This window comes from Bdellovibrio sp. NC01 (assembly GCF_006874625.1).
In the GTDB taxonomy this organism is placed as follows: Bacteria; Bdellovibrionota; Bdellovibrionia; order Bdellovibrionales; family Bdellovibrionaceae; genus Bdellovibrio.
This window is the reverse complement of record NZ_CP030034.1, coordinates 1,787,460-2,018,145: the sequence shown is the minus strand read 5'-3', so window position 1 is coordinate 2,018,145 and position 230,686 is coordinate 1,787,460. Positions and strand designations below refer to the sequence as shown.

Below are 230,686 nucleotides of genomic sequence, written 5' to 3'. Positions count from 1 at the left end.
AACTTGGATCGCAACACTGATTACTGCCTGCACATTAATGACCCCAGCATTCGCACAACAAGCGGAACTCTTGGAAAGAACTTTTTCAGGAGTTTCAAAAGAAACGACTCCGCAAGCTGCGAAAGCTGATATTCAAAATCAAGCTTCTCAAAAAATCTCTGAAGAAGTGATTCGTGAATTGATCGGTGAAGATCGTTTTACGAAAAATAAAACTTTGCTGCAAAATAAAGTTATCAAAAACTCAGCACGCTACATTCCGTTTTCTAAACCTTCGAATCTGACTCAAGAAGGTGAAGAATACAAAATGTCAGTCGCGATGAAAGTGTCTTTGCGCGACTTGAAACAAATGCTGCAGGAAAATTCGTTGCTCAATGAAAACGACACGATTCCGGTTGTGATCCCTGCAATTAGCTTTGTGGATCGCGTGCAGGGCCGTAGCTATCGTTGGTGGCAGCCGGTAGATAAAAACCCAGCAGGTTTCTTATTTAAAGAAGGCCGTGCGGTTGAAGAAGCGCTTCGCAATTCATTCCAGGTTAAAAACTTCTATGTGATCAAACCATTGGAATCAGGTCTTGGCGCAAGTGTACCGCCGCAATTCCAAAATGAAAAAATCGCGGGCGAAGATGCGCAATTCTTCGCTCAGTATTTTAATGCGCCGGTTTTAATTGATGGTCAGGTCTTGTTCAGCAAAGAAGAAAAAGGCAGCAACTATACAATTGAAATTCGTATGACGGCGACACAGGTAAGTAATGCGCGTCCTATTGCAGATGTGTCTCGTAAATTTACGACGGATTCTGGTGCATTTGAAACTTCTGTGGATAAAAAGATGCGCGAAGTTTTGGAAGGCACGGCGAATGATTTGGCTTCGCAAGTCTTTGAAGCTTGGCAGCGTGGTTCTTTGGGAACATCGATCATTCGTGTGACGATCAAAGGTGCCCAAGGTCTTCCGATGATGGAAGCTATGAAAGAAAAAATCCGTTCACAAATCACGCAAGTGAAAAACATCCGTGAACGTGTGGTGAGCTCTGAAGGACTTAGTTATGAAGTTGATACGTCGGCTTCAGCGTCTGAATTAGCGCAAAAAATTGAAGCTCTGGATTTCGATGGCAAGAAGCTTTCGAAAGTTTCAGATGCGCAGGATGAAATCGTTCTTAAATTTGCCCAATAGGAGGTTGCGGTGAAGGCAGTTTTAAGTCTGTTGCTGGTTTTAGCATTTGCGGGATGTGTAACAACAGATCGCACAAACCCAACGATGAAACGTGATATTCGCGACGACAACCAAATGTCGCGCAAAGAAGACTCTTCGCCAAGAAAACGCCTTATGGTGTTGCCGTTCTTGGATACGTCGACTCAACGTCCACAAGAATTCCGTGATCGCGCGCGAAGTGCGTTCATTCAGGATTTGAATCGTTCAGGCGACGTGATTGCTCTTGATAGCAAAGAGCTCAATCTTGATCTTTCTAAAATGATGGAAAATGGCCAATACAAACTGGCCGATGTTGCGAAAGCCGCAAAAGCATTGGGCGTTAATGCCGTGCTTGAAGGTAAGATCAATGATATTCGCATCAAACGTAAATCTGATAACGTCGGTATCGTTCGTCATTTAACTTCTGTGTTCGAAGTTGTGGCTCAAGTTCGCGTGGTGACAACTCGTACAGGAAATGAAGTTTTCAACACGGTTAAAACTGTCACTTTGGAAGAACAAGGTGTGCGTGTCGCTGAACGTGTTGAAACAGACAAGTATTTGCAGAACAACCCAGAGATGATCGAAGTTCTTGTGAAAGATGCTTTCTTGGATTTCACACCGCAAGTGCTGGGCTCGATTGAAAAAGTCGCTTGGGAAGGTCGCATCGCCGCGATCAATGGTGATCGCATTTATTTAAACGTCGGGAAAATTTCAGGTTTGCAAATGGGCGATCTTTTAAAAGTGATGGAAGACGGTGACGACGTGTATGATCCAGAAAGTGGAACTCATATTGGTCGTGTTCCAGGAAGACTCAAGGGAACCCTTGAAGTCATCAGTTATTTTGGCAATGACGGCGCCATTGCTGTCATCCACTCGGGCTCCGGATTTAAAGAAAACGATCGCGTAGAATTGTACTAAATATCTGTAACAGGGTGGAACACTGTCGTTTTACAAACCATCCTGTGTTTAAAAACATTACTCTTTCAAGAGACTGTAAAAGTCGAATTGCTTACTTAATTAGCTCCGTTATTATTGGTACGTGATTCGAATTTTTTTGTTTATTCTTTTATTTTGCCATTTGGCTGAAGCGAAAACGTGGAAGGTTTCCGTGCTCTACTGGAGCATGAAAATCGAAGGCCAAGTTTTAATGCGCAAGGGGCTTGAAGAAGAGACCGCCAAATTCAACGCAAAAAATCTTGATAAGATTGAGCTGACTGCTTACGTCGCTGGTGAAGGCCGCGATGGAATCATCAAGCAGGTTGAGCAACTTAAACAAGCCGTAAAAAAATCTTCTGATGCTATTATCATTCAGCCGACAGACAACGCCGCTCTTGCAGAAGGTTTGCAGTTAGCAAATCAACATAACATTCCAGTGATCGCCTATGATCAATACATCGTGGGCGGAAAACTTTCTGGTTTTGTTACAAGTGACAACTATCAAGGTGGTTTCGATAACGGCAATCACATTGATTCGCTTTTTCCTGCCAAGAAAGAAATTAAAATCGTGGTGTTCGAGTACCCACAAGTCTCTTCAACAACAGAGCGTGTGGATGGTTTCTTTGATGCCTTAAGAGAAAAACATCGCCGCTTTCAAGTTGTGCAGCGATACGAAGCTGTTGATCCCGAGTCTGGAAAAAATGCCGTCGCAAAATTCCTTCGCGATTACCCAGAAAAAAACAGTGTCGACGTTGTGCTGACCGTAAATGATGGTGGTGGTCTTTCTGTCGTTAAAGAATTACTTGCGAAAAAACGCACCGAAATCAAACATGCGACTTTCGATGGTGATCCTCTTTCAATTGAAAATATCAAAGCGGGTCGTTTAACTGTAATCGATTCCGCGCAATTTTGTGCAGAGCTTGGCCGCCGTAGCATTCGCACTTTGATCAGAGTCATGAAAGGGGAGACAGAGATTGGAAAAGTTCGTGTTCCAACGTTCCCAGTGACTCTGCAAAACGTCAATTCCTATCCAGGATGGATGGGTGTGCCTGCCGAAACAAAACCCGTTGTTAAGCCCACAACAACCCCTCTTAAAAAATATCCGGGCGGAAATGTTGTTTTCAAAGTGGGAACAACTCCTCTATGTCCGTACATCTGCGAAAAAAGACCGGGAGTATGGACTGGGTACCTATTTGAAATTTTAGGTGAAATCGCTCGTCAGCAAGGTATTGAACTGCGTTTGGAAAGTGTGCCGTATTCTCGCTTGGTGCAATCACTTCAGCAGCATAAGGTCGACTATATCATCACACCTCAATATTTGGTTCGTTATACGCCTGATGTGCAGGTTGTGGGTTCATCGTTAGGCGTCAGCTTCACAGGTGCTTTGTTGCCAAAAAATGAAGACATCAGTTTAGTAGATAACAATGCGCTAAAAAAGATGAAGGTTGTTTATTCTGATTTTGGTTATGAAGGTCGCATGGAGATTGTTGAGCGTGGAAATCGCTTAACAGGCGTCGATGTGGCGGACCGTATGATTAAGATGATGAAGGAACAACGTGCCGATGTGGCTCTTGGCGATTACAACGTTCTTCGTTATGAGCTGACAGAAAAAGATGCGACCTTGAAATTGCAGCCAACCGCAATGACTGGATTCAGCTTCTTTGTGCTTGCGGGTTTGCAAAAAAATCCCCAGGTTGAATATCTTGGGGATCGTATTAATGAATGGTTTATGAATTCGCGCGATAACGGCCGCCTTGAGGGTATTTTGAAAAAATACAATCTTTCTGACTGGCGTGCCTTGGATCGTTATTAATTATTCGGCCCGCGTTTTTGGAACGCGAATGGGCTTATCTTGCGCTGACTGAATGAAGTCCTGATCTGACGGGAAGTACCACGTAAAGCCTTCATCATCTGATCTTAAAAGAGCATTGTTCAACATTGGCGAAACGTTGATCGCTTTGCCATCTGCGGTTTTAAAGAAATAAGGAACGGCAGGGCGCGAGTTGCTGTATTCGATATACAAGTGATCTTGCTTGTCTAGGTTCAACAATTGATACCAGTGTGTGTATTCCGAAGCATTTGGGTAAACCAAGATGCGCGCCACATCCCAAACGAATTTCTTCGTTTTCTTATCGTAACTGCCTTTTTGATAAACCAAAGCACCAAAATAATCGAAATCAAAAACAGACTTATCGTGAGCCCATTGGCGATAAACCGTATGAATCTGATCTTTAGAATCAATCATCATCGAAATATAAGTCTGACTGCCACCAGTCCAATTTGGCGAGCTGTAACGCGCTTTATATCCTGAGTCCTGTGTATTCATCGGCACAGCTTGAGACCACGAAGCAATCGAATCCGGTTTTAAAGAATAGGTATATGTAAAGTGTGAACCATGACCACCACCAATCACATGTAAAGTGCCATCACTTGCGCGCACAATGCCTGGTTGGTTGTGGGTGTCGTTGACGGGCCAAGTTTTCAGCAACTCTTGTTTCGCCAAAATTTTAGTGCGCGTGTTGTATTCCGCAATCCAAATCGCAGAAAATGGATTTTCAGATGAATCGGGTGCTAAAACAATCGGCTGCCCGTTTTGATCCATCTTTGGAACGTAAGAGGGTGTGGCTTCAAGCCAGACAACAAAATATTTCTCACCACTATGAATGATCTTTGGAGCGCCACCACTGCGATAACCAATTTCTTGCGCCATCTCGCTGATTAAGATTGGAGCTTCGGGCTTTAAACCTTCGGGCGTGTCTTTAACGGGCTGCAAATACAGTCGACCATAGGTTCCCAACCATGAAGGAGCTTTTTCGTAACCAGGCAGCTTCCCAGAGCCTACATAATGCAAGAATGCTGGAGCCGTAGGTAAAGCTTCTTTGGAATAAGGTCTTTCGATGTCGTAAAGCTCTGGAGTTTGGCATGCGCCCGTTTTGATATTTTTAAATACGCATGCTGTAGTCGGAGTTCCCACAATAGGTGTTGCAGTCCATGTCACGCCATAATCTTTTGATTGCAACATAAGATAGCTTGGCGCATCTGCAAGATTTTTATTCATACGCGTGACCGTGTACATTTGATCGTTTTGATCAAACACAGCCATCTTTGGGTCCCACAAAATATCTTGCGAAGATCCAGAAACTTTCTGAGTTAGTTCCGCACTGTAAATATCATTGAAAGTTGAAAGCGAAATCGAGTTCGTCACAAGCTTGCCTGCTTGGAACGTTTGAAAGCCATTCGTGATTGGAACTGTTTGCGCACGATCGTGTTCGCGGAAATAAGGACGGTTCAAGCTATCAAAGTACGGAATGAATACTGAATAACTTGGTTTCCAATTTTGTGTTACGCGTTCATGAACAGTTGCAAGATACGAGTGCGCCTCTTCAGTTGAAGTCAACTTCGGAAAGTCTTGGGCTTTCAATGGCAAGGGTTGTAATTTGAAACTTGCGAACGAGCGCGAAGCACTTGGTGCCTCACTCAGGCTCGATAAATCTGTCGAACCTTTTTCAGTAAAGACGCCAGTAAAATACACGCTAAATGCGACAAGTAAAATGACGGAAGCCAAGTATCTTTTCATTCTATTTTTATCGGTCTGAAACACTCAAAAATAAATCCAAATGTGCGATTTCAGAGTAAAAATGGAACAAATAAAGCAGCGACCTCGCGGAAGGTCGTGCTCTTGTTGTCGCAAATTATCTTTTGCGAGATTTCCATTCTTCTTTGCGAAGTTCCCAGACTTCATGTTCGGTGAAATTAGGATCCACGAATTTCGCAGGCTTCACACCTAAAAGTCTAGCGCCCGTTTTTTCTTTCACACGGCGAGATCCAACGTTACCAAGTGCATTTGCGAACACCAAAACCTCAAAACCTAATTCATCAAACGCATAATCCATCACTGGCGCAACTGCTTCGGTCATAAGACCCTTACCCCAGTGTTTGCGCGCAAGCCAGAAACCGCGATGTTCAGGGCGACCTTGGCGCCACAGATCCACAGTGCCGATAATTTCATCGGGTGCGTCTTTCAGAAAAATTCCCCACGTCCAACGATCTTTTCCAAGTTGAGGCGCAAGTGATTTAAGAAATGTCTTAACGCCATCATCTGGATAAGGCCACGGCACGACAGCAGAAAGATTGCGGATCACTTCATAGTCGACAAAGTTTTTGTGATAAGCAGGGATATCGCTTTCTTGAATTTCACGAAGAATAAGTCTTTCGGTTTCAAATGTTGGAATTGTATTCGTCATAAAAACCTCTGCAGATGTGTCTTTGCTCAAGTTATCACAAACAAATTTACCGCGTGAACAACTCTTTCGACAAAATCACTGATTCCAATTTGGAACTAGAGTGTTGCTAATGGGTTCGATAAATTCATTCGATTCGCCTTCTGTCTGCGTAAAAGTTATCATGAATTCAGAAGGGAGTTATTCATGATTCAATCATCTATCCAATTCACAGCTAAGAACGGTCAACACTTCGAGATTCGCACGCCTCTGGAATCCGAAGCACAAGTCTCGTTGGATATGATGGTCGAGGTCGCTGCAACAAGTCCGTACATTCTTTCGACTCCTGAAAGTTTCAAAGGGCGATCAGTAGAAAACCAAATTAAATGGTTTAAAGAAAGTGCGGAAAGTGATTCTGAAATCATTCTTGCAGTTTATAGCGAAGGTCGCATGATTGGCTTTTGTAATGGCAGAGCTTACAAAGATATCAAGCGCAAACATCGCGCGGGTTTAGGAGTCAGTCTTCGTCATGAATATCGTGGTTTAGGCATCGGGCAAGAGTTGATGAGAGTCCTAATCGAAAGCATGAAGAAATTTACTGGCATTCAAATTATTGAGCTCGAAGTGATGATGAATAATAAGGCAGCTTTGCAGCTTTATGAAAATTTAGGCTTCAAAAAAGCAGGAATTTTTCCAAAGGCATTTATTCTTCCGTCAGGAGAAGTTTCTGACAGTTTGGCGATGTATTTGGAAGTCAGCACTTAGTGCGGATTCATTCAGCAAAATGTGATTTTCGGTTCCCGTCCAGGCTCGTGCATGGTATGGGAACCGTCCCTATGCAACTTGATTATGACAACATGAAAAGCGATTCCCAAGAATCGTTGGCGCCACGCGATCTTTCAGTGGTGAATGATTATAAAATTCGCAAAGAAATGTTTTCGGCATCTGAAAATTTGCTGAAGAAAATTCGTAAGCTTGAAAAAGAGCATGCTGACTTTTTAAGCTGGGATCAATTGCTCTATCAAGATTGGTACAACGTGACCTTTCGCAAAGAGCTGCAAGAAGGCGAACTGCTTAACAAACGCCTTCGCACGCTTTCTACTTTTCAAATACATTTAAATCAGATTATTCAGGCCTCAAAAGTGACTCCTCAACGTGCTTACTTTATGCTCAAAGATGAGGAAGTCCAGTATCAGAGTGGTGATGAGGAATGGAAATTCGTCATCGATAGTCTTCGCCAGCAACGCTTTGAAAACGCCACCAAGAACAAAATGCCTCAAGAACAGGCGGTCTCGGCTGACGCAAACCCTGACATCCAAACAGTGAATCTTAATTCAGAACAGGTCGTATCAGAGTTGAATCTTGCAGATATTTTGCACGAAGATGATTCAACTTTAAGCGGCTTGCGTCGTTGTGCTCGGGCCATTTATCACTACTTAAATGATATTGATGACAGCATGATGGGGCGACATCTTGCAGATGCGACGGGTGGTTATCAGTTATTTAAAGAATCGTTCCAAATTGCTATGAAGTGCGGCAACTGGAAACTTTTGGCGCGTATCTGGAAGACGGGCGAGGTTTATCAGCAAAGATTTTTGAAGCCGATGCCAGCGCATTTAAAAGATTTTTTACAGCAGATATTTTCCGAATATAATTGTGAAGAAGAGTCTGAAAATGGTTCGACAGAAAATCTGACAGAGACAGAAATATCCTTGCGCTCTTCGTATAGAAAACTTGCGCGTATGTTGCATCCAGATGTTCAAGAAGCAGATGTCACTTTGCAATTTCAAGAGTGGTCAGCAAAGAAGTGGCTGAAAGTGCAAGCGGCCTATAAGGAACGTGATCACGAAGCTTTGAAACGCCTTGAAATTATTTGTATGGCCGAGCAAGGTCAGTTGAACCACATGACTATGGATGAAATATATCAAAGTTCTTTGGTTTTGGCTGACGAGTTGGCCTCCCTCAAAAAGAGTCTTTCTTCGTGTCGCAAACATCCGGCCTGGAAGTTTTCATCGCGACGTCGCTACGATGCGCTGACAAAAAAACTTCGTAAAGAGCTGCAAACGCGCTTCGCACCCGTGGAAGAACAAGTGCACACATTAGAAGCGTTTTTACAAAGCTTGCAAGGAACGTCGCAGGCCAACTTACACTAAAAAACAGTCGCAGTTGATTTCTGACAGAGCGACGTAAAACCCAAATGCAAGAGTGTTTGGAAAGAAATAGATTTGAATCATCCAGCGAGGAGCTTCAGATGAGTTTTAGTCTTTTCAAATCAACGTGCGCCTTTTTGATTGCCTTTGCTGGCTCCTCTACGCTGGCGTCAACTGTTTGTTATAAGGCTTTGAATCCTCAAAATATTTCAATCAAACCAGAGAATCGCAAAGTCGAACGCGCCTCTGCTGCGCGAATTGTTTATCAGAATGTAAAATCTGTGGATCCGTCGGGCGTGACGATTTTTCCAAGTCTGGCAATCAGAGCTCAATCGAAATCATATAAATTTAAAACGACGGCCTATCAATTCGATGAAACTCACCCTGATGATTTTTCCGTCGAATGTGATGGCGGTAAAACTACAATGAAAAAAGTGGGCGGAATATTAGTGCTTAACTCGGAATATCTTGCGGGAGAAATTAAAACTCCAGACGAAGGCTGCGCAACGGGATCTGTTTCATTCAAAAATCTTGCGGTTGAAGAAACATCTTGCCGGTAAATTTGTAGTAAAAAAAAGAAGGTAGAATTGGTGCGAATAACTGGACTTGAACCAGTGACCTCTTCCATGTCAAGGAAGCGCGCTACCAACTACGCTATATCCGCACGTCTGTTGGGAACGTTAAATTTAGCTTTTCCCATCAAGGTGGGCAAGGAATTTTGGTTAGACGCTCTTTGCCACAGCGGGTTGAGTCTGGACGTCGCCATGGGAATTGCTAGCATTCCATTATCTAGTATCCCGGGAGGGTTTGATGATCGATCTTTTCACAGCTGCGACTCCAAATGGTAAGAAAATCGTTATTATGCTTGAGGAGCTTGGTATTCCGTATACGAAGCACATGGTGGATTTGAAAGCTTTGGAGCAAAAGTCGCCTGAATTTCTTGCGATGAATCCCAACGGTCGCATTCCCGTCATCGTTGATCATGAAGGTCCCAACGGACAAAAAACAACCGTGTTTGAAAGCGGTGCGATTCTTTTTTATTTGGCAGAAAAAAATGGTGGCAAATTTTTCGGCGCAAATTTGACCGAAAAAGCGCATTGTCTGCAATGGGTGATGTTCCAAATGTCGGCGATTGGTCCTAACTTTGGTAACTATCACTACGGCAAACACTACATGGAAAAACAAGTGCCCGAGTTTATTGAGCGTTTCGAGAAAGAATCAAAACGTTTGATCACGGTTTTGAATTCTCAGCTTACGAAACATAAGTACGTTGCGGGCGATAACTACACAATCGCCGATATCACAACGTACACATGGGTTTCAGGATTCGCGCAAAACAACGCTGAATGGTTCGCGGAAGCTCCGTCTATACTTCGCTGGTTGTCTCTGGTTGGCGAGCGCCCTGCGGTTCAGAAGGGGATGGCTTAAGGCCTTTAAAATCATACAGCTCTTGATCCATCAAGTGACTTGGCTTCACGTTGGACAGAGCCGTTTGGATTGTCGAGTAAATGTTTGGGATCTCTTTTTCGAGATCTCGAACAAGTTTTTTCACACGCACTCGTTTCAAACCGTCTTGTGAGCCGCACAAATTGCACGGAATAATTGGGAAGGCCCAGTCCGCTGCTAAATCTTCGATGTCACGCTCTGAAACATAAGTCAGAGGTCTAAGGACGATATTTCTACCATCGTCCGAAATCAATTTCGGTGGCATTGCAGATGTCATACCGGAATAGAACATATTCAACAAAGTCGTATGAACGACATCGTCACGATGATGCCCTAAAACCATTTTAGTGAATCCTTCGTTGTAGGCAAAATCATAAAGAATCGCGCGACGAAGGCGAGAACATAAAGAGCAATACGTTGCTCCTTCAGGAACTTTCTCTTTCACAATTGAATAGGTGTCTTTTTCGATGACGTGAAGTTTAACACCTAACGAGGCAATCCAATTTTGAAAAGCTTTCGGATCAAAGCCTGGTTGTTTTTGATCCAAGATGGCAGCTTCTAAAGTAAACTTTCTTGCAGAACGTTTTTGGATTTCAGTCAGCAAAGCCAAAAGCACACTTGAGTCTTTGCCACCAGAAACGCAAATCATCAACTTGTCACCGTCTTCAATCATATTGAAGTCGTTCAACGCTTGGACGATTTGCTTACGAATTTTAATCGCTAATGGATGTTCAAAGTTAAGTGCTGCCATGGCTAACGGTTGTATCTGAAAGCTGAATGACTTGTCGAGCTAATTCAATGCCACTAGCACGTAAAGCCGCGATCCCGCGCACATAAACTTTATCGCCAATTGAAAATTGCGAACCGTAATTGTCGATAAAGTAAAGAATCTTCACTTCAACCCAGTTTTCGTTGGAATCAGAAACATAGGCCCACGGCGTTGGAATGCCGCGAATTTCGCCAATTCCTGCAACCGTTTGCTCCAAAAGCTGTTTTGCCAATTCGATATTTGCACCATAGGCCAAACGGAAAATCTGACGGCGCAAAATAGGGTGGTCGCCAGGGGAGAAGTTTGAAATTTGCGCGTTCGCCATAAAGCGATTCGGAAACGTAATGATCTCGTCAGAAAAACCAACCAGCGTCACCGATCTCCACGTCATCTCTTTTACTTGGCCCGTTGCTTTTTGAATGCCGCTTGTGATTTCTAACCAGTCGCCGATTTCAAAATTGCGATCGACCTGCAAAGAAATTCCCGCAAACAAATTACCCAGCGTATCTTGTAGCGCCAAACCCAGAATGACGGATGCCGCTGCTGATGTTGCTAAAAGCGGTCCTAGTTCCAAAGTAAAGATGTGCGACAGACCCCAGAACAACAACACAATTGAAAGCATCAACGAAAAGATGTTCACCAATAATAATGGAACACCGTGCTTCATCGAACCTAGGAAAAGGTATTGAAGTACTATCAGGCGCGAAGTTTTAACGAAGACAACGTTGCCCCAAATAAAGGCCAGGATTGCGATGTACGGCGTGAAGCGCACGAAGCGACCGAGTTGAGCTTCGGAAGTTTGCATGAAGATAAAAATAACAAAAAGAAAACTAAGAATAACGAAATGGCGAAGTAAAACGCGGAAGTGATTGCGGATGCTTTTGTGTCTTTCCTCTGAAACTTCTTTTAAAAAGAACTTATAGAAGATCCACGCAATAACTATCAGACAGCCTAAAAGTATGTAGGGCTCGAGTTCTAAGAGTCCGTAGAGTGCTTGAATTTTGATAAACTTATCTGCCATCGTCTGATTTCCCTCTGGAGTTCTTAGTATAATGACTAATTTTTAGTCTAGTCGAGTATAAAAATTTGCGAGCACTATAATTTGCTGTGAAGGGTCTGCCGATAGATTCTTCATGAAAAAGCAATACATCTATTTGAGTCTCTTCGGAACGATGACAGCCTGCGCACCGCAATTTCAGCCAGCGATGGAATCTATCGCCTCAAACACAGTGCAAGATATTGCCTGCAAAGACAACCAACTCGAAACCAAGCTTTATGACGGCTTGAAATCTTATCTGATTGAACAAAAATCAATTCCGGCTGCTGAAGAAATGAAGTCCGCAATGCATGCCCAAGTTTCTAAGCTGCAAGCGGACAACACCCGTATGACCGATGCTCAAGTGCAAAAGTTGAACGGCGATCTTGATGCGTTGATTGACTCTTTGCTTTCTGAAGCTCCCCAAGGCGAGCGTGTTGAAACGCCAGAACAACTTCTAGTGTTGTTGTCAGCGATTGACGTTGGTGATCGCACAACAACTTTTAGAGCTTATATGCAAGACCGCGTTCGCGCGAACTTTACGACTTTGTCTAAAACAGTAAGTTCTTATGATTTAAATTGTACAAATACGTCAACGGCGGGTTCGGCGACGAGTGGTACGACTGATTCAAATGTGGCGCAAGGAAGCGAGTCTTCAACGACTCCGACGCCAACACCAGAACCTAATTATGATTACGAATACCAAAAAGCCCAAGCTTTAGCTGCGGGCGTACCGCTGGCGGTCTTTGGTGAGCGTTGGGCTTTTGCGACAGCTTATCAATCATGCAACAGCTTGGAAATGAATCCTCTGGATGCTTCAACTCCTTCGATTCAAGGTATTGAAGTTGTGGGTAAACATTCGGATGGTGTTGGTAACAAGCGTGCGATTGCAAGTTTAAGCAAAGTTCAAGCAACTCATCCGTATATTAAAAATGTAGCTTCTTATGGTTCGTCGTGCTTTGCGGTGAAAAATAATCCGTTGATTTATGACTACGGTGGTAAGCCTTATGCGACAACGGCCGCGACTTCACCAATTGATTTATTTAAAAACAATGGTGATGGGACAAGCGTTCTTGGTATCGACTGTTCTGGTTTCGTATTTACTTCAATGGCAGCGGCAGGTTTGAAGTTGAAATCAGGCCGTGCCTTAAAAGCTTCGGACTCATGGGCATGGGGTTCAACTTCTTACGTCGAACCACAAAATAACGGTCTGACTTGTTTATCGAAAATTTCTGTAACACCAACGACTTCAATGAAGGCGGGTGATATCGTAGCGGTTCAAGGTCACGTGATCTTGATTGATAAAGTGGGCGCAGATCCATTTGGTATCGCGGGTGCAAAAACCGAAAAAGACTGTGCAGCGTTGACGTCAAAAGGTTTTGATTTCGTCGTTGCGCAAAGCTCACCAAGTGTGGGTGCTGTTGGTATCAATCGTTTTGTCGCAAAAGATTACCTGCCGACATCAGCTAAGATGAACACAGGCCTACAAAAGTACGCGTACTACGCATGCCTTGCCAAAGTGAACAACAAAACGTACACACCAAACTTGGGTACTCTATCAGTGGTTCGCCATAAAGGAACTTCTGACTGCATGGCTCCCCGTGTGACTCTTGCAAAAGAAAGCTGCATCCAAAGCTGTTCTTCAGCAAACTTCACGAACTAATTCCGAAAAATAGAGTGAGTTTCAAAAGGCTGTCCTTCTTAAGACAGCCTTTTTTATTTTCACTTAGCCGATTTTTCACTGACGAAGTTTAAGACAGAGTGACGAAGAGGGGCTCTTTTCATCGATCCAATTCTTATTGGTTGCTTTAGAGGTTTGAAAATTTCTTTTGTGAAGGAATGTTTTGAAGCGCTCGCGAAATAGCGTTGAACATGTTATAAATCTCCTCCATGAAAACACTATTGAGCTTTTTAATTATTCTAGTTGGAGCTTCTTCAATCGCAAACGCACAACAACAGCAAAAGCGTTATTGTGACGATATGGCGCGAGTCGCAAATCTTCCGCACTTAGATAAAGGCCAGTTCGATCGTTATCTAGCGGACAAGGGTGCCGTGACACGCATTTTGGTTTCAAAGTATAAGCACGAACTTTATCTTTTGAATGATAAAGAAGAAGTTCTTAAGACTTATAAAGTGGCTTTCGGTATGGACCCATGGGGCGGACCAAAACGCTTCCAAGGTGACCAGAAAACTCCAGAAGGTATCTACGAGATTGATTATAAAAATCCACAAAGTGCTTACTTGTTAAGTCTGCACGTATCTTATCCAAATGAGGCTGATGTTGCTTATGCAAAATCACGCGGCAAGGACCCAGGTGGCGACATCATGGTTCACGGTTTCCCTGTGAATCCTTTGAAGCACGCGGGTGTTTCTGAGGTTCATCCTTCTGATTGGACTCAAGGATGTATTGCAGTGACTGATAGCGAAATCAAAGAGATCTTCTCTCTGGTAAAAGAAAAAACAAAAATCGAAATCTGCTCTTACCAACAAAGATAAAAACCATCCGCTCCCTCGGTCTACCACCGGGGGAGTTTTGTTTTGGCCGTACGCGTTCTGAAATTTCCCTAAAAATCTCTTCGAACTAAAGTCTAGACCACAGTATTTTGTTTCGTAACAACCCCTCTGTTCTATTAACATTTAAGCGGGGGTTAAATGGAGCAAACAGAACTTAAAAGACCGATTGGTGTTTATGTTTTGGCTGTTCTATTTTTACTGGCTCCAATAGGAAATCTCCTTTTGAGTTTCGCAGGCAGTGGCGTCAAAAACTGGAGCGAACCTTCTGTCATGTGGACTTTTCTTCAAGGTGTCTCGCCACTGGATTGGTTGTGGTTGAGTCTTCTGATTGTCACCGGGATTCTTTTGCTTCGTCCTCATAAGGCTTCATGGACGATGGCTATCATCACTCTTCTTTTAGTCTTAGCGATTAACATGTATCGCGCAGCAGTTGGGGATTTGGGGCTTGGTAACATGGCTCGTTGGCAAGTGATCGGTTCAAGTTTTGCGACGTGTGCTGTGTTAATTATGGCCTTCTATTTCCGATTTCCTTACTTGGATCGCAGAACGCGCTGGTTTATTCCCGCAGCGCAACGTTATGAAGTCAGAACACCGGTTGAAGTGGTCGCTCAGGATATCTTCACGGGTGTAACGGAATCAGTTTCAGTCTCTGGTGTGCGCGTGCGTTTGCAGCGTGATATGGGCGAGATGGCCACAGAGATGCGTTTCGTTGATGTGATTTTCCCAGAAGTTAAGAACGTTAAGATCAAGACTCAAGTCGTGGAGTACTCGGATAATATTCTTCGTTTGAAGTTTAAAGAGCTTCGTAGTCAGGATTTAGGGCATTTAAAGGACTGGCTGAAATCTCAAGATGAGACTCAGATGGAAACTCAAGGATAAGTCCAGGGATATCTTAAGTAATTTTAAACGTGTACCGAAAAGACTCAAAAGCATGAGGTCGATATGAGATGGAAGTTTAAGCCGGTTCCTGTCATGAAAACTGTCGCAGCCACATTATCTATGTGGACGATGTGTATTGCGCCTGTCGCGCAAGGGGCAGAAGCTGCACGCAACAAGCAACTCATCAGTCAATATCTCAAAGACACGGGATTGACGACGAAGAAACAAACTATCGGTGAATTTTGGGCGAAGGTTCGTCACGTTTATCCGACTGTTTTGCAAAAACAATTAGATCCGTGGATGGCCATTCATAAAAATGAAATGATGCCAACGATTGAAGCTTCAAGCTACAAAGACTCTGATAATAAAGAGCAAGTGCGCTTGCTTTTGACTTCAGGTTCTGAATCGAACACGTTGACATTCACTGGCGACGACGACAAACCGTTGAAAGTAAATGGCGTGACGTTAACGTACAACGACCTTGCTGATTACAATCATTTCGACAAGCTTGCTGAAAAAGTAGCGAATCAAGATCCAAAGCTTAAAGGCTCTTTGAAACCTGGTTCGGCAAAAAATACAGCGACTCCTGTTGGTAAAACAGTTACTGAAAAACGTTTCCTAAAAGGTAACGATCTTGCAAAAATGAACGTACGTCAGCAAATGGACTACTTCTTGAAAATGAGAGAAGCCGTTCAAGCTGCTGATAAAGTTCTAGCGACTCAAGGTAAAGCAACTAAAGGTGCTTCATTTAATTTCTTCGATTTGGAAGAACAAGATTCATCTGCAGTAGCAAATATCTGGCAAGTTCTATTAGGTACAAACGCGGTTGCGAAAGTTGAGCAAGCGTGTGTGGCTTCTGGTTGGATTGCAAGTTATTACAAAGGTTCATGTGCTCGTCCTGAACAAGGTCAAGCAAGTCTTTTGAAACAAGTTCAAGAACTTCCATTTAGCGATGCTGTGAAATCAAAAGTTTCTAGCTGTGCTAAAGGTGGCGGTCTTCCTTGTAATCCATTGTTGTTTGGTTTCAGTGACAACTCTGGTAGCCCGATTTGTATTACTTCAAATCTTCCTTCAGCGACAAAACAATGTAATGAAGCGACTCCGCTTCCTGGCAGCAAAGAAAAGATCATTCAATCTATCGTTGCAGCTCGTGGCACTGACGGTAGCATCTGTAAATTGAAAGACGACACTGTTTCTCAAGCTTGTGCAGACAAACTTGAAAAATACACTCAGAACTTGCAACAGCACTATTTGAATGCTGCGGGCTTCTGTACAAAAGGTGGCGTAACTAGCATCGAAAATGCGAAAGAATGGGAAAGCAAAGCACGTAAGGATATCGCTAAGGACCAAAAAGAGGCCTGCGAAAACTTGAAAGACCGTTTCTTTGATTTGAAAATCGAAGTTGCAGGTCCAGTGGTTGCTCCTGTCTGTGAAGTTGCTGGTGCAAACCGCAATGAAAAAGGCGAGTGCGTGTGCTCGGATGGTAAGCCTCCACGCCCACCAACTCCACAACCGAAATCATCTCGTGGTGGTAAGTCTTCTGGTAAATCATTACCTCCTCCATCAGACGTAGCTGATTCTGGTTCAGGTCAAGGTCAACTGACTTGTGACGGCGGTACTGGTACAGTGATTCCTGATGACGGCCCAGGCAGAAATCTTCCAGATGGTAAAGACGTTGCTAAGGGTGGTAATGAGTGCGGTTTCCTTTGTAAGTACAAAGGTGTATTGATCGCAGTCGGTATCGGTCTTGTTGGTTTGGGCTTGTTCTGGTGGTTGACGAAGAAGAAAACAAAAAAATCTTCTCCTGAATATGTTGCTCCAGCTCCACCGCCATTGACGGATCCGTCACCAACGGCGACGGCAACAGCAACGACAACAATTAGTCCGGTGCCATCGAACCCATGTCCTGCAGGTAACACTGTTGTGAACGGAGTTTGTACGCCAGATGTGATTGTAACTCCGCCATCTCCGCCGGTAGTGACAACTCCGACGACTGAAGGTGGTACAGGTACAGGAAATGTGACAGGCGGGGCGACTCGCTAATCCGAAAAGGAATCAAACACGATGTTTGATATCAATAAAGAAAAAGGTAAAGCAAATCCACAGCGGGCTCCTCTGAAAAGAGAAGCCCCTGTTCCTTTAAGAACCCCTGTGGTTCGTCGCAGAAAGCCTGTTCAGCCGGGAAAGACTCCGCTGAATGATCTGTTTAAAGATCGCAAAGGCATGAGCTTTGATCAAAATACAGGTTTCCATGGTGGCCCCAGTGCACGTCGCAAAGGTTATCGTCTGGCTTTGTGGTCATGGCTTGCTTCGTTCATCGACGCTTTGATTTTAGTCGCGACAAGCTGTGTATTCTTGGTGATGTTTTCTTATTTAATGAAGACATCAGTGGGCGGCATTGTGGCGTCGTTGACTCATGGTCAACATCGTGTGCTTCTGTTTGCAGAAGTTTATGCGTTGTCATCGTGGATCTATATGATCGCTATTCGTAGCTTTATGGGTTCATCTATTGGTGAATGGGCTTGTGATTTGCGTTTAGGTCAACCGCACGAACGATTTGAAAGCACTTACGTTTTAAAAGTCATTTTAAGAAGCACGTTGGTGCTTACAACGGGCATTGTGACATTGCCGCTACTGTCTTTGCTCATCGGTAAAGATGTGCCGGGGATTTGTTCAGGTCTTCGTCTATTTTCTTTGAAGTAAACTTAGAACTTCGAAATGCGTGCTTTGTGGGAATTGATCCACAATCACGCATTCTTTCATTTCATAGCCAAAGTTTTTTAACTTCACTAAATCGGCTGCCATTGATTCTGGGAAGCATGACATATAAATGAAAAACTTCGGACGATCCTGTAGATTTAATTTCTCCAATGGATCCAAGAAACCCATTAATCCTGAGCGCGGTGGGTTCGCTAAGATGCCGTCGAATTCCGTAAAGTCATTTAAGATCTTTTTTTGGAAATCCCCACGATGAATTTGCAGCTTTCCGACTTGATCTTTTAAAGAGGCCGGCAAACGCTCTAATGTCTTCTCTAAGCCTTCCAAAGACAATGCATCGATCTCACACGCCAGGACTGAAGACGCCGAAGCCAGGGCTGGCAGCGTAAGATTACCGATGCCTGAGCCAAATTCGATCACACGCGACTGCGTGAATTGCGAAATCCATTTTGTGATTTGCGAGGCGATGATTTTATTTGCTTCAAGACTTGGTTGTGTGAAGCTCGCAACGTGACAATAAAGATCTACTGGAGTTTCACCCATCCAAGTTTCAAACCACACGTTGAGTTCTGGATCTTTCAATTTGAATTCAGAGCCTGTCCAGACTGGAACTTTGCGACGCTGACCGATTTCAACAAACGCCACTTCAAGCAGTCCACGCAAGATCGTTTGTTCATCGAGAATTTTTTTAATGTCGACGTTAGCAAAATCAAGCCACACACCTTTTTGCCCATCAGGTCCCACACGTAAACGGATTGAGCCTTTTTCAACAGGCCACTCGAAACGGCGGAACTCTGTCAGCCATTCTTGAAGGGCGGGTGAAAGCTGGGCGCAGGTTTCAAGGTCCACAATGTCGTGGGTCCCTTTTCCGTAAAGCCCTAAACGGCCGCCCTGAAGGCTAAAATCCAAGCGATCGCGCAAGTGCCCTGCGCCCGCTGATAAAATTTCAATAGGCGGGTGTTGAAGGTCTTTGCGGGCAAAGATTTGGGCAAGCTCACCTTGTTTTTGATTTAATTGCTCCCCATAAGGCATATGCAAGTACTGGCAGCCTGAGCAGGTCTGCTGATAAGGACATTCTAGAAGCTGATTCAGCGGATTCGGGGTACTTTGCATAAAAATAAAACTAAGTCTCTTGTTCTCTTTAGGGCCTGCTGCTATATCGATTTGCACAGGTATCTTACCAGGAGTTTGAAACAATGATGAGAGTTTTATTGCTTTCTTTGGTTCTAGGTCTTTCTTTCACAGCCAACTTCGCAAAAGCCAATCCAAACTCAAATCCTTGGATGCGCACATGCCGTATCGACCAAGGTATTTTCTATGGTTTGACGACACAGGCTTCTCAGGATGGTTACTTGTGGATGTGCTTCTTTAATGACTCTCCGATCGGTGCTGAAGAATTCTTCCTTTTCAAAACAAACCAAGGTGAATCAATGGCGATTGAGGCTTACCGCAATCATTCTTTGCCAGCGGGTTATAACTGCGAATCTATCGGTGCTGAAACAGTTCCAGCACGTAACGATAGCGGCAAGATCTACAATATCTGCAGATTTGCGGATGCTTCGTTGATGGATGTGAAGGTTTTGCAAGCGGGCCCGGGCGCTCCTCAAAACAAGAAGTTGGACCTTGCTCTTTCAGCTACGTACTAATTATTTTTTCGCAGTGTCAGTCTCTTGCAGGGTATACATGCAAGAGCTGGCATCTTTGACAACGCCATCTTCAAAGTGCAGATCGCGTTTTGTATAGCCTAAAGTCACATGCGGATAAAATGACTCAGCATTGAAGTCCGAAGCATTGCCACCGCGTTTGACGTAAAGATCTTGAATCGCTTTTCTAATCTCAAACAATTGATCCGAGTGAACAACAACGAAGTAAGTTTCTTCGTCCTTGTGATTCACCTTGGCTGTCCCTTTACCGACACAAACCTTTTGGTAGTGGGCATCCTGAATATTCATCTTTTCAGCTAGATCGTGAATTTCTTTAATTGAAATTTTCTTTTTAAGTTTTGTGTATTCAATTGGATTCACAACAGTGATGTGCGCTTCACCGCGATTGATCAAATGAAGACCGTTTTTCTTTTCCAAGCTTGTGCGAATTTGTTCGTAGTGGGAATACGGAAGATTCATTGCTAAGTAGGACTTAAATTCTGCTTTGTCTTCATGGCGAATGAAAGGAGCTGTTTCAGCGGAAGCGACACCACGTTTTTGTGCTTTGGGAATTTCTAAAGAACTTAAGCCCGTTGACTTTTGAGTAGCGCACGAAGTCAGTAAAGCACAGATGAAAACGCAATGAATGGCACGCACAGCAAACCCCCGATTTATTGACTTAAACAGGTCCAGCTTTTAGCCTACACACACTATGAAAAAAGTGAAAGTCCTTCTTACGTTTTTGTTTAGCTTTTCGGTCGTTTTCGCGACCACATCTTGTAAGTCAAAAGACGCTAAATTAGGCGCTCCGGCTCCGGCAGCAGCTCCAACGACGTCTCAATTTGGGAATGAACCAAACAACCTCATTGGTGAAATGCATCAACTGACGTTCGTGGGTTCTAAATCAGGTGAAGGCTACTTCAGTCCAGACGGCAAGCACATGATCTTCCAATCAGAGCGCGAACCCGGCAATCCGTTCTATCAAATGTTTGTGATGAACCTTGAAAATGGTCAAACGACGCGCGTATCTCCTGGTCAGGGGAAGACAACATGTGGTTGGATTCATCCGTCGATGAAAAAAGTGATGTTCTCGTCAACTCACTTAGATCCACTCACTAAAAAGAAAACGACTGAGGAAATCGATAATCGTAAAAAAGCTGTGAAAGCTCGTTACTCATGGAGCTTTGACGAAAATTACGACATCTTTGAAAGTGATTTGAATGGCGGTCATTTGAAACGCCTGACAAAAGAAAAAGGCTATGATGCTGAGGGTTCTTACTCTCCAGATGGTCAGTGGATTGCCTTTGCATCAAATCGTGCAGGTTATACTGAAAAACTAGAAGGCGAAGATAAGAAGTTCTTTGAGCAAGACCCTTCCTACATGATGGACATTTATATCATGAAGGCTGATGGGACTCAGGTAAAACGTCTGACGACTTCAAAAGGTTATGACGGCGGACCATTCTTTAGTGCGGATGGTAAAAAGATCACGTGGCGTCGTTTCGCTCCAAATGGTGCGACGGCAGAAATCTACACAATGAATGTCGATGGCTCTGAGCAAAAAGAGATCACACATTTAAAAGCCATGTCATGGGCGCCGTTCTTTCATCCGTCAGGCGATTACATTATCTTTGGCTCAAGCGTTTTGGGATACTCGAACTTTGAATTGTTCATTGTCGACAGCGCTGGCAAACACGATCCAGTTCGTGTGACGTTCATGGATGATTTTGATGGTCTTCCAGTATTTACTCCAGATGGCAATCACTTGTCGTGGACTCATCGCAATCAAAAAGGCGATTCACAGATCATGATGGCAAAATGGGATGATGTTCAAGCGCGTAAGCTTTTGAACTTACCGCCAGCCGATCCTGCAGCTAAGGGTGTGTTGTCGCCATCCGTGAATGTTGATGACGTAAAAAAATGGATTCATTATCTAGCGTCTGAACAATTTGGGGGCCGCGCGACTGGCAGCGAGCAAGAAAAGATCTATGCCGATAAATTCGTGCAACTCTTTAAGTCCTGGGGATTGGTCGGGGGAGCCAAAGATGGAAGCTTCTTTGATACTTTCGAATTTACTTCAGGTGTAAGTCTTGGTTCTAACACTTCACTTGAGGTTGTTGGTTCATTTAAAAAGAAATACGTTCTTTCTAAAGATTTCGAACCGCTTTCATTCTCAAAAGTGGGTGTTGTTCGTGAAGCGCCGATTGTTTTTGCTGGTTACGGCATTAAAGCGCCGGCATCAGATAAAGAAGCGGCTTACGATTCTTATCACGGTCTAGACGTTAAAGGTAAATGGGTTATGGTCCTAACGGATCTACCAACGGATGTGGCACCTGCTCGTCGTCAGTATTTGAATTTGTATTCACGACTGCAACATAAGTTAACGGTGGCTAAAAACGAAGGCGCTGTGGGTGTGGTCGTTGTTAATGGTCCTTTAAGTGGTCTGAGTGATAAATTCGGTAAAGTTAAATTTGAAGGTTCGCTATCGGATAGCAGCTTAGCAGTTCTTCGTCTTTCGACAAATTCTGCGATGGAGCTAGTAAAATACGCATGGAAAGACCTTTCTGTTATCCAAAGAGATTTAGACAAAGGCGAACAAGTGGAAGGCTTCACAATTCCTTCTACTTACATGAAGGCCGATGTGGATCTTCAATTCCAAAAAGCCAAAGGTGTGAATGTCGTTGCAAAACTTGCGGTACATAATTCTAAGTCTGCAATTTTAATCGGTGCTCATGGCGATCACTTAGGTCATGGCGAATTCGGAAGTACGCTTGCGAAAGGTGCGGAACAAGGCAAGGCCCATTTAGGTGCTGATGATAATGCGTCAGGTGTCTCTGGCGTGATGGAACTTGCTCATTATTATTCAGATCTTAAGAAGAACTCTCCAAGCAAATTGAAAAAGGATATTTACTTTGCGATCTGGTCTGGGGAAGAGCTTGGCGATTTAGGTTCAACTCACTTTGCTAAGAACTTGGATAAAAAGAATAATATCGAAGCTTACTTCAACATGGACATGATCGGTCGCTTGAAAGATCGTCTGTTTGTACAAGGTCTAGGTTCGGGTGATAAATGGACCGCGATGGTTGAGAAAATCAATGCAACCCATGACGTGGCTTTAGTTGTTCAAGAAGATCCCTACTTGCCAACGGATTCAATGGCTTTGTATTTGGCAAATGTTCCTACAGTGAATTTGTTCACGGGTTCACATGTGGATTATCATACACCTCGTGATGTGCCGGAATTGATTAACTATGAAGGCATCGTGAAAACTTTGTCTGTACTTCAAGGCTTTGTTGATACTTTGCAGGCAGCCCCTGTTGGTTACGTAAAATATCAAAAAGTCGGCAGTGGTCAGAATAAGTTAGAAGGTCGAACATTCCGCGTTTATTTGGGAACGATCCCAGACTATTCGCAAGAAGGCGTTAAGGGTGTTAAGATTTCGGGTGTTTCAAAAGACAGTCCGTCCGAACAAGCCGGCCTTAAAGAAAACGATGTTATCACCGAGTTTGATGGCACGAAGATCGAAAATCTTTATGATTACGTCTATACGCTGCAAAGTGTGAAACCAAATAAAGAGACTTTGATTAAAGTTCTAAGAAACGGACAAGTGGTCGAGTTAAAGATCACTCCAAAACTTAAAGAGTAGTCTTAAAAATAAAAAAGCCGGTCTTATCAACCGGCTTTTTCTTTTTCTCAGTTTAAACTTTAAAGATTAAAGAGTTAGTTTTGGACAGTTCGCTTTAAGGAACGTCACCAAAGCTTTGTCATCAAACTTGAAGTTGTTATCGCCATCAGACGTATAGTTGAACACGCTGCTGTTTTTAACTTTACAAGTTTTACCAGTTTTATCTGTGAATACAGAAATTCCGTTTTTAGAAGATGTTGGTGCGTGACCTTTTGTGAAGCCACTATCCATCAACAAACCTTGAAACTTAGAAATCTCGACTCCACCTTTGTTTGAATCAGCAACTTCAGAAGCTACTTTAACAGTTGCTTTGTCAGATGATTTCAATTCGGCGTCTTCGTAGTCAAAAGAATAAGTCGTGCCCGTAACGTCAGTGACTTCCAAGCGACGAGCATCATCGTTCCATTTGTAGGATTGAGCTACTGGACGTGGGAACATCATGAACTCACGAGCTCCTGTAAATTCGTCTTCTGGACCGTTACCAAATGAATTGAAGACCATGAATCCACCATCGTTAGTGAACATATAGTCGCGATAAACCAATTCATTTTGTTTAAAGTTATGGATAGAGATATAGCATTTTTTGTTGTCACCAGATGCCATCTGCTGAAGTTGAATGCTACCACGTCTATCGACAACGTCAGGACAGTTCTGCGATGGGGCTTGCTGAGCAAATGAAGTCATTGGAAGAGCAAGTAATAAAATGGAACAAATTCTTTTCATAAGTACCTCGTGATCATTAGCAGAAAACAAACAAAGCCAGATGTCAGCAGGGGAGCGCAGCGGCACAAAAAAATATCCAAATCTGGACTCGATAGTCCCTAACCTTTCATGATTGTATAAGAGTCTCCTTATTGAGTGAGGGACTCTAAGCATGTCCTCTTTTGCTGAAGAATTCAAAAAATACCAACAACGTGAACGATTCCTTACCGGTGGTTTGGTTTTGTTTTCCGTGTTAGCGCCCCTTTCGTTCACATGGCTTTTAGAGCATAAAGTCAGCTGGGCGATTTCTGGTTTAGTGGCGATGGGCTGTTTAGCAACGGCTTCATGGTTGCATTTCGTGCGCACGAAAGTTTCACAAAAGCTTTTGGGAAAATACGAAAAACTTGATGTGGGTTCTGTCCTCGCAAAGAAAATTGCGCCGGTTCGTCCACATCGTTTTGTGATCACTAACAGAGGTTATAATCACTACTATTTGAAGTGCTTGAAAACCGGTGAACAAGTTCTCGTGTCTAAAGACAGAGTTCGCGAAGATTTCGATATTGCAAATTGATTTTCTGTTTTGCCCAAGGGAGCCTGACTTAACGGTGGAGGTTCCCGATGAGACGATTCACGCTGGTGATCGCCCTTATAATTTCGGTTCTTTCTTTCCAGGCACATGCTCAATCAATCGACGCTGGTTATGATGATACCAGCGCTGAGCCTAATTATAAATCCGACTACTCATGCGGTTCTGAATCGCAAATGGGTTTAACTTTCAAATACTGTATTCGCAATGTCGATCGTAGCAAAAATCAGGACATCATCTATTTCTTTCACGGATTAATGGGTAACGAAGAAACATGGTTCACGCAACGCTTTGGCACTGGCATGCTAGAGCGTAAATGGCACTGGCGCGGATATGACCCGACGATTGTGACAGTCTCTTTTGGTGAAGTCTGGTTGTTGGTAAACAATCACCGCTTCCCACTCATTCCGTTTTTCAAAAACAATATTATGCCGTTCCTTGAAAAGAAGGTCGGGGGGCTTGGTAAAGGTAAACGCATGTTGATCGGTCAATCAATGGGGGGATTCAATGCGATCCAAGCTTCGTTGCAATTGCCGAACACATTTTCGAAGGTTGCCTTATTATGCCCGGCCATCACAACGGTCGGACCATTCTCAACACCTGAAGAAATTGCTGCCTACACGGAACGCACTCACGCTGTCCCAAGCAGAGTTAAATTATTGTTGAGCATCTCGCGACAAGTTTTTTTAAATCAAAATGACTGGGACAAACACGATCCGTTGAAGCTTATTGCGCGTTATCGTGCGAAGAAAATGCCGTTCTATGTTTCTACGGGTACGGCTGATGACTTCGGCTTTCAAGAGGGTTCGGAAGTCTATTCTGATTTAGCTAAAAAACTGGGATTTAAATCGACATGGGTGCCTGTTCCTGGTGGGCACTGTAATTTTGATCGTAGGACAACCGCTAATTTCATCATGGGGGAGGCGTTTTAATATGAATGATATGGAACCTCTAAAATCTTATAATCCTGATTTCAAAATCAAAGGCGCCGATATCGATCAAGAAGCATATCGCGAAGAGATTCGTTCCTTAATTGAAAAATTGGTGCGTTATCTTGTCGATGATCCAAGCAGTGTGACGGTTACGACCTATGTCGGCCCGAAAACGACGGTCTATCGTGTGAACTGTGCGAAAGATAATTTGGGTCAGGTTATTGGAGCCCAAGGTAAAACGATTATGGGTCTACGCGCCGTTGTCCACGCAATGACGGCTCGTAATGGGATACGCTCGATCGTAGAAATCCCCGTATAGATTTCCAAGGCATATTCTTATGCAGAACCCGATTTTCAAATCGGGTTTTTGGTGTCATACTACGCAGATGAAATATGATCTGTTCTTATTTGATCTTGATGACACGCTTTTAGATTTTAAAGAGTCTGAACGTCTTTCGTTTTTCTCAAGCATGGAAAAGATGGGATTGAAATCGCTCAATCTTAATTCTATTTACGAGCAATACAAAATCGAAAACTCCGCATTGTGGAAAGCCTTTGAAAAAGGTCAAACCACGAAAGATGCCTTAAAAGTCGAACGCTTTCGTCGCGTTTTTAACGCCAATAATATTGATCTTAATCCAGAAGTAGCCAGTGAAACCTATCTGAATACTCTTCCGCAAACGGTGGTCTTGATTGATTACGCTGTTGAGCTATGCAAATACCTTAGCGATCGCGGAGAGCTTGGGATTATCACGAACGGAATTTCGCACGTACAAACAGAGCGAATTAAAAACTCCGCACTTGCACCTTTTATTAGTTTTGTCAGCGTTTCGGAAGCTTGTGGATACGCGAAGCCAGACGTGCGCTTCTTTGAATACAGCGCCAAGATGGCGAAGAAGTTTTCCAAGGCCTCAAGCCTGGTTGTTGGCGATCGCACTGAAGCCGACATTATGGGGGCGCATGCCTTCGGTGTCGATTCCTGCTGGTTTAATCCCGCGGGGATTCATCATGGCTTAGAGGTTGGTCCTAAGTATCAAATCAAACACCTCAAAGAATTAGAGACAATTTTAAAGTAGTAACTGCGGGCCTAAAATGATTTTGGGCCCTTTTTTTGAGTGTTCACTAGCTGTGAACTTCCGTTTGGCTTTATATCAATCAGCTCTTTTTAATAGAGCTCCAGCATTCAAACTGTCTTAAAATCTTCAATACCTATCAAAAAATTGGAATGCCATTTGCTTTAAAGCTTCACGCAAACGATTTATCGTCAGGCTTAAGGCAGAATCTTTTTTTTATTTATAAGAAGAAGAATGGAGATTTTTATGAAAATATTTTTTATGGGTTTACTAGTTTCTTTATTGGCAGTTCAAGCCCATGCGGCTAAAGAATATATGTGTGTTGATCTTAAAACAGGCGAAGATGCTGGTAAATTTAGTGGTGCAAATGGCGAGATTACCTATTCAAATTTAAGGACATCAACAGATGGTTGGATTTTGACCATCAATGAACGTGGTGAACTTTATAATGCAGATTCGATGGTCCAACACGGAAACCCATATTACGTCGGGTCGATCACTTACGAAAATTTCAAATTACTGGTCAATATCAACGGTCGCAAAATGATTTGCGAATAAAGACAGTTGTCTGCAAATAACTTTGAAGGTCCAGGAATTAAAAATGAAAAGGGGAGTGCACGCTCCCTCTTTTTTTTAGTTGGGCTTTTTGACCCGTTTTGCAATCGTACTGAGTAGATCATTTTTGCTGATTTCAAATACGATATGATGCTGAGTATTTTCCACTTCTTTAAATCCCATGCGACGATGAAAATTTAAAGATTTAGTATTGGTGTGATGGGCGTGACTTTTAATTGTCTCAATCGGGGTATCTTTAAGATGTTGAAAGATCGCATCTAAAAGAGTTGATAGAATTCGCAGATCGTTAAACTTCTTAAGATTGAAACTAATAACAGTGACTTCGGAATTATTAATTTCATACATCGCAAAACCATCAACATGATTCGAGCTTTGGCTGATAACGACATTAGATTCTTTGAAGAACTCCAATTGATCACGCATATGCTGTGGAGTTAAATTCAAACCAACGCTAGCCAAGATAGGAAGAATATTATTACATTCCAATTCAACCAGCTGTTCGAGAATGTCGGGATTCAAATCTTTGATCTTCATAAACCTAAAATTAAAGCAGCAAAGAGGTTGAAATCAAAGGCCGTTTTAAACCCGGGAACTGGGATGTAAATACTTCTGATAAGTTATATTATGTAACAATGAGTATGGATGTGGTTTCAAATATAGGCCGATAACACGTTAATATTGCTGGGTTTTTGTATCAAATTGAAGCTGTTTATGAGTTCCTAGACTTCACACACGCATTCGAGCTGATCTGATTTCGCGCCCGACTATCTTAGTTCAAATTAACGATGAAAAACCCTGTCTTAAACCATGGGTGAACCTTGTTTTTGGCAAGCCTTGAGTTGAACTCTTTAAATAGACCATCTTAAAGCCTACCTTTTTGATGCTTCTTTTGAGGTTCTAAAATTCGAGATTTCGGGACCATCAAATAACCTAGGTTTTCGATGCTTAAAGCGAAGTTTAAATTTGGTCTTTTAAAATCGATATCATTTAAGTATCAAAAAGGTAGCTTTTTAGGTGGTTCTTTTGATGTATTTTTTGGGCTAATTTTAGATCGTTTAAATTGAGATATTTTCTGGCCGAATTTAAGAAACTCAATTTGATTCAGTATTTGAAATTGATCTGAATACGTCATCGAGTTTGAAACAAAATTTAGATTCAACAAATTAGAAATTAAAATCGCGCAGATTAATAATTTTGAAAAATCATTTTCAAAATATATAACTAAAAACTTTCAGATAATAATTCGTGCACAATTTTAAGCTTTAAAATTGATTCCTAAATATCGATTTAAGCGATCATTTAAAATCATATTTTCAACCACGCCAGACACTAGTCCTTCGCCTATATGTCGCATTAAGAGGCAGATCGCAAAAGGCAAGGGGAAGCGGGTGAGTGCAACTCCCCTTGTCTCCCCGTTTATTTTCCATAGCCATAAAGCTTCAGAATTAGATTTCCTTCGCTCGTTTTAATGCCTAATTCACCATAGAATTCATCAACAGATGTCGGCGTGAAATAGACGTCAATCACACAGAATTTCCCAGCAGAAACAGTATCACCGCAATTTGTTTCAGCCTGATAAGTCTCACCTGCGATTGTTATAGAGTTGATATTAAGATCTTTATTCGCCGGCGCATTGATACCCACTTCAAGCATCACAGTTTGACCTACTGGAACTTCACCAAATTCAAGGCTTAGATAGCCGATTTCATGATTTGGATAGACGTTAACTCGCTCTAAAGCAAAGCCTGGCAAAGCCAAAAGATTCACAAATAAAAAAGCTGCGAGCATTTTCATAAAATTCTCCTTTAAAAAAGGGATTTAAATCCCTTAGGGATATTTTAAGAAAGATCGCAACCAGTCTCGATATGTTATTTGAGAGATGATTCCAACATTGCAATCACACCTTTGCAGGTGAAATGCACACCGTCGTTCCAGTATGAAGGTGAACCATCGTCCTGAGAAATTCCAGAGAAGTAATTTTTCACGATTACGCCAGGACCTTGAAGTTTTTCAATATTAGAAATCCACTTCAAATGCCCTTCATAAATCTCAGGATGCTCTGACTTAAGACGACTCATGAATGTCGGATGATATGGTGGAACTACAATCAGAACTTCAACATGACGTTCTTGTAGCCGCTGAATCAAAGTCTGAAAGTTAGCCAGAGCCTCGGGATTCTGTGGCGGCTTAATTGATCCATTCACATAAGATTCATAAAGAAGATCAACTTGGCTGCGAAGACTGGATTCTGTTTCTTTACCCTTGAATTCGGAACTCGCGCAAACAGAGTAGTCGATATCTGCACCCACACCCTGCCCGAGACCCGATGCTGGACCTTGCTTAAGGGCAGCAAATGATGCTTCTGTTGTATTATGATCGATAAGTTGTTGGGCCTCAGTAAGTTTGGCTTTTAAACCCTGATCTTGAAGAAGATTGCCAACGTATTTTTTAAAGACTTGGGTATTCTTAATTTTTGTATCTGCATTCGATGTAATTAATTCGAAATAATCCGCGAACCAAATAACTCGCGTATTTTAGTTTTTTCTAAAGCAAGATCAATGAACGCTTTTTTAGTAATGAATTCCGAACCCGCCGCAGATAAATTTAACGTCTTTAAATTCGATTGTTTCTGCACCCATAGTGGCGATGTTGTTTCGCCACGAGACGATCCTAAGATAACTTGCTCAGTATCCGGATTCATCTCGATCATCTGTGCCACTTGATAATAGCGATTTAAGGTAGAGCGATTCGTACTGATCTCTTTGCAGTAATAACATAAAGGATCGACTGAATAATTAAAGACAGCGATACCACAAAGAAAAACAATCGCAAGGGCGGCTCCTAAAAGAATATTTCTTTTGTAAGGCATGCTCACTCCTAGAATTGGAAATATAAGAATGGCGACTCTTCACCCATGTAAGTGAGACAAATCACGAATAATAGAGCTAAGATAAAGGCATTCTTAAATGAAGGTTTGAATTTGATTTCCCAAGTATTTCTACAGAAAAAGGCCATGATAATACCAAGACCTAAAGCTATTAAGAAACGATCCTTATGTTTCAAAGCGATGTGATAGATCGTCCAAGAATGCTCTGATGTAAATAAGAAGGTTTTCTTAAGCCACAAAGTCGCCACTTTAAAATCTGGCGATCTGAAGAATACCCAGCCTATATTTACCAGCATAAACGTTAAGAATCCGCTGATATACTTGCTACGAATGATATTCCAATTGCGATCTTTAAAAAATCTTTCAATAGCTAGGAAAAAACCATGGAATACGCCCCAAAAAACGTATGTCCAATTAGCGCCATGCCATAGACCGCCGATTGCCATCGTTAATAAGAGGTTTCTGTAAGTTCTAATTTTGCCTTCGCGATTTCCACCAAGAGAAATGTAAAGATAATCCCTTAACCATGAAGAAAGACTGATGTGCCAACGTTGCCAGAATTCAGTGATCGATAATGACTTGTACGGAGAGTTAAAGTTCTGTGGGAATTGAATGTTCATCATTAAACCCAAACCCACAGCCATATCTGAGTAACCACTAAAGTCGAAATAAAGTTGGAACGTATATCCAAACATCGCAAGAATAGCTTCTAGATTTGAAGCACTCTGCATATTGTGAACTAAAGGGTCAACTGCCGCAGCGATAAGATCTGCGATCAACATTTTTTTAGAAAGACCAAAAATAAAGAAATAACATCCGCGCCAGAAGTTATCCGCGTGAAATTTGTACGTCGATTCGCTTTCAAGTTGTGGGATGATTTTATTGTGACGAACTAACGGACCAGAAATTTGGTGCGGAAACAATGTTACGTAGCCAGCGAATGACAAAAGATTCGCGTGAGCATCCGAAGTTCTACGATACACGTCGATCACATAACACATCGACTGGAACGTATAAAAAGAAATACCGATTGGCAGAATTAGATTCAAAGCTGGAAGAGGTCTCTGCCCTGCCCCGATCAATATAGCTAGACCATCCAGAGAATCAGCAAAGAAATTGTAGTACTTGAAAAACCCTAAAATCGTTAAGTTCGCAACGACTGAGATAAGAAGATAAGTTTTGCGCAGTTGTTGTGTCTTAGCGTGGGCAATCGCCCGTGCTATATAGAAATCCAAAATAACCGTGAAGAACAACAGGAATACGTATGTCGTGCTCCAATAGCAATAAAAGACCACGCTAGACAGCAAAAGAAAACACTGCTGATAAAACTTATGGCGGATGAGATAATAGCCTAATAGAGTGATAGGCAAAAAACCGAAGATGAAAATATAAGAATTAAAAAGCATGGTTAAATCACTATCTTAGGTGCCCGTAGGAGTCTACAAATTACGACTTAGTTGCACTGACTTTGACACATATTAGCGATACAAATCCATCGCACCTTTGCAGGTTAAATGAACCCCATCCTTCCAATACTTCAAACTCTGATCGTCCCCTTTAGGACCATCAAATCGGTTCAGAACCTCTATCCCAACTTCCTCTTGAAGCTTGTTTATTCGCTCAATCCACATCATATGATTTTTATAGATCGTCGGATACTCAGATTCTAGGCGGCTTCGAAAGATCGAATGATATGGCAGGATAACAACTTCAACATCAATGCCCTTCGAACGCAATTCCTTCATAAAAGCCTCAAAAGAGCGATAGGCACTTTGCGTTTGTGGTCGATCAATGATTCCATGAACATAGTTATCGAAGAAAACTTCAATATCCGTTTTTAAACCAGCACGACTTTCTGGAAATTTAAAATTCTCTGAAGAGCATTTGGCAATATCGAGATCTGATCCTGCCCCAAGATCATCACTTTTGATATTTGAAGATTTAAACTTTCTAAAAGAAGCTTCAAAAGTGTTGCGATCTAGAAGCTTGGTTGCGCGACTAAAGAAGTCGACCGTTGCTGAGCTATTCTTCCCAAAAACATCTTCGCTAAAAGGAACAAGTGCCTTGGTTTGAAATGTTTCATTGTCGGCCACAATGTCGATAAGCTCAAAGTAGTCTGCATACCAGATCACTTTCTTAATTTGCGCATGGGCTAATGCGAAGCGGATCATTGTTTCTTTAGTTACGACACCTGCAGCAGGAAATGAAAGATTCAGAGTCTTTAAACCGGTTCTCTCGGTCATCCACTGCGGAGAGGTCGTCTCACCTCTTGATGATCCCACAATAATCTGTTGAGCATCTGGGTGATTCAATACAATTTGTGCAAGTTGATAACGACGATTCAAAGTTTTATGACTTAAAGAGATGTTTTCACAATAGCTGCAAAGTGGATCAACGGAAAAATTGAAGCCGACAATAGCTCCTAAAAAGAGAACCACCATACTAAAGAAAATGACAAGAGATCTACCAGAACTCACAGACGGAAATTTCCCAACATTTAGGCAAAATAACCCCTGAGCAGGCTGTTGTCGAGTAGAAGCGCCGGCGTGTCACACCGGCGCCATAGATAAATTAGAAGATTTTCGAACAGAACGGAGCATTCACCGCTTGTTCAGAGAGGTCCTTCATGAACAGAAGGCCGTCCTTTTTAAAGGCTTCTTTTTGTTGGCCAATGATGATCTGGCTGCTGCCATCTGGATTCCAAGAATTCCACTTCGTGAAATCAACACCCGTTTTTGTGCTGATATCTGCGATGAACTCTTTAAAGCGAGTTGAACCGTCTTTGCCGTCAACCATTTCTCTGAATGAACCTTCATGGTAAGCGACGACTTCATCCGGGAATACAACAAGCGGAGCTAACAATTCGATCTCGTTCGCATACATTGAGCTAACATTTGGAATCAAACGACGTGAATCCATTTTTACCACCAGCATGCCGCCACCTGGAACTTTCGTGTCAACGCCTTTCACTTTCTTCATGACCTCGCCACCCAAGAAGCGATTTGCAACGCTTGGGTCGAAAGTGAATGACAAGAATGAAGAGGCTTTCGGATCACGCGCATGAGCTGTAAATTGGTCCGTGATTTTTACGTTCACAACCTTTTCACCAAAGCCCGCTTGACCATCGTCACCGTTTTTCAAACGATTCGTTGAAAGAGAGCGCAAACGACGTGTGTAACTACCTTGGTTTTTCGTCAAGACCGTCGACATGAATGCGAATTTCTCGCCTTTTGCAGTCATTTCACGTTGGATTTTATCCGTTTTATAATCAAGACCACGGAACGCCACTGTTTGTTTTGTTAAATCAGGATGCTCGATCGCTTCTAACCAGTTTTTCCAAGCTTTGTATTCCATCGGCTCCATGATTTGCCAAGGAAGATAAGCTTCAAGCATATCGCGAACGCCTTTACGGTCATTGCGCAAAAGAAGATCATCTAATTTTAAAGCAGCGGCTTCGTATTTTTCCAAAGCGCCTGTCTCAGAACGCCATTTATCTAAAGCTTTCTCTTGTTGGCGCTCGTACTTCGCAGCTTTTTCATTCAACTCAGCAGTTTCTTGAGTCAGCTTTGCGATCTCTTCTTGAACTTGTGCCGCCGCATTGTCGATCGTTGAACCGCCAGACAGCATTTGTGCAACAGCGCCCGCAACGCCATTTGAACTTAAGATTTTTAATTCAATATTTTTTAAACGCGCTTTAGAAACAATACTGCCTTCAGCCGCATTCATATAAGTCTCAACCCAAGAGTGTGGTGATTCAAGAGTACGAATAAATGCACTGTGAGCTGCCATTTCAGCTTGGCTTGATGGATAGCCTACGCCAACCATATGAGTGAGCATCGCCAAAGTCGAAACATTTCTGATCAAAAGCTCAGGATGAGCCAAGCCTTTTTCAGTCACACGCAAAGTGAAGATCACGTTGTTTTCTGTATATGAAGGAACAATCATAGAATCCTGGCCGCCCGGCAAAGAACTTACGATTTCCAAATTCATTTGCGCAGCACCACGAAGACGCGAAAGGTCGGACGCACCAGACGATACGTTTTTATAAGAGTTATTGATTTGATTTTTTAAATTCTCAAGAGCCTTCTTTGTTAATTCACTACGAGAAGGTGCCTGAACAGTTTCAACCGCAGCAGCATCCGCTGAAACCTCAACGGCCGCTGTTGATTTCATTTCTACAGTAGTCGAAGCTTCTTGCGTTTGTTGCGCAGTCGCTGGCTTTTTAAACATCGCCGAAGCAACGGCTTTCGCTGTATCAAGGATTCCAGCGTGCGCCACTGGCGCCGTCATGCTAACCGCAAGGATCACTGCCAAACATGGCATCGTTCTTTTTACAAAAGTACGGCTTCGCATCTCATACCTCCAGAAGTTTCAGTGATTTCGCGGAAACGAACGCCACCGTTTTTATCGATTTCTTTAGTTAAACCTAGTTTTTTCAAAATCTTATTTTCGTACAAAGCGGCCAAGACACGTTTGCTTTCCGAGTTGAACTGAATCGCAGAGCGAGTCTTTTCAACATCATAGTCCTGGATCTCAAGTTTCAAATCTTTACCCATGGCTGCTGCAATTTGTGCGAGTTCTTTTGCGTAAACTTGTTTCGCATCAGCCGCTGTCATTGTTCCGATCATCAATTTTAATTCTAATGTCTTCTTAGGATTCCAAGTTCCATTTAATAACTCATCAGAACCTGTGATCGCGAAGTTCACTTTCACGAATTTCTTAGAAAGCAAATCTGTCGCACCCGAGAACTTTTCAAGTTTATCCATCAATAATTGGCGATCAAATGCCGGTTCCGCTTTAATTAACGCTTCTAACTCTGCATCTGTTTTCAAACCCTTACGAAGAGCCAACTGAGTCAATTGCGCTTTAGAAGTCACGTCGCGAGAAGGTCTTAGAGTATCAATTTTATGATACATTTCTTGAACCGCACGCTCTGCAGAGATCATATCAACATTGCCCACAGGAGCTTTGATTCCATTTTGAATGAACAAGCTTTCAAGAAGTTTCAATTGGCCATTTTTACGTTTACCTGAATCAGCCGCAGCAACCGCCAACGACTCGTGCTCAGAACCTACAACGTCAGACACCAACAAGTAAGGTTGGAAACTTACGCGAGGACCCAAGTTTTCTTTCAAATAACCAGTCTCAAGCTCAACAAGATCGATCTTTGGTTGCCATTTATTGAACCAAGTTTTTGTTTCATCGAACGGCGAAGTCACTTGTCCCAAAGTCATACCCGTTTTTACGAAATCCTTACCGTAAGTCGGAGCTTCAAGGTCTAGCAATTTACCCGCTTGAGTATAAGTTTTAGATGGAGCCACAACGTCGCCCACTTTCAAACCTTTACCGATCAAGCCACCTGCTGTACCGATATAAACCACTTTTTCATGGCCTGAATTGCGAAGTGCACGAGCCACTGGAACAACTTCATCTCCCCACATGTTAGAGATAAATCTCCAGCGCACGATGCGGCCGTCTTTGGTTTCAAGAAGAACGTCTGAAACGTCATGGCTTGGTTGTTCAGAAGTATAAACTTCATAATTGCCAGCCAATGGGTTCGTCATTTTTTCGAATTCAGTTTTAACAACAGAAGCCTTTGTCGTGACAGAGAAATAGCTGCCGGACTCTTTAACGGCTTGGCTTAATTTCGTGATTGGAGCTTTTTCGTTACCAACATCTACTGATGCCGCAGTGTTTGGTTGAAGTTGCGCCATCATACCAGCCATTGTGATCACGTTAGCGATCGCAGATTTCTGACCAATAACCACGACGTCAGCTTTTGGAAGCGTTTTAAACATCTCTAAAAGACGCGCCTCTTGATCACGGTGAACTTGGTTGGCGTTACCATACACACGAACGAAATCATCTTTTAAAGGCACTTTAGATTCGTATTTCAAGATACGCAGTTGCGCGATCAAATGTTTCACGCGGTCATCACCAGAAATACGTGTCATTGCGTAAGAATATTCTTTCGTGCGCGGATCAAAGACTAGGTACATTTTATTATAATTAGCGGCGCGAGTTTTAACTTCAGCAACCACTTCGCGGTCTTCTTGTGAAATGCGTTGGCGGAAGTCACGCTCTGTACCCAAGTGGAATTCAATTGCTTTGCCAGTTAAAGCTGCATCCCAGAACAAGGCGCGAGTCGTTTTTTCAGAAATATAGCGCTCAGAATCCAAAAGGATCGCTTTGCCATCTACATTTGGAATAGAACGTTTTGCATATTTAATTTCATGAGCATTCACGTCTGAAACAGACGCTTCTTTTTTCAAAGTGATTTCGTCAGCTTTGAAACCTTCCATCAATTTCTTGCGGAAGAAGTTATAGTTCCACTCAATATCTTTTAAAGTCAGGTTTTTGAATTCAGGAAACTTTTCTTGAAGAGTGATCAAGATCAACTCATTCCATTTCTCTGTATTATTCAAATCTTGAGTAGAGAAATTTTTAGCTGTGTATTCTTCAGGGCGAATCTGACGAATAGCCTCAGCTGCTTTGGCTTGATTATGTTCCATCAAATAGTCAGCAAGACCATCAGAATAGAAATCCAAACGATCGACAGCCAAAAGGTAATTTAGCTTATTTAGTTGTTGCTGGTGCTCGGCAGTTAGACCTGCATGAGCGTAAGGGACGGCTCCCCCACCAGTAGCAATTAGAAAAGCAATTAACAGAGTATAGATCTTTCGCATAGTAAATCACCTCAGATACTTAACTATGCAAAACGTGGGAACAGCGATAAGTGATTGAAAAAAGGCCTTTTCTCAGAGTGAGAAAGGCCCTATTGCGTGATTTGTTACTCTGGTGGCAACAGATCAGACGTCTCAGAGTGAGACTATTCAGCAGTCCATTCTTTAAAACCAAGTTTCAAAGCGGCATCTAGATCTTTACGATCAATTTCATAGACGTTTGAAAATCCAGTCGGAGTTCCGCAAAGCTGAATTCTCATCATGCCGTCATTTTTATTTTCGCTCGAATAAACCTTAATACCTTTCAGGTCTTTCTCCATATCTGAGACAGAGATTTTTTTACCCTGACCACATTGAAGAGAACCATCTGGTTTGTGAACTTTCACACGGTCTGCAGAAGATGTTTTTTCCACGATCGCCGCTCCTGATTTATTTTCACGTTTGTTTTCGCCACAATTTGCATGCGAACAAGCTGTTAAAGCAAAACCCATCGCAAGCATTAAAGAAAGAAGTTTCATGTTGTCCTGCTCCTGCTACTCGATGAAATAGTCTTTTTTAACCCAGCCAGCGTTGATCGAATAAAGATTCGCTTCGCCGGAAATAAAGTACACACGATTGTTTTTCTCATCCACTTGGGGAGAAGAAAGAATACCGCGACCAGGTTCCATTTCGCCAAGTGCTTTACCTGTATTCATATCAAGGAACACCAAGCGACCTTGCGATTCACCGAAAGTCACAATGCCTTTAAAGACTTTAATTTGAGTCGGAATGCCTTCTTTTAACTTGTACGACCAAAGCTTTTCGCCATTCGCTTTCGCTAAGGCCTGAACTTCGCCAGTACTTGTAGGGTAGAAAAGTTTATCCCCAAATAAAGTGACGCCACTGTAACCACCGCCATCAATACGCCATACAACTTCACCTTTAGCCGCGGAAACGCAGTAAAGCTTGTCGTCATAACCAGAGATATAAATCAAATCACCATCAACCACCGGAGTCGCATCGATATCACGGAAGCGTTTGTTGCGATTCAGTTGTAATTCCCAGACCACATTCCCCGTCTTCGCATTCAGCGCGACCAAAGAACCGTCCGAGAAACCTACGTAAAGGTTGCCATCTTTAAGCGCCGCTTTGCTGCCGCCACGAATAGAGAACTGCGAAGTGTCCTGACGTGAATACAACCACAACTGTTTGCCAGTTGCTGCATCCAAAGCGTAAAACACGTTACTGCCAGACAAGAAGTAAACGACACCTTCATCAAGAAGGGGCTCTGACAAGTTTTCTGTTTTCGTAGGGAAAGTCCACTGCACGCGACCTGTGCTGGCTTCAACGGAATAGAAGTTGCCATCGCTTGCACCAAAGAACAAACGATCACGAATGATCGTTGCGCTTGGTTCAACACCATTAACAACTGGCAAACGCCATTTCAAATCACCGTTATCACGACTGTAAGCAGAGATACCATCAAGACCGTTACCTTGAATCACAAGGTCGCCCACCAAAAGTGGTGTCATACGGTTGATCTTACGGAAACCAAGATTTTCTTTTTCAGTTGTAGAACGAACCCATGCCGTTTTCACTTCAAAGGTTCTTTTATTATTGCGAGAGCTCCAGTTCTCCATTGTGGAGTTAAATGAAGAGCACCCGACTAAAGTTAACAACAAAGGCCAAAGAGTTTGAATTTTCATTCATACCTTCTTCTGCCCCAGCTCTAAGTGCCAGGGCTTTAAGACAAACTAAAGGCTCTTTTTAGCCTTCAACAAACGAAGATATTTGCTAGCTTCACGAACAGCCGCAACATCCGTAGGCGCTTCTGAATTTTCTTTCTTCGCTACTTCTGTGTAAAGTTGTTCTGCTTTTGCAGAGTCATTCATTGCTTCATAGCATAGACCCATACGAAGTTTCGCTTCATCGTGAGCAAATTGGAAAGCTTTTGAATCAGCGATCTTTTGGTAAGAATCAACTGCGGCTTTGCAATCACCTTTATCAGCTTGAACGTTACCTGTTTGCAGAAGGATCAAAGCACTTGTTGCATCTGACTTATTCAAACCTTTTTCAACTTTTTGCAAAGTCGCCAAAGCTTCTTCAGGTTTTTTGTATTCGATGTAGATCGCGCTTAGATTCAAAGCGGCCATTTGAGCAGCTTTTGTCTTAGGACCATCGTTGATCAAAGCTTCAAAGCCAGGAACTACAGTGCCGTAGTCTTTTTGTAGATCGCCAGTTGCTTTTTTAGAAGGATCAACAGCTGGAACTTTTTTATCTTTAGATTGAGCCGCCATCATCTCTGCACGAGAAGCTTCTTCAAAACCACGTTTTTTATCGTTGTAGGCTTTTTCAACAAGGAAGTATTTCTCTTGAACTTCAGTTTCTTTTTTCTCTGAAAGATAACCGCTGATAGAGATGCCACCACCGATAACAACGAAGATAGCAATTGCGCCAACAACTAGTTTTGAATGCGTTGTTGTCCAAACAAAGCCTTCGCGCAAAGTTTTTGTGACCTGATCTGGTGATTTCAAATCTTCTTTAGAAAGTTTCGTGCTCAAGATAATTCCTCGCTGTTAATAAATACTTACAAGCGACAATTGTTCTTTACTGCGCCGACCTTAGTCAAGAAAGCGCCTCACGAAACCAGAGATATTACGCACTGAGTTTATAAATAAAAAAGGCCAGCACGAAGCCAGCCTTTTTTATTACTTTTTCGCTATGAAAACGACTAGCGGTTGTGAACTTCACGCAATGTTGTAAATGCACGTGAAGACTTACCTGGATGGCGTTGTTTCAAGCGACCAATTGTGTTGATACGCTCTTCAGCCAAGCGGTCTGCCGCTGTGTGCGTACCGATATTGTCGCGTTTTGCGATTTCGTAAACTTTAAGGATATTGTCATAAACGCGTTTTGTTTTTTCAAACGCACGGTCTGGAGAGTAACCTTCAAGTTCAACGAATACGTTCATCAAACCACCGGCATTGATCACGTAATCTGGAGCGTACAAAATGCCCAATTCTTTCAATTGATCCCCGTGACGAGCTTCAGCCAATACGTTATTCGCGCCACCAGCGATCACTTTAGTTTTGAACTTCGTGATAGTTTGATCATTAACGATCGCACCCAAAGCACATGGAGCCAAGATGTCGCATTCTTGGAAAAGAATTTCGTCAGAAGAAACAGCTTTAGCACCCATTGTTTCAGAGATCTTTTTAGTGCGAGCCATGTCGATGTCCGCAACGATCACTTCAGCGCCTTCTTCTTTCAAGTATTTCACAAGGTTTGAACCTACGTTACCAAGACCTTGAACCGCGATGCGCAGACCTTTCAAAGAGTCTGTACCGAATTTCTCTTTAGCAGACGCTTTAATACCCATCAAAACACCGTGTGCAGTGTACGGAGATGGATCACCAGAACCACCGAAGTCCTTAGGGATACCAGTCACCCAAGGAGTTTCCATGTAGATGTGTTCCATATCTTGAACCGAAGTACCAACGTCTTCAGCCGTGATGTATTTACCATTCAAAGAGTTTACGAATTGACCAAAAGCACGGAACAAACCTTCAGATTTTTGTGTCTTAGGATCGCCGATGATAACAGCTTTACCGCCACCCAAGTTCAAACCTGAAGCCGCCGCTTTATAAGTCATACCTTTAGAAAGACGAAGAACGTCTACCAAAGCTTCATCTTCATTTTTATAGTTCCACATACGAGTGCCACCAAGTGCCGGACCTAGTGCCGTGTTGTGGATAGCGATGATGGCTTTCAAACCAACATGTGGATCGTTACAGAAAACGACTTGTTCATGATCACCATGCTTAGAGATGACTTCAAAAGTTCCCAAAGTAGACTCCTTCATCCTTGAATCAATTTTGATTCATTCAAGGCATTTTTGATTTATTGCGAGGAGATCATGGTTTGATTTGAGTAAAAAGACTAGCACTTACGCCCAGCACTAGGAGCACAGCAGTATTGCCTTAAAAAGATGCGATAAAAGACAGCGTAGGAAACCAAAATAAAACAGAGTCTTCACCAAAGAGGAACTCCTCGATGAAGACTTCGAAAAGCTAATTACATTTTTTCCGGAGCTGGCATACCCAGAACGGCCATACCATTTTTCAGAGTCAAACCCACAGCTTCAGCCAATGCCAAACGTGCTTCACGCACAGCAAGGTCTTTTTCCATACCGATTGGGCACTCATGATAGAAGACATTAAATTTCTTCGCCAACTCATACAAATACGTGCAGATAGCGGCAGGTTTAAAGTTTTCTGAAGCTTGCGCTACAGCCGTATTAAAGCCCGACAAAGATTGCATCAAATGCTTTTCACTTGCGTGAGTTAGCAACGACCAATCGATTTTCTGTGCAGCATTGCGCGCAAATTTTCTACCCAATGAAGAAATACGAGCGTGTGAGTATTGGATGAATGGGCCGGACTCGCCGTCTAGTTTTAACCATTCATTCATATCAAATACGATCTTCTTATTTGTATCTATGCGAAGCATACCGTAAAAGATTGCACCTTTTGCAACTTGGCTTGCCACAAGATTAATATCGTCTTGTGACCATTCGTTTTCATAACGAGCTAAGTAAGCTGTCTTAACGTGCGCTTCCATGTTGCGAACAAGATCATTCAAAGGAACGATGTTGCCTTTGCGCGAGCTCATCGCGCCATCTGGAAGTTCCACATAGTTGTATTGCAAGTGATAGCAGTTCTTCGCTTGCTCAAAGCCCAAGATTTCAAGCACGCGGAAAACTTGTTTAAAGTGCAATGCCTGACGCATATCCACGACATAAACTGATTTCTCAATTTGGCGGTCTTCAAATTTGTGTTTTGCCAACAACAAATCTTTTGTCGCATACAAACCCGTGCCGTCGGATTTTAAAAGCATACAGAAACCAAGATTTTCAGATTCTAAGTTGTAGCCGATAGCGCCATTTGATTTCTCTAGTTTTCCTTCAGCATAAAGTTGTTTCACCCATGCCGCAGACGGAGCATCCATCTCTGATTCGAAATACCATTCGTCAAATTCAACATCAGCCCACTTATAGACCGACTTCATCAGCTCAATCGACCACTCGCGAGTTTCTTTCCAAAGGTCATAGTACGGACCTTTTTCAGCTTCTAATTGTTTCAGAATCTCGGTCAATTCCGCGCGATTCAAATCTTCTTGAGGTGTGCCGTTTTGATCTTCCAAAAGAAGATTGGCTTTCGAATACATACTCCCCAACCATTCACCTTTTCCAGTCAACGGAGGTGGCTCTTGATTGTGCTTTTTCATGTACCACAAACACTTCGCAACGTGAGTTCCCATATCGCCAGGGAACGTAGAAGAAATAATCTCACGACCTGAATAACGAAGCATTCTAACCAAAGCGTCACCAAGGCACAGATTTCTCATGTGGCCGACGTGAAGTTCTTTGTGAGTATTTGGTTGCGAATACTCGATCATTGTTTTCGGTGATTTCTCTAAGATTTGTTTCTTAAAGTATGAACCATCTAAAACAGTTGAAATGACTTTTTCACCAAATGCTAAAGGCGAGAAAGTCAGATTCAAATACGGACCCGCAGCTTGCGCTTTAATTAAATGCGTATCTGTTTCGATATTTTGAGCGATTTCGCCAGAAATTTGCGGCGGACCTTTTTTAAGCGCTTTTGCGAGTGTAAAACAACCGAAAGCAAGATCACCCATCTCTGGATTTGGTGGTTCCACCAATGCTTTATAAATTTCTTCTTCAGAAAGTGACTGACCCATCTTTGTGATGGCAGCAGAGATTTTTTGAGTCGCTAAAAGGCGAATGACGTCGTGTTTTATCATGCAAATTTCCAAACTAAGAGCACAGCGGCCCACGCAATACTTAAAGAAAGAATGACTATACTCATCTTCTTATGAAAATTCAGGTCTTTTTTGAGCTTTGCAACTTCGCCGTGCAGTTCATTTTGCAAATCAAGCTGCAAAGCCTTTTGAAGCGCGTCGCGCTCATTTGAAACGTGCTCAATTTTTTGATGCAAGGAAGCCATTTCTTCCCGTCTTTTTTGGCGTTCCTGATCCAACTCCTGCAGAGCCTTTTGATGCAAAACTTGCGGGCTTTGATTGATAAAATATTGGGGAGTTAAACCCGGAATTTTCTCCTGCAAAACCGAAAACCATTGAAGCGCGCGCCAAATATGCGGGGGAGCTTCATCGCCCTGTCTTGTCCAACGAGTCCAAGCGCTTGGATCGACCATTAAAAGTTGCGCCATTTTTCTTTGTGAAAGACCAAGGTTCAAACGAACCGATTCCAAATCCCCCATTTGACGACGAATGACCGCAACTTGGGCTTCGTAATGCATTCGCATGGAGGTTTTTGAACGGGCATTTTCAGAAAAGAGGGGGTCGGTAGTCCCCTCAGGGGCCCCCGCTTGATCGTCGATTTCAAAAGAAGAGTCTTGAGGACTGATATCCCCTTTAAAGCCCTCGTTTGAAAGCGTCTTTGCATCCAATCCCAGACCAGACCTTAAATCCATGGTTCCCATAAAACCCCCTCTAGACCGTTGTATTTCACAATATTAGTATTGTGTTTTACATTGAAAGACGTTGCGAAATACAGATATACTTTAAAAGACCCCGAGTGAGAGTCAAGCTAAGTCATTGAAACCACGGAAGAATCCTTCCAGGGGTACCCAGATAAGGCCTTTTTCAAATCAGACTAAAGCTTATAGCCATAAGCTTTAGTGCTAAATATATGATATTATTGATGTTTATATGTGGTGACTTTGCAGTGTTGCCGCGTGATGCAGCGCAATATATATCAACGCATCGCAACTAAACAGAATTAATTTACCTATCAACACTTTGGATGCAATGCGTTACGCAAATCCACCTTGCCAGAGCACCCTAGACTTTTGAATGATATGTAAATGGCTACGGCATCTCGGTATTCTCTTAACAAGAACAAATATCTCCTCGCTCCGGAACAAGAACGTTTGCGAAAAATTCTCACGGATTTCCAAGACAAGGATCCACGCAATTGTTTGATTATGTGGGTGGCTTTGCGAACAGGCGCCCGCGCTCAAGAGGTTTTAAACCTTCAAAAAGCTGATCTGAATTCATATGACGAAAGCATTTTTATCCGGGGTTTGAAGAACTCGAACGACCGCGAGATCCCGATCCATTCCGACATTTTCGCGCGCCTTCATCGTTTTGCAGAGCAGCAATCAGGAACCAAGCTTTTCGATATTTCCTACAACCGTCTTTACCAGGTCTGGGAGATGTATCGTCCGGTCCCTAAAAAATTCCATTCTTTAAGACATACTTTTGCGATTGAGCTGTATCAGAAGACGAAAGATTTGCGCCTGGTTCAGGTGGCTCTGGGGCATCGAAACATCGCCAATACCATGGTTTATGCGGATTACGTGTATTCGCAGCAGGAATTGCGCAAACTGATTCTTTAAACGAAAAAAGGGCCCTCAATCAGGCCCTTTTAATAAGTCTATATATAATGATGAAAACTATTCGTCTGAAAGATGGATTTCGTTCGCCAAGCGCTCAAACTCTTGTTTTTGCGATGGAGCGTAATTCTTCTTTTCTTTCTTAAATGCCAAAAGATCTTTTCTTGTTGGAGCATTGTAAGAAGCCGATTCATTTTCAACGATTACGATGCGTTCGCGAGCTGTATCGCGGGCTTCGATGACGTTGTTTTTAACTTCAGAGTGAAGTTGATTCTGTTCCTTCATATTGTCTGCGATCATCGCATTGAAGTCAGAAACCTTCGCAAACCCCATAGCAGGAACCAGTGCGATAACTGTTACAAGTAATTGCTTTTTCATAATTCACTCCTCGTTAATGCCTTTTACTAAAGCAAGGGGAGTGCCACCCGCTCCCCGTTTAGATTGCTTCCCACGGAGCCCTGTTGATGATGCTGACGACAGCTGTCTAACAAGTATCTATCATTTCTTGTCTTGAGACGTTTTTACCCCTACTGTAATTGCGAAAGACGCCATTATTTCCGCAGACTTCGGCCACTTAAAGTCGTTCAAAAACGATGCAGAGAACAGAGTCGGCGCTTTTAAATATGGGCTAAATTGTCTCAGAATAGGACACTTTAAATGATTAAGACGTTGTTCCCGACATTCGTTTATTATGCTCCATTGAAGTCAAATGGACTCGTGCAGTTGAATAAAGAGATCAAAGTCGAAGCGAAGAAATTTTCTGAGATCGATGAAGAAGGTCAAGTTTGGTCGGCGAAAAACTATAAAGGTGGTTACACGTCTTATGGTTCGATCGCACAACTTCACCAAGTTTCAACGACATTCGAACTTTTAGAAAAAGACATCAACAAGCATGTTCGCAAATTCGTAAAACATCTGGAAATGGATATCGATCCGCGCGAATTAAAAATGTCTTCATGCTGGATCAACATCATGCCCAGCGACGTTCATCACAGCATGCACATACATCCGCTTTCTGTGATTAGCGGGACTTATTATGTACAAACACCGAAAAACTCTTCGGCAATTAAGTTTGAAGATCCGCGCTTGGATGCTTTCATGGCTTCACCTCCACGAAAACACGATGCCAAAGATCACAATCAAAGATTCTATTCTTTGCAGCCACAAGCTGGAAATGTAGTTTTGTTTGAAAGCTGGTTGCGCCACGAAGTTCCGCGCAACGATTCCAACGATGAACGCATTAGCATCAGTTTTAATTACGACTGGGTTTAAATGATGTCTTCTGCGGTTGCGATTCAAATCAAAAATCTTGCGAAAGACTTTAAAGGAGCTGGTTCAAAAAAATCAGTTTTTGTAGATTTGAATCTTGAGGTCGCAGAAGGATCTTTCACAACTATCCTTGGACCTTCGGGCTGTGGCAAATCGACTCTTTTAAGATTGATTGCGGGACTAGAAACTCCTTCAAGTGGCACAATTCAAACGGAATCCAAGAACTTATCGGTGGTCTTTCAAGAAGCAAATCTACTTCCTTGGAAAACTGTCTTAGAAAATATTCTGTTACCTTTTGAATTATTAAAATCTCAAGAAGACACTTCGAGCTTAAAACAAAAAGCCTTGGAAGCATTGAAGAAAGTAAAACTTGAAGCAGCTTCTGAACTATTTCCGCACCAACTTTCCGGGGGCATGAAAATGCGTGTCGCCTTAGCGCGCGCCTTAGTTACAAAACCAAAGTTGTTGTTACTAGACGAACCTTTTTCTTCGCTTGATGAAATCACACGCTTTGATTTGCAACAACAACTACGCGAATTGTGGGAATCAGAAAACCTGACAATCGTATTTGTGACTCACTCACTTCAAGAGGCCACGTTTCTTTCAGAACGAGTTATTATGTTAAACTCGCCAAGCGGAATAGTATTCGATCAAACCTTATCTCTTCCCAAAAAAAGAACGCTTGAACTAAGAACTTCTGAACCATTCAATCTAGTTTTAAAAACGTTAACGGCGGAGTTTCACCAATGAAACGTTTTATCCCGCCCGTAATTTTCTTTATTGTTATTTGCATCGCTCTGGAAATTTTAGTGCGTCAAGGTTGGATCGCACAGACGTTAATCCCAGCGCCATCTCAGATCATCGCAAGCTTTAAAGAATTGCATTCTGATTTCATCACGGCATTAAAAGAAACCACATTAAATACCATTGCGGGACTTATTTTAAGCATCGTCTTAGGTTCTTTGATCTCGTTTGCATTCTCTTTAAATGATCTTTTAAAGAAATCCATTCTGCCATTCGCGATCTTCTTTCAGACAGTGCCAATCATTGCGATTGCACCGTTATTGGTGATTTATTTCGGCTTTGGTTCACCCACTGTGATTGCTTCAAGCTTCATGGTTTCGGTTTTTCCGATCATTGCAAATACGCTGACGGGCCTTGAAAATATCAGTCCTTTACAAAAGGATCTCTTCAAAGTTTATCATGCAAACAAGTGGCAAATTCTGTTCAAATTACGTCTGCCAAATGCCTACGCTTCGATTTATTCAGGTATTAAGATCGCAATTGGATTGTCATTAATTGGCGCTGTAGCTGGTGAATTTGTCGCAGGTGGTGGCCTAGGCGCCATGATTGATTCAGCACGAACTCAACAACGCGTCGACATTGTCTTTGCAAGTTTACTGTTACTTTCATTGCTGGGCTTAGTACTTATCGGAATTTTAAATCTGATAAATCGTTTTTTGCTCACAAAAAGACCTTACGTCACAGGTGATTTATGAAATCTTTCATTCTTATTTTAGCGTCCTTGTTAAGCATTCAAACTTTCGCAACAACGATTGAAAATTCACCTAAAAAAGTACAGTTAGCACTGAATTGGAAAGCAGAACCTGAATTCGGGGGCTTTTATGCAGCACAATTGGAAGGTTACTTTAAGGCCCAGGGCTTAGACGTTGAAATCATTCAAGGTGGCTCAGGAACACCGACGGTGCAAATGCTCGCGAACAAGAAAGTCGACTTTGCTATCGTCAGTGCTGATGAAATTATTTTGTCGCAGGATCGCCAATCACCAAACGGATCGCAAAACAAAGTAAAAGCCTTGTTCGCGGTTTATCAAACTTCGCCATATATCATTATGTCACACAAAGAACGTGGTTTTAAAAACATCAAAGACGTGATGATGAACGACGGAACTTTATCCATTCAAGCGGGTCTTCCGTATTATCAATTCTTGGTGCAGAAATTCGGTAAACCTAAAGCGAAAGTCGTTCCTTATCTTGGCGGTGTCGCAAACTTTCTACAGGACAAAAACTTTTCGCAACAAGGTTTCCTGACGACGGAACCTCTATCAGCAGAAAAAGCCGGTGCGAAGGTGCAAAGTTTTTTGATCGCTGATGAAGGCTTTAATCCTTATCTTGTTGTTGTCGCAACTCGTGAAGACGTTTTAAAAACTCAGACTCCCCTTGTGCAAAAACTTTTGAAGGCAATCGCTCAGGGGTGGGAAAGTTATTTAAAAAATCCTGATAGTACGAATGCCTACATGGCGACTCTGAATAAAAGCCTGAGTCTTGAAACCTTCAAAGCGGCGGCAGAAATTCAAAAACCGCTGATTTTGGATAAAAATACCAAACTCGGGGCGATGTCAGAAGCTCGCTGGGCGCAGCTTTCAGAGCAATTGAAGTCCCTAGGACTGATTAAAGCGACACCCAAGGCCTCAGAGCTGTTTGAAGCTTTGTCCTATTAGATGCGAGGGGCCTTTCGGGCATTTCACTCTTGACCTGCCGCCCCATATCGAATAGAACTGACCTTCCGTTCGGAGATACCTATGAAAATCAATCTTGCTGATATTCCAGAAGAAGGCCGTTCGTTTGCTTGGAACACCCAAACAGGCGAAGTAAATGCTGTTTTAGCCGATCTTATTGGAAAGACGACATATTCTACTGAGTTCTTTATTAAACCGATCACGTCGCGTGATTTCGAGCTGACTGGCACTATTAAAACCACTCTTCCTGAACAGTGCTCACGTTGCGGTATCGATTTCGCGTTCCCTGTGAATGAGAAATTCCACGAAATCTTGATTCCAAAACAGAGCCAACCTCGTGGTGGTAAGTATTCAAAAGTGAATCATGTTAGTGACTTACCTGACAACGGTCCGGAATCAGTGGAATACGAGGGACAACACTTCGATATGGGTGAATACTTGCATGAAGTGGTCGCTCTTGCCGCGCCTTTTAATCCAGCAGGCCCAGAGAATGAAGATGGCGACTGCTCGATTTGCGAAATTCCTGTGAAAGGACGCAGTTTTAGCTACGACGAGGAAATGCCGGTTGAAAAACCCCAAAACCCGTTTGCGGCTTTAAAGAACATAAAGATCAATTAAAAATCTTGATTTTTGTTGTAGTTTAGATAGATTACCGATCTTCCATTTGAAATTATTAGCTTCGATTCGTCGAAGTGTACGTTAAAAGAGGTTAGAAATGCCAACTCCTAAGAAGAAAACATCTCGTTCAAAACGTGATATGCGCCGTTCACACGACGGTTTGTCTGCTCCAGCAGTAGCTGTTGAGAAAAAAACTGGTGAACTAGTTCGCCCACACCGCGCTTCTAAAGGTGCTGATGGTGCCTTGTACTACAAAGGCAAACAAATCAGCGCAGCGAAATAATTAAAGACAGGTATATTTCCATGGCAGGACAATATCGATCTCGAGTTGCAGGGATAGGCTCGTATCTTCCAGAGAAGGTTTTGACTAATCAAGACCTTGAGAAAATGGTTGAGACGAGCGATCAGTGGATTGTTGAACGCACAGGGATCGAACGTCGCCATATGGCTGCTGAAGGCGAAGCGACATCAGACCTTTGCCTTCACGCTTCTCAAAGAGCTCTTAAAGACGCCAATCTTACTGCAGAAGACATCGATATGATTATTGTCGGCACTGTGACAGGTGACCGCCAAATGCCTTCGACTGCTTGTTATTTACAAAGCAAGCTCGGCACTCGCAATATCATGGCTTTTGACTTGAATGCGGCTTGCTCTGGATTCCTTTACGGTGTTTCAATCGCCGACCAATTCATCCGCACAGGTGTTTACAAAAACATTCTTGTTGTCGGCGCTGAAGTCCTACATCGTTTCGTAAATTATAAAGATCGTGAAACTTGCATCTTGTTTGGTGACGGTTCGGGTGCGTGGGTGATTTCTCGCGCGAACGAAGGTGACTCAAACGTTATCGCAAGCACTCACATGCATGCTGATGGCGATCTTGCAGAACTTCTGACTGTGCCAGGTGGTGGCTCTATCATGCCGCAATCTGCACATGTGATCGAAAACAACCTTCAGTACGTGCAAATGAAAGGTCGCGAGATCTTTAAAAATGCTGTGCGCACGATGGCTCTTTGCTGCAAAGAAGCTCTTGAGCACAACAATACAACTCCAGAACAAATCGACTGGATTGTTCCGCATCAAGCCAACAAGCGCATTATTGAAGCTGTGGCTGATCAATTTAAATTCCCAATGGAGCGCGTGATTGTTTACCTTCATGAAACAGGTAATACATCTGCGGCCTCTATTCCCCTAGCCTTTGACTGGGCTGTTAAGAATGGAAAAATCAAACGAGGTCAAAACATCTTGTTAACTGCATTCGGTGCAGGTTTGACTTCTGGTTCAATTCTATTGAGGTACTAAAACATGTTTACACTTGTATTTCCAGGACAAGGAAGCCAGCAACCTGGCATGGGCCGTTTTTTGTTTGAAAACTTCAAAATCGCGCAAGAAACTTTCGAAGAAGGTTCTGAAGCTTTGAAACAAGACATGAAGAAACTGTGCTTTGAAGGTTCTGAAGCAGATCTTGCTTTGACTGAAAACACACAGCCGGCGCTGTTGTTGGTTTCAACAGCAACTCAACGTGTTTTGCGCAACGACTTCAACATCAAGGTTCAATCAGCAGCGGGTCACTCTATTGGTGAATACGCAGCTCTTGTTGCTGCTGATGTGATTCGTTTTGATCAAGCGATGCAAGCGGTTCGCACTCGTGGACAAGCTATGCAATCAGCAGTTCCTGTGGGTCAAGGTGGCATGGTCGCTGTTCTTGGTTTGGAGCCAGAACAAGTTGAAACTCTGTGCGCTTGGACAGTTAAAAATTCTGGCTTCGGTCCGTTGTCTGCGGCGAACTTCAATTCACCAGGACAAATTGTTATTTCGGGTTCAATGAAAGCGATCAACTGGTTAAAAGATAATTTCAAACCGGAAGCGATCTGGACGGAAGCTCCGAAACGCGCAAAGCTTATTCCATTGCAAGTGTCTGCCCCATTCCACTGCGAAATGATGAAGCCTGCTGAAGACACAATGAGAGTTGTGTTGACTGGTATGGAATTCAAGATGGCCGCGTTCCCGATCGTTCAAAACTTCCACGCGAAGTTCGAAACGGACGGCGCAAACCTTCGCGAAAATTTGATTCGCCAAGTTTCTGCACCGGTTCGTTGGACTCAAAGCATGGAGACATTAAAAGCTGCTGGTCACTCGCAAATCATCGAGTGCGGCGCGGGTAAAGTCCTTCAAGGCCTTCTGAAAAAGATCGACAGCGAATTCTTCAAAGTTATGACAACTTCGAGCATCGAAGATATTAAAACTATTGAGGAATTTTTGAAAGCTTCGAGTCATTAATTTTTCTTGAGCTTTATTCAGAGTTCGGTCAGAGTCTGGTCAGCACTTCATTTGGAAAATAGGTGCTGAAAACACACAGTTATTGTTTACTTAAAGGATTGCAAGGAATGAGCGGAAACTCTCTTCAAGGAAAGAAAATCGTTGTCACTGGCGGCAGCCGCGGAATCGGCGCAGCTATTGTGAAACTTCTTGCTGATGAAGGTGCACAGATCGCTTTCACTTACTCTTCTCGTGAAGAGGCAGCTCAACAAGTTGCGCACACTTTAAAGGGCGAAGGCCACTTCTATATCAAGATGGACGTTGCTAACGAACAGTCTGTAAATGAAGCGGTTGAACACATTCTTGAAAAATGGTCCGACGTTGACGGCGTTGTTAATAATGCTGGTATCACAAAAGACCAACTTCTTTTGCGCATGAAAGCGGAAGACTTCGACAGCGTTGTTGCTACAAATCTTCGTGGCACATTCCTGGTTACGAAAGCTTTCACGAAATCGATGATGAAAGCGCGCAAAGGCTCTATCGTAAATATCACATCGGTGATTGGCCAGACAGGTAATGCGGGTCAAGCAAACTATGCAGCTTCTAAGGCTGGCACAGTGGCTTTCGCAAAATCTGTGGCTTTGGAATTGGCTTCTAGAAATGTGCGCGTGAATAACGTAGCACCTGGTTATATCGCGACTGAAATGACAGACGTGTTGCCAGAAGAAGTAAAAGCAAAAATCCTTGAAAAAGTACCTTTGAATAAAATTGGCGAAGGTACTGATGTTGCTCAAGCAGTTCGCTTCTTACTCAGTGATGAATCTAAATATATCACTGGTCAGACACTTTCTGTGAATGGCGGCATGTTTATGGATTAGTCCCACCTCTGGTGGGACGTGATTACCGCGCGTTGGGCGCAATGGAATAAATTAGAATTAAGTTTTAAAAAGTCTCACACTCGGATTTGAGTGGCAGGACTTCCGGAATTTGAAAAATAGGATTAATGTTACCCAGGAGGATTTAAATGGCATTGCATCCAAAAGTGAAAGACATCATCGTAGAACAACTTGGCGTAGATCCAGAGAAAGTTAAGCCTGAAGCTTCTTTCATCGACGATCTAGGTGCAGACAGCCTTGATATCGTTGAACTAGTAATGGCTATGGAAGAAGAATTCGATCTTGAAATTCCAGACGAAGACGCTGAAAAGCTTAAAACTGTTCAAGACGTTGCTTCTTACCTAGAGAAAAAAGGTAAAGCGTAGTTTTTTATGAACTCCCGATTCGAACGTCCCTCTAAAATTCAAAGAAGAGTCGTTGTAACTGGCGTTGGCGCAGTCACTCCCCTTGGTAATAACCTTGAGGACAGCTGGGCTGCCGCTCTTCGTGGTCAATCTGGCATCGCCAAGATCACTAAGTTTGATACAACTGGCTTCGATGTGACTTTTGCCGGTGAAGTGAAAGGTTTTAATCCTGATCTTTACATCGAAAAAAAGGAACAGAAGAAGATGGACGAGTTCATTCACTTCTCAATCGCTGCTTCTAAAATGGCGGTTGAGATGGCGAAACTAGAACTTACTGAAGAAGTAAAAGAGACAACGGGAGTTATTATTGGTGTTGGTATCGGTGGTCTTGCGACAATCGAAGAAACATCAATCAAAATGAAAGAGAGAGGACCGGGTCGTATCAGTCCTTTCTTTATTCCAAGCGTGATCACAAACTTGGCCGCGGGTCAGGTTTCGATTGCTTTGGGATTAAAAGGGCCTAACTACTCTGTGACTTCGGCTTGTGCGTCTGGTGTTCACTCTATTGGTGATGCTGTTCGCTACATTCGTGAAGGTGTTGCAGACGTTATGCTTGCAGGTGGTGCTGAATCTACGGTGTGTGGACTTGCAGTGGGCGGTTTCGCTTCTATGCGTGCTCTATCAACTCGTAATGACGCCCCTGAAAAAGCCAGCCGTCCTTGGGATAAAGACCGTGATGGTTTTGTTCTTGGTGAAGGTGCGGCAGTTCTTGTTATCGAATCTTTGGAAAATGCTGTTAAACGTGGTGCAAACATTTTGTGTGAAATCACGGGCTATGGTGTTTCTTCTGATGCTTACCACATGACGTCTCCAGCTCCAGAAGGTGCTGGTGGTTATGCAGCTATGAAAATGGCTGTGAAAGATGCTGGTATCAAAGCTTCTGAAATCAATTACGTGAACGCGCACGGCACAAGCACGCCAGTTGGTGATGGTCTTGAATCTTTCGCGATTAAAAAATTGATGGGCGATCACGCGAAAGACGTTTGGGTTTCTTCAACGAAATCTATGACAGGTCATGCGTTGGGTGCTGCAGGCGCTATTGAATCTGCTTTCTGTGTGATGGCAATTCGCGATCAAATCGTACCTCCGACAATCAACTTGGAAAATCCAAGTGAAGATTGCGACCTTGATTATGTTCCAAACGAGGCTCGTAAAGGTAAGATCAATCACGTCTTGAATAACAGCTTTGGTTTCGGTGGAACCAACGCTTGTATGATCTTCTCTAAATACACGGAATAATTCTATGCAAGTTCAAGTCGGATGTGATCACGCAGGCTTAGATCTTAAACTGAAAGTGATGGCTGCATTGCCAGAGCTAAATTGGAAAGATCAGGGCACTTTTACTGCGGATTCTGTCGACTATCCGGACTATGCTGACAAAGTCTGCAAAGAAATCACAGCCGTTGAATTGCAAAATCAAAAAAATAACATCGTGGATCCTTTGCAGGGTCCAGTGATGGGTGTTTTGATTTGTGGCTCTGGCCAAGGCATGGCGATTCGTGCGAATCGTTATCCGCAAGTGCGTGCGGCTCTTTGTTGGAATGAAGACATCGCAAAGCTTTCGCGTGAACACAACAACGCAAATATTTTAGTTTTGTCAGCGCGATTCACATCTCCTGATCTTGCCGTAAAAATGATTAAAGAGTTCTTTAAGACGCCATTCGAAGGCGGCCGTCACCAAAGACGTGTAGAAAAACTCTCTGCCAACACGGGTTGTTGAGACTTTTAAATTCCGTCCATTCCGGTGATACTTGTCATAAGAGGTAAATCTTATGCATTCGACATCATCAACTTTAGCACAAATCGATCCCGAAGTTTCCGCAGCCATTGCCAAAGAATCTGAACGTCAACAGTTCGGTTTGGAAATGATCGCTTCTGAAAACTACACTTCTAAAGCTGTGATGGAAGCACAAGGTTCTATCCTGACAAACAAATACGCTGAAGGTTATCCCGGCAAACGCTATTACGGCGGTTGCGTGAATGTCGACACTGTCGAAAGTCTTGCGATTGAACGTGCGAAGAAACTATTCGCCATGCAATACGCAAACGTGCAACCGCACTCTGGTTCACAAGCGAACATGGGTGTTTACTTAGCGGCTTGCAAAGCGGGCGACACGATCTTAGGTATGGATTTGTCTCACGGTGGGCACTTGACTCACGGTTCACCAGTGAATTTCAGCGGTATGCTTTTCAAAGCGGCTTCTTACAAACTAGATCCTGAAACGGGTCGTATTAACTACGATACAATTCGTGCTGTTGCGAAAGAAGTTCAGCCGAAACTTTTGATCGCGGGTTATTCGGCGTACCCTCGTACTTTGGATTTTGCGAAGTTTAAAGAAATCGCAGATGAAGTTGGTGCGCAATTACTTGTCGACATGGCTCACTTTGCAGGATTGGTCGCAACAGGTCACCACCCGTCTCCGGCTGAATACGCTGATTATGTCACAACGACGACTCACAAAACTTTACGTGGTCCGCGTGGTGGTATGATTCTGACGAACTCAGAAGAAAAAGCGAAGATCATGAATTCAAGAATCTTCCCTGGCATTCAAGGTGGGCCTCTTGAACATGTGATTGCTGGTAAAGCAGTTGCCTTTAAAGAAGCTCTACAACCTGAATTCAAAAAATACAGCGAAATGGTCATTCAAAATGCGAAAGCGTTGGCTGACGAAATGCTGTCGCAAGGTTTCAAACTTGTGACAGGTGGCACAGACAACCACTTGATCCTTGTTGATTTAAGTGATCGCGAGATCACAGGTAAGCTCGCTGAAAACTCTTTGGATGAAGCCGGCATCACTGTGAATAAAAACACGGTACCAAATGAAAAACGTTCGCCGTTTGTGACAAGTGGCGTGCGTATTGGAACTCCTGCTTTAACAACTCGTGGAATGGGTCCGGCAGAGATGAAGCAAATCGCGAAATGGATCTCGCAAGTATTGAACAATGCTGAAGATGCTTCGGTGAAAAATCGCGTGCATGAAGAAGTAAAACAACTCTGCAAGCAGTTCCCTATCTACTAAACATCGCCTGGACCTGAATGTCGCATCCCAAGCGGCATTGCGGGCGGATTAAGACTCACTCATTTGACAGAATTTGAGACGACTCGCTCTATATCAGAGCGAGTTTTTTTATTTAAAGCGCTACCTTTAATCTAAAAACTCATTGGCATTGGACTCTTGTACCGAAACATTAATGCTGTTTTTTTGCTCAATTCTCATTCGAGAGTGACCGATAAGAATCTTTTAGGCACTTTCACTAAATGATTCAACGGCTTAAGAGGATTTTATGCTTTGGATTCGAGGCCTTCTGCGCTATAGTTACCGAATGACACCAGGATGGAAGCAGCTAGTTAAAACAGCAGGATGCATGTGTATTACAGGAACGTTAATTTCCTGTTCAACTTTTACTTCACCAGTTTCTTCATCAAATTTCCAAACTGCAGGTTCTGATGCGGGCGAAAAGAAGGTCGTACAAGTTCGTACGGCAGCTTCTGATCAACCTTTGACGATCCTTCAAGACGTGACATTTGATTGGCCAGTAGATAGCGCGCGTATGACTCGTGGCTTTTTACCCAAGAAGAAAAGACCTCATTTGGGAATCGATCTTGCGGCTCCTAAAGGCACACCGATCTTAGCCTCTCAGGCAGGCGTTGTGATCTATGCAGGTCGTGAGTTCCGTGGTTACGGAAAAATGGTACTGATCGAGTCTGGCGAAGGCTGGGCGACTTTGTACGCTCACTTCGATAAGATTCTGGTTTCAGAAGGCCAGAAAGTTCGCAAAGGCGAAGTTATCGGCGCCATGGGACGAACTGGAAGAGCAACGGGCGTTCATCTCCACTTCGAGATCCGACACAACCGCGGCCCGATCGATCCACTTCCCCTACTACCTCATACAGCAACAGCACAAAACTAACGCGACAGAGTCGTAAAAAAGAAGCAGGCACCCATAAGGTGCCTTTTCTTTTACGGGTGTCTGTCGTTATTTTAGTAACGCAGTGTAGACCCAAATAAACGACTGACACCATCAGTTTTGGGCATAAAAAAAGGCGACTTTTTGAGTCGCCTTTTTCGTTTTAGTTCGCCTTGTAAGACTAACTGATTAGAACAAGTTGATGTTCGTAGAAAGAGCTACGTTTGTTCTGTCAGCACGGATGTCTTTTGGAGTGAACTGGATGTTTGGATACAAGTAGATATCACGAGTTACAGAGATACCAACACCAACTGATTGGTATGGTTCACGTTGTTTCCAGTCTTGAGTGTTGTTGAATTCATTTTTGTAGTGAATGAATTGGAAGTAACCGAATACTGTACGCAAAGACAATGTGTCGTTGATAGTGTACTCAGCGAATGGGAACAAACCGAAGCCCATATCATCACGCATGATAGCGCCTGATTGAAGGTACGGAAGATATTCGTCTTTAGCATCCCCGTTGTAGAACGTGTAATCGAACGCTACGTTCACACCGCCAGAGAAGTTAGAAGCGCCGAAATCAGCAAGGAAAGTTTGGCTCAGTGCCAAGTTACCGAATGATTTCAAGTCAGCTGAATCTGAATCTGTGAAGTGAGAGTAAGTGATGTCAGAAACTTGTTGCATGCCCCAAGCTTTGTAACCACGGCTCCAGTCCAAGAACGGAGTAGAAACTTGGTAACGAGATACAGTTTCACCTTGTGATTTTGCACGAGGATCTTGAACTGGCTTAGTGATATCGCCATGGAATGGATCCATAATAGTGATACCAGTACCTGCAGACAAATTGTCTTTTTCAGTCAAACGGTAGTTAACACCTACGTTACCAGAGATAACTGCAAGAGTTTCTACGCTTGCACCAGCGCGGTAGTTAGGACGGATAGCATCGAATGGTTTTTCAACTGAACCACCGTTGAAACCGAAGTCAGATTTGAATGACCAACGAGATTTAGAACCCAATTGTGCACGAAGACGCGCATTTGTGATTTCATCGTCGATGTCTTTTACTTGTTCGTCTTTTTTCTGAACGTCAGTAACTTTCACAGTTGATGAGTTTGCAGTTTGAGAAGCCTCTTTTTTTTCTTCTGCGTGTGCAAAAGAAGATACCAAGGACCCCGCCAAAATCAGTGATACTAGAACTTGTTTTTTCACTGTTTTCCCTTTCGTTTGTTGTACCTTAAATGGTTATTATGTTTCTTACTTAAAACTTTAATTAAACTTCTAACTCTGCCGAAGCTTCGTGAAGTTAAGTACTTCCTTCAACCTACCGACAAAAATGCTCCCAAAATGGAGCCACTATCCGATAAAGCAAGTAAGGTGCCAGAACTTTGGTCCCGTTTCAACACCAATTCTTAACGATTTCCTAAATTAATCCCGCATTTAACGAAAGTCGTTGCTTAATTTTAAGGCAGCAACCCAACTTCAATTTACCGCGTTGAGGTCGCCTCAAGTTCACGGAACACCCTGAAGTTATTACTCAGTAGATGACCTGCAACCCTACATATTGTGGGCACTTCCGGCGATTTGCATAATGGAACGAAGGAGGATCTATGGCACATCAGAATGGAGCACTCTATCAAGAACGCGAGTTCTTACATGAGGTAGGAAGCTCATTGAATGCCGCGCTGTTTATTGTGGATCGTTTGACCGAAGAAATTAAAGAAGAGGAAGGTCGTTTAGAAATAGATGTGGAGACAGAAAAGCTCTTTCATCATCTTGCGACTTACTTAAATAAAATAGATCTCATGGTGAAATCGCGCCGCACACATCTTTCTGAATTGCTGGATGAAGAACTCCGAATTGAAAGAGCGCGCCGAAAAAGTTCTAACACAACTGCGACACCCTAAAAAAGAAGGGAGCCGTCAGCTCCCTTGTGCAGAGTCATTATTTCCTTCAGTGGAATCAATGATCTCGTTCGAGATATTGGACCCTGCGCACAAGTAAAGTATCGCTCTGCGCACACAAGAAGACAAGAGGAGTGGGAAAATGCGAAACCTTGGTCTTGTGCTCTCCGGTGGAGGAGCCCGTGCTTCTTACCAGGCTGGTGTGTTATCTGCCATTGGAGAAGTCTGTTCGAAATTAAAAATTGAACATCCTTTTCAAATTTACTCAGGTGTGAGTGCGGGGGCGATCAACGCTTGTGTTCTGACATCTCATTCAGGAAATTTTACCGAAGCGTGCACCCATCTTATTGATCTCTGGAAAGACATCAAATCCGAAGAGGTTTTCGTGAGCAATCCGATTTCACTCACGCACGAAGGGATTCGTTGGTTGATGGAACTTTCGATGGGTGGGATGAAAAAATCAACTCCTGGAAAAGCACTTCTGGACACGTCTCCCCTGCGCAAACTTATTCAAGAGCATTGTATCTTTCCAAATATTGAAAAGAATTTGCAGAGCGGTCACATGGATGCGCTTGCGGTGACAGCGCTTGATTATTTCAACACCAGCTCTGTGACGTTCGTTCAAGGCATTAAAGACATCACTCCATGGCAGCGTGTGCGCCGTCGCAGTGTTCACGAAAAAATCACGGTCGATCATTTAATGGCATCATCATCGATTCCAATTTTATTTCCACCGATAGAACTTGAGCATGGCTATTTCGGCGATGGCAGTATTCGCAATTTAAGTCCGTGCGCGCCTGCTATCTATTTGGGTGCGGAGAAAATTTTAGCAATCGGTGTGCGCACCAAAAGAGATCTTTGTTATTCGCAAAACGCAAACGCCAATCTGGAAGCTCCCACGGCGGCGCGGATTCTGAGCGTACTACTTAACGCCGTCATGGCCGATAGTATCGAGCTTGATATGGAGCGCATCGAACGCATCAATGCCGATATGGATAAAATTTTAGAAGAAGAACGCAAGAAACTGACGGTCAGGAAAGTCGAAGCTTTGTGGATTTCTCCGTCGCAGGATCTTTCCACATTAGCGGCGAATCGTTCTAATGATTTGCCGAAAATGATTCGCTACTTTATGCGCGGCTTAGGATCTCTTGATGAAGCCGCAGAAATCACAAGCTTTCTTCTTTTCGAAAAATCGTACTGTGAAAAGTTGATCGAACTTGGTTACAACGATGGTCTTGCTCAAAAAGACCACATCGAAAAATTTCTAACGGACTAAAAAGTCCGCTAGATTTCGACTTGAATACCCACTTCGATCACTTGGTTTGGCGGAATGCGGAAGAAGGCTGTCGGGCGTTGCGCGTTTTTCGACATCACCGCAAACAAACGTTCACGCCAGTGTGACATTCCCGGCTCGCCCGCTTTAGATGGGCCTGGAACCGCGATGATTGTTTCACGACCCAACACAAATGTTGTTTCATTCACATTGAAGTTGATATCGCGCTGGCGACACGCCTCTAAGATATGTTTCATCTTCGGAGTTTCCATGAAGCCGTAGTACGCAAGGATACGATAGAAGTTTGGAATCACTTCTTGAATCGAAATGCGTTCCTTCTTGCTTACGAATGGAACTTCACGCGTTTGAATTGTTAACACCGCGATACGCTGATGCAGAACGCGATTGTGTTTTAAGTTATGCAATAACGGAGGCGGCACACCCCAAGGATCCCCTGACATGAAGATCGCGGTTCCCGGAACACGCAACGGTGGTTCGCGCAGAATCTTTTGACAGAATTCTTCAACCGGCATTGAGCGTTCTTTCAAACGACGGAACAAAACCTGACGACCTTTTTGCCATGTTGTCATCAGCAAATAAATCACAGCACCAATTAACAAAGCAACCCAACCACCGTGAGGAACTTTGTGAATATTGGCAGCAAAGAACGCTGTATCCATGATCAAGAACGCACCGAAAATTCCGGCAGCCTTCATGAAACTCCAATTCCATTTTTGACGAGCGACTTCGTAAGCTAAGATCGTGGTGATGATCATCGTACCCGTCACCGCAATACCGTAAGCTGCCGCCAAATTGCTTGAAGTTTTAAATGTCAGAACCAACCAAATGACACCGATGAACAACGACCAGTTCACGGCTGGAATATAGATCTGACCAATTTCCTGGCTGGATGTATGGATGATTGAAATACGTGGGCAGAAACCCAATTGAATCGCCTGACGTGTGATCGAGAACACACCCGTGATCAATGCTTGAGAGGCAATAACAGTCGCCAACGTCGATAAAATGACCATCGGAAACACAGCCCATTTCGGAGCCAGCATATAAAAGGGATTTGAGATCGCTTCAGGATTACTCAAAAGCATCGCACCTTGACCGAAGTAATTCAGTACCAACGCTGGAAGAGCGATAAAGAACCACGCCAAACGAATCGGACGTTTACCAAAGTGACCCATGTCTGCGTAAAGAGCCTCACCCCCAGTAACAACTAGGAACACAGAACCCAAAACTAAGAAACCATGAAGTCCGTTATTATAGAAGAACTCAAGAGCATGATGTGGCATCAACGCTTCAAAGATATGCGGATTCAAAGTGATACCGTGAATACCAAGTGCTGCAAGAGTGAAGAACCAAATCAAAAGAATCGGACCAAAGATAACACCGATGCGACCCGTTCCGTATTTCTGCATCAAGAACAACGCATTCATGATGAAGATCGTAAGTGGAATGATAAACGGATCAAATTGCGGAGCAACGATCGTCAAACCTTCCATCGCAGACAAGACCGAGATCGCAGGGGTAATAACACCATCACCATATAAAAGTGCCGCACCGAAAAGTCCCAGGATCGTCATGATCCACCGACGATTGGTCACGTCTTTGGTGTGTTGACTGCGCACCGCCAGTGCCATCAGCGACAGGATACCACCCTCGCCTTTATTATCTGCGCGCATGACGAAAACCATGTACTTGATAGTAATGACGATGAAAAGCGTCCAAAAGATCAGGGATAGAATGCCGATGACGTTTTCAGGAGTCGCAGCGATGCCGTACTCTCCGAAACATTCGCGCAACGAGTACAGAGGACTCGTACCGATATCACCGAACACAACGCCTAAAGCCCCCAAAGAGAGCATCAATAAATTCTTATTCTTACTGTGACCAGCGGCCTGTTCGATAACCTAGACTCCGTTAAAATTTTGCGCGTAAGACTTAAGTTTAGGTAAGTTGCAGATAAATGTCAGCTTTAGACCAGAGAGCATGACGCAGACCTCCACATTACAGTCTGTTCAGTTGCAATCTTCTTCAGCACTTTGAGACAATGAATGAAGTGACTTGGGGTGTAAACTTATGTTTCGTTCCGCTTTTTTTCATTCTAAATGGCTTTTAGCAGCCCTCTTGATCATTGGTTTGATCTATTTTGAGGGCCGCTTGAATTCACAGACTGTGACAGACAACCGCAATCCTGCGGCAGCTAGCTCTTCTTCGACGCCATAAACGAATTGGCATCAAGTTGAGCAACAGAAAGAGCCTCTGTAAAACGACGGAAGTTCTTCGCTTGCTGAACCAGCAACGTCTTAATGTTCTCGTCAGTGATCTGACCATCGGCACCGATGGCCTTGTGACTTGTCATAATAAAGACGCGCTCTGGGAAGATGAAAGCATTTCTGTATCCAAAAATCTGCTGCAGGTGTTCGACTGGACGTAGACCGCCAAACATGCCAGCACTTAAACCAACAAAACAAACAGGGCGATACTCGAAAGACTCTGGGAACTTCAAGTGATCGATGAAGTACTTCAGAACGCCTGGCATAGAGCCATTGTATTCTGGGCAAATCACGATCAAACCTTCGCTGCTCATGATTTTTTCCACGTAAGGGCGAAGTCCATCTCTTTCATGAGCCTGACCGTAGTGAGGACCCGTATGAAGATGACTCTTCACTTCGACAAGATCGATGATCTCAATCTTTTCACCCAAGTTTTTATAAATATCTTGAATGTATTTTGCGACTTTCATGGTGTTTGAACCTGGGCGGTCCGTTCCTGCGATGATGTACTTCATTTCTAAATCTCCTAGACAAAGACCCTTCAATTTCGGTCTAATGAATAGATAACATCTCAGGAGCACATTTGTGAACTTAAAGATATGGTTCATCCTCAATGAGGGCCAGGTTGCCGGACCTTACTCGCCGGAAGAAGTCGATTCTAAAATCGGCAGCATGCCAGATGCGCAAATTTGGGGACGTGGTCACAGCGAATGGATGTCTCCGGGAAAATGGCGACAAACACTGAAAGACTTCGCACCAGCCAAAGCTGATGTCGATTCACAGCCTTTATGGCGTATTCGTATCGACAACTCTGAAAAAGAACCGATGAAGTATTCTGATTTGGTGGCTTACCTTAAAAACATCAAGGACTTCTCGAGCGTTGATTTGAATTTCCAAAATTCAGGCTGGAAAGAAATCTTTAGCTTTCAAAAAGTTGTCGATGATCTTGAAATCAGCCGCAGATCTCACCCCCGCGTTCCAATTGTGGGCACTTTAGTCTGTGAGACGACGAAGGGTGATTTATCGTGCCGTGTGATTTCTATCAGTGAAGGCGGTTTGGGAATTAACGACGCGCAGACATTGCAAATTGGCGAGCGCTTCCCCGCAGTCCTTACAAGTCCCAATCTTTATGTCACGGTGAATGCGACGTGCGAGGTGGTTTACGTCGGCGCTGATGGTTATGCAGGCTTGCGTTTTGTCGGCCTTCCTGAAGAATTCAAAAGTTCAATCATTGAATACGTTAATAAGTTCGCAACAGTTTAACTGTTAAGAGTCAGACAGACCTCGACCTGCTTTCATGATTTTATATGTCATGCATTTCAGCTCGAGGTTTTGTTTTATTCAGCACGTTCTGTGGGTAGGAATTTTACTCTCTACCATAAACGCGTCCGCCGCTGATTCCGAATGGAGTTTCGGAGCTGATCTACAACTGAGCGATATGTACTTCCCCCAAGAGTACGGCACAGATACCAATTCCAATTTATTCAAACTTGAATTTGATCCGATCATTAAATGGAAGCATGGTGATCATTGGCGTTTTTATTTTCGGCCTACATTCATTGCAAATCCCGATAATAAATCCGAAGTCGAACGCTATTATTTCGATCCCACAGAAGCTTATCTAAAATTTCAAAAGAATACGGCCGCTGTTCAAGTGGGCTTTAATTTAGTCACCTGGGGAGTCACTGACGGCTATAATCCCGTGGATCTTGTAAATACCAAACAAGTCTTCGATCCATTGAAGACCAAAAAAATGGGGGCGCTGTCGATCCTTGTTTCTGAATCCATGCCGTGGTTCGATTACGATTTCATTTACATTCCCCGAGCCCGCAAACCAATTTTACCTGGAGAAAACAGTCGCTGGTTGCCACGTGAAGTTTTCGTGCCGCAAGTGCCGGACAATAACATCGTCCTATTATTGCCCAACGACCTTCGTTATCACTATGGCGACCGCGACACTTTGAATTCTGCATTTGATAATAACTTTGGCCTGCGGGTTCAAAAAACGATTTCTATTTTTGACTTTAGTTTAAGTGGCTACGATGGAACAGCACAGTTTCCAGTGATCGAACCCGTTGTGACTGGAACGATTGTGCAGGTTTCCCCTAAAACCGTGATTCAGGTGAATCCCGATGTGACCTTGAACGCCAAGGACTATCGCATTCGCCAAGGTGGCTTCAGCATGGTCAGTCATCAATGGGACTTTTTATTTAAATTGGAATCAAGCTACAGCCAAAGCCAAGGGGATTATATCAATCTGCCAGGGTGGATTAATGAAAACGTTGTGGGCTTAGAAAAAACCTTCAATATCCCCGATGGAAATTTTATCGGTATCCTTCAGTATTCGTTCTTACATACAGAAAAAAACAATGATTCAAACATCTCGATCACGGAAATCTTTCGTCGTGCATGGATGTTAGGTGGAAGAATTTCTTGGCGTGAAGTCTGGAGCGGATCTTTGCTGGGATTGTACGATTCAGTTCATGGAAGCCATTTTGAGCAAATCAATATCTCTCGGCGACTGTTTGATGTTTGGACTTTAAATTTTGAAGCAGATTTTATTTCGGGTACAAGTGAAAATCCGCTGGGTCTTTATAATAAGAACGACTCAGTGACATTATCACTCAGTCGTTCCTTTTAGATTTCTATTTATGAATTACGGAGCTAACTGCAACAACAAATCTGAATTAGAAAGTGTGGCTGCTTTATTTACTTTTAAAGATAAGCCCGTTGTTAATGGGATTGCTGGCAAGGTCACTGTTGTACTTTGACCGTCGATCGCATCAAGAATACGTCCTTGAATTGTCGAAGCCCCGAAACGTTGCGACGGACCAAATTTATTCACATACGACGAATCCCATTGGTACTTCAAAGTCATATCCGTATTAGCGAACGTTGCTTTCAAGGCACTGTTCGCTACCGACATCGTCACTTTACTTGCAAACGGAATTGTAAAATTCATGAATGGCACATAATTACCGTTATTCGGAGCTTGCATCTTTGTCAGCAGATTCAGATTCACCTGATATTGCAAACCGCTGCCCGTGATTTTGGGATCTTTATTTGAATAGACGTCAAACAAGAATTTCGCGGACTTTGAATAGTTCATAAGCTCTGGCCATACGAAGAATTGCGAAAAACGTGAATTCATCAAACTTGAAAAACCCGGCAACTGTGCTGATGTCAGGCGGTGAACCCAGGTGTTGGCAGCATATGCTTTAGCCATGACTTCTTTTGCAAAAGTCCCCGGCAAACGAATCAACGCCGAACTGCCCAAAGTATAATTGGCATCTTTCGTACTTAAAGCTAACGACGTCACATCCGTGGAGTCAATGCGCGTGAACTCCACCGTCACGTGCCCTTTGGCGATCATTTTGTCAGCCTGGGAATCATCGAAGCTATCAATTGTCATTGAAGTTTTAACGTCACTGCGTGAACTGACTAATTCGCGCGCTGTCGCAAGATCAATGCTAAATTTTCCAAGATAGTCCTTCACGTAAGAAACAATCAATTCTTTACGGGGATCTACAAAGCTTGCTGAATCCGCAGAGATTTTTTGAAGTTGCTGATTGACGAGATCTGCAAAGCCTTCAGCACCTGTGCATGAAAAGCTCTGCGCTACCCACGCATCTGGTTGCCATGATAAAGCCACGTCATTCACCTGAGCCGCAACTTGGGAACTTGCAACCGCTGGCTTCAGCGAAATAGCAAAGGTCCCTGCCCCCGCCTTCATATTAAGGACGACGTTATTACATTCCGCTTTTAAATCGAAGCGACCTGTAATACCACCCACAGTTTGTTCAACTGTTTGGTTGACGGAAATCTTTCCAATCGTCATTTGCGCTTGTAAATCAGAAGATGTTAGCTCGAGCAAAGTCTGGCTTTGGCCATTTTGCAAAGCGGGTTTCTTTAACTGCGTGGCTAATGCGAGTTTAATACCATCTAAGTGAACTTGAATGGTGTTGCCACTTTGCGAAGTTTCAACAATTTGATCAGGAAATTGCCAATTTGCCGAGAATTTCTGAGATGCGAGACTTTTCCATTTCTGCTCAATCAGATTTTGCTGAAATGTTTTAGGCAAAACAAGTTCGAATTCTGAATCAATCTTTGCGCCCGCAAATGCTTTCCCCGAGCAGAAAGCAGCTAAGCACATCATAAATATTTTAGTCGTGGTTTTATTAATCATGGGATTAAGTTACGGTGTCTTGCTAGAAATCTAAAGATACTTTTTGCAAAAGGTCTAAAAGAGAACACAATTTTTCTTGAGAACTTTTAGTTCGGATGCATTCTCATTTTCCGCTCTAGAAAAAGGTCTACCAGTGAAAACTTTTTTTACTTTTTCCATCAGAATTCAAACTTGCATGCTTTAAGATAAACACTCTTGCAGAATTTCGTATTCAGATTTTTTTGTTCAGTAAGTATTCAGTTTTCAGCACATTATAGTCGTAAAAAAATCCGACCGATATCGGACTGCTATAACTTTTCGCGAAGAGGACTGACTGATGAGAGGAATGCTTAGACGTATATCGACAAGGACATTAGCTATATCGTCGCTTGCCGCGGTGATACTGTTAACTCTTTTAAGTCTATTTGCGCTACCGCGTTTGCAAACTCAATACAGTCTGAAACAGTTTCTTCCTAAAGATAATCCCCTTTTAAAAGAAGACGAAAAATCTCGCCAAGCATTTCAACTTTCTGAAGTTCAACCCTTCGTTATCACCGCTCAGGTTGCAGAAACAAATGACTGGTTTGATAAGTCACGTATTGACGCTTTAGCACGCTTGACGGATCTGCTGGCTCACTTTCCTGGAGTTAAAAACACATTAAGTCTGGCAACGGTTCAAGGCGCAATCAATAGCGACCAGGGCTTAAGCGTCGGACCCTTATTAAAAAGCCTGCCGACGGATAAATGGAAATCTGAGAGTTTAAGCAATCCCCTGATCTCCCCGACTTTGATCTCTAAAGATGGGAAGACTGCTTCGATCATCGTTAATATTCAGCTGCTTAATAATCATGACCTTAAAGACTTACGCCAAAACCTTGAAGTGACGGCGCAAGCCTCTATGCCTTTTGCAAAAATTCAAATTGGCGGCACACCAGCTGTTCAGACTGACGTTGGAGCTTTATTGCAATCTGAAATTCGCAACTTCGTCGTTCTGGGCGTTATTGCTTGCTTCATCGTTTTAGGTTTGATCTTTGCGAATTGGTCTCCGCTGATTATTTCCTTTATTGTTATTGTGTGCGCGAACATTTTGGTTTTGGCTATTATGGCCTTAGCAGGATTTCCGTTTTCAATTCTTTCTAGCACCATTCCGATTTTAACGACGGTCGATGTCGTGTCACTCTGTATTCACACGCTGTTAAGGTATGCGGAAGAAAAAAAGGCTGCCCCCCTTAAATCTCATGAAGAGATCGTGCGCATCACAATACGCGCGATCATCAAGCCCAACTTGATTGCTTCCACGACGACGATGATTGGCTTCCTTAGTTTACTGACAACCAATGTTCCATTGATTCGTGATTATGGTGTGACGGCAGCTTTATCGATTACTGTCGGTTGGGTTGTCACAACGGCATTGCTGTTGCCTTTAATGTTATTCTTGCGTGGTGCGAAGGCACGCGAATGGGCCTGGAGCAAAGCGCGTTGGGGTCTTTACCTATTCCGTCGTAGCGGCGTTTGGACTTTGGCCATTTTATTTGTGTCATTGGGTTTAGCTTTAAAAGGTCAAAGCCTGTCATGGTCTGCGCGTCTGTTTGATGACCTGCCTGGAAATCATCAAGTGCGTCTTTCAACAGAAACGATCGATAAAAAATTGGGCGGCATGATTCCTGTCGATATTGAAATTGAAGGCCAACAAGATGCGTGGAATGAACCGCGCCTTATTGAAAATCTGGATACTTTACTGACGGACATTCGCCAAACACCGGGTGTTGGCAGTGTCGTGGGTCTACCGGATTTAGTCGCGGCCGCAAATATCAATCACTTACGTTTGCCGGCAAGTCGCGGTTCGACGGCTGAAATTTTCTTTTTATATTCATTATCCAGTGAAAGCCCTTTAAAGAATTTCTTAAATGCCAACAGTTCGCGCACGCGTATTTCTGTTCGCACCCAAGACTTACCGGGCAATGAATTGCATTCGTTAGTTGAAAATCTTCGCAGCAAAACTGAAAAAATGTTTCCAACGATGTCCGTGAAAGTTACGGGCATGGGATCAACGATTCATCATTTGAATAACGACCTTTCGCATGAACTGATTTTCGGCTTTTGGCAATCGATGCTTGCGATCGTTGTGGTATTGATGTTCGTGTTTAAATCCTTGCGTTGGGCCCTGGTGGCTTGCATTCCAAATCTGGTTCCACCCGCGGCACTCTTGGGATTCTTGGCCGTTTCTGAAACGCCGATCAAACCCAGTGTGGCGATTATTTTTTCTATCGCATTGGGATTGGCATTTAACAATACGGTGTACTTGTTAGAGCGCCTGCGTGCGATTCAGAAAAATACCAAAAGCCGTGTTCTTGATATTGAAAAAACGCTGTGGCTTGAAGGTAATCCGTGTTTGATTTCAAGCTTAACGTTGCTTGCAGGGTTTTCTGTGTTCATGGCTTCGTATTTTGCAATGAACAGGATCTTTGGCTTTTACATGTTATTGTCAATGCTCGCAGGTCTGGTCGGTGATTTGATTCTTCTTCCAACGATGTTGAAAAGTTGTCCGTGGTTGTTGTCACCCGTAAAATGGAAGAAGGAGAAAATTATGGCAACAACTGGCGCTTTGATTTTGGCCTTCTCTATCTTTGCTTATCATCATTCGGCGAAAGCTCAACCGACAGCGGGTCCGTCATCGGCACGCAAGCCTGCACAAACAACGACGGCCATTCCTTCAGCCTTTACGGTCGAGCAAATCGGTAAAGAGATGAATTCCCGCATCACCACGAAAGATGAAGAATTCACAGTGCACATGAAAATCATCGAAGCCGATGGCAGTTCTAAAGATCGTGAAATGCGCATCTGGCGTATTAGCCCTGGAAAAAAAGATCACTCTTTGATGGTGCGTATGCAAAAACCTGCAGATCTTAAAGGAACCGCCCTGCTTGCTACCTTAAAAGGCGATAAAGAGGACAAATGGGTTTATCTGCCATCGACGAAACAAACTCGTCGCTTAACTGGGGAAAACAGTAAGGGTGGCATTCTTGGTTCAGAACTTAGTGCGGAAGATTTTGATTTCAATCGAGATCAATCTGCGGCAACAACCATCAAAAAAGAATTTGAAACAAACGGGCGCAAATACATCATCTTAGAAAGTGATGTCACTTCAACATCCGCGAATTATTCGAAAGTGCAAAGTTATGTGGCGGCTTCAGAATTCTTACCAGTGAAAGCCGAATGCTATGACAAACAAGGTAAACTTCTTAAGGTTATCGAATTTTCGAATTATAAAAAACTTGCTGGCAACAAATGGCGTGCTGAAAACATCAAGATCCGCAATGTGCAAAACAAACGCGGCACAGATATCACCCTGTCAGACATTAAACTGAATCAGGGATTGAAAGCTTCTAAATTTACTCCAAAATCTTTGGCTGATGACTAGACATGATTGAATCAAAAGCTCCATCGCTCTTCATTTTAGTGATGGTCTTTGAAAAGGTCTGCGCTAAGGCACGCCCTTCTTCATTGTCTTGAAAGGCGTAAAAGATTTCCTGACGTGAAAGTGGTTTGTTGACGTCGTATTCGATATTTTTAACACCACTTAATTCTAAAGCCTTAAGACCCGATCTTTCTTCCACAACAAACGCATCAATCTGCCCACTACTCAGTTTTTTCATGTTGCTGATATCGTCAGAGGAATAATCGAAGCTGATTTTTTTATTCGCCGTCAATTCCACCATGTAGGGATAACGGAATGTCAGTCCAACCTTTTTTCCTTCAAGTTCAGCGATCGATTTATAAGGCTTGCCCTTGCGGTAAAAGATAAAGTCAGTTTTAGCGTAAAAGGCAATCGAGCGCGCCGATTTTTTCGGAAGACTCACAGCCGCTGCTGGGAACCATGCATCCGCTTTGCCGTTGGCAAATATAAGAATCGACTTGCTTGGCGGAGTCACGCTGACTTCGACATTTAAATTATTTCTTTTGGCGATTTCTTTCGTCAACTCTATGAAGATGCCTGAATTCTTACTTTCAACCATCAAAGGAATTGGGAACGTCGAAAATTTAAGTGTTTTAGCAAAGGCAGAAGACGCACTTCCAAGAAGTACAAGAACGCCGATAAAAAGAAAGTTCAGAAAAAATGGCATAACTAAGTAACTATTTATTTAGTCACTTTGGCAAGGAATATTCAGAGTCCAGGAGTTACATTTTGACCAGAGATTTAAACAGAAAAGTTTTTACCACCAAGAGTAGAATTGCGTTTGCAATTAAAACCATCACGGCGAATGTATGCAAACCCTTGATCTTTTAAGGCGCGTTTTAAACTTCCGCGACACGCATAAGTCGTGAACATACTCTGTTCTGCGCTGCCATCTCGAAGCAATTGCTTTAAAAACTCTTCCTCCCACAAATAAGGCGTCGTCTTGGAGCTAAAAGCATCATACATGATGCCGTGATATCGCGAAGGCAAAGTGACGTCGGGAGCAAGAGCCGCATGAATATCTGTCACAGTCTTAAAGTGATCGCGTAAAAAACCTTTTAAAATATCTGGGGAAAAGTCCTGCTCTTTGAGTACGTGCTCTAACGCCAAATCATAGGTTGAACGAATCTCTGGCGAGATCTCGGGGCGATCGTACAACCATGCAAAGAAAAATTCGCGCAGCTCAGGAACGGATTCATAACTTGTGATAAGCCCTACATCCGACGATTTTTTACCTAATAACAAAGCTTCGCGTGCAATGACCATTTCGATATAGCCCATGCCTAAACCGACGATCAAAAAATGAGGATTGATAATCTTCTTTAAAACTTCGCGCGCGGGATTTCCGTAAAGCAAATTAGTTTCAGTACACGCACCACCAGAGTGATGCATCCATTCACCATGCGGGACCGTCGCATCCGTGGGCTCTAACAGACGAAGCGTTGGGCTGCCGTCGTTAGTGATAATGATCTCAAAGCCAATGTCCTTCCATGACTTCATTCGTTGACTTCCCGCAAAATAAATCTATATATGCCTTATGGAAAAAGGCTGGTTGGGACTTCCCTATCACACTATTAGCGAGCACTACAATCAACTCTTTGGTGAGAAGGTTTATAAAATCCCTGTCACCGTGGTTGATAATTGCCCGAACCGTATGGGTTTAAAGGGCATGCAGACGTGCGTATTCTGTGATGTATGGGGCTCCGCCGCGAACAAAGAGTCCTTAACGATGGAGCTGCGTTCGCAGATTGAAACGTATCACGAACGAATTTCTCGTCGTTATAATGCCAAAGCCTTTTTGATCTACTTCCAAGCTTATACAAACACGTTCACGAAAGTCTCTGCCCTTCGTAACAACTTCGATATTGCGTTGTCGTATCCATGGGTCAAAGGCTTTACTTTGGGCACTCGTCCCGACTGTTTGTCGAAGTCTGTTTTAGATTTGTGGAATGAGTATCACGAAAGATCGTTTGTCGCCGTTGAAATGGGCGTACAAAGTTTCTTCAATGATCAGTTGGAATTCATGCGCCGAGGCCACACGGCTGAAGCATCCATCGAAGCGATTCACAAAATCGCTGACAACACGAAAGTGGATCTGGGCATTCACTTGATCTTCGGAAATCCCGGCGAAACCGATGAGCAGATCGTGAAAACGGCAGAGATCGTAAACTCTCTACCGATTACAAACGTGAAACTCCACAATATGCACGTTCTTAAAAACACACCTCTAGAAGATATGTATCACCGTGGAGAATTCACTCCGATTGATCGCGAGACCTATACCCAACGTGTGGAGCTGTTCCTGCAACATCTTTCTCCGCGCTTTGCTATGCACAGACTGGCCGCTTATTCTTCACGCTGGGATGAACTTGTAGCACCCGAGTGGACGAAAGATAAAATGGGCACGCATCAGTATATTATTGATCAACTACGAGCAAAATCGGCTTATCAATCGCAGTTTTTCAGCGCGCAAACAGATGCGGACGTTGAAGCACAGAAATTTTTGGCAAAAAAGGCGCAAAGACTTTTTTAAAATTTGCTGAAAATCTCATCAATTTAAGATCGTGTAAGACCAGTACAGGGAAATTCGATTTAGAAAACCAGAAAACAAGGGTTTAACGCTCCACCAAAGTCCTGCCGACGGAGAAATGCTCCGTTTTGCTCTCTTTTTTTGCACGACAGACGAGTCAAGAATATCAATATGACTGCTTAATTGATGAGCAACGTCACAAAAAAGTTAGCGTTAAGTGAAAAAATATCCTTGCAACTTATCCGAAAGAATTACACAGTTGGAATTGAGATCGATACCCGCCTTATGGACAAGGCACCTATGAATAACCCCTAGATATAGGGGTCAACGAGGGAGGTTCGAAAGCTCTTTAACTGTCTTACACTTCGGCTCCGCCGAAGTAGGATTGGCCAAAAAGCTAAATCCAGGCACGCGAGAGAACTAGACTAACAGCTAAGGATTAGCAACTCAGTCTCAACCAATCACTACATTTATATATTGAACCAGTGTCTGAATTTCTACGAGGGGTAAAAATTCGGAGACGGGATTTTTTTGCCCAAATGGAACGGGGCAGAGGGGATACATCATGTTGGAAACAACAGCTCACATCATGAGAGTTAAAAAAAGAGATGGCACGCTTGAGCCGGTCGACGTCACGAAGATCGTTGAGCGCGTTACAAGAAACACACAAGGCCTTACTCAGGTCGATCCACTTCGCGTTGCGACTAAAGCAATCAGCGGTCTATATGATGGTGCGACGACAAATGAGTTGGATAACCTTTGTATCCAAACAGCTTCTTTATTGATCGGTGAAGAGCCAGAATATTCTCGTTTGGCTGCCCGTCTTCTATCTGTCTATGTAGATGAAGAAGTTCGTTCACAAAAAATCCAATCTTTCGCTGATTCAGTAGCGTTTGGTTTCTCTGCGGGTCTTCTTTCTGAAGAGACTTATAAATTTGTTGAAGCTCATAAAGCAGCTTTGTGCGCAGCGATCGAACCTTACAGAACAGACCGTTTTGAATACTTCGGTTTGAGAACTGTTTACGATCGTTACTTGTTGAAAAACCCACTTACACGTCAGGTGTTTGAAACTCCTCAATACTTCTTCATGCGTGTGGCTTGTGGTCTTGCTCAATCAGTTGATGAAGCTGTCGAATTCTATCGTTTGATCTCTTCTCATGATTACATGGCTTCTACGCCAACATTGTTCAACTCTGGTACTCAACGCCCTCAGATGTCTTCTTGTTATCTATTGGATTCTCCAGCAGATGATCTTGAAGCTATCTATAAGAAGTACACAGACATCGCTTTGCTTTCTAAATTCGCAGGCGGCATTGGTGTTGCTTACTCTCGCGTTCGTTCCCGCGGTTCATTGATCAAAGGCACTAACGGTCACTCAAACGGTATCATTCCTTGGTTGAAAACTATGGATTCGTCTGTAGCAGCAGTAAATCAAGGTGGTAAACGTAAAGGTGCAGCGTGCGTGTATCTTGAAACTTGGCACGCAGATATCGAAGAGTTCCTAGAACTTCGCGATAACGCTGGTGACGAAGCAAAACGTACTCACAACTTGAACTTGGCAAACTGGGTTCCAGATTTGTTCATGAAACGTGTTGAAGCTGATGCGATGTGGTCACTATTCGATCCACGCGTGGTTCCTCACTTCGTAGACACTTATGGTCCAGAATTCGAAGCGGCTTTTGAAGAAGCTGAAGCGAAAAAACTTTACATCAAACAAATCAAAGCTCGCGACCTTTACTCTCGCATGATGAAAACTCTTGCGCAGACAGGTAACGGTTGGATGACATTTAAAGATGCATCTAACATGAAAGCGAACCAAACTGGCGAAAAAGGCAATGTGATTCACTTGTCTAACCTTTGCACAGAGATTCTTGAAGTGACTTCAAGCTCTGAAACTGCGGTTTGTAACTTGGGTTCAGTCAACTTGGGTCGTCACGTTGAAAACGGTCAGTTCAATTTCGAAAAATTGGCTAAAACTGTTCGTACAGCAGTGAAATACTTGGACCGCGTAGTTGATATCAACTTCTACCCTATCCAAACTGCTCAAGATTCAAATCACAAATGGCGTCCAGTTGGTTTGGGCGTTATGGGTCTTCAAGATGCGTTCTTCCAATTGAAGTTGCCATTTGACTCTGCTGCGGCTCGTGATTTGTCAGCGAAAATCCAAGAAGAGATCTACTTCAACGCGATCACTACTTCTTGCGAATTGGCTGAAAAACATGGTCCTCACGGTGCTTACGAACAAACAAAAGCTGCTAAAGGTTTGTTGCAATACGACCTTTGGGGTGTGACTCCTTCTCAACCAGAGCGTTTCAATGCTTTGAAAGAGAAGATCAAAAAGCACGGTTTGCGTAACTCATTGGTAATCGCGATTGCTCCAACTGCAACTATCGCTTCTATCGTTGGTTGCTACGAAGCTATCGAGCCACAAGTATCTAACTTGTTCAAACGTGAAACACTTTCTGGTGAATTCATGCAGATCAATAAGTACTTGGTGTCTGACTTGAAAGCAGCTGGTTTGTGGAATGAAGATCTTCGTAACGAAATCAAATTGAACGATGGTTCAATTGATGAAGTTGCTGCGATCCCACCACAATTGAAAGAGTTGTATCGCACGGTTTGGGAAATCCCAATGAAGTCATTGATCGACATGGCTGCTGATCGCGGCGCTTACATCGACCAAGCTCAATCTTTGAACTTGTTCATGGAAAGCCCAACAATCGGTAAAGTTTCTTCAATGTACATGTACGCGTGGAAAAAAGGCGTGAAAACGACTTATTACCTTCGCTCTCGTCCAGCGACTAAGATCGCAAAAACGACAGTGAAATCTTCTGGCATGGGCGCGCTTGATTCACAAACTGCAGCAAACTCTATGGATGCATCGGCTGGTGCCGGCAGTGCCGGAGCGACGGCAGTCGCGCAGGCTGAAGCAACTCCTAAGAAGACGTACACAGACGCTGAAGTGATCGCTTGCTCTCTGGAAAATCCAGAAGCTTGTGAAGCTTGCCAGTAATTTTTGATATTTAATTTTTATTTCACGGGCCCTCATGACGAGGGCTGGAGAACGTTATGATTCTAGATCCGGGCTTTAACCTTACACTTCGTCCAATGAAGTATCCTGTTTTCTTCGAAATGTACAAAAACGGGATCAAAAACACTTGGACAGTTGATGAAATCGATTTCTCAACAGACCTAGTAGACCTTCACTCTAAAATGACTCCGGCAGAGAAACATTTGATCTCTCGCCTGGTAGCATTCTTTGCGACTGGTGACTCTATCGTTGGTAACAACTTGGTGTTGAACTTGTACAAACACGTGAACTCACCAGAAGGTCGCATGTACCTTTCTCGCCAACTTTATGAAGAAGCATTGCACGTGCAATTCTACCTAACTTTGTTGGATAACTATATTCCAAATCCAGACGAGCGCGCTGAAGCGTTTGCTGCGGTTGAGAATATTCCATCAATCAAAAAGAAAGCAGACTTTGCTTTCAAATGGATTGATTCAATCAACGAATTGCACACTCTTGAAACTAAAGAAGACCGTCGTCGCTTCTTGATGAACTTGATCTGCTTCGCAACTTGCGTTGAAGGCTTGTTCTTCTATGCAGCGTTCGCGTACGTTTACTTCTTGCGTTCAAAAGGTCTTTTGCAAGGTCTTTCATCTGGTACAAACTGGGTGTTCCGTGACGAATCTATGCACATGGCATTCGCACTGGAAGTGATCAAAACAGCACGTAAAGAAGAACCAGATCTTTTCAATTCGCAAATGGAAGACATGGTTACACAAATGCTTGAAGACGCTATCGAGTGTGAGATGGAATTCGCTAACGACGTTCTACAATTGGGCGTTGCGGGTCTTTCTCCAAAAGATATGCGCCAATACCTTGAGTATTGCGCGGATCAACGTCTAGAAAGTTTGAACATCGCTCCTCGTTACAACGTGAAAAATCCATTCGCGTTCATGGAGCTTCAAGACATGCAAGAGCTTGCTAACTTCTTCGAAAGACGCGTTTCTGCTTACCAAATGGGTGTAAGCGGTGCGGTTGCATTCGATGAGGCGTTCTAGTCTCTGGATTTTATTATTTATTCTATGCACAGGGGTGGGCTTCCTTCACGGATTCCTGCCCCAAGGCATTTCTAGGGACTACATCATCCGTCCCACTAAAGTTCGCATTCTGACAACAGACGAACTTTTATTTCCTAAAGAGTTACGCACACTGATCGAAGACGAACTTCATGTGAAACTTGAAGTGATTCTGACACGCGATTGGAACACGCTTTTAGCAAATACAGTTTCAACGCCATCTGAAGACATCGTTTTTCTTCCATCGTATTGGGCAACGACTTTAAGACAGCAAAACTTGCTCAGCAACTTGAGCATTCACGATGTTGAACTTCAACAACGAGTTGCCCCGGACTTCTTAGATAAATCATCGAACTCTGCGCGAACTTTTGATTTTTTACCGTTTTATTGGATTAAGACGGGCTTTAAAACGACAAACGATCAGAGCTTTGAAGCCTTTTTGCGCAACAAAAAAGATTCGACTTTATTCCTATTAGCCGATGAAGATTTGATCTTGAAACACTTCCAAGCCTGGGATGAGCAAGGCCTTACTCCCATGGTGCAACAAAAGAAAATTCTGACATTGCAGCTTGAAGAGCTTTTAAAAACAGACCGTGTTGGAACTATTGAGCTTCCGGTAAACGAAGCACATACAGATCTTCAAGCCGAAGATCAATTAAGTGCGTTGCTAGTTTGGGGAGCTGTCGTTCCTTCGAATTCAGACAAAAAAGATTTAGCGGTAGAGATTTTAAATCTGCTCACAACGCCATTGCTGCAAGAGAAAGTTCTTGTGCAAACGCCGTTCAACAGTACGTTTACACAAGTTTCAGACAAAGCTCTTCCTGTGCAAAGAAGAGCTTCCTATATCCGCGATCTACAACTGAAAGATACTTTGCTGATCGATCAAAAAGACGTTGATGCAAAGTTGAAGCTTAAAACTAAGTACGGCGTTACTCTGTAAAAGAAAACGCCGCCTTTGATTAGTCTTTCAAACCGTAAACTGTTCCATCGATAATCACATAACCCGAATCGTGATGGCTGCTTGTTGAACCATGCACCCAGTGCAGAATCGCTCCGTCTGGCGATGCCGGATAGTTTCCAGCGCGTTTGTTTGAAGTGATGTAATCACCACAAGCTTCAATTTCAGCACCTTGATGTAAAGCTTGTTCAGTCATTTTACCGAATTTTTGATTGTAGATAATTTCAATCGTCGCGCGCGGATCATCGCCGATTCTTACCTGAAAATGACGGTGACCCGTTTTGTCTTTATAAAGACGAGTCAATACGCCGGCCAAGTGGCCACGGTTTTTGTATTGATTTTTAGAATGAATTTTCCAGTCGATGATTTGCTCGTTATTCACATCCAACGGCTGACCTTGTGCCATGCACAGTGGGCTTTCCGAAGCAAAGGCTGAGCTTGAAAGAAGAACGAAGAAAGAAACGATACCTAAAAGATGCTTGAACAAAGATGACATGTAACCCCTCCTGACAGAAAGGGTTAAACAGGATGGACGCAAAGTCACAGTAAAAACTCTATGACTTTACGAATCGAAACAATATCAAAATAATGAAAATTTTAAACCGCTTTTACTCGGTAAAATTTATTTTTCTGCTTCGACTTTTACTAATTTATTTTTTTGAATTTTCAAATGCGCTTCGTGAGATTCGCACACTGTTTTTTGATCATCACAAACATAGAAGCTGACTGTGAATGATTTATCTTGGACTTTTGAAACGTCAAAGATCATTTTTTCAGTATCTTTTTTTACAGGTTCCGCAGAACCCATTTCGCCATCCATGTACAAACCTGCTGGTGATTCCATCACGAAGTGGAAACCTTTTTCCAAAGTCACAACAAGCTTCTTACCAGAAAGCTTAATATGATCTTTACCATCAGTGATACGAGCTTGTGAAATTGCAGGGATAACCAAGAATAATGAAAGCAAAAGAACTTTGAAGTATTTCATGCTTTCATTAGAAGTTTTGCGAGAAAGGCTGTCAACGACTTCGCGCAGCCTTCAGAGAATTTGGACTATCTGATTACGCTGATTGTTTTAACGGAATTGGCGTCGTTTTGAATAGGATTCATCGAACTGTCATATACTGTCATGACCATTTTTATAGTATTCATGCCCGCGTCCAAACTTGTCGCGCTTCCCACGTAATTAAAGCGACCATTTCGACAAACAGCTACATTCGTCGCGCCCTTAATATCTGTGCCTGAAGCAGGTCCTCGATAAGTACCATCAACGGTGTTGATGCGAGTGAATGCAATCTGATTTGTTGGATAAGTTGACGTATAACAAGAGCCCGAAATCTCATACGTCGTCGCACCAGACACCATTGAAAGACTCGTCGAATCCGTCTGCAAATAAATCTCTGTGGAATTAGGAGTGTTATCAACAGTGTGAGTTGAAGACTCTGTGGCTTCATCTGTTAATAGGGAGTTGTCACTTAAATTAGAGCACGCCACTAAGCTTGAAAAAGCCATAGCTGTCGCTGCAATAGTTAAAACGGACTTCATAATTCCCCCACTCACTCTAGGATAATGAGGGAATCGGCACTTTTGAATTACTTCTTAATGATATCTCTAACTGAGACAGTAAATCGTTCCAAAATGAGAGGATCAAGGAACAAGAAATACGTCGACATCATCGTCATAGCAAAAGCCCCTAGACCCATGAAGATCGCAATCCCTGAGTGAAAGAACACGCCCAATGCCAACCAGAAGTAACGAGTCTTATTCCACGAAACCATCGCTGGGAAATAGATTTCATAAATCATCGTCGAGTAAGCAATCATCGGAATCACCCACGGAACGTTTCTTAGGAAATCAAAATTGGCTGTCGTCATTTGCGGATTAGCAAGAACACTCCACAACGCCGTTCCATCCCACCAGCTCATGCCTTTCAGTTTTTCCCAACCTGTATAGGCATAAAGAACTGAGATCTGAACTTGCATCATACGAATCATCATGGAACTGACCATATCACTTTGCTTAAATACGGTCTTTTTGCGGAACAAATTCAAAACACTCAGGCGTTCACAAGATTGAGTGAACGACATATAGAACAAGAACAAGGCAGCGATAATATCCGCACCAAAATTTGCGGCATAGTTACGTTGAATAAATGCGGCATCTAAAATCCACGCAAGCCACATGATCCAGCGACCACCAATACCCAAAGTCAGTAAACCCAAAAGCACAACCAACAAAACGTGCGCGATAGGATTCATCGAATCAGGCCACATCATCCACATGAATAAGGGCTTATACAACTCTCCCATCACATCCAAAGCGTGAATGCGCGGAATCCAGCTGGCATCAGTGTAGTATTCCAGATTCGCCAAACGAACCGCATACAGATAGAACATCGTTCCGCACAAAGCGATACGCATGAATGCTAGGCCCAACAAATTTCTAGGACCAAACCAGAAATGATCCCAAACCTTCGCAGCGTGAGTCAGATATTTTTTAATCATAGAGCCTCCTCATCCGGAGTTGCCGTACAAGAGACTGACTCATGGACATACTGAAGTTCTTGGGAAAGATCTTTGATGATCTCATCTTTATGAGTCACCACTTGATCTAACATTGGCACTGTTTCAATAACGTGCTCCATGTCGACCGATGAAGCCCCCGGATACTGACGACACAGCCACGGGCCCATAAAGACTTTTAAACGCTTGGGATCGATGACCATAAAACGCATCACATACAGTTCACGTTTGCGGAATGTCGAAGTGACGGGACGATTTTTTTCCGGAGGGAAATACCCTTCAATAGGATCTTTGGTTGGATTGCCTTCGCTGTCTGCGAAGTTGATCATGTAGTGAATGTACATTGTGTGCGCTGGATCTGGAGAAAAGAAATTCCAGCTAGCGTTCAGCCCCACAGTGTTGGCGTAGGGCGTGATAAATCTGGAACTGACGCGCCCAAAATAGGCTCCTATATTGGGCATCACCAGCATCGTAAAAATATTGTATACAATCCAAAGGCTTAATAGAGCCTTAGATAGAAGATTCGCTTTCTTCATCAATATCGTCCGCTTCTCCTAAGAAAGGAAGTTCGTCGTCTTCCGACTCTTCCTCGCCATCAGCGAACAATTGATCATCGGAAGCCACATGAATATCTTCATCATTGTCGAAAGCTTCGACCGCATCCGTCAATTCATTTTCTTCTCCACCCATGATCTCATTTTCGATTTCATCGGCAGAAGCTTCCATAGTCTCTGAAGATTCTGAACCTTCAACAGATTCAGTTCCTTCTGAAACAGCAGAATTTTTATTTTTCAATGCAGCCATTTTTTCTGCATTTTGAGCTTCTTTGATTGCTACCAATGTTGTGCCAGCAGCCAAAGCTTCATCAAATTTCGTCAACCAGTTTGCATCACGAGTCGACACCGGTTCACCCATCGCCAACGCTTCACGGATGTTTTGAGCACGCTCTTGATCGCGTTTTTCAGCTTGGCGACGTTTTTCTTCTTCAAAGAATGTTGAAGATGTAGAGATTTCTTCCAATTGCGATTGGATTTTCATCAATTCTTCTTCACCAGAAGAGTAACTGACTTCGCCTGTATTTTGCGACATTGAATCAGTCACAGAAGCCAATGTCGGTTTTTCTTCCGCTTGAACTTCATCAATACCTTCAGGCAACAATTCGTCGATTTGTGACAATGTTGGAAGCTCTTTCAATGAACGAAGACCAAAGATCTCTAAGAATTTTTTCGTCGTACCGTATTGCATAGGACGACCAGGCAACTCTGATTTACCTTCGAAAGTAACCAAGTTCTTTTCCATCAATGCGCGCAACAAGTGACCAGACTCTACGCCACGGATTTCGTCGATTTCCGCTTTAACCGCAGGTTGTTTGTAAGCCACGATCGAAAGGACTTCCAAAGCTGGACCAGACAATTTGAATTGGCGAGTTTTCAAAGTACGCTTCAAGAACTCCATATTGTCGATCTTAGTGCGAAGTTGGTAACCACCTGGAACTTCTTCCAAAGTAACACCACGACGACCACCGGCGTATTCAACAGCCAATTGATCCAAAGCTCTGCGGATTTTATCAGTACGGATGTTCGTACCTTTAAACAACAATTTCAAAGACGCTAGGCTTACTGGGCGATCGCTCGCGAAAAGAACCGCTTCAACGATAGATTCAAGGCGTTCTTCTTCTACGAATTCAACTTCTTCAATTTCAGCGGAATCAAAGCCATCAAGCTCTGTACCTTCAACAGAAACGTCGTCGTTACCTTCAGCGGCTTCCATTTCTTCTGTTTCTTCATCAGAAGCTTCTGGCAAGAAACCTTCAGACTCTTCTTCTTCACTTAGAAAAACAGAAGCATCTGCTTCGATACCGTCGAAATCAGCTGACATTTCTTCATTTTCAGCATCAACGTCCGCAGCTTCCATTGCTACTTCTTCAGTAGCCACTTCAGCTTCAAGAACTGCCGTATCGGCTTCGTGAGTTTCAACTTCTACAACTTCAAGATTTTTCTTTTTTCTTGCCATCTTATACTTCCGTCACGTCGTCTTTAAACAATTCATTAGATGCTTGAACTTCAGTCACTTCAGATTGAAGTTCTTCGCTTGCAGCGATTTCTTCAGAAATTACTTCAACAGTTTCATTTCTGATTTCTTCAGCAGCCGCATCCGCTTCAATCACTGCTGCAATTTGCGCTTCTTCAACTTCAGCAGTTGAAGCTTCGAAATCCAAATCAGCCAATTCAGCTGTTGGAATTTCTGCCACTATTTCAGTTTGAACTTCTTCAACTACTGTTTGAGCTTCTTCCGCAATCACTTCAGATTCAGCCATCATCATTTCTGAATCAGCGATGATTTCTTCAGTTGCAATTGCAGCTTCTTCAGAAACAAAAACGGCTTCTTCTGACTCCATTGCAGCTTCAACGACAGCTTCTTCAGCGATCATTTCTGATTCTGCTGCTACTTCAGTCGCGTTTTCTTCAACAGTCGCTGGTTCTAGAGCAAAAGTGCCTTCCACATCAAGGATAGGTTCTGCAGCCAGACCGTCTTCAGCTTCAGCAGCTAGGATTTCGTCATCAGATGCGATGTCTGAAAGATCCAAAGCAGCCATTTCCATATCGAAGCCCAATTGATCTGAAACTGGTTGCGCTTCAGCCGAAGCCTGTTCGGCCGCTTCTTCAGCTGCCAATTCCGCTTCCAAATCAATTTTTGCAGAGTCCGCCATCATTTTTGCAGCGACTTCATCCGCACGCATAGAATCGTATTCTTCAACACGAGCTAGAACGTCTGTTTCGATTGGTTTTTTTGTATCAACCCAGATGTCGCCATAGTTTTCTGATTGGTAAAGGCTAACAAAGCCCATTTTACCAAGCTCAAGCAATGACAAGAATGTGATCAAGGCCTGACGAGCACGCTCTTCAGTTGCTGTCACAAGTTCCATCATTGTGATGCGTTTACCTGGGATCAAACGATCTTTAATATCCAAAACGCGGCTTGCGATAGATTGCGCTTTCGCTGCGACTTGGTGGAATTTCTTTTTCATTGAGCGCAAAGCTTTACGGTAGGAACCGATCAAAGAGAACAATGCGTTCTCTTCAAGAACGATTTCCTCTTCCATTTGCGCAAGCGATTCACGTGTACCACGCAACCAAACGTCACGACCGACAAGCGGGCGATCATAAAGAAGCTTCGCAGCCTCTTGGTACTTTTGGTACTCAAGAAGTTTTTGAACAAGTTCTTTACGTGGATCTTCTGTTTCGATCACTTCACCATTTTCGTCATACTGAGGAAGAAGCATGCGCGATTTGATTTGAATCAATGTCGAAGCCATAGCGACGAATTCGCCGGCCACTTCAAGATCCAGCTCTTTCATCAATTTGATGTAATCGAAATATTGCTTAGTGATCTCATGGATTTTGATATCCATGATGTCCATCTCTTCCTTGCGGATAAGATAAAGCAGAAGTCCCAGTGGGCCTTCAAATTTAGGCAGCTGTACCGTAATACTCATGAACTAGTCCCCTCTACCACTTCATACTAGAACGCACTATATCCAAAGTCTTTTGAGCTTCCTTGCGTGCCTTGGCGCTTCCAGCGGCGATGATTGAATCAAGCTGAGTTGGATTATTCAACAACTCTTTTTTCTTTTCTCTTGGCTCTGCCGAGATTTTCTCAAGGTTCTGAGCCAAGCGCCCCTTACAGTCACCGCAACCGATTCCTGCGGAGCGGCATCCCGCTTCCACCCACTGCAAATCCTCTGCAGTAGAGTATAGTTTATGATAACCATAGACGGAGCACTTCGTCGGTTCGCCAACGTCTTCTCGACGCACGCGCGAAGGATCTGTGACCATCATGTTGACCTTTTTCTTTAGGTCTTTTTCTGAATCTTCCGTCAAATACAAAGTATTGCCGTAAGATTTCGACATCTTTCTTCCATCTAAACCCGTGACTAACGGAATTTCCGTCAACATCGGAGTCATCTCTGGAAGTTTCGCTTTATATAAATGATTAAAACGGCGCACGATTTCGCGCGAAATTTCCAAGTGCGAAACCTGATCTTGGCCCACTGGAACTTTTTGTGCGCGGTAAATGGCGATGTCAGCTGCTTGCAACACTGGATACGCAAAGCGACCCAGGTTGTGCGTGTCATTCGCTTTCATCTCTTCCACGGCGTCTTTCCACGTGTTCACACGCTCAAGCCAACCCATTGGAGTGAGATTCATAAAGATCATGAAAAGTTCGATATGCTCTGGAACCTGACTTTGTACGAAGAGTGTACATTTCTCAGGATCGACTCCCCACGCGATAAACTCCGCGATCATTTCGCGAGTCCATGGCGCAATTTCTTTTGGCGATTTATAGGCAGTAGTCATTCCATGCCAATCCATCGCACCAAAGAAACATTCGTAGTCATTTTGTAAAGAGACCCAGTTTTGAAGCGCGCCGAAATAGTGACCAATGTGCAAACGGCCCGTCACGCGCATCCCTGACATCACTCTTTGTTTTCGTGCAGGTACTACCGGTGTAACAACGTCTGAAGCGGAAGTAACTACATCACTCATACGCCGAAACCGCCCAGAGCAAGAGTCACAAGATGTTGATAACCCCAGAATACGGGAATCGCCAAGACACGCAAAGTTCCTGTCAGAACCAATGCCATCAAGATCATGCTTGTGATGTGTTCGTTTTGTTCCAATTTATAATTCAATTGCGCAGGCAAGAAGCGCGCAAGAACTTTACCACCATCCAGTGGATGAAGCGGAATCATATTGAAAACAGCCAAGAACAAATTAGTCACGATGAAGGCTTTTAAAATTTCAATCAGACCACTTGCATAAGTCGCTGTGAAAAAATATTTCGCAACAACTGCAATCAAGAAGGATCCGATAACAGCCAATAACAGATTTGATAACGGACCTGCGAGTGCAATCCAGAACATATCTGTGCGGGGATTTTTAAGATTGCGTGCATTCACTGGAACTGGTTTTGCCCAACCGAAGAAAATCGGTGTCGCTAAAACAATTGATACCAATGGCAAAATCAAAGTGCCGATCAAATCCATATGTGCGATAGGATTCATCGTTAAGCGACCCATCATCTGCGCAGTGTTATCACCGCGGAGACGCGCCACCCAACCATGTGCAAACTCATGGAAGCACAGAGCAAAAAGGAACGGGATAAAATAAATGCCAATCTTGGCGCCGATTTCGACAAAATCCATATTCATACTCCAGAAGCTTAAAATCATACCTAGACTCTTGTCTAGCGTGACGAATCACTTGCACATTTAAAGTGCAGTCAGTGTAACACAGCTTGTTAAGAGAAAAGCTCCCGTCTTTCCAAGCTCTTGAATAAAAGTTGCGAACTGGATATGGTCTTTCGACTAAATAAGACCACTTAAGGGAGATACCATGTCTGACGTAACTAATGCACGTCCTGCACTTACAACTCTATCTGAAGATGAGTTGGCATTCCGTGACGCTGTAAGATCTTTTGCTGAATCTGAAATCAAACCTCATGTGACACACATGGACGAAGAAGCAAAGATGAAACCAGAAATCCTAACGAAACTTTTCGAAATGGGATTGATGGGTATTGAAACTCCAGAAAAATACGGCGGCGCTGGTTCAACTTTCACAATGGCATGCTTGGCTGTTGAAGAGATCGGTCGCGTAGACGGTTCAGTCTCTGTACTTGTTGACGTTCAAAACACTTTGACGACAAACGCATTCCTTAAATGGGGTACTGAAGCGCAAAAAGAAAAATACTTGGGCGCAATGGCGACTAAATGGGTTGGTGCTTACGCTTTGTCTGAATCATCTTCTGGTTCTGACGCTTTCGCATTGAAATTGAAAGCTGAAGACAAAGGTGACAAATGGGTTTTGAATGGTTCAAAACTTTGGATCACAAACGGTAACGAAGCTGAAGTTTTCATCTGCTTCGCGAACATGGCTCCAGAAAAAGGCTACAAAGGCATCACAGCTTTCATCGTAGAAAAATCATTCAAAGGTTTCAAAGTTGGTAAAAAAGAAGACAAATTGGGTATCCGCGCGTCTTCAACTTGCGAATTGTTGTTTGAAAACTGCGAAGTACCAAAAGAAAACGTTCTTGGTGAAGTTGGCAAAGGCTACAAAATCGCTATCGAAACATTGAATGAAGGTCGTATCGGTATCGGTGCGCAAATGATCGGTATCGCTCAAGGTGCTTACGAAGCAGCTTTGAACTACGTTAAAGGTCGCGAGCAATTCGGCAAACCAATCGCTCACTTCCAAGGTGTGCAATTCCAATTGGCTGAAATGCGTACTGAACTAGAAGCAGCACGTTTGATGGTTTACAATGCCGCTCGCTTGAAAGACGCAGGTCTTGATTTCATCGAATCAGCAGCGATGGCAAAACTTTACGCTTCTCGCGCAGCAGAGAAAATCACTTCTAAAGCTATCGATCTTTTTGGCGGTAACGGTTTCACAAAAGAATACCCAGTTGAAAAGTTCTGGAGAGATGCAAAAATTGGTCAAATCTATGAAGGTACGACTAACATGCAACTTCAGACGATCGCTAAAATGGAGTTGGATAAATAGTCAGAATACCTGGCAGCTACTTCAGCCTGCGGTCTTCCCAGACCTCCGGCACTGTCGGCTGCCGCCGTACTGGACTTCATCGCAAGTCGGGATCATGATGAGAGTCATGAGACCACTTGCGATTTTTTTTGCTTCCATCTTGTTCGTACTTAATTGCGAAGCTGCGGAGAAATCTCCAGCGGTGTTTCGTCTTCACCTAGCAAACGAACCAACAAACGTTGATCCCAACAAACAAAAGACTTCTGCTTCCAGTTATTTTTTAGGGAATCTATATCGCAATTTATTTACTTTCGATGATGACAAGGGTTTACTTCCCGATCTTGGCGAATCTTGCACACGTCAGAAAGATTCTTCTCTCGTTTGCAAAATCAAAAAAGATTTAAAATGGAGTGACGGCTCCCCGCTCACATCGGCGGACTTTCTTCGCACTTATAAAAAAATCCTTGATCCCAAAACCGCAGCTCCCCGTGCCGATTTACTTTTTAAAATTAAAAACGCCGTCGAGATTTATAAAAAACAAAAAGACATGGCAACTTTGGGAATTACGGCTCCCGATGCGCTGACTTTGAAATTTGAATTCGCAACACCTGACCCGGATTTCCAATACAACCTTACAAACTTTGTATTAGCCCCTACCAAAGAAGATCTTGGCGTGGTGTCAGGCCCCTATAAAATCAAACAATGGTTAAAAGGCGAACGAATTATCTTAGAAGCCAATTCATTTTACAAAGGTGGTCACTCAGCAAGACCCCCTGTGGAATTTCTATTCATCGAAGAAGACACAGTTGCTTTACAACTTTATGAAAAGAACGAATTGCAGTTCTTAAGACGTCTTCCCACTTTATTTATTCCAAAGTATAAAGCACGCAAAGACTTCTTCTGGGTTCCCGTCACGCGTTTTGATTATTTTGGTTTCGGGCCTGAGCTTGCTGACAAAGAAGATATTCGCAAAGCATTTACATACTCTTTAAATTATGAAGAGCTGCAAAAGATTTTCTCGTCAGATAGTAAACCTGGCTGTGCCGGACTGCCTGATTCGTGGTTCCCTCATAAAGCGCCTTGTTTTGATTTTGATCTTAAGAAAATTCCTAAGATTCAAACCGATAAAACTTATGCTGTGATGTTTTCAGCCTTAGGTGGCGAAGATCACAAACGCGCGACCGAATGGATGCAGGAACAATGGCTTAAGAATGCGCATTTGAAAACGACCCTGCAAGTTCGTGAAAACAAAGTTTACTTAAACGAACTTCAAACAAAACCACCCGCTATTTTCCGTAAAGGTGTCGCTCCGGATCGCCCGACGTGTTTGGCGGCGCTTGAAACGTTCTCAGAAACGAATCCCGAAAACTACATTCGCTTAAAAAGCCCCGAGTACCAGAAGATTTTGGAAGCACTTGGCAGGTCTAGTAAAGTCACGGAACAAAAGAAATACTGCCTAGAAGGCGTGCAATTTTTGATGAACCGTCACTTGCTGATCCCGATGGGGGCGATCCACTTTTCAATTTTGGCCAAACCAGAATTTACCGGCTGGCACCTGAATCAAATGAATCAGCTGGACTTGTCTATGTTGCATTCCAGCCCTTAAACTAGATTTCATATGACATCATCAGCTCAGTCCGTCGATATTCACAAAGATCAGATCATTTTCAACGAAGGCGATGCCGGAGACTGCGCTTACATCATCGAAAAAGGCCGAGTCCTTGTTTTCATCACCAAAGATCGTGAAGAAATTCCGCTTTCTATTTTAGGCGAAGGCGAAATCTTCGGAGAGATGTCATTAATCGACAACCAAAATCGTTCTGCTTCTGTGCGTGCCCTTGATGACGTCACTTTAGGAATCGTCACAAAACAACAACTTCTAGAGCGTATTTCAACTGCCGATACCGTTGTGCAATTATTGATGCGCGTATTATTAAAACGCCTTCGTCGCAACAACACTCACAGCCGCGGTATCACGCGCGTTGGTGAAATTCAGATTGAAAACACGGGTGTTGGCGACGACAGAACCCAATCCGCGCTTGATCAGATCAAATTGGAAAACCAAATCTTCCTGGCTTTCCAAAACAAAGAATTTGAATTGTTCTATCAACCGATCGTTGAATTGAAATCTCGTAAAATCATTGGCTGTGAAGCTTTGATTCGTTGGAACAGTCCAACGCAAGGGATGATTTCTCCGAACGTGTTTATTGATGTGATCGAAAACTCTTCAATGGTTATTCCGATTGGTCACTGGATTATTAATCAAGCTCTTAAAGATTTAAAATCGATCCGTGATCATTTACACGCAACTCATAAAAACAAAGTTGCTGATGAATTCATGATGAGCATCAATATCTCAGGCCGTCAGTTCACGCATACGGATTTCGTGAACAACTTGGAAGATCTTCGTGAAAAGCACGATATTCCAACAAAAAATATCAAACTTGAGATGACTGAAAGAATTATGATGGATGGGGCGATTGCCCTGGACGCTCTTCAACAGTGCCGCGCTCAAGGTTATGCGATTTCTATCGACGATTTCGGGACGGGATTTTCAAGTTTGCAGTATTTAACGCAAATGCCGATCAGCTTCTTGAAAGTAGATCGTTCGTTTGTCATGAAAGTTTTAAGCGATCCGAAATCACGCGCGGTTGTCAGTTCCATCATCCACTTAGCGCACGCTATGGATATCGAAATTATCGCCGAAGGTATCGAGACAAACGAAGAATGTATCGTGCTTGAAACTTTAGGTTCACGCTATGGCCAAGGTTATCTATTCTCGAAACCTGTGCCATTCAAACAATTCATGACTTTGATCTAAAAGATACTATGACAGCTTGGTGCGTTTACGCGCATCAAGTTTTGATTTACGGTTTTATCCACGTCGACTTTAATTTTTAAGCTCTGTAATTTCTGTTTAATCAAATCAATCGATGACCCTAGCAGGTAAGTTCTAAATGCCTTTTCAACAACCGGCGACCACGCTTTAGGACGCGCCAATGGCACGATTACAGAGTGTTGCATCTTCTGCATCGTCTCAAGATCAAAGATCCACGCCGCGTCTTTCATTTGCAAAAGCTTATCATCATTAAATCCTAATTTTTTGCGCAGTTCAAAATCGATCCGTGCGCCATCAAGATCTCGGTAATAAACTTTCCCTGTGAATCGGCCCTCTTTATCCATTTCTAATAAAGTATTTTGCTGATGCAGCTCTAATACAATTCCACTTGCGGCGGCTTGTTTGAAAGTTTCCACTAATGATGGGATGAGTTTTTCTTGCACGATGGATTCAATACTCTCGCCGCTGGATTTGGCTTCCTTTTCTAATAGCGAGCCTTCAGGATGCTTTGCTAAATACGATAACAACGGCACAAGAGTTTTTTCGCCGTTAATAATTTCTTTGGGGATTTCACGAACGATAAAACCAAAGGGGCTTTCTGGCGTTCCATCGTAGACACCCAATGATTCTTTCAAATAATGAAATCCCGAAATTTTCGCAAGCTCATCGCTAATGGCGAGCGCTCTGGACATTTGCAACGGATACACGGTGCGAATCGCGCCATTGATTTTTTGCGGCAGCGACACCTTGACCATCAAATCGCCAACGAAGAAAGTTCGCGGGGACGTTGTCGCGCGCGCTTGAACTTGGGTGAGCTTTCCTTGGGGAATCAGTTCTTTAAATAACTCCAAGGCTTTGGGGTGAATGTAGAATTTAAAGCGACCTTCGGGGGTTTGCATCTTTGCTAACAATTGCGGATCAATCGTCTGCGACGAAAGAATTCCAATTTTTTCGGGCGCAATTTCCAAAACAAAAAGCGTCTCAGTTTGATACGACTGCAATTCTGCAGCAGATGGAAGTTGATGGTAAACCACCGGGTTCAACTGTAAATCATTGCGCTCAAGTTCCCATTTTTGCCAGCGACTAAGCTCTGCAAATGCTTGAGAAAGAAAGAAAAAAGGAATGAGTAACAAGATCCACTTCATACCTCGAGAGATTGCAAATCTATGACCGTGTCTCAGAGTGAGAAAAACGTTAAACCGAAATAATTTAGTGTCTACTAAAGTCCTAAAATGCGTCGCCGATAAGCTCTATGTCTTAAGACGATTAACCAGCTTAAGATTAGTCAACTGGGGGTCCTGTGGCTGACAAAAAGTTTGAAAAGCAAATTCCAAATAACGTCATTTCTCTTGAGTCGTCAAAATGCTGCGGTGAAGGCTGCAAAAAGAAATCTGAAAGAGCCGGCTTCTGCGCTGAGCACTTCGATTGGTTCAAAGCCGGTCTTATCACTAAAGAAGGCATGAAGGCGCCAGATTTCGATAAAAAGTATTACTACTACGTGGCAGCGAAAAAAGCCGCTTAGTTTTCGTTCCTATTTAGATTTCTACCGTTTAAAGCCAGGTTTTCCCACCTGGCTTTTTTATTTTTAAAGATGGCCGTAGAAAGCTACGAAGATAGCCAGGCCAAAGATGAAATATTTTATTCCTACAGAGAAAGCTTCGCGCAATGCCATAGCTTCCTATCGGCCCCCGCCTCTGCTAACATGAGTCCGGTCCAGGTCAAATGTGGGAGTCACGATGAAAAAAGCAGCATTAATCACAGGAGCTAGCAGCGGTATCGGTGCCGCAACAGCCATTGAGTTCGCAAAAAACGGTTACTTCGTTTACCTGATGGGACGTGATAAAGAACGTCTTGCTGAAGTTGCGATCCAATGCCGTAGTGGTGCCTCAATCATGTCTTGCGATATCACAGATACGAAAGCTGTCGACAAACGCTTGAACGAAATGCTGACAACTAAAATTCATAAAATCGAAGTGATCGTGAACAACGCTGGCATCTTTGATCGCCACACGACTGAAGAAGGCACTGACGATATTTGGTTGAAAGAATTCAACGTCAACTTATTGGGCCCCGTACGTATCACACGCGCCTTTTTCCCTTATTTTAAAGAAAACGGTGGCGGCTCTATCGTCAATGTTTCTTCAACATTAGGGCTAAGACCTCAAGGACCGACATCGGCTTACTCGGCCGTGAAAGCGGCGATGGTGAATTGGACTTCAAGTCTTGCCATCGAAGGTGGCGCACATAAAATTCGCGCGAACTGCGTATGCCCTGGTATCGTCGAAACACCTATTCACGGCGGTGGTTCGATGGAGCATATGAACTCATTCCAGCCATTGGGTCGTGTGGGCCAACCGCATGACATCGCAAAGGCAATTTACTTCTTGGGTTCTGAACAATCCAGTTGGACCACAGGGGCGATTCTTGCCGTCGATGGCGGAATCAATCTGCTATGATTCTGACTCTTAAACAAAACTTCAGCAGTGCTCACCTTTACTATCAGCCGCAATGGAGTGATGAGGAAAACCTTAAGCACTTTGGCAGATGTTTTACCGAGCATGGACATGGTCATAATTACACTCTAGAGGTCGGCTTCCACATAGCGGATGAGGACCTTCAAGTGAAGGGCGAGCAATATAAAGCACTCCTGCAAAACTTATGTAACAAACTTGATCATGAGCACTTGAACTTTGTGATTCCAGAGTTTAAAACGACGATCCCAACGACTGAGAATATCGCTCTTTATTTCCTTAAAAAGCTTAAAGAGACTCTTTCGGAAAAAGACCTTCATCATATTCGACTTTATGAAATGAAGGACCTGTGGACGGAGATCCGCTTATGAGCGAAGAAAAAGTAAGACTTTCGAAATTGATGGCGGAGCGAGGCATTTGCTCACGTCGTGAAGCTGACGACTATATCGCTCGCGGCTTGGTTCTAGTGAACGGTGAAAAAATCGATCAATTGGGTACGAAAGTGGATCCGAACGTTAAGATCACTTTGGAAGCCCAAGCTTTAAAGCAACAAAAACGCCTGGCGACGATTATTTTAAATAAGCCTGTGGGTTATGTGTCTGCACAACCGGAGCCTCAATACACGCCGGCTATTCGCCTTTTAACGCCAGATAATCAGTTTGGCGAATCGAAGCAACGCCTGACGCCTGATCACCTTAAAGGAATCGCGGTCGCCGGTCGTTTAGATATCGACTCGCAAGGTTTGTTGTTGTTCACACAAGATGGTCGCATCGCTAAAAAAATCATCGGTGAAGATTCTAAAATCGAAAAAGAATATATCGTACGCGTGCAAGGCCAACTTGCACCCAACGGCTTAAAGCTTCTCAATCACGGTTTGTCTTTGGATGGCAAGGCATTGAAGCCTGCAAAAGTTGAATGGATCAATGAAGACCAACTTCGCTTCATTCTGCAAGAAGGTAAAAAACGTCAAATCCGTCGCATGTGCGAACTTGTGGGTTTGAAAGTAACGGGCCTAAAACGCGTGCGTGTTGGAAAGCTTCGTCTTGGTAAATTACCTGAAGGCAAATGGCGCTTCCTTGAAGACGACGAAACTCTGGATTAGGATTTATTATGAGCGATCAACGTTTGACTGACTTAGAAATCAAAATCACTCATCAAGATTTACTTCTTGAAGAGCTCAACACGGTTATCTATCAACAACAAACTCGCATGGATCTGCTTGAAAAAACGATCAAAGATCTGGTCAAGAAAATGAGTTCCAACGAAGACGGACCACAAATTGGCCCGCACAATGAAAAGCCGCCGCACTACTAGGCGGCTTTTTTTTATTAGTGCACACTTACTTTTAATTGCCCGCTGATATTCACGTTTTCAATCGACAATGACCCCATAGAAGCACCACTACCAACACGGACGGCACCAATCACGATGCGATCGAAGTGTGATGGCAATTGCGATACCCCAATGACCTCTCCGTTTTGAGATACCATCACTGACAAAGAGCCGTTTCTTTCCCCCATGATGGAAATATCTTCGAAACTTACCCCGAAAGATTTGCTTAAAATCTGTAAGCTCGAAAAAAGTTCTTCGCCAGTGATGGCTTGGCCTGTTGCCGCTTTGTTTTGTAATAAACTAATCAATCCTGCTGCAAGATCCGTCTGTGCATAGACTGAAGACATTTCGCTTTCACTCAACGCCTGCATACGCGCCAGAGCCTGCGTGCTTGTTAAAAACATAAAAGCCGAAACTAGAAATGTGATGATCGAACGCATGTTATGTCCTTTCGAAATATGAAACGTTTTTACCAGCAAATTAAAATTTCGCTCTGAAAATCTAAAATCCACCGGGGAGGTTTGTGAAAATACCTGAGATGATTAACACTTCGTCTTTTGTTCTCAGGAAGTGAACTTGCGGATGTTCGTTCTTATTTCGCTTTCAATTAAACATCACAGCTTGATGCTGCCCCAAAAATTGGGCATGACCATCCCATGCGTTGTGCAACTCTTCTTTTCACATTACTCCTTCCCTTCGTAAGTCAGGCTGAATGCACGCCCAGCGCGAACTCGTGCGAATTCTATCAATGCACGCCCAGCGCGAACTCGTGCGAATTCTATCGCTGTCAGGAAGAACGCCAACACTGTGGCCCTAAGGGCTACTGGCAAAATTTCGGTTACCCTTACTGTGTGAAGTTTCTGAAAGACCAAGCCTTATTCACTCCCGATTCACAACGTTGGCTGACCGATGTACGCGAGTGTTTGCAGGTTCGTGTTGGCGAAGTCGTAAACAATCTTGCTTGTGATAAGATCGAAAAAGAAGCTTTAGATAGCCACGTTTCTTGTTACGTCGATACGGGCTTCTGCCAACTCAAGAACGCTGAAAAGTGGAAGATCTATTGGTATCTTAAGGGCTCCCTTCGTCATCCTCGTACGTGGTATGAGGCGGCCCTTTTGACTTCAGCGTGCACTCCACGCGTCCGACCGACTCCCCCTTAGTTTGTTTAAGTTTTGATCGCTGCCTGCGCTTTCCGTCGTTATGTGATCCTAAATATTCTGAAATCAAAATAACTTAACACTGAACCCAGTCTTTTTGGGTCCAAGCTTTGCTTCACCTCCTGCGGATTCAAAATCAGGAGATTTTTTATGAGAAAGTTCATGTACGTTCTAGCGGCGGCAATGGTGTCTTTTAATGTCGCGCAAGCTGCGGAAGTAAGCCTTTGGGGTATCTCCCAAACTAATGCGGCACTTATCACTGAAAGCCTTATTGAAAAAGCCAGCTCAGACTCTTCCATCAAAGTCGATACGTCGGTTTATACAATCACGAAAGTAACTCGTGAAGACAGCAGCAGCCGTATTGAGTGTAAACGCCTATGGTTCGGCGGCACACCACCACAATACGACTGTTCAATCACTAATAAGTAATTCGAATTCTAGCTGCAGGAGTTTTTCATGAGCGTTTTTAAACTTTGGCTTAAAGCTGCTATCGTTCTTTCGGCATTTGCCGGAGGCGTCGCTCATGCAAAAACTTTCTGTAGCATGACTTTGAATTCATCAGATGAAATTGAAACCTTCCGCAAAAATCTTGCCGGTAAAGGCTTCGATTTCGTCGAACTGGTTCCAGATTCGAAAGACCCATTGTGGTTTAAAAAATCTTGCGACAGCGGCATTCAGTGCGATGTTCTTTTGATCTCGGGACACTTTGGAGGATTGTTCTTTGGCGAAGGCACATCGACAACCATCGGAATTGCCGAAATGGAGCAAGCAAGTTGCAACAATTCGTGCCCGGGAATTTTGAAAAATCCTAAAGAAGTTTTTTTGATGGGTTGTAACACCCTTGCCACACAAACCAAGGATCACCGCACCGTTGAACAATATCTAAACGTTCTTATCGAAGACGGTATTCCTTTAGATTTTGCTGAACAAGTTGCGGCCTCTCGCTATAGCCAACAAGGCTTCAGCTTAGAAAAACGTTTTGCAGCGATCTTTAATAACTCAAGCAAACTTTACGGTTTTGCCAGCACGGGTCCTCTTGGCGCTTCGGCGGCTCCCCGTTTGCGCAGTTACTTAAACAAGGTTTCTTCTTACAGCGCACACTTGGATCAATTAACGACGGCTCCAAATACTATGTTACAAAGCGCGTTCGCTGATACGAACTTCCGTGAAACAGTTCCCTCTAAAGTTTTAGACGCGGATTCGCGTGGTCTATTCTGCGCTCTTCGCAGTGACAGTATCGATACGAAGTCAGCGGCTTTACAACGAGTGGTTCAAGAAAACAAAGTCGTTACGTTCTTTGATTCTATCGCCAATAACGTACAAGGCTTGAAGGACGGATTACTACAATCCATGAACAATAGCGCGACGACTCTTCGTCAAAGTCTGACGCAAACTCTGGCGAAGATTTCTGCAAACAACAAAAACCTGATCACGATTCAACACGAAGTTTTGCAGGTATCACGCGCTGTTGGTTTAATGGATTCAGAAACGAAATTGTTCAAGGTCGCACAGCTTTTAAAACAAGCTTATGCACAAGATTTGAATTACTCTAAAGTCAGCCAGATCTGCGGCATCTTAAAACAAGAACCGGAACTTCAAAATCTGGATGCAAAAAGCATTGAGTCGCTTTCGAAAATTTCGCCGTACTTCATGTTGACGTTGGGTTGTTATCCAACTTTAGCCAAAGAGACGAAGTGGTTCTTGTTTGAGAAAATCTATTACCCAAATGCTCCGTTTGAGCGCACGTTGGCGTTGCAGATTTTAAAACCGCACTGGACTCAAGACGATCTTTCGTGGGTTTCAGCAGCACTCGGCTCTAATGATCCTGATTTAAAAATGCGCATTTATTTAAGCGCACGTAAATTATTGTATCCGTCACGCAATGCCATCTTGGGCGGCACGGCCTTATCGCGTTGTATTTTGCAAAGTGAAAATGAAGGCGGACAGTCGTTGGGCACAAACTGGGGTTGCTTAACTGATAACAATGCCGAATTGACGGTGGATGTGTGCGATCATTTCGCATCACTGAATCCCGATCCAGAAAATTCAGACGACATGCGCTGGTATTGTTGGAGTAAAACCAAACAGCGTATGCTAGAGCAACGCCCTGAATGTTATGCGCTTGCGAACTCGATGGGTATTCGTGGCAATCAAATGAAACAAGTTTGGAACTGCGGCCACAGATAATAATTGCGAATTAAGTTTTAACCGAGTTTCCCATACGACCTGCGGGTGCTAAGAAATCCAATCGCAGGTTTTCGTAATATTGAATCTCTTCATCGGTAAAGCCCGCTTTACCGCGCAGAACGCGATTGATGGGCTCAACTCTTTTTGGCAGGCGGGTGCGCAATGAATCCATGCGCTCTGGGAAATCAACTGCCGGATCAATCTTTGAAGTTTTGCAGATCTCGCGATACCAGCGTGAACCGAAATCAACATGACCGATCTCTTCAAAGTTAATTTGTTTTACAATTTTTTGGATGGTTTCTTTACCCGACGTGCCTTCAAGGCGACGAATCAATGTATCACCCGCATCTAGACCACTGCCTTCTAAATAGCGATGTACGATCAAGATACGATCTAACAAAGTGTCTTCAGGAGCGACGGCTCGCCACAAAGCCGCATGCACGGGCCACTGTCCCCATTTAAATCCTAAAGCATCAATCCCCTCAAGGCACATGCGCAGATGTTCAGCTTCAGAAATCGTAACCGCAGCCAATTCCTCTTTAAAGCCTTGAGGTGCATCGGGAAACTCCACCAGAGTACGAATGCCTAATTCCATAGCTTGCAGTTCAATACTGGCAAGATCATGAAGCATGCGCGCCTGACCTTCAGGCGTAACGAAACCCTTCTTGGGTGGATGGAATTTTGGATGCAGCAAGTCAATATCGCGAGTCGGGTCTTCAGGGCATGTATACGGAGACTTTAATTTAAAGGCCTCCTCACAAGATTCCTGAATACGTTCAATTTTTTCCCAAACATCGGCGATTTCGAAAGCAAACATGCCAGCTTTTTACATGGAGCTCTTGCACTTGCCAAATATTAACTGATTTGATTTCATAGAGAGCATGGGAAAATCATGGAAAAACGCAGGTAAAGTAGAGAAAGCCCAACAGAAGGGTCAAATTTTCACAAAGCTAGCGCGCGAGATTCAAGTCGCAGCTAAAGCTGGTGGACCTGACCCCGCGGCGAATGCTCGTCTTCGCATGGCGATTGATGCAGCAAAAAAAGAATCTTGCCCGAACGATACGATTGATCGCGCTATCAAAAAAGGTGCAGGTCTTCTTGATGACGGTAAGGTTATTGAAGAGTTGATGTACGAAGGCTACGGCCCTCACGGTGTTGGTGTGATCGTTGAATGTCAAACAGACAACAAACACAGAACAGCTCCAGACATGCGTCACGCTTTCAAATCGCACGAAGGCAACATGGGTGAAACGGGTTCCGTGGCATGGATGTTTGATCACGTGGGTTTGATCGAGGCGACAAAAGCTGGTTCATTCGATCCAGATGAGGAAGCTATCGAAGCCGGTGCAAACGAAGTTTCTAAAAACGATGATGGCTCTTACGAGTTCTTCACAAATTCTAGTGACCTTGATGCCGTTCGTGATGCTCTAACTAAACGTGGTTGGAAAGTAGAGAAAGCAGAACTTTCTTATAAAGCGAAAAACATCACTGAGCTGAATGATGATCAACGTAAAGACGTCGAAGAGTTTTTGAACTACCTAGACGACATGGACGACACTCACAGAGTGCATGCGACAATTTAACTTAACCAAAGGGCTTCTTACGAAGCCCTTTTTACTTTCTAAAATCTATTTTTTCTTCTCAGCTTTTTTAGCGTTGCAAGCAGCAACAACATCAGAACCGACAGTCACACCGGCCACTGATTGACCGGCAAGCACGGGTTGCACGCAGTCTTTATAAAGACCTTTTTTCTCTTTGTGCTCACCCTTTACAAAACCCGCTGACTCGCACGCCTTTTTGATTTCCTGGCATGGATGATTTTTCTCTCCACCTTGTGCGAACGCTGATACCGAACCCAACACGATCATTGTAGCGATAAGACTTTTCATAAAGTCCCCCTTTGTTGAATTCAGGCTATCGCAGGGGCATTAAAGTCCGATGAGATTGGAATTAATCTTTGTTAATTTCGGATTGCAGCCAGTATGAATTCTTGAATCAGATCGAGATTGTTAGTCGAGCTAACATCGTCAATTAGAATATAAAAAAGTAGAGGACATGAATCCTCTACTTTTCCTTACTTGCATCGCACCTGAATTCTTTCGCTAGATCTCAAAACTATTTGCGAAAACTAGATGAATCGGAACTACGATTGGCATCTCTGCCAGTCATACTGTCTCGAGATGTTTTGTCATCTAGAGGTTTTGTCGCGCCCGTTTTATTGAGATCTTTTTCTGGAGCGTTGGATGATACTTTGTCTTTATTAAACTGTCCGGATTGGTTTTGCATATTTTTGTCTGCCATAACTGCCTCCTAAGCAATGCACCTATTCGAGGTACATCTTTATTTTACTCTTTGGCAGACACATATCACAGCCCTTGCAGGATGTTCGCACCTAGACGAGATGGGGCCTTGGTCACTTTTGTTGCCGAAATTTATTTTGTTTTAAAGTGTGCTTGATAATCGCCCATCGCTTGTCTGATTATCTTGATCGCTTCCGGTTTATCTTTAAAACCTTCAACCGAAACCTTTTTGTTCTCAAGACCTTTATAGATTTCAAAAAAATTCTGAATCTCTTTAAGCGTATGCGGAGCCAAATCACTGATCGAATGAACTTCCGCCATTTCAGGATCATCCGCATGAACCGAGATAATTTTGTCATCGATTTCGTCTTGATCGAACATGCGCATATAACCAATGGGGCGCGCTTGCATAATAGACAACGGATACACATCGGCTTGGCCAAAAACTAAAATATCGAGTGGGTCTTTGTCATCGGAATAGGTGCGCGGAATAAATCCATAGTTTGCCGGATAATGAACAGAGCTATAAAGAACACGGTCGACCTTCAACAAGCCCGACTCTTTATCCAGTTCAAATTTAGTTTTGGAAAATCGCGGGATCTCGATGATGGCGTTCACAACTTCAGGTGCATTCTTTCCAAGCTCAATATCGTGCCAAGCATTCATGGGATCTCCTTGTGAAATATTATGAATAAAGATGCCGAGAAGTGTTTTCTGCTATGGCACTTAAATTCCACGAATAACTACAGAAAATGGCATCACCCTTATTATCGGTTAAGAGGCGAACGTCCGACAACCAAGTGCTTCGCAATTTGTCGCGACCTTCAATCGTTACAATCGTTTGGGAGCGGTTCATATTTTGTGTGGTCTTTATTAATTTCGCCATCACTGTCGGACCATCAACTGCCAGGTTTTCAGCTTTCGATCCAACAAACTCATTCATTTTCAAATTAATAGAATCAGGTAAGCGCGAGGCTGCAACGAGGATCTTTTGATTTAAATCCATAATGGCCGAGCCGCCACGGTCCGTGTTTTTATATTGTGCGCTCATTAACTCGCTTTTTTCAAAAGCCGTCAGATGCTCTGAAAGATTTTCGACAATTTTTAGAAATCGATAACGAGGACTTGGCGAATCAGTCACTTCGATAACTGTTTCTTTAGCAAAGAAGGCCGATCCATCCTTACGCATACGCCAGCGGAAGCGATAACCACCGCAACTGACCTTTTCGTCGAACGCATGAAAAATAATTTTTTCATTTAAGGCCACAATTTCTTGAGCAAGAAAACCGAACAGTTTTTCCGCAAGGCTGTTCCACAGCCCCACTTGACCGTTTTTATCGGCGAGATAAATGGCGTAATTTTTATTCGTCAGAATGTCTTTAAATAGAGTGGATACATTAACTTTCATCACGAAAATGTATCTATGGACATCTACACGTAGTCAAATTAGCCCGCACTCATTTCACGAATTTAAGAAATATCAACAGCAGATGCGGCGTAAGACTTTGGCAATTTTCTTCATCTCTTTAGATTCTTCAGCAGACTGGCGCTTAACTAAATATAACTTCCGTTTCGTTTCTGCTGACTTAAATTCCTTTATTTTTACAAGATGAAGATCTTCACGAACGAATTTATTTTCCTGATCCGCGACAAAATCCGCCATATACAAAGCAGCTTGGCCACTTCTTAATAAATTCAAACCAATCGCGAAGCTTGCAACAAAGTGTTCCGCACGACGAGGAATTTCCAGTGGAAAACCATCGCGATTGCGATAACCCAATGGATTATCGGGATATTCCGATAACGGCACTGCGAACGGCAATTCTTGCGCGGGTGTTGCGCGATACAGATCCTTACGTGCATAAGTCGCAAACGTCACTTCACCCAACTCAAGATATTCTAACTCCGGTCGTGGAGCTGGCACGAAAGCGACTCCGAAGTGGATATCGCCAGAAAGAATTTTTCCTTCGATTTCGCCTAAGTCTAATTCGTAAATACGCAAAGACTCTTTCAACTCTTTGGCGATTTCCCCCGAACACGTCGAACCCACGACGGAAGACATTCCCAAACTAATGGCACCTAGTTCAGTAACTTTGCCCATTTTAATTTCATTGGCGATTTTCAAAATCTCTTGGGCTTTTTGATAGAACCACTTGCCTTCAGGTGTGATTTCTAAGCCACGTCCTTGAGGTCGGAATAATTTTAAGCTGGTTTCAGCTTCAAGTGATGAAATGGCTTTCGACAAGCCACTGTGCGAGATACCTAAAAGTTGAGAGGCCTTTGTCAGGCTTCCCGTTTCTGCAATCACCGTAAAATAGCGTAAGCGTTCCGTTTCCATACTGGAACAGGTTATTGCGTATATTTCTCTTTTATTCAACTAAAGATTTGCGTAAAAAATGGTTCAAAGGCGCGATTCGAAACAGCCTTCTACAAAGGAATAATCATGAAAATATTAAAACTTTTAGCGCTTGGATTGCTTGTCTTCGCTTCAGGGCAAGCTTTTGCGACACCGGTTATTTGTGGCATCGACACTGAAAGCTGTCCAGAACAAGCCCCCTATGCTTGTTACGAAATTACGTGGAATAACTCAGACATCTTCTGTTCTGAAAAAAACATTTCTAAACCCGCAACCACGACACCAAAGGTAACTGATCCACGCATCGAAGCTCGATTTGTCTGTCAAATTAATCGCGACAAATGCCCGAATGAAGCAGAGCCTTACTTCTGCACGGGTTACGGCTGGGTTGGACCCGGCATGGATCATTGCTCCGCCACAGGTAGCGACGGCCACTTCAATCGCTAAAATGAGTTCTCTAAAGGGCTGATGCCTTCATCTTTATCAAGATCGTCGGTTTCAACCCTTTGCCCTTTCATGACGTCTTTTAGGGACGTATCCTTTAAAGTCTCTAGGATTTCAGGGGACGTCTCGATTCCGGTGCCATTTACACCAATATGCTGAGGGGAACTGGCGGAGTTGCCAATACCCATAGGTCCGCCCTCCTCGATTTTATTTTTGTCCATACGACCTCCTGCTCTTATTTTATCCCGACATTAAAGAATGAGCCCAAATATGCAGACCTACACGGGACTTGGCGCGGGTTTCTTACTAAAACACCTTACAATCCTTTCAGAATTAATTTTGAATTGATTCATTTTACCGTGGATATGCTACAAGCTTCCGATATTCAGGAGAATTCATGAAAAAACTTATCGCCGCATTGATTGTATTAGGTTCAACAACTCCAGCCTTCGCAAAAGACAGCACGTGGAAGTTATGCACGGGCGACGCTACCGTCTTCGATGATCCCGCAAAATTAGCGGTGAACGTTTATGAGCACCGAAATGCAACAGGCGATGGCCGTGACACTGAATTCACATTGATCTTTGGGGGTTGGGTTTTACGCGGCACTTTGGATACTTCTGACAGCGATACTGGCACAGTTCACTTGCAAGACTCTAAATACACTGAGGGTGTTTATGACGGCACAATCGGTGTGAACTACGACAAAGACACTGTGACTTTAAAAGGTGTTCTTGATCTTGGCGAAAAAACAAATATCAACGCCACTTTGAAATGTAAGACTTTGGGTAATTAGTTCTTAACTGACTCTGACAAAGCTTTGGGTTCACTTGAGCCCGAAGCTGAAGCAGTCAGCGAAGCACGAACCTTCTCTAGCAATTGCCCCAGTTTGTTTTTACCAGAGCGATCTCCGCAATCTCCCCAATAACAATCGTTCTTCGTGTGCTCGTAAAGTTTTGCAGATCCCGTTGATAACAACAAGGCTTTCAATTCCGGATAGCGTGTGAATTTGTCTATCACGGCTTTTTCCATGAACATATCTTTTGTCGCATCCCAATCCGCACGTTTGGGAACAAATTGATCGCGACCGCGATTCGCGGCTTCCATCGGTGATGGTGCCGATTGAACCCAAAAGATCAAATCAGGTTTATCATACTTATGTGCCTGATAGTAATGCTCACTCGTCGCCCACCACTGCCCGTCGACAAATACTGGAAACAGGGCAAAATTCGAAAACTCACCGTAAGCATCTTTTGTAGAATAGAAATCAAGAATCGGATTTTTGTAAGGAATTGGCTCAGTCTTGGGAAAATGTTCGTAGTGAGTTGCTGTCGGCGCCTTGTGCACACAAGAAGCCAATAACAGAAACAAAAATCCCCAAAGCAGTTTCATACTAGCGTTTAGTTTTTAAAAGGTAATCAAAAGCCATCGCGTAGTTTTTGATTTGTTTAAGCATGGAGTGCAAACCGTTCGCACGACTTGGCGAAAGATTACCTTCGAAGCCCAAAGCTTTCAAAAACTCTGGCGGTGTCGCTAAAACTTCAGCGGGTGCACCACCCGAATAGACTGACAACAACAACGCCACAAGACCTTTAACGATCAGCGCATCGCTATCGCCTTGGATAATCATCTGACCTTGATCGTTCAAAGAAGCATGCAACCATACTTGCGACTGGCAACCTTTAACCGCGTTCGCTTCGGTTTTTAAAGACTCTGGCATTTCTGGCAAAGCTTTACCCATCTCGATGATTTTTTTGTAGCGATCTTCCCAATCTGTATAGGCAGAAAAGTCAGCGATGATTTTGTTTTGGCGTTCTTGAATACTCATTTATTTGCGTTCGCTTTCAATGCTGCAGGCATTTGCGGAAGAATTTCAAACAGTTCTTCCTCTAACGACTGCCCGGTTTCACCAATTAGCTCGTGGAAGGCTTTTTTATCCAAATTCGACACAATCTCAAAGGACTTTTTATAAAATCCTTCCTGGTCGTCGTAATAGCCATTCCAAAGCTCTTTAGCTTTAGCTTCAGTCATAAACATCGACTTCTTTTCAGCCGCAGTGCCGTCATAACGATTATGATAATCAAGAAGCGTCATCACCTGACGTGGAGAAAAATCAAGCATCGCCAAAGCTTCTTCAAGCAAAGCAAGTTCGACATACCAAAGATAACTACTAAGTTTTTCCCAAAACTCTTCGCCTTTTTTGCCGTAAGAACTTTTACAGAAGAAAGTCGTGCACACAACACCGCGATTGCGCCACACATTGCAGTTTTGATTTTGCTTATTGTAGTACGGACACAACCAATCTTCGCGCTGACCAAATTCATGCTCTTCACGATTATTGAAGCCTACCTGATATTTTACCGGCGCCACCATTCCGATCGGCAAGGCGTATTCACGACGAGCGATTTTGCCGCGGAAAACTTCATGAGCTTGTGTTGATGAGCTTTCGTTAAATAAAGCCCCGACCATGTAATTAGGAAGAAAGGGATGGAAAGTACAGCACTTCAAATCTTCGCGATAATGGATCTTTTCTTGATTGCGAGGACGCGCCATCGCACAGGTATCGCAAGTCGCTTTCGTTTCCTGCGGAGAGAACTCAAGGATCTCTCGCGGCAGAAGATTTTGATAAATAAGCGGAAGTTGGTACTTTAAATTCATCGTTCCCGGTTAACGCTTTTGGCAGCGCTGTAAGACTCGTTCTTTGTATTCGGAAAGGTAAGGATATACACCGACATCATCCCATTTCCAAACAAAGTCATTACATCGCATAAACTTTGGAAAAGCTACTACACCAACCTCGTAGTCCTTCTTCTGCTTTAAGATGGCACTGGCAATGTTCTCCATAGTCCAAAGCACAGAGTCTTCGCTTAAGAGTCCCTGTTTGCGCAATTCAAAGGAAACCTCAACTGGACTCACAAACCCTGTCTGATCCGCATAGATCGGAGTTCCCACCTGTTCGCGACCTTGAGTGGAATAGACCCAGCGAATGTATTGGAAGAATTGAATTCCAGCAGGCGCATATTTGTTTTTAATTGCTTCGTAAACAGAGGCATCCGCTTCGGTATTGTCACCAAAGAAGATCACTTTATCTGGAGCTTGTTCATTCATGATCGCAGTGATCGTGCGCAGTTTGTGTTCGTCAGAGCTATAATTTGTACGAGGAATATAAACACCCGCTGGGAAACTTCCATTACGCAAGAAGTTCAAATGCGTTTTCTGCATCCACCACGCCGGCGCGCGAGTGACATAGTAAAAAGAAGCATCGGCATTGTCTTTTTGAATCAACGCAAACAGTTCACTCATTCCAAGATAACGACTGTTTTCATCAAATGAATAAACCGCGGCATCATCAAGATCCTGAACGTCGGCAAGTTTAATCGTGTCGTCGACATCAGCAATAACCAGTGTCTTTGCTTGTGCTGCCGAAATCCATAACAGAGCTACAAATACGAGTGAGAAAAGTTTCATGCATCCTCCGTGAAGTCTTCACTTCAGCAGAAAATACTAGTCACTAGAGTCCTTGCTCGTCAAAGCGAATACTGAAGTCTGTAGGTGTCACTTGAATTTCTAAAGTGTGCTCTGCATTAGAAAGAACGATTTTTTGTTCATTACCCAGAAAAAACTGTTGCCCTAAGGCTTGTGCAAGCTCGCCATTTGCTTTGAAGCTGGCTGTTTTCAGTCCCAATTGCGCATTGGCCGTGCGATGAATCAACAACATGCAGGTATAACCGCCTGAGGTGCGATTGGCGCAAATAAAATTCAGAGTTCTTTCTGGCGCCTTCAGCGATTTCCCAGGGCCCAGCATCGAATCTTGGATCGGCACATTCATCACTTCGAAAAGTTTTTGTGGAAAATCATCACTGCTGCCATCCGGATTCTGAGCCGCAATATTGATCATAAATTGCTGACCTAAAAACCTTCCGTTCGTCACAGCGTGAGACACAGAAGCACTACTAAGCAGAAGAAGCATCACAAGTGTTTTCATAATTTAAAGCCTAACAAGGGTGTTCAAGAGATCAACAGGGGCGTTACAATTCCTGTCTTCTGTCAGCCTCATAACGGGACATCAAAAGTGGATCACATTGAGATGCTATTCCCATGTATTTACAGATACTTACGACCGCACTCACTCTAAGAATCATTGGCACATTGGCCTCAGGCTTGCTCTCTAGGTAAGTATCGAAACTTTATTTTTACAAAGGGGACTTATATGAAAACATTCTTAGCTATCACAATCTTCGCATTTTCTTGCAGTTCATTTGCTTGGACAGCGCACGATCAAGCAGGAAAAGAATATTCATTTAAGTTCCGCATGGCCGGTCAAACGTTAGAGCTTAAACAATCAGCAGGTTCTTATGAAGAAGCCTACGAAAGAGCTGCCCAGCAGTGCTTTAAATTCTTCAAAGGCCCAGGCAAAGTTTCTGAAGACCGTGGTCTAGATATCATCGACGTGTGCGCAAATCCGCGCTCATAACGGCAGAGCGCCAGCTGAAGCAACCCGCTCGTCGCATAGCATAACTCCCCAAGAAAGCCCCTTCCCCCGAGGGGCTTTTTGTTTTAGAATTCAGAGGAATTTAAGGAGCAGTTTTAATGGGTATCCTAAAAGCCATTGGTGAATTTTTAGTTGGTAAAGATCCAGATATCTTCGACGAGAAAGGCAACGTTTCTCACAAACTTCCAAAGAAGAAATGGGAAGCTTGGCACAACCGTACTAAAACTGATCCTCAATACAACTGGAGAAACCACACTGGTATCTCTGGCGCAAACAAGAAAAAGCCTACGAACTAATTCGAGAGACTTTCTCTTTCAGTTTTGATTTAGCAAACCCACTGGTCACGGTGGGTTTTTTATTTTAGGGTCACATCATGAGCACGACAACAGTCGACACTTCTTCTAATACTCCCCTTCTTAAAGACAGCACCGTGTGGATCATGGCAACAGCCACAGGTCTTTCTGTGGCGAATCTTTACTACAACCAACCTCTGCTTGCTGAAATGCAAACAAGCTTCGGTGCCAGCGTAAAAGACATCGGCATCATTCCAACACTGACACAAGTCGGATACGCGCTAGGAATGCTTTTCTTAGTTCCACTCGGCGACATGTTTGAACGTAAAAAATTGATCTTCTTAACGTCACTTTTAGTGACAGGCTCTTTGTTAATCGCGGCGACTGCACAAAGTGTATTGATGATGGCGATCGCAAGTTTGTTGATTGGACTTTTTACGATGGTTCCGCAGTTAATCATTCCACTGGCAGCACAACTTGCATCACCAACAAATCGTGGACGCGTGCTTGGTATCATCATGAGTGGTTTGTTGATTGGTATTTTATTATCACGAACACTCAGCGGTTTCTTAGGATCTATGTTCGGATGGAGAGCCGTATTTTATTTCGCAAGCGCCATGATGATGGTCATCGCAGGCGTTTTGTGGCTCACAATTCCATCGCTCGCTGCAACCTTTAAAGGAACTTATCTTGGGTTGTTCAAATCCATTTGGGAACTGGTTAAAGAACTTCCCACTTTGCGTGAATCAGCCGCCATTGGAGCGTTGATCTTTGGTATTTTCAGCAGCATCTGGGCAACATTGATTTTCTTATTATCAACACCGCACTTCGGTTATGGCGCTAAGGAAGTTGGACTGTTTGGACTTCTTGGAGCTGCAGGCGCCGCTGCCGCGCCACTTATGGGGCGCGTATCTGATAAAAAAGGACCTCGTTATGGTTTGGGTGTCGGCCTTATTCTGACAGCTTTATCCGTCTTGATGCTTGGTTTTTCAGGTCAAAGTCTTATCGGTTTGATTGTTGCGATCTTCATTATGGACTTCGGTATTCAAGGGGCGCATATCTCGAATCAAACACGTATCTTTGCACTTCGCGAAGATGCACGCAGCCGTATCAACACGGTTTACATGTTTAGCTATTTTATGGGCGGCGCTGCTGGATCTTATCTTGGCTCCATCGCTTGGAATATGGCCCAATGGACGGGCGTCATCACAGTCTGCGGAGTTCTTGCGGCATTAAGTTTATTAATTTATGCAAAAGGGCGCGGTCGCTAACTAGTTCGCACCCAACTCCATCCAGGATTCAACGTGTGAGTTATAAAATCCGGATTCACGATAAGCCTTGTCGATCACACCGCGTTTTTTCAAAATACGAAAACCCTTCTGCAAAGCTACAATCGCATTCTGAGCACCAGGGTTTTTCTTAGAAATCGCCCACACTCTTTTACCTTTTAATAAAATTTTGTATCCAGGCACGGGACGCAAACGAATCCCGTCGACATCGAAACCAAAATCCTTATCTTCGTGAAAAGCTGACAACATCAAGGGTACGCGGTCATGCTTTACCATTCGCACCATTCGCTCCCAATTGCCGCCATCTTCTAGATTTTTAAACCCAGCACGTAACAAGGCTTCACGGTCACTCGTCCAACTAAATGATGTCGTAACTTTTTGCTTACGAAGCTCTGCAAGTGAGAGCTTTTTCAATTCAGGAATCTTATCCACCCGCCCATACAAGCCAGCGACGAATTTTCCTTCTTCGATTGCCGATTCTGACAACCACAAGTTTTCATCCGAATCGACATCGTATCCCCACACAGGATTTGCAGACATATCGGCAGAACCATTTTTCAATTCCAGTAGAGCGCGCGAATATGTCGGTGTCGTTGCAAACTGAACCTCGCCAACAAAACCACCAGCCTGAAGAACCTGTTGCAGCAATACAAGTTCAACAACATCACGACGCGACCATGGACCGCCGAAATCTTTAATTTGTAAAGGATTCCGATCTCCAAGAAAACGATAGTAATCCCGAACCACATCTTCAGCCGCAACAGCCTTCAGAGTGCTTTTTGCTGCATTCACGCGTGCATAGGATAGCGAATAAAATAGAATAAGAAACAGGAACAGCAGGTTTTTCATGTACCATCACAATACTAAACAAAACCTAGAGCCATGATTACAGTTTCTGCATTTTGAAAAAATCGGAGCGACACTCTTGTCTCGAGCCATCCACGAGCACGACCTCAGTGACGTAATTTATGAATTAGTATCTATATTAAACTTCAAATGCAGCGAACGAATCACTGAATCCACATCACCTTGCGCTTTTACAAAAAAGATATCATCAACTTGTCGCCCCCAAGTGTGGACTTGAGCAGACTTAATACTAACCCCTGATTCACTCAACGCTTTAGCAGCAGATGCTAAAAGTCCTGATTGGTCCGGGCCTTTAAAGCTGATGATCCATTCTTTTTCATTCGCACTGACGAGCTGAATAGAATCAAATTTTACTTGCGGCACTTCTTTATTTTTAAATTGTGCAGCTTTTAAGATTTGCGCAAGTTGCTGTTGTGATTTCGACGTCGTCACCTGGAACCAGTCATACACTCCCACTTTAGAAAGAGTATGAATGGAGGCATGACGGATCCCCACACCCAACGAATAAAGTTGAGTCACGTAGTCTGCTAAGATTCCCTTACGATCATGACGATCATGGAAACGAATCCACGTCTCGCCTTTTTTAGTCTTTAAAACTTTTGGTGGCAGACTGTCTTCGCTTTGTTCCGCGGCTTTCAGATCTTCAACCAGATCTTTCATGTCAAGACTTTCAACCAACACCGCGCCCAGCTCTTCATAGATTTCTTCAGAGATATGTAAATGCTTTTTCTTTTTCAAAGCATAGAAATCAAAATAACCTTGGGCCTTTTTTGAATCCAAACTTTCAACAAGATCTTTAAGCAGCTTTGCCTTCCACTCGTTCCAAGCTTCTGGATTGGTCGCACGAATATCAACGGCCGTAAAGATCGCCAGGCGATAAAGCCTTGCGGACTCCACACCTTTATCTTTCAGCTCTTGCCAGACCTTGGGGTCTTTCATGTTTTTACGGAATGCCGCTTGTGAAAGTTCTAAATGGTTTTTTACCATCCACTTCACATCATCTGTAAAGGCTTTAGAAAAACCATAGGCTTTAAAATCGCGATCGACGATCGCAGTTCCCGCATCCGAGTGATCATCACTCTCTAAACCTTTTGCAAGGTCATGATAAAGACACGTCCACGTTAAAACTTTCCAATCGTAAGGCTTAAGCTTCGCAAGCAGGAATTTCAGTGGGCCTAATTCTTTGGGCTTTTTGTAAATACGTTTGATTTCACGACATGCTTGCATGATGTGTGAATCAGCCGTGAAACGATGATACTGATCATGCTGCACGTAACCCACCAGACGACGAATTTCCGGAACAAGCTTATCAATAAGGCGCGATCTAAAAACACTGACCAAAGTTTCATCGGGCGTTTTTACCGCAAGAACATTATCTAAAATTTTGCCACGCAGTTTTGCAACTTTAGGAATTTTATTCGTCGGCAGGATCTCATCAAGATGCTCTCGCACCTTTTTCTGAGTTAGAACTGAAGGATTTTTTTCTAACGCTTTATAAAGATCCGCTGGTTGCTTATAGCGAATATCTTCTTGCAAACGCAGCTCCGTATCGGAACTTTCAGCGACTTTAACAATCCAGTCAGAATAAAAATGCACACGCGACAAACCACGCTGTAGACTGCGCATGAAGTCTTTATTATTTTTAAAGCCCAACCACGTCGCAATATCAAATTGCGCCCCACTTGAAAGAATATCGTTAAAGCCTTCAAGTTGAAGTTTTTGACGTAAGCACAATAAGTAGTTGCGGTAATAGTTTAAAACATTCAGCGCATGACCGGGATTTACAAATTTTTCCGCAAACAATTCATAAATTTGCAGTCCCTGTTCAAGATCGCGCAAACCACCGGGACCAAATTTGATATTCGGCTCCAGATAGTTTGTGATGGAATCAAAACGAGTTTCGCGACCTTTACGCTCTTCACGAACTGCTTTTAGCAAAGTTCTACGAAATTGATTTTTCTTTGCCCAAATCTGTTTTTGTTGCGCGAACAATTTCTGCGCGCCTTCAGGAGTTAACGGACGAGCTTTTAAAAGAGCCAGAATATCGAAGGCTTCAACATTCTCGGTCCAATCTTCGGGATTGTGAGGCATACGATAGCGCAGCTTTAAGCCGGACTCTTGCACGCGATCGACAAAACTCTTAACGATCTTTTCATCGCCACAAAATAAAATATCGATATCGGATTTAGGACTTAATTCACCACGTGCCCAAGAACCCAACATGATCGGATGGGTGTCACGCCAGCCTTCAAAAGATTGCAGGCGATCTTCAAGTTGAACACCCAACCAATGGGAAAAGCTTTCGCTTGAAAAACAGAAGGCCTGACGAACATCGCCGTCAGGGACCATCAAAGGAGGAGTCAGGATTTTTCGTGCTTCCTCAGTCAAATTTGAGGGCAAAAAGCTTCGTGTCGACATCCCTATTAGGATGAGCTAGTCGCCCCTAAGTTTCAAGTGCCAAACTCAAGTCGCAGAAACGATCTCTTTCCATTTTGCGATTTGATTCATGGCCTCAAGAGGACTCATTTGCATCAATGGATATTTCTCGACTTCTTCCATTAAGCTCTTAATAGTTTCCTGACGTTTTAAAATAAGAGGGTCCATCTCAACAGCCGGAGCTGCTGGAGCCGGCACAACAGCCGTCGCTTCAGCGCTGCTCACGTCTGTCGAATCCATATCCAAAAGCGACAACTGACTTGTTGCTTGAACACGTTTTGATTCAATTTCACGCAAGAGGCTTTTCGCACGCTTTGTGACCGTCGCAGGCAAACCTGCAAGTTCCGCGACCTGAACCCCGTAAGATTTCAAAGCTGGACCTTTAACCAAGGTATGCAAGAAACGAATCTCGCCGTTACGTTCTGCCACAGTCATGTGCGCATTCGTGATTTGCGAGAAGCTTTGATCCAACGTCGTCAATTCATGATAGTGAGTGGCAAAGAAAGTCAACGCCTTCACTTCACTTAAAAGATGCTCAAGGATAGATTGCGCCAAGCACATGCCATCGAATGTCGATGTCCCACGACCGACTTCATCCAAGATCACCAAAGAATCTTTAGTCGCGTTTTTCAACATCGCAGACGTTTCGATCATCTCAACCATGAAAGTTGAAAGACCTTCAGACAACTGATCGCTCGCACCAATACGTGTGAAGATCGCATCATGTAAAGGCAAGTGGGCTTCGTCGCAAGGAACGAAGCTACCCATTTGCGCCATGATCGACATCAAAGCCACTTGTCTCATCAAAGTTGATTTACCGGCCATATTCGGACCTGTAAGCAACAAACATGAATGAGCACGAAGTTCGATGTCGTTCGCCACGAATTGCGATTTCACCGTCTGTTCAACCACGGGATGACGGCTGGCTTTTAATTTCAAAGAGCCATCATTCGTGAATTGCGGACGAACGTATTTTTCTTCCAAAGACAACCACGCTAGCCCCGCGATCACGTCCACTTGGCTACATTCGTGCGCCAAAGTGAGCAATGCCGGACTCTGCGATAAGATTTCTTTTCTTAAAGCTTCAAAGAATTCAAATTCAAGATCAGCACGTTTTGTGTTCGCTGACAGAACTTTTCTTTCAAGTTCAATCAACTCATCCGTGCAATAGCGTTCCGCATTCGTCAAAGTTTGCTTACGTTGATAGTTCGCTGGAACTTTGTCTTTGTGCGTGTTCGTGATCTCGATGTAGTAACCGAAGACATTGTTGTAACGGATCTTCAAACTTGTGATACCCGTTTTTTCTTTTTCTTCAGCTTCCATACGCGCAACCATCGCTTGCGCATTCGTAGATAACTCAATCAACTCGTCCAATTCAGACGAAACACCCTGACGGATCAAGTAACCTTGTTTTGTCGCCAAAGGTGGTTCTTCAACCATCGTGCGCTCAATTTTATAAGCAAGCTCGCGAAGCACTTCGAAATTCGCCTGACCACCTGTTGCCTGGACCAAAACTTCCAAAGAACTGATACCAGCATGAACGCTTCCAGCCAAAGCCAAAAGATCACGACCGTTACACTGTGGTTGCGAAATTTTACCCAGACGACGTTCGATGTCGCCCATTTGTCCCAAGATCTGACGAACGCGTTTCAACTCAACAACATGAGAGCGCCAGAAGTCGACAGACGACAAACGCTCTTCGATCGCTTTTTGATCGCGAAGTGGAAAGCTTAACCATTGACGAAGAAGACGCCCACCCGCAGATGTTTGCGTGCGATTGATGGCATGAAACAAACTGCCAAGACCTTCGCCTTTGTAAGTAGAGAAAATTTCCAAGTGACGAAGAGTTGTACTAGAAATTTCAAGACGATGTTCAAGATCTCTTTCTTCAAACGGAGATAGCGTCGCTAGCGCTTCTTCTGAAGAAAGACTTTTTACGTAACTTAATAAACGAGCCGCAGAAGTCGGCGCGCCCTTAGATAAAAGTTCATGTGATGCTTCAAGTGTCTCTTCATGATGTGAAATCAAGAAACCTTGAAGACCTTCAAGTAATGCTTCATGTTCTTTAGCGATGACAATTTCAGCCACTGGTAAGATCTGCAAGAAGCGCAAAAGATCCTGCGTTTTCTTAGACTTAAAGAAGAAAGCTTCACCAGTCGTTGAATCCAAGAAACTGATCGAATCAGGATCAACACTCACAAGGTAATGGGCTTTCGTGCCGTCCAAAGTATCTGAATCGTAAACCATGCCCGGAGTCAGAACACGCGTCACTCCACGCTTTACAATCCCCTTCGCATTTTTTGGATCTTCCAATTGATCACAGATGGCTACTTTAAAACCGTGAGCCAAAAGTTTATTGATCGGACCCGCCACCGAATGATGAGGCATCCCGCACATCGGAGTTTCATCCTGAGATTTTTTATTTCTTTGAGTGAGAGCAATTCCTAAAACCGGAGCTGCTTTGACCGCATCATCAAAGAACATTTCAAAAAAGTCGCCCATGCGGAATAGGAGAACTTTATCTTGATGAACGGACTTGATGTCCCAGTACTGCTTCATGAGTGGCGTAAGATTTGACATAGGCCAAAAAATTATCGAAGCGGCAGGTAAGTTTCAACAGAACTCAGAGGGAACGCAGAGCAGCGTTTGAGTCTTATTTAGAGCTATTTGGAAATAAAAAAACCTGCCGATTTACTCAGCAGGTTTTCATAAAATGACGCACCGCGCTTCTTACTCAAGCGCTTTTAAAAGCTTTCCGTAAATGCCATCAAAGCCACCGTTACTCATGATCAGAACAACGTCGCCTTTTTTCGCGCGAGCCTTAAGGGCCGCAACGATTTGATCGGCATTATCAAAGTCTTCAGCCGTCACTCCTGATTTTTTTAAATCAGCTACCAACTCGTGACTCGAGAAGCGATTCTCTTCATCGATTTTCGATTGGTCGAAAGCTTTTGCCAACATCACTTCATGTGAGCCTTTGAATGCCTGCACGTAGTCTTGTTGGAATACTTTACGACGAGATGTCGCACTTCTTGGTTCAAACACCGAGAATACTTTGCGATTTGGATATTTCTTTTGAATGCCTTTGACTGTTTCACGAACCGCCGTTGGATGATGCGCGAAATCTTCAATCACAAGAACGCCACCGGGCTCTCCCAAGATTTCCTGACGACGTTTCACACCCTCAAAAGATTCCAAAGCAATTTGAATTCTATTTTCAGAGAAGCCCAAAATTTTCGACATCGCAACAACAGCTGTCGCATTCAGAACGTTGTAATCGCCCGTGATCTGCATGTTGTAAGGTCCTAAGATTTCACCCTTATGGTGAACTTCAAAACCTGTACCTGTTGCATCTTGGAAAAGAACTTTTGCACGGTAATCAGAATTCGCATTAAAACCGTAAGTGAATGAATTCTTGCACTTCGCAAGCTTACGAAGCTCCATCACGTTTGCATCTTCAGCGCACGCAAGCAAAGTTCCATTTTCAGGAATCAAGTTCATCAAACGCGCGAACGCATCTTTCACCGCTTGCAGATCTTTATAGATATCCGCGTGATCGAACTCAACTGAAGTCAAAATCACATGGCGTGGTTTGTAGTGAATGAATTTTGGAACTTTATCAAAGTAAGCCGTATCGTATTCGTCACCTTCAATCACGAAGTATTTACCTTCAGGATTTTTAAATGACTGCGAGAAATTCTTTGGAATACCACCGATCAAGAAGCCAGGTTTTGCACCCGCATTTTCCGCAACCCATGACATCATCGACGTTGTTGTCGTCTTACCATGAGTTCCAGAGATCACAATGCTTTCGCGGTCGGCGATAATAAAATCACCCATCGCTTTTGCAAGTGATGTGAATGGAATTCCCAATTTCACAAGTTCTTGCGCTTCCTCATTGCCTGCAGAAATGACGTTACCTACGATAACGAAATCTGGTTTTGGATGAAGATTTTCAGCCTTGTAGCCTTTTTGAATACTGATTCCAAGACTTTCAAGTTGCGTCGACATTGGTGGATACGGATTCATATCACTGCCTGTGATTTTAAATCCGCGATCTTTCAACAAGCCCGCAAGCGAGGCCATCGCAGTTCCGCAGATGCCCATTAAGTGAATATGACTACCCGGTTTTAAATCCATTTCTAAACCCCTGATCTTCTGTAATTTTCGACAATCCAATTATGTATTTCAGGACGTAGTTTTGAAAAGGCTTTATTGTCAGAACCATACAAAACTCGATTCGATAATACGATAATGCTCATATCCATTTTTGGATCATACCAAATCGACGTGCCTGTAAATCCAGTGTGCCCGATGGAATCCAAAGAGAAATAAGAACCACAGCTCGCAGAGCCTGGAGTTGGCATCATATAACCCATAGCCCAATCGCCTTTACCCTCTGGCAAAGCACGACGTGCGAATAATTGCGCTGTTTTCTGGCGAATTGAATAACGAGCAATACCCATCAATTGCGAACGCAAGTGCAACGAATACCAGCCAGCATCATCGATACTACCAAAAAGTCCAGCATGAGTTGAAACGCCACCCATCGCCCAGCAGTTCAAATCATGAACTTCGCCCTGAACAAGCTTACGGCGCACCGGACATTCTTCCGTCGGAGCAAACAACGATTGTTTTGTTGAAGTTAAATTATCTGGATGGAACTCTAACGTCGTACCCAAATAGAATTTATTTTTGATTTCATTCCAGACTTCAAGAATCTCTTTATCGAAAAGTTTTTCTAACACATAGCTAAGAACGATAAAGCCCACGTCGGAATATACAGCCGTGTCTTGCTTTTCAATTTTCAAATTTTGCAGAATACCACGCAGCTGTTCGCGACGTTGATCGCGCGGCAAACTTTGATTCAATTCTTGATAAAAGGGCGCCCACCACACAAGGCCCGAAGAGTGCGTTAGCAACTCTGTCAGTTTTGTTTCTTTGTGAGGGAACCAGCTTAGCAATTCAGAAACTTTTGTATCAAAATTCCATTTGCCAAGTTCAAATGCCCACATCATCGCTTGTTGCGTGAAGATGATCTTCGTTAGTGATGCAAGATCGTAATAAGCGTATGTGTTGCCGACGGCGATATCACAGATGATCTTACCACCTTGATAAGCACGCACCATCACACCAGGAGTTGTGTCGCGAATACGATCTTCGAGCTGAGTAATTAGATTTTTTTCTAATACTGAATATTTCATTATGCTTTACCCCCAGTCTGAATATTCAAATGAACTTTTGTGCCATTAACTTTCAACACACACTCTGTATTAAAAGGGACAGGTCTTTGAATTGGAGCATGGCCCGCTTCCAATCCCTTAAACAGAGGAATATCCAAATCGCCTGCCCAGCGTTTGAAAACCAAATCAAAATTATTTTTACCCGTAGCTGGTTCTTCACCGCCGATGAAGTCACCCAAAATAATGCCATCGCATTTTTTTAGCACTCCACCTTGGCGGAACTGTTCAAGCATGCGATCGATGCGGTAACCACGCTCGCCTAAGTCTTCAAGAAACAACAAAGACTTATCGGCATTGATCTGCCATGGAGTTCCCATCGTCGATTGAAGCACAGTCAAATTGCCGCCCACGATTTTCGACTTCAAAGTTTTTACTTTGCGAGCCGCCTCATTTAAAGGCTTCAGCTTTTTAAACTCAATCACCGGCTCTTGACCGAACAAGATCTTGTGCAATTCTTTTTCGTGTTTTGGCGCGACCAAACCACGACCTAAACGATCAAGTAACGGCGCATGCAAAACCTTCCAACCCCATTCTTGAATAAAGAATGTATGTAAAGAAGTGATGTCGCTGATACCGATGATCAGTTTTGCTTCTTTTGGTTTTTTAAGCTTCGCAACCATCGGCAACAAACGATTGCTGCCGTAACCGCCACGCATACACCAAATCACATTGGAATCTTTCGACTCAATCGCCGCTTTCAAATGTTTAAAGCGCACGTCGTCGTCATTTGAATGCAGGAAATGCGGTTTGATCAAATCCTTAGGAATTCTTGGAACCAAATTCCATTTCAAAAGAAAATTGCGCGAGCCTTCAACCTCTTCAGGTTTTGAAGGATACCCCGGCGAGACAACGTCGATGATGTCATTTTCTTTAATGTATTTCCACGAAGTCACTATTTCACTCTTTTCAAAATATCTTTCACAGACTTTTTATGTTTTTTTCCTGTGAAAATTTCTTCGATCTCTTTTGGTTTTAATAATGAACGAACCGTATCGTCGACCATCAACTTATCTTTCAAATGCTCACCAAAACCCAGTGCGTGACAAAGTCTTTGCACCAATACGTAAGCATCTTCACGGCGCATGCCTTTGGCAACCAACGCCAGCAACACATGCGAGCTGAACAACTGCCCTTGCGAGCTGTCGATATTATCAAGCATGCGTTTTTTATTTACCTCAAGACCATCAAGCAAAATGCTCATGCGGTTCACGGCATAATCAGCTACGATGAATGCATCTGGGAAAATCACGCGCTCTACTGATGAATGCGAAATATCGCGTTCATGCCACAAAGCTACGTCTTCCAATGCTGCCACCGCGTAACCACGAAGCAAGCGTGAAAGACCTGTGATGTTTTCTGCACTGATTGGATTTTTCTTATGCGGCATCGCCGAAGAACCTTTTTGGCCCTTCGTGAAACCTTCAGTCACTTCAGCAACATCGCTGCGTTGAAGATGGCGAAGTTCTACGGCTAAACGCTCTAGCCCCGTTCCAAGAATTGCAAGTGCCGTCATCATTTCTGCATGACGATCACGAGGAATAACTTGCGTCGCAATTGTCTCGGGCTTCAATTTTAATTTCTTAGCAACCATCGCCTCTACTTTGGGCGATTGGCTTGAGTAAGTACCTACCGCACCACTCAATTTACAGATCGACATATTGTCGATGGCATCTTTCACGCGTTTTTTATTACGACGAGTTTCCGCAAGGAAACCAGCCATTTTAAAACCGAAAGTCGTTGGCTCCGCAAACATGCCGTGCGTTCGACCCGCACACAAAGTTTCTGCGTGTTTCACCACCAAGACTTGCAAAGATTTTTCAAGAGCCGTGATTGTATTCAACAGAACCTGACCGGCTTCACGCACTTGCAGACTGAACGCCGTATCAAGAACATCCGAAGAAGTCATACCGAAGTGAACGTATTTACCATGAGGCCCGATGTTTTCAGCCATATTGCTGACAAACGCGATCACATCATGTTTCGTTTCTTTTTCGATTTCAGAAATACGTTTGACGTTGAAACGAGCTTTTTGAGCAATCGTTTTCGCAGCGACTTTAGGAATAAGACCCAATTGAGCCTGCACTTGCGCGACAGTGATCTCAACTTCCATCATCTTACCGAATCTATGATCTAAATCCCAAAGAAGACCCATTTCAGGGCGAGTATATCTCTCGATCACTTCTCCTGTTCCTTTCTTTTTTCTTTTTGCTCTTTCAAAAGTTTTTCTTTCCACCACGCAGTGATGCGCCCTTGGATTCTTTCATTCTGTGCGAACGAAGCTCCCCAAGAATAATGCGGCCACATCTCGGGCCCATCCAGGTGCAGATTGCTGTACGAAGTTTTCCCACGGCGTGCTTGTTGTTTTTCAGAAAACACCGGATGGCGTGGAGCCCCCAGTTGCGCGTAAGTGTAATAATACTCTTGCGGGAAGTTGAGTACTTGCGGTTCAGCCAACGACATACGACGCGACAGATGTTGATTCATGCGCATGCTACGAGTCGTTAGATATTCTTTATTGAAGCGCTGAACCGTTGGAATACGCAACCACACGTCGAACTGATCAGCAAGCGACGTTCGCTGAAGCACCATCAAGTTTTCATGAGTCCACGGCGAATACACATCATCCAAAACAACCGTGTGCAGAGGAAGACTGTCGCGTTCAAAACATTGTTTCAAACCCACACGGTAACGAACCCAACACCATTCCGATTCCAACGGACCTTCTGGGAAGAAATATTTCCCAAGACGTTCGTTTAAGAAATAACTTTCTTCACTTGAAAGCATCCACACGATTTGTTCCAAACGGAACAGACCTTGTTTTTCTCCCGAACCAGAAATCTCTAAGCCTGTGACGGAACGACCCGGACCGAAAGACGCATCCATGATTTGTTGTGGTTCTAAAACTTCAACACCTTTTTCACGCAACCAGTTCAAAGATCTCTCAAGACCTGCGCGAGTCGCCTGACGCACAAAGAACGAAGATAGCAACGGCAAGCTTTCACCCTCTGTCGCAGCTAGCGCATTGGGTTTGTACGTCGTACTTGCGTATTGATGTGCAAAATGTAAAAGCCAGCTTTGCTCAAAGGTAAAAGCATTCAGATTTTTATAAAGCTGTTTTGAATTTTTATCTTGGCCCGAGCTAAAAAGATTTTCTTTGATTGGGTTCGCCAACGGCAATTTATCAAGATTGAATTTCGTCAAAGGACCTTTGAATTCAACCGGTCCTTCTGGAAGCCACAAAGAAAAACCATTCGGCACTTCTTCAAAAGCATCTTCCGAGTAAAGACGATCAACCTGTGATTCTGAAATTCGTTCGTTGCGGAAAAAACCAAACGGTCCTTCGATATCTTCCGTCGGCCACACTCCAAGTTTAGAAGACACGTCGACAAGAGTTGTCTTGATACCCTCTTGTGCAAGAGCCGCTGCTAACCAGTGACCTCTTCCAAACGCTGACACTAAGATGATGGGATTGCCCAACTCCATAGCCGATAGAACTCCTGATAATTTTTTCGAAAAAACACGCGTAAATAGTCCTAATGATTAGAAAATCATAAACCCCCTAAGTCAAGGCGCGCACTGCGGCGAAATGTGGGAAAAGGTCTTTTTCTTGAGCTTCCTAAAACACCCCCCTAAGATGAGTTCGCTCACTCTGAAGGAGGCCGCTATGCGCATTCTTATGTCTTTACTCATCACTCTGGGCGCAAGCTTTTGTTTTGCGGCTCTTCCAAGCAACTTCTTCGAGCTGAGTGCAACGGATATCTCTGGAAAACAGGTGAACTTCTCGACTTACAGAGGCAAAGTCGTCCTGGTTGTAAACACCGCTTCGCAATGCGGCTTCACTCCGCAACTTAAAGAACTTGAAGATTTGTACAAAAAATATGCAGATCGCGGCTTCATCATCTTGGCGTTTCCATCGAACGACTTCAAACAAGAAAAAGGCGACAATGCGTCTTTGAAAGCCTTCGCCCAAAAAGAATACGGCACGACCTTCCCCTTCTTTGAAAAAGCCGCCGTCACAGGCGAACAAAAACAACCGGTTTACCAATTCCTGACTGAGAAAAAGTCGGGCATTTTATTTAAAGAAGTGGCGTGGAATTTTGAAAAGTTCCTCGTGAATCGCAAAGGTGAGGTCGTGGAAAGATGGCCATCGATCGTGAAGCCTTCATCTGAAAAAGTCGTGGATTCTGTCGAAAAAGCACTCAGTGAGCCTCTCTAAGAAATTGCCACCGTCTTAATCTGAGACAGAGGGAATTGTTTGCCTAGCCCTCTTCTACTTTTCTTTGAAGTTTTCCCTCGAATCATTCGATAATACTAAGAGGGGGAAATTGTGAAAACCACAGGCATTATTCTTCATTCCGGCCTTCTTGTTTTGCTGCTGGGACTTAGTCTTTCTTTGCCTTCAATGGCGAAGGCTCAATCTGATCAAAAGCATTATTTGCTTGCACAAACTGACCCCGATGAGGCTTACGATCCATTCTCTGACTACAGTGAATTCGATGAAGATTCTGACGAAGAAGCTGACGTTAACTTCTTCCGTAACGGTCGCTTCCTGACTGTGGGTATCAATGTTGGTTATCGCGGTTTCACAGGTAACTTTGCTGATGAATATTCTGCGGCGCCTGACTTCGGTTTGACGATGACGTATTTCTTCGACTTGCGTTTAGCAATGTCTTTGGGCTTCCAAACTGGTGACCACAACGTAAAATTCACGGCGAATGATAAATCGACAACGTACTCTGGTAACGTGTCGATCACTTCTATCAACGTAGACTTGAAGTACTACCTCAATACACAAAACGTAACTCGTGGTTTGGCGGACTTGAATCCTTATATCCTGGGTGGTCTTGGTCAATTCTATCGCACGTACACATTGGCAGGTCTTGACGGTTACAGCCGTGACTCGACGATGGGTTTCGATTTAGGTGCGGGTCTCGAGATTCCATTGATGCGCAAGAAAGCCTTTTTGGGTCTGCAAGCAACGTATCACTACGTCAACTTCTCGGATGAAAACAAAACGCGCGTCTCTAACGGTGGCGGTACCGACGTCCTTGATAAACCACTATCAGGTGACTTGTACGATGTGCTGTTCATCTTAGGTATGAACTTCTAAAGAAAAAGGCTCCGCACAGGAGCCTTTTTTATTTCTACCAGAACAAGCTTATGACTTGCATGATGAAACCCAACGCAATGACTGCGGGGGCTGCCCATTTCAGCACGAAAATCCAATGAGGATACATCGAGTAGCTGACGAACTTTTCTTTATCAATGAAGCTGGTCTCTTTTTCTTTTTCTGACGTGCCTTTATAGAACGCCACCAGAATCGCCAAAGCAATCAAAGGCAGCAACCAGTTGATCAGCAACGAATCCAAACCTTCAATCAACGAACGACCACCAAAGCGCACAGTTTTAAACACTGAACTTGATAAGGCTGGGAAGATTGTCAGGACCAAAGCAACCAGACCAGAATACCAAGTCGCACGACCACGGCCGATATTCTTTTGCGTGTCCACGAAGTTCGACACAACAACTTCTAATAGCCCGATACTGGCATTTAAAGCCGCAAGGTAAAGACAGACAAAGAACGCAAGACCAAACAACGCCCCACCGTGAATACCCAACAAATAGCGCGGCAAAACTTCAAACATCAACGCGGGATCTGTTAACGGTACGTTTGAAGCTTGGAAGGCCACTGGGAAAATCATCATCACGGCGATCAATGAAATCGCACTATCCACCAAGGCGACACGGAAACCCGCCGTCGGCACATGGTCTTCATCACGCATGTAAGAACCGTAAGTCACCATCGTACCAAAGCCCAATGACAACGTGAAGAATACGTGACCTAAAGCATGATTCAACGAGGACCACGTTAATTTAGAAAAATCAGGATAGAAAAGGAAACGCACTACTTCCGGAGTGGAAGGCAGCGAGAATGATTTAATCAGAAGAACCATCACCAAGGCCGCAAAAAGAGGCATCATATAACTGATCCATCTTTCCAAACCTTCTTGCACACCCTTCACAACCACTACGACTGTGATAAGCAAATGCGCACTCGCAAGCATCAATTGCAACCAACCGTTACTCATCAACGCCGCTAAATTGGTTTTACTAGAAGCACTTTCGTAATCAGAAAATAACGAGACAAAGAATTGGGTCATGAAATGCAGAACCCAACCACTGATCACGGCGTAATACGACAGAACAACGATAGAAAGAATAACTGCGAAGCGACCCGCCCACTTAAATCCCGAATTGGATTTTTGCGCCATTTGCTGAGTCGCCACGATAACCGATTTGCGCGTATTCTTACCAAGCATCAGCTCAGCAATCAGCATCGGAGCGCCAATTGCCAAAGCCATGAACACATACAACAAGATGAAGGCACCGCCCCCATTTTCGCCAACTACGTAAGGAAAACGCCACAGATTTCCCAGACCACAGGCAGAACCAATGGCCAAAAGATAAAATCCAAAGCGAGTTCTCCACGAGCCGCGTTTTGCCATCTATTCGCCGCCCTTACGTGACTTCATACAGAAGATACGAATTGGCAAACCATGAAGGTCCCATTTTTCCTTGATGTTTTTAATCAAGAAGCGACGATACGAATTCGATACGCCATCTGGATGATTGGCGAAGGCGATAAACGCTGGTGGTTTTTGATAAGTTTGAGTCACGTAATAGAACTTCACGTTCGTTGTACCCCAAACCGGAGCTGGAGCTTTACGAATCGTTTCGAAGAAGAAGTCATTCAACTCTGCAGTTGGAACGCGGAAGTTGATTTGATCCGTAACTCTTTCGATCGTCTCAAACAACTCTTCAATACCTGCACCCGTTTTCGCACTTGTGAACACCACGTGTACGTCCTCAAAGAAGTGGAATACGCGTTGAACTTGCTCACGGAAAACTTTGCGGTATTCAGGAATCTCTTTACCACCAAGGTCTGATTTGTTGGCAACAACGATCACACCTTTATGGTCTTCAAGAATAGCTTGCATGATGCGCGCATCTTGATCCGTTGGACCAATTGTACCATCGATCATCAACAAGATGATGTCAGATCTGCGCATCGCCTCTTGAGATTTAAACGCAGAGATGATCTCTAGATCTTCTTCACGTTTCGCAGACTTACGAAGACCTGCAGTATCCACAAGAGTGTACTTACGATCGTTATAAACAAACGGCGAATCCACGGCGTCAATTGTTGTTCCTGCGATATCAGAAACCAACATACGATTCACACCCAAAAGAAGATTACAGATAGAGCTCTTACCAACGTTAGGTTTACCAACGATAGTAATGTTCATACCTTCTTTGACTGTGCCTGGATTTTCAGGAACCAAGTTTACAATCCATTCAAGGATCTGACCGACACCGCGACGTTGCTCGAAGGATGCAGAAATAATATCCACACCGAACTCATAGAAATCTGCTTTCGCAGTTTCTTCTTCCATCACTTTATCGACTTTATTGATAACCAACAAAAACGGTTTACCCGTTTGTTTGGCTACGCGGATGATATCGCGATCTTCAGGCAAAAGACCTGCACGGCCGTCCATCACTGCCACGATCAAATCCACAGAGTGCAAGAACTCCGTCACTTGTTCACGAATCAGTTTCGAGAAGATGTCACCAGCCTCAGTAATACCACCTGTATCGATCAAATCGAATTGTTTGCCCCAGATATCTACGGGCTCGATCATGATATCACGAGTAACACCAGATTGGTTTTTCACAACCGCTTTGCGTGTCTCTGTGATGATGTTAAACAATGTCGACTTACCTACGTTGGGGCGACCGATGATCGCCACTTTAGGTGCGAAATCAGTCTTCAGATTCGATGACATATCCCAACTCCTTCATAATTCTCTTATTGCCAAACCACTCTGGTTTCGCAGTTACATTCAGATCCAAAAATACTTTTTCATCCATGACTTTTTCTAATTCTTTGCGCGCATCCATACCGATCTTTTTGATTACAGTCGCACCTTTACCGATAACGATCGCCTTGTGGCTTTCTTTCGATACGATGATTTCCGCATAGATCTTTGGCAAAGGTCCGCTTTCATCAAATTTTATGATACGCACAGCAAGATTGTACGGAATCTCATGATGAAGATTCTCGAAGCATTTCTCACGGATGATTTCAGAGGCCATGTCACGAATGTTTTCGTTCGTGAATAGTTCAGCATCGTACAAAGGCGCTGGAGATTCTGGCATAAGCTCCAAGAACTCAATCAACATCGCTTCACGCTCTTCGATATCGTCTTTGTATTTAGTTGCAGAAGTCGACAAGGCTTTACCACCGCGATCTTCAATCATCTTTTTCAGAATCATGATACGGTGAGCTTTTTCTTCGATATCTACTTTCGTGATAACACCGATCCATGGTTTGCCACTGCTAGCAACCATGTCGATCACTTTTTCGTTATCTTCAGCTTTCGCTTCATCGATAGAAAGAATCGCCAACAATGCATCTGAGTTCGCGATCACGTCTTTCGCTTCTTGATGAAGGAAGCCATTCAATCCTGAATCAGAATTGATTAAACCCGGAGCATCTACGAACACCACTTGGCCTTTTTCAGTACTCCAGATACCTAGAATACGACGGCGTGTTGTTTGCGGTTTTGCAGAGACGATTGACACCTTCTCGTCCACAAGAAAGTTCATCAATGTGCTCTTTCCTGCGTTCGGTTGCCCGATTAGTCCTAAAAATCCAGCCTTATAACTCATCTTAATTCGTCTCCTTAAACTTGTTCTCGAGGGCGCATTTCGCCGCAAATTGTTCGGCGTTTTTCTTGCTTCGTCCCCGCCCCTGGGCCCAGACCTCATCTTTAATTTTCACACACACCAGAAACTCTCTGTCATGTGGAGGTCCTTCTTCCGCGAGAACTTCGTACTTCGGCGTTTCTTTCATCGCCTTCTGCACTACTTCCTGCAGTCGTGTTTTATAATCTCTTTCAAAATCCTCTTCACCGCAGACTTTGTCACACAAAGGTAAGAACTCTTTGCGGATAAAATCTTTAGCTACTTGAAAACCACCGTCTAAGTACACAGCACCGACGATCGCTTCCAACGAAGACGCTAACAAACGTGGTTTCAATGCACCACCTGTCTGCGCCTCCCCTTTGCCCAATTGCAGAAGCTTATTTAGCTCCATCTCACGCGCAAGTTCGAACAACACTTCTTCGTTCACGATGCTGGCGCGCTTCTTCGACAACCCACCTTCTGTGTCATTCGGAAATTTCTCATACAAGAACTCCCCGACAACCAGATCCAACACCGCATCACCTAAGAATTCTAATTTCTCGTTGTGCTCGATGCTGTTTTTTAATTCGTTCGCGTAGCTCTTGTGGGTCAATGCTCGAGCCAACAGCGCATTATTTTTAAACGTATAATTCAGGCGCTTCTCTAACTCCGTCATGTCAGCACCTCGCCGATCAAGTGACCTTCCATATGAGATTTATTGGAATGATCATAGCCTATGATTTTCACATCGACTTCTTGACCCGCCCAGTGCTCAAGGAAGCTTTCAGCCCCCGCGATATCCACTGGCCAGTAATCGTGACTTAAACCTTGGCCACCTTTAGCTGCATTCTTTAAAACCAGAACGCGCTTCGTTGTGCCCAATTGTAGATTTGCTTGTTCTGTGTAACGGGCAATACTTAATTCACGCAAACGCGCAGCACGTTCAGCACGTACATGCGGATAAACGGAAACATCCATCGCCGCCGCACGAGTGCCTTGACGCTCGCTGTATGGGAAAACGTGCAACTTCGTCCATGGAAGATCTTTTAAACAATCAAACGTATCTTGGAATTGTTCTTCCGTTTCTGTTGGGAAACCCGTGATCACATCCATACCAACAAAAGAGCCGGGAACGCGTTCAGAAATCGCAAGCAAAGATTTGCGCACGTCTTCCTGAGTGTATTTACGCTTCATGTGGTGAAGAACATCGGTGTTAGCACTTTGAATGCTCATATGGAAATGAGGACACAAACGTGAATCTTGATAAAGATCCAGCAAACGCTCCGAAACCTCAACTGGTTCTAACGAAGACAAACGGAAGCGTGGCATTTTTGTGCGCACCAGAAGATTTTCGATCAAATCTTCCATCACCATTTTCTGACCGTTGATTTCATCTTCGTAGTCGCCGATGTGCACGCCAGTTAATACAACCTCGCGTGAACCTTCAGTGTAAAGATCGTTAATTCTTTGCACTAAGTTTGCGATCGAAATGCTGCGGCTTTTACCGCGCGCATAAGGAATAATGCAGTAAGTGCAAAAGCTATTACAGCCATCTTGAATTTTTAAGAACGTACGCGTGTGGTGTTTTTCAATACCACCACCCATTTCCAAATCTTCTTTTTTGAAGATATTGGATTTAAAGACTTTCTCTGTCAGTTCGCCTTTGAAGTGTTTGTTCAAAAGGTCTGGCAAAGATCCTTTATGAGAATTCGCAACAATCAAATCCGCACCCGGCAAAGACGAGAAAGAACCCGTATCCACTTGAGCCGCACAACCCGTTACGACGATTGTACAAAACGGATCTTTAACTTTTAAACGACGAATATAACGAACAGCTTCTTTCGTGGCTTCCGCAGTCACGGCGCACGTATTCAAAACGTGAATACGTGCATTTTTATCACCGCGAACAACGGGAGCAAAACCGTTCGAATTCAGATTTTTCTGAATAAGACCGGCATCGTAAGTATTAACCTTACAACCGAACGTATGAACTTGATAAAGCAGCCCGCCAGGCTGCTTTTGGTCAGTTACAGAGTGATCCATCCGCCTCCCACAAGTTCACGGTCGCGATAGAACACAGCTGCCTGACCCGGAGTCACCGCACGTTGAGGTTCTTGGAATTTCAATTTAAAGCCATTCGCTGTTTTGAAAACTTGCGCCGGCGAACCTTTGTGTTGGTAGCGAATTTTCACATTCATGATTTCGCCATCTTGCAGATCACCCAAAAGTTTAGGATCAACAACATCCACTTCATGAGCGAACAAATGACTTTCGTCACCCACCCATACCGTGTTGTCAGCAGCATCAATTTTGATCACGAACAATTTTTCGTGGTAGTCCATACCTAGCCCCTTACTTTGACCGTAAGTGTAGTTATGAATACCATCGTGCTTCGCCATCACTTCGCCCGTTGGATAACGTTTCAACAAACCTTTTTTTGTATCTAGAACAGCTTTAGGTACTTGGCCTTTGATGAAGTTTTGGTAGCCTTGGTTGCCGACAAAACAAATACCTTGCGAATCTTTTTTCTTCGCCGTCACAAGACCCATTTTTTCAGAGTACTCGCGAACTTGTGGCTTTTTCATATCGCCAATCGGGAATAATAATTTTGGGACTAATTCTGGATCGATCGTGAACAAGAAATACGTTTGATCTTTCCAATCGTCCGTTGACGTGTGAATCGCCGCTTTACCGTTTTCATCAGTCACGATTTTCGCATAGTGACCTGTTGCCAAGTAATCACACTCAAGCTCTTTCATCTTTCTGACAAGATGATCGAATTTTAAATAGGTATTGCAGTTCACACATGGAAGTGGCGTTTGCCCTTCCAAGTACGCTTTCAAAAATGGATCGATAACCGCTTGGCGGAATTTCGCTTCACAATTCAAAACGTAAAATGGAATTCCCAAACGATCCGCAACAGCGCGCGCATCATCAACATCGATGCTTGAGCAGCATGTGCCGTTGCCTTCTTCGATGTCACAAGAGGTGTAATCCCACACTTGCATCGTGGCACCGATAACTTCGTATCCCTGTTCAACTAACAGCGCAGCCGCGGCAGAACTGTCCACGCCTCCGCTCATAGCAACAAGAACTCTTCCTTTAGACATGATAAGAGTCTCCTTCTTTTTCTTCTGCTTCCTTCAATGAACGCAGTCTCTCTACAACAATTTTTAACGTATCTACGAAACCATCGACCTGTTCGAGTGTCGTGTCCCAACCTAGACTCACACGCAATGAGTTTTGTGCCTCATCACGCGACAAACCCATCGCAAGTAAAACCGGGCTTGGCTCAGGATTTCCGCTTGAACATGCAGCGCCTGTACTTACCGCGTAGCCTTTGATATCCAACGACATCAACATCGTTTCACCGTCAGCTCCTGGTAACACCAACGCACTTGTGTTTGGCAAACGTGGGGTTTCACCAGCAGTGACAGAGACATTTTCAATCTCTGCCAAGATACGTGCTTCCATGTGGTTACGTAGAACTTCAACAGACTTCGCTTTTTCAGCAATGAGGTTTGCGCGTTTCGCAACAACACCCAATGCACCGATACCCAATGTGTTTTCAGTGCCACCACGACGGTGACGCTCTTGTGCGCCTCCGTGAATCAGTGGACTGAAGTTTGAACCTTTGCGTGAATACAAGAAGCCGCTGCCTTTAATCGAATAGAACTTATGACCCGAGAAAGAGGCAAAATCGACACCAAGATCGTGCAAATTCACTGGCACTTTACCGAAACCTTGAACGGCATCGGTATGAAACAAAGCTCCTTTTGCATGAGCCATTGCTGCCATTTGTTTAATTGGGAAAAGCGTTCCTGTTTCGTTATTCGCAAACATCACAGAAACCAGAGCTGTCTCTTCAGACAAATGCTCTTCGTAAAATTTCAAATCAATTTCGCCCTTGCGATTCACCGGGATCACGTCCACGCGAACGCCCAAAGACTTCATGTGCATCATCGTTTTGAAAACTGCAGGATGCTCAACCGCCGAACACATGAAATGCATGCGACGACGTTGTTCTGGTGGCAGAGCTTGCGAAGTTTGCAAATACTCAAACACACCTTTGATCACGGTGTTATTGGCCTCACTACCGCCCACTGTGAAGATGATTTCCAAAGGACTCACACCAACAGCATCGGCAATCGCTTTGCGCGCATCGCGGATCACGTTCTTCGGCTGTCGACCTGCCCAGTGAATAGAACTGGCGTTACCCCAAGCTTCTGCAAGTTCAGGCAGAGCTTCGAGCACTTCTTTGCACACGGGAGTCGTGGCATTGTGGTCGAGGTAGATTACGGATTTGGTCTGAGTCATAAGTTGGCGCACCCTAGCATAATTCTTAAATATTTGAAACCTCTAAGAGTTTTTGCCCTTGAAGGGCTGTTCAGCGCGTTAGCAAAGCTGCAAAAAATACAACAATTATGTAACGCAAACAGACCCGGAAATCCCTCTTATTTTGACCTTTTCCTAGACCTAGACTCAGGTTTTTACTGTAAAAGCCGATAATTCCATAGATGAGTCAACACGCATGGTTTGAACATTTTAAAGAGAAACTTCAGGCACTTACGCCCGCTTTTGAAGAAAGCGGTACGATGATGAGCCTGCTGGGTTTCGCTATCAAAGAAAAGCACCTCAGCTCTGAGGACTATCTAAAATGGGCCATGACTCACTATCGTCTTCCGTACTTACAGGATCGCTTTTTTAAAGAAACTCCCCTTTCTCAGGAAATGTTCGCGAAGTGGGCGACGCATTACCCGTGGTCGGCAGAGTGTCTTCCTGTGGCGGAATGGGATGGCGCACTTATCGTAGCTTGTCTTCAACCGCCGCAGGATTTTCCAACATTCCCTTCGGCAGTAATTGTTCTAGCCTCTTTGGAAAACATGGAAGCTGCTTGGAAAGCTTATCATCCTGAAGTTGCTTCAGCCTCCGCGACAGCCGTCGCTGCGGCACTGCCCGCGTCCGCGGAAACAGCGCCGGAAGGCATCGATTTATCTGTTGTTACGACTTCTAAAAAATCAGATTCATTCTCATTCGAAGATCTGGGTGTTGCCCCTGAAGCCAAAGATGATGAAGTCATTCTTGAAGGCGAAGAAGCTGGCGGCGCAAAACTTGATGGCATCTTCGACGGTTTCACAGTCACAAAATTAGAAGCACTCGCTCCTAAAGAGCCAGGCACTGAGTCTGTTGTCGCTGAAGTGAAACAAGATTCTGTCGTTGCTGCAACTGAAGCAAAAACAGTTGTAACTCAAGCACCGAAATCTTCGATCTTAGAAAAAACGAATATTGGTGAAGTGCCTAAAGAAGACACTTCACTTCCGGCTGCAGCTCCAGCTACGTCAGCAGGAAAACCAAATATCCCGCCGCCTCCGGCTAAAGCGACTCCTGCAGCTAGCGCTGCTGCGAATCCGCCTCCGTTTGAGGATAGCTTCGTTAAAGAACCTATCGCCGTTGTGCCACGCCCGGCTGGTGTTGCAAAACCAACATTGAATCCAGTCGCGAATGGTACTTTTGCCTTGGATAAACTTAAAAAGAAAAACACAGCTGCTTTAACAGAGCGTGTGAAAACTGTTTTAAGTGAAATGAAATCACACTTTGAAAAATCGATGATTTTGACTTTGGACGATCAAGAAACGCAAGCGACAGCATTTGCTTGGGATGAAAACTTCAAAGGCATGAAAGACACATCCGTGCGCGTACCATTGAAGACGCCAAGTATTTTCAATATCGTTGCGGCGACTTCAAAACCATTCCACGGTTACGTTTCACTAAACGAAATCAACGAAAAATTCTTTGAAGACTGGAATCAAGGTCGCGTGCCTGATCACGTGACGATCGCCCCTATTTTGATCAACGACAAACTTGTTGGTATGCTTGTGGGCTTCGCTGAAAAAGCCGCTTACAACAGAACTTCTTTGTCTCTAGCAGAAAAGCTTTCTGTCGACTTCGTTAAGGGCCTTCAGGCCGCTTAATTCATTTAAATAGACATTTCCCCTCGAGAACTCATAGAATTTCACTATGAGTTTGCAATTGATTAGTATTGAACAAAAAGCGTTCCCCACGAAACTTGATGGCAACAATATCTATCTTGAACGTCACAGCCAAGCGATCGCAAACGACATGTTCAATACGATTGAAGCCAATCGCGAACGCCTTCGCCAATTCTTACCCTGGGTCGATAACACCAAAGAACTCGATAACAGCCGCGCGTGGATCAACCTCGCTCTTGCGGAATGGGATAGCCTTGCGATGTTCGATTATGGCATTTACTTGAAAGACACCAAGAAATATGTCGGCAACATCGGTGTTCACAATATCAACTGGGAAGTGCAAAAGTGCGAATTAGGTTATTGGCTTTCCAGCGAAGCTGAAGGTCGCGGCATCATGAGTGAAGCCGTGCGAATTATCGAAGCCTATTGTTTCAACGCTAAATTTCATCGCGTCGAAATTCGCTGTTCTTCCAACAATATTCGTTCTGCTGAAGTCGCTAAACGTTGCGGTTATGTTTTCGAAGGAGAACTGAGAGAAGACGCGCGCGAGATGGGAAAATATCGCAACACAAAAATCTTCGGAAAACTGTCCCAGGAATTCTTTAAAAAATAGATTCGGAATCTGCGAGGACTTAAAGAAGTTGAACTGCGATAGAACGCTGACCTTCGACATCGGTCTTTTGCAATTTCACTTCAACGCGTTGCCAGTTTAAAGGCAGATAATCGTAATCCAAGCGCTGTGCCCATTCGATCACAACCAAGCCCTGCTTTTCAGCGAACAAATCCCAGAAACCAGAACTTTCCAAATCGTCGTCGTCTTTCAGACGATAAAGATCCAGATGGTCCATTGATTTTCCTTCTGAGTTTTCATAGCGAAGATGAATTGCAAATGACGGCGACTGCACGTCTTTCATTCCCAACACATCGGCGATCATTTGCGTGGAAGTGGTTTTGCCAGCGCCCACGTCGCCGCTTAAAAGCAAAATACAGCGATTACTTAAATGCGGAAGGAACTCTTGCCAAAAAGCTTTAAGTTCTTCCTGATTCGCAATCGTGCGTTTTGAATTCAAAATCGACGACATAAAGTTTTACTTTAAGATCTTTCTCATTTTTCTAACTGATTCTTCCATGCCGTATTCAAGGGCGTAACATACCAACGAGTGGCCAATGTTCACTTCTTGAAGATGCGGAAGCTTATTGATCATTTTAGAGTGTTCGTAATCAAGACCGTGACCTGCGTGAACGTTCAAACCCAAATAGTTCGCCCATTCCGCTGCCTCAACCAGACGTTTCCATTCGCGCTGTTTTGCGGGACCTTTAAGGTGAACCCATTTGCCCGTGTGAAATTCAACGGCGTCAGCACCCACTTCGTAAGATGCTTCCACTTGCTCAATAGAAGGCTCGATGAACATCGAAATCTCAATGCCAATGCGTTGAAGTTTTTCAACCATTGGAAGCATTTTCTTAAAGCCTTTTTTAACATCAAGGCCACCTTCAGTCGTAAGCTCTGCTCTTTTTTCAGGAACAAAACACACCCAGTCAGGACGATATTTTTTAGCGAAAGAAACCATCTGTGGAGTTGCCGCCATTTCCAGGTTCAACATCACAGGGCAAGATTTAGAAAGAGTTTTTAAGTCGTGCAATTGAATGTGACGACGATCTTCACGCAAATGAATCGTGATTTGCTCAGCGCCACCTTTCACGGATTTTTTCACCATATCCAAAACACTTGGATAGGCCGTTGTCCCGCCACGAACCTGACGAAGAGTTGCTACGTGATCAACATTCACGCCCAAACGAATTTTATGTTTCATGCTTTTGCTCCAGCCGGCGTGTGCCGACTAAGATAATTCTTTTTCTAAGAAAGATGCGATTTCATCTGCGAAATGAGAAATCTGTGTTTTATCCGGTCCCTCTACAAGAACGCGAATCACAGGTTCTGTTCCAGAGAAACGCACGAACACGCGACCATTACCGCTTAATTTCTTTTCGATATCACGGATAAGGTCGGCGTAACCAGCGATCTCTGAAAGCTCATTACGGCGTTTTACGCGAAGATTGATCAAGACTTGTGGCATGTCTTCAAAGACGTGATTTAATTCACTCATACGACGACCTGTTTGTTTCACAACGGCCAAAACACTTAATGCTGCGATGATACCGTCACCTGTCGTTGTGTGATCCAAGAAGATGATGTGACCAGATTGTTCACCACCCAAGTTGTATCCGTTTTTACGCATCTCTTCGACAACGTATTTATCGCCGACACCCGTTTTCACCAACTGAATGCCCGCTTCGTTCATGCGTTTTTCAAGACCGAAGTTCGACATTTGTGTTGCAACCAAAGTGTTCTTTTTCAAAAGACCACGCTCTTTCATGTGAAGAGCACAAATCGCAAGAATACGGTCACCGTTTACGATCTCACCTTTTTCATCAACCATGATCACGCGATCGGCGTCACCATCAAGACTGATACCTACGTCCGCGCGATATTGCACAACCGCTTCAGATAATTTTTGCGGATGCAAAGCACCGACTTTGTCGTTGATGTTTGTACCATTTGGATCGTCACCCAATTGAATAACTTCCGCACCCAACTCTTGGAATACACTTGGCGCAACCTTGTAAGCCGCACCATTTGCTGTATCCAAGACGATACGCATACCATCCAAAGTATATTCCAAGGGGAAAGTACCCTTAACGTAAACGATGTAACGACCTTGAGAGTCGTCGATACGACGAGTGCGCCCGATTTCTTTACTTGGCGGAAGAAGAGCCGTTAAGTCTTCATCCAAGACTAGGCGTTCGATTTCGCTTTCCATCTCTTCAGAAATTTTGAAGCCATCTGGACCGAAAACTTTGATACCGTTGTCATGAAATGGATTGTGAGACGCCGAGATCACGATACCCGCAGCCGCACGCATTGTACGAGTCAGGTAACCGATACCTGGAGTTGGAAGTGGTCCCACAAGTTGCACGTGAATACCCATTGAATTCAAACCACTGGCAAGAGCTTGCTCGATCATGTAACCAGAAAGACGCGTGTCTTTACCGATAACAACTTTGCGAGCTAGGTTTGATTTCGTATTTTGTTTTTGCAAAAGATAACCGATCGCTTGACCGATTTTCACAACCATATCCGGAGTCATTGGATATTGGTTCGCAGTACCACGAATACCGTCTGTACCGAAGAGTTTTGCTTTTTTATCCACTTTTACTGTTACCTTTTTATTTGTCATTTTCAGTACTGCCTTTTTTGCCAACCACTTCGACTTGGATTTGGTTCGGTCGAACTCCAAGGATTTTTACTCCTAGAGGCACATCTATTTTATTCAAAGGGATGTCGACATAAACAACGCCTTCGCCTCTTTGTGAAATATCAAGACTGATCGTTTGTGATAACGAGCTTTCTAGAAACTTCTTAAGAGCTGCACGAGGGCCTGAAACCTTCACTTTTACATGATCTGTGGTTTGCGCCACAACTTGCGTATTGGGGGCTGTAATCAATTCAATATCGACGTTTTTACTCAACACAAAGTCACGGCGACCCAGAATGGTAAGCCACAAAATCAGTGAAATAAACAAAGCGACGACTTTGTAGCTGAAATTTTCGGTGATGGCGTCTGACCAACGGCGCTTCACGACACATCTCCTTGTTGAGAGAAGGCTTTGTACTTAAGGCCGAAGGTTTCATAAAGAGCTTTACGAATATCACCTAGCTCCACATTCGGGCTTAAGTGACCACCTTGCACAATACCAATCGACTTGTTTTCCTCAGAAACAACAAACACCAAAGCGTCTGTTTCTTCTGTTAAACCAATCGCGGCTCTGTGGCGAGTTCCCAAGTTTTTATCTAAAGCTGGATTTTTGCTTAAAGGCAGGAAGCAACCTGCTGAGTGGATTTTACCGTTACGGATTAAAACCGCGCCGTCATGCATAGGACTTTCCGGATGGAAAATCGAAGCCAACAATTCGGCAGAGACCTTTGAATCCATCTCAGTTCCGAACTCGATGTGATAATCGATCACAATTTCACGCTCAACCACCACCAAGGCACCGAAGCCTTTTTGAGCTGTGGCGATAACACCCTTTGCGATCTCTTCAATAACTTGTGTTTCTTGAATCGTCGAAGCATCCGTGAAAAACGGATTGCTACCAATGTGCGCAAGCGCACGGCGAATCTCGGCCTGGAATAAGACCACCACAATCACGAACAAGTTTGAAAAGAATTTTTCTAGAATCCAATTGAACGTGAAAAGTTCAAGCCAGATGGAAAGGATGTAGCCAATCGCAAGTACACCAAGGCCCGACAGCATTTGGATTGTGCCCGTGCGCTTGATAAGAACCAGAATGCGGTACACAACCATCCAGACAAGGATCATGTCGATCGCATCTTGCAGACGCAAGTGCTGAACGATAAAGATCAAATTGTCCAAAAACTGTTGCAACATCTTAGGTGCCTTACTCGCTACGAAGCCCTGATAAGATCATTACCAGGGCTTATGTTAATTTTTATATCAACTCAGTCAGAATTTAGACCGTCACAGGTCCTGTGTTACCAACTGGATCGTTACCGTCTTTTTTCTCTTTAGCGGCAGCGATCGCATTGAAAGTTTCTTTTCTGTTGCTACGGTATTTTTCAATTTCTGAAACCGCAGCACCATTAATCAACATTTCAACTTCATGACCATCGATCGTTTCGTATTCAAGAAGCGCTTGAGCCAAAGCCTCCAACGCTGTTTTATTATCAGTCAGGATTTGCACCGCTTGTGCGTAACCTGTGTTGATAATTTTTGAAACTTCCGCATCGATCTCTTCTGCTTTTGCTTCAGAGTATGACTTGTGACCTTGATGACCGTATTGCATGCCCAAGAACACTTCGCCGCCTGATTTTTCAAACGCCAAAGGTCCAAGCTTACTCATACCCCATTCGCAAACCATGCGACGTGCGATATCAGTGGCACGTTCGATATCGTTACCAGCGCCCGTTGTGATGTCTTTAAAGACCACTTCTTCTGCTGCACGACCACCGAATAAGAATGCGATCATGTGTTCTGCTGTCGATTTCGACAACGACACGCTTTCTTTTTCAGGCAATGTTTGAGTCACACCCAAAGCCATTCCGCGAGGAATGATAGTCACTTTGTGGATCGGATCCAAACCGCTTAATTTTTTATTCACAAGCGTGTGACCCGCCTCATGGTACGCAGTCACTTTTTTATCTTCTTCAGAGATAACCATAGATTTTCTTTCAGAACCCATGATGACTTTGTCTTTAGCGCGTTCAAAGTCTTCCATCTCTAAATATTTTTTATCAGTACGAGCCGCTACTAGAGCCGCTTCGTTCACCAAGTTTTCAAGGTCTGCACCCGAGAAGCCTGGAGTACCGCGAGCGATCTTAGCGATCTCTACGTCAGGTCCAAGTGGCGTCTTGCGAGTGTGAACTCCCAAGATTTGTTCACGACCTTTAAGATCCGGTTTATTCACAACCACGCGACGGTCGAAACGACCTGGACGAAGAAGTGCTGGATCCAAAACGTCAGGACGATTTGTTGCAGCGATCATGATAACGCCTTCAGAAGATTCGAAGCCGTCCATTTCAACAAGCAATTGATTCAGAGTTTGCTCACGTTCATCGTGACCACCACCCATGCCGGCACCACGATGGCGACCTACGGCATCGATCTCGTCGATGAAGATCAAGCATGGAGCATTTTTCTTACCTTGTTCAAACAAGTCACGAACGCGGCTTGCACCGACACCCACGAACATTTCAACGAAGTCAGAACCAGAAATAGTGAAGAACGGCACACCTGCTTCACCCGCAACTGCGCGAGCAAGCAAAGTTTTACCTGTACCTGGCGAACCCACAAGCAACACACCTTTAGGGATACGACCACCTAGTTTCGTGTATTTTTTAGGATCTTTCAGGAACGATACGATTTCTTGCAAATCGTCTTTCGCTTCATCAACACCAGCCACTTCTTTGAAAGTGACACGGTTTTTATGCTCCGTCAGAAGACGGGCACGTGATTTACCGAACGACATTGCTTTACCACCGCCGACTTGGATTTGGCGCATGATAAACAAGAACATCGCCACGATCAGAATCAGTGGCAACCAATTCACAACAAGAGATTGGAAGAAACCACCGTTATCAGCGCGCTCGTAGTTTGGCGTGATACCGTGTTCTTGAAGGAATTTGAAACCTTCGTCTTGCGTGTTACCGATGATAGAGAAATGTGTACCGTTGTATTTCTTTTCGAAATCCGGTTTCATTTCACCGACAACTTCAGAGGTGTCTTGGCGGAACGTGACGCTTGCCACTTCATTGGCTTTCACAGCTTCCGTAAATTTTGAGTAGTTAAAATCACCAATCACTTTTTGGTGCTTGCTCTCATAGGCCTGAAACAAGAAGACAGCCATAATGATGAGGAAGAACCAAAGTGCTAGCGTTTTTTGAGTAGAGCGCATCGCGATTCCTTTCACTTCGAAGGTCTAATTACCCAATAAGGGTAACATACATGACAGAGCGAATGAAATAATTCTTCTGCGAATTTACCTCGAGGAAGACAGAGCTCTCAATTCAGGACTGGACCTTGATTTGCTCTGCGTTAATTTCCCATTCTGCGCCTGCAGTTTTAAATGTGATCACTTTTTGCGACTTGTCCAGGCGCTTTTGAATTTCTTCAAGCTGGGCTTGCGAAAAATCTTTTTTTCCGAGTGAAAAAAGATACTGAGCGAGCAATCTTCGCTGCTCAAAAGGACTCAAAGTTAAGTAAAACGAGCGAGAAAGCCCCTGTGTCTTATAAGACTCATTTTGACTCAGGAGATCACCCCACGGCTGTGACGAGACTTCCTGCGCAATTGTCTCCAGCGAGCGCGCTAAGGATGCCACAGCACCCCTCTGACGCTTCTCGAGAGCCTTTAGCCATTCTTCACGCAGCCAGTTACGAAGCGGGTCCAGGGAGGAGTTAGACGGGTCCTCAAAGGTACGAAGTTTCTCTTCACGCAGATATTTTTTTAACTCTTTCTTGGTTACTTCTAGGAAAGGTCTGAAGATGCCATCTTTATACGCAAGCATCGCCTGAAAACCTTGCGCTCCAGTTCCACGAATAAGACGCAACAACCGTGTCTCTAAAAGATCGTCTCGATGATGACCAGTTGCCAAAACGGTGAAACCTTCATCAGCCATCAACCGCTTCAATGCCTCATAACGAAGCTCGCGATATTGCGCTTCGGATTTCGCCAATTCTGAACTTTTTAGAGCGAAAAATGGAATTTCTAACTTCTTACAAAGCTTTTCGCAGAATGCTTGAGCTTCCTTGCGATACTCGGCATTTGCATCTTCACCGTGATGAAAATAACAAGCACCGAGTAAATCTTTTTTATGAATTTTAGAAAGAACTCGCAGTAAAGCCGTCGAGTCCACCCCACCCGACAAAGCCACCAGGATTTTTTTGTTTTGCAGCGAATGCTGACGAACGAGTTTCCAAGCCTGGTGATCTAAATCTTGCTTTGCGCGGGACAAACTCACGGAAGTTCTCCTGTTATTTTACTCACCTTGCCCAGCGGCTGCAGTGGGATTTTCACCGGCGATGCCCACAGTTTTGATATTCACGAATTCCATGATACCAAAGTGACCGAGTTCACGACCGTAACCAGATTCTTTCACACCCCCAAACGGAATGCGTGGATCTGACTTCACAAAATCATTCACGACAACAAAGCCCGCATCAAGTTCTTTTTCTGCTAGAGCAATTCCTCGAGAAACATCTTTTGTGAACAAACCACCACCTAAGCCATAAGGCGAAGAGTTCGCAACCTCCACCGCTTCTTTTTCATCTTTCACAACGATAATGGAAGCAACCGGACCGAAAACTTCTTCTTTGTGAATCTCAGGATTGTTCTTTTCAAAAACCACAGCCGTCGGTGGATAAAAAGCCCCCGCCCCTTGCGGCGCCGAACCACCCAGCACGACTTTACCACCCCAACCTTTGAGTTTTTCAACTTGGCTAATGATAGTCGCTTGGAATTTTTTAGAAGCCAACGGCGCAATTTCCGTCTTCTTCATTTCCTCGGTCATTTTCTTAATGAAATTTTCAGCCACTTTTTGCACAACGATAAAACGCTTGCCCGCCACACAGCTTTGCCCACAATTTTGCAAACGCGTTTTCGCACAGGCCTTTGCGGCAAGATCAAGATCAGCATCTTCAAGAATAAGATAGGCATCACTACCACCTAATTCCAGAACAATTTTTTTAAGATTTTTTGCGGCCGTCGTCGCAACCGCACGCCCACCTGAACTGCTGCCGGTGAAGGTCACACCACGCACGCGGGGATCGGCAATGATTTTTTCAGCCACTTCGTGATCCACTTGGCAGTTGCGCAAAAGTTTTATTTCAGGAGTCAAATCGTTAAAGATTTTTCCAATCACTTCGGAAGTTCCCGCAGTCAAATCAGCGTGCTTCAACACGATCACATTTCCTGCCATTAATGCCGGAGCCGCAAAACGAATCACCTGCCACAATGGAAAATTCCACGGCATAATACTGAAAATCACACCTTGCGGTTGAAACGTTACTTCTGCACGCGCATAAGGCGAAGAAGCCGCTTGATTTGCCAACATGTTCTTTGCTTCTTTGGCGAAGTAATCACAAGTCGTCGCACACTTTTCAACTTCGGCTTTGCCCTCTTCCAAGAGTTTGCCCATTTCAAGGTGCATTGTTTTTGCTATTTCATCTTTGTGAGCACGAAGGGCCACAGCCAATTGACGAAGAACGTCGCCGCGCTCTTCGAAGGAATATTTGCGCCATTTTAGAAAATCATTGTGCGCATCATCGATAGCTTTTTTAGATTTTTCCCAAGAAAGATGTTCGAAAGTTTTTACGACATCGCCAGTGGCAGGATTCACAGTGGTAAAGGAGCTCATAAATACCTCCTTCACCAGTCAAACACAGAATATTTTTAAAGAGAACTGAAGACTTGGTAAAACGAGATCGATGTGCCGAGTAAAAACACACCCGTCATCGAACCCCACGCGATCACCTTATAGAACTTGCCAAGCTGCATAGCGCCGCGAGCATAAGGTCTTTCGGAGGCCAAAAGAGGAATCGGTGTCACCACAGTTTTGATGAACTGACGACAACATGCGCAGAACAAAATGATAGAGATAACACTTAAAATAGTTGAACTTTCCATACCGAACTTTTCGGCACGCAAACGTCTCAACTTGAGATCACCTTTGGTCTAGTTTAAGTGTTTTCCGACGAGGATTTTTTATTCGCGGGAGTTTCTTTTTTGATGATATCGATTTCGGCCGTGATTTTAAATTTATGAGTCTCTGCGAACTTCGAAAACTCTTTTACGAAATCGATTTTGTCGATGATGCCAACAATTTCTTTACTGACACGGTTGGTGATTTCATCTTTGGATTTATTGGCACTTTGAATCAGCAAATTATACGCTTCCTTAGGAAGCTTCAGCTCTGAAAGGTACGTGCGCAGACTTTCTTCAGTCATAAACGCCGCACTGACGCCAGCGGTGAAAACCTTTTTCACTGTGTCGCCAAGAAGACCCTTGATATCGCCCGAAGGATCTTTTTCATCTTTCTTAGAGCTGGAATCAGACGCCATAAACTTGTTTTACTCGCTTGTGATATGCACTCATCATATTTGGCAAATTCACACTCACCAAGGCATTTGCAATAGGACCTGGTACGAACATGCTAAATGTCGCTTCCACGGCGTAAGTCGCGCGTGTTTTACCAGCTTCATCTTCCAATTTCCAAGATCCCACAGAAGTCTTGAAAACGTCGCCAGAAGCGAATTCCCAGGTAATGCTTGTTGGCGCTGATTCCGTCATCCACAAAGAGTATTTAAACGATTTGATTACGGAAACACTGTATTCAACAAGCTTGCGGTTGCCTTCAGATTTGAGAACTTTGCAGGATTTTACTTCCGACAAAAATTCTGGATACTTTTCGTAATCCGCGATGATTTTATAAAACTGTTCAACACTGCAATTAAAGACTTCGGTAGTAGATGCTTTTGCCATAATTCAACTGTGACTTTGCGGGCTTAGCGAGTCAACCTTGACCTAGACCACGCCTCAATAAACAACAGTTATGTTACATTTTGTTGCCAGAGTGAAATACGCCTGTGTCCACGTAGATTCTTTACTTATTGGGCGCCACGCCTTGGCGGACGTGATATTTTAGAGGTAAGCCCTCAGAGTTTACACCGACGCTAAAAGGAAGATTCGGAGCTCTTATGAAGTACAAAATCCTCATTGTTGATGATGAGAAAGATCTGCGGGATCTGATTTCGTACTTTTTATTGCGCGAACACTTCGAAGTACAAACCGCCGAAAATGGCAAAGATGCCTTTGAAAAAGTTCAAACCTGGAATCCAAACTTAGTTATCAGCGACATCCGCATGCCTATCTGGGACGGCTTTGAATTACTACGCAAACTCAGCGCAAATGCTCTTAAAACGCCTGTGATGTTTATTTCTGGTTACGTCGGTGGCGACGAAGAAGTTCTTAAAAACGACCCAAATTGTGTGGGTTTCATTCCTAAACCCGTCACCAAGACCGAGCTTGTTCGCCTGGTCAAAGAACAACAATCCCGCCAAGCTCACGCTTAGTGAGGCAATTGAATCACAAACGACGTATTCGGATTCGTCGAATCAATAAAGAGCTTCCCGTGATGCGCTTCAATCAAGCCGCGCGAAATACTTAAACCCAATCCAGTGCCTTTACCAATTTCTTTGGTCGTATAAAACGGTCTGAAAATTTCATGATGAATGTCTTCGGGAATACCATGACCACTGTCAGTAATACGAATTTCCACACTCGAGCCTAAATCACGCACTTCGATCGCAATCCACTTTTGCGGCAATTCACGAATGGCTTCAAAAGCATTATTTAATAAATTCAAAAGCACCTGCGAAATTTGCACAGGACGACAATGCACCGTCAAATGAGACGCCTGCGGCCTACGCAATTCAATATCGTTCAGTTTGAATTTCTCCAAACACAACGACAGCGTGGTTTCGATAAGCGTATCCACCGGCACAACTTCGATTGGATCCTTCGCACCGTCGCGCGCAAAGGTGCGAAGCCCACGAACAATCGCTGCGATGCGATTCGTTGTTGATTGAACTTTCTCAATCGCTTCACGCATCAGGGTTTTATTGATCTCTGCATCTTGCAGAAGATCTAACTGTTGCTCGACGGACAACAGAATTACATTTAGCGGCGTATTGATTTCATGGGCGATACCACCCGCCATCTCACCCAGTGAGGCAAGCTTCGCAGAATATTCGGCACGTGCGGTTTGCGCCAACAGCTCTTCTTGCGTGGTTTCGACCTTTTGCAAAGCCATTGTTAGGTTCTGTTTTTCAACTTGCAGAGCCTCTTCAACTTCATAGCGTGTCGCCATGCTTAAGTAAAACTGCTTCGAATTACCGTAAACATAAACCACGAAGGTAAATATAAAAATCGTCCAGACATTATAGGGCAATTCCCCCGTGTGAGTCGAAAACGCCAGAACAGTCCCCGGAATCACGCCAACAACAAAAAGAAAATACGCTTGAACACGTGGATTTAACGCTAATGATGACGTCGACCCCGCCATGATGGCACTGATCAAAAAAGAAGTAATAAAAATTTTTGAGTCAGAATTAAGAGGATCCCAAAATCCTAAAGTACAAACGATACCAAGTCCGGTCGTACTAATCAAAATGACCGCCGCATGAAGTTTACGAAAGCGCAAACCCGGCATGCCTTCTTTCATGACTTTCAAACCAATATACAAACGCACAAAGCTTGCGCACAAAGCGCAGACAGCTGCAATTTGATGAATGGGAATGTAGACTGGGGTCGTTGCTATCGGAATAAATAACAACAAAGAAAAGACCACTATGAAGCCCACAGAGGCAGCGACACTACGTCTGTGGAAATCAAGAGCTAAACTGTTGAGAACGGACTGACTTAATACTCGCATACCAGGGTCACGTCTTTCATTTAAGAAACAGTTTTAGGACTTTTTAAACAAGGCCTCCGCAGCAGCACGCAAGGCTGCGGCTTTATCAACTCCGCCCGTTCCACCTTTGCGTGGTGAAAAATAATCGCAGAAATTCGCACGATCTTTTTCACGCACAACATCGGCGTTCGTTTCGCGGCATTCATTATAAACTTTCGCATCGTAGTGTTCGCAGTTCTTACAAACATGCACGTCGGCTCGGCAGTGCGGGCATTCATCCCGTCTGCCGATCAATCCCGTCACCGGAATTTCTTTGCTACAGTTGAAACAAATTAACTTCGCTGTATCCATTACTACTTTGCTGGCTTGCGAGTCAAATCGTGGAAAGCTTCAATGGTCCGGATTGTTCCAGTTTGCGATCTCATCACCACAGAATGGCTTTTTGCTTTTCCGTCTGGAAGGAAACGAATTCCTTTCAACAACGGTCCATCTGTCACACCCGAAGCGATGAACATCACAGAGCCAGACGCCAATTCATCCATCGTGAATTTTTTGTCCAAGTCTTTTAAGCCCATGCGTTTCGCACGTTCGCGCTCTTCTTCATTACGGAATTTAAGGCGGCCTTGGAAGTCGCCACCCAAACATTGCATTGCCGCAGCCGAGATCACACCTTCTGGTGCGCCACCGATACCCATCAACAAATCAACGCCTGAATCCGGCCATGCCGAAGCCACTGCCGCAGACACGTCACCATCACCGATCAAGTTAATACGTGCTCCCGTTTTACGAGCTTCCGCGATCAAATCTGTGTGACGAGGACGATTCAAAATAACAACCGTCAAATCACTCACCGCTTTACCCAATGCTTTTGCAACCGCATTGATGTTTTCAGTCGGAGTTTTATCAATATCAATTTTACCGCGAGCGCCAGGACCGCAAGCAATTTTATCCATGTAAGTATCAGGTGCATGCAAGAATTTGCCTTTTTCAGCAACCGCGATAACCGAGATCGCACCAACACCACCCGTCGCACAAATCGTTGTGCCCTCTAGTGGATCCAAAGCGATATCTAATTTCGGAGCATCCAAAGATTTATCGCCAACCGGTTCACCGATGTACAACATCGGAGCTTCATCACGCTCCCCTTCACCGATCACAACGGTACCGTCCATACGAACGATATCGAATGCTTTTCTCATCGCATCGACAGCGGCAGCGTCTGCTGCTTTTTCATCGCCACGACCCATCCAACGAGCAGAAGCTAAGGCTGCTGCCTCAGTCACACGTACAAATTCTAAAGCCAGGTTTCTGTCCATTGTTCTTTCTCCGTTGCGGCTTTGATCTCCGCAGATAGTCTAAGTAATTTTAAATCTAATCCTAGTGGCACGTGAACCGTCTGTGCGACAGAACATACTTCGCCATTTCTACCGCGCAGACGATATTGGAAAATCAAACGATTCCCTTCTGTACGCGCCTGCACTTCAATCTCTAAATCATCGCCAAAGAAAGTCGGCTTCAAGTGCTTTACTTGCGTTTCGTAAACCGCAAAATGACTCGCCGAGCCCGGCTTTTGATAATCAATCAAACCTCGGGAATGCGCCCACAATACACGCGCTTCTTCGTAGAAACGCAAATAATTGCTGTGATGAACAATCCCCATGAGATCGGTCTCGTAAAACTGAACCTTGTGACGATGAATAAACATTGATTATTTCTAGACTAAATTGTTAGGGTAAGTCCAGCACGTAAAGACAATTTCGGAGTTATGAATGGCGCTAACAGAATGGCAAAAGAATCTTCCTACTCGAATCACTCTCAGCCGAGTGTTCGTTGTGCCTTTCATTGTGGCAGCCATGTGGCCCAACACGCTAACGTGGAATATCGTTGCTGCTGTGCTTTTCATGCTGGCATCGACGACGGATTACTTCGATGGCTACTACGCGCGCAAATACAAAGCTGTTAGCAATTTCGGCAAATTCATGGACCCCATCGCCGATAAAATTCTGGTGACGAGTGTTCTAGCAATGCTCCTGGCTTTGGGGAAAATCGACGCGTGGATGGTGATTATTATCCTGGCGCGCGACAACTTTATCGGGGGCATCCGCTCCGTTGCTGCGGCAGATCAAATCATTATCGACGCCAAACCGGCCGGAAAATGGAAGACCGCAATGCAGATGGTCGCCATTCCCATTGTAATTATTGGAAATATGGACCCCTACGTGCCGTATTTGGACAAAATTGGTTACGGAGTCTTGTGGGTCAGCGTCATTTTGAGTATAACAAGCGGTATCGAATACTACTTAGGATACTTAAAGAGCCGTAAGAGCGCTTAAGGACGGTATGTTACTGCACCTCTCGCCTAGCAACTGGTTTTTCATCTTCTTAGCATTGCTTTTGAGCAGCTATTTGAAGATCGCTTCTGCAAAAACGCAGAAGCCTACCTTCTTTGCTACAGCTTCAAGCGGCGTCGTTCGCATGTTGTCGTCGCGCTAAGCGACGCCAAAGTCAGTCGCGTTAAGGAACAATCTCCACAAAATAGTCGCCATCGACCCCAGAATTCTGCTTCTGATCCGTCACTTTCAATTTTAAATTTACGCTCTTTTTGCCGTCAGTACACACCGCCGTAAAATTCATATCTGTGACTCTCACAACCGAGCTCAGCCACTGCGTATCATTCACACAGCTGTCTTCGTTAAATAAAAAATTAAAAACTGCCGCCATCGTGCTGTTCTTTTTTGTCACGCAATCTGCATCACCGCAGACTGTTTCCGCAGTGTGCGCCACCGATGTCGCCAATACAAATCCTACCAAAATCAGACTTACTTTTTTCATGGGCATCCTCCTCTGAAGATTGAATCCGGGAACGCTATCGCAAGTCGAAACTTCTGAAATCATTTTTGTGAGTGATGGAGTAGATGTAATTTTGATTCCTAACAACGACGCAAGTTTTCTATCCAAGCGCCTTCCCGCCTTATGTCACTCTATCCACAGATTCGGAAGTGTAAGGAGATAACGCTATGAAAATCACGATGATCGCATTGGCTTTATTAACTTGTTTACCTCTGCCGACGTGGGCTTATCCTGCGGTAGGAGATAAAGTCACTTGGAGTGGCAACTTCAAGCGCGTTGACGGCACAGACTACAACATCAAAATCACCAAAGAAGTGGTCGGCTTTGATGCTAAAGAAATGAGCTGGAAAGTGAAAGTCGATGCCATCATGGGTCAACAAAAGAGCTCAGACATCTTTGAAACCAAGGATTTGTACTCACCCAAGCAGTACAAGGAACTTCTGGCCAACTGCGCCTCAAAGGGCGGGTCGCTGGAAAGCTTAAAGCTTGATATCGGTCAATACCAAACCTGCAAACTCACGACGGTTGCGGAAGATGGCACCCGCATAGAGAAGTGGTGGGGCGACATTCCGTTCGGGGTTATCAGCAAAACGACCCGTGACTCAGGGCAGGTAGCCCAAACCCCTGAACTTAAGGCTATTCTTACAGGGCTGTAAACAAACCTATTTGATTTGGCAGTGAGGGGTTTTCATTTAACTGACTTAATTGAAGACCCTCATTTTTTTTCTTTCCTCTCTCACAATATTTGGCTAAAACTGTTTCCACGAACTAAGTCTGCCTAGAGTTATTTGAGCGTTTTGCTCTGACCTCTTTAGCGGCTCCCTGTGCCTTAGGAGGTTATTATGGGTAAAAAAATCTACGTTGGAAATCTTTCTTACAATGTTGGCGACCAAGAGTTGGGCGAAACTTTCGCACAATTCGGTAACGTTGAATCTGCACGTGTTATCACTGACCGTGAATCAGGTCGCAGCAAAGGTTTCGGCTTTGTTGAAATGTCTTCTGATGCTGAAGCAAAAACAGCTATCGAAAAATTGAACGGTGCTGACCTTGCTGGTCGTAACATGAACGTTTCTGAAGCGAAACCAATGGCTCCACGTGAAGGTGGCGGTCGTTCTTTCGGTGGTGGAAACCGTGGCGGTGGTCGTGGCTTCGGCGGCGGCGATCGTGGTGGTCGTTCTAACTACTAATTCGCTCTTTTAAATAAGATTGAATACCAAGGGATCTGAGCAATCAGATCCCTTTTTTTTTTGCCTTTTTTAAGTTTGAATACCGATATTCAGACTGCCCACATAGCCGTTCGTGTTGTCTCCAGAAATCGTCGCCATCTGATAAGTCGTGCCGTCGCTAAACACATTATCCGTTGAATAACTGATTCTGGATAAATTTGTTTTACTCAAACTGTAGCTCGCAACATTGTTGTAAACGTTATTCAACGTCGCCATTGGAAAAGTTAACTGCGATGTGCGAACCACATAGTTATCGTCCACTGCTTGCGCGAGGCTTGGATAAATCTCGAAATGAATATGTGTCATGCGCCCGTCATAACACCCTGGAAAGATCGTTGTGAAAGTCACTCTCCCCTGGGTATCGGTTTGCTGCACACCACGCAAATACGTTTCACGCGCAATGCCTGAGCTATACATCGAATAGCCGCCATTGATATTACAATGCCAAACATAAATCGCGTAGCCCGCCAGCGGATCGCAGCTATTGGAAACGTCTTGTAGATTTAAGATCAACGTTAACGGCACGCCGGAAGCGGTAGCGCTGCCCGTATAACTTCCCGCGTTCAGGCTCGAACGAATATCGCTACGAACAATCCCATTCAATCTTAGTACGTTGATGGCGCTATCATCATGGGCGGGATAAGGACCAGCAGTTTCAGACGGAATCACTGCACAAGATCCATTTGTGATGGTCGTCGAATCAGAACTGTCGGCGGCTTGATTTGCTGATACAAAATTCGCAGGTGAACAACCTAGCACTTGCCCTAAGGCCGTTCCGAAAAGGGCTGCGCCGCCATATTTGATTAATTCTCGTCGGGAAAACTTTTTTGACTCCATGAGCTCTCCTTATCCAACTACAACGGTAGCCAAAAGATATGGAGGAACTATGGAGGTGCTTCACCTTGAAACAACTCAAGTCGTTTTTAAATATTTTCGATCAAACCAGAACGAACCAAACGGAAGCGAAGCCGCGAACAAAGCTAAGACAAGTCTTCTTAGCGACCATTTGTTTTCTATAGCAGTCGTCAACAGAGTATAAAAAAACATCAAAAACAAAATTCCGTGAATCATACCCATAATTCTGACTGGCGTTGGATCATGCATGATTGCGCGTGCAGGCATTGCGACAAACATCAAGATCAACAAAGAGCAGCCCTCTAAGAAAGTCAGGAAACGAAAATATTTAAGACGATAAGAAGTACTCATGTGAACCACCTCAACAAAGCACGACCATAAGATAACCACGGCCATGGGATCGCTGATACGACCAACAACAAACTTCCTGCAAACGTGAAGGCTAAGATTTTATATTTCTTTTCTTCTGGGGCGCGTTTCGCTTTGCCTTTTCCCATATGAAAAACACCTAAAGCTAAGATCATTGTCAGCCCATGACGAACGGTCCAAAAGAACAAAACCGGATTTTCCCAAAGCAGATTGAAATCTTTGAATACCGTTTTCGTATAGGGCGAAAGCCCCAACCACAGAGTTAATCCAAACAGCACTTGATAACCAAAGACTTGATCAAATGCCCAGATGAAATGCCCGTCGCTGGCCTTCCATGGTGACCTTAAAAGCCACGCGGCCGTCGCTTTGATCAGGAAATAAATCAGACCAATAAAGACCACCCAGCGGGTCCACGAGTGTACAAGCAACAAGGGTTCATACATGAACGAAAACTCCTTCTTTGGCTGCCGTCTAAAAGTTCGACAGCGAACGCCCCGGGGGACGCTTCTTATTCTTTGCCTGAAAGGCACAAGGCCTGCACTCACAAAAGTTATGAACCTGAAAGCCTTTATTTTGAGTGTGCTCTTCTTCAGCTTGCCCACCATAGCGAGCGCGGAATGGCTTTGCTCTGAAATATTTGAAACGCAACCATCTGCTGCGCAGATTCGCACGGCATTGCTTTCAACACAAGGTACGGATCGCTTGCACTTCCTAAGGCCGTCTTATACCCCCCCGATTGAAATGAACGAATATCCACGCTTAGTTAACGAAAGTTACCAGCATATTGTTGCAATCGATGGTGGCAGCGTTTTATTTCACGGAAATATTTTTGCCGAAGGTTATTTTCGCCAAACACGTTTAGGAAAACCCCAAGCGACAGCGCCTTCGACACAGAGTTTGATCGAAACACAAACGTGGTTTCAGTGGGATGGCGGAAAATTTACGGAACAAAAAACTCTTCCGCAAATAGAACTTCTTCGTCCGTTTATTAAAGATGGCTTCGTGACACTTTATCGCGGTTTAAATCGCGAGCAAGTTCAGCAGATGAAGTCAGCTAAGGCCGGAGCTGCGCAAAGCTTAAACGAGCTTTTTCCGGCGAATCGCGATGCTTTATTTTTTACGCCAGATTACGAATCGGCCCGCAAGTGGTCGAAAGGTTATGTTGCAGAAATCAAAGTCGCGGTTGAAGATTTAAAAAACATCTACACCGGCATTGAATACGACTATGTCGAAGTCGCGATTCCTTCAGGTGACGTCATCCTTAAAGCCCTTCAGACTTTGAAAGTGAAAAAGACTCAAGCTCCGTAATTTTTTAATTTTTGCGTTTGCTGTTTTTCGCAGGCACCGCTTTTTGCTTCTTATACTGCTCATAGAAATGCGCGATGATCATCGCAAGGGCCAAGGCGAGGCTTCCATAAAAAGCAAGCCACGGGTTTTTCTCGGCCTTTACGTGCGCTAAAACTACGCCGTCCTGACGAAATGAATATTCCAGGACAAGTTGCTCGCCTACTTTCACATCTTTCTTATGACAAATAGAGCGTGTTGAGTACTTCGTTCCCGCCACTTCATAATCGTAATGCATCCAGCATGGGCCCTTACCGTCATTCGCAACTTTCACGTCATTAACGATGGCATTCGTGACAAAACCTTCATCCGCGTTTTTAAATTGTCTCAGGCTAATAAAATATCCCACCACCATGAAAATCAGAGCGAGATAAAGACGATAAAATTTCAAACTTTTTAAAAACTTCATTTGCTTGGCGCCGAAATAGAAGGTTCAGAAGGTGGCGGTGTTGCGTTTTGTGCTCTCTGTCCACCGATATAGCCTACAAAGTAAGCAAGGCACCCTATCAGAGCAAAAACCACCCATTTTTTAATGCGACTCATCACTATAGTTTTCATTTTTTTATTTTTAGCCGTTGACAAGAATGCCTGGCAACAGTAATTTTGGTTCTCTTCCGATGCGGGAGTAGCTCAGTTGATAGAGCGATGCCTTGCCAAGGCATAGGTCGCGGGTTTGAGCCCCGTCTCCCGCTCCAATTTTTCTAAATTGGAGTTTCCGCTAGGAAGATTAATTTAAAACTAAAAAACCCCGATAGAAATATCGGGGTTTTTCTTTTTCAGCCCTATCACTTCTTAAAACTTCACTTTTCAATTTTGGGAATAAAAAAAGCCCCGCGATGTGCAGGGCTTTTTGCGAATTCAAATTTGAGTGCGACGATTAGAATGCTTTCGGAAGCAATAAGATCAGGATAACAATCGAGCGAACAACAACCGATTGCAAATTCCAGTTCGCATCTTCCACAGAAGGTGCTGCAACTGTCACATGCACTGTTTGGTTTTCGTTGTGTAGAACTGTCGCTACTTGATCACGCGCAACCACTTGGCTGTCTAGACCCGCACCTGCGAAATACAAATCCACAACTTTACCGCTTTGTGCGTTTACAAGATCCACTTCAGACCATTGCACCGTGTGTTCGTTCGCGATGGTTTTCTTTTTCGCCTCATACTTAGAGAAACGAATAGCCACCAACATCCCACCGAAGATCGTGATCGCAATAGCTGGCGACCAAGCAATCAAAGAAAGATGAAACAAAATCTTTTTAGAGATCAAATCATTAAATAGGAAATCAGAAATAGCCAGGCTACTTCCACCAATCCACACAGCCCACAATAAAATTGTACTAACTGTTTCTATTATCTTGCGCATATGTCACACCACCACGATCGGGAGAAATCCAAGAGCTGAATTGGCGTTTCGGTCCAAACAAAACTTTGGGAATCGCCACGAATAACACAAAACTATTAATCATCCAATAAGCAAACGGATACCAAATTGCGATAAATCCTAAACCCGTTGAACGTTCATAACGTCCATGCAGGAACAGACCCACAACGAACTGAAGAAAACTCATCACGCCCGTTAGCAAAATCGCATAGTTGATACCGACACCGTTTACGCTCTTACCAAAAATGGTAATGCCGATGGTTACCGGCAATAAGAACGCCCACGTGACAGAGAAAATATATTCTAAAAGAATCAAACGCAGACCTGTATCGCGACTCTTCATCACGGATCTGCCGTGTTTCAACACGACTTCAAAACCGCCTTGTGCCCAACGAAGTCTTTGTTTCCACAAACCCTTCAAAGTATCCGGCATCAAGACGTCACAAGTCGCTTTAGGTTCGTATTTCAAAGCCCAACCTGATGTTTGCAACTTCCAGCTGATACCCACGTCTTCAGTCACTGTATCTGTATCCCAGTAACCAACACTTTCAATTGCGGATCTTCTGAACATCACCAACACGCCTGACAACGCGAACAAGCGTCCCAATGTTTGGTGATAACGTTTGATCATACCAACAAGTGCCGAGAACTCTCCGACCTGCAGACGACCTACCAAGGTGCCACGATTTTTTACGCGCGGATTGCCAGTCACACCGGCAACATTTGGATCACGGAAGTGCTCCATCATGATTCGTGGAGCATCGCCAGACAATTCAGAATCGGCATCGATACACAAGATGAACTCGTTACGACTTGCCATTGCACCCAATGTTAAAGCAGCGGCCTTACCACGGTTTTGCACAAGGTTGATCACACGCATGTGAGGACGAGACATCGCCATTTTCTCAAGCACGGCTTGAGTTTTATCGCGACTACCATCGTTGATCGCGATGATTTCGCATTTATCTGCAGGCAAATGATCCAAAGACAGGATCGTTGCTTCCGCCGTTTTTTCTTCATTAAAGCATGGAATCAAGATCGTGTATGGCTGTTCAGAAAATTCTGTAAGCTGAAAGCGTTTGCGTTCTCTTTTGAAGTAGAACACAAATGCGCCCATAATCCACATCATCGGTAATACGAAGGGGATGATGAGGAATAAGAATTTTAGAACCGATGGCAGATAAGCGATTATCATTATTCACCAAGTGAGCACGAGGCCCGTTACTTTTTACTGACAAGTCTGTAATATATTTTATCCATAGCGTCAACAGAGGATAAAGCACCAATTTCACTAGCGAATGGGACTCGTAAACAGATAAATTTTCTTTAATCTCGGAAGGCCTGGGGACCACTTAAAATCGTTGCCGCGCGCTCTACCCTTCATTTGCTCGAAGTTCCTAAGTGGACCTTCTTGGGACGATTTTGGCGCAGCTTGTGAAAAGTTCAGAAGTGCCTAAAAGTGTGACAGCTTGAGACCCCGATTTAGAGCAGCTTCAAAGCCCGCAATGCTTGCTCAAGAGCTTCGCGCTTCCACTCAAGGGTCAGACCTAAAACTTCACTTAAAGGCATCCACTTGAAACTGACAAGTTCTTCAGTGGCTTGGAGTTTGTCGACGTCAATCGCACTACCATCTAAAACAAAATACAGATGCTCTTGTCCTAAGTGTTTCGCGTCGGGAAAAAGATCTTTGGGCCAAATGTAGCGAATGTATTCATGTGTTTGTTGCAACACGGGTGGTAAGGAAATTCCAACTTCTTCGAGCAATTCACGCTCTAAAGTCTGCAGAGGAAGTTCGCCTTTTTCTGCACCACCTTGTGGGATCTGCCAATGCCCGCGATAATTTCTTCTTTCACCAAGAAGAACGTGTTTTGAATCAGCGGACAAAATAATGATAGCGACGCCTTTACGATATGACATAGGCCCATTTTATCTGGGCCCTGCATCGACGTAAAGGTTTGTATTCACGGATTACTTTTTATCGCTCAACAAAAACTCATCTTTAAGAATTTGTAGAAAGCTATCTTGAAATAAAAGCGGCAAACCGTCTCGACGCTGACTAGAGAAACTTTCAGCCTGCGACCCCGCCGCTCTGAAAAAGTGATCCATACCCTCGACCTTACGCAAAGTCAGCGGCGTAGATCGCGTTTTGTTAACCCCAGTCACCATCACCGACAATTCGTCCACTTGTGAGCCAATGAAGTCTGCTGTGCCCACAAAAACTGTCACGGGAACCCGGCTACGCAGCCAGTCTTGCGCGGGATTCACGTCGCCAAGCTGTTGCATATAAGCGGGCGAAACACCGGCAGACTCCCATTCTTCACGAAGAGCATCAGTAACTTCAGGGTGTTCTTGCATGATTTGCTCTGGCGACTTTTTATTTTTATAAAATTCCAAAGCGGCCAATTGTTTTTTCGCCAGGTAGTATTCCAGTTGCAAACCAGAGGCACCACTTAGAATCATTTGCCTGCGTATATTCGCGATATCGTAAGTATACCAATCCGTCGCTAAGGAGCCGATGACACCGACTGATTTTACTGGAACTTTCGCTGCCAAGAATGGAGCGATCACGCCACCAATGCTATGACCAAAAATAGAGATCGAATCTTTTTTCACGAAGGGATAGGATTGCAAAGCTTTGAGTCCCGCAAGATAGCCCGTTACTTCACGTTTAAAATCTTGATCTTCACAACGTGTCCCGACACTGTCGCCCATCCCTGTTTTTTCAACACGCATTGTGACGAAACCCATGCGCGAAACGAACTGAATGATGCGCTCGTAGGCTACGACCTTGGGACCTGTGCCTGAAAAATCTAAAGAATAGCAACCAATACCGCCAACAAGAAGCATGGCCGCGCTGGGAGAAGAAGTTAAAGGTTTTGTCACGATCACGCGCTGAATATCAGAGCCAACTCGCACTGATCCGTAGAGGATTTCATACTCGCTGCTGCTTTCGCGCGGAAGACCGCCCGCTTTGGGTTCGCCCAGCTCGTTGGGAATCGTGGTTGCGAACGCTTGTATGCTTAAAAGTAATCCCAGAACACTCGTCACTAATGAATACATAGAGTCTCCTTACGTTGATAACCGAGATAGCTTGGCAAGATGGGTATATCTGGGAAAAAATTGCTCAATTTATGAAGTTCAATACAAAGCAAAAAGAAATGGTTTAAAATGGCCCGCGAGGACTTAGAGCATGAACTCATTACCAAAATTACAGCGCACACAGCGAAAAGGATTTTTGGATCTTTGGGAAGCCGATATGAATGGCTTCACAGGTGAACTTGAGTGCCGTCTTTCAGGTCTAGAACTTTTGCTGCCACCTTACCCGGTAAAAAAGATCACAGCAGATGGCCAAACCTTTGCCCCTCACGAACAATCGGTTTTGATTTTTAACCAAGTTCCTTCACACACAGAAAAATATTTAGAAGCGACGGCGGCGGTTCGTTCTATCGTGATCGATTCTGAATACGTGAATGGCGTCTGTGAACCTTTAGCGATTTCATCGAAAGACGTTATGTTTCATTCTTTCGAACTTCAGAAAGATCAATACCTCACGAACTTGTTGCAGTTCGCAAGCGATCTTACAAAAACAGTCGAAGATGCGCAATTTTCACTAGATTGTGCATTGACTGAAATTCTTCATACGCTGTTCACACGTCATCAAAATTCTAAATCAGAATTATTTCAGCGCGAAAGTCAGCTTGGCAATTTTCCAAGTGTGGCAACACGAATTAAAAAAGTCATATTCGAAAATATTGAAAATCCAAACTTCGATTTGAATGTTCTGACCAAAGAGGCGGGAATTTCAAAATTTCATCTGATCCGCGTTTTCAAAAAAGAAACGGGATTGTCGCCTGCAAAATACATTATGCAAGCGAAAATGGATCTTGCGAAAATGGCTTTACGCAAGACCAAGAAAAGCGTGCTAACGATTGCAGTAGATCTTGGTTTTAGCGACTTATCGACTTTCAATAAGGCCTTTAAAAAAGCGACGGGTGTTTCTCCCCGTATTTATCGAGCCTCTTAAGGCAGACTCACCAGATCTTTCAATTTAATAATTGCCATCATCTGCTTTCCATTGCGAAGCACCGTCACCTGCACCGCGACGACATCTTTATTTTTTAAATATTCTTTGCTTGTGAGTAAATCCAACGTCGCCGTCTTTTGACCATTAAGTGCGACAATCTGATCTTGCACTCGAATCCCCGCCTGATCCGCAGGACCACCAGGCACAACATCTGCAACCAGAAAGTTTGAATCCCTTTGTGATAGCCACATCCCTGCTCTGTCGAAACTGCGATCTTGTGCCCACGCTTTTGCGGGCATTAAAGTCATGGTCTTACGGGAATAATCAAAAATCAGATTGAACTGACGAAGCAACCCCATACCGAGCGTGCCACCTAAAGCAGGCTCTTGAAACGCAGGCGAGTCTTGCTCCATCATGCGAATCAAAGGATTCGCGAAAGAGCGCTCACCAATTCTGAAATCATCAGCAAAGGCCATTGAAGTTTGCAACGAACCACCAATTCCGTAACCTGTCATTGTTGTCACTTGTGGTAGATATTTATTTTGCAGGGAATTGGCAGTTACAAATTTCTGACTGAGCGTTAAAGACGCGCGATCACCGGTATCGATTAAATACCACGCTGGAATACCACCAATCTGCCCAGAAATGATAGGGGTCGTTCCATACATTTGGAAGGCATGCACAGTGCTTCCGCTTGGTAGTGCTTCTTGAGGTGTTGAAAAATCAGAAAGAGAAATCTGATTTGCTGCCATATCAAGTTTTACGCGATAACGACTGAAGACTTCATAACCCAACAGGCCGTCTAGCCGAGGAAAGCCAATGGCTTGTTGCATGTCACTAAGATCCGCACAGATAAATGAACCTGCTGGAAAATCAGTCTTTGCGAAACTCCAGGAATTCACATCACAATAAGTTGCAAGCACTGGCTTTTGACCGCCACCTTGAATCGTGAATTGATCGTGTTGCGCTAAACCTAATTGCGCTGCGACTTGTGCTGAAAGAATGTTTGTAGCACCCGTATCGAACATCATCGCAAACGGCCCTTTGCCATTGATATAAACCGAAGTGATAAGGCGATTATCCTGAAGCTTAAAGGCTTCAACCCGTGGGCTTGCGAAAGACTTCAACGAAAGAATAAGAATGAATGAAAATAAAAAAGTGGCTCTTTTCATAAGCCACTTTTATAGGATTCAAATAAATTGAACTCGGAATAAATTGCTATTTAGAAGACACGATTGTCATATCAGGGGAAAATTTATGACAATAGAATGAAGGCTTCATAAAGAAGAATAACAAGCGAAATCACAAGAACTGAGAAAAACCAGGTATGCAGGCGTTTTCTAAAAATGAGGGTCATGACTACAAAAAAAGCAGGAATCAAGACCAAAATATCAACCAAATACTCATTAAACATTTTTTAATTTATATAACTCTGTCGCGGCTTCGTCACTTAAAAAATAGAATGCTTAGCCGAATCTTTCAAGACAGGATTTAATTTCCGAATTGGATAAAGGTAAATTACCAATTTTGTCAGTGATAAACGCGCGAAGTGGCTTTTTTCTTATCCAAGGATCTTTCACTCACTCGCCATCACCATGCCATTTTCATTTGATCCCTTGAGTGTTTCAAGGTGATTCAGCGCACAGCACTTGCAATGAATTCTCTTTAGCTCACCACTCACACGTTTACTGAAGGAGAGAAATCATGGGCATCTACATTCCCCAAGTTATCGAACAAACCCCACAAGGCGAACGCACTTACGACGTCTATTCACGACTGCTGAAAGATCGCATTATTATCTTAGGCTCAACCGTGACGGACGAAGTCGCTAATAATTTGATCGCACAGATTTTATTTTTAGAAGTTGATAATCCCGATAAGGATATTCACCTTTACATCAACTCCCCTGGCGGCTCTGTTTCTGCCGGTTTGGCGTTATATGATGTCTTACGCTTCGTAAAGTGCGATATCGCGACGTATTGCTTTGGCCTGGCTGCAAGCATGGGTTCTTTCTTACTTAGCGCTGGCACACCAGGAAAACGTTTTGCGATGCCGAACAGTCGCATCCTGATCCATCAACCACATCTGGGCGAAGGCTCCTTAGGGGGCCAAGTCAGTGATATCGAAATTCACGCGCGCGAGTTGGTTCGTTCTAAAAACAAAATGACTGATCTTTACGCTGAGCATACAGGCAAAGATGTGAAAATTCTTAGAAAACTCATGGAACGCGATCACTATATGAGCGCCGAAGACGCAAAAGAAATGGGGCTGATCGACCACATCATTGCGTCGAGAAAAATTCCAGTGACTGAAAAGAAAATCGCATAATAGAATGCCAGCATTCTGCTTAAAGGAGCGACTCATGGCGAATTCATTTTACGATTTCAATGTTTCAGATATCAAAGGCAACCCAGTTAAGTTGGACCAATACAAAGGCAAGGCCCTTTTAGTTGTGAACGTGGCTTCTAAATGTGGTTTAACGCCGCAATATGAAGGCCTTGAGTCTTTGTACGAAAAATATCATGCGCATGGTTTGGAAGTTCTTGGTTTCCCAGCAAATGAATTCTTGGCGCAAGAGCCAGGTTCAAATTCTGAAATCGAAGAATTCTGCAAGGCAACTTTTGGCGTGAAGTTCCCGATGTTTTCAAAAATCGTTGTTAAAGGCGAAGGTCAACATCCACTTTACAAATATCTGACTGAGACAAAACCGACTGCCGTTAAAAACGCAGACAGCTCTTTGGAAGAAAAATTAGCTGGCATCGGTCAAACTCGTCAGAAGCCAAACGATATTCTTTGGAACTTCGAAAAATTCTTGATCGGCAAAGACGGTCAAGTAATCGGTCGCTTCAATCCAGATCTTGCACCGAACGATGCAAAATTAACGACAGCAATTGAACAAGCTTTGAAATAGTTCTTCGAAAAGCCCTGATCAACGATCGGGGCTTTTTTTATTATCCTTTTGCATCTCAAAAGCAGACTTAAGTGCATACCATCGGAACTCTACCAAATACGTGGGACATTGCCGTTTGCTAAAACAACTCCTGCAAGATTGATATTTATCAGATCCGTCATTCTGCAAAGTCCTTGGTGCTTTTTTTGTTTTATCATAGAAAGCGTCAGGAATTATTGGCAGTCCTTAGAGGGAAGGACATCTTTGAGTCTCTAAAACAAAAGGGCACAACCCCTGAAGGAGTCTAAGATGCAACGTTCTCGTGATAACAACCGCAATGACAGACGCAACTATCGTTCAGAACGTATGAACGAAGAACGCTTTGAACAAGATGAAAATTACAGTCGTGGTGCTGAATCTTATCGCCCGCAAACGGAAGACTCTGGTTATTACACTCATCCGTATAATGACTACAATTCCCGTCGTGATTCAGCTGCGAACCAATACTCTTATCGTGACACTCGCGAAAATTGGGACCCAAATCGTAGAAACTATTACGATCAAGGTCGCACACTTTCAGACACTGGTATCGGCACAGGTTTTAGTTCTGATCGTGCTCCCGCAGAAAGCAATCGCTATCAAGATGCCCAAAGGTCTTCGTCGTCATTTGATCGCGATGCCACTTATGGTTCTTACTACGGGCCCGATGCTGCCCGTGCGGGATCTTTCGGCACTTCAAACTATCGCGATAACGACATGAACTACGGTTCAGACCGTTATGGTTCAGAAAGATATTCGGGGCAGAACTACGGTAGCTCGCAAGGTTATAACCAAGGATCGCGAATCCACGGGGACTCTTATCGAAGTCAACGAGGTATGGGTCGCTTAAGCTACGACCGCGATGAAGATTATTCGTCTGCACAGTCCTATGGCTATGGCACCGACATCGATCGCTTCACAAAACGCTCTTCCGACACCGAAGAAGGCTATGGACGCGATTGGAATGCTTATGATTCGGATCGCATCACCACAGGACCTAACTACGCCGGTCGTGGTCCCAAAGGCTTTACTCGCTCTGACGAACGCATCAAAGAAGAAATCAATGACGCTTTGATGAGACACGCTGGGATTGATGCCAGTGAAATTGAAGTCGACGTCAAAGACGGTGTGGTGACTTTAACTGGGACGGTCCCAGAACGTCGCATGAAACACATGGCAGAAGATATTTCAGAGAAATCTTTTTCTGTAAAAGATGTGACTAATAATATTCGCGTAAAAAAAGAAGACCGTTCGTCATCGTCAATGTCTTCTTCATCCGGAACTTCAACGTCATCATCTGCGGCTTCCAAAAAAGGCGGCAATCCCGCGACAACGGGTTCTGGTCATTAGTACTTTGAGCGGGAGGACTCTACGTCCTCCCCGTTTGAACTCATAGAAAGGATTTTTATGAGATCGAATATCTGGAAAGGCTCTATAAGTTTCGGACTTTTAAATATTCCGGTAACGCTTCAGACCGCGGATCAAGACCGGGACATTCATTTTTCGATGCTTGATAAAAAAGATCTTTCGCGCATCAACTACAAAAAGTTCAACGCGCAAACGGGACGCGAAGTTCCTTATGAGCGTATCGTTAAAGGCTTTGAATATGAAAAAGGTCGTTACGTTTTAGTCGACGAAAACGATTTCAAAAAAGCCAACGTCAAAGCCACACAAACAATCGATATCGAAGATTTCGTCTTACTTTCTGATGTCGATCCCCTGCTCTTTCAAAAACCTTATTACGTGGCTCCGCAAAAAGGTGCGGAAAAAGGATACTTTCTTTTACGAGACGCTTTAAAGAAAACCAAAAAAGTGGCCATCGCCAAAATCGTCATTCGCGTCAAACAACATCTGGTCATGCTGATGCCACGCGATGAATATATCGTCTTAGAAATCCTGCGTTTCGCTCATCAAATCAAAGAAACCGACGATGTTGATTATCTTCGAGAGATCAAAGGAACTCATACTCACTATAATCCGCGCGAATTAAAAATGGCTGAAGAACTGATAGCGGGTATGACAGAAAAGTGGAAGCCCGACAAATACAAGGACACTTATTATAACGATATGATGAAGTTGATCGACGCAAAAGTAAAAGCAGGAAAAGGCCATGAAGTGTTCATGCCAACGAAAGAAGAACGCATCGAACCAACCAGCAACGTGATGGACTTAATGCCGCTCCTTAAGAAAAGTCTTGCGGCAAGCAAAGGAAAATCTTCGGCGACCGAAAAAGCACCTCGAGCCGCTCACAAGAAAAAAGCGGCTTCAAGTTCACGTTCAGCGCGCATGCATTAGTGGAGGATCGCCATGGCTTTGCAGGAATATAATCGCAAACGAGATTTCAAAAAAACCGCTGAACCTAAAGGGGTTCAAGGCAAGAAAGCAAAAGGCAAGGCCCATCACTTAATGTACGTGATTCAAGAACATCATGCGTCCCATCTTCATTATGATTTTCGTTTGGAATGGGATGGTGTTTTGAAAAGCTGGGCCGTACCCAAAGGCCCCAGTCTTGATCCCAAAACCAAACGTCTTGCAGTTGAGGTGGAAGATCATCCCCTTTCTTATGGGAAATTTGAGGGCATCATTCCCGAACATGAATACGGCGGAGGCGAAGTGTTTCTTTGGGACACAGGCACCTGGATTCCAACCAAAGATCCTGTGGAAGGTTTACGTGTCGGTCGCTTGGAATTTGAGCTGAAAGGAAAAAAACTTAAAGGCCAGTGGGTTTTAATTCGCACGGGTCGACCTGGACGCCAAAAACAATGGCTGTTAATCAAGCGCACGGACGCTTACGCTGAAGAAGGCCATGAAGTCGTTCCGCGCAGTGAAGATAAACTTTCAATTAAGAAGAAAACCAGCCGCAAAAAAGCCGCTTCTAAACCCAACGTAAAAAAAAAGCCCGAAGAAAACCACCATCAACAGCCCACGTTCATTGAACCGGAACTTGCACTCTTAGTTGATAAAGCGCCTGAAGGCGATCAATGGATTCATGAGCTCAAGTTTGATGGCTATCGCATGCAAGCGCACCTGATTCATTCACAGGTACAGCTAATCTCGCGATCTGGCAAAGACTGGACTGATAAATTTCCGGCCGTGGTTCAAGCTTTACAAAAACTAACTGTCGATCGAGCTATCATCGATGGCGAAGTTGTTTTACTGGACGAACAAGGACGATCTGATTTTCAGCTGTTGCAAAATGCAATGAAGGCCCACAAAACACAAGCGTTCGTCTATTACGCCTTCGATCTGCTATACTACTCAGGCCAAGATATTCGCGGTTTACCCTTGGAAGAGCGTAAACGTCGCTTAAAAATGATTTTAAAGAAAGCCCCAAAGAACATTCGCTATAGTGATGAATTCGAAGGCTCAGGCAAACAACTTTTAGACCTTGCCTGCAAAAACAAACTTGAAGGTATCATCTCGAAAAATCGTAAAAGCACTTATTTTTCAGGACGAAATTCCAATTGGGTCAAAACCAAATGCACAGAGCAACAAGAGTTCGTGATTGGCGGCTACACCGAAGGCACAGGCTCGCGTTCGCACTTTGGCGCGCTGCTGTTGGGTGTTTATAAAGGCAAAGATCTGCAATACGTTGGCAAAGTAGGAACCGGATTTACTGAGCAATCCCTGCGCGACGTCTTTAAATCTTTAAAGGCGCTAGAAACAAATCAATCCCCGTTCACTAAAAAATCCCCTCGCGGCAAAGGCATTCATTGGGTGAAGCCTAAGTTAAGTGCAGAAATAACTTTCGCACAGTGGACTCACGATGAAGTTTTGCGCGTTCCTGTTTTTCATGGTCTTCGCGAAGACAAACCAACCAAGGATATTGTCATGGAAAAACCCGTGCCCACGAAACGATCCAGTTCGAGCAAAATATCGCAGCCAGTTCACGCAAAAAAATCTGCGAAGGGCGAATTTGATATCGCGATTTCTAGTCCTGATAAAATAATTTATCCCAAAGAAAAGCTGACAAAGATGGATATCGCCGTCTTCTATCAGAAAATAGCAAAACATATTCTGCCGTATTTGGAAGATCGTCCCCTGTCATTGGTTCGCTGTCCAGAGGGCGCTGATAAACAATGTTTCTTTCAGAAACACATCCCTTCCCCTATTCCAGAAACCATGAAGGCAATTCCGATCACGGAAAAATCAGGAAAAAAACTTTATACCAGCATCTTCAACGCTCAAGGCTTAACGACCCTTGTACAAATGGGTGCTTTTGAAATTCACGTCTGGAATTCGCAAGCTGAAAACCTGGAACATCCCGATCAAATCGTGATGGATTTCGATCCAGGCCCGGGAGTCAGCTGGAAAGAGGTCGTCACTGCAGCCCTTGAATTAAAAGATCTTTTAGATCATCTGCGTTTAAAAAGTTTCGTCAAACTCAGCGGCAGCAAAGGTCTTCACGTTCATATTCCTGTGAAGCCTATCTACACATGGGATCAGATCAAAAGCTTTAGCCAAGCACTGGCAGTCCAGATGGAACAAAATAATCCAGATAAATACGTTTCAAAAATGACGAAAAAACTGCGCACAAAAAAAATCTTCGTCGACTACCTTCGAAACGGCAGAGGCGCCACAGCGGTCGTTCCTTATTCACTGCGAGCACGCCCCTTAAGCGGCGTCGCACTTCCCATCGAATGGTCTGACTTAAAAAAAATAAAAGCCGGCAACGAATACTCGCTAGAAAAAGCACAGGCCTATTTAGCAAAACGTAAAAAAGATCCATGGAAAGATTATTTTAAAAGCAGACAAAGAATCCCAGTCTTAGACGCAAGCCTTAAAGGCCACCGCAACGCCGAAGTTGACGCTGAAGAAATTCACCTAACATAAAAGGAGACTCCACTATGTACCCACCAGAAAAACCACCACAAACGCCAACTCCCCCAGGCCCGGTCAAGGAACCCAATAAGGTCCCTGATCCAGACCGTACCCCCCAAGTGCCAGTCAACGAACCAGAACCACTTCCACCAAAACCAATGCTCTAAAAATATTTATTTCTTTAGGAAACTCGGCTCGAAGACAATGCTCGAGTTTCTTCCGGAAAAACTAAATACTTTTTATGGTGCAAAAGCTTCGGGAGGTAGTTCGTTTGATTTTCTGCCTTCGAAGGGCAACTTGTCGGCAAGTACCTCCGCTTCTTGGATTTGAGGTGCAGCTGTGAATAGATCGGATGCTTGAGCCATCAGTTTCGCTGCAACCTTTCCAGCCAGATGCGCTTTGCGACCGCTTTCATCAGGAAAGGCATCGAAGATGGCAAACTCGGCGGGACCGGTTTTTAATGCGAACCATACTGACGTTGCTGGCTCCTCTTCTACTAAATCCAAGGCACTCTTTAAAAAACTTTCGACTTCATTTTCTTTTCCTGGTTTCGCGTATAGCTTCACCATCAGTGCACAGCGGACCATATTTATTCCTTTGTTGGTGTTCCAATTTAGTACAACCGAAGTTACCGCCATAGCCAATGAATGCGATTGGAAATTGCGAAGTCTCAAACTGCGACAACAGTCCGCTTCAAAGCAAAACAGGTGGAACAAAAAACAAATAAATTAACTTTATTTTGTAAACAGACCCTTCTTAAGTCCTGCGAATTTCCGAAGAGTGTTTTGTGCAAAGGTTTTCTAAGCACAAAGCAACTAAGGAGTGCGTATGTTAAAGAAATCAGCAAAAGTATTGATGGCAGCAAGTTTACTAGCGATGGCAGGTCTGACAGGATGTGCGACATATAAATCTTCAGAGCCTCAGGCTTACCATAAGTCACAAGACCCTCGAACGCCGTCTTCTTACGAAGAGCCTGCAAAGGATTGGAAATGGGATATGCGCTCACAGCGCTTTGATTATACAGGTAAACCTTACGTTCAATAAGATTGCCTAGTTACTAACCGAAATTCGACGAAGGCCCATCATAATGATGGGCCTTTTGTTTTTTGGAATACTGTCGATCTGACATTCAATTTCTCAGACGTAGACAAAATCTATCAAAGCCCCTGCATTTTAGAACCACCTCACATGGTCTTTTGGTTGCTAACACAAGACTACGGAGGGTTTTATGTTCGCGAAAATCATCACAGATAAATTTTATTCTGCAAATGGCTTCATGGTTTTATGTTTTTTATTTTTATTGTCTACGGGTTGTTCAAAAAGCAGCCAATTTCCAATCGAATCGACAAGCCAAACTCCTTCATCAGACAACAGTGGCCAAAGCACGACTCCACCAGACGACTCCTCAGGAAGTGGTTCCGGTGGTAGCACACCAGACCCCATCGATAACACTTACAAGATGACAGCCTTGGCGTGGGAAACATCCAGTAAACCTGAGCGCACTCAATGGTCGCTGTATTTGCAAGACATCATCACAAATCAATGGAACTCACTTCTTGCGGGCTCAAGCGATATCACAACGTTCTGTCCAAAATATTATTCATTAGATAACGATCATCGCGCGAATGCGTGGGCTGCACTCTTCGTCGGAGTCGCAAAATTTGAAAGCGCCTGGGACCCAACCACGCGTTTTCACGAGACCACAATGGGCAATGACGACATCACAGGTCTACCCGTTTACTCCGAAGGTCTTTTACAACTTTCTTATCAAGACATTCAAGGATATCCATTTTGCGATTTCAATTGGACGAAAGATAAAAATCTAAGTGCAACGAATCCTAAAAAAGACACTCTTGATCCTTACAAGAATCTTTATTGTGGCGTCGGCATCATGGCTAAAATTATTTCGAAGAAAAATCAGATCACGGTCAGCTCTGGAGCTTATTGGTCTACACTTCGTAGTGGTGGTTCTTATCAACACATCTCTGAAATCGCGGCTATTGTGAAGAAACTTCCTTTCTGCAACTAAAAACCCCGATATTTCTATCGGGGTTCGTTCAGAAAAACTATTCTTCTTTCGTCGTAACACCAAGGTATGCGGCTTTTACTTCCGGACTTGTTAACAATTCCTTCGCGGAACCTTCAAGTCTGACTTTACCTTGCTCTAAAACGTAGGCGCGATCCGCAACTTGTAAAGCACGAAACGCCAACTGTTCAACCAACAAGATACTTGTTTTACGAGCCGCTTTAAGTTTTTCAATAACTGAAAACATCTCGTCAATGATAACAGGCGCTAAACCCATTGACGGCTCATCCAACATCAAAATCTCGGGCTTCAACATCAAAGCACGGCCGATCGCTAACATCTGCTGTTCACCACCGGAAAGAGTTCCGGCTAATTGATCACGGCGCTCTTTCAGACGAGGGAAGATCGCAAATACTTCTTCAATCGTCGCTTCAATTGCAGCTTTCTTTTCTTTTTTCGTGCGCAAGTACGCGCCTAAAAGCAAATTGTCATGCACGCTCTGTTGTGCGAACACACGACGCGCTTCTGGACAATGTGCCAACCCCAAGCCCACACGTTTGTGCGCTGGAATATTGTTCACAGCTTTACCGTGAATAAAAACTTCGCCGGTACGTGGTTGAACTTGCCCTGAAATAGCGCGCAGTAAAGATGTCTTGCCGGCACCATTCGCACCGATCATCGCAACCAGCTCACCCGGTTGCACGTTGATGCTGATGCCTTTAAGCGCTTCGATGCCGCCGTAATTAACGGTTAAGTTTTTTACCTCAAGCATGGGAAGCTCCTTCCGTACCAAGGTAAGCTTGAATCACTTGTGGATTCTTTTGAATTTCTGAAGGCGAACCGGAAGCAATCTTCTTACCGAAATCCAAAACTGTGATTTCATCAGAAATTTGCATCATCATTTCCATGTGATGTTCAATCAACAAGACTGCGATGCCCGCTTCTTTCACTTTACGAATGATCGAATTAAATTCCTGAATTTCTTTTGAAGTTAAACCTGCGGCAGGTTCATCCAACAACAAGATCTTAGGTTGCAACGCCAAAGCACGAGCAATCTCTAAACGGCGAGCTTGACCGTAAGCCAAGTTTTTCGCTTTTTCGAGTGCTAAGTGATCAAGACCTACGAACTCTAGCCATTTATAAGCTTCAGCCAAGTGTCGTTCTTCTTCTTTGCGAACTTGCGGTAAGCCCAACAAAATCGACGCCAATGACGAACGATAATGTTTATGAAGACCTACCATCACGTTATCCAAAACTGTCAGATCACTGAAGAGCTGCAAATTTTGGAAAGTACGCGCCACACCCATATAGGCACGCTGGAATGGCTTCACTTTATTAGACGCTTTACCAAAGATGAACACTTGGCCTTGAGTCGGTTGATACAGACCCGTGATCAAGTTCACAGTCGTCGATTTACCGGAACCATTCGGTCCCATCAGACCGTGGATACTTCCAGGCTTCAATGACATCTCAAGTTTATTCACAGCGATCAGGCCACCGAAACGCATTTCTAATCCGTCAAGTTTCAACGGAATATCTGCGGCTGTTTCAGAAGTGTTGAATTTTAGCTGGACGGCCTTAGCTTCCGCTTTCAACTTTTCAACATCATAGTCTTCTTTAAGAGCTGGGAACCATTTTTCAAAAAGATTTTTAAATAGACCAGCAATACCGTAAGGCAAATAGAACAATGCCAATAGCAACAAGATACCAAAGACCATCAAACGCCAGTCTTTAAACCATGTAAACAGATCCGGCAGAATCACAACCAAAGCCATACCGATGATATTACCCAAGATCGAGCGCACGCCACCAAAGATCAGCGCCATCAATGCAAGGATTGAAAAATCCAAAGTAAATGTATTCGGTGCTACGTAGTTATCCAAATGCACGAACAACGCCCCAGCAAGTCCCGCAATAGCCGCAGACAACACGAATGCCGAAATTTTAAATCTGACACGCGAGATACCGCAGCTTTCTGCCGCAATACTTGAATACTTGATCGCCTCAAACGCACGACCCCAGAAGCTTTTTGAAAGATTCTTTTTAAAGTACATCACCAGAAGCAAACAAGGATACACCAACCAAATAAAGTTGTTTCCATCAAACGAAAAGCCACCCAGCTTTAACGATGACATCTGAATGCCCTTCGTTCCGTTTGTCAGCGCTTCTTGTTCATTGATGATTGTGTGAATGATGCTTCCGTAAGCGATCGTTGTTACCGCCAGATAAGGGCCTGAGGCTTTCAAAGATGGGAAGCCCAACAAGAAACCAAAGAAAGCCGTTACAATCACAGACACGACCAAAGACGCTAAGAACGGCCACTCATAAAACACTTGAATGGTACTGCCGTGATTCGCTTCGGCCGTCGAGTTCAAAATTGCCATCGTATAGGCACCAACGGCAAACAAACCCGCATGACCAATTGAAATATCGCCGATGTATCCAGTCACTAGATCCAACGAGGCAACAAGAATTGTATAGATGATAATACGACCTAAGATCCCGTGAACGTAATATTCATTTTGCACGAAGAACGGCAAAAGTAAGGGAAGAAGGTACAGAAGATATACTAAATACTTCCAGGAATTTTTCTTCATAAGACTTCCCTTTAAACTTTCTTAATTGTCTTCTTACCAAAAAGTCCACTCGGCTTAATCAAGATCACAAGGATCAAGATAATGAAGCCAGGAAGCTCTTTGTAACCAGAGGAAATATAACGAGCGGTTACAAACTCTGAAATACCTAAAATCAAACCACCGACCACCAAGCCAAAGCCTGATTCAAGACCGCCGATGATCGCCACAACGTAAGCTTTCGTGCCCAATGATGTTCCCATCGTTGCCGATACGAATGTCCATGGAGCCACCAAAAGACCACCCACCGTTGCAATTGTTGCACTTAACATGAACGACACTTTAACAACTTGTTGCTGAGGAATCCCCATCAAACTTGCTGTTTCTTTGTCTTCACTGACCGCTTGAATCGCTTTACCGTAGATTGTGTAGCGCTTGAATGCTTCGATACCGAAAACCATCGCTGTTGCAACGACCACGGCAAGAATTTCTTGCGGATAAATACCAGCACCGAAAATGCGAATTGGATCGTCACCTAATGGTGATGGGAAACGATAATCGCCTGTTGACCAGATTTGCTCCACCGCATTTTTGATGATGATACCCATCGCCAATGTCGCTAGAACCCATGTGTATTCTGATTTTAGTTTTAAAGAAGGTTCGACGGCAAACTTGTGAACTACCCAACCGGCAATCACACCTGCCACAAGGACACCGATAATGGGAACCAGGTATGGATAACCTAGTAACTGTCCTGTTGCGCGATCTACGTACAAAGAAAAACCAACAACCCCACCCAACATCAACACGTTCCCTAAAGAGAAGTTGATGGTCTTTGAAGTGGAAAAGGTCAGGTTGTAGCCAAAAGCGATCAGGGCGTAGATCACACCCTGAACGCATCCAGAAACAAGTATCTGTAAAATCTCAGTCATTATTACTTCTTAGTCGGAGTTGTTGCTTGGATCACGATACCGTCTTTCACTTCACCCAACATCACGTTCGTTTCTTTAACCGCTTCGTGATCTGTTGTAGAGAAAGGTTTCGCGTAAGTGCCAGTCACACCTTCGTAAGGAGCATTGAAGTTTTCCAAAGCTTCTTTAATTTTTTTACCTTCAGTTGAATTCGCTTGTTGGATCGCGTTTTTCAACAAGTACATTGAATCGTAACCTTGAGCTGCAGAAACTGCAGAAGCGATTGGCGACTCTTTGAATTTAGCTTTGTAGTCTTCTACGAACTTCTTTTGTTTCGGAGTTGAAGCCGCTTGTTCAATGAATGTTTGAGGCATTTTTGTGCCGTTACCATTTTTACCAGCGTTTGTGATGTAGTTAGACATCGCCAAAGTCCATGAACCGATCATCTCTGGATTCCAACCAATACGTGACATTGAGTTAGAGATCGCTGCCAACTCAGGACCGATACCGTAAACCAAAAGAACGTCAGCACCAGCTGCTTTTGCTTCTTGCAATTGCGCGCTCATGTCTGTGTCTTTCAATTTGAATTTACCAATGTAAACAGGCTTCACGTTCAATGATTTCAAAACGCCTTCCATTTTTTCGCGACCGTTTTGACCGTAGTTCGTGTCATCGCAAAGAAGAGCTGGCTTTTTGTAACCACGTTTCATTGCTTCACCTACGATAACCTTAGATTGAATGTCATCATTCGCAGCAATACGGAATACGTAGTTTTCAGGATTTGTTTTGAACAACTCATTAACTTTCGCCCCCGCGCTCACGTTAATGATCATTGGAACTTTCTTTTGATTTGGATACTGAGTTGAAGCATCCGCAACACCCGTGTTGATTGGACCTAGAACTGCAACAACGTTCTCTTTATCCAAGAACTCTTGCATGATCTGGCCACCACGTTCATTTTTTGCTTCATCATCACGGTCTACCATTTGGATTTTCTTACCCAATACACCGCCAGATGCATTGATTTCATCAATCGCAATTTGCACACCGTTACGCATTGAAACACCCATTGGGGCCGAGCCACCAGTGAATGGACCGAATACGCCAACCTTAATTGTGTCTTCAGATTTTTTTGTACAACCAATTAGAGAAACAGCTAATAGAAAGGAAAGAACGACGCTTAATCTCATGAAGCCTCCTGTTGTGTCTTATTCTTTATATATAAAAGTGTTTTATCGCGTCAGACTAAAGTCAAGATGCCATATTGCCTCACTTCGTCAAATATCGTTCTCCTTATTACATGCACGCAATTACACTCTCACTTCTTGAGCCTGCTGTGAAACTTCACTATCACTAGTCGCTCAAGGAGATCGATATGTTTCGTGCGTTCTTGTTCTCACTTTTAATTCTACCTTCACTTGCACTTGCATCCCCACAAACTCAAGCCCCTCTGTTCGCAAAACTTAAAGGAACTTATAAAGTTTTATCGTGCTACAACTTAGGCGCCCATCACTCTGAAGATGACGTTTGCGACTATGACACCATGGTGGTGCATAACGCCTCTTTTGCGACGTCGATTTATTTTTATAAAGGCGCATGGGGATCGGGCTTTGTTCGCTCTTATGGTTTTCCTTCCAACATGAATGAGCGCGAAAGTGGCGTCTATGAAGAGGGCGAAACTTATGCATCTTTTAAACGTGACGAGTATGACTACAGGGAGGAAACAATTGTCGAAGAACTTTCTGCTCCGTACTTTTTGTTTTCTCGCACACAATCAAGCCGCTCGTACAATACGCAGGATCGCTTCGAAATCACCTTAGAGAAAATTTCTGATGAATCACCCGATTTACCACCGATCCCAGGCGACGATATGCCGGATTGATTTTATAGCGTCGTTTTAAAACGGCGCCAGCTTACAAAAGCCGCGAGCACCGCCATCGCGGCCAAAATCAAAGTGTCGTAAATCAACAAATGAGTATCGCCGCCCTTCAAGCTGATATTCCTTAAAATCTCAATAAAATAAGTCAGCGGGTTGATATAAGAAAAAATGCGTACCGCCCAAGGCATGTTTTCCACCGGGAAGACTAAACCTGACAACAGCATGGCTGGAAAAAGAAAACAAAATCCGCCCATCATCGACTGCTGCTGATTTTTTGCGATCGTTGAAATCAACAAACCAATACCCACCGTGCAACACACAAATACGGTCGAAGAAAAGATCAGCCACAAAAAACTTCCGCGCATAGGAAGGTCAAAAAAGAAAATCGCCACCGCGATAATTAATGGAATATTACTGATCCCCAAAAGCACAAAGGGAACTGTCTTTCCCAACAAAACTTCTTCTGGCAAGACCGGAGCAGAGATCAAAGTTTCAAACGTCCCCGCTTCTTTTTCTTTTGTGATCGACATGCTGGTTAAAAGAATTGTGATCAAACACACCAGCATGCTCATCACCCCAGGGATCAGAAAGTATGCTGACTTCAGCGCGGGATTGTACAAGACCCGCACATCAAAATTGATGGGCGGCTGAAATGGATGGAGCGAGGCTGTGACTGCTTGAAAATAACGCTCAATACTTTGCCCGCGTGTGACGTTAACCGCGTTGACCAATAATTGAAGTTGTCCCCTACCTCGCTCGATCGCCTTATCAAGACCACCGGGCGGCGCCACCATGACGGCATCTGCATCATTGCTCTTCACTTGTTCAAATGGATCATTGGATGAAACCTTCGCTGGCACAAACCACCCCGAGGCAATGCATTCACGATAAATAGTTTGCAGACTTGAATCCGAGGGTGAACCCACGACACTTAGTTTTATGTTACGCGCTTCAGTTGAAAGCGCTAAGCCAAACACAGTCAGCTGCACACACGGAGCTAAAAACAATAACATGCGCATACGCGGATCACGCAAAGTTTGCAGAAGCTCTTTTTTGATAAAACCTAAAAGAGTCTTCATGGCTCAACATCCTTTTTAAATTTCTTTGTCGCAAGCAGGATCATAACTGTTAACAATAAACACATGACTCCTAGAAGTGGTAAGACATCGAAAAATCCTGAGCCTTGCAAAAAGACCCTGCGGCTTAAAGCGATGAACCAGCGCGCTGGTAAAATCATCGTTAAGTAATAAAAAAAATCCGGCATATGTTCGTTGGGAAAAATAAATCCCGATAACAAAATTGTTGGCAACAATCCCGTCAACATCGCTATCTGCATACTGAGTTGTTGCTTTCTTGTGACGACGGAAATCAACAAGCCCTGCGCTAGATAAGTACAAATAAAAATCACGCAAGCCATAATATAGGCAATAAAACTTCCACGAAATGGAACGGCAAAGACCAACTGCGATAATATGAAAACAAAAAATACCGAAGCAATACCTAACACCCCATAAGGCATAAGTTTTCCTAAGATAATTTCAATAGGTCGGACCGGTGTGCCCAACAAGAGCTCCATCGATCCATTTTCCCACTCTCGCGCGACCGTTAATGCCGTCAGCAGAATTGATAACAAAGCAATCACCACGGCCGTTAACCCCGGAACAACAAACCAGCGACTGTTCAATTCCGGATTAAAAAGAAAACGCGTTTTTACATCAATGGCAGAGGCTGTCGGCAGAACAGAAGCAATCGCGGCCGATGAAGTCCCAGCAACACCGAATTCTTTTTGATTAGCACGCAGCTGAATATTACCAAGATATCCCAGAACGGAACCCGCTGAGCTGCTATCTGTGCCATCAACCAGAATCTGCACATCGCTACCACTAAAGACGCGCAGATCTTTGGCGTAAGTCGGAGGAATAATTATGGCTGCTCGCGCGACACCTTCATCGACCATTTGCAACGCGGGCCCTGGTCCTAAAACATATCTTGGCAAAAAATAATTGGAGCTTGAAAAAGTCCGAATCAACTCGCGCGACTGAACTGATTTATTTGCATCAAAGACCGCAATAGGTATCTTATCCAGATTGAATTCAATCGCTAAGCCAAAAAACAGAACCATCACAACAGGCATGCCCAAAGCCATCGCCAGTGTGAAAGGATCACGCACAATATGAAAGACTTCTTTTTGGGCGATTGCAAAGATAGATGAGTTCATGAAGGGACTGCCTGTTCTTTCCCCTCGACTTCAGCAATAAACACTTCCTCAAGATGAACTTCGCCGGGTTGTTTTTCAGGGAAATTCTTTTTCTTTAAGTTCTCAGGCGTGTCTAAGGCGATTAATTGCCCTTCCTTCATAAGAGCGATGCGCCCGCACTGTTCGGCTTCATCCATATAGTGAGTCGTCACGAACACGGTCTTACCGTTACCAGCCACTTCGCGAATGAGCTGCCAAAAACGTTGGCGATACGCGGGACTTACACCGGCTGTGGGTTCATCTAAAAAAACAACTTCAGGATCGTGAAGCAAAGCTGCCACAAGACTCATCTGTTGCTTCACCCCGCCCGGCAGATCGCGAACCATACTGCTGCCCGACTGTTGAAAACGAATGAACTTTAATAATCGCTCTTTGTTTTCTTTAAATTTCTGCTCGTCTAATTTTCGTAAGGACGCTGCGAAAGATAAGTTTTCATCAACCGTCATATCGTCATACAAAGTGAACTTCTGTGACATATAGCCGACCGACTGCTTCACCTTTAACGGGTCATCAGCGACTCGCGTACCGCAAACAAAGGCCTCGCCTTCGCTGGGAATTAATAAACCACAAAGTACGCGGATGGTTGTGGTTTTCCCTGCGCCGTTCGCCCCAAGAAAGCCAAAGATCTCTCCTTGTTCGACCGAAAAAGAAATGTCCTTCACGGCGTAAAAGTCACCAAACTTCACGGAAAGATTTTTGACCTCGACGGAAATCATAAGACTTCCTCGTCAGTCATCACTTCGTTATCTTTATTTTCCAGCGTCGAATCGTATTGCAAAAACACTTCATCAAAATTTTTCGCCTGACGTGCTTCAAGGATTTTTCGTGGAGGGCCTTCCATCAGTGTTGTACCCCCGAATAACAAATGCACTTCTTCACACTTCAAGGCTTCATCCATATAGGACGTGGTTACAATAATGGTGATTTTTTCTTTTTCTAAATCTTTAAGCAGTTCCCAGAAATCTCTGCGACTTAAAGGGTCAACACCGTTAGTGGGTTCATCTAGAAATAAAACTTTCGGCGCCGATAGCAAGGCGCAGATCAGACCTAATTTTTTGTACATCCCACCGGACAGCTGCGAAGCTAAACGATCGGTAAATTCCGCTAACCGAGTCATTTGCAATAAACGTTCGCGACGTTGTTTGTATTCTTCTTCTGAAAGCTTATAGAGAGTTTTAAAAAACTCCAGATGCTCATGAATGCTCAATTCACCATAAAGACTTTGTGTTTGCGGCATGTAAGCCAAAAAGGGGCGAACTTCTGAGAACTCAATCGGCTTGCCACTCGCAGCGTATTTTACGTTTCCTGAATCTGGCGATAATAAACCCATCAAGTGACGCAGCAAGGTCGTCTTCCCCGCACCTTCTGGTCCGATAATACCGTGAAGTTTTTCTGCGGCAAATTTCATATCCAGACCTTTCAAGGCTTCGGTCGTTTTCATTTTCTTTTTCAAGCCTTGAACGCTGATTGAAATGTGCTCCATATCAGCCCTCGCCTTTCCACTCCAAAGTCATTCCAGGCTTCAAGACTCCTTCAGGATTCGCGAAACGAATTTTCACACCGTAAACCAGACGCGTGCGCTCATCACGCGTTTGCACATTCTTCGGTGTAAATTCTGATTCAGGATTGATGAACTCGATGTGACCATCGAAACTTTTATTGTCCATCTCGTGCACGCGGGCGGAAACTTTTTGCCCGATTTTCAATTTTCCAATTTCGTCATGAGGCAAATAAAAATACGCATAGACAGAATCCAGATCCCCGATCGTAAAGAGCTTCGCACCGGGATTCACCATCTCGCCGATTTCGAAATATTTTGTAAGCACCGTTCCTTTAAGTGGGGACGTCACATTACACCAATCAGAGCGGACTTTCAGATCGTCATAGCGACCCTTGGTCTGATCGTAAGAATCTTGAGCGATGTTCCCACTTCCTAAAAGTTTGCGTGAACGCTCGAAATTAATTCGCGCAAGGCCGTAAGAAACTTGAATGTCTTCACATGAAAGTTTTACGAGTTGCTGATCTTTCTGCACAACTTGCCCTTCCGCGACGGGCATTTCTGCGATCACGGACGCCACTCGCGCAGGAATATCCACTTTCGTCACCTCGACGGTGCCGGCGTAATAGAAATCGTTTCGAAAAAAGAAAAACTTTACCAGAAAGGCAATAACTAGAAGGCCAAGAACGACTGCGATAGGAACAATCTTTTTCTTCGACATAAACCAAAATTTACTACGCGTTTACGTCAGGCAAAATAAAAAACCCAGTGTCTTACAACACTGGGTTTTTTAGATTTATTTAACATTATCCAAAAAAGTAGACTTCTTTACTCTGGCAGAGCCAGAGTGCAAGCAAACTAGTTAGTTGGAGGCGCAAACCAGCAACGTGGGCGGAAGCCAACTGTGTCGCGTGGAGTGTAGCAAGAACCCACAGTGTAATCTGTGTCACTTGGTTGTACAGATGCTGGCACTGGGCAAAGATCGCCCGCCAAGTATGTATCCAAACGGCATTGAGTCGCTGGATGCGCATCGTTTGTACGACGTACAACTGATTTATCAGGAGTACCGAATGTTGGTGGTTTAGAATCACCGCTCAAGTCCATGAACAAGTTTGCAACTTGTTGACCCGCTTCAGAGATACGTTCACAGATCAATTGATCTTGCACGTTCGAGAATTGAGTTTCGCAACCTGTTTTAGCGATTGGATCGATAGTCAAACCCGCAACGATAGTCGCGTTGTCATCTTCAGCAAAGAAACGGCGAAGACATTTTGCAGTTGCATAATAGTCAGCGCCACCTTCATTTGTTGCCCAAGTGCTGTACCAGCCGCTTGATTTAGGTGCGCCACCGTTGTGATGTCCCAATTCGTGACACACAACCAAAGCCATACCTTCGATACCGATTGCTTTATGACGAGCCAAACCGCCGTACATATTCAAAACGCGAGTGTTGCCAGAGCGTTGAGCTGAAGCGTTCACTGTGCCATCAGACCAAAGACGATTGATTTTCAATTTATCACCCGCTGCTTCGATTTCAGCCGTGAAGATCTTTTCTACGCGATCCATCACATCGTTGAACTGAGCTTGAGAAATACCGCCAGTTGCGTACAAGCCTTCCGGAATGTACATATTGTTTTGTGGTACGAAACCTTCACAAAGTTCGCGTACTTGCGCCGACTTAAATGTGAAACCCAGCGTCGCAACAACTGCAACCCCAGTGAATGCACGAATCATCGTTGATTTAGTCATGACTACCCCCTCCTTGAGTCTAGACGTTTCGCAAAATCGGACCACACTCACAGAACATTTACAAACAGAAATGTGAGTCCATGTCACGGCGCAGCCTTGAACGCTCGTTTTTGCAGGTTTTTGATTAACGCGCTGTAAAGAACAAATCTCGGATGTCGATAAGACCTTAAGATTTGTTCTCAGGAAAGGACATCACATGAATTCACTTAAAGCTTGGTTCCATGGACTTCGCGGAAAACTTCTTCTCTCTGCTTTTCTGCCAGTCTTCGCATTCGTTGCACTGACATGGATTGCAATGAATGGTTTGAACACTTTGGGAACACAGCTTTCAGCTGCGTATGAAGATGTGATGCCGAATGTAGAAGCTCTTGGACAAATGGGTATGCAACGTGCGCGCGTTGGTTACTTTATTTGGGCGGCACTATCATTAAAAGACGAAGCCAAGGGTCGCGCTTCATTTATTGATAAAACAGTTGCTGCGTTTGAAGACTTTAAAAAAGGTCAAAACGCTTATGAAAAATCAGGTCTTCTTCCTGAGGAAGAAAAAACATATCAATTAGTACGTAATAATAAAGAAGAGTTCTACAAACTCACTGAAGGCATCATCGCGGACCTAAAAAAGGGCACGCCTGAAGCAGATGCGAGTGTGAAAGTTCTTATGAATGGCGGCCGCTGGCACGTCCTCGCCACTGACGTACAAAAAATGATGGAAGCAAACATCAAGTTTTTCTCTGAAATGAATAAAACCAACAATGAGAAGCAAAAAGAAGCACGTGCGCACATCTCGCAATTGTTGATCTTTATCTCGGCATTCTGCTGTTTTGCTTTGTTTGGTATTTTGATGTGGATCGCTTACCGCGTTTCAAACTCTGTTGGTTCTATCTCAAATCAATTAACAGAGGCCGGCCAACAAGTTTCTGTGGCGATTGGTCAATTGTCAGCAGCGGGTCAAACTCTGTCGCAAGCTTCAACGGAGTCTGCGGGCTCACTTGAAGAAACTGTTGCATCACTTGAAGAAATGTCTTCAATGGTGAAAATGAATTCTGATAATGCGAAACAGGCTGCCGCCCTTTCTCAATCTTCGAAAACAGCGGCAGAAGAAGGTCAACGCGAGATTCATCACTTGATCGAATCGATGAAAGATATCTCTCAATCATCTAAGAAAATTGAAGAGATCATCAACGTGATCGACGATATCGCTTTCCAAACGAATCTTTTGGCTTTGAATGCCTCTGTCGAGGCCGCTCGTGCTGGTGAACAAGGTAAAGGTTTTGCCGTGGTTGCTGAAGCCGTTCGTGCTTTGTCGCAACGCTCCGCCGTTGCCGCAAAAGACATTTCAACACTTATTAAAGAAAGCGTCGTTCAGGTCGAAAAAGGTTCCAAAGTTGCTGACCGTTCGGGTGAATTCTTGAACAACATCGTGACTTCGGTGACTAAAGTAGCTGATTTGAATAACGAGATTTCTGCCGCAAGCTCTGAACAAACAACGGGCATTCATCAAATCAGCAAAGCGATGAACTTACTTGATGAAAGCACGCAGTCAAATGCCGCTTCCTCTGAAGAAATCGCAGCTTCTTCTGAAGAGATTTCAGCACAGGCAAGACAGTTGCAAAACCTGACAGTTTCATTGAATGAAATCGTTATTGGCCTGCCGCAAGAATCGACTCCACAAAGCGAGCCGAGCTTGAAAAAGTCCCCGACAGCTCCTATGGCGAAAGTCCTTCCACTTCAGTCTAAAAAAGTGGCACCGCGCGTGGAGAAAAAGCCACATTCTGCGGCCGCGACGATTCCTTTTGATGAAGACGAAAGAGCTGGCAAAGTAGGCACAACGGATGGCTTTTAATCCGTTGTTTCCTTAAAATCCTTGTACTAGACTAGGGGCATGAAAATTCCATTCAATGTCCCTCCGCATAGCAGTAACGAAGAAAAATACATCAGCCAAGCCATTGGCTTTCGTAAGCTAAGCGGTGAAGGTACTTTCAATAAAAAATGCGCCGAGTGGTTTAAAGAACATCTGCACTGCCAAATGGCGGTCATCACTCCTTCTTGTACTTCCGCTCTTGAAATGGCGATGGTCCTTGCTGACATCGGTCCTGGCGATGAAGTCATTCTTCCCTCTTTCACATTTACATCAACAGCTAACGTGGTTGCATTGTATGGCGCAACACCGGTGTTCGTTGATGTCGAACCAGGCACAATGAACATTGATGTGGCAGCGATGGAAAAAGCGATCACTGCAAAAACTAAAGTTGTGATGCCCGTTCACTATGCCGGTATTTCTTGTCAGATGGATAAGATCATGGCGTTGTCTGATAAACATGGCTTCATCGTTATTGCGGATGCAGCCCAAGGCATCTTTGCTTCTTATCAAGGAAAGCCCGTCGGTTCTTTTGGTCACATGGCGGCTTACAGCTTCCATGAAACAAAAAACATCGTCTGCGGCGAAGGTGGAGCATTAATCATTAATGATCCACGTTTTGTCGCTCGCGCTGAAATTGTTCGCGATAAGGGAACGAATCGTCAGCAGTTCTTAAACGGCCAAGTGGATAAATACACATGGCAAGACAAAGGCTCTTCCTACCTACAATCTGAATTGGCAGCCGCATTCTTGTTGTCACAACTAGAAGAAGGATCATTGATCACGGCTCGCCGCCTGGCCCACTGGGAACAGTATCATGAAGGTTTTGCTGAGCTTGAAAAAGCCGGCAAGTTGACTCGCATGAAAGTGCCAAGTGATTGCGAAGGCAATGCGCATATTTACTATATGCTTTTAAATTCAGCCGATGAGCGCGCTGCTTTGTGGTCTTATTTGAAAGAGGCTGGCATTCAATCGACAACTCACTATGTGCCATTGCATTCCGCACCAGCAGGCATTCGTTTTGGTCGCGTCTCGGGTTCAATGAAAGTCACTGACGATCAAGCCAATCGTTTATTGCGTATGCCAATGTGGGCAGATCTAACAAAAGAAGACGTTTCTTTTGTTGTTAATAAAGTTCGTCAATTTTTCGCGGAGAAATAGATCATGAAAGGTATTATTCTAGCCGGCGGTGCGGGCTCTCGCCTTTACCCAATGACAAGAGTCATGACCAAACAACTACAAACGGTCTATGACAAACCGATGATTTATTATCCATTGAGCATTCTGATGCTTGGTGGAATCAAAGACATTCTTCTAATCACTTCACCTGACGATCAAGCTTCGTTTAAAAAACTACTTGGCGATGGTTCACAGTTCGGCGTGAAACTTTCTTACGTTGTACAAGAAAAACCAACAGGTCTTCCCGATGCATTCGTTCTTGGCGAGCAATTTATCGGCAACGATGACGTGTGCTTGATCTTGGGTGATAATTTGTTTTATGGCGATTTGACGTTCTTCCGTGACGCCATCCAAGCACAGAAAGAGAAAGCAAACGGCATGAATGGTCGTGTGTTTGCTTACTATGTCGCAGATCCATCTGCTTACGGCGTGGTTGAGTTCGATAAAAATACTAAAAAAGTAAAATCCATCGAAGAAAAACCAAAACAGCCGAAATCCAATTATGCAGTTCCAGGTCTTTATCTTTTTGATAAAACCGTTTCAGCCCGTGCGAAAGCAATTAAACCTTCCGCTCGTGGCGAAACTGAAATTGTTGATTTGATTCTTTCATATCACAACGAAGGCAAACTCGGTGTCGAGATGATGTACCGTGGTCTTGCATGGCTTGATACGGGAACTCCCCGCTCGATGCTTGATGCTGCGGCATTCATCGGCGCCATTGAAGAGCGCCAAGGTTTGAAAGTGGCGTGCCTTGAAGAGATCGCTTACCGCATGAAATTTATCACTCTAGAACAGTTGCAAAAAATCACAAGCGAACTTCCAAAATGTTCGTACCGCACTTATCTAGAAAAAATCACTTCTGAGGAACTATGAAACAAACTGTTCTTTTAACTGGCTGTGCTGGCTTTATTGGCTCAAACTTCGTTAACACCATCGCAATCCGCGAAGATGTGAAATCTAAATACGATTTCGTCATCGTTGATGCTTTAACTTATGCAGGTCGTTTACCCAACATCCAAAAATCGTTGGATGAAAATAAAAATTTAACTTTCGTGCACGCTGACATCCGCGATTCACACAAAATGGATGAGCTTTTTAAAAAGCATCAATTCACTGGCGTGATGAACTTCGCTGCCGAATCCCACGTCGATCGTTCTATCGAAAGCCCGAACATCTTCGTTGAAACAAATGTTCTTGGCACACTGAACTTGCTGAAAGAAAGCTTGGCGCTGTTTGAAAAAAACCCTGCCTTCCGCTATCTGCAAGTCTCTACTGATGAAGTGTACGGCACATTGCAAATGGAAGATCCGGCGTTTACAGAGCAAACTCCGATCGCGCCAAACAGCCCGTACAGTGCTTCAAAAGCCAGTGCGGATCTTTTGGTTCGCTCCTTCTTTGAAACGTTTAAACTTCCAACAATCATCACTCGTTGTTCAAACAACTATGGCCCGTTACAAGTGGAAGAAAAGTTCATTCCATTGATGATCAAACGTGCGTTGGCGAATGAAAAGTTACCGATTTACGGTACAGGCATGAATATCCGTGACTGGATCTATGTCGACGATCACAATGAAGGCGTCTGGAAAGCGTTTACTGATGGCAAGGCCGGTGAAGTGTATAACTTCGGCGGCAATTCAGAACGTCAGAACCTTGATGTTGCAAAAATGATTTTGAAACACTTGGGTAAGCCTGAATCACTTCTTAACTTCGTACAAGATCGCAAAGGTCACGACTTCCGCTACGCGATCAACTATTCAAAGGCGCAAAAAGAATTGGGCTGGACTCCGAAAGTTAACTTTGAAGAACAAGGCCTTCTTCGCACGATTGAGTACTACAAAAATCTATGGGCGAAGTAAGAGTTCTTCACTGCATCCACTCCCTTTCTTGGGGTGGACTTGAAATCTACACCTGCGAGCTAATTCAAAAGCTGCAAGAGGCCGGCATCCAACAATGGGTGCTGTGTTCGGCTCACAGTCGTGTGGCTGAAGAACTAAAAAAGGCTGGCGTGCATACGTTGCCCTTTCCAGAAAAGAAACTTTCAAAATTTGCGACAGCCAGACTGATCAGCAAGATCGTCAAAAAGCACAAGATCACTTTACTGCATTCACACACACGTTTGGATATGTGGGCTTGTGCTTTAGCAAAATGGAATAAACCAAAACTTAAACATATCTATAACCTGTACATGAACGCGACCCGCAAACAGGACTTCGTTCATCGTTGGTTGTTTTCAAAAGTGGATGCTCTGTGTTCTTCTTCCGAAACGATCTTAAATGATGTGCGCAAGAACTTCCCTATTGCATCAAGCAAACTGCATCTGATTCGCTACGGTCGCAAAGTTGAACAATTCCATCCGTATCCAAAAGAGCGTGAGGGACTTCGTCATCTTTACAACGTTACTGACAACCAGATTGTGATCGGTACACTTTGCCGTATCGATCCGGGCAAAGGCGTGAAAGAACTTGTACAAGCACTTGATGGCTTGGACGATTCAGAATTAAAGCGCCTACAATTGTGGATCATTGGCGATCCAACAATCGCCGGTAAAGACGACAAGGGTCATCCGATCCCTGCTCCGCCATCAAAGGATTTATTAGACTGGGTGAACGAGCAACGCTTGAATGAGCGTCTTAAAAATCATTTGGTGCGTATTCCGTTTCAGCGTGAATACATTCCCTACATTGAAGCTTTGGATGTATTTGCCCTAGCTTCCTACAACGAGACTTATTCGTTAAGCGTTCTTGATGCCATGATGATGGCAAAACCCGTCATTGGCACAAATGCCGGCGGCACTCCAGAACAGGTGGGCGCCAATGAACGTGGTATGTTGGTGCAACCAGGCTCTGCAAGTTCGATCACTGAAGCCTTTAGATTTTATTTAAACAATTCGGTAGCGATTAAAACACAAGGCCTGAAGGCGCGTCAGTGGTCCATTCAGAACCACGATTGGCCAGATACTTTAAAACAATTTACGGATCTTTATTCTAAGATGAGCTGAGAGTATTTATCTTTGTGATTCTGCAAATACTTCGGGAAATTCTCGTCGATTTGCACGAACTCAGAATCTAACTCTTGGCCATACAGACTGCCACCCTTACGAATCACTTCTTCGATACGTTTTGCATCTTTAAAGTCTTGAAGGTTGTGTTCTGTATGAGCGTAAGCTTCGATCTTTTCAATGACCTTTTTCACCCCGCCTAAATAACTGAAATGCCAGCCACCTTCAGGAATGATGATGAGATTCTTAGAGTTCTTACGCTGCCCGCGATTCAAACGCGCCTTCTGCACAGTTTTAAGATCTTTATAGTGCATCATCACCGTACCCTGCCATGGCATATAACCATTGTAGTACTCGATAGGCTCTGGATACTTTTTCACGAAGCAGTTTAGGAAATAATAATACAAGCGCTGCTGGAAAACTTTGATTTCCGGAGTATTAGCGTATTTTGTAACCAGCTCGGGACGTGGAATTTCATCAACGTCAGAAATAATAATCACATCATCAGGCTTGCAGTTTTTTAGACCTTGCTTGATTTGTTCTTTTTGGTGGTCGTCGTAATCCCAAGTCGTAGGAACACGGAACTTTGAAAAGAACGTCGGATATTTATCGACCACGATGTGCTCGATTTTATGAAGAAACGGTTTAAAACGTTCTTTATTTTGCTCAAAAAATAGAGGTTTTTCTTTTTTCTGAAAAGTACGAGTTGCCTCGACCAAAACAAAACGGTCCACGACTGAGTCCAACGTATTTAAACGGATCTCTAAAAGATCAAGCTCATTAAAGAATGCAAAACAGTCGTAGATCATGATATCCTCGTATTCCTATGACTATGCCTTACCGAAAAATCCTTGTCATTAAAACTCGCGCGATCGGCGATACGGTTATTTGGACCTCAGCTCTCGCGGCGTTGCGTAAGGCTTATCCTGAAGCGGAAATTCATGCCCTCACCTATGGGATGAACCGCGACATCCTGTTGAATAGCTTGTTGATTGATAAGCTTCACCTGGTTGATGCAAAGTCCAAAACTGATTTCGTAAAAAAACTTTGGCAGCTACGTAAAGAGAAATTTGACCTGCTTTTGGGTTTCCACGTTTCTGGCAGCCTGTGCAAATTTGCCTGGTTAACAGGCGCAAAAGAGATCGTTCTTCATCACCACAGCCTGCAAAGAACGCCATTTTTGTCGTCAAAGAAAGTTCCTCATGCGGGCGAACTTGAAGACGCAATCACACGCGACTACCGCGTTTTGGAAGCCATCGGCTTACCGGCTACAAAACACGAACTGACGCAAATTGATTTAAAATCTGAAGAAAAAGAATTCGCCCAAAAACTGACTCGCGAAAAAATCATTGCCGCTGGTGGCGATCCAGACAAAAAGCGCTTCGTATTTCTTCCGGGCGCATCGTATTCATTGAAAATTTACCCTAAAGATTTGTGGGTTCAGACGGTTAAAAAGATTCGCGATGAGGGCGTTTTTCAGCCTCTTGTTTTGTGTGATCAAAAACTCTCAAAAGAATGGAACATGCCTGCCTTATGTAAAGAGCTTGGCGTGCCATTGATTGATGACGTGAGCCTTCGTCAGTTCATTTCATTGATTTCAACGGGTGCAATCACACTTTCAAACGATTCAAGCCCTGGACATATTTCTGTGGCTTTAGATGTGCGCACGCATTTCTTATTTGGTCCGGCATGTATCGGCGATTGGTTCTGTTACGATCCAAACAGACACACCTATCACCGCGTCGATGTACCTTGTCGCATTCAAGGTCCGCGCGACCGCGAACAATTCCAATTCTGCACAGTCACAGAATGCAGCCATCACAGCTGCATGCGTAAGATAGATTTATCGGGAATAAAAGCGTGGTAGTTAGGCCACGCCGAAAGCGCGAAGACCTTGAACGATGCCCACTGCCAAAAGATAAGCAACAGCATTAAATAGAATCAACTGGGTCACTGCCATTTTTAGTGAACCACTTTCGCGAATCTGTACCGCGAATGTCGACATACACTGCAAAGCAATCATAAAGAACACAATCAAACCGACAACACTGCTAACGGTGAAGATCTTTTCACCCTTCATGTTTGTCGCGTCCGACATCGCTTTTAGCATCGACTCTTGTTGCGTGTTTTCATCTTTATCAGTGACGTTGAAAACGATCCCCATCGACGACACGAACACTTCACGAGCGGCAAAAGCAGAGATCAAACCAACACCCACGCGCCAGTCAACACCCATCGGCGCCATCACCGGCTCAATCACGTGACCTACTTGACCTGCGTAACTAGTTTGTAGTTTTTCTGTGTCAGTCGCTGCGTGATAATTCGGGAATGTCGTACCTGCCCAGATCAAGATCGCAAAGATCGTGATCGGTGGACCCGCACGTTTTACGTAAGACAAAGTACGAGTCAAAGATTGACGAAGAAGCACGCGCATCTTTGGCTTACGATAAATTGGCAGCTCCATCATAAAGAACGAAGTATCACGTTTTGGAATAAACTTATTCACGATACTTGCCGCAATACCACCAATGATCAAAGCGCCTAAGTACAAGAACGCCAATGCAAAGCCTGCTTTCCATGCTGACTGTCCATGAAACAAGAACGCGAGCAACAAAGCATAAATCGGCAAACGTGCTGAACACGCCATCAATGGAATAATAAACGACGTAATCCAACGATCACGTTTAGAAGAGATGTTACGAGTCGCAATGATCGCTGGCACCGCACAAGCAAAACCTGACAACACCGGAACGAAAGAACGACCACTCATACCCAGCGCTGAAAACGGACGATCAATTAAGGTCGCCGCGCGCGCTAAGTAGCCAGAGCTTTCAAGCAAACCAATACCAAAGAACAAAATGAAGATTTGCGGCACGAAAACCATCGCAGCACCAATACTTGCGATAATACCGTTTGCGATAAAATCCGTGACCAATGAATCCGGCGCAAGTTTCAAAACTTCCGCATTCATGAAGCTAAACGCTTGGTCGACTGCATCCATCAACGGAGCCGCCGCCCAGAAGATAGATGAAAACAACGTTCCCATGATCAAAATAAACATCACCAAACCAAATGTTGGATGAAGAAGAACTTTATCAATGCGTTCCGTATTTTTAACGATGTGATTCAAGCGATCCTGTGCATGATCTGTTTTATGAGTCAGTGCTTCGTTGGCGATCTTTTCGCAGTATTGAAGTTTTGTTTCTAAAATTTCAAAACCCCAGAAGACTGGCTTTTTCACCGGCGATTTCACCGGAACTTTTTGCGCTTCCGCAACGATCTCTTTCAAACCGCCAGCCAGCAAACCGTCGAATTGCAAAACTGGGCAGCCCAAAGTTTTGCGCAAGTAATCCATATCGATTTCAATGCCTTCTTTGCGAAGAAGATCGGCCATCGTGATAACCACGATCATTGGAAAACCAGTCTCTTTCACTTGCAAGGCAAGCTGAAGATGACGAGCCATCTGAGTGCCGTCGATCACAACGATGATCCCACTGACAGTTCCAAATTCAGGGCTTTCATAGATGGCTTTTAATGTGACTTCTTCATCCGCACTTTTTGGATGAAGAGAGTACGTACCGGGCGTATCCATCGCCGTGATGCCTTCACCAAGATGACCGGCCAATTTACCCAAAGAATATTCAACTGTTGCTCCCGGATAGTTCACCGTTTTAAAGCGTGATCCTGTGAGCCAGTTGTACAAAGTTGTTTTGCCAGAGTTCGGAGCTCCGACTAAAGCGATGGATTTCGTTGTCGATTGTTCTGCTACTTCAAGCTGACTGTCGCGCATTGCGCTTCCTCGTTTCGAAGAGCCAAGAAACTTGTATTGAAACGAACTAACAACGGTCCGCCAAATGGAGCTCTTCCCAAGATAGTGATCATCATGCCTGTTCTTAAACCCATTTCGTGCAAGCGTTCACGAACGACAGAATCTCCGCCCAAACTTTGGATTTCGACAACGTGCCCAGGTTTAAGAATTGAATCGAGTAAGGTCATGATTTTCCTTAAGAGTTAGAGACTTCATAAAAAGGCCAGCTGACTGCGTTGCTCGTCGTCACCGTACATTGAGTACGCTTTTCTCCTCGCGCCTTGCATCTGACCTTTTAATGCAGTCTCTCCGTGAAACTAGTTAAGATTATAAGAGTATAAAGGGTAGTTATTTGGCCTCATAAAACTTACTTGAAAACGTGTTGAGAATGAATATCGTCTCAGGGTGTAATTAATGCCACAAGCCCGCTAGATGTAGGTCTGGATTTGAAGGCTGCTCATAAAGTTTGCAGCAGCTAGACCGATCTGAAGTCTATGGATAAACGTCTTAAGACTATCATCGGTGTTTGTAGCTTATCCCTTCTAACTACTCTGTCCGCACAGGCGTCGCAGGTTTTTTATGCGCCCGAAAAATGTGCACCTTCAGAACTGCAGTTGGTTCTAATCAATCACTCCACTTCGGAACTTAAAGCGTGGACCCAAGTTCGCGTGGGAGTTGATATCGATGAGCAAGAATTTGATCTTGAGCCACTTTCAAAACTTAAAGTAGCAGGCGAAGATTTTCTAAAACACTCCCAGAGTTTCAGTGTGAAAACCCCAAGTGACGAGGGACTTCAAGTCATACTTCAATGCAAAGATCAGCTAGAAGTTACTTTAAGTTCTTACACATCCCCGTTTATCACACATGAACTGAAATCTGCTTCGCATAGTGTGAAAGTTGACCTCTTAAACCTTTACTTGAAGAAAAATAACGTCACTTTAAAAGCTTTCAGTGCTTCAAACATTCTTGTCGCAGAAAAAGCAGTTTCACTCGAGAACTCTTATGATACGCAATCTTTCAAGTGGATTTTTGAAAGTGAAGCCACTCGCATCGAAGTCATCAGCGAAGAACGCATAAACTCGACGGTCATTTCTGCGGCGGCAGATGTCGAAGTGCAATCACATGCCGTCGTGAAACCCGCGGCACGCCTCCCCGCCTCTGATAAAAAAACTTATTTCTTAGTTTCGACTCGCGATAAAAATCCAACCGGAGCCTTCGTCATTGCCCTAGACCAAACCGAGCAAATCGCAACTGCTCGCGAACAGATTGCACATCCCGAATTGGAAAAAATTGTGGTCGCAACGATCGCCTTAGGATCGGGCGGCTTCAATCGCAGCTTTACGGCAAAAGACAAATCACCCTATTCATGGAGTGTCGCCCAAGTCGATAACTTTGCCGACTTCGCCCACATCGATTGCGATGGCAGCCCCGATTTAGTAGAAGAACGCTTAAATAGAAAACTAAACGAAGACGCAAGAATCTGCTTCTGGCGCTACCGAATCATCCGCGAACTCTCCCCAGAAGAAGTCCGCTCCGGCACCCTCAAAAACCGAATCGATATGAAATAGCCAGATGCACAAGTGCTACTGCACTTGTGGCGCAGCCCACGCGCAAGGAGGAAGGCGTACTACCTGTACGCCGACGACGAAGCAACGCAGTCAGCTGGCTGTTTCAGATCGATTCCTACGCTTTTACAACGGTAGAAGCGCCTTGCCCTTGGGTTTCTTCGACTAAGACTTTTATTTCTGGCACTTTGTATTTTTTGAATTCCGCAAAGAATTCTTCTGCCAAAAGGCGGGACAGATTTTCGACGCTGGTATTTGTGACCGGCAACAAGATCACTTCATTCAAAGGAAATACGTAAAAACGATCACGGAAAGTCACTTCTAGGGATTTGTCCGTTTTATTGAATTTCATGTCGGGATGTTTTGCGGGCAAAAGAACGATTTCATCCCAGCTATCAAGCTTGGCTTTAATGAATTTTTTAAAGACATTAAAGTCCATGAAATAACCTTCAGAGTGGTCGTCGGTACTTTGTGGGGCTACGATGTCGACTTGAACTTGGTAGTTATGTCCATGCAGGCGTTCGGCATGCTTTTCATCAAAAATCAGAAAATGAGCCGCTGAAAACTTAAAATTTTGCTTCGCCAGGTGCAAGGTGATCGTGGACATAGTCTCCCCTCATGGGTATAAGTTGTAACATGAAATTCGAACTGAAACAGCATTTTCAAATTGAATCAGCCCGTTTCCTGCCTCACTTGCCGGCAAGTCACCCTTGCTCTCGTATGCATGGTCACAGTTTTAAGATCGTTTTAACTTTGGTTGGCGATTTGGACCCGAAAATTGGTTGGGTGATTGATTATAACGACATTCAAGCGCACATGAAGCCTTTGCTTGAACAAATTGATCACAGAGTTCTGAATGAAGTGCCCGGACTGGAAAATCCTACGTCCGAGCTTTTGGCGAAATGGCTTTTTGATAAAGCCCGCCCGGTTCTACCGATGCTAACTCGCGTGACTGTCGCCGAAACGCCAGCCACGGAATGCTCGTATCCTGCCTAAAGATTTCGGAAAAATCGAAACGTAGACTCAACTACTCCGGCGAAGCCGGAGTGCTAAAAAGAGCAGTAAACGCGTTCGCCCTTAGCATCAAAGTAAGAGATGCTGTCGTCGTCATTGTGACCGATCATTTTACCATTGACGTCGAAGAACGCGCCCACTGGGTTGTCACCTGGCCAAGATTTAACTTCGATATGTGTGACACCCGTCGCAACTGAGGTGCGAATAACGATAGCTAGATCGTTATAGCTTTCTTCACCTGTCGTGAATAGCTCTTGGATCTCTTTCAATGAAGCAGGCTTCGTCGTGTAGCCGTAATCCATCAAATAAGCGTTAACCAATTTCAAGTAATAGGCAGACAAAGACTTCACTTTTTTCACGTCGATATCTTGCGCTGTGAATTGCGGTTTGTCGTTGTCGCCTTCGTCAGTTTGAAGTTTGCAGATTTCAGGTTCAGTCGATTTGTAAGCGTGAGCTTGAGTCGAAACAACAACAAGCAATAAAGCGGCAAAAAGTGATTTCATGGGGAATCTCCTAAAAGGGTTTATTCTTAAGTGAATGAACCTCTTATAACCGAGAGCCCCAGAAAACATCAGTGCAAGTTCTTCAACTAAACATGCACTAAATGTATAACAATCAAGCTTTATATTGTTCCAGATTATGGAAGGTTATTACTTAATCAAAGCGCCGTTCACACGAACCGCAGGCCCCAACTGAAGATCTTTTTCGAACTTCTGACGGAACATCGGTGGATACAACATCACAACTGTTGAACCCATGCGGAACATACCAAGCTCGCTTCCTTTGTGGGTTGGGATTTCTGGCGAGTATGTTTTGTGCTCAAAGATATGCGGACCTTTTTGATTGCCCTGAATCTTATCATCGAAACTTAAAACGATGTGACCCACGTTTGTAGCTCCAACAAAGACAACACCCACGGGACCCAAATCCGTTTCGATCTCAACCAGCACTCTTTCGTTCACAGAGAACAAATCAGGAACGTTGTTTGTGCTCCACTCGTTCACAGGCCACAACTCACCCGGCATATAACGAACGGACGTGATGTTACCATCCACTGGTGAATGCACACGGTGGTAGTCTGTTGGGCAAAGGTAATAAGTCATGAAAAAACCGCCTGCCCATTTCTTTTGGCAGTCAGGATCTTGGGTGAATTCAGACAGTTTGTAAGTGATGCCTTTGGCTTGAATCAAAGTGCCGTTATCAATCGGTGCGGCTTGCGTAATCACGCTGTCAGCCGGGTGCACAGCCCAAGAGTTCGCAACCGGGCGCAGACCTGGCTTTAAACGGCGAACGAAGAACTCCCCAATTGAAGGATATTCGGAATAATGCTTTTCAGACTCTTCCAAATTGATGTTGTACATGGAGGCAAAAGCCTTCACCGACATGTTGGCCCACCATTTAGGGCCTTGGTAATGCATAATTTTGCCGGCTAGGCGGCTTAAACGTCTCTTTGGTAGAATTCTTGTAATTGCTGACATGAATAAATTCCTACCCCAGGGCGATACCTTTGTCATCTCTAGTCTTCTTAATGCACTTCTGTTATAACTGTCCCACACCAATTGGCATATAAACGTGCCCAGGAGAATTGAATGTCTAAGATATTTAACAATATCGAAATCCCTATTGATCAAGACCTAGAAGAAAAACTCCAATGGCTGATGCCAGAGCATGGCCCTTACCGTATTCTTCGCCAAAGTGTTGATGCCAGACGTGCGCATTCTCCTCACTTCGTATATTCCGTTGAGGTTGCTAACAAAGGTGAAAGCCTGTCGCTTCCGCAATTTGATTTAGAAAAAATCTCTGCACCCAAAGAAAAACCCCTCATCGTTGGAACAGGTCCTGCGGGTTTGTTCGCGGCTTTGCGTTTTGTCGAAAGAGGTGTACCGTGCGTATTGTTTGAGCGCGGTTCCGACAGCGGCGAGCGCATGAAAGGTATCAACCAATTCTGGCGTTACGGGAAACTTGATCCACGTAACAACGTTTGTTTTGGTGAAGGTGGTGCTGGTCTTTACTCTGACGGGAAATTAATCACGCGTATTAAATCTCCGCATATTCCTTACGTGATGAATCGTCTTGTAAAATTCGGCGCGCCTGAAGAAATTCAGTGGTTGTCAAATCCACATGTGGGTTCGGATCGTATTCGTCGTGTGATTCCAAAACTGCGTGAGTTCCTAAAAGCCAACGGTTGTGAAATTCATTTCAACACGCAGGTCACAGAAATTCTGACTGAAGGTAAACAAGTTGTCGGCCTTAAGACAGAGCACGGTACAGAATTCAAATCGCCATACGTAATCCTAGCCACGGGCCATTCCGCTGAAGACATGATCAATCACTTGCGCGACATCGGCGTGCACTTGGATGGAAAATCGTTTGCGATGGGTTTACGTATTGAGCATTCGCAAGCAGCGATCAACAAAATTCAATATCGTCAGTTTTCAGAACATCCCAAATTAGGTGCTGCAAATTATAAATTAGCAGATCACGATGATGAAACCGGCATCGGTGTTTATTCATTCTGTATGTGCCCAGGTGGTTACGTTCTTTCGGCAGGCACTGAGGCTGACGGTCTGGTTTGTAACGGGATGAGTAACTACAACCGCAACTCCCCTTACGCAAATGCCGCGATCGTCGTTAGCATCCATCACAATAAACTTTTCGGTAATGACGTGTTCGGCGGCATGAAGTTGCGTCGTGATTTGGAAACACGTGCCTTCCAGGCCGTACAAGATGCGAAAGGCACAAAAGAGTTGCCTGCGCAAAACTTGATGGACTTCCTGCAAGGTACAAACTCGAAAAAAGGTCCACGTCCTTTGCAAGCAGGATCTTCACCTTCGGGCGCATTAAATATTCGCCTGGATGAGCTTCTTCCAAAGCACATGACGACACGTATTCGTGAGGGGTTGAATAACTTCAACCGCAGCATGAAAGGTTTTATTTCCGAAGACTCGCAAGTTTACGGTATTGAATCGCGCACAAGCTGCCCGGTTCGCGTGACTCGTGATAACGCTTCACTAGAAAGTATTTCGCATGCGGGTCTGTATCCTGCAGGCGAAGGTGCTGGCTATGCGGGTGGTATTACTTCGGCTGCATGTGATGGTATTAAGATCGCTGAAACAATTATTGCGAAACTCACTTCTACGTCTGTAGCTCTGCAAAAGTAAATTTCAGTACCGGGGAACACATCTCCGGTACGTCCTTTGAACACCTATAAGTCATGAATGTACTTACTTGCTTTAAAGCTTCCAAACAGGCTTTTGCTGTCGCGCTTTTATTCATGACGATGACATTTTCTGCATTGGCGCAGGCAGCCCCGATGTGCGCTGAGGTGTTTTCTCAAAATGAGACATCGCCGCAAGAGATGTACATGCTCGCGCGGAACTTTCATAACGCCTACGAAGATTTCTACACACCCATCAGAGCCAAAGCTCCCATGAGCAAAGAGCAGTTTCACGAGCATCTTAAAAACCTCGAAAAAGTGACTGAAGAATATTTCAATGCATCAGGCATTGCTTTCACCAAAACGCCGAAGAAAGTACCTAAATCAGAAACTTCAGCAGCCTGGCCCGAAGAAACTTATTCGGTTTATACGATCACTGTCGACAAAGCCTTAGATATCAATGCGAAACTTCTGAATGGCTTTGCGATCAAGACCGGTAACCGCGTCAAAATCAATTTTGATCCATTGATGAATTTATGGAACCCAAGCTTGGGTGGCTATTTTCTTCCGGCTAATAATTCAATCACTTTTAGCTATACGGCGATCACCTTCCGCTATCTGGGTTTGTCAGATGTTATTCGTCATGAAATGCAACACGCCTTTGAGTTTCAAAAAATCTTAGATGGAAAACATACTCTCGCCCGCTTTCAATTCAGAGCGGAAGGCAAAAGCGATAAACTTTACGAGTCCTTCGCAAGTCTTGATGAACTTGAAGCTTATTCGCGCGAACTGCGTTTATTGAAAAATCCAAGCACGCGCTTTAAACAAATCGCAAAAGATGCCGGCAGCAATGTTCTTGCGGTCGAGTTAAATCGTATTTCTGACATTCAACGTGAACAGAAATTCTTAAAAGACTTTGCTGAAAAATCAGTTGTTGCATTAAAGCTGCTTCGTCAATCGGTGGAGTCTGGCGCTTTGGTTTCTGCTTCATTTACCAAAGAAGGTACGTTCAAAGTTGCTTTCGATCTGAACGGAGATTCCGCGTATTCGAAGGTTGAATTGAATCTTTCTGGTATTGATTCAACAAGAAACATCTCACAACAGATCAAAGAAAAATCATTGGCTGAAATCGACTGGGCCGAACAACGTATCGAAGAGATTTTTAAGCGCTTAAATTAAATTCGCTGCCAAAACACAATAAGACGTTTGCTAGAGATTCTTTTAAAATATCGTCTGGAGGTACACTATGCTCTGGACGTTATTGATCGGTTTCATCGTTGGCGTTGTTGCTAAATTCGTTATGCCCGGCGATCAGAAACTCGGCATTATTATGACCACCATTTTGGGTATTATCGGAGCCCTGGTCGGAACTTACATCGGCCAAGGATTAGGCTGGTACCAAGAAGGCGAAACCGCAGGCTTCATCGCCTCCGTCTTCGGCGCCGTCATTGTTCTAGTTCTCGCACGCCTACTCACCAAAAAATAAAAAAAGCGGAACTTTCGACTCCGCTCTCTAATTATGTCATAAGCTTCTTTTAAAGGGACAGATGCAAGGCGCGAGGAGGAAGGCGTACTGTCAGTACGCCGACGACGAAGCAACGCAGTCAGCTGGCCCTTTAAAAAAGCTTACAGGTTTCTGCGGTATTGGCCGCCGACCTCGTAGAGCGCCTGAGTCATTTGGTAGAGACTGCAATGTCTTGCCGCTGACATCAAGGCTGCGAAGATGTTGCCACCATTCAAGACCGTATCTTTCAATTTCTTCAATTGGATATCGGCTTCTGATTTATGGTCACCTTGGAACTTGTGAACATTATCAAGCTGCTGGTTTTTTTCTTCATAAGAAGCACGAGCTAACTCAATTTTCGGTGGAACGTAGTCTGCCGCCATTGTTTTAGGATCGATAAACGTGTTCACACCGATGATTGGCAATGTGCCATCATGCTTAAGGCGCTCATAATACAACGATTCTTCTTGGATTTTTGAACGTTGATATTGAGTTTCCATCGCACCCAACACCCCACCGCGTTCGTTGATCTTTTTGAATTCGTTCAAGACAGCCTCTTCAACCAGATCTGTCAGCTCTTCCATGAAGTAAGAACCTTGCATTGGATTTTCATTCATCGTCATACCGAATTCACGGTTGATGATTAATTGAATTGCCATCGCACGACGAACTGATTCTTCCGTTGGAGTCGTGATCGCTTCATCGTAAGCATTCGTGTGCAAGCTATTGCAGTTGTCATACAACGCAATCAAAGCCTGCAACGTCGTACGAATATCATTGAAGTCAATTTCTTGAGCATGCAATGAACGACCTGAAGTTTGGATATGGTATTTCAATTTTTGTGAACGATCATTGGCTTTGTAAAGATCGCGCATCGCAACCGCCCAGATACGACGAGCCACACGTCCCAAGACAGAGTATTCAGGATCAAGACCGTTACTGAAGAAGAACGACAAGTTCGGAGCGAAATCGTCGACTTTCAAACCACGCGATAAGTAATACTCAACGAATGTAAAACCATTCGAAAGAGTAAACGCCAATTGAGAAATCGGATTCGCGCCCGCTTCCGCAATGTGGTAGCCAGAAATTGAAACAGAATAGAAGTTACGGATTTTTTGTTTAACAAAGAATTCCGCGATATCGCCCATCATCTTCAATGCGAAGTTGATAGAGAAGATACAAGTGTTTTGCCCTTGGTCTTCTTTCAAGATATCAGCTTGAACCGTGCCGCGCACTTGTTGCAACGTCCAGATCGCAAGATCCGTCCACTCTTGTTCAGTCAATTTGCGACCTAGTTCTGCTTCTTTTTTACCAACTTGTTGGTCAATCGCGGTATTGAAGTAGAATGCCAAAATCATCGGTGCTGGACCGTTGATTGTCATACTCACAGACGTATTTGGATTGATCAGATCGAAACCTGCATAAAGTTTCTTCATGTCATCCAAAGTACAGATGCTTACACCGGACTCACCCACTTTACCGAATATGTCGGGACGTTGATCAGGATCTTGACCGTACAATGTCACAGAGTCGAAGGCTGTCGACAAACGATGCGCAGTTTCGCCTTTTGTAAGGTAATGGAAACGACGATTTGTACGTTCTGGAGTGCCTTCACCCGCGAACATACGTTTTGGATCTTCGTCGGCACGTTTCAATGGGAACACGCCCGCAGTATACGGGAATTCACCTGGAACGTTTTCAAGTTTCAAATATCTAAAGCGATCGCCCCAGTCTTTAAACTTAGGCACGACAACTCTGCGGATTTTAGTACCGCTTAAAGATTCGCGAGTTAATGTTTGGCGCAATTCTTTATCACGAACTTGGAACACAAGCTCATCACCAGAATAACGTTCAATCAAACCATCAAAGTTTTTCAACGAATCAAGTTCTTCCGCCGTGAATTCAGATTCAAGCTGCGCTTGAACTTTCTTAACTTGTTCTGCCGGAGTTCCCAATAAAGGCGCGAGTTTATTCAAACCGCCCAATTTAGAAGCCTCTTCAGCTAAGTCTTCCGTGCGTTTTTTATATTTATGAATTGTTGTTACGATCTCTGCCAAATAATTTTGGCGATCGGCTGGGATAATACCGTGCTCTTCCGCAGACAAAATATTTGCCTTATGAGCAGCATCGACAACCCAGTGACCTTTTTGTTTTTCTTCCAAAATGTCAGCCAACTGGAAGAACAATTTATTAACGCCGCCATCATTAAACTGTGAAGCTTGAGTCAAGAAGACTGGCACTTGCACTTTTTCATCAAAGATTTTGCGCGAGCGTTTGTATTGTTTCGTTACATCACGAAGTGCATCCAAGGCGCCACGACGATCGGCTTTATTCACGGCAATCAGATCCGCGAAGTCGATCATATCGATTTTTTCCAATTGTGATTGCGCACCGAAATCAGAAGTCATGACGTACATAGAGATATCGCTGACTTCAGTAATCGCCATATTGCCCTGGCCGATACCAGACGTTTCAGCGATGATCAGATCGAAATCCAATTGGCGCACGAATTTCAAAATATCTGGCAATGACGAAGCAATCTCGCGACCGGAACCACGCGACGCCACCGAACGCATGTACACGTGATTACGTGACAATGAGTTCATACGAATACGGTCCCCTAGCAATGAACCACCCGTTTTACGTTTAGACGGGTCCACGCAGACGACCGCGATTTTTTTATTAGGATAAGCGTTCAAATAACGCTGAACCATTTCGTCGATCAAAGAAGATTTACCCGCACCACCCGTACCAGTGATACCCAAAACCATTGGAGCTGTTTTGGCTTTGAACGATTCAAGACCGAATGAATTCAAAGACACATCTTTGTGACCGTTTTCAATCGCTGTCAGGGCAACACCCAACTCGACTGAAGGAACGTTGTCACCTTTGAAGATGTTTTTCTTTGTTTGGAATTGTTTTTGTTTTTCAAGCAAATCGAAATCGCAACCGCGCACGATCATTTCGATCATGCCTTCCAAACCTAAACGACGACCGTCATCTGGATGGAAGATTTGCGCGATACCGTAAGCTTCAAGTTCACGTTTTTCATCGTGAACGATCACTCCGCCGCCACCGCCGAAGATTTGCACATAACCTGCACCCGCTTCATTCAAAAGATCACGCATGTACTTGAAGTACTCCATGTGACCGCCTTGATAGGAACTGATGCACACGCCTTGTGCGCCTTCTTGAAGAACCGCTTTTACCACATCACTGACTGAACGGTTGTGACCCAAGTGGATCACTTCCGCACCCATATCTTGTAAAATACGGCGCATGATATTGATACTGGCATCGTGCCCGTCGAAAAGGGCTGCTGCTGTGACGATTCTTACGGGATGCTTCGGAGTGTACGCCATAAATTACTGACCTTTAAAATTCGCTTTACGTTTTTCGATGAAGGCGCCTGTGCCTTCTTTAACGTCTTCTGTGTTGAATAGCTCTGCGAAGATTTTCGCTTCGTTTTGCTGAGCTTGATCAACGTCCATATCCCATGCTTGATTGATTGAGTACTTTGCAGAACCAATTGCAACCGGAGCTTTCGAAAGAATCGCTTCAACAGTTTTCATCACTGTCGCCATCAATTCAGAAGCTGGTACAACTTTGTTCACAAGGCCGTAAGACAAAGCTTCAGCCGCTGTGATCATGTTACCTGTGTACGTCAACTCACGCGCTTTACGTTGACCCATAGCACGCGCCATACGAACCGTACCGCCGAAACCTGGGATCAAACCCAGACTGACTTCAGGCAAACCGAACTTTGCGTTTTCAGCTGCGTAAATAAAATCGCAACCCAAAGCCAATTCACAACCACCACCCAAAGCAAAGCCATTCACAGCCGCGATCACAGGAATTTTCAACAACGTCAGTTCATGGAAAATGCTCTGACCACGTTGTGCGAACGTGAATGCTTTTTCTTCGTCAAGCTCGTGAATTTCTTTGATATCAGCGCCCGCAACGAAAGCCTTTTCACCGGCACCCGTGATGATCAATGCGCGTGCATCAACATACGGCATTTCACCGATCTGACGAAGCACTTCACCCATTTCACTCAACACTGTTGAGTTCAAGGCATTCAAGGCTTCCGGGCGGTTGATCGTAAGAACCCACACGCCATTTGGTTTTTGCTCTAACAAAAGAGTTTTGTAAGTTAGATTCATTTAGAAATTCCTATTTCTGAGAGTAGTCGTAGAAACCACGACCTGACTTACGACCCAACCAACCCGCTTCAACGTATTTCACAAGAAGAGGACATGGGCGGTATTTTGAATCACCCAAACCATCATGAAGCACGTTCATGATCGCAAGGCATGTATCCAAACCGATGAAGTCTGCCAACGTCAATGGACCCATTGGTTGGTTTGTTCCCAATTTCATCGCACTGTCGATAGATTCAACGGAAGCAATACCTTCGTGAAGAGTGTAAACAGCTTCGTTAATCATTGGCATCAAGATGCGATTAACGATGAAGCCCGGCATGTCTTTCACAGACTCAACAAAAACTTTATCCATTTTTTCTGCCAAAGCGCGAACCGCTTTGAAAGTTTCATCAGAAGTTTGCAACCCGCGGATACCTTCAACAAGTTTCATCAAAGGAACTGGATTCATGAAGTGCATACCAGCAACTTTTTCTGGACGTTTCGTCACAGCCGCGATTTTTGTGATAGAGATTGAAGACGTGTTTGAAACAAGCAAAGCGTCTGCTTTCACGTTGGCATCAAGGTCTTTGAAGATTTTCAATTTCAAATCAATGTTTTCTGTCGCTGCTTCGATCACGATATCGCAATCTTTCAAGCCCGCAGTTTCTTGAGCTGTTTTAATACGACCCAACAACGCCGCTTTGTCAGCATCTGTCATGCCACCTTTTTTGATGATACGATCACAGCTTCCAGAAATAGTTGCGATCCCTTTTTCTAGAGCCGCGCCACTCACGTCCATCATGATGACGTTAAAACCGAAACTTGCGGCTACTTGAGCGATACCATTTCCCATTTGTCCTGCGCCTACGACGCCGATCAATTTGATGTCCAATTGACTCTCCGTGTTATTTATCTCCACTCAGACTTCGCGCCAGAGTAGATGTTAGATTTTTACCAAACGACAAAGTCGTACCTTACCTTAGGCCTGAGGTCAAAAGTTCTGGTCTTGAGAGCGCCCCGGCGAAGGCCTCAAAATAAAGAAATGCGTCGGATGTTGCTCGCGTTTTCTACACCATTTATTTTCTCGTCTGCTTTTGCGGCTTTAGGCACCGACGCGAACTCGGCTTTATCGTTCTATCGCTCTCGTCAGAGTCTTTTTCCCTCTGGCCAGGCGAGTCGAAATGAGCTTGAAAGCAAGCTTCTTCACAGCGAAATCGAATTCAATTTCAACGTTTCCTGGGACAAAAAAACCTACAACTTAGAGAGCGACCAAATCCTTCGCGATATTCAGGTCGCCCGCTTTGTTGATACTAAGTCATCGTGTGAACTTTTAAGCGACAACCGCCGTGATGCCAGAGCTCTGAAAACTCTTTCAGCGAAAACGACTTTAGAGGTTTTAGAAACAGAATCTTACTGGGCCCGCGTGAAAGAAAAAAACGGCAAGGTTGAAGGTTGGTTGCCACTTCACCTTCTGCAGCCACGTCACGAAGATTCAGGCGTGTTTGTGACGTTCATTGATACGTACCTGCGCAAAGCACCCGAAATTCCATCTGGCATTGTCACCACAATTCCACGTATGCGCCGAATTGTACCGCTTGCGATTGAAAACGGATTTTTGAAAATTAAATTCGAAAATCAGATCGGTTATGCTGACATCAACAACTTTGTTTCTCGTGCCGATTTTGCAAACCTTGCTTATTCTGCAAAAACAAACTGGATTGCCGTCAGTCATCGCAACGGTGATTCTTTAGTCAGCAAGTCAGGATTAAAAGTTCCTTTGAAAGACGTTCTTGGCTTTGTCACAAACAATCATCGCGGCGTTGTGGTTCGTGCTGTGAATAATGGACCACAACTTCGTTCGCAGGTTGAAATCATCAAGCCCGAAGCCAACGTGTGGGCCATAAGCAAATTGGATGGTCATGGTGAAGTCTGGTGGAAGAAAAATAATCTGCTGATTGAAGATCAAAAGTCTTCACCAACAACTATCACCACTGACGAATTAATGAAGCGCGAAATCTATTCGATCGCGTTTGCAAGCAAGGATTCTTTACGCGGGTTAGTATCATCGGACGGAGTGTATCGCACCGAAGATGGCTTAACGTGGACTTTGATTTCATTCTTTGGAAAACAAAATTATCCAGTCAATATTCATCCCAATGGCACATGGTTTGTCGGCTCTTACAAGAGCGTCAATGAAGGCAAAAGCTTTGATCCTTTCATTCGCTGGGATCAAATTGCGCAAGCGATTGAAGGCGCCATTCATCACAATCCACGCCTGCTGCGTTTGACACAAATCGATGCTCTGCCGAATTCACAAGTGCAGATTTACGTTGATACTGGCGGCAGCAAAATCAAATTGCGCAGTTCACTTTCAAATGTTTCTTGGAGTGTCATTAAAAACTAAAGTGCTATTTCGATAGCACCATGTTCACACCGATCGTCCAATACCAATCAGACGCATTATCAGGCCGAATCACGTTTCCGAAAACTCCGACATAGCCTTCAACCGGCATTTCTTTTTTTGAACGAAACAGTTGGCGCACCTTCACACCCATGGGCACGGTCAGTTTGTTGCCCTCTGGTGCATCCCAATTCAGATAAATTGTATCAAGCAAATCAATCGTCGTTTTTTCACCGACGATCATGCTGACCAGTGGATCAGCCTCTAAGGTATTCACATCATCCCGCTCACTATCGCCTGCGATCGACCAGGCTTGCGTGACCATACCGCCTAAGCTCAAAGGTCCATCTTGATAGAGCAACACCACTGCAGGGCCGACAGAATACTTGCCAGAGCCCATTGCGCGTTTACTGGCTGTCGGTAAAAGGATCCATGGGCCCACGCCCCATTTCCATTTTCCAGAATTCAAACCAGTGTAAAAACCTTTGTAGGAAAAATCCCCGATCCCCATACTATCGGCATTTTGATCAAGTTCTGGTTGTTGCAAAACTGGTAAGCGCAAACGATGAATCCAATGCGCTTCATTCAGATGCGTGAAGAACACGGGCTCGATATCCAAAACGGATTGCGTGCGATTGAAAGGACCGTAATTTTCGTTTTGATCTAAAGTGAGTGCAAGAGTTTGAATAGGTGTGACAGGATTGCTCAGCGCTACACGCAGATCATTTGGATTATTCGGTGAAACCGCAAATCCTAAGGCCGCAAATAAAATAATTAACGCTACTGCCATAGGCAGATACTAAAGTGCGTCTACCAGAATGTATTTATGTTTAATTCCAAAGCTTTCCAGCAAGCATCATATAGAACATTTTAAAATCGCCGATCAAACTCCATAGCGGATGTTTAAACGTCGCAGGACGGTTCTTTTCGACGATGAAATGGCCCACCCAGGCAAAACCATAACCCACAATAGGCAAAGCCCACGCAAGCATCCATTGGCTTGAGATCAACAAATAGATAACGATGAGATGCACCAGCAAAGTTCCACAGAAATGAAGACGGCGATTTAGAGGATTTGAATGCTCAGACAAATAAAAAGGCCAGAACTCTTGAAATGTGTTCATCGGCAATCCTCCCACGCGGGGTTCACTCTTTCACCGAAGCAAAGGCTAAAAATCATCGCCTTTAAAATACGGCAACATCATTTGGCGAACACGTTCCTGTAATTGCGGTCGCTGTTCAATAGTATACGCTGTTGCATCTACCGCCGGCAATACTTCCAGAGTGATTGTGCGACTCCAGACGCCCCAATTTGGAATGATATTTCCTTTTGGCATAATCGCCGCAGCCCCCTTAACGATCACAGGAACAATCGGCGCTTTTGCATTGATAGCAAAAATAAAAGGACCGGATTTGAAGTTGCCCAAAGTTTCTGTCTTTTGACGAGTGCCTTCAGGCGCCAACGCAAAACGTTCACCCGCTTTAATGCGCGCTTCAGCCGCTTGATAGACTTTGAAAACTTCTTCGCGACGTTCACGTGCGATGGGCAAAATGCCCGCGCGTCTCATCCCCGCCCCGAAGACAGGAATTTTGAATAATTCAATTTTTGCCCCGAAACGGAAAGAACCCAACCATCCATTCATGGCAAAAATATCGAAGAAACTTGTGTGATTAAACACGTACAAAAATCCACCGGGAGGACGATTTTCCAAACCTTTCGTCACAACCTTCACGCCGAACATACGACAGCAATTACGAGTCCAAAACTCGACGATGTGATCTTCCAATTTGCGATTATTAAAAAGGATATTGGCGATGATGATTGCTGTTGCACAAAGTGCTGTATGAATTGGCAGCAGAATAACACCCAAAAGAGAACGTGGATAAGAAAGTAATTTTAAAAACATGATTAGCTCATAGGTTCAGGGAAAAGACGTTTTCTTGCAGCACCACGCTGGCGCTCTTTATAGGCTTGATGTTCGGACGGTCCCGACAAAATGCGCTGATGGGCTGATTCATCCATGATCTGCACTTCAAATGGATAGAAGAAACTAAACGCCTCTTTTCCACCATGCGGTTTGATATGAATCAATTTACGAGAGATAAATTTAATAAAACGATAATCGGTACCAGAGAACGTGTTCTCTTTACGCAAGAACTTCACTTGATCGCCAAGCTCTTGCAGTTTTTGATCAAACGCCGCCTGAATGCTTTTTTCATCCAGCGTATCCAAGCGCTGTGCCAATTCGTCGCACACCTGCATGAACACTTCGACCGGATACAAATTGTTAGAACTTTGATCTGGCATGATGTGCGGAAAGCTCATCACGTTTTCTTTAATCAAGAAACGCACGACCTGAAACGTATCAAATAAATTGCGAGTCACAAAACGCACGCCTAATTTATCAAAGATCTTCATCGCTAACGCATCCGGTTTTGCCAGAAGTTTAATCACCGTACTTGAAGATGTTTTAAAAGGCTTCACTTCAAAACCCAAAAGCTCAATTGGATCTAAACCCGAATTGGGATCTTTCAGGAATGTTCTGTGCGTATTGCCGTCGTAAACGATGCAATCTTGAAACGGTGTTAAGATTTGCGATTGAATCTCTTCAGCAAAAGAACTGAACAAGTCGTTTTCTGCATGTACGAAGACATGCATGCAGCGAATGATCGCACAGGCCCAACGCTGCATCTCTTTTTGTTGGGGATCGCTGGAACTTGCAAAGATCAAAAGATTACGGATGTCACCCAACGCTTTCAGATCGCGGAATTGTTCTGGAATTTCAGCTTCGTTAAAGCCTAATTTTTCCACCATCAAAACCAAAGCACGGCGGTGGTAGTGCGCAAGTTTTTCTTGATCTGTTTTTTGCGAGATATCAAATCCGTAGGAAAGCAAGAATGCCGAAGCGGCTTCAAGAGACGTTACATTCAGCTTTGGAATATCTATGGCCGAATGACCACCAACAACTGAACTCAAAATAGAAGCATCGAATATGAAACGCTGAGACATACAGTCCCTATCTTCAAACTCGATAGAGACTGTTGCAAGACGCGGCGCTTTACTTCATTAGTGCCGAAGTTGGGATCGAGAATGACCCCAATGTTGCCCAGTCATTTGTACCTGGAACTGGTGAATAACCCGCAACCGCTACTTTATTGTTAAACAAAACAGTTCCTGATGCCGTCGCACCGCTCACAGTACCTGTGATCGCGAAGCTGCCATATTGGTCAGCAAATACAGCTTGGAAACCACCTGAACTGCGATTGTAAACACCGCTGCTCGCGTTAGAGAATTGAATTTCGTAAGGTTTGATTGTTTTACCTTCAGTCGTTGATTGACCAACCCAGCTATCCACGATTTGGATGAATACTGTTGAGCCCGAAGAAACAATGTTACCTGATGAATCAAATTTTAAAGCCGCGCTAAAGTTTGTGCGGCAGATTGTACCGAAACTTTGTGGCGAGATCGTTGCTGATACCAGCGCCAGAACTGCATTTGAAGATGCATTTAATTGTCCTGTACCTGCAACCGAGTTGTTACAAGATGCTGAATCTGAAGGAGCCGAATTCGCATTCACAGCACCACCGCGACCTGCGACTCGAACAGAGCTACCATCTTTCTTCGCACATGCAGTCATCCCAAGAGATAACGCCATAATTGCGCCGAAGATCATTTTAGTGAAGATTGATTGTTTCATAGTAGCCTCCTGTCAAAGTACTAAGGCAAGGCTTAGACCAACAAAAGACACCGTATATTGCAGATGGCACGGGATTTACGTATCACCCCGAGACAGTGACTCGAAGAGTGACGTTTTCAGTGCGCGAGTGATCAACATTCAGTCAAAGCGCCACCCGCACCCGCGTCTATATATTTAGAAATAAAAAAGGAGCAGCTTTATGAACTGCTCCTTTTGAAAAGTATCAATTTGAGACGAGATTACTTCACTGCATCGAGGCCATTCAGCACTTCGATCTCTGAATCCAACCACGCTTTGCCGTTGAAGTCGACCAGGCCTTTAGACAACAGCTCTGTCGTCAAACCCTGTTTTTGCTCTGCTGATAAAGTATCCAGATCCTGCACGCCCACTTGTTTTAGGACGTCGTTAACACCTTGAACGATCACGTTACGAACATTCGCTTTATTCAACGCTTGCGAGAAGCTTAAACCTTGTGACGATAACAACTTCAACATCGCAACACGTTCTTCGCTTGTTAAATAGCGCACAGGAAGCTCGACCGCCGTTTTGTTTTCACCGAGCGCCGCTTGAGTTGTCCCTGCATTTTGTGTCAACAGATCCAACGCTAAGTTCGCAAGACTTGCAGCATCCGCTTGAGTTAACAAACCTGGAGCCAAGATCGCGCTGATCTTAGCCGTCGTGCCGTCGTCCATTTCCGTTGGTTCTTCAACTTTTGGCAGAAGAGAATAAACCGCCGCAACCAGGGCTTTTTTATTCAAGTCCGCCAAGCTTTGGAAGAACGCCAAGATTTTTTGTTGCTGAACGTCAGTCAGCTCATAATCGCGACCACCCAAAGTTTTACCTTTTTGAAGGTAACCACTCTTAGCCAAGGCGATGATTTGATTTTTCATCCAACTTGTATCGATCGCACCATCAGCATCACGGATCAAACCGTTCAAGATCGCAGCATAACCGCCAGCCGCTGATAAGTGTGCTGCGCGAGTTTGTTTAAACACGATGTCTTGACCGAATTTAGAATACAAAATCTTACCGTTTTTAACGAATTGCAAAGATGCGAACGCCGCTGCCGGCTGACCATCTTTCGACATATCAAATGTCACTTGGTTCACGAAGCCCAAAGCTGAAACGTCTAATTTGCCCCATTTAACTGTGTCTTTGATCACTTGATCTAAATTGTTAACCACAGTCGGCTCTTCAGGTGGATACATACGACCAATGATGGAAGCAAACAACACGTTGATGAAGTTTTCTTTTTCATCTTTTGTATCAAGATATTTTCTTTGCAGTGGATTGTTACCCGCATCGAAACGTTCACAGCCATAGATATTTAAACCTTGGCTGTTTGCCAAAGCGATATCGTCGTCCGTGCAGTACTTAGAGATCGACTCATCCAAAGCGCTGTTATCATCTGAATAGGCCCAGTCCATCGCCATCTTATCGTAAGACAACGGCGCATATTTAATACGTGCTGCAGACAGGATGTTATCCACGCCGCTGACGTAGTCCATAATACTTGTCGTCGTTTCCAGACCGTGGTGGTTTGGATCTTTCAAGTATGTTTTAGTCGCTTCATTGATGTCTTTCACAGACACTTTTGCAGAGAATGAGCCTGCGAAGTTATGACGAAGACCGAAGGCATGGCCTAACTCATGCGCCACGGTGGCGCGTACGCTGTCTTGAGCCAAACGCAAACGCTGTGAATCAGACGCTTCACGCGACAACTTCACAAGATCTTTTACTGTTTGCGAGAAATCACAAGCAACCGCACCGTTTACAACCACGGGAGCCTTACCATTCAGATCCGTTAAATCAGCAGAGCCAACTTTCGTGAATACAGAAGGCATGAACACTTGAGCACGCAAGATCTCACCCGTCAACGGATCAGACTGACTGATCGCATATGCGGCCCCTGCATCCAACCATTCAATCCAGCGAATCATGATGCTGCGATTTTGCGGAGTCGCCTCTTTAGGATCAACGCCCGTTTCAACTTTGACAACGTCACGACCGAAAACCAAGTTCCAGTACAACGCACCTTCAGTCACCGCTTGAACATAGTCTGCAGGAACTGATTTAGAAATACGAATACGAACCGGGCCTTTTTCAGGGCTTAAATCCCAACGAGAAATGATGTTCGTCACGTCTTTGCTATATTTTTGTTTCGAACGTTTATTAACGAAGAAACCAACACGGCGAGAAGAATCGTACTCTTTAGCTTTGAACTTAGGGTCCAAATCCTGAGGACGGATTTGCACGTTCATTGTGATCGATTCTTCACGTGTTTCTGTGTTTAATTTTGACTTATCATCACCCGGAACGATCGTCATACTTTGCACTTTTGCACGCTGAGTGAATTCGATGTTTTCGGCATCGTATTTCACGTCTTTGACCATCGAATCAGAAACCGGAATCGCAGAGTACGAAGTCTCTGTCAGGTCGTTATTTAAACCACGAGCTGAATCGACGTCGTAAGGGCTTTGCGCCACGAAACTTTTGAAGCCATCAGCCACGTCAAACGTGATTGAGGAATCGTCTTCAGCAACGATCGCGAAAGTTTGCAGCAAATTATCTGAAGGAATTTCTTCGTAAATGCTGTTGTAGTTTTGGCCGATCAAACCGATACGACCGCCCGCGCGTTCAAATTTAACAACTTGCGGCTTTAAATCGTACCATTGCGGAGTCGATCCACCTGTCACACCTGATGCGATCAACAAGAAGATGCGGCCCAAAGAATTTTTCTGAATTTTTACGCAGGAAATTTTCGTGCAATCAACAGGATCCGCTGCAGAAAAGCTTTTCGTCGCATCTGCAGGAGCTTGTTTTTCTTGAATGATTTTTGTCGTTTCTTTCGTACAGCCCGTGAAAATCAATGATGAAGCTAAGGCGCTAATCACAAATACGTTCTTACTCAATGCCACGAAGACCCTCCCGTTGATACTCCAACTTATTGGAGTTACCGCGATTTTTCAGATGCATTTATGCCAAAGATTGACCAAGATCAAAAGGCCCGTGAAAATAAGTTAAATTTAGAACATAAAACGAACAGGAGAAGCATGGCTGCAGCCAACACTACAGAGAAGACCTTCCTAGGACACCCTCGCCCGCTCTTTACGCTCTTCCTCACGGAAATGTGGGAAAGATTCTCGTATTACGGCATGAGAGCTCTCTTGGTGCTTTACATGACCAAATATCTGTTCGTCGCCGTACAAAATGGCACAGAAGTTTGGGGCTACTCAGCATTTAAAAACTTCCTTGAGATGTTTTATGGGCCAATGACTATCCAAGCCATGTCCTCACAGATTTACGGGCTCTATACCGGCTTTGTCTATTTTACACCCTTCTTTGGGGGCATCATCGCCGACCGCTACTGGGGTCAACGTCGTTCCGTGTATGTGGGCGGTATCTTGATGGCTATCGGGCATTTCTTGATGGCGGTGGAAAGTTTGTTCTTCCCGGCACTCGTATTCCTGATGATCGGAAATGGTTTCTTCAAACCGAATATTTCAACCCAGGTCGGTGGCTTGTATCCACAGGGCGATGAACGTCGCGACCGTGCTTACACATTGTTTTACATGGGTATCAACTTGGGCGCCTTCTTTTCGCCACTCGTGTGCGGAACCTTGGGGCAAAAAGTGGGCTGGCACTGGGGCTTTGGTGCTGCGGGCGTTGGGATGTTGATCGGTTTGGTCACTTATCATTTCGGTGGAAAAAATCTGCCGCAGAATACGCATAAAGAAAGCATGCAAGAAATTGAAGCGCGCGCGAAAACTCCGCTGACTCGTTCAGAGTGGACTCGCACATGGGCTTTGATTTTCTTGTGTGGTTTGACGATTTTCTATTGGGGTGTTTACGAACAACAAGGCAACACGATGCAGTTGTGGGCCGATCAAAGCACCGATTGGAATTTCTTTGGCTTTGAGATTCCATCAACGTGGTATCAAAGTTTTAATCCGATGATCATTTTCTTCTTTGCACCGATCATGGACCGCGTCTGGGCATGGCAGGCGAAAAGAAAGAACGAACCTTCAACAACAATGAAGATGGCCCTTGGCTGCTTCTTGGCGGCTGTTGCACTGATCGTGATGTACGTCGCAGCAAAAACTGTTGGTGGCGGCAAAGGCAACGTGATGTGGTTGTTGGGCTCAACATTCATGCTAACTATTGGTGAGCTTTACCTTTCACCGATCGGTCTTTCTTTGGTAACGAAAGTTTCTCCGGCAAAAATCGTTTCCATGATGATGGGTGTGTGGTTCCTGGCAAGTTTCTTCGGAAACTATGTCGCAGGTGTGATCGGCATGTACTACGATAAAATTCCTAAGAACGAATTCTTCTTGTTCTTAGCGGTTCTTGCCTTCATCCCGGGGGTTCTATTTGTCCTGACTCACAAAAAGCTTACAGAGTCTTTAGGCAAGGATATTTAACCCGACGGATGCTGGCAGTGCCGTAGCGCTGGAGCGCGAAGGCTGAAGCAGCCCTTCAAAACAAAGAGAATTTATTTGAAGGCTTATCGTGAATGCGATAAGCCTTTTTTATATGTTTTTTATGTCCGAGAGGCCTTTATGTTGATTCGCGAATTTTACCCAAGCGATATTGCCGCCGTAAAAAAGTTTACGGATGAAAGCATTGGCTTGAACTATTATTCCGAAGCAGAGCTTCAAGAGTGCTTAGAGAAATCAATCAGTGCCGATGTGACGTGCTCTTTCTTGTTGGTGGCAGACAGTGGTGAAATTTTAGGTCTGCGCTTAGCCTACCCGCCAGGCAAATGGAATAAAGGCAAAGGCTCTAAACTTCGCCCCGATCTATGGAACATTCCTTTAGACAAAACTGCGTACTTTCAAAGTTTGTTTTTATCAAACAAAGTTCAAGGCCAAGGCTGGGGACCGAAACTTTCTGAAAAGTCGATTGAGGCTTTTCACAAGCTCGGTGCTTTGGGGATCGTGACTCACGCTTGGAAAGAATCACCAAACAATTCTTCAATTCGTTATTTATCTAAATTAGGATTTCAATCTGTCACAACTCATCCAGAATATTGGATTGATGTGGATTATGAATGCGTGCGTGACGGAAAACCTTGCCGCTGTACTGCGGAAGAAATGATTTATTATATTTCAGGTGCACAATGAGTATTTCGTACTGGCTTGATCAATCAGCACAAAAAAATGCGCTTCATTATGACTACATCATCATTGGTGGTGGTATCGCGGGTCTTTCGACAGCTTACTGGCTACAAAAGAAAGATCCAAATCTCAAAATCGCGATCCTTGAAAAACATGGTGTCGGCTATGGAGCTTCCGGTCGTAATGCAGGCTTTGTTACAGCCGGTTCGACAGAACACTACATCAAATTGAATGCACAATTCGGAACGGCGAAAGCTACAGAAATCTGGCAGTTCTCGGAAACCAATCGCAAACTTTTATTAGAGCATGTCATTGAAGATGCGGCTGATGAAGTTGATTTCCGTCACACAGGTTCCTGTACGGTCGCCCCAAGTGAAGAACACTGGGAGAAATACAAAACCACGGCTAAACTTATGCAAAGCCAAGGTATCGACGTGCACGAAGTCACACCGGAAGAGATGCACAAAGATTATGGCGTGACGGGCTTTGTAGGCGGCATTCAGTACACGGGCGACGGCTATATCCACCCGATCAAACTTTTACAACGTCTGCGTCGCAAACTTCATGCAGAGATTTTTGAAAATCATGAAGTTTTCGCGATTGAAGAAAAATCTGGGCGCAGTTTTATCCGCACAAATCACGAAACATTCAGTGCAGATAAAGTGATTGTCACTGTGAATGCGTACCTGCCGCTTGTGCTTGAAGAGTTCGCGTCTTACGTAAAACCAGGCCGTGGTCAGATTTTATTGACTCAACCGCTGCCCGCTTTCGTAAAAGGTCCATGCTATCTTACAAAACATTTGTGTTATTTCCGTCAACTTCCTACAGGCGAATTGCTTATCGGCGGCTTCCGCAATCTAGCAATTCAAGAGGAGGAAACTTACGCCGACAACACGACTGAAGTGATTCAACGTGCCTTGCTTGATTTCGTAAGATCTCATTTTACATTGGGTAAAGATGCGCACGTCGCTTATCAGTGGTCAGGCTTGATGGGCTATACTCCTGATATGCAAATGATTTTAGGTGCAGTGCCAAAAAGAAAAAACACTTATGTCATTGCGGGATGTTCAGGTCACGGCATGGGTTTAAGTTTCAACGCTGCAAGAACATTGGTTGAAAACATTCATGGCGTGGCTTTGCCATCCAACTTGGACATTGCAAGATTTAAATTTTAAAGTTCTGTTCACGCGATTCGCTTATCGATAGAGTTTTCCTTCTCAGCTCAATTTACGCTACAAGGAGTTCGTATGCGAATCGCGTTTATTATCGCGCCTATTATTTCTGTGTTTGGCTTTTCATGGACAGCAAAAGCTCAGCCCCTTGCCTTAAAAAGTTTAATTGATAATTCAGACCGCGTTGCCGTGTGCAAAACCGACAATGAAAATCTCGGTCTCATTAATTTCTACGTTCACAAAGTGAATCCGATGATCGTGGCCCAAATTCAAAGCCAACGTGGCGAACGCTTTTATTCTCTTAATATGAGCGAAGATAAAGCGATTGTGACACTCACTTCGGATAAAGAGATTGTCGCTTTGGCTTTTGATCTTTACTTCAAAGCTGCGGATCAGAATTTCACAGTCAGCTTTGATCGCGATGCGGTTGATAATCCAGGGAAAAAATTCTTCTTTTCGACGTTAACGTATGAAGACGGAAAGATGATTGATATCGCTTGTAAACGTGCAGTGGGCTTGCAGGATTAGCCGGGAGTTGCTTCAGCCTGCGCGGGCACAGGCCAAAAAGCAAAACCCCACCGTGAGGTGGGGTTTTTAGTAAGGCCCTTGCAAAGCAAGTGCATGGAAAACTATTTATAGAACTTGCTGTTACCTTTAGCCAAGTTCGTTAGTGGCGTCGCTGGTTTCAAGCGAGCCGCTTTTCTTGTAGACGCATAAGTCGCCAATTGATCAGCAACGTATTGCGTTCCAATCGCGTCAGCATACTTCAAAAGACCGCCGCGGAATGGTGGGAAGCCTGTACCCATAATCATCGCAAGATCGACCTCATTAGGAGTTTCTACGATACGATCTTCAAGAAGTGCTAGCGAGCACTCGTTAATCATCGCGAAAACACCACGTTCGATACATTCTTTTGAATCGTATGGATTAGTTGCTGTGCCCAAACCAAGAGCTGCGTAAACGGATTGATCGACATCGCCGCGTTTACCATCAGCAGAATATTGATAGAAACCTTTGCCGTTCTTTTTACCAAGACGACCTGTCTCTGCCAATTTGTCCATCAATGGTGCCATTTCAATGCGCTCACCGAAAGCTTTTTTGAAGATTTTTAGAACCTTGATACAAACATCTAGACCTACTTCGTCCATCAACTCGAATGGACCCATCGGCATGCCGAATTCTTTAACATAGGCTTTATCAACCACTTCAATACTCATACCTTCTTGCATCAAGAACGCTGCTTCAGCCATGTACGGAAGAAGAAGGCGATTCACAAGGAAGCCCGGGCCGTCTTTAACAACAACCGGCATTTTACCCATGCGTTTAGAAAGTTCGAAGATTGTCGCAATCGTTTCATCAGACGTCTTTTCGCCACGAATAACTTCGATCAAAGGCATTTTATTTACCGGATTGAAGAAGTGCATACCTGCGAAGAATTCCGGACGAGGATGACCTTTAGACATCTCTGTCACAGACAATGATGAAGTATTCGTTGCGATGATGGCGTCAGGGCGCATTTGACCCGCACACTCACCGATCACTTTTTGCTTGATGCCCATGTCTTCAACGATCGCTTCGATCACAACATCCAAAGTTTTAAAACCTGAATAGTCAGTCGAAACTGATACCGCATCCATTTTTTGTTGGAATTGATATTTGTCGATGGATTTACGCTTCACCAACTTCATCCACAAGTCGCTAGCGTGTTTCAAACCCTTACCCAGAGCATCCGCATTCAAGTCCTTCATGCGAACTTGAATACCTTTATCTGCCGCTACGTAAGCGATACCACCACCCATTGTGCCGGCACCAAGAACACCAATCGCTTTGACTTCTTTTGGTTTCACAGCAACACCAGACACGCCAGATTGCTTTTTCACCATTTCAGTCAAATAGAATACGTGGATCAAGTTTTTAGAAATATCAGTCACACCTAAACGGCAGAAACCTTCACGCTCAATACGCATTCCAGCTTCACGATCTGACATACCGTAAGTTTTTTCGATCACTGACAACGCTTCAAGTGGCGCTGGGTAATGACCTTTCGTCGCTTTCATCACGCCTTCACGGGCTTTTTTGAAAACGATAGAACGACCTACGCCCTCGAGGATTTTATTTACCAAACCTTTTGCTTCAAATTTTTTGCGACGTTTTTTTGCACCTGAAGCGATAATTTCTTTCGCCCATTTCATCGCTTGATCATCAAGCATGTTCGGGTGAACAACTTTATCAACCAGGCCGGATTTCAAAGCTTTTTTAGAGTTCACTGCTTTACCAGCAAGGATGATATCCAAAGCCGCTTGCAGACCGATAATACGCGGCATACGTTGCGTACCACCGAAACCTGGCAAGATACCTAATTGAATTTCTGGCAAACCAATTTTCGTCGAAGAATCATCAGAAGCGATACGATAATCGCAAGACATGATGAACTCACAACCACCACCCATACAAGCACCATTCACAGAGGCGATTGTTGGCATTGGCAGATCTTCAACCATGTTCATAACTTCTTGACCACCCTTCACAGCAGCTTCGAACTGCTCTTTAGTAGTCATGCCTTTAATTTCTTCGATGTCAGCGCCAGCAATGAAAATTTTTGGCTTATTAGATTTGAAGATAACAGCTTTGTATGAAGACTTTTTCAGATCTTCCAAAACTTCTTTAAGTCGCATCATCACCGGAGTCGAAAATTTATTAACTTTCTCCCCAACAAGATCGAACTCAACAACAGCAACATCCCCTTGCGGGACAATACGAATACTTTCCTGAATAGACATCTTATGAAACTCCTAAGCTGCAAAAATTTAAACGTTCTTCAAAATCCCTTCGCAGAACTCGAACCGATCAAAATGGTCCGAGCGCAAGGCGGAGGGTTATCCCCGCAGCGCAGGCGTGCTGTTAGCACGTCGGAGCGAGGAGATGACCCGACAACGCAGTCGATCGGGCCATTTTCATCGGTTCTAAGCTTCGTTCTCCAACACCATCGCACCGCCCTGTCCACCACCGATACACAACGTAGCAAGACCAAATTGTGTGTTACGGCGTTTCATCTCTTTGGCAAGAGTAAGAACGATACGTGTGCCTGTTGCGCCTACAGGATGTCCCATGGCGATCGCACCACCGTTTACGTTAAGAATATCATCACGGATCTCGCCTACTTTGCTAGTCAGACCCAATTTTTCTTGAGCAAATTTGTCAGAATCCATAGCTTTTTGGCAGGCCATAACTTGCGCCGCAAATGCTTCATTCAATTCAACAAGGCCAATATCTTTCATCGAAAGACCCGCACGTTTCAATGCCAATGGCGACGCGTAAGCAGGGCCTAAACCCATGCGCTCTGGTTCAAGACCAGCGAAACCGTAAGAGCGGATTGTCGCAAGTGGTTTGTAACCAAGTGAGTCTGCTTTTTCACGCGACATCAACAACACCATCGCAGCACCGTCTGTGATTGGGCACGAGTTACCCGCAGTGATTGAACCTGTTGCTTTATCAAAGAAAGGTTTCAATTTTGCCAAAGCTTCCATCGTTTGATTATCACGAGGACCGATATCTTCAGAAATAACTTCTTTGTATTCAGGAGCCAAATACAGCGGCGTCATCTCTTCTCTCATGCGGCCTTCTTTAGTCGCTTTCGAAGCCAATTGGTGCGAACGAAGAGCAAACTTATCTTGCATCTCGCGAGACAAGCCCCACTCTTTCGCCAAGATCTCTGCTGTTTGACCCATGTTGATACCAACGAAAGGATCTGTCAGACCAAGCATCACTGCGATTTGCGGGAAGTACTCATCCTTCATGTTTCCTTGAAGAAGAGCTTTGATTTGATTCATGTCTGCTTTGAAAAGAGCCCACAACAAAGGCAATGCTTGCTTCGGACCTTTCGCTGCAAAAAGTTTGTCGTAAATTTCTTGGAACTTTTTCGGAGGAAGAACTGGCATTTGCGACATGCTTTCAGTACCACCCGCCAACACAACATCCATCGTGCCCGATTTGATTTTTTCAAAACCATTCGAGATCGACTCAAGCGCAGACGCACAGTTTCTGTGAACTGTGTAAGCAGAAGTCTTAAGTGGAATGCCAGAGTTCAATGCAACAACGCGAGAAATGTTAACTGCGTCTGGAGGATTTCCTGTGTTACCGATGATCACTTCATCAACAAGGTTCACATCCAAATTTGTTTGTGCAATTAATTGCTTCAATGCCGTCTTACCCAACTCTGCAGGGTGAACTTTTTTAAGTTTTGTACCGGCTTTTGCGAAGGGAGTACGAACACCTTCAACGAGAACCACATCACGTGGTGACTTCATAGAATCTCCTAGTTGCTAAATTGCAAATGTTATCTAAACACTGAAAATCGTAGCACTTTTCGGCAGATCTACAAAAGAAATGAGAGAGTAAAATGAGAACCTAGCCCAGCTCGCACAAGGGATCGACCTGGTCTAGTTTGGCTATGTCATGAAAAACTAAAGAAAATGGGTTTATTTTAGAAAGAGTACTCTAGTTATGAGTCTTATTCGCTCTTATGGGCTGCAAGTCAAAGTACGTACTTCAATGCCTTGTTGCAGATCGGAATCAGTCAATTCCACCTTCATCATGTACTGCGGTTGCCCTTGGATGTACGCGAGCGAATCACCCTTCCACACAAACTCACCAGCGCGCCCTGTGAAATAGTAGAATTTCACTCCCGGCCATAGAGTGGCCACACGCACTGTTTTCCCTGCTGGAATATCAACCCACTGAGCCGACTCGACCCATTGATTATCATCCGTCAAATAGCGAATCGCCACTTGAGCTTTTTCAACTCCCGTACAAGAGTTACGAACATAAACACCTGTAGCCTGCGGTCTGTTGTTTTCGTTTGTCGCCGTTTTTGCATCAGCCGTGTCTTTTAACCAGCCTGCTAATTGCGCGAAAACTTCAGGCGTGAATACGACACCACCGTTGTAGTTTTCTTGTCCAACAACGTCTTCTTGACCCCAGTCGAAAACACCAATGATCGATTCTTTGCCATCAGCTTGTGGCACACGCAAAGAACTGCCTGACATTCCTTGGAAACCATCACACTGCATGAACCACTGTGAATCGCGACGCTCCATCGGGCACGTCACACTCCAGTAAGTGGCAACCGGTTTATCACCTGGGTAACCCGCAACGTTCATAGTTGCAACAGATGCTGTTTCAGCTTGCTGCATACGAACCCAACCCAGAGATTCACCTACTTTTGCTTTCAAAACGATGATCGCGTAGTCGTAGGCATATGTGGCTGCAGATTTTTTCGCACCCGTTTCCGTCGAATTCATATAACCCGTTGGAATGTACACACGCTCCCAGTCAACGGGATCGAAAGGCATTTCATTTTTGCCAGTTTGTCCTGGGAAAAACTTGATATCAGAAACAAACGCGCGAGTTTCAAGATTGTAAACACAGTGAGCCGCCGTCAGAAGATAGCGAGTGCCTACCAAAGTGGCAGAGCAAGTGCCCACACCTTGCGACTTACTGCGTGTTTCAATTCTGCCCATCGCACGAAGTGGATAGCTTGATGAATCTGTGATTTGTTGACGAAGATATTTTCCTGGCAAAGCTTGTGAAGTTCCAGGTTTTGCGAAACGACCTAATGTGCCCACGAATGATGATGTGCGAGTTTGCGCTGCAAAGACTGAAGTTGCAGCGAAAAAACAGATCGAAAATGTGGCAAATAGTGTTCGCTGAAGACGCATGATTCTCCTCACAGAGAACCAGTTATAAAAGAGGTTCCTTGCAAACAAAAGACAGGCGACAGATGATTCCAGAATCTTCCCAATTGTAGAGAATTTAAACACTTTTTACTCTGTGAAATGGTGTTATTTTGTCCCTCAGCATCACCCTTTACCCTGTGCGCCAAAGCCCCCATTCATTGACCCCTTCAATTGGCCTCCTATAGAGTTATACCACTAGTTAACAGGGAGACCCTTTGGAAACGAAATCAGAACAGAAACCTGGTACGAACAACTTTGATCAAGAAGCCCTGGAATACCACCGTCGTGGTAAGCCCGGTAAAATTGAAGTGAATTCTTCGAAGCCTTGCGCTTCCGAGAAGGACCTTTCATTAGCTTACTCGCCAGGTGTTGCAGCTCCATGTAAAGAAATCGCTAAAGACCAAGCTAAAGTTTACGACTATACAGCCAAAGGCAATTTGGTTGCCGTGATCTCGAATGGTACAGCCGTTTTAGGTCTTGGCAATATCGGCCCGCACGCTTCAAAACCGGTGATGGAAGGTAAAGGCATCTTGTTCAAACAATTTGCTGGCATCGACGTTTTCGACATCGAAGTTGCAGCTAATGACGTCGACACTTTTTGTAACGCCGTTAGAACTTTGGAACCGACATTCGGTGGTATCAACCTTGAAGACATCAAAGCCCCAGAGTGTTTTGAAATCGAAGAGCGTTTGAAAAAAGAAATGAAAATTCCAGTATTCCATGATGACCAACATGGAACTGCAATCGTTTCGGGGGCGGCGTTGTTGAATGCAGCATCTATCACAAATCGCAAAATGGAAGACATCCGTATCGTTGTGAACGGTGCCGGTGCTTCTGCAAACTCGTGCGCGAAAATTTTCATCTCATTGGGCGCACGTCGTGAAAACATCATCATGTGTGACTCGCAAGGTGTGATCTACAAAGGTCGCACAGCGGGTATGAATAAATACAAAGAGTATTTTGCTTCAGAAACTGAAGCTCGTACTTTGTCAGAAGCTTTGCGTGGTGCTGACGTGTTCGTTGGTCTTTCAGTGGCAGGTGCTTTGACTCCTGAAATGTTGAAAGATATGGCGAAAGATCCAATCATTTTTGCCATGGCAAATCCAGAGCCAGAAATCACTCCAGATAAAGCGCGTGCCGCTCGTCCGGACGCGATCATCGCAACAGGCCGCTCTGATTATCCGAATCAGGTGAATAACGTTTTGGGCTTCCCTTCTATCTTCCGTGGTGCTTTGGACACGCGTTCAACACAAATCAATGAAGAAATGAAATTGGCAGCGGTTCATGCATTAGCAAAACTCGCGCGCGAAGACGTTCCTGATAAAGTTTCTGCGACTTACGGTGGTAAGAGCTTTAAATTCGGTCGCGAATATTTGATTCCAAAGCCATTCGACACTCGCGTGTTGTTGTGGGTTGCACCTGAAGTTGCGAAAGCAGCGATCAAAACTGGTGTGGCGACTCGTCCAATTGAAGATTGGGATTTGTATCGTGAATCTTTGGAAGCCCAACAAGGTCCTTCTAAAGTTTTCATCCGTACGGCCATTAATCGCGTTCACCAAAATGCAACCGCAGCAGGTGGCGAGCTTCCACGCATCGTCTTCCCAGAAGGCACTAGCACAAAGGTTTTGAAAGCTTTGGCGACTTTGGTTGAAGAAAAAATCTGTCAGCCAATTTTATTGGGCTACCCAGATCGCGTGAAAGAAAAAATCGCAGCGCTTGATATTCCAACGTTGAACAACGTGCCAATCATCCACCCTGCGCAATATCCAAAATATTTCAGCTACGTTGAAAAGCTTTATAATCTTCGTCAACGTAAAGGCATCAACATGCGCGAAGCGGAACGCTTGATGGCGGATCCAAATTACTTTGCTGCGATGATGGTCACTATGGGTGATGCGGATGGCGTTGTGAATGGCGCTTCCATTAATTACGCCGATGCCGTTCGTCCGATCTTGCAAACTGTCGGAGTTTATCAAGGTGGCGTGCCAGCAGGTTTGAACTTCATTCTTCTTGAAGACAAATTCTTGGTGCTTGCCGATACAACTGTGAATTTGAATCCAACGGCAGAGCAATGTGCGCAAATCGCCTTGCAAGCTGCAAAAATCGTTGAATACTTCGGTGTTGAACCGAAAGTTGCGATGTTGAGTTATTCAAACTTCAGTGGCGCTTCGGGCACTCCATGCAAAATGCAAGAGGCAGCTCAGATCGTTCGCAAACTTCGTCCAAATTTGATGGTTGACGGTGACATGCAAGCTGACACGGCTGTGAATCCTGAAATCATGGAAAGACTTTTCCCATTCTCTGACCTAAAAGGTGGTGCTAATGTCTTGGTCTTCCCTAACCTTGAGTCTGCAAACATCACTTACAAATTGATCCAACAAGTTGGCAAAGTGGAAGTGATCGGACCATTCCTGACAGGCGTACGTAGATCTTGCAATGTTTTGCAAAGAACAACGACTGTGGATGGTATCGTGAACTCGGTTGTCTTTACGGCTCTTGAAGCGCAGTTCATTAAGGACGTGCTTAAGACTAGAGCTGCTAAAAAATAGCTGATTCGTAAGTCTATTCGTTTCTAAAGGCTGCCCTTAGGGGTGGCCTTTTTTTTATGCGCAATATCGCAATCTGAACGATTTTTTAACTTTGGGATTTAGTCTAGTTGGTGCTACCATTATAGGTAATGGAGGGTTGCTAGATTTGACTAATCAAGCCCAAGTTAAAGCCCACGATAGAGTCATCGTCATCGGTGTTGGTCTCAAGACCGAGCCCCTAACTGAAATCAAAGAAAATCTATTGGAACTAGAAGAACTTGTCGTCGCCGCTGGCGGAGAAGTTGTTGGTTCTATTATTCAGGTTTTGCCGACATGGAATCCGGCGACTTTGATCGGAACTGGTAAAGTTGATGAAGTGGCCGAGATGGTTCGCGACAGCAAAGCAAGTCTTGTGGTGATGGACCACCAGCTCTCCGGCGTCCAACAAAGAAACTTACAACAAACCGTGAAAGCTCGCGTGATTGATCGCAATCAGTTGATCTTGGATATCTTCGCGCAAAGAGCTCAAACATTTGAAGGTAAACTTCAAGTGGAACTTGCACAGTTGTTGGATCAAATGCCTCGCATGGTTGGTGCGTGGTTGGAATCTCTTTCTCGTCAAGGTGGTGGTATCGGTACTCGAGGTCCCGGTGAAACGGCCCTTGAAAATGACCGTCGTCGCATTCGCGAAAGAGTCGCTTTAATTAAAGAAAAACTTGAAGGTGTGCGCAAAAATCGCGCGCAACACAGACAATCTCGTCGTCGTCACGAGATCCCGTCATTTGCATTGATTGGTTATACCAACTCTGGAAAAAGCTCGCTTTTAAATAAACTCACGGGCGCGCAAGTGATGGCGAAGAACCAAGTGTTCGCAACCTTGGATCCAACAACTCGTAAGATCTTTTTGCCTGATGGACCACCTGCGGTTGTCACTGACACCGTTGGATTTATCAGAAAATTGCCGACACAATTGATTGAAGCCTTTAAAGCAACACTTGAAGAATCTGCGGAAGCCGATGTGTTACTACACGTTGTCGATTTATCTTCACCGAATATGGAAAGACAAGTTGAAGTCGTTGAGGAGTTGATTCGCGAATTCAACTGGCAGGATAAGAAGATTATCCACGTCTTTAACAAAAGCGATGTCGCACCTTTAGAACGCCAATTTAGAGTAAAACAATATCCTCGCGTGTTTGTAAGTGCATTAACTGGTCAAGGAATTGAACAGCTTAAAAAACTCATGGCGCAAATTATGAGCGAGATGCAAACCGACGTGCAGTTGTACTTCCCGCGCTCTGAAGAATACAAAATCTTTGATTTGGGCCGTGAAGCACAAATTCTTCGCAAAGAAACTGCGACAGAAGGAACTGTCTGCTATACGCAAATGACACCATCTTTGCTGAACCGTTGGAAAGAATACCTCGTAAAATAGTTTTCATTTGAAACAGATGGAACAGGTGGTTGCAAAAACCACCTGGACTTTCATCCATTTTCCCCTCGTATTTATTTAAGCCATTCAAAACAAATCCCGATAGACCCTTTATGCTTAGGTCGGGTTTCTTCATCCTTATTATTATGCTCGTTATGACTGCGAAATCATTCGCGGCTGACGTGTGCGTAAATGACCCCGACGGCACTCGCGGAGTCAAAGGCCAACAGATCAATACGGCTTTTCACAACGCCACAGATCCCCTGACAAAAGCGTTTACAGCTTCCCAAAGCAAAACGGCTTGTCCACCGGCAAGCACACCAACAAAAACTGCCAAAGACATGAGTGCCGTAACCGGTGCCACTTTAAACATCGGCAAAATCAAAGCGGAATGCATTCAAGCCTCACTACAACGTGAAGTTGGCAATACCGGATACACGTGCGCGAAGGGCGTCCCGACTGCGTTTGATAACGCCAAATCATCAGCACAATGTCTGAACAAAAAGACTGCGGATTTCATTCAGTATTCTGTCAATCAAGCGATCAACTGCATGTCCCCGCCTGAAGATCCCATCGACCCGCGTGTGATCTTAAAAAAGATCAACAACGAGACGGGTTTTAACTTTTATTTAGGCTACGTTGGCGGTGTCGGCATTGGACAACTGACTTCAGATCCTGTGAATGAAATCGCTGGCTGGTGGGATTACACTCAAGTTCGCGATAAAAGAACCAAGAAGATCGTAAAAACAAAATCCAAATACAACCCTGGTAACGCGCACTCTATTTTAGAAACTCTTGCAGCTTCTAATAATCCGGCCTGTGCGCCTTTCAAAAAAATCGTGGAAAAAGAACTGAATGATCCACCACCAACTCCAGGCTCTAAAAAGAACTATTGTTCATGGGTCAGTGTCGGCGACGGTGTCGCTCGTAGTTTAGTTTATGGTTTGGGTTATTTCGTTTATGCTCGCGATCACTTCATCAAAGACACCTTGAAAGAGCGCGCGCCTGAACTTGCTAAAAGCAAAGAACTTGTGAATGCCCTAACCCTTGTCGCTTACGGCCCTGGTGGTCCGGCTCAAGCGAAAGCTTTAATTCGCAAACTTCGTTTAAATGATCGCTCGAACGCAGCGGAAGCATTGAAGAAAGTTACAAATGACAGTGCTTACGTTTCGCAAACAAATGATAAGATGAAGGAGCTTCTTGCAAACTTAAAGAAGCCAAATCCGACACCTGAAGAGTTGCGAGGTGATTCATGCGTCTCCAAATAGCATTGATGCTTATTGTGTCTATGACGGCAGCCGCGCAAGCCGGAACAACTCCCGCTGCCAACAAACCCGAGTCGGAAAAACCTAAAGTAGAATCTAAGCTAAAAACCGTCTCTGATTTCTATGCGGAATCGTCGGACCTTTTTAAAAAAGCACAGAGCGATAAAGATAAAACCGAAAAGCTTCTTGCCCTCGAGAAATCCTTTAAGAAAACTTTGGATGAGTATGAAAAAGCTCTGCCAAAGGAAGGCAACAAAGCTGAAGAAGAAGTTTCGCTCTTATTCTACACTTTGGAGCCGGTTTTTAAGTTAGCGAAAGATAAAAAGATAGAACCAGACAAGTGCTCGCGCACTCGTCAGGAAATCAAAACATCTGATAGCATGGGAAAAAGCGAAGGTGCCCCTACTGGCACGCCTGCATTAGAAGCCTATAAATGGCTGAATCTTATTTGTCCTGAAGTGATCGACGAAGAATAACTTGTCCTACACTCCGACTTCGCCGGAGTAGACATTCTAACTAAGTTTTATGTCTTTGCGCCAAACGATCTTCACGGCGTTTTTTCGCATCTGCGAATCTACGTTTTTGATCGTCGGTTTCTAGAATTAACTCAGGAATTTCTACAGGCTTACCATTAGAACCTAAAGCAACGAATGTCGTATAGGCAGAGGCTGTATGGAACATCTCCCCTGTTTTTGGATTTTCTGCTTCAACGCGTACACCCACTTCCATGGAAGTTCTTGAAGTGTAATTCACGCTGGCATGAAGATTCACAACCCAGCCTTTATAAACCGGAGCGACGAAATCCAAACGATCGATACTTGCAGTAACGACTTCTTTGTTCGAGTGTCTTTGTGCTGCGATGGCAGCTGCGATATCAATCCATGACATGATCGTTCCACCAAACACCGTGCCCAAAGCATTGGTATGAGAAGGAAGAACTAGTTCAGTCATTGTTACTTGGGAAGAGGAAACGGGTTTCGAAGTCTTAGCCACGAGATACTCACTTTCGGAGTGCTGAAAAAACAAAAGGCACAGTTTATTCAACTGTGCCTTTATTAAACTCCTCGTTGGAGTATCTAGTCAATGCAATGAGCAAAGACTTAGATGCCACCCATACCGATGTCTGAATTACCATTACGGTTCATTCCGCCACCTGGAAGAGTCGTTTGACCTGCAACTGTCGCAGAACCCGCTGGGATTGTTTGAGTTGCATTGTTATTGAATGCAGTCGTAGCAGCTGCACTTTGGTTGTTGTTTTCAGCGCGAATTTCGCTTTCAACGAAACCAAGGTGAGGCAAGCACCATACGATCAATTGTGCACGCGACTTCACATTCATTTTTTTATAAATATTTGTGAGGTGAAATTTTACTGTTTTTTCAGTTACAAAAAGCTGGTTCGCAACTTCCTTGTTGGACAAGCCTTTAGACACAAGTTCAGCAACTTCTGCCTCTCTATTTGAAAGACCTTTTTGAATCAGGACATCTCTGAGCATCCTTGCTCCCTCCCGCTAAATTGTTTTAGTTTTTTAAATCCTAAACCTACACTCTGATGCTTCCTCAGGACTCATGTCCAAAAAGAAGCACGACCACCTGTAATAAAGTCTGACATAAAATCCGTATTTCGCAATAGCTTTGGACTCTAGTTTTAAAAAACTAGACCGATAAGCATGAGGATTTTACACGATACATATATTTCAGGAGATATTATGTTTCCCAATACAACGAAGTTTTTAGTGGTCGATGACTTCGCAACTATGCGAAAAATCATCAAAAAAGTCCTAAACGAGCTAGGCTATACGAACGTCGAAGAGGCAGATGACGGTAAAACCGCTCTCCCGATGATTCAGCAAGCTCATGACGCAGGTAAGCCTTACGAATTCATCATCTCTGACTGGAATATGCCAGGTATGCAAGGTATCGACCTTCTAAAGGCCTGCAAAGCGGACCCACGTTTTAAAGCAACGCCTTTCATGCTTGTAACTGCTGAATCTGAGCAAAAACATATCTTGGAAGCGGCAAAAGCTGGCGTTTCTGACTATGTCGTTAAGCCATTTAACTCTGCTACTTTGAAACAAAAGATGGAAAGAGTTTACGCAAAACACCACCCAACTGCTCAACCAAAAGCTTCTTAATCAGGCGCTTAGGAGAAACAAATGTCTGCTGCACCTAAAGTGGAAGCACTCAATCCTCTGTTTGATAAACGCCTGATCAATGCGTTTGTAGACGGAGTACTTAAAACTTTGAAAACGATCGCGCAAACGGATGCGACTCCAGGTAAACCATTCATCGAACCACAATTCGTTCTTAAAGGCGAAATTGCTGGTATGGTCGGTATGGTTGCACCACCGTTAAAAGGCACACTGCTAATTTCTTACGGCAAAGATAGCATCTTCCACATCTTGGAAAACATGCTTGGCGAAAAGTATACAGAGCTTAACGGCGAAGTATCTGACGCTGTCGGCGAAATGACTAACATGATTTACGGCTCTGCAAAGACAACGTTAAATCAACTAGGCTACAACTTTGAAATGGCAATCCCAACGGTCATCGCTGGTGAGTTCAAAATCTCACACGCTGACAAAGGGGCCACACTCGTAATTCCTTTCAATTTGCCCAACAACTCCACTTTCTACGTGGAGATCACGGTGCAATAATGTCATCCACTTCAGGTAAGACTGTTGATGTCATCATTGGAAGTCCTCGCAAGGACTTCCTTGAAACAATCCAGTCTATCCTAAGTGGGTTTTATCCGTACAAACTTCAGTTCTTCTCTTCCGTCGACGAAATTCTTGATAACTCTATTGAAGGTTTCAATCCCATCCTCGCCTTAATTGATGGACAAGACGGCACGCAAAAAACCAACGAATGGGTGCAAAGCACCAAGATGAATTATCCAGACTGCCCGCTGATCGTTTTACATTCGTCAGCTGAAGCGGCTTTGGATTTTAATATCGTAAAGAAAAATGGCGCCAATGAAGTGATGCATATCAACTTCGACCGCGAATTTATCTCTGACATGGTTTTACAACTGGCACCGATTGATATGGAAGGCGATGCGATCCCTATCACGGCCTTGATGCCTGTTGATTTGCGCGACATTGAAGCTGGCATTAACATCAATTTTGATGTGTTCGTACATCTTCCTGCCAATCACAAATCCATCGTACTTCGCCGTGCGGGTGACGTGATTGACCAACGCCAGGTGGAAAAGTTTAAAAATCTTCGCCAGCAAATGTACGTTAAAAAGACTCAAACCAAAGAGTTTTTTGAGTACGCGCGCACGGTGATGAGCTTACGCAATATTCCCTTCCCGATTTCCATGACAGAAAAATTCCATCGTTCGATGAAAACGATCTATGATTTCATGGGTCAGTTTTTAAATGGCGCAACGACGGATTATTCTGAAGGAAAACTGATCCTTGATAAATGTAAGTCGATCCTTGTCGATCTTGAGTTGAACAAAGACTTAAGCGCACCCGAGATCTATGACGAAATTTATCGCTACGCCGGCAATACACGTTCGTACTATCACGACTGTATCTGTGTGGCTGCTTACGCCGCTTACTTTGCACAGCTTTTAGAATGGCCTGCTGAAAAACGTGAAGCAGCGGGTATCGCTGGTCTTTTGCACAATATCGGCTTAGCGCAAGTATCTGCTAAGATTGCGGTTAAAGAAATGAAGGACATGTCACCTGACGAGAAAAAAGAATTCCAACGCTATCCAGAGCGTTCAGTGAATATGGTGAAAGGCAAGAAAGTGCCTATCAGCCAAGAAGTCTCTGACGGCATCCTTCAACATCGTGAAAACTTAAAAGGCACAGGCTTTCCGAAAGCCCTGCCTGCTGATGATATTTCTGATTTTGGCAAACTGATGCAGGTCGCTTTTAACTTTCATGAATTGACGGCGTTGCGCGAAGGTATTGCCGCGATGTCTCCAGCCGCAGCTCTTGAAAAGATGAAAGACAATGCCCTTGTCGGCAATGGCGAAGTTGATCTTTTAATGACGACGAAGCTTTCTAAGAAGTTTAAGCCGGCAGCGGCTTAGTCCTCGTCCCCGGCTCCATCCCCAAAATCGATGTCCATCATTTCGGTACTTTGTAGGACCGAGCGCAACTCGACCTTCTTTTCTTTCCAATCAATTTGCTGAAGAACGGCCATAGAATAATTCAAACCTTCGAACAAATACGCGACGAACAAGATACTTCCAATAATCCAGCGGATCTTAGGACGCGCACTGCGGGGCTTAAACTGAATCACACGGGTTTCTGCCACCCAGTCTGCCAAATGTGTGCGGTCGTAGCGGAAGAACGCTAAAGCGTAAATGGCCCATGCAAAAAAGAAACTTAAACGACTGACCAAAGGGCGAAGCGCACACTGAAAGGCATGCAGTTCTGCATCGGCATTGTGGGCCGGCACAACTTTCAATCCTAATAACCATTTTCCCGGTGTTGCCTGCAAGATCATTAAGAACACAAATTCATAAATCGCCGGCACCATGAAAATAACGAAAAGCTGAATCAATGAAATATAAACGTCTTCGTCCGTAAAAAAGATGCGTGCGAACGTTCCTGCAAATGGCAGATAAAAGAAGAAAATAAAAAACTGATCAATAATAAATGCAAACAGACGTCGCCATGTGCTGGGAATAAAAATATCGCCCATTTAAGAACCTTTGTGCTGATAAGACTGAAGCCACTTTAAGGCCTCATCCCGACTTGTAAGTTGTCGTTCAAGTTGTAAATTATAAGCTTCTTGCAAACAGCGACCAATCGCTTCGCCTTGAAGTTTTCCTTTAAGGTCCTCACCATTCAAGAAGGCTTTTGGCAAATTTTCGCCAAAAGAATCACGAAGAGAGAATAACTCGTTAATTGCGACGAAATGGTGGGCCGTCATCGACAAGACCACCGAAATACTCAGCAAATCCGAAGACAGAAGGCTGACCTTAGATTCCGCAAAAGCTTTTGCCGCCTGCAGGGCCCACAGGACTCCCGCCTTAGAAAGCGCTTGAAGTTTAAACCCAAGACGTTCCTTGAAGAATTCATTGGGCTTACTCCACAGAGCAAGGCATTCCTCAATGGCGCGACGTTCTTTGGTTGAAAGTTTTAAAAGATCTAGGGCCGCAGTCAAATCTGCCGCTGGCGCTTTCGCTAAAAACAAAGTGAAGGCTTTCCACGTATCAAGCTCCCCGGCCTGATACAGACTGCGTGGCCACTGATGTTCTTTCACGTGAAATGGAAATAGCACGGCCATCAAGCCGCACTCGTTCATCACTTTTAAACCCCGTTCTGGATTTTTTGATTTAAAGAGCTTCGCCATTTCATCACGGATGCGCTCGCCACTGACGGAAGTGACGGCCGTAGCCATTGTCGTCATCGCCTGAAACGTTTTATCTTCAATCTTGAAATCAAGCTGGGCCGAAAAACGTGCCGCTCTAAGTAAACGCAACTGATCTTCTTCAAAACGGAATTTCGCTTCACCGACTGTGCGGATGATTTGTTTTTTTAAATCTTCTTGCCCTTGTACGAAATCAAGAACTTGCTCTGTCGCTAAATCAAAAAACAACGCATTGATGGTGAAATCGCGGCGTTGCGCGTCCTCTTCCGGAGAAGAAAAAATCACCCCTTCAGGTCTGCGCCCGTCTTTATATTCCATGTCGGTACGGAAGGTTGCGACTTCAACATCAGCCCCATCGACGATCACCCGCATAACCCCGAAGCTTTTACCGACATTCACGGTCTTATCAAAAAGCTGCTCAATTTGATCCGGGGTTGCGCTGGTTGCGATATCCAAATCATTGGCCTCTAGACCCAATAAAGCGTCACGGACGCAGCCGCCAGCCAAAAAGGCCTTGTAGCCTTGCGCACTCAACTTGTGATAGATTGACTGCACCGCGGCCCAATGAGGATGTGAATGAAGAAGAGTTCGTACTTGGCTCATCACATTTAGTTTAGGGAAAGAACTTCCCGAAAGAAAGCTCGAAAGGAAAAAGTTGATCTTGTGACGCCTCAGGAGATGACAACCTTCATAGAAAAAGAACTGACGGAGCTGGGATTTTCCCATTTCGGCTACAGTCCTTTGTCAAAACCCTTGAGTTTTGAATTCTATCAAGAGTGGTTAGATCAGGGTCTGCATGGAGACATGAAGTACCTTGCGGAACACGCCCCGATCAAACACACGCCCCAGGTGAAGTGGCCGCGTGCTCAATCGGCTTTGGTGTTTGCGATTCCCTATTTTCCTCATCCCGAACAAAAGCCTGATTTTCCGGTCAAGAATGCGCGCATTAGTATGTACGCCAAAGGCTACGACTATCACTACTGGTTCCGCGAGCGCATGAACAAACTGTGTGCAAAACTGAAAGAACAATTCCCCGACGAAGAGTTTTTATCTTTCACAGACAGCAGCCCGATTTTGGAACGCGATCTTGCAAAACGTGCGGGCCTTGGCTGGGTTGGAAAAAACACGTGCATCATTCATCCCAAAAAAGGCAGCTTGTTTTTTATTGGTGAAATCTACACGTCCTTAAAAGTGGATCACGAAGTTGCACCACTGCCTGACTTCTGTGGCACCTGCACTCGCTGTATTGATATTTGTCCCACAGGCGCTTTGCTTGAACCAAAAAAAATGGATGCACGTAAATGCATTTCTTATCTGACAATTGAATCGCGAGCGTTGCCACCGGTAGAGCTGCGTGAAAAAATTGGTGATTGGTTTTTTGGTTGCGATTTATGCCAGACAGTTTGCCCGTGGAATCAGAAAGTTTTTAAAGGCCAATTGTCCGTTGAACAGGTGCAGGCTTTAAATACTGACGACGAAGAAATTCTGACTTCTGATTTGCGCTACATTCTGATTTCTTCTGGAAAGAAATTAGAAAAAGATTTTTTTGGAACTCCCCTGGCGCGCGCGGGATCTTTTGGATTAAAGCGCAATGCTTTGATCGTTATCGCGAATAGAAAATTATCTGTCCTTCGTGAAGAGGTTGCGGAACTTGCAAGTCACGAACGTCTGGGTGAACTTGCGCAGTGGACTCTTGAAAAGTTGCATACATAAAGTATGCACTCCTAACGATCTCCGATTGTTGCGAGTTTTTGTTCTAATGCGAGCACTGCTTGCATAAACTTGTGTTCTCAGGAAGGAAAATTAATCACCGATTAAGAGTCTTCCTTCAGTTACTTTTGTGAAAGACCGATCAATATATCATGATGATGCAAACTCGCTCGTACCTTCGCAGTCTCATGGTTTTTTTTGCGGTGCTTTTTCCTTTGGGCACTTTTGCGTCACCTGCGTCGTTAAGTTATCAAGGCAAAATCGAAGCTTCTGATAATACTCCTCTTGAATACAATAACGTAAGCTTCATCTTTAAAGTCACAAATGCTGCTGGCACTTGCATCATCTATCAAGAACAAATCAGTGGTTATGACATGACGAACTCTAAAGGTGTTTTTGACGTACCGATCGGTAGCGGCTCCGTCACTTATCCTTCCGATGGCTCGCTGACAATTCTTGATGTTTTCGATAATACAAAAACTTATACGTGCTCTGGCGGTTCAACATATGCCGCGGCTTCCGGCGATACACGAAAACTGCGTGTGATGTTCTTTGATGGCACAGGTTGGAAAACTTTGTCGCCGGACTTAACTGTGCGCTCGGTTCCTTATGCGGCGATCGCACGTTCCGCTGAAAAATTAGGTAACTATTCTTCAACAGATTTCTTGTTGAAAGCGATCATGCCGGTTGCGACTTGTCCTGCAAATAACTTCCTGACTTTCAATGGCACGAACATGGTGTGTTCGCCGATTCCAAGTTCAGGCACAGTGACTGCGGTGACTTCATCGAATTCGTATTTGACTGTTGCGACGGGAACTTCAACTCCGGCTTTGACTGTGAATGTGGGCACAGCTGCAAATACGGTGGCTGCTGGTAATGATTCGCGTATCGTGGGCGCACTACAAAGTGGCGCCACAGCGGGTGGTGACTTGAGTGGTACATTGCCAAGCCCTACTGTTGCAAAAATTCGCGGCGTGAATGTAGCGACGACGGCTCCAACTTCGGGACAAGTTTTAACTTACGATGGCACGAACTGGGCTCCGGCAACTCCGTCAGCGGGTGGCGGCGGTTCGATCACAGGCGTGACTGCGGGTACTGGTTTATCTGGTGGTGGCACTTCGGGTTCGGTGACTGTGAATCTTGCAAACACGGCTGTGACAGCAGGCTCTTACACTCGTGCGAATATCACAGTGGATGCTCAAGGTCGCCTCACTTCTGCGGCAAATGGTTCTGCTGTGAGTTTAGCTTCAGACATTACGGGCACTCTGCCAATCGCAAATGGTGGTACGGGACAAACAACGAAAGCTCCGGCGTTTAATGCTTTATCACCGCTTACCACGAAGGGTGATTTGATAACCTTCGATGGTTCTAACAATATTCGTTTTAATGCAGGTTCTGACGGTCAAATCTTAGCTGCGGACTCTTCACAAGCGTCGGGTCTAAAATGGATCTCCCCGTCGACAGGAACTGTTTCCACTGTCAGTGGCACGGCGCCCATTGTTGTGACGAATGGTTCAACGACTCCGGCGATCTCTGTGAATGCAGCAACAACGTCTACATCGGGCGTAGTTCAAGTCGGCTCTGGTATCGCGGTTTCTTCCGGCACAATCTCTGCTGATCCAGCAAACTTCCCTTCTGCCGTTCCGGTCAATAAAGGTGGTACGGGTTCAACAAGCTTGAATGCAAATTCTATCTTGATGACGAATGGAACTGGCACAGGTTTCACTTCGTTTAATTGCACAATTGGTCAAACGATTGGCTTTGATGCTTCAGGCATCGCTGGCTGTTATTCGTTAACTTCAGCAGGCATTTTCTCGAATGGTGGTAACGCTTTCGGAGCGAATGCTGTGTTGGGTACGACTGATAACAAATCTCTTTCATTTGTTACGAACAACACATCTCGCATGACGATTGCTTCTGGTGGTAACATCGGTATCGGTACGGCGGCTCCTGATTATAAACTTCATATCTCAAATGCAAGTACGGGTGATGACGGAATTAAAATTGAATCCTCTGGCGTTGCAGGCCCTGAACTTTCTTTGAAAAGTACAGACACTGGCGGCCGCGAGTATCTATTAATTTCGACGGGTTCTGCGAATGGCCCGGGCGCTGGCACCTTCGGTGTCTTCGATAAAAATGCCGTGACTTATCGTATGGTGATCAACTCTTCTGGAAACATGGGGATTGGAACAACAGCACCGGGATATACTCTCGACCTTGCTGCAAGATCCGATGGTCTTCGTTTGCCTGCAGGTACGACCGCGCAACAACCAACTGCGAACGCGGGTGTCGTTCGTTACAACTCGGATTTGACGACGCTTGAATATAACGACGGTTCCGCGTGGATTCCCTTCAAAGACAAATACAACTCGACAGTTTTCACGGCTTCAAAAACTCTGACGGCGGCGGATGGTTATCAAACTTTGAATTTCACACCGAGTGCGAACTCTACGGTGACTTTGCCTGCAACTTCTGGTTTGCCAGTGGGTTGGTGGGTCATTGTAGCAGACAACTCTAGCACTAGAGCTCTTACGGCGAACACTCCTGACGGCATATTATTCGATGCAGGATTAGCGACTTACAACATCCCTCGCAATGGCAGTTACTACAAATTCACTTGGAGAGGTTCGACTTGGTATCCAAGTTACGTCTCTGGGAACGGCTTCACTGGTCCGACTGGTAAAAACATGGTCTTCTCCACTATTGCTTCCACGGGTTCAGCTGGCAGCATCAGTTTGAACGCTGGCTCTTCCTATGAAGGCTCAGGCAGTCCCATCTCACTAATGTCGGGAAATGCGAACTCACAAACCACGACAACATACAATGGTGGAGATATTTCCCTTACGGCGGGCTATGGCGTAAATAACGGAAATGGTGGCAGCATCACCTTAATGGCCGGCCAAAGTAACAATGGCGGCACTGGCTCGGGCAATCCTGGAACTGTTTCGATCTACGGTGGTTTAAACAATAGCGGTCACGGCTCGATCATGCTGAATCCGACCGGGGGCATGGTTGGCATCGGGTTAGGCACTGCTACAGCCACACTCGACGTCAATGGAACAATCAAATCCACTGCGGTATCCAACGGTTCAGGCACAGTTATCGATTTTTCGACTGGGAACTTGCAGTACACAACAACTGATTGCGGTTCGATCACCCTGAACAACATGAAAAGTGGTGCGACTTACACACTCGCCGTTCAAGGTACCAATGGTGGCACTTGCGCCTTCAGCACATTCAGTGATGCAGGATCGACAGCCCTTACTTTAAAAACTGGATCCGTCAGTCTTGTACAGACGGCAGGCAAACACGCCCTGTTCACTTTCATTGTGATGGGCAACTACGTTTACCTTGCATCAATTGACGGCTACTAACTCGGAGGGTGCGTGATTTTTAAAAACTCATCCCTTCGCAAACGTTTATGTCTTGGAGTATTTTCTTTCACTCTTCTCGCATCAACAGCTTCCCATGCTCAACTAATCCCGTTTGCTATGATGAGCAATAATCAAAGCGCTGCCGTGTGCACAACGGTGCAGACTTATTATAACACCGCGGGCTCTGGCACATTTACAGTTCCGAATACGTGGACCGCCGCGAATAATTCTAAAAATTGGATTTTACTTATCGGCGCCGGTGGTGGGGGTTCAACAACTGACACCAATTTTGGTAAATACGGTGGCAGTGGCGGTGGTGGCGGCGCGATGGTGAAAATCACCAACGCGACATTAACTGCGAATCAAGTTCTTTCTTACACAGTCGGCGCTGGTGGCGCTGGAGCTTCTTCAAAAGATACAGGTATTGCGGGAACCGCAGGAGGAGCGACTTCCATTACTATTGGCGGCACAACTTACATCGCTGGTGGTGGTGGCGGCGGTGGCACTTCAGCAAGTAGTGTCGGCACGGTGGGTGTTGGTGGGACTCCTACTCCGGCAACTTCATCGGGCAATGTTCTTGTGTACTCTGGTGGTAACGGTTCAATCGGTGTCACGGCATCAGGCTCTGGTGGTGGCGGAGGCGGTGGTGGTGCTGCGGGACCTAAAGGCGCCGGAGTCTCTGCAGTCGCCCCTGCAAATGGCGCTAAAGGTGGCAATGGTGGTAACGGCGGCGGCGGATTCGGTGGCGTTGGAGCCACGGGTTCTCAAGCTTTGGGTACTCCTCCTTCAACTCCTGCGATAGCATCAGATATTTCCACGTCCCCTACTCTAGGATCTGGTGGCGGCGGTGGTGGTGGCTATGAAGGTAAAAATGGTGGTACTGCTGGCAGCTACGGAGGTGGCGGCGGCGGCGCGGGTTCTTTGCCTGGCGGAAGCACAGCCGCAACTGCGGGTTCAGGCGCAGTTGGTCTTGTCGTGATTTGT

General features: G+C 44.2%; 230 protein-coding genes and 2 tRNA genes (2 of these 232 only partly in view). 107 read left to right on the top strand and 125 right to left on the bottom strand.

The window, feature by feature from the left end:
* The 3 genes from DOE51_RS09740 to DOE51_RS09730 all read left to right on the top strand — a co-directional run.
* On the top strand, window positions 1-1,168 hold the 3' portion of the coding sequence (locus tag DOE51_RS09740) for a hypothetical protein (protein WP_246845021.1). Its footprint begins 14 nt before the window's first position; 1,168 of the gene's 1,182 nt are visible here — the last part of the coding sequence; its start codon lies beyond the left edge, outside the window; its stop codon occupies window positions 1,166-1,168.
* A gap of 9 nt (window positions 1,169-1,177) precedes the next feature.
* On the top strand, window positions 1,178-2,104 hold the full coding sequence (locus DOE51_RS09735) for a hypothetical protein (protein WP_142696376.1): 927 nt from the start codon (window positions 1,178-1,180) through the stop codon (window positions 2,102-2,104).
* A 121-nt stretch (window positions 2,105-2,225) separates the two neighbouring features.
* Window positions 2,226-3,935, top strand: a complete 1,710-nt coding sequence (locus DOE51_RS09730) for a substrate-binding domain-containing protein (protein ID WP_246845020.1) — start codon at window positions 2,226-2,228, stop codon at window positions 3,933-3,935.
* Here the strand turns inward: DOE51_RS09730 and DOE51_RS09725 are convergent, their stop codons facing one another.
* Together DOE51_RS09725 and DOE51_RS09720 are read right to left on the bottom strand one after the other, a co-directional pair.
* Window positions 3,936-5,699, bottom strand: coding sequence for a BNR-4 repeat-containing protein (locus DOE51_RS09725; protein WP_142696375.1), 1,764 nt, complete (start codon window positions 5,697-5,699; stop codon window positions 3,936-3,938).
* Between the two features lie 115 nt (window positions 5,700-5,814).
* Window positions 5,815-6,366 (bottom strand): GNAT family N-acetyltransferase, encoded by a 552-nt coding sequence (locus DOE51_RS09720; protein WP_142696374.1) that lies wholly within the window; start codon window positions 6,364-6,366, stop codon window positions 5,815-5,817.
* 183 nt (window positions 6,367-6,549) lie between these two features.
* Between DOE51_RS09720 and DOE51_RS09715 the strand changes: the two genes are divergently transcribed.
* The 3 genes from DOE51_RS09715 to DOE51_RS09705 all read left to right on the top strand — a co-directional run bounded on the left by DOE51_RS09715 (window position 6,550) and on the right by DOE51_RS09705 (window position 9,052).
* The gene (locus DOE51_RS09715; RefSeq protein WP_142696373.1) at window positions 6,550-7,107 is read left to right on the top strand and encodes a GNAT family N-acetyltransferase; all 558 of its coding nucleotides are present in this window, start codon (window positions 6,550-6,552) and stop codon (window positions 7,105-7,107) included.
* A 92-nt stretch (window positions 7,108-7,199) separates the two neighbouring features.
* Window positions 7,200-8,495 carry a J domain-containing protein gene (locus tag DOE51_RS09710; protein ID WP_142696372.1) on the top strand — a complete coding sequence of 432 codons (1,296 nt, stop codon included), beginning with the start codon at window positions 7,200-7,202 and terminating at the stop codon, window positions 8,493-8,495.
* Between the two features lie 98 nt (window positions 8,496-8,593).
* Window positions 8,594-9,052 carry a hypothetical protein gene (locus tag DOE51_RS09705; RefSeq protein WP_142696371.1) on the top strand — a complete coding sequence of 153 codons (459 nt, stop codon included), beginning with the start codon at window positions 8,594-8,596 and terminating at the stop codon, window positions 9,050-9,052.
* A gap of 28 nt (window positions 9,053-9,080) precedes the next feature.
* On the opposite strand, the gene DOE51_RS09700 is transcribed toward DOE51_RS09705, so the two are convergent.
* Window positions 9,081-9,156: transfer RNA gene (locus DOE51_RS09700), tRNA-Val, on the bottom strand.
* Between the two features lie 146 nt (window positions 9,157-9,302).
* Between DOE51_RS09700 and DOE51_RS09695 the strand changes: the two genes are divergently transcribed.
* Window positions 9,303-9,920: a glutathione S-transferase family protein gene (locus DOE51_RS09695; RefSeq protein ID WP_142696370.1), complete on the top strand. Its 618-nt coding sequence runs from the start codon at window positions 9,303-9,305 to the stop codon at window positions 9,918-9,920.
* Here the strand turns inward: DOE51_RS09695 and ttcA are convergent.
* Both ttcA and DOE51_RS09685 read right to left on the bottom strand, forming a co-directional pair.
* Window positions 9,859-10,689, bottom strand: a complete 831-nt coding sequence (gene ttcA, locus DOE51_RS09690) for a tRNA 2-thiocytidine(32) synthetase TtcA (RefSeq protein WP_142696369.1) — start codon at window positions 10,687-10,689, stop codon at window positions 9,859-9,861. The two genes, DOE51_RS09695 and ttcA, sit on opposite strands and share 62 nt — an antisense overlap.
* A complete protein-coding gene (locus DOE51_RS09685) occupies window positions 10,676-11,728 on the bottom strand; it encodes a mechanosensitive ion channel family protein (protein WP_142696368.1) in 1,053 nt (350 codons plus the stop codon). The genes ttcA and DOE51_RS09685 overlap by 14 nt, the downstream gene beginning before the upstream one ends.
* A gap of 112 nt (window positions 11,729-11,840) precedes the next feature.
* On the opposite strand from DOE51_RS09685, the gene DOE51_RS09680 reads away from it, so the two are divergent.
* From DOE51_RS09680 to DOE51_RS09660, 5 genes are all read left to right on the top strand, one after another.
* On the top strand, window positions 11,841-13,406 hold the full coding sequence (locus tag DOE51_RS09680; RefSeq protein ID WP_246845019.1) for a hypothetical protein: 1,566 nt from the start codon (window positions 11,841-11,843) through the stop codon (window positions 13,404-13,406).
* Between the two features lie 227 nt (window positions 13,407-13,633).
* Entirely contained in the window at window positions 13,634-14,239 is a 606-nt protein-coding gene (locus tag DOE51_RS09675) for a murein L,D-transpeptidase family protein (protein WP_142696367.1), read from the top strand.
* A 156-nt stretch (window positions 14,240-14,395) separates the two neighbouring features.
* Window positions 14,396-15,136 carry a PilZ domain-containing protein gene (locus DOE51_RS09670; protein WP_142696366.1) on the top strand — a complete coding sequence of 247 codons (741 nt, stop codon included), beginning with the start codon at window positions 14,396-14,398 and terminating at the stop codon, window positions 15,134-15,136.
* A gap of 63 nt (window positions 15,137-15,199) precedes the next feature.
* Window positions 15,200-17,179: a hypothetical protein gene (locus DOE51_RS09665; protein WP_142696365.1), complete on the top strand. Its 1,980-nt coding sequence runs from the start codon at window positions 15,200-15,202 to the stop codon at window positions 17,177-17,179.
* Window positions 17,180-17,200: 21 nt separating this feature from the next.
* The gene (locus tag DOE51_RS09660; RefSeq protein WP_246845018.1) at window positions 17,201-17,839 is read left to right on the top strand and encodes an RDD family protein; all 639 of its coding nucleotides are present in this window, start codon (window positions 17,201-17,203) and stop codon (window positions 17,837-17,839) included.
* Here the strand turns inward: DOE51_RS09660 and DOE51_RS09655 are convergent.
* Complete coding sequence (locus DOE51_RS09655; RefSeq protein ID WP_142696364.1) at window positions 17,822-18,967, bottom strand: class I SAM-dependent RNA methyltransferase; 1,146 nt, start codon at window positions 18,965-18,967, stop codon at window positions 17,822-17,824. The two genes, DOE51_RS09660 and DOE51_RS09655, sit on opposite strands and share 18 nt — an antisense overlap.
* Window positions 18,968-19,050: 83 nt before the next feature.
* Between DOE51_RS09655 and DOE51_RS09650 the strand changes: the two genes are divergently transcribed.
* Window positions 19,051-19,500 carry a hypothetical protein gene (locus DOE51_RS09650; protein WP_142696363.1) on the top strand — a complete coding sequence of 150 codons (450 nt, stop codon included), beginning with the start codon at window positions 19,051-19,053 and terminating at the stop codon, window positions 19,498-19,500.
* On the opposite strand, the gene DOE51_RS09645 is transcribed toward DOE51_RS09650, so the two are convergent.
* On the bottom strand, window positions 19,501-20,154 hold the full coding sequence (locus DOE51_RS09645) for a 2'-5' RNA ligase family protein (protein ID WP_142696362.1): 654 nt from the start codon (window positions 20,152-20,154) through the stop codon (window positions 19,501-19,503). It abuts the gene before it with no gap.
* A gap of 55 nt (window positions 20,155-20,209) precedes the next feature.
* Between DOE51_RS09645 and DOE51_RS09640 the strand changes: the two genes are divergently transcribed.
* Entirely contained in the window at window positions 20,210-23,143 is a 2,934-nt protein-coding gene (locus DOE51_RS09640; RefSeq protein ID WP_142696361.1) for a M28 family peptidase, read from the top strand.
* Between the two features lie 66 nt (window positions 23,144-23,209).
* On the opposite strand, the gene DOE51_RS09635 is transcribed toward DOE51_RS09640, so the two are convergent.
* Window positions 23,210-23,905, bottom strand: coding sequence for a hypothetical protein (locus DOE51_RS09635; RefSeq protein WP_142696360.1), 696 nt, complete (start codon window positions 23,903-23,905; stop codon window positions 23,210-23,212).
* 151 nt (window positions 23,906-24,056) lie between these two features.
* On the opposite strand from DOE51_RS09635, the gene DOE51_RS09630 reads away from it, so the two are divergent.
* The 5 genes from DOE51_RS09630 (at window position 24,057) to DOE51_RS09610 (ending at window position 27,033) form a co-directional block, all read left to right on the top strand.
* A complete protein-coding gene (locus tag DOE51_RS09630; RefSeq protein ID WP_142696358.1) occupies window positions 24,057-24,455 on the top strand; it encodes a hypothetical protein in 399 nt (132 codons plus the stop codon).
* Between the two features lie 47 nt (window positions 24,456-24,502).
* Window positions 24,503-25,402 carry an alpha/beta hydrolase-fold protein gene (locus tag DOE51_RS09625; protein ID WP_142696356.1) on the top strand — a complete coding sequence of 300 codons (900 nt, stop codon included), beginning with the start codon at window positions 24,503-24,505 and terminating at the stop codon, window positions 25,400-25,402.
* 10 nt (window positions 25,403-25,412) lie between these two features.
* Window positions 25,413-25,721, top strand: coding sequence for a KH domain-containing protein (locus DOE51_RS09620; RefSeq protein ID WP_246845017.1), 309 nt, complete (start codon window positions 25,413-25,415; stop codon window positions 25,719-25,721).
* A 67-nt stretch (window positions 25,722-25,788) separates the two neighbouring features.
* Window positions 25,789-26,478, top strand: a complete 690-nt coding sequence (locus DOE51_RS09615; protein ID WP_142696353.1) for a YjjG family noncanonical pyrimidine nucleotidase — start codon at window positions 25,789-25,791, stop codon at window positions 26,476-26,478.
* 243 nt (window positions 26,479-26,721) lie between these two features.
* On the top strand, window positions 26,722-27,033 hold the full coding sequence (locus DOE51_RS09610) for a hypothetical protein (protein WP_142696351.1): 312 nt from the start codon (window positions 26,722-26,724) through the stop codon (window positions 27,031-27,033).
* Window positions 27,034-27,108: 75 nt separating this feature from the next.
* Here the strand turns inward: DOE51_RS09610 and DOE51_RS09605 are convergent, their stop codons facing one another.
* The 14 genes from DOE51_RS09605 to DOE51_RS09540 all read right to left on the bottom strand — a co-directional run bounded on the left by DOE51_RS09605 (window position 27,109) and on the right by DOE51_RS09540 (window position 42,944).
* The gene (locus DOE51_RS09605; RefSeq protein ID WP_142696349.1) at window positions 27,109-27,585 is read right to left on the bottom strand and encodes a GNAT family N-acetyltransferase; all 477 of its coding nucleotides are present in this window, start codon (window positions 27,583-27,585) and stop codon (window positions 27,109-27,111) included.
* Between the two features lie 882 nt (window positions 27,586-28,467).
* A complete protein-coding gene (locus tag DOE51_RS09600; RefSeq protein WP_142696348.1) occupies window positions 28,468-28,845 on the bottom strand; it encodes a hypothetical protein in 378 nt (125 codons plus the stop codon).
* Window positions 28,846-28,919: 74 nt separating this feature from the next.
* Window positions 28,920-29,360 (bottom strand): SGNH/GDSL hydrolase family protein, encoded by a 441-nt coding sequence (locus DOE51_RS09595; protein WP_142696346.1) that lies wholly within the window; start codon window positions 29,358-29,360, stop codon window positions 28,920-28,922.
* A gap of 185 nt (window positions 29,361-29,545) precedes the next feature.
* Window positions 29,546-29,920, bottom strand: coding sequence for a hypothetical protein (locus DOE51_RS09590; RefSeq protein WP_142696343.1), 375 nt, complete (start codon window positions 29,918-29,920; stop codon window positions 29,546-29,548).
* Between the two features lie 8 nt (window positions 29,921-29,928).
* The gene (locus DOE51_RS09585; RefSeq protein WP_142696341.1) at window positions 29,929-31,344 is read right to left on the bottom strand and encodes an MBOAT family protein; all 1,416 of its coding nucleotides are present in this window, start codon (window positions 31,342-31,344) and stop codon (window positions 29,929-29,931) included.
* A gap of 72 nt (window positions 31,345-31,416) precedes the next feature.
* The gene (locus tag DOE51_RS09580) at window positions 31,417-32,415 is read right to left on the bottom strand and encodes a hypothetical protein (protein ID WP_142696339.1); all 999 of its coding nucleotides are present in this window, start codon (window positions 32,413-32,415) and stop codon (window positions 31,417-31,419) included.
* Between the two features lie 94 nt (window positions 32,416-32,509).
* Window positions 32,510-34,291 (bottom strand): hypothetical protein, encoded by a 1,782-nt coding sequence (locus DOE51_RS09575; protein WP_142696337.1) that lies wholly within the window; start codon window positions 34,289-34,291, stop codon window positions 32,510-32,512.
* Window positions 34,270-36,624: a hypothetical protein gene (locus DOE51_RS09570; protein ID WP_142696335.1), complete on the bottom strand. Its 2,355-nt coding sequence runs from the start codon at window positions 36,622-36,624 to the stop codon at window positions 34,270-34,272. The genes DOE51_RS09575 and DOE51_RS09570 overlap by 22 nt, the downstream gene beginning before the upstream one ends.
* Window positions 36,625-36,767: 143 nt before the next feature.
* Window positions 36,768-37,139 carry a hypothetical protein gene (locus DOE51_RS09565; protein WP_142696333.1) on the bottom strand — a complete coding sequence of 124 codons (372 nt, stop codon included), beginning with the start codon at window positions 37,137-37,139 and terminating at the stop codon, window positions 36,768-36,770.
* Between the two features lie 15 nt (window positions 37,140-37,154).
* Window positions 37,155-38,306, bottom strand: a complete 1,152-nt coding sequence (locus tag DOE51_RS09560; protein WP_142696331.1) for a PQQ-binding-like beta-propeller repeat protein — start codon at window positions 38,304-38,306, stop codon at window positions 37,155-37,157.
* Between the two features lie 48 nt (window positions 38,307-38,354).
* A complete protein-coding gene (locus DOE51_RS09555) occupies window positions 38,355-39,161 on the bottom strand; it encodes a tetratricopeptide repeat protein (protein WP_142696329.1) in 807 nt (268 codons plus the stop codon).
* 170 nt (window positions 39,162-39,331) lie between these two features.
* Window positions 39,332-40,462, bottom strand: coding sequence for a Glu/Leu/Phe/Val dehydrogenase (locus DOE51_RS09550; protein WP_142696327.1), 1,131 nt, complete (start codon window positions 40,460-40,462; stop codon window positions 39,332-39,334).
* A 212-nt stretch (window positions 40,463-40,674) separates the two neighbouring features.
* On the bottom strand, window positions 40,675-42,423 hold the full coding sequence (gene argS, locus DOE51_RS09545) for an arginine--tRNA ligase (protein ID WP_142696326.1): 1,749 nt from the start codon (window positions 42,421-42,423) through the stop codon (window positions 40,675-40,677).
* On the bottom strand, window positions 42,420-42,944 hold the full coding sequence (locus DOE51_RS09540; RefSeq protein WP_142696324.1) for a hypothetical protein: 525 nt from the start codon (window positions 42,942-42,944) through the stop codon (window positions 42,420-42,422). Before DOE51_RS09540 ends, argS begins: the two co-directional genes overlap by 4 nt.
* Before the next feature lie 627 nt (window positions 42,945-43,571).
* Here DOE51_RS09540 and DOE51_RS09535 point away from each other — a divergent pair.
* On the top strand, window positions 43,572-44,039 hold the full coding sequence (locus DOE51_RS09535) for a tyrosine-type recombinase/integrase (protein ID WP_246845528.1): 468 nt from the start codon (window positions 43,572-43,574) through the stop codon (window positions 44,037-44,039).
* A 57-nt stretch (window positions 44,040-44,096) separates the two neighbouring features.
* Here DOE51_RS09535 and DOE51_RS09530 read toward each other — a convergent pair whose 3' ends face one another.
* Window positions 44,097-44,414, bottom strand: a complete 318-nt coding sequence (locus DOE51_RS09530; protein WP_142696320.1) for a hypothetical protein — start codon at window positions 44,412-44,414, stop codon at window positions 44,097-44,099.
* A gap of 279 nt (window positions 44,415-44,693) precedes the next feature.
* Here DOE51_RS09530 and DOE51_RS09525 point away from each other — a divergent pair, with 279 nt between their 5' ends.
* From DOE51_RS09525 to DOE51_RS09460, 14 genes are all read left to right on the top strand, one after another.
* Window positions 44,694-45,308 (top strand): TIGR02466 family protein, encoded by a 615-nt coding sequence (locus DOE51_RS09525; RefSeq protein WP_142696318.1) that lies wholly within the window; start codon window positions 44,694-44,696, stop codon window positions 45,306-45,308.
* Window positions 45,309-46,055, top strand: a complete 747-nt coding sequence (locus DOE51_RS09520; protein WP_246845527.1) for an ABC transporter ATP-binding protein — start codon at window positions 45,309-45,311, stop codon at window positions 46,053-46,055. It abuts the gene before it with no gap.
* Window positions 46,052-46,804 carry an ABC transporter permease gene (locus DOE51_RS09515; RefSeq protein ID WP_142696316.1) on the top strand — a complete coding sequence of 251 codons (753 nt, stop codon included), beginning with the start codon at window positions 46,052-46,054 and terminating at the stop codon, window positions 46,802-46,804. The genes DOE51_RS09520 and DOE51_RS09515 overlap by 4 nt, the downstream gene beginning before the upstream one ends.
* Window positions 46,801-47,766 carry an ABC transporter substrate-binding protein gene (locus DOE51_RS09510; protein ID WP_142696314.1) on the top strand — a complete coding sequence of 322 codons (966 nt, stop codon included), beginning with the start codon at window positions 46,801-46,803 and terminating at the stop codon, window positions 47,764-47,766. Before DOE51_RS09515 ends, DOE51_RS09510 begins: the two co-directional genes overlap by 4 nt.
* A gap of 81 nt (window positions 47,767-47,847) precedes the next feature.
* On the top strand, window positions 47,848-48,402 hold the full coding sequence (locus DOE51_RS09505; RefSeq protein ID WP_142696312.1) for a DUF177 domain-containing protein: 555 nt from the start codon (window positions 47,848-47,850) through the stop codon (window positions 48,400-48,402).
* A gap of 97 nt (window positions 48,403-48,499) precedes the next feature.
* The gene (gene rpmF / locus DOE51_RS09500) at window positions 48,500-48,685 is read left to right on the top strand and encodes a 50S ribosomal protein L32 (RefSeq protein ID WP_142696310.1); all 186 of its coding nucleotides are present in this window, start codon (window positions 48,500-48,502) and stop codon (window positions 48,683-48,685) included.
* Between the two features lie 20 nt (window positions 48,686-48,705).
* Window positions 48,706-49,701 (top strand): beta-ketoacyl-ACP synthase III, encoded by a 996-nt coding sequence (locus tag DOE51_RS09495; RefSeq protein ID WP_142696309.1) that lies wholly within the window; start codon window positions 48,706-48,708, stop codon window positions 49,699-49,701.
* Window positions 49,702-49,704: 3 nt separating this feature from the next.
* Window positions 49,705-50,679, top strand: coding sequence for an ACP S-malonyltransferase (gene fabD, locus DOE51_RS09490; RefSeq protein ID WP_142696307.1), 975 nt, complete (start codon window positions 49,705-49,707; stop codon window positions 50,677-50,679).
* Between the two features lie 107 nt (window positions 50,680-50,786).
* Window positions 50,787-51,536, top strand: a complete 750-nt coding sequence (gene fabG / locus DOE51_RS09485) for a 3-oxoacyl-[acyl-carrier-protein] reductase (protein WP_142696305.1) — start codon at window positions 50,787-50,789, stop codon at window positions 51,534-51,536.
* A 146-nt stretch (window positions 51,537-51,682) separates the two neighbouring features.
* A complete protein-coding gene (gene acpP, locus DOE51_RS09480) occupies window positions 51,683-51,919 on the top strand; it encodes an acyl carrier protein (RefSeq protein ID WP_088614628.1) in 237 nt (78 codons plus the stop codon).
* 6 nt (window positions 51,920-51,925) lie between these two features.
* A complete protein-coding gene (fabF, locus tag DOE51_RS09475) occupies window positions 51,926-53,197 on the top strand; it encodes a beta-ketoacyl-ACP synthase II (RefSeq protein ID WP_142696304.1) in 1,272 nt (423 codons plus the stop codon).
* A 4-nt stretch (window positions 53,198-53,201) separates the two neighbouring features.
* Entirely contained in the window at window positions 53,202-53,678 is a 477-nt protein-coding gene (locus DOE51_RS09470; RefSeq protein WP_142696302.1) for an RpiB/LacA/LacB family sugar-phosphate isomerase, read from the top strand.
* A 52-nt stretch (window positions 53,679-53,730) separates the two neighbouring features.
* Window positions 53,731-54,978, top strand: coding sequence for a serine hydroxymethyltransferase (gene glyA / locus DOE51_RS09465; protein WP_142696300.1), 1,248 nt, complete (start codon window positions 53,731-53,733; stop codon window positions 54,976-54,978).
* 265 nt (window positions 54,979-55,243) lie between these two features.
* Entirely contained in the window at window positions 55,244-55,870 is a 627-nt protein-coding gene (locus DOE51_RS09460) for a M23 family metallopeptidase (RefSeq protein WP_142696298.1), read from the top strand.
* 186 nt (window positions 55,871-56,056) lie between these two features.
* On the opposite strand, the gene DOE51_RS09455 is transcribed toward DOE51_RS09460, so the two are convergent.
* A complete protein-coding gene (locus DOE51_RS09455) occupies window positions 56,057-57,076 on the bottom strand; it encodes a hypothetical protein (RefSeq protein ID WP_142696296.1) in 1,020 nt (339 codons plus the stop codon).
* Window positions 57,077-57,474: 398 nt separating this feature from the next.
* On the opposite strand from DOE51_RS09455, the gene DOE51_RS09450 reads away from it, so the two are divergent.
* Both DOE51_RS09450 and DOE51_RS09445 read left to right on the top strand, forming a co-directional pair.
* On the top strand, window positions 57,475-57,771 hold the full coding sequence (locus DOE51_RS09450; protein WP_142696294.1) for a hypothetical protein: 297 nt from the start codon (window positions 57,475-57,477) through the stop codon (window positions 57,769-57,771).
* A 139-nt stretch (window positions 57,772-57,910) separates the two neighbouring features.
* Window positions 57,911-59,044, top strand: a complete 1,134-nt coding sequence (locus tag DOE51_RS09445; protein WP_142696293.1) for a patatin-like phospholipase family protein — start codon at window positions 57,911-57,913, stop codon at window positions 59,042-59,044.
* A gap of 8 nt (window positions 59,045-59,052) precedes the next feature.
* Here the strand turns inward: DOE51_RS09445 and DOE51_RS09440 are convergent, their stop codons facing one another.
* Window positions 59,053-60,918 (bottom strand): potassium transporter Kup, encoded by a 1,866-nt coding sequence (locus DOE51_RS09440; RefSeq protein WP_168196419.1) that lies wholly within the window; start codon window positions 60,916-60,918, stop codon window positions 59,053-59,055.
* Window positions 60,919-61,132: 214 nt separating this feature from the next.
* Here DOE51_RS09440 and DOE51_RS19175 point away from each other — a divergent pair, with 214 nt between their 5' ends.
* The gene (locus DOE51_RS19175; protein ID WP_168196418.1) at window positions 61,133-61,279 is read left to right on the top strand and encodes a hypothetical protein; all 147 of its coding nucleotides are present in this window, start codon (window positions 61,133-61,135) and stop codon (window positions 61,277-61,279) included.
* Here the strand turns inward: DOE51_RS19175 and DOE51_RS09435 are convergent.
* Complete coding sequence (locus tag DOE51_RS09435) at window positions 61,257-61,844, bottom strand: NADPH-dependent FMN reductase (protein ID WP_142696291.1); 588 nt, start codon at window positions 61,842-61,844, stop codon at window positions 61,257-61,259. The two genes, DOE51_RS19175 and DOE51_RS09435, sit on opposite strands and share 23 nt — an antisense overlap.
* A gap of 70 nt (window positions 61,845-61,914) precedes the next feature.
* Here DOE51_RS09435 and DOE51_RS09430 point away from each other — a divergent pair, with 70 nt between their 5' ends.
* A complete protein-coding gene (locus tag DOE51_RS09430; RefSeq protein WP_142696290.1) occupies window positions 61,915-62,592 on the top strand; it encodes a PilZ domain-containing protein in 678 nt (225 codons plus the stop codon).
* Between the two features lie 175 nt (window positions 62,593-62,767).
* Window positions 62,768-63,970 (top strand): hypothetical protein, encoded by a 1,203-nt coding sequence (locus tag DOE51_RS09425; protein WP_142696289.1) that lies wholly within the window; start codon window positions 62,768-62,770, stop codon window positions 63,968-63,970.
* Between the two features lie 15 nt (window positions 63,971-63,985).
* Here the strand turns inward: DOE51_RS09425 and DOE51_RS09420 are convergent, their stop codons facing one another.
* Window positions 63,986-65,515, bottom strand: a complete 1,530-nt coding sequence (locus tag DOE51_RS09420) for a hypothetical protein (protein WP_142696287.1) — start codon at window positions 65,513-65,515, stop codon at window positions 63,986-63,988.
* Window positions 65,516-65,891: 376 nt separating this feature from the next.
* On the opposite strand from DOE51_RS09420, the gene DOE51_RS09415 reads away from it, so the two are divergent.
* On the top strand, window positions 65,892-68,915 hold the full coding sequence (locus DOE51_RS09415; protein ID WP_246845525.1) for an outer membrane lipoprotein-sorting protein: 3,024 nt from the start codon (window positions 65,892-65,894) through the stop codon (window positions 68,913-68,915).
* On the opposite strand, the gene DOE51_RS09410 is transcribed toward DOE51_RS09415, so the two are convergent.
* The gene (locus DOE51_RS09410) at window positions 68,887-69,618 is read right to left on the bottom strand and encodes an ABC transporter substrate-binding protein (RefSeq protein ID WP_142696284.1); all 732 of its coding nucleotides are present in this window, start codon (window positions 69,616-69,618) and stop codon (window positions 68,887-68,889) included. The genes DOE51_RS09415 and DOE51_RS09410 overlap by 29 nt on opposite strands.
* Window positions 69,619-69,692: 74 nt before the next feature.
* On the bottom strand, window positions 69,693-70,451 hold the full coding sequence (locus DOE51_RS09405) for an MnmC family methyltransferase (protein WP_142696283.1): 759 nt from the start codon (window positions 70,449-70,451) through the stop codon (window positions 69,693-69,695).
* Window positions 70,452-70,488: 37 nt separating this feature from the next.
* On the opposite strand from DOE51_RS09405, the gene DOE51_RS09400 reads away from it, so the two are divergent.
* The 4 genes from DOE51_RS09400 to DOE51_RS09385 all read left to right on the top strand — a co-directional run bounded on the left by DOE51_RS09400 (window position 70,489) and on the right by DOE51_RS09385 (window position 76,507).
* Window positions 70,489-71,484, top strand: coding sequence for a TIGR01212 family radical SAM protein (locus DOE51_RS09400; RefSeq protein WP_142696281.1), 996 nt, complete (start codon window positions 70,489-70,491; stop codon window positions 71,482-71,484).
* 562 nt (window positions 71,485-72,046) lie between these two features.
* Complete coding sequence (locus tag DOE51_RS09395) at window positions 72,047-74,494, top strand: ribonucleoside-diphosphate reductase subunit alpha (protein WP_142696280.1); 2,448 nt, start codon at window positions 72,047-72,049, stop codon at window positions 74,492-74,494.
* A 56-nt stretch (window positions 74,495-74,550) separates the two neighbouring features.
* The gene (locus tag DOE51_RS09390) at window positions 74,551-75,549 is read left to right on the top strand and encodes a ribonucleotide-diphosphate reductase subunit beta (protein ID WP_142696278.1); all 999 of its coding nucleotides are present in this window, start codon (window positions 74,551-74,553) and stop codon (window positions 75,547-75,549) included.
* Window positions 75,550-75,583: 34 nt separating this feature from the next.
* Window positions 75,584-76,507 carry a hypothetical protein gene (locus DOE51_RS09385; RefSeq protein WP_246845524.1) on the top strand — a complete coding sequence of 308 codons (924 nt, stop codon included), beginning with the start codon at window positions 75,584-75,586 and terminating at the stop codon, window positions 76,505-76,507.
* A 19-nt stretch (window positions 76,508-76,526) separates the two neighbouring features.
* Here the strand turns inward: DOE51_RS09385 and DOE51_RS09380 are convergent, their stop codons facing one another.
* From DOE51_RS09380 to DOE51_RS09340, 9 genes are all read right to left on the bottom strand, one after another.
* Window positions 76,527-77,021: a DUF3465 domain-containing protein gene (locus DOE51_RS09380; protein ID WP_142696275.1), complete on the bottom strand. Its 495-nt coding sequence runs from the start codon at window positions 77,019-77,021 to the stop codon at window positions 76,527-76,529.
* 126 nt (window positions 77,022-77,147) lie between these two features.
* Window positions 77,148-77,513, bottom strand: a complete 366-nt coding sequence (locus DOE51_RS09375) for a hypothetical protein (protein ID WP_142696273.1) — start codon at window positions 77,511-77,513, stop codon at window positions 77,148-77,150.
* Window positions 77,514-77,578: 65 nt separating this feature from the next.
* Complete coding sequence (locus DOE51_RS09370) at window positions 77,579-78,070, bottom strand: hypothetical protein (RefSeq protein ID WP_142696272.1); 492 nt, start codon at window positions 78,068-78,070, stop codon at window positions 77,579-77,581.
* Between the two features lie 47 nt (window positions 78,071-78,117).
* Window positions 78,118-79,029, bottom strand: coding sequence for an HTTM domain-containing protein (locus tag DOE51_RS09365; RefSeq protein WP_142696271.1), 912 nt, complete (start codon window positions 79,027-79,029; stop codon window positions 78,118-78,120).
* Window positions 79,026-79,583, bottom strand: a complete 558-nt coding sequence (locus tag DOE51_RS09360) for a hypothetical protein (RefSeq protein WP_142696269.1) — start codon at window positions 79,581-79,583, stop codon at window positions 79,026-79,028. Before DOE51_RS09360 ends, DOE51_RS09365 begins: the two co-directional genes overlap by 4 nt.
* Window positions 79,558-81,060, bottom strand: a complete 1,503-nt coding sequence (scpB, locus tag DOE51_RS09355) for an SMC-Scp complex subunit ScpB (RefSeq protein ID WP_142696268.1) — start codon at window positions 81,058-81,060, stop codon at window positions 79,558-79,560. The genes DOE51_RS09360 and scpB overlap by 26 nt, the downstream gene beginning before the upstream one ends.
* 1 nt (window position 81,061) lies before the next feature.
* The gene (locus DOE51_RS09350) at window positions 81,062-82,543 is read right to left on the bottom strand and encodes a ScpA family protein (RefSeq protein ID WP_142696266.1); all 1,482 of its coding nucleotides are present in this window, start codon (window positions 82,541-82,543) and stop codon (window positions 81,062-81,064) included.
* 13 nt (window positions 82,544-82,556) lie between these two features.
* The gene (trpS, locus tag DOE51_RS09345; RefSeq protein WP_142696265.1) at window positions 82,557-83,594 is read right to left on the bottom strand and encodes a tryptophan--tRNA ligase; all 1,038 of its coding nucleotides are present in this window, start codon (window positions 83,592-83,594) and stop codon (window positions 82,557-82,559) included.
* Complete coding sequence (locus DOE51_RS09340) at window positions 83,591-84,253, bottom strand: site-2 protease family protein (protein WP_142696264.1); 663 nt, start codon at window positions 84,251-84,253, stop codon at window positions 83,591-83,593. Before DOE51_RS09340 ends, trpS begins: the two co-directional genes overlap by 4 nt.
* A 190-nt stretch (window positions 84,254-84,443) precedes the next feature.
* Here DOE51_RS09340 and DOE51_RS09335 point away from each other — a divergent pair, with 190 nt between their 5' ends.
* The 3 genes from DOE51_RS09335 to DOE51_RS09325 all read left to right on the top strand — a co-directional run bounded on the left by DOE51_RS09335 (window position 84,444) and on the right by DOE51_RS09325 (window position 88,410).
* A complete protein-coding gene (locus tag DOE51_RS09335; protein ID WP_142696263.1) occupies window positions 84,444-85,610 on the top strand; it encodes an acyl-CoA dehydrogenase in 1,167 nt (388 codons plus the stop codon).
* 106 nt (window positions 85,611-85,716) lie between these two features.
* Entirely contained in the window at window positions 85,717-87,195 is a 1,479-nt protein-coding gene (locus DOE51_RS09330) for a peptide ABC transporter substrate-binding protein (RefSeq protein ID WP_142696262.1), read from the top strand.
* A gap of 12 nt (window positions 87,196-87,207) precedes the next feature.
* Window positions 87,208-88,410: an EAL domain-containing protein gene (locus DOE51_RS09325; RefSeq protein WP_142696260.1), complete on the top strand. Its 1,203-nt coding sequence runs from the start codon at window positions 87,208-87,210 to the stop codon at window positions 88,408-88,410.
* On the opposite strand, the gene DOE51_RS09320 is transcribed toward DOE51_RS09325, so the two are convergent.
* Window positions 88,407-89,573, bottom strand: coding sequence for an IucA/IucC family C-terminal-domain containing protein (locus DOE51_RS09320; RefSeq protein ID WP_142696259.1), 1,167 nt, complete (start codon window positions 89,571-89,573; stop codon window positions 88,407-88,409). The genes DOE51_RS09325 and DOE51_RS09320 overlap by 4 nt on opposite strands.
* Before the next feature lie 155 nt (window positions 89,574-89,728).
* Between DOE51_RS09320 and DOE51_RS09315 the strand changes: the two genes are divergently transcribed.
* The 5 genes from DOE51_RS09315 to DOE51_RS09295 all read left to right on the top strand — a co-directional run bounded on the left by DOE51_RS09315 (window position 89,729) and on the right by DOE51_RS09295 (window position 92,213).
* The gene (locus tag DOE51_RS09315) at window positions 89,729-89,950 is read left to right on the top strand and encodes a hypothetical protein (RefSeq protein WP_142696257.1); all 222 of its coding nucleotides are present in this window, start codon (window positions 89,729-89,731) and stop codon (window positions 89,948-89,950) included.
* A gap of 214 nt (window positions 89,951-90,164) precedes the next feature.
* The gene (locus tag DOE51_RS09310; RefSeq protein WP_142696256.1) at window positions 90,165-90,884 is read left to right on the top strand and encodes an SDR family NAD(P)-dependent oxidoreductase; all 720 of its coding nucleotides are present in this window, start codon (window positions 90,165-90,167) and stop codon (window positions 90,882-90,884) included.
* A complete protein-coding gene (locus DOE51_RS09305) occupies window positions 90,881-91,270 on the top strand; it encodes a 6-carboxytetrahydropterin synthase (protein WP_142696255.1) in 390 nt (129 codons plus the stop codon). Before DOE51_RS09310 ends, DOE51_RS09305 begins: the two co-directional genes overlap by 4 nt.
* On the top strand, window positions 91,267-92,001 hold the full coding sequence (locus tag DOE51_RS09300; RefSeq protein ID WP_142696254.1) for a pseudouridine synthase: 735 nt from the start codon (window positions 91,267-91,269) through the stop codon (window positions 91,999-92,001). Before DOE51_RS09305 ends, DOE51_RS09300 begins: the two co-directional genes overlap by 4 nt.
* Before the next feature lie 8 nt (window positions 92,002-92,009).
* Window positions 92,010-92,213, top strand: coding sequence for a SlyX family protein (locus DOE51_RS09295; RefSeq protein ID WP_142696253.1), 204 nt, complete (start codon window positions 92,010-92,012; stop codon window positions 92,211-92,213).
* Between the two features lie 14 nt (window positions 92,214-92,227).
* On the opposite strand, the gene DOE51_RS09290 is transcribed toward DOE51_RS09295, so the two are convergent.
* Window positions 92,228-92,671: a hypothetical protein gene (locus DOE51_RS09290; RefSeq protein WP_142696252.1), complete on the bottom strand. Its 444-nt coding sequence runs from the start codon at window positions 92,669-92,671 to the stop codon at window positions 92,228-92,230.
* A 411-nt stretch (window positions 92,672-93,082) separates the two neighbouring features.
* Between DOE51_RS09290 and DOE51_RS09285 the strand changes: the two genes are divergently transcribed.
* The 3 genes from DOE51_RS09285 (at window position 93,083) to DOE51_RS09275 (ending at window position 95,575) form a co-directional block, all read left to right on the top strand.
* Complete coding sequence (locus tag DOE51_RS09285) at window positions 93,083-93,391, top strand: hypothetical protein (RefSeq protein ID WP_142696251.1); 309 nt, start codon at window positions 93,083-93,085, stop codon at window positions 93,389-93,391.
* Window positions 93,392-93,538: 147 nt separating this feature from the next.
* Window positions 93,539-93,817, top strand: coding sequence for a hypothetical protein (locus tag DOE51_RS09280; RefSeq protein WP_142696250.1), 279 nt, complete (start codon window positions 93,539-93,541; stop codon window positions 93,815-93,817).
* A 27-nt stretch (window positions 93,818-93,844) separates the two neighbouring features.
* Window positions 93,845-95,575 (top strand): hypothetical protein, encoded by a 1,731-nt coding sequence (locus DOE51_RS09275; protein WP_142696249.1) that lies wholly within the window; start codon window positions 93,845-93,847, stop codon window positions 95,573-95,575.
* A gap of 10 nt (window positions 95,576-95,585) precedes the next feature.
* Here the strand turns inward: DOE51_RS09275 and DOE51_RS09270 are convergent, their stop codons facing one another.
* Window positions 95,586-96,392, bottom strand: a complete 807-nt coding sequence (locus DOE51_RS09270; protein WP_142696248.1) for a DUF455 family protein — start codon at window positions 96,390-96,392, stop codon at window positions 95,586-95,588.
* Between the two features lie 64 nt (window positions 96,393-96,456).
* On the opposite strand from DOE51_RS09270, the gene DOE51_RS09265 reads away from it, so the two are divergent.
* On the top strand, window positions 96,457-97,158 hold the full coding sequence (locus tag DOE51_RS09265) for a YebC/PmpR family DNA-binding transcriptional regulator (RefSeq protein ID WP_142696246.1): 702 nt from the start codon (window positions 96,457-96,459) through the stop codon (window positions 97,156-97,158).
* A 45-nt stretch (window positions 97,159-97,203) separates the two neighbouring features.
* Here the strand turns inward: DOE51_RS09265 and DOE51_RS09260 are convergent, their stop codons facing one another.
* From DOE51_RS09260 to DOE51_RS09240, 5 genes are all read right to left on the bottom strand, one after another.
* The gene (locus DOE51_RS09260; protein WP_142696245.1) at window positions 97,204-97,464 is read right to left on the bottom strand and encodes a hypothetical protein; all 261 of its coding nucleotides are present in this window, start codon (window positions 97,462-97,464) and stop codon (window positions 97,204-97,206) included.
* 226 nt (window positions 97,465-97,690) lie between these two features.
* Window positions 97,691-97,876, bottom strand: a complete 186-nt coding sequence (locus tag DOE51_RS09255; protein ID WP_142696244.1) for a hypothetical protein — start codon at window positions 97,874-97,876, stop codon at window positions 97,691-97,693.
* Window positions 97,877-98,007: 131 nt separating this feature from the next.
* Entirely contained in the window at window positions 98,008-98,541 is a 534-nt protein-coding gene (locus DOE51_RS09250) for an inorganic diphosphatase (protein ID WP_142696243.1), read from the bottom strand.
* A 19-nt stretch (window positions 98,542-98,560) separates the two neighbouring features.
* Window positions 98,561-99,283 (bottom strand): PAS domain S-box protein, encoded by a 723-nt coding sequence (locus DOE51_RS09245; RefSeq protein ID WP_142696242.1) that lies wholly within the window; start codon window positions 99,281-99,283, stop codon window positions 98,561-98,563.
* 72 nt (window positions 99,284-99,355) lie between these two features.
* Window positions 99,356-100,213, bottom strand: coding sequence for a LysR family transcriptional regulator (locus DOE51_RS09240; RefSeq protein ID WP_142696241.1), 858 nt, complete (start codon window positions 100,211-100,213; stop codon window positions 99,356-99,358).
* 105 nt (window positions 100,214-100,318) lie between these two features.
* Between DOE51_RS09240 and DOE51_RS09235 the strand changes: the two genes are divergently transcribed.
* The gene (locus DOE51_RS09235) at window positions 100,319-100,678 is read left to right on the top strand and encodes a hypothetical protein (protein WP_142696240.1); all 360 of its coding nucleotides are present in this window, start codon (window positions 100,319-100,321) and stop codon (window positions 100,676-100,678) included.
* Here DOE51_RS09235 and DOE51_RS09230 read toward each other — a convergent pair.
* Complete coding sequence (locus DOE51_RS09230; RefSeq protein ID WP_142696239.1) at window positions 100,675-100,896, bottom strand: hypothetical protein; 222 nt, start codon at window positions 100,894-100,896, stop codon at window positions 100,675-100,677. The genes DOE51_RS09235 and DOE51_RS09230 overlap by 4 nt on opposite strands.
* A 176-nt stretch (window positions 100,897-101,072) precedes the next feature.
* Between DOE51_RS09230 and DOE51_RS09225 the strand changes: the two genes are divergently transcribed.
* On the top strand, window positions 101,073-101,471 hold the full coding sequence (locus DOE51_RS09225) for a hypothetical protein (RefSeq protein ID WP_142696238.1): 399 nt from the start codon (window positions 101,073-101,075) through the stop codon (window positions 101,469-101,471).
* Here DOE51_RS09225 and DOE51_RS09220 read toward each other — a convergent pair.
* The 5 genes from DOE51_RS09220 to DOE51_RS09200 are packed head-to-tail and all read right to left on the bottom strand — an operon-like array spanning window position 101,468 to window position 104,660.
* A complete protein-coding gene (locus tag DOE51_RS09220; protein WP_142696237.1) occupies window positions 101,468-102,067 on the bottom strand; it encodes an NADAR family protein in 600 nt (199 codons plus the stop codon). The two genes, DOE51_RS09225 and DOE51_RS09220, sit on opposite strands and share 4 nt — an antisense overlap.
* 1 nt (window position 102,068) lies before the next feature.
* A complete protein-coding gene (locus tag DOE51_RS09215; RefSeq protein ID WP_142696236.1) occupies window positions 102,069-102,503 on the bottom strand; it encodes a SufE family protein in 435 nt (144 codons plus the stop codon).
* The gene (locus tag DOE51_RS09210; protein ID WP_142696235.1) at window positions 102,500-103,333 is read right to left on the bottom strand and encodes a hypothetical protein; all 834 of its coding nucleotides are present in this window, start codon (window positions 103,331-103,333) and stop codon (window positions 102,500-102,502) included. The genes DOE51_RS09215 and DOE51_RS09210 overlap by 4 nt, the downstream gene beginning before the upstream one ends.
* A gap of 9 nt (window positions 103,334-103,342) precedes the next feature.
* A complete protein-coding gene (locus DOE51_RS09205; RefSeq protein WP_142696234.1) occupies window positions 103,343-104,143 on the bottom strand; it encodes a phosphatase domain-containing protein in 801 nt (266 codons plus the stop codon).
* A gap of 43 nt (window positions 104,144-104,186) precedes the next feature.
* A complete protein-coding gene (locus DOE51_RS09200) occupies window positions 104,187-104,660 on the bottom strand; it encodes a hypothetical protein (protein ID WP_142696233.1) in 474 nt (157 codons plus the stop codon).
* A gap of 225 nt (window positions 104,661-104,885) precedes the next feature.
* Between DOE51_RS09200 and DOE51_RS09195 the strand changes: the two genes are divergently transcribed.
* From DOE51_RS09195 to DOE51_RS09185, 3 genes are all read left to right on the top strand, one after another.
* Entirely contained in the window at window positions 104,886-105,149 is a 264-nt protein-coding gene (locus tag DOE51_RS09195) for a hypothetical protein (RefSeq protein ID WP_142696232.1), read from the top strand.
* A gap of 116 nt (window positions 105,150-105,265) precedes the next feature.
* Complete coding sequence (locus DOE51_RS09190; RefSeq protein WP_142696231.1) at window positions 105,266-105,463, top strand: hypothetical protein; 198 nt, start codon at window positions 105,266-105,268, stop codon at window positions 105,461-105,463.
* Window positions 105,464-105,540: 77 nt separating this feature from the next.
* The gene (locus tag DOE51_RS09185; RefSeq protein ID WP_142696230.1) at window positions 105,541-106,731 is read left to right on the top strand and encodes an MFS transporter; all 1,191 of its coding nucleotides are present in this window, start codon (window positions 105,541-105,543) and stop codon (window positions 106,729-106,731) included.
* Here DOE51_RS09185 and DOE51_RS09180 read toward each other — a convergent pair whose 3' ends face one another.
* The 8 genes from DOE51_RS09180 to DOE51_RS09145 form a co-directional block, all read right to left on the bottom strand.
* Entirely contained in the window at window positions 106,732-107,598 is an 867-nt protein-coding gene (locus DOE51_RS09180; RefSeq protein ID WP_142696229.1) for a hypothetical protein, read from the bottom strand. It abuts the gene before it with no gap.
* Between the two features lie 117 nt (window positions 107,599-107,715).
* Window positions 107,716-110,034 (bottom strand): HD domain-containing protein, encoded by a 2,319-nt coding sequence (locus DOE51_RS09175; protein WP_142696228.1) that lies wholly within the window; start codon window positions 110,032-110,034, stop codon window positions 107,716-107,718.
* A gap of 45 nt (window positions 110,035-110,079) precedes the next feature.
* Window positions 110,080-112,632: a DNA mismatch repair protein MutS gene (gene mutS, locus DOE51_RS09170; protein WP_142696227.1), complete on the bottom strand. Its 2,553-nt coding sequence runs from the start codon at window positions 112,630-112,632 to the stop codon at window positions 110,080-110,082.
* A 150-nt stretch (window positions 112,633-112,782) separates the two neighbouring features.
* A complete protein-coding gene (mpl, locus tag DOE51_RS09165; RefSeq protein ID WP_142696226.1) occupies window positions 112,783-114,192 on the bottom strand; it encodes a UDP-N-acetylmuramate:L-alanyl-gamma-D-glutamyl-meso-diaminopimelate ligase in 1,410 nt (469 codons plus the stop codon).
* 2 nt (window positions 114,193-114,194) lie between these two features.
* Window positions 114,195-115,256: a serine hydrolase gene (locus DOE51_RS09160; protein ID WP_142696225.1), complete on the bottom strand. Its 1,062-nt coding sequence runs from the start codon at window positions 115,254-115,256 to the stop codon at window positions 114,195-114,197.
* Complete coding sequence (locus tag DOE51_RS09155; protein ID WP_142696224.1) at window positions 115,256-116,188, bottom strand: LD-carboxypeptidase; 933 nt, start codon at window positions 116,186-116,188, stop codon at window positions 115,256-115,258. The genes DOE51_RS09160 and DOE51_RS09155 overlap by 1 nt, the downstream gene beginning before the upstream one ends.
* Window positions 116,188-117,474 carry an adenylosuccinate lyase gene (gene purB, locus DOE51_RS09150; protein ID WP_142696223.1) on the bottom strand — a complete coding sequence of 429 codons (1,287 nt, stop codon included), beginning with the start codon at window positions 117,472-117,474 and terminating at the stop codon, window positions 116,188-116,190. Before purB ends, DOE51_RS09155 begins: the two co-directional genes overlap by 1 nt.
* Complete coding sequence (locus DOE51_RS09145) at window positions 117,471-118,778, bottom strand: hypothetical protein (RefSeq protein WP_142696222.1); 1,308 nt, start codon at window positions 118,776-118,778, stop codon at window positions 117,471-117,473. Before DOE51_RS09145 ends, purB begins: the two co-directional genes overlap by 4 nt.
* A gap of 181 nt (window positions 118,779-118,959) precedes the next feature.
* On the opposite strand from DOE51_RS09145, the gene DOE51_RS09140 reads away from it, so the two are divergent.
* Both DOE51_RS09140 and DOE51_RS09135 read left to right on the top strand, forming a co-directional pair.
* On the top strand, window positions 118,960-119,511 hold the full coding sequence (locus tag DOE51_RS09140; RefSeq protein WP_210415582.1) for a glutathione peroxidase: 552 nt from the start codon (window positions 118,960-118,962) through the stop codon (window positions 119,509-119,511).
* Window positions 119,512-119,622: 111 nt separating this feature from the next.
* Window positions 119,623-120,405, top strand: a complete 783-nt coding sequence (locus DOE51_RS09135) for a porin family protein (RefSeq protein WP_246845523.1) — start codon at window positions 119,623-119,625, stop codon at window positions 120,403-120,405.
* 34 nt (window positions 120,406-120,439) lie between these two features.
* Here the strand turns inward: DOE51_RS09135 and DOE51_RS09130 are convergent, their stop codons facing one another.
* Genes DOE51_RS09130 through DOE51_RS09100 form a run of 7 tightly spaced genes read right to left on the bottom strand, consistent with a single transcriptional unit; the run spans window position 120,440 to window position 128,360 of the window.
* Window positions 120,440-121,801, bottom strand: a complete 1,362-nt coding sequence (locus DOE51_RS09130; RefSeq protein WP_142696221.1) for a sodium-dependent transporter — start codon at window positions 121,799-121,801, stop codon at window positions 120,440-120,442.
* Complete coding sequence (der, locus tag DOE51_RS09125; protein WP_142696220.1) at window positions 121,802-123,142, bottom strand: ribosome biogenesis GTPase Der; 1,341 nt, start codon at window positions 123,140-123,142, stop codon at window positions 121,802-121,804.
* Window positions 123,120-124,028 (bottom strand): GTPase Era, encoded by a 909-nt coding sequence (era, locus tag DOE51_RS09120; RefSeq protein WP_142696219.1) that lies wholly within the window; start codon window positions 124,026-124,028, stop codon window positions 123,120-123,122. The genes der and era overlap by 23 nt, the downstream gene beginning before the upstream one ends.
* 1 nt (window position 124,029) lies before the next feature.
* Complete coding sequence (gene rnc, locus DOE51_RS09115) at window positions 124,030-124,719, bottom strand: ribonuclease III (RefSeq protein WP_142696218.1); 690 nt, start codon at window positions 124,717-124,719, stop codon at window positions 124,030-124,032.
* Complete coding sequence (gene mtaB, locus DOE51_RS09110) at window positions 124,716-126,086, bottom strand: tRNA (N(6)-L-threonylcarbamoyladenosine(37)-C(2))-methylthiotransferase MtaB (RefSeq protein ID WP_246845521.1); 1,371 nt, start codon at window positions 126,084-126,086, stop codon at window positions 124,716-124,718. Before mtaB ends, rnc begins: the two co-directional genes overlap by 4 nt.
* Window positions 126,071-127,153, bottom strand: coding sequence for a tRNA 2-thiouridine(34) synthase MnmA (gene mnmA / locus DOE51_RS09105; protein ID WP_246845520.1), 1,083 nt, complete (start codon window positions 127,151-127,153; stop codon window positions 126,071-126,073). The genes mtaB and mnmA overlap by 16 nt, the downstream gene beginning before the upstream one ends.
* Window positions 127,146-128,360, bottom strand: coding sequence for a cysteine desulfurase family protein (locus DOE51_RS09100; protein WP_142696217.1), 1,215 nt, complete (start codon window positions 128,358-128,360; stop codon window positions 127,146-127,148). The genes mnmA and DOE51_RS09100 overlap by 8 nt, the downstream gene beginning before the upstream one ends.
* Before the next feature lie 200 nt (window positions 128,361-128,560).
* On the opposite strand from DOE51_RS09100, the gene DOE51_RS09095 reads away from it, so the two are divergent.
* Together DOE51_RS09095 and DOE51_RS09090 are read left to right on the top strand one after the other, a co-directional pair.
* On the top strand, window positions 128,561-130,015 hold the full coding sequence (locus tag DOE51_RS09095) for a hypothetical protein (RefSeq protein WP_142696216.1): 1,455 nt from the start codon (window positions 128,561-128,563) through the stop codon (window positions 130,013-130,015).
* 46 nt (window positions 130,016-130,061) lie between these two features.
* A complete protein-coding gene (locus DOE51_RS09090) occupies window positions 130,062-130,646 on the top strand; it encodes a GNAT family N-acetyltransferase (RefSeq protein WP_142696215.1) in 585 nt (194 codons plus the stop codon).
* Between the two features lie 19 nt (window positions 130,647-130,665).
* Here DOE51_RS09090 and tsaE read toward each other — a convergent pair whose 3' ends face one another.
* The 11 genes from tsaE to DOE51_RS09035 form a co-directional block, all read right to left on the bottom strand.
* The gene (gene tsaE, locus DOE51_RS09085; RefSeq protein ID WP_142696214.1) at window positions 130,666-131,115 is read right to left on the bottom strand and encodes a tRNA (adenosine(37)-N6)-threonylcarbamoyltransferase complex ATPase subunit type 1 TsaE; all 450 of its coding nucleotides are present in this window, start codon (window positions 131,113-131,115) and stop codon (window positions 130,666-130,668) included.
* 6 nt (window positions 131,116-131,121) lie between these two features.
* The gene (locus DOE51_RS09080) at window positions 131,122-131,847 is read right to left on the bottom strand and encodes a pyridoxine 5'-phosphate synthase (RefSeq protein ID WP_142696213.1); all 726 of its coding nucleotides are present in this window, start codon (window positions 131,845-131,847) and stop codon (window positions 131,122-131,124) included.
* Between the two features lie 27 nt (window positions 131,848-131,874).
* Entirely contained in the window at window positions 131,875-133,245 is a 1,371-nt protein-coding gene (glmM, locus tag DOE51_RS09075) for a phosphoglucosamine mutase (protein WP_142698238.1), read from the bottom strand.
* A gap of 16 nt (window positions 133,246-133,261) precedes the next feature.
* On the bottom strand, window positions 133,262-133,675 hold the full coding sequence (locus DOE51_RS09070) for a hypothetical protein (RefSeq protein ID WP_142696212.1): 414 nt from the start codon (window positions 133,673-133,675) through the stop codon (window positions 133,262-133,264).
* Complete coding sequence (cdaA, locus tag DOE51_RS09065) at window positions 133,672-134,484, bottom strand: diadenylate cyclase CdaA (protein WP_142696211.1); 813 nt, start codon at window positions 134,482-134,484, stop codon at window positions 133,672-133,674. The genes DOE51_RS09070 and cdaA overlap by 4 nt, the downstream gene beginning before the upstream one ends.
* A gap of 82 nt (window positions 134,485-134,566) precedes the next feature.
* The gene (gene ftsH, locus DOE51_RS09060) at window positions 134,567-136,507 is read right to left on the bottom strand and encodes an ATP-dependent zinc metalloprotease FtsH (protein WP_142696210.1); all 1,941 of its coding nucleotides are present in this window, start codon (window positions 136,505-136,507) and stop codon (window positions 134,567-134,569) included.
* A gap of 112 nt (window positions 136,508-136,619) precedes the next feature.
* A complete protein-coding gene (gene tilS / locus DOE51_RS09055) occupies window positions 136,620-137,570 on the bottom strand; it encodes a tRNA lysidine(34) synthetase TilS (protein WP_142696209.1) in 951 nt (316 codons plus the stop codon).
* 18 nt (window positions 137,571-137,588) lie between these two features.
* Window positions 137,589-138,965, bottom strand: coding sequence for an NAD-dependent succinate-semialdehyde dehydrogenase (locus tag DOE51_RS09050; protein WP_142696208.1), 1,377 nt, complete (start codon window positions 138,963-138,965; stop codon window positions 137,589-137,591).
* A 35-nt stretch (window positions 138,966-139,000) separates the two neighbouring features.
* A complete protein-coding gene (locus DOE51_RS09045) occupies window positions 139,001-139,264 on the bottom strand; it encodes a hypothetical protein (RefSeq protein WP_142696207.1) in 264 nt (87 codons plus the stop codon).
* 23 nt (window positions 139,265-139,287) lie between these two features.
* Window positions 139,288-139,668, bottom strand: coding sequence for a hypothetical protein (locus tag DOE51_RS09040; RefSeq protein ID WP_142696206.1), 381 nt, complete (start codon window positions 139,666-139,668; stop codon window positions 139,288-139,290).
* On the bottom strand, window positions 139,658-140,089 hold the full coding sequence (locus DOE51_RS09035; RefSeq protein ID WP_142696205.1) for a type II toxin-antitoxin system RatA family toxin: 432 nt from the start codon (window positions 140,087-140,089) through the stop codon (window positions 139,658-139,660). The genes DOE51_RS09040 and DOE51_RS09035 overlap by 11 nt, the downstream gene beginning before the upstream one ends.
* A gap of 215 nt (window positions 140,090-140,304) precedes the next feature.
* Between DOE51_RS09035 and DOE51_RS09030 the strand changes: the two genes are divergently transcribed.
* The gene (locus DOE51_RS09030; RefSeq protein ID WP_142696204.1) at window positions 140,305-140,679 is read left to right on the top strand and encodes a response regulator; all 375 of its coding nucleotides are present in this window, start codon (window positions 140,305-140,307) and stop codon (window positions 140,677-140,679) included.
* Here the strand turns inward: DOE51_RS09030 and DOE51_RS09025 are convergent.
* From DOE51_RS09025 to DOE51_RS09010, 4 genes are read right to left on the bottom strand one after another with little or no spacing between them, the layout of a single operon-like run.
* Entirely contained in the window at window positions 140,676-142,040 is a 1,365-nt protein-coding gene (locus DOE51_RS09025) for a sensor histidine kinase (RefSeq protein ID WP_142696203.1), read from the bottom strand. The two genes, DOE51_RS09030 and DOE51_RS09025, sit on opposite strands and share 4 nt — an antisense overlap.
* A gap of 33 nt (window positions 142,041-142,073) precedes the next feature.
* Entirely contained in the window at window positions 142,074-142,370 is a 297-nt protein-coding gene (locus tag DOE51_RS09020) for a hypothetical protein (RefSeq protein WP_142696202.1), read from the bottom strand.
* A 2-nt stretch (window positions 142,371-142,372) separates the two neighbouring features.
* A complete protein-coding gene (glpX, locus tag DOE51_RS09015) occupies window positions 142,373-143,335 on the bottom strand; it encodes a class II fructose-bisphosphatase (protein ID WP_142696201.1) in 963 nt (320 codons plus the stop codon).
* Window positions 143,314-143,724 (bottom strand): acyl-CoA thioesterase, encoded by a 411-nt coding sequence (locus tag DOE51_RS09010; protein WP_142696200.1) that lies wholly within the window; start codon window positions 143,722-143,724, stop codon window positions 143,314-143,316. The genes glpX and DOE51_RS09010 overlap by 22 nt, the downstream gene beginning before the upstream one ends.
* A 64-nt stretch (window positions 143,725-143,788) precedes the next feature.
* Here DOE51_RS09010 and pgsA point away from each other — a divergent pair, with 64 nt between their 5' ends.
* Complete coding sequence (gene pgsA, locus DOE51_RS09005; RefSeq protein WP_142696199.1) at window positions 143,789-144,352, top strand: CDP-diacylglycerol--glycerol-3-phosphate 3-phosphatidyltransferase; 564 nt, start codon at window positions 143,789-143,791, stop codon at window positions 144,350-144,352.
* A gap of 181 nt (window positions 144,353-144,533) precedes the next feature.
* Here pgsA and DOE51_RS09000 read toward each other — a convergent pair whose 3' ends face one another.
* Window positions 144,534-144,851: a hypothetical protein gene (locus DOE51_RS09000; protein ID WP_142696198.1), complete on the bottom strand. Its 318-nt coding sequence runs from the start codon at window positions 144,849-144,851 to the stop codon at window positions 144,534-144,536.
* Between the two features lie 185 nt (window positions 144,852-145,036).
* On the opposite strand from DOE51_RS09000, the gene DOE51_RS08995 reads away from it, so the two are divergent.
* Entirely contained in the window at window positions 145,037-145,525 is a 489-nt protein-coding gene (locus DOE51_RS08995) for a DUF333 domain-containing protein (protein ID WP_142696197.1), read from the top strand.
* A 186-nt stretch (window positions 145,526-145,711) separates the two neighbouring features.
* Entirely contained in the window at window positions 145,712-146,056 is a 345-nt protein-coding gene (locus DOE51_RS08990; protein ID WP_142696196.1) for an RNA-binding protein, read from the top strand.
* A gap of 69 nt (window positions 146,057-146,125) precedes the next feature.
* On the opposite strand, the gene DOE51_RS08985 is transcribed toward DOE51_RS08990, so the two are convergent.
* The 3 genes from DOE51_RS08985 to DOE51_RS08975 all read right to left on the bottom strand — a co-directional run bounded on the left by DOE51_RS08985 (window position 146,126) and on the right by DOE51_RS08975 (window position 147,762).
* Window positions 146,126-146,932: an intradiol ring-cleavage dioxygenase gene (locus tag DOE51_RS08985; RefSeq protein ID WP_142696195.1), complete on the bottom strand. Its 807-nt coding sequence runs from the start codon at window positions 146,930-146,932 to the stop codon at window positions 146,126-146,128.
* Between the two features lie 75 nt (window positions 146,933-147,007).
* Complete coding sequence (locus DOE51_RS08980; protein ID WP_168196417.1) at window positions 147,008-147,301, bottom strand: DUF3817 domain-containing protein; 294 nt, start codon at window positions 147,299-147,301, stop codon at window positions 147,008-147,010.
* Complete coding sequence (locus DOE51_RS08975) at window positions 147,298-147,762, bottom strand: hypothetical protein (protein ID WP_142696193.1); 465 nt, start codon at window positions 147,760-147,762, stop codon at window positions 147,298-147,300. Before DOE51_RS08975 ends, DOE51_RS08980 begins: the two co-directional genes overlap by 4 nt.
* A gap of 109 nt (window positions 147,763-147,871) precedes the next feature.
* Here DOE51_RS08975 and DOE51_RS08970 point away from each other — a divergent pair, with 109 nt between their 5' ends.
* Window positions 147,872-148,627: a hypothetical protein gene (locus DOE51_RS08970; protein ID WP_142696192.1), complete on the top strand. Its 756-nt coding sequence runs from the start codon at window positions 147,872-147,874 to the stop codon at window positions 148,625-148,627.
* Between the two features lie 4 nt (window positions 148,628-148,631).
* Here DOE51_RS08970 and DOE51_RS08965 read toward each other — a convergent pair whose 3' ends face one another.
* Window positions 148,632-149,072 carry a hypothetical protein gene (locus DOE51_RS08965; RefSeq protein WP_142696191.1) on the bottom strand — a complete coding sequence of 147 codons (441 nt, stop codon included), beginning with the start codon at window positions 149,070-149,072 and terminating at the stop codon, window positions 148,632-148,634.
* A 210-nt stretch (window positions 149,073-149,282) separates the two neighbouring features.
* Here DOE51_RS08965 and DOE51_RS08960 point away from each other — a divergent pair.
* A tRNA-Gly gene (locus DOE51_RS08960) sits at window positions 149,283-149,358 on the top strand.
* Window positions 149,359-149,540: 182 nt separating this feature from the next.
* Here DOE51_RS08960 and DOE51_RS08955 read toward each other — a convergent pair.
* The 4 genes from DOE51_RS08955 to DOE51_RS08940 form a co-directional block, all read right to left on the bottom strand.
* Complete coding sequence (locus DOE51_RS08955) at window positions 149,541-150,029, bottom strand: hypothetical protein (RefSeq protein ID WP_142696190.1); 489 nt, start codon at window positions 150,027-150,029, stop codon at window positions 149,541-149,543.
* Window positions 150,004-151,242, bottom strand: a complete 1,239-nt coding sequence (gene pgaC, locus DOE51_RS08950; protein WP_142696189.1) for a poly-beta-1,6-N-acetyl-D-glucosamine synthase — start codon at window positions 151,240-151,242, stop codon at window positions 150,004-150,006. The genes DOE51_RS08955 and pgaC overlap by 26 nt, the downstream gene beginning before the upstream one ends.
* A gap of 287 nt (window positions 151,243-151,529) precedes the next feature.
* The gene (locus DOE51_RS08945) at window positions 151,530-151,964 is read right to left on the bottom strand and encodes an NUDIX domain-containing protein (RefSeq protein WP_142696188.1); all 435 of its coding nucleotides are present in this window, start codon (window positions 151,962-151,964) and stop codon (window positions 151,530-151,532) included.
* 51 nt (window positions 151,965-152,015) lie between these two features.
* Window positions 152,016-153,107, bottom strand: coding sequence for an alpha/beta fold hydrolase (locus tag DOE51_RS08940; protein ID WP_142696187.1), 1,092 nt, complete (start codon window positions 153,105-153,107; stop codon window positions 152,016-152,018).
* Window positions 153,108-153,237: 130 nt separating this feature from the next.
* Here DOE51_RS08940 and DOE51_RS08935 point away from each other — a divergent pair, with 130 nt between their 5' ends.
* Complete coding sequence (locus tag DOE51_RS08935; protein ID WP_142696186.1) at window positions 153,238-154,071, top strand: helix-turn-helix domain-containing protein; 834 nt, start codon at window positions 153,238-153,240, stop codon at window positions 154,069-154,071.
* Here the strand turns inward: DOE51_RS08935 and DOE51_RS08930 are convergent.
* Window positions 154,068-155,243, bottom strand: a complete 1,176-nt coding sequence (locus DOE51_RS08930) for an aspartyl protease family protein (protein WP_142696185.1) — start codon at window positions 155,241-155,243, stop codon at window positions 154,068-154,070. The two genes, DOE51_RS08935 and DOE51_RS08930, sit on opposite strands and share 4 nt — an antisense overlap.
* A gap of 532 nt (window positions 155,244-155,775) precedes the next feature.
* On the opposite strand from DOE51_RS08930, the gene DOE51_RS08925 reads away from it, so the two are divergent.
* The 6 genes from DOE51_RS08925 to DOE51_RS19170 all read left to right on the top strand — a co-directional run bounded on the left by DOE51_RS08925 (window position 155,776) and on the right by DOE51_RS19170 (window position 161,988).
* The gene (locus tag DOE51_RS08925) at window positions 155,776-156,399 is read left to right on the top strand and encodes an ATP-dependent Clp protease proteolytic subunit (protein WP_142696184.1); all 624 of its coding nucleotides are present in this window, start codon (window positions 155,776-155,778) and stop codon (window positions 156,397-156,399) included.
* Between the two features lie 34 nt (window positions 156,400-156,433).
* On the top strand, window positions 156,434-156,982 hold the full coding sequence (locus DOE51_RS08920; protein WP_142696183.1) for a glutathione peroxidase: 549 nt from the start codon (window positions 156,434-156,436) through the stop codon (window positions 156,980-156,982).
* Between the two features lie 288 nt (window positions 156,983-157,270).
* The gene (locus DOE51_RS19290; RefSeq protein WP_246845518.1) at window positions 157,271-158,350 is read left to right on the top strand and encodes a BON domain-containing protein; all 1,080 of its coding nucleotides are present in this window, start codon (window positions 157,271-157,273) and stop codon (window positions 158,348-158,350) included.
* A gap of 57 nt (window positions 158,351-158,407) precedes the next feature.
* Window positions 158,408-159,295 carry a Ku protein gene (locus tag DOE51_RS08910; protein ID WP_142696182.1) on the top strand — a complete coding sequence of 296 codons (888 nt, stop codon included), beginning with the start codon at window positions 158,408-158,410 and terminating at the stop codon, window positions 159,293-159,295.
* Between the two features lie 12 nt (window positions 159,296-159,307).
* A complete protein-coding gene (gene ligD, locus DOE51_RS08905) occupies window positions 159,308-161,833 on the top strand; it encodes a DNA ligase D (RefSeq protein ID WP_142696181.1) in 2,526 nt (841 codons plus the stop codon).
* 14 nt (window positions 161,834-161,847) lie between these two features.
* The gene (locus DOE51_RS19170; RefSeq protein ID WP_168196416.1) at window positions 161,848-161,988 is read left to right on the top strand and encodes a hypothetical protein; all 141 of its coding nucleotides are present in this window, start codon (window positions 161,848-161,850) and stop codon (window positions 161,986-161,988) included.
* Between the two features lie 72 nt (window positions 161,989-162,060).
* On the opposite strand, the gene DOE51_RS08900 is transcribed toward DOE51_RS19170, so the two are convergent.
* Window positions 162,061-162,408, bottom strand: a complete 348-nt coding sequence (locus DOE51_RS08900) for a putative quinol monooxygenase (protein ID WP_142698236.1) — start codon at window positions 162,406-162,408, stop codon at window positions 162,061-162,063.
* Between the two features lie 241 nt (window positions 162,409-162,649).
* Between DOE51_RS08900 and DOE51_RS08895 the strand changes: the two genes are divergently transcribed.
* Window positions 162,650-162,865 (top strand): hypothetical protein, encoded by a 216-nt coding sequence (locus DOE51_RS08895; protein WP_142696180.1) that lies wholly within the window; start codon window positions 162,650-162,652, stop codon window positions 162,863-162,865.
* 184 nt (window positions 162,866-163,049) lie between these two features.
* Window positions 163,050-163,850: a hypothetical protein gene (locus DOE51_RS08890; protein WP_142696179.1), complete on the top strand. Its 801-nt coding sequence runs from the start codon at window positions 163,050-163,052 to the stop codon at window positions 163,848-163,850.
* 37 nt (window positions 163,851-163,887) lie between these two features.
* Here DOE51_RS08890 and DOE51_RS08885 read toward each other — a convergent pair whose 3' ends face one another.
* From DOE51_RS08885 to DOE51_RS08870, 4 genes are read right to left on the bottom strand one after another with little or no spacing between them, the layout of a single operon-like run.
* A complete protein-coding gene (locus DOE51_RS08885; RefSeq protein ID WP_142696178.1) occupies window positions 163,888-164,619 on the bottom strand; it encodes an ABC transporter ATP-binding protein in 732 nt (243 codons plus the stop codon).
* Window positions 164,612-166,444, bottom strand: coding sequence for an ATP-binding cassette domain-containing protein (locus DOE51_RS08880; RefSeq protein ID WP_142696177.1), 1,833 nt, complete (start codon window positions 166,442-166,444; stop codon window positions 164,612-164,614). Before DOE51_RS08880 ends, DOE51_RS08885 begins: the two co-directional genes overlap by 8 nt.
* 11 nt (window positions 166,445-166,455) lie before the next feature.
* Window positions 166,456-167,352 (bottom strand): branched-chain amino acid ABC transporter permease, encoded by an 897-nt coding sequence (locus DOE51_RS08875; RefSeq protein ID WP_142696176.1) that lies wholly within the window; start codon window positions 167,350-167,352, stop codon window positions 166,456-166,458.
* 2 nt (window positions 167,353-167,354) lie between these two features.
* Window positions 167,355-168,521: an ABC transporter substrate-binding protein gene (locus DOE51_RS08870; RefSeq protein WP_142696175.1), complete on the bottom strand. Its 1,167-nt coding sequence runs from the start codon at window positions 168,519-168,521 to the stop codon at window positions 167,355-167,357.
* A gap of 185 nt (window positions 168,522-168,706) precedes the next feature.
* Here DOE51_RS08870 and DOE51_RS08865 point away from each other — a divergent pair, with 185 nt between their 5' ends.
* A complete protein-coding gene (locus DOE51_RS08865; RefSeq protein ID WP_142696174.1) occupies window positions 168,707-169,213 on the top strand; it encodes a hypothetical protein in 507 nt (168 codons plus the stop codon).
* A gap of 2 nt (window positions 169,214-169,215) precedes the next feature.
* On the opposite strand, the gene DOE51_RS08860 is transcribed toward DOE51_RS08865, so the two are convergent.
* From DOE51_RS08860 to DOE51_RS08835, 6 genes are all read right to left on the bottom strand, one after another.
* Complete coding sequence (locus DOE51_RS08860; protein WP_142696173.1) at window positions 169,216-170,289, bottom strand: ABC transporter permease; 1,074 nt, start codon at window positions 170,287-170,289, stop codon at window positions 169,216-169,218.
* The gene (locus DOE51_RS08855; RefSeq protein WP_142696172.1) at window positions 170,286-171,428 is read right to left on the bottom strand and encodes an ABC transporter permease; all 1,143 of its coding nucleotides are present in this window, start codon (window positions 171,426-171,428) and stop codon (window positions 170,286-170,288) included. The genes DOE51_RS08860 and DOE51_RS08855 overlap by 4 nt, the downstream gene beginning before the upstream one ends.
* Window positions 171,425-172,153: an ABC transporter ATP-binding protein gene (locus DOE51_RS08850; protein ID WP_246845516.1), complete on the bottom strand. Its 729-nt coding sequence runs from the start codon at window positions 172,151-172,153 to the stop codon at window positions 171,425-171,427. The genes DOE51_RS08855 and DOE51_RS08850 overlap by 4 nt, the downstream gene beginning before the upstream one ends.
* A gap of 26 nt (window positions 172,154-172,179) precedes the next feature.
* Window positions 172,180-172,950, bottom strand: coding sequence for an ABC transporter ATP-binding protein (locus tag DOE51_RS08845; protein WP_142696170.1), 771 nt, complete (start codon window positions 172,948-172,950; stop codon window positions 172,180-172,182).
* A 1-nt stretch (window position 172,951) separates the two neighbouring features.
* Complete coding sequence (locus DOE51_RS08840; protein ID WP_142696169.1) at window positions 172,952-173,686, bottom strand: HlyD family secretion protein; 735 nt, start codon at window positions 173,684-173,686, stop codon at window positions 172,952-172,954.
* Between the two features lie 137 nt (window positions 173,687-173,823).
* Window positions 173,824-174,714 (bottom strand): hypothetical protein, encoded by an 891-nt coding sequence (locus tag DOE51_RS08835; protein ID WP_246845515.1) that lies wholly within the window; start codon window positions 174,712-174,714, stop codon window positions 173,824-173,826.
* A gap of 196 nt (window positions 174,715-174,910) precedes the next feature.
* Here DOE51_RS08835 and DOE51_RS08830 point away from each other — a divergent pair, with 196 nt between their 5' ends.
* From DOE51_RS08830 to DOE51_RS08810, 5 genes are read left to right on the top strand one after another with little or no spacing between them, the layout of a single operon-like run.
* On the top strand, window positions 174,911-176,557 hold the full coding sequence (locus DOE51_RS08830; RefSeq protein ID WP_142696168.1) for a methyl-accepting chemotaxis protein: 1,647 nt from the start codon (window positions 174,911-174,913) through the stop codon (window positions 176,555-176,557).
* A 39-nt stretch (window positions 176,558-176,596) separates the two neighbouring features.
* On the top strand, window positions 176,597-177,733 hold the full coding sequence (rffA, locus tag DOE51_RS08825) for a dTDP-4-amino-4,6-dideoxygalactose transaminase (protein ID WP_142696167.1): 1,137 nt from the start codon (window positions 176,597-176,599) through the stop codon (window positions 177,731-177,733).
* A gap of 3 nt (window positions 177,734-177,736) precedes the next feature.
* A complete protein-coding gene (gene rfbA / locus DOE51_RS08820) occupies window positions 177,737-178,624 on the top strand; it encodes a glucose-1-phosphate thymidylyltransferase RfbA (protein ID WP_142696166.1) in 888 nt (295 codons plus the stop codon).
* A complete protein-coding gene (gene rfbB, locus DOE51_RS08815; protein ID WP_142696165.1) occupies window positions 178,621-179,607 on the top strand; it encodes a dTDP-glucose 4,6-dehydratase in 987 nt (328 codons plus the stop codon). Before rfbA ends, rfbB begins: the two co-directional genes overlap by 4 nt.
* The gene (locus tag DOE51_RS08810; protein ID WP_142696164.1) at window positions 179,595-180,749 is read left to right on the top strand and encodes a glycosyltransferase family 4 protein; all 1,155 of its coding nucleotides are present in this window, start codon (window positions 179,595-179,597) and stop codon (window positions 180,747-180,749) included. The genes rfbB and DOE51_RS08810 overlap by 13 nt, the downstream gene beginning before the upstream one ends.
* On the opposite strand, the gene DOE51_RS08805 is transcribed toward DOE51_RS08810, so the two are convergent.
* Window positions 180,731-181,558 (bottom strand): N-acetylglucosaminyltransferase, encoded by an 828-nt coding sequence (locus DOE51_RS08805; RefSeq protein WP_142696163.1) that lies wholly within the window; start codon window positions 181,556-181,558, stop codon window positions 180,731-180,733. The two genes, DOE51_RS08810 and DOE51_RS08805, sit on opposite strands and share 19 nt — an antisense overlap.
* 23 nt (window positions 181,559-181,581) lie before the next feature.
* Between DOE51_RS08805 and DOE51_RS08800 the strand changes: the two genes are divergently transcribed.
* Window positions 181,582-182,616 carry a glycosyltransferase family 9 protein gene (locus DOE51_RS08800; RefSeq protein ID WP_210415581.1) on the top strand — a complete coding sequence of 345 codons (1,035 nt, stop codon included), beginning with the start codon at window positions 181,582-181,584 and terminating at the stop codon, window positions 182,614-182,616.
* On the opposite strand, the gene DOE51_RS08795 is transcribed toward DOE51_RS08800, so the two are convergent.
* Both DOE51_RS08795 and DOE51_RS08790 read right to left on the bottom strand, forming a co-directional pair.
* Window positions 182,617-184,539 (bottom strand): ferrous iron transporter B, encoded by a 1,923-nt coding sequence (locus tag DOE51_RS08795; RefSeq protein ID WP_142696161.1) that lies wholly within the window; start codon window positions 184,537-184,539, stop codon window positions 182,617-182,619. It lies immediately after the preceding gene.
* Window positions 184,515-184,745, bottom strand: coding sequence for a FeoA family protein (locus DOE51_RS08790; protein WP_142696160.1), 231 nt, complete (start codon window positions 184,743-184,745; stop codon window positions 184,515-184,517). Before DOE51_RS08790 ends, DOE51_RS08795 begins: the two co-directional genes overlap by 25 nt.
* Before the next feature lie 306 nt (window positions 184,746-185,051).
* Between DOE51_RS08790 and DOE51_RS08785 the strand changes: the two genes are divergently transcribed.
* Window positions 185,052-186,125: a hypothetical protein gene (locus DOE51_RS08785; RefSeq protein ID WP_142696159.1), complete on the top strand. Its 1,074-nt coding sequence runs from the start codon at window positions 185,052-185,054 to the stop codon at window positions 186,123-186,125.
* A gap of 115 nt (window positions 186,126-186,240) precedes the next feature.
* Here DOE51_RS08785 and DOE51_RS08780 read toward each other — a convergent pair whose 3' ends face one another.
* On the bottom strand, window positions 186,241-186,729 hold the full coding sequence (locus DOE51_RS08780; RefSeq protein WP_142696158.1) for a 6-carboxytetrahydropterin synthase: 489 nt from the start codon (window positions 186,727-186,729) through the stop codon (window positions 186,241-186,243).
* A gap of 29 nt (window positions 186,730-186,758) precedes the next feature.
* Between DOE51_RS08780 and queD the strand changes: the two genes are divergently transcribed.
* On the top strand, window positions 186,759-187,118 hold the full coding sequence (queD, locus tag DOE51_RS08775) for a 6-carboxytetrahydropterin synthase QueD (protein ID WP_142696157.1): 360 nt from the start codon (window positions 186,759-186,761) through the stop codon (window positions 187,116-187,118).
* A gap of 53 nt (window positions 187,119-187,171) precedes the next feature.
* Here queD and DOE51_RS08770 read toward each other — a convergent pair whose 3' ends face one another.
* Together DOE51_RS08770 and asd are read right to left on the bottom strand one after the other, a co-directional pair.
* A complete protein-coding gene (locus DOE51_RS08770) occupies window positions 187,172-187,639 on the bottom strand; it encodes a hypothetical protein (protein ID WP_142696156.1) in 468 nt (155 codons plus the stop codon).
* Between the two features lie 147 nt (window positions 187,640-187,786).
* Window positions 187,787-188,614 (bottom strand): archaetidylserine decarboxylase, encoded by an 828-nt coding sequence (gene asd / locus DOE51_RS08765; RefSeq protein ID WP_246845514.1) that lies wholly within the window; start codon window positions 188,612-188,614, stop codon window positions 187,787-187,789.
* Between the two features lie 111 nt (window positions 188,615-188,725).
* Between asd and DOE51_RS08760 the strand changes: the two genes are divergently transcribed.
* From DOE51_RS08760 to DOE51_RS08750, 3 genes are all read left to right on the top strand, one after another.
* Complete coding sequence (locus tag DOE51_RS08760) at window positions 188,726-190,297, top strand: NAD(P)/FAD-dependent oxidoreductase (RefSeq protein ID WP_142696154.1); 1,572 nt, start codon at window positions 188,726-188,728, stop codon at window positions 190,295-190,297.
* 53 nt (window positions 190,298-190,350) lie between these two features.
* Window positions 190,351-191,472 carry a hypothetical protein gene (locus tag DOE51_RS08755; protein ID WP_142696153.1) on the top strand — a complete coding sequence of 374 codons (1,122 nt, stop codon included), beginning with the start codon at window positions 190,351-190,353 and terminating at the stop codon, window positions 191,470-191,472.
* A 67-nt stretch (window positions 191,473-191,539) separates the two neighbouring features.
* A complete protein-coding gene (locus DOE51_RS08750; protein ID WP_142696152.1) occupies window positions 191,540-191,779 on the top strand; it encodes a GlsB/YeaQ/YmgE family stress response membrane protein in 240 nt (79 codons plus the stop codon).
* Between the two features lie 140 nt (window positions 191,780-191,919).
* Here the strand turns inward: DOE51_RS08750 and icmF are convergent, their stop codons facing one another.
* The 3 genes from icmF to DOE51_RS08735 are packed head-to-tail and all read right to left on the bottom strand — an operon-like array spanning window position 191,920 to window position 196,831.
* Window positions 191,920-195,159, bottom strand: coding sequence for a fused isobutyryl-CoA mutase/GTPase IcmF (gene icmF, locus DOE51_RS08745; RefSeq protein WP_142696151.1), 3,240 nt, complete (start codon window positions 195,157-195,159; stop codon window positions 191,920-191,922).
* 3 nt (window positions 195,160-195,162) lie between these two features.
* Window positions 195,163-195,960 carry an enoyl-CoA hydratase/isomerase family protein gene (locus tag DOE51_RS08740; protein ID WP_142696150.1) on the bottom strand — a complete coding sequence of 266 codons (798 nt, stop codon included), beginning with the start codon at window positions 195,958-195,960 and terminating at the stop codon, window positions 195,163-195,165.
* A gap of 10 nt (window positions 195,961-195,970) precedes the next feature.
* Entirely contained in the window at window positions 195,971-196,831 is an 861-nt protein-coding gene (locus tag DOE51_RS08735; RefSeq protein WP_142696149.1) for a 3-hydroxybutyryl-CoA dehydrogenase, read from the bottom strand.
* Window positions 196,832-196,981: 150 nt separating this feature from the next.
* Between DOE51_RS08735 and DOE51_RS08730 the strand changes: the two genes are divergently transcribed.
* On the top strand, window positions 196,982-198,343 hold the full coding sequence (locus DOE51_RS08730) for a hypothetical protein (protein WP_246845513.1): 1,362 nt from the start codon (window positions 196,982-196,984) through the stop codon (window positions 198,341-198,343).
* 4 nt (window positions 198,344-198,347) lie between these two features.
* On the opposite strand, the gene DOE51_RS08725 is transcribed toward DOE51_RS08730, so the two are convergent.
* The 6 genes from DOE51_RS08725 to DOE51_RS08700 all read right to left on the bottom strand — a co-directional run bounded on the left by DOE51_RS08725 (window position 198,348) and on the right by DOE51_RS08700 (window position 204,956).
* Complete coding sequence (locus DOE51_RS08725; RefSeq protein ID WP_142696147.1) at window positions 198,348-199,130, bottom strand: hypothetical protein; 783 nt, start codon at window positions 199,128-199,130, stop codon at window positions 198,348-198,350.
* A 40-nt stretch (window positions 199,131-199,170) separates the two neighbouring features.
* Window positions 199,171-199,464 (bottom strand): DUF962 domain-containing protein, encoded by a 294-nt coding sequence (locus DOE51_RS08720; protein ID WP_142696146.1) that lies wholly within the window; start codon window positions 199,462-199,464, stop codon window positions 199,171-199,173.
* A gap of 45 nt (window positions 199,465-199,509) precedes the next feature.
* Complete coding sequence (locus DOE51_RS08715; protein WP_142696145.1) at window positions 199,510-200,247, bottom strand: 1-acyl-sn-glycerol-3-phosphate acyltransferase; 738 nt, start codon at window positions 200,245-200,247, stop codon at window positions 199,510-199,512.
* A gap of 2 nt (window positions 200,248-200,249) precedes the next feature.
* Window positions 200,250-201,350, bottom strand: coding sequence for a TIGR04552 family protein (locus DOE51_RS08710; RefSeq protein ID WP_142696144.1), 1,101 nt, complete (start codon window positions 201,348-201,350; stop codon window positions 200,250-200,252).
* A gap of 49 nt (window positions 201,351-201,399) precedes the next feature.
* Window positions 201,400-202,038, bottom strand: a complete 639-nt coding sequence (locus DOE51_RS08705; protein ID WP_142696143.1) for a hypothetical protein — start codon at window positions 202,036-202,038, stop codon at window positions 201,400-201,402.
* 239 nt (window positions 202,039-202,277) lie between these two features.
* Window positions 202,278-204,956: a zinc-dependent metalloprotease gene (locus DOE51_RS08700; protein WP_142696142.1), complete on the bottom strand. Its 2,679-nt coding sequence runs from the start codon at window positions 204,954-204,956 to the stop codon at window positions 202,278-202,280.
* Between the two features lie 135 nt (window positions 204,957-205,091).
* On the opposite strand from DOE51_RS08700, the gene DOE51_RS08695 reads away from it, so the two are divergent.
* The 4 genes from DOE51_RS08695 (at window position 205,092) to DOE51_RS08680 (ending at window position 208,855) form a co-directional block, all read left to right on the top strand.
* Entirely contained in the window at window positions 205,092-206,459 is a 1,368-nt protein-coding gene (locus DOE51_RS08695) for a peptide MFS transporter (RefSeq protein ID WP_142696141.1), read from the top strand.
* Between the two features lie 138 nt (window positions 206,460-206,597).
* Window positions 206,598-207,161, top strand: a complete 564-nt coding sequence (locus DOE51_RS08690) for a GNAT family N-acetyltransferase (RefSeq protein ID WP_142696140.1) — start codon at window positions 206,598-206,600, stop codon at window positions 207,159-207,161.
* Window positions 207,158-208,330, top strand: a complete 1,173-nt coding sequence (locus tag DOE51_RS08685; RefSeq protein WP_142696139.1) for an FAD-binding oxidoreductase — start codon at window positions 207,158-207,160, stop codon at window positions 208,328-208,330. The genes DOE51_RS08690 and DOE51_RS08685 overlap by 4 nt, the downstream gene beginning before the upstream one ends.
* 72 nt (window positions 208,331-208,402) lie before the next feature.
* On the top strand, window positions 208,403-208,855 hold the full coding sequence (locus tag DOE51_RS08680) for a hypothetical protein (RefSeq protein WP_142696138.1): 453 nt from the start codon (window positions 208,403-208,405) through the stop codon (window positions 208,853-208,855).
* A 101-nt stretch (window positions 208,856-208,956) separates the two neighbouring features.
* Here the strand turns inward: DOE51_RS08680 and DOE51_RS08675 are convergent, their stop codons facing one another.
* The 3 genes from DOE51_RS08675 to DOE51_RS08665 form a co-directional block, all read right to left on the bottom strand.
* A complete protein-coding gene (locus tag DOE51_RS08675; RefSeq protein WP_142696137.1) occupies window positions 208,957-211,107 on the bottom strand; it encodes a 3-hydroxyacyl-CoA dehydrogenase NAD-binding domain-containing protein in 2,151 nt (716 codons plus the stop codon).
* 183 nt (window positions 211,108-211,290) lie between these two features.
* Window positions 211,291-212,634 carry a thiolase family protein gene (locus tag DOE51_RS08670; RefSeq protein WP_142696136.1) on the bottom strand — a complete coding sequence of 448 codons (1,344 nt, stop codon included), beginning with the start codon at window positions 212,632-212,634 and terminating at the stop codon, window positions 211,291-211,293.
* A gap of 213 nt (window positions 212,635-212,847) precedes the next feature.
* Window positions 212,848-214,044, bottom strand: a complete 1,197-nt coding sequence (locus tag DOE51_RS08665; RefSeq protein ID WP_142696135.1) for a serine protease — start codon at window positions 214,042-214,044, stop codon at window positions 212,848-212,850.
* Window positions 214,045-214,277: 233 nt separating this feature from the next.
* Here DOE51_RS08665 and DOE51_RS19400 point away from each other — a divergent pair, with 233 nt between their 5' ends.
* The 4 genes from DOE51_RS19400 (at window position 214,278) to DOE51_RS08645 (ending at window position 219,760) form a co-directional block, all read left to right on the top strand.
* Window positions 214,278-216,611, top strand: coding sequence for an NADP-dependent malic enzyme (locus DOE51_RS19400; protein WP_142696134.1), 2,334 nt, complete (start codon window positions 214,278-214,280; stop codon window positions 216,609-216,611).
* 145 nt (window positions 216,612-216,756) lie between these two features.
* Complete coding sequence (gene hflX / locus DOE51_RS08655) at window positions 216,757-218,022, top strand: GTPase HflX (protein ID WP_142696133.1); 1,266 nt, start codon at window positions 216,757-216,759, stop codon at window positions 218,020-218,022.
* 152 nt (window positions 218,023-218,174) lie between these two features.
* Entirely contained in the window at window positions 218,175-219,287 is a 1,113-nt protein-coding gene (locus DOE51_RS08650; RefSeq protein ID WP_142696132.1) for a hypothetical protein, read from the top strand.
* Entirely contained in the window at window positions 219,272-219,760 is a 489-nt protein-coding gene (locus tag DOE51_RS08645; protein WP_142696131.1) for a hypothetical protein, read from the top strand. The genes DOE51_RS08650 and DOE51_RS08645 overlap by 16 nt, the downstream gene beginning before the upstream one ends.
* Window positions 219,761-219,800: 40 nt before the next feature.
* Here DOE51_RS08645 and DOE51_RS08640 read toward each other — a convergent pair whose 3' ends face one another.
* Window positions 219,801-220,235, bottom strand: coding sequence for an acyl-CoA thioesterase (locus tag DOE51_RS08640; RefSeq protein WP_142698234.1), 435 nt, complete (start codon window positions 220,233-220,235; stop codon window positions 219,801-219,803).
* Window positions 220,236-220,384: 149 nt separating this feature from the next.
* Complete coding sequence (locus DOE51_RS08635) at window positions 220,385-220,777, bottom strand: response regulator transcription factor (protein WP_142696130.1); 393 nt, start codon at window positions 220,775-220,777, stop codon at window positions 220,385-220,387.
* Window positions 220,778-220,990: 213 nt separating this feature from the next.
* On the opposite strand from DOE51_RS08635, the gene DOE51_RS08630 reads away from it, so the two are divergent.
* From DOE51_RS08630 to DOE51_RS08620, 3 genes are read left to right on the top strand one after another with little or no spacing between them, the layout of a single operon-like run.
* Window positions 220,991-221,416, top strand: a complete 426-nt coding sequence (locus DOE51_RS08630; RefSeq protein WP_142696129.1) for a response regulator — start codon at window positions 220,991-220,993, stop codon at window positions 221,414-221,416.
* A gap of 21 nt (window positions 221,417-221,437) precedes the next feature.
* On the top strand, window positions 221,438-221,938 hold the full coding sequence (locus tag DOE51_RS08625; RefSeq protein WP_142696128.1) for a chemotaxis protein CheX: 501 nt from the start codon (window positions 221,438-221,440) through the stop codon (window positions 221,936-221,938).
* The gene (locus DOE51_RS08620) at window positions 221,938-223,329 is read left to right on the top strand and encodes an HD-GYP domain-containing protein (protein WP_142696127.1); all 1,392 of its coding nucleotides are present in this window, start codon (window positions 221,938-221,940) and stop codon (window positions 223,327-223,329) included. The genes DOE51_RS08625 and DOE51_RS08620 overlap by 1 nt, the downstream gene beginning before the upstream one ends.
* Here DOE51_RS08620 and DOE51_RS08615 read toward each other — a convergent pair.
* Window positions 223,326-223,946: an RDD family protein gene (locus DOE51_RS08615; protein ID WP_142696126.1), complete on the bottom strand. Its 621-nt coding sequence runs from the start codon at window positions 223,944-223,946 to the stop codon at window positions 223,326-223,328. The two genes, DOE51_RS08620 and DOE51_RS08615, sit on opposite strands and share 4 nt — an antisense overlap.
* Window positions 223,947-225,221: a CCA tRNA nucleotidyltransferase gene (locus DOE51_RS08610; protein ID WP_142696125.1), complete on the bottom strand. Its 1,275-nt coding sequence runs from the start codon at window positions 225,219-225,221 to the stop codon at window positions 223,947-223,949.
* A gap of 75 nt (window positions 225,222-225,296) precedes the next feature.
* Between DOE51_RS08610 and queG the strand changes: the two genes are divergently transcribed.
* The 3 genes from queG to DOE51_RS19165 all read left to right on the top strand — a co-directional run.
* Window positions 225,297-226,331, top strand: coding sequence for a tRNA epoxyqueuosine(34) reductase QueG (gene queG / locus DOE51_RS08605; protein ID WP_246845512.1), 1,035 nt, complete (start codon window positions 225,297-225,299; stop codon window positions 226,329-226,331).
* A 149-nt stretch (window positions 226,332-226,480) separates the two neighbouring features.
* The gene (locus DOE51_RS08600) at window positions 226,481-229,702 is read left to right on the top strand and encodes a hypothetical protein (protein ID WP_142696123.1); all 3,222 of its coding nucleotides are present in this window, start codon (window positions 226,481-226,483) and stop codon (window positions 229,700-229,702) included.
* Window positions 229,703-229,819: 117 nt separating this feature from the next.
* Window positions 229,820-230,686: the 5' portion of a glycine-rich domain-containing protein gene (locus DOE51_RS19165; RefSeq protein ID WP_168196351.1), read on the top strand. 6 nt of this gene lie beyond the right edge of the window; only the first 867 of its 873 coding nucleotides appear in the window; it begins with the start codon at window positions 229,820-229,822; the stop codon falls past the right edge of the window.

Excerpts from the sequence above, each read along its gene's own strand:
- DOE51_RS09725 (WP_142696375.1), bottom strand. The coding sequence starts at position 5,699 with ATGAAAAGATACTTGGCTTCCGTCATTTTACTTGTCGCATTTAGCGTG.
- DOE51_RS09720 (WP_142696374.1), bottom strand. The coding sequence starts at position 6,366 with ATGACGAATACAATTCCAACATTTGAAACCGAAAGACTTATTCTTCGT.
- DOE51_RS09715 (WP_142696373.1), top strand. The coding sequence starts at position 6,550 with ATGATTCAATCATCTATCCAATTCACAGCTAAGAACGGTCAACACTTC.
- DOE51_RS09710 (WP_142696372.1), top strand. The coding sequence starts at position 7,200 with ATGAAAAGCGATTCCCAAGAATCGTTGGCGCCACGCGATCTTTCAGTG.
- DOE51_RS09705 (WP_142696371.1), top strand. The coding sequence starts at position 8,594 with ATGAGTTTTAGTCTTTTCAAATCAACGTGCGCCTTTTTGATTGCCTTT.
- DOE51_RS09695 (WP_142696370.1), top strand. The coding sequence starts at position 9,303 with ATGATCGATCTTTTCACAGCTGCGACTCCAAATGGTAAGAAAATCGTT.
- ttcA (WP_142696369.1), bottom strand. The coding sequence starts at position 10,689 with ATGGCAGCACTTAACTTTGAACATCCATTAGCGATTAAAATTCGTAAG.
- DOE51_RS09685 (WP_142696368.1), bottom strand. The coding sequence starts at position 11,728 with ATGGCAGATAAGTTTATCAAAATTCAAGCACTCTACGGACTCTTAGAA.
- DOE51_RS09680 (WP_246845019.1), top strand. The coding sequence starts at position 11,841 with ATGAAAAAGCAATACATCTATTTGAGTCTCTTCGGAACGATGACAGCC.
- DOE51_RS09675 (WP_142696367.1), top strand. The coding sequence starts at position 13,634 with ATGAAAACACTATTGAGCTTTTTAATTATTCTAGTTGGAGCTTCTTCA.
- DOE51_RS09670 (WP_142696366.1), top strand. The coding sequence starts at position 14,396 with ATGGAGCAAACAGAACTTAAAAGACCGATTGGTGTTTATGTTTTGGCT.
- DOE51_RS09665 (WP_142696365.1), top strand. The coding sequence starts at position 15,200 with ATGAGATGGAAGTTTAAGCCGGTTCCTGTCATGAAAACTGTCGCAGCC.
- DOE51_RS09660 (WP_246845018.1), top strand. The coding sequence starts at position 17,201 with ATGTTTGATATCAATAAAGAAAAAGGTAAAGCAAATCCACAGCGGGCT.
- DOE51_RS09655 (WP_142696364.1), bottom strand. The coding sequence starts at position 18,967 with ATGCAAAGTACCCCGAATCCGCTGAATCAGCTTCTAGAATGTCCTTAT.
- DOE51_RS09650 (WP_142696363.1), top strand. The coding sequence starts at position 19,051 with ATGATGAGAGTTTTATTGCTTTCTTTGGTTCTAGGTCTTTCTTTCACA.
- DOE51_RS09640 (WP_142696361.1), top strand. The coding sequence starts at position 20,210 with ATGAAAAAAGTGAAAGTCCTTCTTACGTTTTTGTTTAGCTTTTCGGTC.
- DOE51_RS09635 (WP_142696360.1), bottom strand. The coding sequence starts at position 23,905 with ATGAAAAGAATTTGTTCCATTTTATTACTTGCTCTTCCAATGACTTCA.
- DOE51_RS09630 (WP_142696358.1), top strand. The coding sequence starts at position 24,057 with ATGTCCTCTTTTGCTGAAGAATTCAAAAAATACCAACAACGTGAACGA.
- DOE51_RS09625 (WP_142696356.1), top strand. The coding sequence starts at position 24,503 with ATGAGACGATTCACGCTGGTGATCGCCCTTATAATTTCGGTTCTTTCT.
- DOE51_RS09620 (WP_246845017.1), top strand. The coding sequence starts at position 25,413 with ATGGAACCTCTAAAATCTTATAATCCTGATTTCAAAATCAAAGGCGCC.
- DOE51_RS09615 (WP_142696353.1), top strand. The coding sequence starts at position 25,789 with ATGAAATATGATCTGTTCTTATTTGATCTTGATGACACGCTTTTAGAT.
- DOE51_RS09610 (WP_142696351.1), top strand. The coding sequence starts at position 26,722 with ATGAAAATATTTTTTATGGGTTTACTAGTTTCTTTATTGGCAGTTCAA.
- DOE51_RS09605 (WP_142696349.1), bottom strand. The coding sequence starts at position 27,585 with ATGAAGATCAAAGATTTGAATCCCGACATTCTCGAACAGCTGGTTGAA.
- DOE51_RS09600 (WP_142696348.1), bottom strand. The coding sequence starts at position 28,845 with ATGAAAATGCTCGCAGCTTTTTTATTTGTGAATCTTTTGGCTTTGCCA.
- DOE51_RS09590 (WP_142696343.1), bottom strand. The coding sequence starts at position 29,920 with ATGCCTTACAAAAGAAATATTCTTTTAGGAGCCGCCCTTGCGATTGTT.
- DOE51_RS09585 (WP_142696341.1), bottom strand. The coding sequence starts at position 31,344 with ATGCTTTTTAATTCTTATATTTTCATCTTCGGTTTTTTGCCTATCACT.
- DOE51_RS09575 (WP_142696337.1), bottom strand. The coding sequence starts at position 34,291 with ATGCGAAGCCGTACTTTTGTAAAAAGAACGATGCCATGTTTGGCAGTG.
- DOE51_RS09570 (WP_142696335.1), bottom strand. The coding sequence starts at position 36,624 with ATGCGAAAGATCTATACTCTGTTAATTGCTTTTCTAATTGCTACTGGT.
- DOE51_RS09565 (WP_142696333.1), bottom strand. The coding sequence starts at position 37,139 with ATGAAACTTCTTTCTTTAATGCTTGCGATGGGTTTTGCTTTAACAGCT.
- DOE51_RS09560 (WP_142696331.1), bottom strand. The coding sequence starts at position 38,306 with ATGAAAATTCAAACTCTTTGGCCTTTGTTGTTAACTTTAGTCGGGTGC.
- DOE51_RS09550 (WP_142696327.1), bottom strand. The coding sequence starts at position 40,462 with ATGAAGGAGTCTACTTTGGGAACTTTTGAAGTCATCTCTAAGCATGGT.
- argS (WP_142696326.1), bottom strand. The coding sequence starts at position 42,423 with ATGATAAAACACGACGTCATTCGCCTTTTAGCGACTCAAAAAATCTCT.
- DOE51_RS09540 (WP_142696324.1), bottom strand. The coding sequence starts at position 42,944 with ATGCGAATGCATTACGAAGCCCAAGTTGCGGTCATTCGTCGTCAAATG.
- DOE51_RS09530 (WP_142696320.1), bottom strand. The coding sequence starts at position 44,414 with ATGAAAAAGCAATTACTTGTAACAGTTATCGCACTGGTTCCTGCTATG.
- DOE51_RS09525 (WP_142696318.1), top strand. The coding sequence starts at position 44,694 with ATGATTAAGACGTTGTTCCCGACATTCGTTTATTATGCTCCATTGAAG.
- DOE51_RS09520 (WP_246845527.1), top strand. The coding sequence starts at position 45,309 with ATGATGTCTTCTGCGGTTGCGATTCAAATCAAAAATCTTGCGAAAGAC.
- DOE51_RS09515 (WP_142696316.1), top strand. The coding sequence starts at position 46,052 with ATGAAACGTTTTATCCCGCCCGTAATTTTCTTTATTGTTATTTGCATC.
- DOE51_RS09510 (WP_142696314.1), top strand. The coding sequence starts at position 46,801 with ATGAAATCTTTCATTCTTATTTTAGCGTCCTTGTTAAGCATTCAAACT.
- DOE51_RS09505 (WP_142696312.1), top strand. The coding sequence starts at position 47,848 with ATGAAAATCAATCTTGCTGATATTCCAGAAGAAGGCCGTTCGTTTGCT.
- rpmF (WP_142696310.1), top strand. The coding sequence starts at position 48,500 with ATGCCAACTCCTAAGAAGAAAACATCTCGTTCAAAACGTGATATGCGC.
- DOE51_RS09495 (WP_142696309.1), top strand. The coding sequence starts at position 48,706 with ATGGCAGGACAATATCGATCTCGAGTTGCAGGGATAGGCTCGTATCTT.
- fabD (WP_142696307.1), top strand. The coding sequence starts at position 49,705 with ATGTTTACACTTGTATTTCCAGGACAAGGAAGCCAGCAACCTGGCATG.
- fabG (WP_142696305.1), top strand. The coding sequence starts at position 50,787 with ATGAGCGGAAACTCTCTTCAAGGAAAGAAAATCGTTGTCACTGGCGGC.
- acpP (WP_088614628.1), top strand. The coding sequence starts at position 51,683 with ATGGCATTGCATCCAAAAGTGAAAGACATCATCGTAGAACAACTTGGC.
- fabF (WP_142696304.1), top strand. The coding sequence starts at position 51,926 with ATGAACTCCCGATTCGAACGTCCCTCTAAAATTCAAAGAAGAGTCGTT.
- DOE51_RS09470 (WP_142696302.1), top strand. The coding sequence starts at position 53,202 with ATGCAAGTTCAAGTCGGATGTGATCACGCAGGCTTAGATCTTAAACTG.
- glyA (WP_142696300.1), top strand. The coding sequence starts at position 53,731 with ATGCATTCGACATCATCAACTTTAGCACAAATCGATCCCGAAGTTTCC.
- DOE51_RS09460 (WP_142696298.1), top strand. The coding sequence starts at position 55,244 with ATGCTTTGGATTCGAGGCCTTCTGCGCTATAGTTACCGAATGACACCA.
- DOE51_RS09450 (WP_142696294.1), top strand. The coding sequence starts at position 57,475 with ATGGCACATCAGAATGGAGCACTCTATCAAGAACGCGAGTTCTTACAT.
- DOE51_RS09445 (WP_142696293.1), top strand. The coding sequence starts at position 57,911 with ATGCGAAACCTTGGTCTTGTGCTCTCCGGTGGAGGAGCCCGTGCTTCT.
- DOE51_RS09440 (WP_168196419.1), bottom strand. The coding sequence starts at position 60,918 with ATGCTCTCTTTGGGGGCTTTAGGCGTTGTGTTCGGTGATATCGGTACG.
- DOE51_RS19175 (WP_168196418.1), top strand. The coding sequence starts at position 61,133 with ATGTTTCGTTCCGCTTTTTTTCATTCTAAATGGCTTTTAGCAGCCCTC.
- DOE51_RS09435 (WP_142696291.1), bottom strand. The coding sequence starts at position 61,844 with ATGAAGTACATCATCGCAGGAACGGACCGCCCAGGTTCAAACACCATG.
- DOE51_RS09425 (WP_142696289.1), top strand. The coding sequence starts at position 62,768 with ATGTACTTCCCCCAAGAGTACGGCACAGATACCAATTCCAATTTATTC.
- DOE51_RS09420 (WP_142696287.1), bottom strand. The coding sequence starts at position 65,515 with ATGATTAATAAAACCACGACTAAAATATTTATGATGTGCTTAGCTGCT.
- DOE51_RS09410 (WP_142696284.1), bottom strand. The coding sequence starts at position 69,618 with ATGCCATTTTTTCTGAACTTTCTTTTTATCGGCGTTCTTGTACTTCTT.
- DOE51_RS09405 (WP_142696283.1), bottom strand. The coding sequence starts at position 70,451 with ATGAAGTCATGGAAGGACATTGGCTTTGAGATCATTATCACTAACGAC.
- DOE51_RS09400 (WP_142696281.1), top strand. The coding sequence starts at position 70,489 with ATGGAAAAAGGCTGGTTGGGACTTCCCTATCACACTATTAGCGAGCAC.
- DOE51_RS09395 (WP_142696280.1), top strand. The coding sequence starts at position 72,047 with ATGTTGGAAACAACAGCTCACATCATGAGAGTTAAAAAAAGAGATGGC.
- DOE51_RS09390 (WP_142696278.1), top strand. The coding sequence starts at position 74,551 with ATGATTCTAGATCCGGGCTTTAACCTTACACTTCGTCCAATGAAGTAT.
- DOE51_RS09380 (WP_142696275.1), bottom strand. The coding sequence starts at position 77,021 with ATGTCATCTTTGTTCAAGCATCTTTTAGGTATCGTTTCTTTCTTCGTT.
- DOE51_RS09375 (WP_142696273.1), bottom strand. The coding sequence starts at position 77,513 with ATGAAATACTTCAAAGTTCTTTTGCTTTCATTATTCTTGGTTATCCCT.
- DOE51_RS09370 (WP_142696272.1), bottom strand. The coding sequence starts at position 78,070 with ATGAAGTCCGTTTTAACTATTGCAGCGACAGCTATGGCTTTTTCAAGC.
- DOE51_RS09365 (WP_142696271.1), bottom strand. The coding sequence starts at position 79,029 with ATGATTAAAAAATATCTGACTCACGCTGCGAAGGTTTGGGATCATTTC.
- DOE51_RS09360 (WP_142696269.1), bottom strand. The coding sequence starts at position 79,583 with ATGAAGAAAGCGAATCTTCTATCTAAGGCTCTATTAAGCCTTTGGATT.
- scpB (WP_142696268.1), bottom strand. The coding sequence starts at position 81,060 with ATGGCAAGAAAAAAGAAAAATCTTGAAGTTGTAGAAGTTGAAACTCAC.
- DOE51_RS09350 (WP_142696266.1), bottom strand. The coding sequence starts at position 82,543 with ATGAGTATTACGGTACAGCTGCCTAAATTTGAAGGCCCACTGGGACTT.
- trpS (WP_142696265.1), bottom strand. The coding sequence starts at position 83,594 with ATGAGTGATGTAGTTACTTCCGCTTCAGACGTTGTTACACCGGTAGTA.
- DOE51_RS09340 (WP_142696264.1), bottom strand. The coding sequence starts at position 84,253 with ATGGATTTTGTCGAAATCGGCGCCAAGATTGGCATTTATTTTATCCCG.
- DOE51_RS09335 (WP_142696263.1), top strand. The coding sequence starts at position 84,444 with ATGTCTGACGTAACTAATGCACGTCCTGCACTTACAACTCTATCTGAA.
- DOE51_RS09330 (WP_142696262.1), top strand. The coding sequence starts at position 85,717 with ATGAGACCACTTGCGATTTTTTTTGCTTCCATCTTGTTCGTACTTAAT.
- DOE51_RS09325 (WP_142696260.1), top strand. The coding sequence starts at position 87,208 with ATGACATCATCAGCTCAGTCCGTCGATATTCACAAAGATCAGATCATT.
- DOE51_RS09320 (WP_142696259.1), bottom strand. The coding sequence starts at position 89,573 with ATGAAGTGGATCTTGTTACTCATTCCTTTTTTCTTTCTTTCTCAAGCA.
- DOE51_RS09310 (WP_142696256.1), top strand. The coding sequence starts at position 90,165 with ATGAAAAAAGCAGCATTAATCACAGGAGCTAGCAGCGGTATCGGTGCC.
- DOE51_RS09305 (WP_142696255.1), top strand. The coding sequence starts at position 90,881 with ATGATTCTGACTCTTAAACAAAACTTCAGCAGTGCTCACCTTTACTAT.
- DOE51_RS09300 (WP_142696254.1), top strand. The coding sequence starts at position 91,267 with ATGAGCGAAGAAAAAGTAAGACTTTCGAAATTGATGGCGGAGCGAGGC.
- DOE51_RS09295 (WP_142696253.1), top strand. The coding sequence starts at position 92,010 with ATGAGCGATCAACGTTTGACTGACTTAGAAATCAAAATCACTCATCAA.
- DOE51_RS09290 (WP_142696252.1), bottom strand. The coding sequence starts at position 92,671 with ATGCGTTCGATCATCACATTTCTAGTTTCGGCTTTTATGTTTTTAACA.
- DOE51_RS09280 (WP_142696250.1), top strand. The coding sequence starts at position 93,539 with ATGAGAAAGTTCATGTACGTTCTAGCGGCGGCAATGGTGTCTTTTAAT.
- DOE51_RS09275 (WP_142696249.1), top strand. The coding sequence starts at position 93,845 with ATGAGCGTTTTTAAACTTTGGCTTAAAGCTGCTATCGTTCTTTCGGCA.
- DOE51_RS09270 (WP_142696248.1), bottom strand. The coding sequence starts at position 96,392 with ATGTTTGCTTTCGAAATCGCCGATGTTTGGGAAAAAATTGAACGTATT.
- DOE51_RS09265 (WP_142696246.1), top strand. The coding sequence starts at position 96,457 with ATGGGAAAATCATGGAAAAACGCAGGTAAAGTAGAGAAAGCCCAACAG.
- DOE51_RS09260 (WP_142696245.1), bottom strand. The coding sequence starts at position 97,464 with ATGAAAAGTCTTATCGCTACAATGATCGTGTTGGGTTCGGTATCAGCG.
- DOE51_RS09255 (WP_142696244.1), bottom strand. The coding sequence starts at position 97,876 with ATGGCAGACAAAAATATGCAAAACCAATCCGGACAGTTTAATAAAGAC.
- DOE51_RS09250 (WP_142696243.1), bottom strand. The coding sequence starts at position 98,541 with ATGAATGCTTGGCACGATATTGAGCTTGGAAAGAATGCACCTGAAGTT.
- DOE51_RS09245 (WP_142696242.1), bottom strand. The coding sequence starts at position 99,283 with ATGAAAGTTAATGTATCCACTCTATTTAAAGACATTCTGACGAATAAA.
- DOE51_RS09240 (WP_142696241.1), bottom strand. The coding sequence starts at position 100,213 with ATGGAAACGGAACGCTTACGCTATTTTACGGTGATTGCAGAAACGGGA.
- DOE51_RS09235 (WP_142696240.1), top strand. The coding sequence starts at position 100,319 with ATGAAAATATTAAAACTTTTAGCGCTTGGATTGCTTGTCTTCGCTTCA.
- DOE51_RS09230 (WP_142696239.1), bottom strand. The coding sequence starts at position 100,896 with ATGGACAAAAATAAAATCGAGGAGGGCGGACCTATGGGTATTGGCAAC.
- DOE51_RS09225 (WP_142696238.1), top strand. The coding sequence starts at position 101,073 with ATGAAAAAACTTATCGCCGCATTGATTGTATTAGGTTCAACAACTCCA.
- DOE51_RS09220 (WP_142696237.1), bottom strand. The coding sequence starts at position 102,067 with ATGAAACTGCTTTGGGGATTTTTGTTTCTGTTATTGGCTTCTTGTGTG.
- DOE51_RS09215 (WP_142696236.1), bottom strand. The coding sequence starts at position 102,503 with ATGAGTATTCAAGAACGCCAAAACAAAATCATCGCTGACTTTTCTGCC.
- DOE51_RS09210 (WP_142696235.1), bottom strand. The coding sequence starts at position 103,333 with ATGAATTTAAAGTACCAACTTCCGCTTATTTATCAAAATCTTCTGCCG.
- DOE51_RS09205 (WP_142696234.1), bottom strand. The coding sequence starts at position 104,143 with ATGAAACTTTTCTCACTCGTATTTGTAGCTCTGTTATGGATTTCGGCA.
- DOE51_RS09200 (WP_142696233.1), bottom strand. The coding sequence starts at position 104,660 with ATGAAAACACTTGTGATGCTTCTTCTGCTTAGTAGTGCTTCTGTGTCT.
- DOE51_RS09195 (WP_142696232.1), top strand. The coding sequence starts at position 104,886 with ATGAAAACATTCTTAGCTATCACAATCTTCGCATTTTCTTGCAGTTCA.
- DOE51_RS09190 (WP_142696231.1), top strand. The coding sequence starts at position 105,266 with ATGGGTATCCTAAAAGCCATTGGTGAATTTTTAGTTGGTAAAGATCCA.
- DOE51_RS09185 (WP_142696230.1), top strand. The coding sequence starts at position 105,541 with ATGAGCACGACAACAGTCGACACTTCTTCTAATACTCCCCTTCTTAAA.
- DOE51_RS09180 (WP_142696229.1), bottom strand. The coding sequence starts at position 107,598 with ATGAAAAACCTGCTGTTCCTGTTTCTTATTCTATTTTATTCGCTATCC.
- DOE51_RS09175 (WP_142696228.1), bottom strand. The coding sequence starts at position 110,034 with ATGTCGACACGAAGCTTTTTGCCCTCAAATTTGACTGAGGAAGCACGA.
- mutS (WP_142696227.1), bottom strand. The coding sequence starts at position 112,632 with ATGTCAAATCTTACGCCACTCATGAAGCAGTACTGGGACATCAAGTCC.
- mpl (WP_142696226.1), bottom strand. The coding sequence starts at position 114,192 with ATGGATTTAAAACCGGGTAGTCATATTCACTTAATGGGCATCTGCGGA.
- DOE51_RS09160 (WP_142696225.1), bottom strand. The coding sequence starts at position 115,256 with ATGAAATATTCAGTATTAGAAAAAAATCTAATTACTCAGCTCGAAGAT.
- DOE51_RS09145 (WP_142696222.1), bottom strand. The coding sequence starts at position 118,778 with ATGGAGTTGGGCAATCCCATCATCTTAGTGTCAGCGTTTGGAAGAGGT.
- DOE51_RS09140 (WP_210415582.1), top strand. The coding sequence starts at position 118,960 with ATGCGCATTCTTATGTCTTTACTCATCACTCTGGGCGCAAGCTTTTGT.
- DOE51_RS09130 (WP_142696221.1), bottom strand. The coding sequence starts at position 121,801 with ATGGCAAAACGCGGCTCGTGGAGAACTCGCTTTGGATTTTATCTTTTG.
- der (WP_142696220.1), bottom strand. The coding sequence starts at position 123,142 with ATGTCATCGAATCTGAAGACTGATTTCGCACCTAAAGTGGCGATCATC.
- era (WP_142696219.1), bottom strand. The coding sequence starts at position 124,028 with ATGAGTTATAAGGCTGGATTTTTAGGACTAATCGGGCAACCGAACGCA.
- rnc (WP_142696218.1), bottom strand. The coding sequence starts at position 124,719 with ATGACGGAGTTAGAGAAGCGCCTGAATTATACGTTTAAAAATAATGCG.
- mtaB (WP_246845521.1), bottom strand. The coding sequence starts at position 126,086 with ATGGATCACTCTGTAACTGACCAAAAGCAGCCTGGCGGGCTGCTTTAT.
- mnmA (WP_246845520.1), bottom strand. The coding sequence starts at position 127,153 with ATGTCTAAAGGAAGAGTTCTTGTTGCTATGAGCGGAGGCGTGGACAGT.
- DOE51_RS09100 (WP_142696217.1), bottom strand. The coding sequence starts at position 128,360 with ATGACTCAGACCAAATCCGTAATCTACCTCGACCACAATGCCACGACT.
- DOE51_RS09095 (WP_142696216.1), top strand. The coding sequence starts at position 128,561 with ATGAGTCAACACGCATGGTTTGAACATTTTAAAGAGAAACTTCAGGCA.
- DOE51_RS09090 (WP_142696215.1), top strand. The coding sequence starts at position 130,062 with ATGAGTTTGCAATTGATTAGTATTGAACAAAAAGCGTTCCCCACGAAA.
- tsaE (WP_142696214.1), bottom strand. The coding sequence starts at position 131,115 with ATGTCGTCGATTTTGAATTCAAAACGCACGATTGCGAATCAGGAAGAA.
- DOE51_RS09080 (WP_142696213.1), bottom strand. The coding sequence starts at position 131,847 with ATGAAACATAAAATTCGTTTGGGCGTGAATGTTGATCACGTAGCAACT.
- cdaA (WP_142696211.1), bottom strand. The coding sequence starts at position 134,484 with ATGTTGCAACAGTTTTTGGACAATTTGATCTTTATCGTTCAGCACTTG.
- ftsH (WP_142696210.1), bottom strand. The coding sequence starts at position 136,507 with ATGCGCTCTACTCAAAAAACGCTAGCACTTTGGTTCTTCCTCATCATT.
- DOE51_RS09050 (WP_142696208.1), bottom strand. The coding sequence starts at position 138,965 with ATGAGCTCCTTTACCACTGTGAATCCTGCCACTGGCGATGTCGTAAAA.
- DOE51_RS09040 (WP_142696206.1), bottom strand. The coding sequence starts at position 139,668 with ATGGCGTCTGATTCCAGCTCTAAGAAAGATGAAAAAGATCCTTCGGGC.
- DOE51_RS09035 (WP_142696205.1), bottom strand. The coding sequence starts at position 140,089 with ATGGCAAAAGCATCTACTACCGAAGTCTTTAATTGCAGTGTTGAACAG.
- DOE51_RS09030 (WP_142696204.1), top strand. The coding sequence starts at position 140,305 with ATGAAGTACAAAATCCTCATTGTTGATGATGAGAAAGATCTGCGGGAT.
- DOE51_RS09025 (WP_142696203.1), bottom strand. The coding sequence starts at position 142,040 with ATGCGAGTATTAAGTCAGTCCGTTCTCAACAGTTTAGCTCTTGATTTC.
- DOE51_RS09020 (WP_142696202.1), bottom strand. The coding sequence starts at position 142,370 with ATGGATACAGCGAAGTTAATTTGTTTCAACTGTAGCAAAGAAATTCCG.
- glpX (WP_142696201.1), bottom strand. The coding sequence starts at position 143,335 with ATGGACAGAAACCTGGCTTTAGAATTTGTACGTGTGACTGAGGCAGCA.
- DOE51_RS09010 (WP_142696200.1), bottom strand. The coding sequence starts at position 143,724 with ATGTTTATTCATCGTCACAAGGTTCAGTTTTACGAGACCGATCTCATG.
- pgsA (WP_142696199.1), top strand. The coding sequence starts at position 143,789 with ATGGCGCTAACAGAATGGCAAAAGAATCTTCCTACTCGAATCACTCTC.
- DOE51_RS09000 (WP_142696198.1), bottom strand. The coding sequence starts at position 144,851 with ATGAAAAAAGTAAGTCTGATTTTGGTAGGATTTGTATTGGCGACATCG.
- DOE51_RS08995 (WP_142696197.1), top strand. The coding sequence starts at position 145,037 with ATGAAAATCACGATGATCGCATTGGCTTTATTAACTTGTTTACCTCTG.
- DOE51_RS08990 (WP_142696196.1), top strand. The coding sequence starts at position 145,712 with ATGGGTAAAAAAATCTACGTTGGAAATCTTTCTTACAATGTTGGCGAC.
- DOE51_RS08985 (WP_142696195.1), bottom strand. The coding sequence starts at position 146,932 with ATGGAGTCAAAAAAGTTTTCCCGACGAGAATTAATCAAATATGGCGGC.
- DOE51_RS08980 (WP_168196417.1), bottom strand. The coding sequence starts at position 147,301 with ATGAGTACTTCTTATCGTCTTAAATATTTTCGTTTCCTGACTTTCTTA.
- DOE51_RS08975 (WP_142696193.1), bottom strand. The coding sequence starts at position 147,762 with ATGTATGAACCCTTGTTGCTTGTACACTCGTGGACCCGCTGGGTGGTC.
- DOE51_RS08970 (WP_142696192.1), top strand. The coding sequence starts at position 147,872 with ATGAACCTGAAAGCCTTTATTTTGAGTGTGCTCTTCTTCAGCTTGCCC.
- DOE51_RS08965 (WP_142696191.1), bottom strand. The coding sequence starts at position 149,072 with ATGAAGTTTTTAAAAAGTTTGAAATTTTATCGTCTTTATCTCGCTCTG.
- DOE51_RS08955 (WP_142696190.1), bottom strand. The coding sequence starts at position 150,029 with ATGCGCAAGATAATAGAAACAGTTAGTACAATTTTATTGTGGGCTGTG.
- pgaC (WP_142696189.1), bottom strand. The coding sequence starts at position 151,242 with ATGATAATCGCTTATCTGCCATCGGTTCTAAAATTCTTATTCCTCATC.
- DOE51_RS08945 (WP_142696188.1), bottom strand. The coding sequence starts at position 151,964 with ATGTCATATCGTAAAGGCGTCGCTATCATTATTTTGTCCGCTGATTCA.
- DOE51_RS08940 (WP_142696187.1), bottom strand. The coding sequence starts at position 153,107 with ATGTATTCATTAGTGACGAGTGTTCTGGGATTACTTTTAAGCATACAA.
- DOE51_RS08935 (WP_142696186.1), top strand. The coding sequence starts at position 153,238 with ATGAACTCATTACCAAAATTACAGCGCACACAGCGAAAAGGATTTTTG.
- DOE51_RS08930 (WP_142696185.1), bottom strand. The coding sequence starts at position 155,243 with ATGAAAAGAGCCACTTTTTTATTTTCATTCATTCTTATTCTTTCGTTG.
- DOE51_RS08925 (WP_142696184.1), top strand. The coding sequence starts at position 155,776 with ATGGGCATCTACATTCCCCAAGTTATCGAACAAACCCCACAAGGCGAA.
- DOE51_RS08920 (WP_142696183.1), top strand. The coding sequence starts at position 156,434 with ATGGCGAATTCATTTTACGATTTCAATGTTTCAGATATCAAAGGCAAC.
- DOE51_RS19290 (WP_246845518.1), top strand. The coding sequence starts at position 157,271 with ATGCAACGTTCTCGTGATAACAACCGCAATGACAGACGCAACTATCGT.
- DOE51_RS08910 (WP_142696182.1), top strand. The coding sequence starts at position 158,408 with ATGAGATCGAATATCTGGAAAGGCTCTATAAGTTTCGGACTTTTAAAT.
- ligD (WP_142696181.1), top strand. The coding sequence starts at position 159,308 with ATGGCTTTGCAGGAATATAATCGCAAACGAGATTTCAAAAAAACCGCT.
- DOE51_RS19170 (WP_168196416.1), top strand. The coding sequence starts at position 161,848 with ATGTACCCACCAGAAAAACCACCACAAACGCCAACTCCCCCAGGCCCG.
- DOE51_RS08900 (WP_142698236.1), bottom strand. The coding sequence starts at position 162,408 with ATGGTCCGCTGTGCACTGATGGTGAAGCTATACGCGAAACCAGGAAAA.
- DOE51_RS08895 (WP_142696180.1), top strand. The coding sequence starts at position 162,650 with ATGTTAAAGAAATCAGCAAAAGTATTGATGGCAGCAAGTTTACTAGCG.
- DOE51_RS08890 (WP_142696179.1), top strand. The coding sequence starts at position 163,050 with ATGTTCGCGAAAATCATCACAGATAAATTTTATTCTGCAAATGGCTTC.
- DOE51_RS08885 (WP_142696178.1), bottom strand. The coding sequence starts at position 164,619 with ATGCTTGAGGTAAAAAACTTAACCGTTAATTACGGCGGCATCGAAGCG.
- DOE51_RS08880 (WP_142696177.1), bottom strand. The coding sequence starts at position 166,444 with ATGAAGAAAAATTCCTGGAAGTATTTAGTATATCTTCTGTACCTTCTT.
- DOE51_RS08875 (WP_142696176.1), bottom strand. The coding sequence starts at position 167,352 with ATGACTGAGATTTTACAGATACTTGTTTCTGGATGCGTTCAGGGTGTG.
- DOE51_RS08870 (WP_142696175.1), bottom strand. The coding sequence starts at position 168,521 with ATGAGATTAAGCGTCGTTCTTTCCTTTCTATTAGCTGTTTCTCTAATT.
- DOE51_RS08865 (WP_142696174.1), top strand. The coding sequence starts at position 168,707 with ATGTTTCGTGCGTTCTTGTTCTCACTTTTAATTCTACCTTCACTTGCA.
- DOE51_RS08860 (WP_142696173.1), bottom strand. The coding sequence starts at position 170,289 with ATGAAGACTCTTTTAGGTTTTATCAAAAAAGAGCTTCTGCAAACTTTG.
- DOE51_RS08855 (WP_142696172.1), bottom strand. The coding sequence starts at position 171,428 with ATGAACTCATCTATCTTTGCAATCGCCCAAAAAGAAGTCTTTCATATT.
- DOE51_RS08845 (WP_142696170.1), bottom strand. The coding sequence starts at position 172,950 with ATGGAGCACATTTCAATCAGCGTTCAAGGCTTGAAAAAGAAAATGAAA.
- DOE51_RS08840 (WP_142696169.1), bottom strand. The coding sequence starts at position 173,686 with ATGTCGAAGAAAAAGATTGTTCCTATCGCAGTCGTTCTTGGCCTTCTA.
- DOE51_RS08835 (WP_246845515.1), bottom strand. The coding sequence starts at position 174,714 with ATGACTAAATCAACGATGATTCGTGCATTCACTGGGGTTGCAGTTGTT.
- DOE51_RS08830 (WP_142696168.1), top strand. The coding sequence starts at position 174,911 with ATGAATTCACTTAAAGCTTGGTTCCATGGACTTCGCGGAAAACTTCTT.
- rffA (WP_142696167.1), top strand. The coding sequence starts at position 176,597 with ATGAAAATTCCATTCAATGTCCCTCCGCATAGCAGTAACGAAGAAAAA.
- rfbA (WP_142696166.1), top strand. The coding sequence starts at position 177,737 with ATGAAAGGTATTATTCTAGCCGGCGGTGCGGGCTCTCGCCTTTACCCA.
- rfbB (WP_142696165.1), top strand. The coding sequence starts at position 178,621 with ATGAAACAAACTGTTCTTTTAACTGGCTGTGCTGGCTTTATTGGCTCA.
- DOE51_RS08810 (WP_142696164.1), top strand. The coding sequence starts at position 179,595 with ATGGGCGAAGTAAGAGTTCTTCACTGCATCCACTCCCTTTCTTGGGGT.
- DOE51_RS08805 (WP_142696163.1), bottom strand. The coding sequence starts at position 181,558 with ATGATCTACGACTGTTTTGCATTCTTTAATGAGCTTGATCTTTTAGAG.
- DOE51_RS08800 (WP_210415581.1), top strand. The coding sequence starts at position 181,582 with ATGCCTTACCGAAAAATCCTTGTCATTAAAACTCGCGCGATCGGCGAT.
- DOE51_RS08795 (WP_142696161.1), bottom strand. The coding sequence starts at position 184,539 with ATGCGCGACAGTCAGCTTGAAGTAGCAGAACAATCGACAACGAAATCC.
- DOE51_RS08790 (WP_142696160.1), bottom strand. The coding sequence starts at position 184,745 with ATGACCTTACTCGATTCAATTCTTAAACCTGGGCACGTTGTCGAAATC.
- DOE51_RS08785 (WP_142696159.1), top strand. The coding sequence starts at position 185,052 with ATGGATAAACGTCTTAAGACTATCATCGGTGTTTGTAGCTTATCCCTT.
- DOE51_RS08780 (WP_142696158.1), bottom strand. The coding sequence starts at position 186,729 with ATGTCCACGATCACCTTGCACCTGGCGAAGCAAAATTTTAAGTTTTCA.
- queD (WP_142696157.1), top strand. The coding sequence starts at position 186,759 with ATGAAATTCGAACTGAAACAGCATTTTCAAATTGAATCAGCCCGTTTC.
- DOE51_RS08770 (WP_142696156.1), bottom strand. The coding sequence starts at position 187,639 with ATGAAATCACTTTTTGCCGCTTTATTGCTTGTTGTTGTTTCGACTCAA.
- asd (WP_246845514.1), bottom strand. The coding sequence starts at position 188,614 with ATGTCAGCAATTACAAGAATTCTACCAAAGAGACGTTTAAGCCGCCTA.
- DOE51_RS08760 (WP_142696154.1), top strand. The coding sequence starts at position 188,726 with ATGTCTAAGATATTTAACAATATCGAAATCCCTATTGATCAAGACCTA.
- DOE51_RS08755 (WP_142696153.1), top strand. The coding sequence starts at position 190,351 with ATGAATGTACTTACTTGCTTTAAAGCTTCCAAACAGGCTTTTGCTGTC.
- DOE51_RS08750 (WP_142696152.1), top strand. The coding sequence starts at position 191,540 with ATGCTCTGGACGTTATTGATCGGTTTCATCGTTGGCGTTGTTGCTAAA.
- icmF (WP_142696151.1), bottom strand. The coding sequence starts at position 195,159 with ATGGCGTACACTCCGAAGCATCCCGTAAGAATCGTCACAGCAGCAGCC.
- DOE51_RS08740 (WP_142696150.1), bottom strand. The coding sequence starts at position 195,960 with ATGAATCTAACTTACAAAACTCTTTTGTTAGAGCAAAAACCAAATGGC.
- DOE51_RS08730 (WP_246845513.1), top strand. The coding sequence starts at position 196,982 with ATGCGTCGGATGTTGCTCGCGTTTTCTACACCATTTATTTTCTCGTCT.
- DOE51_RS08725 (WP_142696147.1), bottom strand. The coding sequence starts at position 199,130 with ATGGCAGTAGCGTTAATTATTTTATTTGCGGCCTTAGGATTTGCGGTT.
- DOE51_RS08720 (WP_142696146.1), bottom strand. The coding sequence starts at position 199,464 with ATGAACACATTTCAAGAGTTCTGGCCTTTTTATTTGTCTGAGCATTCA.
- DOE51_RS08715 (WP_142696145.1), bottom strand. The coding sequence starts at position 200,247 with ATGTTTTTAAAATTACTTTCTTATCCACGTTCTCTTTTGGGTGTTATT.
- DOE51_RS08710 (WP_142696144.1), bottom strand. The coding sequence starts at position 201,350 with ATGTCTCAGCGTTTCATATTCGATGCTTCTATTTTGAGTTCAGTTGTT.
- DOE51_RS08705 (WP_142696143.1), bottom strand. The coding sequence starts at position 202,038 with ATGAAACAATCAATCTTCACTAAAATGATCTTCGGCGCAATTATGGCG.
- DOE51_RS08695 (WP_142696141.1), top strand. The coding sequence starts at position 205,092 with ATGGCTGCAGCCAACACTACAGAGAAGACCTTCCTAGGACACCCTCGC.
- DOE51_RS08690 (WP_142696140.1), top strand. The coding sequence starts at position 206,598 with ATGTTGATTCGCGAATTTTACCCAAGCGATATTGCCGCCGTAAAAAAG.
- DOE51_RS08685 (WP_142696139.1), top strand. The coding sequence starts at position 207,158 with ATGAGTATTTCGTACTGGCTTGATCAATCAGCACAAAAAAATGCGCTT.
- DOE51_RS08680 (WP_142696138.1), top strand. The coding sequence starts at position 208,403 with ATGCGAATCGCGTTTATTATCGCGCCTATTATTTCTGTGTTTGGCTTT.
- DOE51_RS08675 (WP_142696137.1), bottom strand. The coding sequence starts at position 211,107 with ATGTCTATTCAGGAAAGTATTCGTATTGTCCCGCAAGGGGATGTTGCT.
- DOE51_RS08670 (WP_142696136.1), bottom strand. The coding sequence starts at position 212,634 with ATGAAGTCACCACGTGATGTGGTTCTCGTTGAAGGTGTTCGTACTCCC.
- DOE51_RS08665 (WP_142696135.1), bottom strand. The coding sequence starts at position 214,044 with ATGCGTCTTCAGCGAACACTATTTGCCACATTTTCGATCTGTTTTTTC.
- DOE51_RS08650 (WP_142696132.1), top strand. The coding sequence starts at position 218,175 with ATGACTGCGAAATCATTCGCGGCTGACGTGTGCGTAAATGACCCCGAC.
- DOE51_RS08645 (WP_142696131.1), top strand. The coding sequence starts at position 219,272 with ATGCGTCTCCAAATAGCATTGATGCTTATTGTGTCTATGACGGCAGCC.
- DOE51_RS08640 (WP_142698234.1), bottom strand. The coding sequence starts at position 220,235 with ATGACTGAACTAGTTCTTCCTTCTCATACCAATGCTTTGGGCACGGTG.
- DOE51_RS08635 (WP_142696130.1), bottom strand. The coding sequence starts at position 220,777 with ATGCTCAGAGATGTCCTGATTCAAAAAGGTCTTTCAAATAGAGAGGCA.
- DOE51_RS08630 (WP_142696129.1), top strand. The coding sequence starts at position 220,991 with ATGTTTCCCAATACAACGAAGTTTTTAGTGGTCGATGACTTCGCAACT.
- DOE51_RS08625 (WP_142696128.1), top strand. The coding sequence starts at position 221,438 with ATGTCTGCTGCACCTAAAGTGGAAGCACTCAATCCTCTGTTTGATAAA.
- DOE51_RS08620 (WP_142696127.1), top strand. The coding sequence starts at position 221,938 with ATGTCATCCACTTCAGGTAAGACTGTTGATGTCATCATTGGAAGTCCT.
- DOE51_RS08615 (WP_142696126.1), bottom strand. The coding sequence starts at position 223,946 with ATGGGCGATATTTTTATTCCCAGCACATGGCGACGTCTGTTTGCATTT.
- DOE51_RS08610 (WP_142696125.1), bottom strand. The coding sequence starts at position 225,221 with ATGAGCCAAGTACGAACTCTTCTTCATTCACATCCTCATTGGGCCGCG.
- queG (WP_246845512.1), top strand. The coding sequence starts at position 225,297 with ATGACAACCTTCATAGAAAAAGAACTGACGGAGCTGGGATTTTCCCAT.
- DOE51_RS08600 (WP_142696123.1), top strand. The coding sequence starts at position 226,481 with ATGATGATGCAAACTCGCTCGTACCTTCGCAGTCTCATGGTTTTTTTT.